Origin of the sequence: Gelidibacter maritimus, from assembly GCF_014062315.1 — a bacterium.
Taxonomy (GTDB): Bacteria; Bacteroidota; Bacteroidia; order Flavobacteriales; family Flavobacteriaceae; genus Gelidibacter; species Gelidibacter maritimus.
On sequence record NZ_JACGLT010000001.1, the window covers coordinates 288,358 to 519,043 of the forward strand.

Consider the following 230,686-nt stretch of genomic DNA (forward strand, 5'->3'; position numbering starts at 1 on the left):
TAGTCCTATGAAAACAATTAACAATCGTTTCATCCTTTTGGTGTTTTGATGGCATTGATAATAAAATGGGCAACTTCAACTTTTCGGCTTTCCACAAATGCCTTATAGGCTTTTTCGTCTTTTTTTGTAAGCGCTTTAACTAATGGTTTTCCCAGAAAAGGAAAGATGTTAAGGGCAAGGATATTCACGAATAATTGGTCGGCATCTATCGGTTTTAAAATGCCTTCCTTAATTTCAGAATCAACTTTTATCTTAAATTTTTCGAGATTTGGGAAGCCTGTATTGTCTTTAAGTTTTAGAATGAAATCTTCATTTCTGTTGAGCTCATTGATGATAAAATTTGGGAGATACGGATGTTTCATCATGAAAGATGTATAGTCACTTGTGAATTTTATGATTTTATCTTCAATGGAAGAATCATCGTTTAATATGGCATTCAGCTGTGGCGCTAAAAGCGAAAATGCATTTTTAAAAACAGCCTCAAAAAGCAATTGCTTACTTCGATAATAATAATGAAGCATCGCTTTATTAATGCCAGCTTTATCGGCTATCTCCTGCATTCGTGCGCCATCCATGCCTTTTGACTGAAAGACGTCTTTAGCAGCGTCCAATATTTGATGTTCTGTCGTTTCCTCTTTTTTCATTTTAACTAATGAGTTTAACCAAATGGTTGACAAAGCTACAAAAAATAATCAAATGATACATCATTCGATGATTTTTAACCTGCATTTTGTGAGTTTATGGGTTCAATTTCCTTTTTATCAGTTCAATTCCGAACACTCCAATGGCGCCACCAGCCATTGAAACCAACATATTTATTGTTAACAAGGCACGATTTGCATGGCCAGTAGCCATTATTGATATCGGATCAAAACCAAGACGCCCGAATACCTTGATAAAAAAAATACTCCCAAACACGCCTGCCATGGTATTACCAATAAATCCCAATGACTTTTTTTTATTAATTACAGCAAATACATGGGCAGCAATAATGCCCATAAAAATACTGATGAGTGCAATGAGTGTGTCTGTCATAACAAAGGATTACTTGGAAAGTTAATGGTCGCCATAGCCTACATCATCCATCTTTCCACGGAAAACACGATATTGAACAAACATATAGACCGCGACCAAAAGTGCTGCAATTACAAACCAATATACGCCAATAGCTAAACCATATTCGTGCGCTGCAACATTATATAAGGTTAAAGAAGGATTGACATCGTTTGTAGAAGGCAATACTTTAGGGAATATGGAGGCCACAGTAGAAGCTAATCCCCCGAGCAGAAACAGTGTTGAGAATAAAAACCCCAAACCGTCTTTTTTAAATGACCTTACTTTAAACAAACCAAAGAGTCCCGTAAACGCAATCAACGGAAAAATAATTAACCAAGGATGTTCCAAAAAGTTGCGAAATGGATTAGGATCAATGATATGCCATGTTGACAAGGATATGATCACCAATGCCAACAGCACAAAATTAAGATTGAAAATTACTTTTTTAAGTTTTGGGTTTAGGTCAGAGTTGGTCTTGAAAATAATCCAATTGGCGCCATGAATCGCCAAGGATATCACACCAACCAGGCCCAACATTAGAGTAAACCAATCGATAACCCCTAAATGTTCCGAATGCGGACTAAAACTTGAATTCCACAAAGGCAAAAAGAAAAAATGGGGTTCATGTGTGGAGACACCATCGGTAACCATGCCCAAATTCACACCTCTGACTATATTTCCCAAGGCGATGCCGAAGAATAGGGCCAACAACAAACTTGCAATCCCAAAAGCTTTATCCCAAATAACTTCCCACATTCTGTTTTTGATCTGACCACGAAGTTCAAGACCAATTGCCCTAAAAATAAGCAGCCATAAAATCATCATCAACGGCAGGTAAAACCCACTGAATGACGAGGCATACAAGGTTGGAAATGCAAAAAATAAAACGCCACCAACGGCTATTAGCCAGACCTCATTGGCATCCCAAAATGGGCCAATGGCGTTGGTGACCGCCTTTTTATCTTTTTCAGTTTTGGCAAAGAACAAATGAATGATTCCTGCACCAAAATCATAACCATCCAAAATAACATAGATGGTTAACATGGTCATTAGAATGATATACCAGTATAATTCCATAATTAGTTGTGTTTTGAAGTTTCTGGACCTTTGTGGATGATTTTCACGGCCAGCATGATAAACAATAGTCCTAATAATGCGTAAAGTCCAATAAAGCCGAGCAAGGTGAACAAGGTATTTCCTGATGAAACAGTCGGTGAAATCCCATCTGCAGTCCGCAAGAGATTATACACCAACCAAGGTTGCCTCCCCAATTCGGCAGTATACCATCCGGCGGTATTGGCTATATACGGAAAGGGCAGCATAAACATCAACGCCCAGAGTACCCATTTTGTAGTATATAGTTTTTTTCGATACAATTGGATGCTTGCAATAAGCATCAATCCGATAAAAATGGTGCCCAAGCCCACCATAATATGGTAGGAGTAATACAATCCAGGAATGTTTGTTGGATAGACACTTTCATCAAATTCATTAAGCCCTTTTATCTGTGCGTCCCATCTTTGGTAGGTCAAAAAGCTCAATACGTTGGGCACCGCAATTTTATTGTCGAGTTTTTTGTTTTCAACATCAGGTTGCCCGATTAAGATAATCTCAGCGCCACCATCTTCAGTTTCAAAAATACCTTCCATGGCAGCGAAGGTTACCGGTTGGTGCTTGGCCACATTTTTAGCTGCCCAATCCCCTGTTGGAAAAGCAATTAAAATACTGGAGATCAATCCAAAAATAACACCTGTTTTTACAAAAAGCTTCCCAAATTCGCTGTGCTTATTGTTTAATAAATAAAAGGCTCCAATAGAGGCCACCACAAATGAAGAGGTAATGACTGAGCCCATTTGATTATGTAAAAATGCAGGCATCAACCACGGATTAGAGAACAACGCTCCAAAATTGTTAAGCACAAATTTTCCATTTTCCAGAATTTCATAGCCAACCGGGTATTGCATCCATGAATGCGTGGCAATGATCAGATAGCCACTTGCCCAAGATCCTAAAAACACCAGAAAACCAGTTAAGAAATGCAGCTTCTGACCCATTAATTTTTCCCCAAACAGAAATAAGCCCAAAAACGACGATTCCAAGAAAAACGAAAACATGCCTTCCATAGCCAGGGTTTGGCCAATAATGCCTCCCGTAAGCTCGGAAAATTTAGCCCAGTTGGTGCCAAACTGAAATTCCATCGGAATTCCTGTAACGACACCCATTGCAAAATTTAGCGCAAAAATTTTCATCCAAAATTTGGCGGCATCATTATACTTGTCAATCTTGGTTCTTAAAAATCGCCATTTAAAATAAACGATCATTAAAGATAACCCCATGGTCAATTGTGGAAATAGGTAATGGAAAGTGATCGTGAAAGCAAACTGCATCCGATCATAAAAGAGCATGTCTTCCATATTATAAAAGCTTTTGAGCGATAAATTTATTATATAAATATATGAGAACCCTATTTCTAAATCTGTAACATAAGTAACAGAGCTCTATTTAATTTTTTGAAATCGTTATTTTACTTCTACTAAATTCCTTGAAATTCAGTTTTTTATCAAATTTTAGCAAGTAAGCCCAATAAAGGTAATATATAGATGCTGTTTCTTTATAATGTTTATTGTATAATTGTAATATATATGACTGTTTTAATTCTCAAATTAACATAGTTTAATTTTTTCTCTTATTCATTTACTATGGATGTCATTATCAATCAACTTATAGAAGAATTTCAGTTACCCTTGCACAATCCTGTGTTGATTTTTTCCTTGATTCTTTTTATTATCCTTCTGGCGCCCATTATATTGCACAGGATTCGAGTTCCGGGAATTATCGGGTTGATTGTTTCGGGAATCATCATCGGACCAGCAGGCTTGAATATTTTAGAGAAAAGTCTTTTCGTGGATGTTTTCTCTACCATCGGCCTTTTATATATTATGTTCATCGCGGGTTTGGAACTTGATTTAACCCAGTTTAGAGCGACCCGAAACAAGAGTGTACTGTTTGGTTTCTTAACGTTTACGATTCCGATTGCAATCGGGTTTCCCGTTTGTCATTATATTTTGGGATTTGATTTTAATGCCAGCCTACTGACATCCAGTATGTTTGCTACCCATACCTTGGTAACCTACCCAATAGTCAGCAAGCTTGGCGTATCAAAAAACGTTGCTGTGGCCATTACGGTTGGCGGAACAATACTAACAGATACAGCCGTTCTTATCATGTTGGCGGTTATATTAGGGTCTCATGATGGAGGACTCACTCAGGAATTTTGGGTTCGTTTGGGGATATCCTTGGTCTTGTTTTCAGCATTTATGTTTATGGTTATTCCAAGAATTGCAAAATGGTTCTTTAGGAAATTGGAGAGCGAGAAACATTCCCATTATATTTTTGTGCTTTCGGTAGTTTTCTTTTCTGCATTTTTAGCAGAGATCGCCGGTTTGGAATCCATAATTGGAGCGTTCGTTGCGGGATTGGCACTGAATAAGCTTATACCACACTCTTCTGCCTTGATGAATCGCATTGAATTTATAGGCAATTCTTTATTTATTCCCTTTTTTCTTATTAGTGTGGGCATGATCGTGGATATTAGTGTAATTATGAGTGGACCTATGGCATTAATTGTTGCGGGGACACTCACCATGGTGGCTCTTTTTGGGAAATGGGCAGCAGCTTTTTTAACCCAAGTAATTTTTAAATTTTCCAAAGGTCAGCGCAAGTTAATTTTTGGATTGAGTAGTGCCCATGCCGCAGCAACCTTAGCGGTGATTTTGGTTGGATATAAGGCAGGAATTTTGGATGACAATATTCTTAATGGTACGGTTATATTGATTCTTGTAACATGTATCATTGCATCCTTTGTTACAGAAAGTGCTGCAAAAATGATTGTTAGAGCTTCAGACGACGATGAAAATATGCAATTGACCAGCCCTTCTTTTCAAGAAACAATTTTAATACCGATTGCCAATTTGGTGAATATTGAAAAGGTTTTAGATTTCGCCGTATTGATTAAAGATAAAAAATCGAGTAATCCGCTATCTATACTAACTGTAGTCCCCAATACTGCTGAAGCAGAGAAAATCATTCATAAGGCCAAGGAAGGCTTGGAAAACTATTTAAAAGAAACCACGGCATCTGATACCAACGCTACTGTTATGGCCACAATTGACCATAATCCTGCAAGTGGAATATCACGTACAGCCAAGGAAATCATAGCCGATATTATTTTACTGGGGTGGCCTCAAAGAACCGGGTTTTTAGATAAATTGATAGGGGACAAGATGGAAAGTATTTTACAAAATACAGAAAAAACACTTTTTATCTGTGACTTTGAAACCTCCTTGGTAAGCCATAAACGGTTATTTGTCATTGTTCCACCAAACGCTGAATATGAAGAAGGTTTTGCACATTGGGTCAATAAAATAGCAAAATTGTCAGTGGAATTGTCCATTCCAATCCATTTGAATTGCAATGAGGCAACGCAACAATCCATATTGAAGTTTGCAAAAGACAATAAAGTAACGCTGTCAATGGAATATAAGCAGTTTAGAGATTGGGATGACTTTCTTATTGTATCAAGAGATATAGATGATACCGACCTGATCATTTTAGTATCTGCTCGGAAAGGCTATATATCTCATTTTGGACAATTGGATAGGATTCCATTAAAATTGGAGCGGCATTTTCCTGATTTGAGCAAAATGGTAATTTATCCACAATAATAACCCTTGTGGTGTGAAACTGTGTGAGCTAAACCTCATTTTAAATTAATGAAGCTCAATTGTAAAAGTTACGAAGCAATGCATTTAAATTAATACTTGAACCAATCCCGCAGCAAAGTGAGATCATCGGGTATTTTTCACGAATGGTTTTTAATGTCAGCAGCTTGCATGGTTTGAAAAATTTTTTCCTTATTTGTTACTCTTGGGCTTGTCCCAGTCGTGCCAGTCGGCCGGACCCTAAGGTTTTCCCGTATCTGAAGTTCCGTCTTGTTTTTTTAGAAATTGTCGAGCTCTTGATCTTTGCTCCAAGGTAATTTAATAAGACTTTAACAGGGCAAAGTAACAAAGGTTACATTGGTACCACAGTATTTCCCTTATGTTTGTCCTTATCTTGAAAACTAAATCTTACATAGCGTTAGTTCTGATAAGTATTTTTCTGGCAAAGTTTGCTGCGATAGATGCTAATGGATTGAATATTATATTCAGTAGAAGCAACACTACTTTTGTAAATCCATATTGTCAGAAAAACTCTAGCAGTGAGAAATCAGATGCTTCGGATAGCTTTTTGCAACAGGATCATTTTGAAACACAGGTCATTACTTTAAGTGGAAATTGTACTTCTCCATTTCAATTTGAGATATGCTCTTGGGAAGCGCACTTCTCCGATGACATCGTTGTGGTCAACCAACACTTTACTTCCAAATTACGCTATCGCTATTTAGATAGCATATCTCCGCCTCCTCGGATTGCCTAAATGCCTTTTTGCGAACATTTTAAGGTCGGTGTATTCATTGTGATCTATCCTTAATACAGGCTGATGCATCCTCTGTTACGCAATAGACCGTTCAAAAATCAAACCATTCTAATTCGCATTTCTTAATGTAGTTTATAATTCAAATTCAACATTTAGTAATCAAATAGATACAATCATAAAACAATTGAGAGTTTCAATAAAATTTAAGACAAATGAAAAATAATAAAACAGATAACAACAAAAAGAAAACATGGATACAGTACGGAGTTTTTGCTGTAATTGCCATTACACTTTACGCCACCGGATTGCATACTGAAGTGATTGGATTTGCACAACGCGGCATTCTAGCTACTGGATTGATGAATCCTAATGTAAAAGACATTACCCAAGTACGAGAAAATGAGAACGATATTGCGATTGCGTCAGAATTTGAAAAAGCAGATTTTAGTTTAAAATTGATGGATAGCGATGGTAATGTTACCTCCTTGGAAGCTTTGAAAGGTAAGGTTATTTTTATGAATTTCTGGGCCACTTGGTGTCCACCTTGTATTGCCGAAATGCCGAGCATTGATAAGTTGCACGAAGACCTGGGAGATGAAGTAGCCTTTGTCATGCTCTCCTTAGATCAGGATTTTGAACTTGCCAAAGCTTTCGATAAACGAAAAGGATATAACTTACCCATTTATGCTCCTGCAAGCAATTTACCTCCAATGTACCAGTCGTCAGCAATTCCTACCACCTATATTATTGATGCCAAAGGAAACTTGGTATTGACGCATAAGGGAATGGCGGATTATAATGATGAAGGATTTAAAAAGTTCCTTAGAAGTTTAAAATAATATGATTTTCACCACTTGGTATTAGTGCACGGACGTTTACCTCGGACAAAAAGATAATTTCTTACACATGGCTCATGGGCTATACCAAGAGAATCTTAATGTCCAAAATCGACAAAAATTGTAAATTTATGGTTGACGTTAGAAAGTATATTACACAATTTCTTACTGACAAAATATCTAAATATGAAACTGAATATATTATTTATAAACGATGTACACGGATATTTAGCACCGCACCCAGAATTGTTCTACAACGAAACGGGAGAGGTCGTAGAAACCGTTGGCGGATATGAGCGTATTGCTGGACTTGTGGAAGCTATAAGGAATGATAACCCGAATACACTGCTTTTTGATGGCGGTGATACATTACACGGCACTAAACCTCTGGTAGATTCGCAAGGAGAAGCGATTATCCCTATTTTAAATTCAATAAAACTCGATGCCTTGATAGGACATTGGGACTTTGGCTATGGTCCGGAACGACTACAAGAGATTAGTGAGCATTTAACGTTTCCAATATTAGGCTGTAATGTCTATAATGAAGATGGCTCAAGTTTTTTAAATCCCACTATGATGTACGAAAAAGGAGGTGTGAAAATAGGGGTTATCGGAATTTGTGCCATGATTGTTGACAAAGTTATGCCAGAAAAGATGGGTAAGGGATTGAAGTTTACTTCTGGAGTTGATGAGGTGCCACAACACATTAAGAGTCTGAAAGCTCAAGGAGCAGATGTGATAGTCTTGCTGTCACATAATGGATTTCCGCAAGATGTTGCACTTTTGGAGCAAGTAGAGGGTGTTGACATTTGTTTAAGCGCACATACCCACAATAGAATTTATAAACCTCTTATGATTAATGGGGCACGTATTGTACAATGTGGGTGCCACGGTTCATTTATGGGGAAATTCACCCTTGAGATAGAAAAAAATACTATTAAAAACTATGCCTACGAACTTATTAAAATTGACAGTTCATTACCTAAAAGTGAAAAGATAGACGTATTGGTTGAGAAGGTTCTAAAGCCGTATCAGAACATTGGAACTGTTGTTTTAGGACGTACTGATACTATATTACATCGCTACAATACCATTAATTCAACCATGGATAGTTTTTTGTTAAATGCTATAGCAAATGCCACAAAAACAGATATCGCATTTTCAAACGGGTGGCGTTATGGCGCTCCCATATTTGGAGACATTACCGAGAATGATCTTTATAATATAGCACCAATGAATCCTCCTGTTTCTACAGTAGAAATGACTGGTACTGAAATTAAAGAGATGCTGGAAGAAAATTTAGAACGCACTTTTTGTAAGGATCCATTTGGGCAAATGGGAGGTTATGTCAAGAGAGTTTTAGGATTGCAAATTAATATGCGCATAGAAAATCCAAACGGACATCGCATCCAGGAAATCTATTATGAAGGATCACATCTTAATCTTGAAGAGATATATAAAGTGAGTTTCGTAACCACTCAAGGTGTTGCCAAAAAATATGGTAAAAACCGAAAAGAGCATCATATGAAAGCAGTGGACGCTATGAAATCTTATTTAAAGAAAACCCCAATTTATACTCCAGAAAAAGTAGTGAGTTTTCGATTGGTTTAATGTTTCCTATATTTTCCATAATATTTTAATATGATACTTATGAATTCCTATTATGAGGCGCGTACTCATGGACTAAAATGAGTTATAGAACAAAATCAAAAAGTCACTTTAAGTAATCCTTCATGTTTTTTGGAAATTATCCAAGATGATATAGTAAAATTCACATAAAACGTCGTGTTATTCTCTTGTAATCTCTATATTCTGGAAATTTTTTTGCTAATAATTTTTCTTCATATATCGATTTAAAATAAAACAGGATCAATATAAAAAATGTAATCAAAATTTTATAAAATGACGATTGATAAAGGGCATAACCGAGTCCCGAAAAAATCAGAGCGGTATAAATAGGATGTCTTGATATACGATAAGCTCCTTTGGTGATCAAAGTGCCAGAAGTCACTGGAGATGGGAAAGGTGAAAGTTTAGTGTTCAACTGTAAAAGGGCTATGATTCCGAATGAAATGGAAAGTACCATTAAAACTAAACCCGAATAGCATAACCATTCGGGTAGTTGAATATTTAATAAACATAGAGGTAAAAAATAAGCTATAAAAAGCAATACATGTACTGTTACAAATAGATAATCTTTAAAAGGTACTCTTTTAATCACTATTTAAAATTCTTTTAAAAGGACGTTGAAAAGATAAGAGCTTCAGTGTTTTAAAAGCCACTAATGGGGATTAAAGATGCTTTTTAGCGAGATAAAAATCTACCTTTTCAACAGAATCGTCAGCCAATCTTGCGTTAAGCTCATCCAGTGTCTTTGGTGGACCAACGATAATTTTATCCCCTTTTTTCCAATCTAAAGGCATAGCAACCTTGTGTTCGTCTGAAATTTGGAGCGCCTCTAAAACACGTAAGATTTCATTCATGTTTCTACCGATGTTCAAAGGATAATACATGATTAATCGTATTTTCTTACTCGGATCTATAAAAAACACGGCACGCACTGCGGCAGTTTCACTCTCATTAGGTTGTAGCATCCCGTACAATTTTGCTACTTTCATATCAATATCGGCAATGATTGGAAAATCGAAATAAACACCAGTGTTTTCCCTTACATTTTGAACCCAACCCATATGAGAGTGGATACTATCAATACTTAAGCCTAACAACTCAGTGTTTAGTGCGTCAAATTCACTTTTACGAGAAGCAAATCCACTCAGCTCTGTGGTACATACTGGTGTAAAATCCGCTGGATGTGAGAACATCACCACCCATTTGTCTTTTGCAAACTCTGAAAATTTTATATTTCCTTTTGTGGTCACCGCTTCAAAATCTGGAGCGTCGTCACCAATTCGTGGCATTGAAGTGCCTTCTTGCAGTTCTAAATTTGTTTCCATAATTATGTTTTTACTATTTTTTTTGATTGTTTATAAAATTACGCATTAATTGCTCCTTTACCCAATTACACTGGCTACATAAGCTTTAATTGGCCAGGATTTAACATCTCTTGGTAAGGAAGTTATACTATAAAAAAGAAATTACTCTTTAACTTGTTCTACAACATTACCTGAACAGCAAGGCCATTCAGGTAAGTGTGTGTTGCACAAAATAGAAGTAAAAACTAATCCACTACAAATCGAGTATCATTATTTTGTGGCCAATTGAGGGTTTTTAATAGCCCCGAGGTTCGTGATTTTAGCATCAGTCTTTAAATTCTTCTATCGCATCGCTTAAATCATAAACTGTAACACCTTGCATTTCGTTCTCAAGGATACTACTTCCCGCTGCACTTCGATAGCCACCTGCACAATGCACAACTATAGGCTTATCGGTAGGGATCTTACTTGCGGTGTCGCGCAGGTCATAGAGTGGATGCTCAAGCGCTTTTTTGAAAAACTTACCGTCTTCTATCTCACTTTGATTCCTGATGTCCACAATAGTATAGTTGTCTGGATTCTTTTTAAAATCTGCCAAATCTAACGTCTTAGTTTTTACCAAATTTTCATCTGAAAGCGTAATGACCTTAATCACCTGCTTTTCGTAACCTATCTTGGCCAATCGGTTTAAAAGCTTGTCCTTGTTTTCTTTATTGTCGATGACCAAAGTAAATTTTTCTTTTGGTGCAACAATAGAGCCGATCCACGTTTCAAATTTTGCCGTATCAGAGTCCGCTTGAATGTTAATGCTTCCTTTTAAATGTCCTTTCTTAAATGAGGCTTCATCTCTCATGTCAATAATGAGACCCGTAGCCGTTGTGTTTTCTTCAAAAGGAATCTTATCTAGGGTTGGATCTAAATCATCCGCTCCAGCCTTATTGATGTCAACATTAAATCCAAAATAAGAAGGAATAAAAGGCTGACCGTCGAGTAAGGTATTCATGAATTGCTCTTTGGATTGGTCTTTAAAGGCCCAATTGCCCATACGTTCATCGCCCAAAGTACTACTGGCGGCTTCACTTAGGTTTTTTCCACAGAGTGAACCGGCACCATGAGCAGGATATACAACCGTGTCATCTGGTAAATCATTAAATTTAGTGGTCATGGTATCGAACATCATTTCCGCCAACTCTTCGCGTTTCGCGGTCATATTACCAACGCTTTCACGTAAATCCGGACGCCCAACATCTCCAATAAACAGAGTATCACCAGTAAACATTGCGGTTTTATCACCTTCTGTAGCAACTATCGTTATACTGTCTGGAGAGTGTCCCGGTGTATTGATGGCCTTCAGCGTAATCTTGCCCAAACTGATAGTATCGCCGTCATCAAAAGATTTGTGAGGATAGTCCGCACCTAATTTTTCGCTGTTGTAAATCGTGGCTCCAGTGTCTTTATGAATCTCAAGATGTGAGCTCACGAAGTCGGCATGTGGATGTGTTTGGATGATTGCTGAGATTTTGGCGTTATTGGTTTTTGCAAAATCATAATATTGCTGTGGATCACGTTCTGGATCAATAACCGCCATCTTGCCATCACTAATTATGGCGTAGGAATAGTGTGAAAGGGGTTTGTATTCAAATTGTTTGATATTCATATTGTTTAAATTTTATTGGATAAAGTTATTTATCTTATTTTTACTTTTTAATAATGGGATGTTTCAATTTTTTAAAACTGCAGAATTGAAAGTTCTGTATAGTTTCAAAGGGTGTGATATGATCGGTGGTGAGGCATTTTGTTTTTTCAAAGTGCGTTTCAAATACTTCTGCCAAACCGTTTTCATCATATTGGGAAATTTCCAAACCGCTACACTTGGTTGGGCCTTGTTTTGAAAAGGTACCTATGATTAATCTGTCGGCCACAAAATTGCTGGTGATGGTTGTGTACGTTTTAATATGTTCTTTTGACGTTAAAAAATGAAATGCCGCACGGTCGTGCCATAAGTCATAAATATCTGTAGGTTCAAACTTGGTAACATCACTAACAATCCACTGTACACTATCGGCTTTTTCTCCTAAGCGCTTTTTTGCTTTTTCAAGGGCTTTGGCAGAAATATCCAATACGGTAATATCTTGATACCCTTTTTCAATTAGAAAATCCACGAGTTTACTGTCGCCACCACCAATATCGATAATCTTAGCTGTTTTAGAAACCTCTGATTCCTCTATTAATTTCAAAGAAATTTCAGGTTTTTCTTGAGTCCAGCTGACTTCGTTTGGACTTTTGCTCTCATATACAGATTCCCAATGTGCTTTTGAGTCCATTTTTATATATTTATTATCGTCTTACCCATGTTATTAGCTTTAAATACCTTTATGGTTTAGCCTTAATATAGCTTATTTCTAATACTGCTAAAGATAACAATCTTGTAGCAGAATTACTGTAACCTAAGTTACAAAATGCAAGTAAATGGTGAGATTGGAGAATTTATGTTCAGAAATTTACAAACTTTAGAATGCTGGCGGAACACATGTTTTTTGGATATGAAAGATCAACCGGTTTCAGTTCCTTAATGGTTTCCGATTCATTTAGGTTAAAAATTCAAAATAACAATTTAAGTTGCTCTCTTGTTGGCGCAGGTAGGAGTGTGATTTTTTCTAAATTAGAAAGGTCTTCAGTAACCGATAGAGCACCAATATAGTCTGGATTTAATTGGAAGCTAAGAATAGTAATTACTTTATAATTGCTAAATAATGATGAGGGTAATGAATGGAGACCATCTAAAACATGAATTTTCGAAATATTATCGTCAATTCCTTTTCCAACCGCTTTTACCACGGCTTCCTTACGTGTCCAGAATTTATAAAAAGAAAGATGTTTGTCACTATGAACGGTGATGGTATTTATTTCTTTCTGATTGAAAACATGTTTTAAGATATCGTCATAATTAAAACCTCTATTAATAAATTCAATATCAATACCTATCTGGCTTTTTCCTATAGCAATAAGTGCATAAGCTTCTGCGTGGCTAACATTAAAAAAGACGGAGGGATGTGAAGGTAAATATGGCTTTTTGTTTATATCGACCTTGAGATTGATTTCGCCAATGTCTACCACAATATGTTTAGCTAAAAGAAATTTCAGAAGTGCTCTACAGATAACAAATCTATTTTTATCTTTTGTAAAATGATATCGATTGGCCCGATTACATTCGGAGTGAGACAAAAGACCCATTAAATCAGGAACTAAGTCTTGAAGTTTTGATAACTCAATCTTATAAAGTTTTATGCCATGATCCGCTTCCATAGTATGGTTGGAATCAGGAATAACGGATTCAATCGTTTTACAATTGATCGTGCTATACACTTTCTAAGGTTTTATTGTCCAGCACCTCTTGAAGTTTTTCTGCTAAAACTTTGACATGGGGTTCGTCAAACATATCCACATGGTTGCCCGGGACCATGTGTTTTCGAATACCTCTAAGACCCATTTTTTTCCATCCTAATAAATCATGGTCATGGACAAAATTAATTTCCTCCATGGCTCTAAATAAATCGATTACAAAATCTTGGGGAGTAATCGTATAGGCGTTAGTGGCTTTTTGGTGATTTTCTTCCATTTTGTAGGGCACGTTGAATTGCATTTCGTACTGTTTCTCCTTGCCATGTTTTAACCTTAAAAATAATCCAGAGATTTGGATTTTCAACAATTCTTTTCGTCGTATAAAATGTTTTTTGCTCGCAAACATATTAAAACTTAAGTACACAACTTTTCCCATTTGAAATAGGTTTGAGAGTAACTTTTTCTTAACAGGATTAGTATAATAGTAAGACGGGTAAACATAGGTGTCAAATTGTGCAACAATTGTAACTACCTTCCCTTGGGCTCTTAATTGTCTGGCCATTTCAAAGGCAACGATCCCACCGTAAGAGAATCCCCCTAAGGCATAAGGTCCGTTCGGATTTGATGCAAGAATTTCAGATATATAATCTGCTGCCATTTGATCGATTGAATCGTGTGGTTCATCTACACCACTTAATCCTCTGGATTGGAGACCGAAAACGGGTTGGTCTTTATCTAAATGATGAGCCAGGGCATTGAACATTAAAACATTATGGTTGGCGCCATGAACCACATATAAAGCTGGTTTTGTACCTTCTGGTTTAAGTGGAACCAAGGAGTCCCATACAATGAATTCACGATCCATGTATGCAGCCAATTCTTTGACCGTAGGATGTTTGAGTAATGCTACCAAGGGTAATCTATTTCCAGTTACTTTCTCTATTTTGGCCATTACTTGAACCCCAACAACAGAATGTCCCCCAAGTTCGAAAAAGTCACTGCGACTATCAATCTTGTCAATTTTGAGGCATTCCTCCCATATGGAAGTGATTATTTTTTCTGATTCGGTAACAGGTGCACTAAAACCTAACTGTTCATCTTTGGAGGGGAGGTTCTGCAACAATGCTTTTCGGTCGATTTTTCCACTAAGCGTTGTCGGGAAAGCTTTGACTAAAATAAATTGATTCGGAATCATGTGGGCAGGAAGTTGATCTTTTAAGACGTCTTTCCAAACCTTCACTTGATTTGTATTCAGTTTATCTAAATCTGAAGCTATGACATTTGCGATTAATTGATCCTCATTGAGCAAAACTACTGCCGACTGAATGTGGTCCAAGGCATCGAGCGCTTGTTCTATTTCTTCCAGTTCAATACGCTGACCTCTAATTTTAACCTGATGGTCTATGCGTCCCAAACAATGTACATCGCCTGAAGGAAGTAATCTGGCCAAATCGCCTGTGCGGTATAGGGTAGGGCCTAAATCAGTTTCGATAGGGTTTTTTATGAATTTTTCAGCAGTTAAATCGTCGCGCTTCCAATAGCCTTGAGCAACACCGTCACCGGCAATGCAAAGTTCCCCAATTTTATTAGGTGAAACCAATCGATTGTGCTCATCAACAACATAAAGTTGGGTATTGGCCATGGGATGGCCGATGGTAATGCTAGTGTCTTCCTTGGATATCTTCTTCATCGCAGACCAAATAGTGGTTTCGGTAGGTCCATACATATTCCAAAGCTCAGTCACTTGTTTCAGAATGCTTTTTGCTAAAACCAACGGCAGTGCCTCTCCTGTTGAGATGGCTCTAAGGGGTAAAGGTTCATCCCATCCTGAGTATAATAACATTTGCCAAGTGGCAGGAGTAGCCTGCATCATGGTAATTTTCTCCTTCTTCATCACATCGAGCAACAATCGGGTATCCTTGGATGTTTCCTCATTGGTGATGATCAATTTAGCACCAATTAAGAGCGGGGCAAACAGCTCTACCATGGCAATATCAAATGAGATTGTAGTGATTGAAATTAAGGTATCTGAAGCTTTAATCCCCGGTTTTTTCAAGACACTAAATAAAAGATTAACCAGGTTTTTATGGGTAATCGGTACGCCTTTGGGCTTTCCGGTAGAGCCTGACGTATAAAGGATATAAACAATATTTTCAACGTCTACCTTTTCTTTTAAAGGCGTTATAGGATATCTTGCTAAATTTGAAAATATATTTTCTAAGAGCAAGAGTTTTGTGTTAGAATCTAATGCAGAAGAAAATTCTTTTGTGGTTATCGTGAATTTAACTTCTGAATCCTGCAACATAAATGCCAAGCGTTTGTTTGGATAGCTAGGGTCTAGAGGAAGATATGCGGCACCACATTCCATAATGGCTATTAAAGTGACAATCAGCTCAATGGAACGCGGCAAAGAAACAGCAACGAAATCGCCGTTTTCAACTCCCTGTTCCTTCAAATAATGAGCCACTTGATGCACCTGGCGTTCCAATTCACCATAGGAAATTTCCGCATCGCCAAATTTTAGAGCTGTTCTTGAAGGATTGGCCTGAGCTTGTTTTAGAAGTAATTCGTGTAAAGGTTGTTTTGGATAAGAAGCAACGGTATTGTTCAATTCAGCATACTCTGAGGCATCTATTTTAATAATATCACCAATCTTAACATCAGGATTGGCTACGATGCTTTGAACAACTTTTTCAAAAGAAACCATCATCTCTTTTATAGATTCAGGCTTAAATATATTTGAATTATAGGACCACTCTAACACAAGAGCATCGGCAGAACCTGAAGCATTTAGGAAAATTTCAAAGGTTTCGTACGCTCTTGGATTACTTTTCAATTGATATTCCAAACCTTCAAATGACACGCCATCATCCAGACCCATATCGATATTGAATACCACTGGAACCAACGGAACTCTAGATGGGTCTCTTGCTATGGACAGCTTTTGAAGTAATTCTCCAAAACTAAATTTCTGATGTTCATAGGCGTCAAAAAGCTGAGGTTTACGTTGTTTGAGATAGTCCTTAAAAGAAAGGGTCGTATCAATTTTACTTCGTAATGGTAGTAAATTTACACAATGACCAACCATTTGAATTTTACCACTTGCTGCTTGATCGGCTGATGGGAGACCTAAAACAATGTCCTCTTGTCCGGTTTGTGTATAGAGAAAAATCTCGAAAGTGGATAGGAGGGTAGTCACTAAACTGGATCCAGATTTAAGCCCGGTTTTCTTCAGTGCATTTACCAATGCCATCGACATTGGTAAATCTAAACGCTCACTTTTGAATGTTCTGTACTGGGGCCGTGGAAAATCTGTAGGTAAAGTAAGTTGCGGTACTGTACCCTTGAATTTATCAAGCCAAAAATTCTCGTTTTTGGTATGCTGAGGACTTGCCAAATAAGCTTGCTGCTCATCCGCATAGGCGGAAAAACTTTCAGGTTTGGGTAGCGTGTTTGGCTTTTTGAGGACATTGGCAGAATAAAGACCTCCCAATTCTTGAAGCATAATCCCTATTGACCATCCGTCGCAAATAATATGATGTCCGGTGAGCACCAATTGGTGTTCCGTCTCAGATAACTTAAGAAGTCCAACTTTCAATAAAGGACCTTTTACCAAATCAAAGACATAATTAGCCATTGCTGATAAATAATCTTTTATGGCCTTGTTTTTTTCGGCATCATTAAATTGTGAAAAGTCTTGATTATCGATGGTGATGGCCAACTTCTTAAAGATGGTCATGAATCGGCCATCCGTACTGAACACAGCTCTCAATGCTTCATGGCGACCGACCAAGGTCTGCACTGCATCATTGAATGCTGATTTATCAAGATCGCCTTTTAAAATAAGGCTTACCGATTCATTATAGGCTCTGTTGGCATCATCATCTCCTAATTTACAAGCTATCCATATTTCCGCCTGCGGTTGGGTGGTGTAGATGACGCGCTCTATTTCGGGTCCTGCAAAAGGATTGAAATTAGGTTGGTTATCTATGATAATTGTAGACTCTTTCATCAGTTTTTAACTGTAAATAATTTGTAATTAAACAAGTGTTGAATCAATCCCCACTATATTTCTGTCATTCAGACTCTTATGGTTTGTAGCTTCTATAATTCAATTTTTTTATAGGCTCCTTCATTATTTTCATCATCAATATACCATGCTGGATTTCCCGATTCGTCCATACCTAATTTAGCGCCCGGTTGTGGAGGCTGGTTCAATTCTTTGGAGTTCTTTGTACTTGAGGTGGTTTTATCATTTGAATTGGATTGAAATACACCTGCTTTTTGAAGTTCATGGATACTTTCCTTGAACGCGTTTATGATATAAGTAACATCCTCTTCTGTGTAGGCTGTGGTCAAGAAACAAGGAAAACCATCCCAAACATGCACTCCTTTAAGTCGCATGAGTACAAAAACCAATTCGCCATAAGGCACCTCCTCTTTAAAGGACAATCTCCACAAGGACCTAAAGTGATTGATTTCAAGTGGTAACTCATGATTTTTAAAGAATGAATTCATTTCTGAGGCCAATCGGTCGGTCATTCTTGATAAATCATCCTGAAGCTTTGGCCCGTTTTCTTTTAAATGGATCAATGAGGCTTTTGCAGATGCTAATGCCAACGGATGGCGTACGAATGTCCCAGCGAAATAAGTGACGCCGACTTCTGGATAGGAATCATCTCCAAATTGCCAGTGCCCACCATCAAGCGCATCCATATATTTTTTGCTACCCGCTATAGCTCCAATAGATAGTCCTCCACCGATTACCTTTCCGTAAGTGGCGATGTCTGCTTTAATATCGTACATGCCTTGAATTCCTTGTGGATGCATGCGGAACCCCGTGATGACCTCGTCAAAAATAAAGGCGGTATTTGAAGCTTTTGTGATGTTTCGAACTTCTCGTAAGAATTCTACAGGTTGAAACTCTGGTCTTCTACTCTGAACAGGCTCCACAAGTACGGCGGCCAATTCGTGGGCTCTTTCTCGGATAATTTGTAGACTTTCTTCAGTACCATAATCCAAAATCAACATGTTTTGGACTGATTCTGGCATAATTCCTGGTGCAGCAGGAAAGGATTTCTTTATACGAGAACCTCTTACCAAAACCTCATCGGTTATGCCATGATAGGATTTTGAAAAAGCAACAATCAATGATTTGCCTGTTACTGTCCGTGCAATTCGCATGGCGCCCAATACTGCTTCTGAGCCCGTATTGCAAAGGGCTGATCGGTCGTGATGCGTTAATTCGCAAAGCAATTCGCAAACTTCACCAGCCAAAGGATGTTGTGGACCAACTTCATAACCAAGTTCAATTTGATTGTGCAATGCTTCTTTAATAAAATCAGGTTGATGACCAAATAAGCAGGAGCCGAAACCATTTAAGGCATCAATATATTCGTTGCCGTCAATATCCCAGAGTTTATTCCCCGAAGATTTTCCAACCACTATCGGGTAGACCAGCTCTTTGGTTAATGGTTTGAAACCAGAAACCACCCTTGGATCAGCCATATGCGATCGGTGTTTTTGAGCGTAGGCTTTGCTATTCGCGGTTTTGTTATTGTAATTTGTTGTCAAATTATTCAAGAAAGCTTTTTGGCTATCATTGACATCAGAGGCATTCTTTTCTATTTTAGGCGAAGCCCCAAATGGCTTTTGATGTTCTTTTTTTTCATCCTCAGATAACACTTCAGTGGGTGTACTTTTGGTTGTATTGGCTGGAACTGGGCCAGACATTCTGTCCGTCTGAACCATAGGCTTTTCTTGCTGCTGCGTTGGCGATGGTGGAGCATAAGTACCATTTCCTTGAAGTAATTCTATTTGCTTACCCAATAATTGCAATTGCTGTGCAATCAGATTTAAAGCTGGATTACCATTTGTGCTATTAGAATTACTATTAAAATTTTGAGTCTGCAAATGAGACTGTGCTTGCGAATGCGAATGAGGTGTGAAAGTAGATGGATTGTTATTAGTAAAATCGGCCACTGGGCTGATAATTGGTGTTGGTGCAAGTGTTTCTTTAGGAAGCACTTGGTCCAAATGCTCTGCTAATAAATTCGGAGTGCTCAATTCCTCATTTAATTCTCGAAAAGTAATTGGGGTATTAAAATCATTTCTAAACGTGATGGCCATTTGGGTTAAAACCAAAGAGTCAAGGCCAAGTTCAAGAAAGTTATGATCATGCTCGGACGCTTCCAGTTCTATTCCTGATGTGTCCATGATGATATCTGAAATTTTTTCCAGAATCTTAGTTTTTCTTTGTGGTTGTGCAACAGTATCCATATGGTATTGTGATTGTATAGATTGATTGTTATTTGTTTGTTCAGATTGGTAATTATTGGCTTCTGTGGTTGGCGCCTTCATGTTGGCGTTATGAGGTACCATTGGTGGATCTACCCAACATAATTTACGGTCGAAAACATATGCTGGTAAAGCGATTCTTTGACGGGATTGACCTTTATAAAAAGCTTGCCAATCGGGTTCAATGCCTTTTAGCCAAAGCTGACCTAATGCGGAAAGCAGGGTGTGATAGGAGTTTTGATCAGCGTTTGGTGCCACTAAGCTCGCGATTGAAGTAGCTGATTTGGCTTTCTTTTTTTGTTGTGATAAAGTAGCTAAAGCACGACCGGGCCCCACTTCCAAGAGCAGCAGATCGTCTAAGTCTAGGGCAGTATCCATTGCATCCGAAAAGCGAACCGTGGCACGTAAATGATCGGTCCAATATTTCGGATCTGTAGCTTCCGAATCGCTGAGCCATGTGCCAGTAACCGTAGATATAAGAGGAAGGCGTGGAATGTTCAAAGCCACCTTTCTAACTTCAGCTTCAAATGCTTCTAAGACAGGATCCATCATATTGGAATGAAATGCGTGACTCGTTAAAAGTAAACGATTGGGTATTTCCTTTGCCTCTAAAATTTTCGCAAACTCTGCAATTGGAGCATCTTCACCTGAAATCACGCATAATAGATCGGAATTGACCGCTGCAACAGATAGGGTCTTTGGAACCATTGGGGCTAAACTCTCGTATGGTGTCCTCACGGAAAGCATACTGCCTCCAGGAAGACTACTTACCAATCTTCCACGAACGGCAACTAATAATAATGCGTCCTTTAAGCTAAATATTCCAGCCAAGTGGGCGGCTACAAATTCGCCAATACTATGGCCGCATAGAAGGGTGGGTTTAATCCCCCAATTCATCCATAGTTGAGAAAGCGCATACTCTATAACAAATAATGCTGGTTGTGTATATTGGGTATCTTTTAACTGATCTTCAGCTTCAACAGAATCTTTCTCAGGATAAATAATATTACGAATATCATATTTAAATGCCTCCTGTAGAATTTTAGCACACGCATCTACGGCGTCACGGAATACAGATTCCTGCTCATAAAGTGCTTTCCCCATTTGTAAATATTGTGCCCCTTGGCCAGGAAAAAGAAATGCCAGATTTTGAGGAATGGATTTTAACTCAGATGTCTTTACCGTTGATCCATTTTCAGATATGAGCTGTTTCACGGCGTCTTCTGAATCTGTGGCTAAAATAAAGCGTCGTTTGTTAAAGGAATCTCTTGTAGCGCTCAGTGAATAGGCCACATCTGCCAATTTAATGTCATTTGAAGCGTTTATAAAATTACCAAGCGCCTCTTGATACCCATCAAGACTATTCTTGCTTTTTGCCGACCAAGTTAGAATCTGCAAGGGCTTGCTTTCACCTGAAGGTGTTTGTTTATTAACAAATTCTTCTACTACGACATGTACATTGGTGCCTCCAACCCCAAATGAACTAATTCCGGCCCGACGGATTCCTTCAGAATCCCAGTCGCTAAGCACGTTATTGACATAAAATGGACTGTTTGCAAAATCGATAGCTGGATTAGGACTTGTAAAACCTAATGATGGGGGAATTTGTTGGTGGTTCATTGCTAGAATAGTCTTTATGAATCCAGCTGCACCAGCCGCAGCCGTTAAATGCCCCATATTACTTTTTATTGAGCCAATGGCACAATAATTCTTATTTGGCTGTTCGCCAAAAGCATCATGTAGGCCTTCCATCTCAATTGGGTCACCAATAGGAGTGGCTGTACCATGCGTTTCAATATAACTAATATTGGATGGCGCTAAATTTGCATCCTGAAGCGCACGGTAGATAGCTTCTGATTGCCCTTCAACACTTGGAGCCGTAAAACTGCCTTTGCCACCACCATCGTTACTAATTCCGACCCCTTTTATAATGCCATAGATATGATCGCCATCCGCTTTTGCTGCTTCTAAACTTTTGAGGAGGACAACGCCACATCCATCACTAAATACAGTTCCTTTTCCATCTTTGTCAAATGATCGGCAATGGCCATCAGGACTTAACATAGAACCTTCTTGATAAAGATGACCACTACGTATTGGAACAGTCACGCTAGACCCACCGGCAATTGCTACATCACATTGTCCATTTCTAATAGCTTCAGTTGCCTGCGATATGGCAAGCAACGAAGTTGAACACGCAGAATGTACACTGACAGCAGGTCCCTTTAGATTTAAGTGATAAGCAGTTCTTGTGGCGATATAATCCTTTTCGTTGAGGGTACTCGCTTGGAAATCGCCTACCTGATTCAATAATTCTGGGTTGGGCAGAATGTTATTCTTATAATAGGTATTCATGCCAGTGCCTGCATACACGCCAACACTTCCATCGTAATGTTTGGGTAGGTGTCCCGATTGCTCGAGGACTTCCCAAGCCACTTCTAAAAATAGACGTTGTTGCGGATCCATGACCGAAGCAACCTTCGGATTTAATCCAAAAAATGCAGGATCAAATTCTGGAGCTGATGGGATAATGCCTCGCGCTCTGACGTATAAAGGATCATTCCGTAAATCTTCAGGAATAGCACGATCTAATTCTTCAGGAGAGAAAAATGAGATGGTCTCTTTTCCATTTTTAAGAACCTCCCACAATTCTTGGATGGAATTTGCTCCTGGAAATCTGCCGGCCATCCCAATAACAGCTACATCTTTTGATATTCCGTTTTTAGTATTGTTTTTATATGTTTTTTTTGTTTTCGTACTCTTATTAGGTTCTAAATAGGCTGAGATTTCAGCAATTCTTGGAAATTGGTAGAGTTTTGTTACAGGCAATTTATAGTCGTAATCATTTAATAAAACAGCTACTAGTTTCTGTGCCAAGAGGGATGTTCCGCCCAATTCAAAAAAGTTGTCATCAATACCTATTTCCGGAATGTGCAATAAATCAACCCATACCTTGGTCAAATTTTTCTGAATTTTAGTAGTTGCTGCTTTGTATGGAGGCGCGGAATTGGGTCTGCTATATTCTGGTGCGGGTAAGCTTCTTTTGTCAATCTTACCACTTGAAGTTTTTGGAAATTCTTCAACTAATATAAAATAAGACGGCATCATGTAGTCCGGTAATATTTCAGAAACTTTCTTACGGATGTCAACAATATCTAAGTTGTCATGATTAGATTGCATATAAGCAACTAATTGCGATTGACCGCCCAAGTGATTGGACGCAATGACAACCGTCTGGAGAATACCCGACAATGAGTTAATGGCCGATTCTATTTCTGCCAATTCAATTCTATGGCCACTAATTTTGACCTGATCATCTTTCCGTCCAAGGAACTCTATATTTCCGTCAGGTAGGTATTTAGCAATATCACCCGTCCGATATATCCGATCATACTTACCGTCAGGAGATTTCCAACCAACAAATTTTTCATCTGTTAATTCTTGTTTGTTCAAATAACCTTCCGCTAAACACTCGCCAGCAATGCACAACTCGCCAATGTTCCCATCCGATAAGACTTGTTGTTCTGAATCAAGGATATATAAACCGGTATTACTTATAGCCTTACCAATGGATGGCAGAGTTGGCCAATCGGCAGGATTTCCGTCTAATTTTAATTCTGAAACCACATGGCATTCTGTAGGTCCATATTGGTTGTAAAGTATACAGGTTTTTAATTTAGTAAATAAATTGATGACCTGAGGTGTGATTTTAAGTTGCTCCCCAGCCGTCATTATTTCTTTTAAAGAAGAAGGGTAGTGGTTGGTGCTCATGGCAGCTTCAGCTAAGGCTTGTAGTGCTACGAATGGCAGAAAAAGCCGGTTGACCTTCTGCTTATCTATATAATTTAAAAGCGCTACCATGTCGAGTCTTAGCATATCATTAATCAGAACTAAAGTGCCGCCGCTGCTCAATGTGGCCATGATTTCTTGAAAAGATACATCAAAGCTTAATGGTGCAAATTTCAAGGTACGATCACCATTTTTGCATATAGAATGTTTGTTTTGCCAATTAATAAGATTAATCATGGCATTTTCACCCATACAAACACCTTTTGGTTCACCGGTGGAGCCTGAAGTATAGAGAATATAGGTTATTCCTGTAGGTTTATTTTCTAATGGAGTTTTAGAACCAATAGCCTGATTGGAATCATTACTGATTATTGGCTTAAGCCCGAGAGCTGTGATATGGCTTGTATCTTGGTCAGTAGTAATACAATACGACAAGTTGGAATTGTTAATTATGGAGTCAAGCCTTTTTTTAGGATATCCAAAGTCGATTGGCAGATAGGCTTTACCAGCTTTAAGAATCGCCAGAACGGATATGACTTGATTTATACCACGTGTTGTCGGGACGCCAATAAAATTTTCATCTTTCGCATGCATTAAGATGGCGTCGTAAGCTTTAGATATTTCTGCTGCCGTTTCCCTATACGTCAGTTTATCGGTTTCTGTTAACAAACAAAGCTGATCAGGATATAATCTTGACGCCTTCTCAAATAATTGATAAACACTGCTGGTAGGATTATGCATTTTGTTTCGAATTTATTGATGAAGTATTGTTAGTTATTTCTTTGGCAATTTGATGATTCGTAGGCTTGTAGTGTGTGAGAGTTAGCGCAATTCTGCAATCTCTAAGGTAACCCTTGTGTTGAGATTTAATTATACTAAATTCTAAACGAGAACATGAATTAAATTTAATGATTATGCTAAACATAATTAAGAGAAATGGGATAAATTGTTTCTTTCATCGTTCAAAACCAAAAATGTGACAATTAATTATTTCGTTAGACAAAACATAGAACAATTTATCCTGTTCTAACTCTATCAATCCTGGTTAGACTTCAAGCTTCAGAGGTAGGGGTTTAAATATTTTAATCAAAGGATTGGGGATCTATCGGCTGCCGGGTTCTGCACGCGTCTCAATTATTGATGGTTTTTTGGGAAGATTGTATAATTTAAACTTTTTTATAGGATTCATGAAATACATAAAACCAAGCATCGTCAAGAAATAAATTATTGAAAAAGCGGTAAACGTAGGGATACCACCTGTACTGGGGGAGATGGACAAGGCGTTTAGTGTGATATTAAGAGCAAACTGCAATAATAATACGCAAATCCCACTTTTGGAATGGCCGTAAACAATGGTGCACATTCCTGCAATTCCTAACATAAAAATACCCAAAGACAATATTGGTATGCCTGGTAGGACACCTTCGCCATGAATGACGACTGGAATCCACCATAAAGTCCATACAAACCCAACAATTTGACTGGCATAAAACGGCTTGACTCTTTTTGATAATTCGCGAATACAATAACTGACCCAAACAACTTCACCAAGGAAGGCCCATACAAATAAAGCCACAATTCCGCGAAAAGTTAAAACTCCGAAATTTGTTTTTAAAAATAATGAGTAATCGCCTGTTGTGTATAATCCTTTAAGAAACAAGGTAATTCCACCTACAACAAATGCAAACATTAAGCTAAACAAATACCATTTAGGATGCACCTTCCAATTTAACATTGGTTTGAAGATATCCATAACACCCTGAATACCCCTGGTATATTGGACTAAAATAATTAAGAATAGTAAGAGGATGCAAAAACGTCCATTGGTATACACAAATCTTGGAAAAAGTCCTTGTACTCTAGCATAGACAAAAAGCGCACTAACTATTGGTCCAAGAGCTAAAAATACCCAAATCTCATTTCTTTTTATAAAATCGCCCATAGTTTTAAATAGTTTTTCTGTTTAACCTTTTCGGAATTGTGGCCACACACGCTTATCTCATTTTAAAATTAGTTCTTATGATTAATATTCATGAACTTTTAGCGCCAACGAAAGTTTGTTTGTCAGTAGCTTTAAACCATACTTTCTGTGAAAAATGCCATATATTAAAGCCGGCATTCTTAAAGAGATGAGGATAGTTATGCGAAAACGAAGGTTCGTGGCCGTAGAGTTCTGAATTCGGGTTTGTTTCAAAATTATGATCGGCACCGTTGGGTTCAATAGCAATAAACATGGTTGGTCCCAAATTGTATATGGTGTTAAGTAGTTCTTGTAACTGAGACTCTTTAAAATACTCCAAAACACCCCTGGATGTCACAAAAACGGTTTTATCATGGCCATTGGTTTGAATCCAATCAAACGCATCAGAAGCAATAAAATTGAGCCTTTTGTTATCTTTATATTTTTTATTATTTAATGCGATTTGGTCTTGGCAGAGATCGATACCGATAAAACGATTGATATTGGGAAACTCTGAACTTAAATAATTTAGAACATCGCCATTTCCAGTTCCAATCTCCACTATGGTGTCAAATTCCTCTGGATGATTTGATAATTCACTTTTTAGCAGTTCAAAAATAAATGTACAATGCGGCAGGAAATCTGTATTAAAAGTATCTTTTAATTCAGAAAATAAATCTGTGGCGGACTGATTTATCCAAAAATTACGATTTTGCTCAGCTATAACATCATAATCTTGAATTTTGTCAAGTTTTTGAATGAGCGCAGCACGCATTAACCTTTCTGAGATACTCAGGTTTTTTTTATTTCTGTGTACGAGCGCTATTCTATTTGCGGAAAGCTCCCGCGCCTTTTCAGGCCTAAAAAAAACGAGAGCATTACCTAATGTGCCTGAAACAATTTGATAGAGAACGAGCTTTAACTTTGTGCTCATAAGGCGCTATGTGCTAGTGTTTTGTGTTGTTTTTATGGTAGAGAAATAGAGTATAAAGATAAACTAATTGTTGAAAAAATTTATTTTTTTTATTTTTATATTTGAAAAAATAAAATTCAATACTTACGATTACGAAGGCTCTTAGGCTCTGAGAAAATTAATTTTTCTTTTGAACCCTGAAAAATAATTCCATTCCGGACCTTGATGGATGCGAATTATAAGCCGGTTCCATCAATTGGATTTCGAAATAAGGTTCGAAATACTCTAAATATTCTGTTTTATTACCACCAAAGGGTGGTTTATCAGTATTTAAAGGGACGTTAAAGAGCAGGCCTACAAGTCTTCCGGTGCTATACAGCAATTCAAAAGCTTTTTTAACATATGTCGGTCTTAGATGAGGATTTAGGGCGCAGAAAAAAGTTTGTTCAATTAGGATATCAAATGACATTTCTAAATCAAAAAAATTTTTGTGAATAAGATGTGAGGAAGGAAACGAGGATACCCGTTGCTTGATATTATTTAAGGCTGTTTTGGAGAGGTCCACGACATAAACGTTTTTGAATCCTTGATGGTGCAGATATTCGGCTTCATAGGAATTACCACCACCTGGAATCAAAATCTTCAAGTCTTTATTGGTCAACTGATCAAAATAATTCTTGAGGGGCGGTGAGATTTCTCCCAAATCCCAACCCATTTCTTTATTTTTATAACGCGTGTCCCAATAGTGTTCTGACAAATCCATTTAAATATTAATTTAAAACATTAAAACTGATCTTTAAATGTATGCTTTTTCAATCAATATTCTATTCATGCCCAGTGCTGTAATTAGCTATTTTTTAGTTTGTGGAAGATTACTTCATTATCGGTTGTCTTGCACCAAAGAATCTCATAGGAAATAAACTAAATAAAATTTTATTAGCGTAGTTTTTAGTTTTAGCTAATAGTTGTCTTAATATTGGTTAACTTTCAAAATAATTTTTTATGTCAAAACAGATCAACAAGGAAGAAGGTTTGAGTTATACGAGAAAGGTATGGATTGCAGGATTGATATTTGCATTGATTACGGTAATTCTTCTCATATTTGAAGCTACATTTAACATTGTGATGTTGGTGTTGGCCGGTGCATTAATTGCTTGCTATTTCCGCGGAATCAGCGCCTTTTTAAAACGTCGATACCATCTCAATGGAAAGCTTTCAATGGCGATTTCCGTATTTGGATCATTTTTAATTTTTGGCGGCATGATGTATCTGGTGGGTGCTACAATTTGGAGCCAAACCGTTTCTTTGAAAGAGTCCCTCCCGGAATTGACGGAAAGTCTTAAGAATTTTCTTGAAGAAAGTGACGTTGGTAAGGATGTATTGGCTTGGGCAAACGAAATCAAATCTTCAAAAGAGTTTTCCAATTTTATTTCGACATTTTTTCTAACCACCTTTGGCAGTATTGCCAATATTTATATCATTATTTTAACTGGAATATTTTTAACCATCGCCCCGCGCCTTTATGTCAATGGAATTACGGAACTTGTACCGCCTCCGCATCGCCAACGAGCTAAGGAAGTTTTAAATAATTTAGGAACAAGTCTTACCAAATGGCTTGCTGGAAAATTTATTGCCATGCTTGCCGTATTTATATTGACGGCTATTGGTTTATTGATATTTGATGTTAAGCATTGGTTGACTTTATCAATCCTTGCGGGGTTATTAAATTTCATCCCCAATTTTGGGCCTCTAATTTCAGCGATTCCAGCGTTGCTTGTTGGGCTTTCACAAGACCTTAATCTGGCGATCATTATTGGTGTTATGTATCTTGCCATTCAACTTTTTGAAAGCAGTTTTATTACTCCAAAGGCTCAATATCATTTAATTCGTATTCCTCCAGCACTCATCATACTGGCCCAAATTTTTGTTGGGGCTCTAACGGGACTCTTAGGGGTGATTTTTGCCACCCCATTAATGCTTATAATTATTATCCTGGTACAGGAACTTTATATAACCCCAATGAACAAGAAATATGAAGTTTCCAGAAACCAGAATTAAAATGTCGAACCAAAGCCCGTTTTAACGACTTAATTGCTCGTATTGATGATGTTTATAATCTCATCTCTTTGAAGGACCCCGGATTGTCTCCAAACTTGTTTCCCATTTTTAAATAGTATCATGGTTGGAACACCACGTACTTGATATTTAGCCGCCAATGGCTGATTTTTATCAACATCTATCTTTATAATGGAGACTCCATCGCCTAAACTATCCTTGACCTCTTTTAAAATTGGTGCCAACATTTTACATGGACCGCACCAATCTGCAAAGAAATCGACTAAAACAGGTTTGTCTTGGTTTATTATTTCTGAAAATTTGCTCATTATTTAAAAATTTTAATTATCAAAAGTGACTTTCCAAATGCCTCTTACCTCATTAAGATCATAGCCTAAGGCTTTATCTTCTGGATATAGCACGGTCAATTTTTTAAGTGTAGGAGATTCAATGTTTTTCGGTTTCCCGTGACATTGCATACACATAGGATTTGTTAGAATCGGGAAGTATATCTGTACACCGGCATCGGATGTTTTGACCATTGGCTCTGGAGCGTCCTGGCTTGCAATACTTTTCTTATAGGTTTCTATAACTTCCAATTCCTCAGTATTGGCTTGATTGTTCTGATTTCTTGGCTTATCAGAAACACGTTTCAATTGTACATTATGCACAACCGCCATACTATCTGTCAATGGATACGCCTTTTCATTACAAAATGACAAGGCTCCTATGGTGCCGTCCTTCTTGATGGCCTGCATAAGGTTTTTTCCTAAAACAGCTTGTGCGCTCAAAGCATACTGCACACCTCGTTCAGCATAGATCGTAGTGTCAATAATTTTTGACGATGCTGTTTTTTCTTGATGGGACTGATGGTCTACTTTTTCCTCTACTGAAATACTCTTGGTTTTTTTACCATCATTACAGCTGTAAAAAGATATGAATGCGATAATGGCGAAAGCTAAGTTTTTCATTCTTATATGTTTTGAAGTGAAACTCAATTTTTTATAATAGCGAAGCTATGAATTCAAAATTGTAGGTTAAACTAATTCAGTTTTTCAGTGGTATACTGAGATTAATAACTCATGGCTTTATGTCGAGACATCAAGAAATTGTTCTTTTTTCATACTTCGATCACTCTGCCTTGGGGGTAATTTAATTAGAAAGCTTACCGGTAGCGCAACTTACAAAGGATTTTGCCTTTGAGCTTAAAGAATTGCTGTCATCTACCGATGGATAGCCAAGCTGTTTTAATTTTTCTTTGACTTTGCCCGCGTCAGATTCATTCAAATAACTGAAAGATACCTTGCTTTCCTCTACATCTACTTGTAGATTACTAATATTTGGGATATTTGAAAGTTTGGTGGTAATCGTGTTGACACAACCGCCACATTTAAGATTTTGTACAACTATTGAAGTATTCATTTTTTTTGTTTTATTTACCCACTAACGGGTTTTGTTATTGATATAATTTGCCGAGGTCTTGCCTCGCTGTATTTGTATTTGCCTGACTTTCCATGGACAGAGGGCATTAAAAATTATAGATATTGCATAAAAAAACCAAACGGCGTTTAGCCTAAATATGTGGGTAAACCGTGTTTGATTTTGTGAAATTGTGCGTCATGGCTTCGTTCTTATTCAACTATAATAATAAGTAAATAAACTTTTACCCCGAAATTATTAATACCTCCTAGACTTCTACGTCCATGACGGCCAGACAAGATCCAGAGTCATTTATGGTGATCTTTTATAAGGTTGAAGGACATACGAATTCTGAAACCGCAATATCTGCTTCTTTTATTGATTTAAATCCACCGGCCACATCAATAAGGTTATGGATTCCCCTGCTTTTCAAAATCGAGGACGCGATCATGCTCCTGTAGCCACCTGCACAGTGCACGTAAAACGTTTGGTTACATTGAAATTCTGCCAAATAATCATTGAGATAATCTAAAGGAGTGTTATTTGCATCGACAACATGCTCTGATTGAAATTCACTTTCTTTTCTGACATCAAAAATCGGGACGTTATCTGTAGCAATAATTTCTTTGAAAGTTATAGCTTGAATTGAGGTCACGGTATCATATTCTAAAGCTTCTTCTTTCCAGGCTGTAAAACCACCTTTTAGATAGCCCAAGGTATTGTCAAAGCCCACACGTGATAATCGTGTCACGGTTTCTTCTTCTCTTCCTTGTGGTGTGACCAATAGAATTGGCTGTTTGACATCTGCAATCAAAGCTCCAACCCAAGGTGCAAAACCACCATCTAGCCCGATAAAAATTGATCTCGGAATATGTCCCTTTGCAAATTCTTCTTGACTTCTGACATCTAATATCACGGCCCCAGTTTCATTGGCAGCGGCTTCAAAAGCGTCGGCAGATAAGGCTTGGGTGCCTCTTTTTAATATGACGTCAATATCCTCATACCCTTCCTTATTCATCTTCACATTAAGTGGGAAATAGGATGGAGGAGGTAACAAACCATCGATAACTTCATCAATAAATTCATCTTTTGTCATATCGGCTCTCAATGCATAATTCATCTTTTTTTGGTTGCCCAAAGTGTCTACTGTTTCTTTCATCATGTTTTTACCACAGGCGGAACCTGCGCCATGTGCGGGATAGACGATCACATCATCGGCAAGGGGCATAATTTTGGTTCGTAGACTTTCAAATAGAAATCCAGCCAGATCCCGTTCTGTCAATACACCCATTTTTTGGGCTAAATCTGGACGACCAACATCGCCTAAGAATAAAGTGTCTCCACTAAAAATAGCGTGATCTTTGCCGTTTTCGTCTCTTAAAAGAAACGTTGTACTTTCCATAGTGTGTCCTGGCGTATGTAATGCAATAAGTGTAATATTTCCAATTTTAAATTCTTGACCGTCCTTGGCAATGATGGCCTCAAAGGAAGGATTGGCATTAGGTCCAAAAATAATTGTTGCGCCCGTTTCCTTTGCCAGTGTCATATGCCCACTAACAAAATCGGCGTGGAAATGGGTCTCAAAAATGTATTTGATTTTAGCATTATCTCTCGCTGCTCTATCAAGGTATGGTTTTACTTCTCTCAATGGATCTATGACAGCAACTTCGCCATTACTTTCAATATAATAGGCGCCCTGTGATAAACAACCCGTATAAATTTGCTCAATTTTCATCGTTTTAAATTTTGTTTTCCCGATACACTGCGAGAAAGTTTACTAATTATTTGTAAGTTTTTTTATGTGATTATGTCTTAAGGTGTCAGTTTTATTCAAAACTATCATCTTCTTTCAAATTATACAGTAACCTAGGTTACAAATTAATGTTTAACCATAAACTCCATATAGAAAATGAAGAATGCCATGGCGAATATGAAATAGCCAAAAGCTTTCTTTAGTTTTTTACCATCTATAAAATTACTTAAATAGCTACCAATAAATATGCCTACAAAAGACAAACCTGTAAATAGCGCTAAAAAGGCCCAATCTATGGTCATGGTCAAGGCGTCTCCTAAGAGGAAACCCAATAGCGATTTGAATGCAATAATCATCAGAGAAGTGCCAACGGCAACTTTCATTTCAACTTTTGCCAATATTACAAGTGCTGGAATAATTAAAAAACCACCACCAGCACCAATCAAACCTGTAATTCCACCAACCAATAGCCCTTCGAGTATAATTAAGGGATAGTTGTAATTGATTTTTTGGCCTTTATTTGAAACGGTCTTATTATTTTCCTTGAGCATGGAAAATGCTGCAGGAATCATCAATAAGGCGAAGAACCCAAACATGCCCATCCGTCTTGTAAATTCAAAATCGCCTATTGTAAATAACAGCTCAGGTAATGCAGGGACCACGAAATATCTTACTAAAGAGACCCCAATAATTGACGGAATTCCAAATACAATGGCGGTCCGCCAATCTACAAAACCTTTATAATGTTGTTTTAATCCGCCCACTAATGCGCTGGCGCCTACAATAAACAAAGAGTATGCTGTTGCGGCTTTTTCGTCAATTGAAAATAGATATGCTAATACAGGTACGGCTAAAATGGAGCCTCCGCCACCAATAATACCCAATGAAATGCCAATGCCCAAAGCACTTATATATCCAAAAACCTCAATTAATTCCATTCATTATAACTTATGTGACAAAAATACCCCGTTTTCATGGTAAATGCGGTAACATTGGTTACATAGTCAGAGATTAATTATTTTTAAATAGTTTCTACCAAGTTCTATCTTGCCAAGTTGTTCCATTTTCTTTAATAATCTTGAGATAACTACACGAGAGGTGTATAGGTCATAAGCAATTTCCTGATGGGTGCTATTGATAATATCAGTGTCATTGACCCTAACTTTTTCTATTAAATATTGCGTCAATCTTTCGTCCATCTGATAGAATGCAATACTGTCTAAGGTCATCAGCAATTCATTGATGCGATTATGGTAACTTTCAAAAACAAAATTTCGCCACGATTTATACTTCGCCGTCCATTCTTCCATTTTACCTACTGGGATCATGATCAATTTGGTGTCTATTTCTGCAATGGCCCTGATTTCACTTTGTTTTTGTCCCAAGCAACAGGTCATGGTCATAGAGCAAGTTTCGCCTTTCTCTAAATAATAAAGCAAAAGTTCGTCGCCTTCATTGTCTTCGCGTAATACCTTGATAACTCCAGAGATGAGCAATGGCATGGATCTTACATATTCACCAATTTCCATCATTTTAAAACCTTCAGGAATTTCTTTAAAAGTTCCTACCTGAACTATTTCACTGAGAAGGGCGTCTTCAAAAATGTGCCCGTAACTTTCTTTTAATTGGTTGATCATTATCTAATTGCATTTGCTGGTCTAAAATTGATATCTCAAAAACTATATGATTATTCGTTTATGTAAACCAAGTTTGATGACCCATTCTCGATCGTTAGGAATGGGTTTCTTTTCATATTTCTAAATTACCGGTTCAAGATAAGAAAGTAAGTGATTATGTTGGATAGAGATTCAAATTTTATTTCCAACTACGGGTTGTAGACCCCGAGGTTGTTGATTTGCTAGACGGGTTTTTATTGACCCATTTTGGGCATCAATAAAAAAACAAGAGGTAAGGGGTCAGAAAAATAAATCCATTTATCATGAATTTTTATTTAGCATTGATCTGTATGCAGGGAAAAACTCGGGGTCAATGGCGTCTTCCGTAACCGAATGTTGTAAGCGTTCTTTTAGCAGTGCATCATATACATGCTCATCAACGACATACTTCCAAACTTTAAAGTTTTTAAACTTCTTAGAAAAGTTCCTCTTGAATGCAAAAAGTGAATCTTTTTTACTGCCTCTGCCACCACCAAGATTTAAAAAGTTAAATCCGGCATTGGTTGATTTTATACGCATTTCATCAATTATGAGTTTAATACAGCTTGGATCATGATAATCTTCATTTAAAGCTGATAAATGATATTGAACAAACGGGCCTTTTTCTATGAATAAGACACCGCCATGAATGGTTTTTGAGTCATTATGAATATTCAATAATAATCTTGCGTTAAAATCATTACTCGCCATAAGTCGATGAAAATATTCGTCATTAAAGAAGTATTGGTCATCGGCGTTGACCCGATTCATTGTTCTTATATATAATTTTATAAAAGCATTCAAGTCACTTTTGAGCGTGCTTTCTATTACCGTGCAGGTTTTTCGAGAGGTATTTAGGTAGGTTTTGGTTCGCCTATTAAACTGTTTTCTCTGACTGGTTAAAGATTCCTTCAAATCTATATATACTACAGGACCTAATGTGGTAACAGAACCTAAACCATCAAGTAGTGATTCCTGATATTCCAAATACGGATGAAGTCTTGAAAAAACAGAAACGATTTTTAGATTTTTGAAAAATTCAGTAAGTTCTTTTTGAAAATGTTCTTTATTGAATTGGTCATCCAAGTGCACAGCTATAATTCCAGCATATCCATAAACTGACACAGCATCAAAATAATGGGTGTTTTCTATTGGTCTTAATAATAGAGGGAGTAGTAAGACGGTATTGCCAAAGTTATATTTAATAAGCATGGGCAATTCGTTATTTTTTTTAGAAATATGATGATAATCATAAGTAAAGTAAAAGTCCGATTCATCAACATTTGCTAGTTGCTGACTCCATTTTTCCTTCTCCTTTATAGCTTCAATCATGGATTTATTTTAATAACGAATTTAAAATGAGGGCTTTAGTGTGAAATGTTTTTTTTTCATTGATTATTAGAGAGTTGGTTTGGATTATATGGTGTCAAATGAATTCATATAAGACCTTTTGTGTCTACAGATGAAAAAATTAAACACATTCCTAATCCCATTAGTAACATGGGAAATTCATATTGGAAACAATCAATTTTAACATTTGAAACTTAATTCCAAAAATACATTTTTAACTTTAAAATTTCATAATTATCCGTTCAGTTGTTTATAAATCCGATGATTTTATTTTATAAGAATTATGCCTATTCTAATCTTTAGTTCGTGAACCAATGCGATTTTAAATTGAGCATTATAATTTATATTTCTGATATTTAGATATTATTAATTTAATTTGTGTACGAATTTTGTGATACCTGGATGTTCCCAGCATTCTAAAGAGTTATATCGTAAATTGACGACAAAAAATTTGTAAAGAACCTTTAATTACATTATAATGGGCGTCATTAATTTATTACAAAATTTTATGATGCTCCTAACGCTTCGTTTTTCCGAAACAAAAATAAACCACAACATTTACCATCTATTCTTATTCAGGCGTCTCATTTTCCGAAATAAATACCGCTGATTCATTTAATTAGTTTTAATGTTTTCAGAGATTCACTTAATTTTAGGTGTTTCAAATATTTGATTTCCAAAATTTCACTATTTAAACAAAATAGCCTAACTATTCATTTTATATAAATAACTTATTTTTATGTCGATTAAAGTTACCAGAAAAGAAAGTGCATCAAGATTTTTAGGTCTTGTTGTAAATAAAACTGTTTTTTTAAGCGCGATTGCGGTCATTATCTTTAGCGTAGCGTTTACCCTGATTTTTGAGGAAGAAGCTGAACATTATTTCGGAATCGCCCAAACGTTTGTGTCTGCCCATGGGGGCTGGATATACACTTTAGCGGTAAATTTATTTATCGTTTTTTGTTTGTATATGGCCTTTAGCAAGTTTGGAGCCATCCGAATTGGAGGTAAAAACTCAAAACCCGAATTTAGTCTGTGGGCGTGGTTTGCGATGCTCTTTAGTGCCGGAATTGGAAATGGGCTCGTGCTTTTTAGTATTGCCGACCCGGTCAGGGATTTTTTAAATCCACCAAGATTGGCAGGACAAGAGCCAGCACTCATTGCGCAAGAAGCCATTAACTTCTCATTTTTACATCACGGTATCCACGGTTGGGCAATTTACTCGGTTGTCGGGCTATCATTGGCGTATTTTACATTCAACAGAAAAATGCCATTGACTTTACGCTCTGCATTTTATCCATTATTGGGAAATAGAATCCACGGCTGGATGGGAGATGTGATAGATATAATGGCGGTTATCACAACCCTTTTTGGATTGGCTACCACCATTGGTTTCGGTGTTGGACAGATCAACTCTGGACTCACCCATGTATTTGGCGTTCCGAATGCGTTGTTCTATCAAGTTCTTATTATATTAGGTGTTACATTTGCCGCTACAATCTCCGCATTTAGTGGAGTAAATAGAGGCGTTCAAATGCTCAGTAAACTTAACGTTAGGGTGGCCTCAGCAATCTTTTTGATAGTTCTAATTATAGGACCTACCACGTTTATTTTTAAATCCTATATTCAAAATCTTGGTAGTTATTTAGTCCACTTTGTTGATATGGCCACATGGACGGAATCCTTACAAGGCACAGATTGGCAGAAAACACGAACCATTATGTATTGGGGATGGTGGATTTCCTGGTCGCCATTTGTTGGGACTTTTATTGCACGAATTTCAAGGGGACGCACCATCAAAGAGTTTATTCTTTGTGTCTTGATTTTACCGGCATTGGTAACGTTCTTATGGTTTAGTGCCTTTGGTGGTACGACCATGCGCGATATCCTTCTTGGAGATACCGCTATGATTGCTGCGGTTAATGATAATATCTCTACGGCACTTTATGTATTTTTGACAAATTCCCATTGGCAATGCTGCTAAAAGTGTTGGGGGTGATTTTAATTTGTAGTTTCATCATTACCTCGGCAGATTCAGGTGCTTTGGTTGTGGATAGTATTACTTCGGGTGGAAAATTAAAAACACCAAGGTACCAAAGAGTCATTTGGGCAGTAGCTACAGGATTGATTGCTGCAGTACTAATGTATGGCGGCGGATTGAATGCATTACAAACGGTAGTAACCATTTCCGGGCTGCCCTTTGCCATTCTGTTGGTGATGATGTGTTTTTCATTATTTAGAGGGGTTAGTGAAGATTATCAAAAGTCCGAGCGTAAAGAAAAACTACTGGAACGGGAATCTTATAGGAAAAATATACTTGATTTGGTAAACAAGGAGCGGGAAGAGAAAAACCTCAAGAAAATTGATGCAGAAGCCCAAGCTAAAAAGAAACCTAATATAACTGATATCTAAGTAACTTTGAGTTCTATTGAAAAGCGTTAACGAATTTTATAAATAAATCAAATGACAAAGAAAATAAAATTAGACAACAATTTAAAACTGATGGTAGCTTTAGACCTAACCGAAATGGACCCCATTTTATTAGGTTATGTTAGCTTTCTTTGTAAAGTGTGGAATATCGAACATTTGTATTTTACACATAACATCAAACAGTATAAATTATACGATCTGTACGATGAGTTCCTTGAAGAAGGGATTACGGTTGAAGATATTGTTGACCGTGGTTTGGAACGATCTATTCAAAAACACTATACCGCTTCTGTGCCGCATACCATTTTGATCACTTCCGATGATTATACCGAGAGCATCCTGACCCACCTCGCCAAAGATTATAAAATTGACATCATGGTCACGGGAAATAAAGATGAATTGCAAGGTACCGGTGCCTTGAGCCAGAAATTGGTACGAATGCTCGATGCGCATGTGCTGCTTGTGCCGGAAGAAGCTAAACATAGAATGGAAAATGTCTTGGTGCCAACAGATTTTGGTTCTGCTTCAGCCAAATGTTTTGAAGTTGGCAATAGCCTGGTCGAACGTTCTGGCGGAAATATAGAGGGATTACACGTATATAATATTCCTTCCTTTTTCTTTCCTTATATCAACACGGAAAAGGCCATCGATAAAACCAAACTGCACCTCAAGGAAAAAGTTAAACACTTCCGAAAGAAGTTCAAGCTTCGTGAAGATATTTCGTTCCGATATACGGATAGGGAAGGCCTTTCAGTAGTGGAAGCCATTGAAATTCATGCCGAAAAAGGCGATTTTGATATTGTTGTGGTCTCGGCAAGAGGTGGGAGTAATATCACATCCTTATTTGTGGGAAGTGTAACTAATGATTTATTGATTCGAAACCGAAACATGCCTCTGTTGGTAATACGCTAACTTAAAGTTTTAAAGATTTTATTATACTCACTGCCTCTCTGGATCGATCCTAGAGAGGCATTTTTAATTTTGTTTGATAACCAATACAAATATAAAATTGGAGTTTAAACATCTTTAAAGTCTCGTCTAATGAATCTTAGTTGAAAATGCTTATTTACTTACCATACATCCTTGAGGTCGTGCTAAATAAATGTTAAAAAGCAACCTGTATTTTAGCAGGTATCTCATTTAAAATAAATTTTATTCAAAATAGTGGGTAACAAATTTGTCGTATCGTGTATATCAACCTGAAAGCACAAATTAGTTGTGTGATTAGTATAATTTTTAATATAAACACGAATACAAATGAGAAATCTATTATTTATTTTAGTTTGCCTATTTTCTTTTCATATTTATGGACAAGAAAAAATGAACACGAAAAACCAAGGTTCAACAGAGACAGAGTCTAAAGATAAGTTGGCCCAAGAACCTACTAGAGATGTTGTTAGAGAAGAACGTTGTCCGGTAGAAGGCTATAATATAATCCTCTATAGTGATAAGCCTACTAGCACAGGTGTAAGTGCAAAGCGATATATTGACGTCGTTGGTGTTACAAAACAATTTTACGCAACAGCATCACAAATAGCAGCGCTTCCTAATTTTTCAGGCCTTCCCCAACCAAATGCCGATGCTGTGACCTATAATGGTGCCAATGGTTACTTGTCTGTGGAAAATGTAGGAACTATTGATCCACTGAAAAACTATTGTGATAGAAACGGATATCGACTTATTCCGGCAAATGGCACTATCTATAAAGTTTTCATGGGGAGTAATCATTCTGAGTGGACAGGATCGGTCACTATTACAAGTGGAAGCCACCTTGATAGTGCAGATATCTGGTTATTGGTTAAAACTTATAACGATTTGAGATTTTTTGTTGGAGCTGAAAGAGTTCCACAGAAATGTCTTAGTGGATGCTACAATAGCGGAAGCGGTGGTGGTGTTGGTCCAAACGAACCTGACGGAACGCCTACCAGTTGGGTAGATGCATCTGGAGCGGAACATGATTGGTTTGATGATGAAGATCAAGATGATGGTGTGGGTAATCCAAACGGAGGAATTGGCGAGACTGTATTTCATGAAAAAATTTCGTTAGTTACCGGAGGGGTTTATAATCCGATGGGAGATGATGTTGGGAGTGATACGTACGTTAATCAAATGTATGGTGCCCAATTAGGAGCTTATGTTCCAATAACCGCTAAGCATCCCATTTCTTACGGAATCTATGTGTCAGGTGATTATATGGCATCTAACAAGGCTGATTTCCGCCATCAAGCTAACGGCTATGAAGTTGCTGAAATGCCATCTGCCATTAGAGGCAATAATGAGCAATCTAAAAAACAATCCTTGTTAATGTTTGGAGTTGGGCCTCAGATTAACCTTGGTCTTGGAAAAAATGTAGCTGTAAGCGCCATTGTCCAAGGAGGGTTGGCATCATTCAAGCAAAGTGAATTTTCAATGGTTCAAGAATTTCAGGAAGGTGATGCTCGGATACCTGTAATGATTTTCAATCAAAATGAAACGAAAAGCACTAATTTTTTCTGGATTCCGAGATTGAGAGCCACTTATACCATAACTTCCAGAATAGGAATATGGGCAGAAGGAAATTATTTAATGGGCACGTTAAAAACCGAGCAAATGAGCCTCAATCCAGGAAAACCAAGAAACGACGATGGCACTTATACCTTTGGCCAAATCAACGGAGCTGATCAGGTTGAAACCATTAAAAAGAAGAATTTAAAAGGCCTTGGATTGGGTGTTGGGATAACATTTAGTCTTACAAAATAAGAGTCTGCAAATCACTATTGGTTTATTAAGAAGTCGTCTATAAAGTTATTTGTAGACGACTTTCTTAATTATATTGTAAATGGTCAATAACCTCGATAGGGTGACTTGATATTACCCAATACTGATGCAAATCATGTTTTTAAGAAAATATGTGTTATATATTTGACCTTCACCATCTTTAAATGTCAAAATCAAGTTCCTTTTTAAACCGTTCCAAAACGTTTTTCGCTGAAATAGGTGACATGACTTATTTTGCCGGTCGTTTTTTTAGGGAATTGTTCAGTAGACCTTTTGAGTTTAGAGAACTACTTAGACAATGCTATAATATGGGGAACCGGTCGTTGTTTTTGGTGATTGTCACAGGATTTATATTAGGTTTGGTCTTTACGCTGCAATCTCGACCTACGTTGACCCAGTTTGGTGCAGAATCTTGGATGCCTTCCATGATCAGCTTATCCATTGTGAGAGAGATTGGTCCGGTAATAATTGCATTGATCTGTGCTGGTAAGATCGGATCGGGCATAGGAGCAGAGATTGGTTCTATGCGCGTTACTGAACAAATTGATGCCATGGAGGTGTCAGGTACTAATCCGTTTAAATATTTGGTGGTGACCCGAATTCTTGCGGTCACGCTTATGTTGCCGTTATTGGTAATTTTGGGCGATGCAGTTGCCCTCGTGGGGTCTGCAATTATAGAAAATCTGAAAGGAGGCGTTTCTTATACGCTTTATTTTAATCAAGTTTTTGACGCTTTGAAGTTTAGTGACGTTTTTCCGGCAACGGTCAAAACCTTTTTCTTTGGATTTGCCATTGGTCTTGTAGGAACCTATAAAGGCTATAATTGCGCCAAAGGGACCGTTGGTGTGGGAGAGGCTTCAAATTCCGCAGTAGTATACACGTCCATGTTGCTTTTTATCATTGACTTCATCGCCGTTTTTGTAACTGATATATTTTATACGCTATAAATGAATTCCGAAAAACATAAAAAACCCGTTTTAGAACTGAAAGACATAAAAAAGAGTTTTGGAGATAACCACGTGCTCAAGGGATTCAGTCTGACACTACATGAAGGGGAAAACCTCGTCATCATGGGGAAATCGGGTTCTGGAAAATCGGTAATGGTCAAGTGTATTGTGGGATTGATCCAGCCCGATAGCGGCAGTATTAGAATCAAGGATCAGGATATCATCACAATGGGCCAAAAGGAATTGGATTTTTTACGCACCGAAATCGGCTATCTTTTCCAAGGAAGCGCCTTATACGATTCAATGACCGTCAGAGAGAATCTGGAGTTTCCATTGCGGCGTCATAAGGATAAGATCAAAAATTTTCAGGGGACTGAAGCGTCGGTTCATGAAGCGCTCAAAAGTGTTGGACTTTTGGACGCCATTGACAGGATGCCAGCAGAGTTATCGGGCGGTATGCAACGAAGGGTCGCCTTGGCGAGAGCATTGATTTTAAAACCAAAAATCATTATGTATGATGAACCCACTACAGGACTGGACCCAATTACGGCAAATGAAATCATTCAGCTCATGCGGAGCATTCAAAAGGAGTATAACACCTCGTCATTGATAATTACACACGACGTGGATTGCGCGCGCGTCATATCAAATCGGATGATCTTGCTGGTTGATGGTATCAATTATGCTGAGGGTACCTTTGAAGAACTTTCAAATTCGAAAGACCCACAGACCAGAGCATTTTTTAAAAATTAAGTTTTATGGCAAAATCAAATTCACAAAAAGTAAGAGTCGGAATCTTCGTGGTCGTAGGCACAATTATCCTCGTGGGTGCCCTATACTTTATAGGATCACGACAACATATCTTTACCAAGAACATCTATTTATACTCAGTCTTTGATAATGTAAATGGTCTTATATTAGGTAATAATGTGAGGTATTCGGGTATCAACGTCGGGACGGTGACCAAAATCGAAATGACGGAAGTCGGTAAAATTACTATTGAGATGACCGTGGAGGAAAAGGCGGCATACTTTATTAAAAAAGATGCAGTGGCATCCATCAGTTCAGATGGCTTGGTAGGAAGCATGGTTGTGAATATCAGTCCTGGAGATCAACAGCATGGAGCAAACGTAGTTACGGGGGATTATATCAAGGCGGCCAGTAAAGTCGGTATGGATGATATGCTGGTAACATTAAGTGCTACCAGTGAAAACCTTTCAAGAATTACGAATCAAATCTTATTGGGTGATGGTGCTTTGGGAGTGTTGATCAACGACACGATCATGGCACAGAATATACAACAAACACTTATAGAACTCCGAAAAACTTCCGAAGGCACTGGTTTGGCTATGGCAAAGATCAATCAGGTCATTTCCAAAATCAACTATGACGAAAGTGCTGCTGCCGTTATTTTGAGCGATACCGCTGCTGCCAATCAAATCAGAAAAGTGTTTGCCAATTTAGAAGCTTCTAGCGAGGATGTCAACACCATTACCAAAAATTTGGATACCTATATCCAAGATATAAAATCCGGGAAAGGGGCGCTAAACCATCTTACCCAAGATGAAACTTTTGTTCAGGAAATAGATTCTACGATGATCCAGATAAAAGAAGCATCGGAAAAATTAAATGAAAATATGGAGGCCTTGCAGCATAACTTCTTTTTCCGTGGTTATTTTAAGAAAAAAGCAAGGCAAGAACGGAAGGAAGCTAAGAGAAACGAGCAAAAGTAGGATTGAGGAAACTCTGTGTTACCGGCCTTAATAAACTACTGATTATTTATCAAGTTAAGACTTCAGTATACACCGCGTTAGTTGCGTTTTCAATTGTATATCAATACATCTAATAACAGAGTTAAAGGTGTTATTTTTTCTTTAAACGACTACGCAACATACACAAAACGCCAACTTCTTCTTTGGATAAATTTTCGGCTTTTTTGAGTAGTTTATTTATTTCCTTCTCAAAATACTTTAATGTGCGTCCTTCAGTGTAAACTTCAATAATTCTTGGATCTATGTAGGAGCTACGAGCAACTGATGGTGTGTTCCCCAAGCGCTCGGAGACACGGTTAACCGCCTCCTTAATGTTTTTATCCAACGATTTTTGATCTTCTTTATCCACCACACCCAGTTCATCCAAGGCAATGGCAGCAATCATAGTGCCTGCCCAAGTCCTAAAATCTTTTGCTGAGAAATCGTCACCCATCACTTCGTGGATATAGGAATTCAGATCATCACTTTTTACATCGATAATACGATTGTCTTCATCAAGATATTTAAAAACCTCATAGCCTCGCATATCATCAATCTCTTGAACTATTTTGGCCAGTTTTTTATCAATAATATGTTTTTCTTGCTCTTGGCCTGACTTCCCTTTATATTCAAATATTATTTCGTCTCCATTGATTGTTAAGTGCTTGTGTCGCAATGTGGTGAGTCCGTAGGTGTCATTTTCCTTAGAGTATGTATCACTTCCAGGTCTAAAAAATGCCGATTCCAATAATCTGAGCATCGTAGCCATCACTTTATCACGGTCTAACTTTCGTTTTCGTAAATGTTGACCTGTAACGCGTCGCATGTGTTCCAACTGATCCGCAAATTCAATAATCCGATCAAATTTTTTCGAGTTCTGTCTTTCAATATACTTCGGATGATAAATATATTGTTTTCGATCTTTATCATCCCGTCCTGTCACCAAAAGATCTGCTTTTTTATTTTCATCAATTTCTACATCAGTCCACGCTGGTGGAATAACGAGCGATTTTATCCAATTACGAATAGCTTCGTCTTTAATGGTTTTACCATTTTTATCCTGATAGGTAAAACCTTTGCCGCATTTCTTTCTGTAGTACATGGTCGGATATTTTTATAAAATTAAATCAAAAATGTAAATCTGATAATCTCAATACCGCTAATTCTTGACCATTATGCTAAAATTTCTGATGGTAATTAGAGCTGTGATCTAATGGGATGATATGTTATCGGGATGTTATCAAAAGAAAAGTTTATATTGAAATTTATTTCAGATTGACAGGATATTAGGTTTAACCATTTAACTTTGATATTCTAACCAATAAATTAAAAAATTCACCCAAAATGACAAAAAGAACAGCGTCCATAGTCCTTATGTTGGGACTTCTATTTTCTGTAAAAACACTCATGGCCCAACAAAATTCTATTGAAAAACCACCATTTTTGAAATATGAAAACAGCGCCTGGGTAGATTCCATAATGAAAAAGCTTTCTCCCGATGAGCGCATTGCTCAACTCATCATGGTGGCCGCCTATTCCAATCGGACCGAAGAGCATAAACAGGAAATTTTAAAGCTGATAAATGAACAGAAGATTGGCGGACTTATTTTCTTTCAGGGCGATCCGGAGTCTCAGGTCAAGCTCATGAATGATTATCAAGAAGCTTCCAAAGTTCCGTTATTGGGTGCCATTGATGCCGAATGGGGTTTGGGAATGCGATTGGATAACACAATAAATTATCCGTTTCAGATGGCTTTGGGTGCCATAGCGGACAATACGCTTTTATATGACATGGGCGTTGAGGTTGCACGGCAGATAAAACGCACCGGCCTGCATGTCAATTTTGCTCCTGTGGTGGATGTGAATAACAATCCAAATAATCCTGTCATCAATTTCCGATCTTTTGGTGAAGATAAGTTCAATGTGACTGATAAATCTGTGGCTTATATGAAAGGCATGCAGGATAATAATGTCATGACTACGGCCAAACATTTTCCAGGCCACGGCGATACGGATACCGACTCGCATTTTGACTTGCCTCAAATCAACCATTCCTTAGAGCGATTGGATACCCTTGAATTATTTCCATTTAGAAAATTAATTGATGCAGGGATTGGCGGTATAATGGTTGCACACTTGAATATTCCGGCACTCGATTCCACCGGCATTCCATCCACACTATCCAAACCTATTATTACCGATTTGCTAAAGAATAAGATGGGTTTTGAAGGTTTGATAGTGACTGATGCCATGAATATGAAAGCCATCACCAAAACCTATTCGCCAGGAATTGTGGATAAGGACGCTATATTAGCTGGAAATGATCTTTTGGAGTTTACCGAAAATGTACCAAGAGCCATTTCAGAAATTAAAAAAGCCATTCAACAAGGATTGATTAGCCAAGAAGAAATTGACCGTCGGGTCAGAAGGGTATTGGCCATAAAACAATGGGTGGGCCTGGATAATTATATACCAATGGCCACAGAACAAATTTTAACCGACCTAAATACGCCAGAAGCCAATCTGCTCAACCGAAAATTAGTTGCGGCATCTCTTACGGTGCTCAATAACAAAAATAATATGCTTCCTTTTCATGAATTGGATCGGGTGAAGTTTGCATCTATTTCCATTGGTTCTGACAATGAAACGCCTTTTCAGAAAAGTCTAAAACTATACACTAAGGTGAATGATTTTCAATTACCGTTAAAGGCCACCCAAGCACAAGTTTTAGAATTGAAGAAAAATCTCGAAGATTTTGATTATATCATTACTGGCATTCATGACACAAGCAGGTTTCCACGGAATCGTTTAGAACTGTCAACTTCGGTGGAAGAATTTGTCAATGAATTGTCCGAAAAGAAAAATACGGTTATCACTTTTTTTAAAAATCCTTATGTTCTAAATAAACTAGAACATATTGAAAAAGCTCCCGGGTTAATTGTCGCCTACCAAGATAGTAAAAACACACAAGAGCTTACAGCACAGCTTATTTTTGGTGGCATTGGCGCCAGCGGAAAATTACCTGTGAGCATTGGTGGAAAATTTCAAGCCGGTGATGGCTTACAAATTAAAGGTGGTCTACGCTTAAGTTACACGCTTCCCGAAGCCGCTGGCATGGACTCTAAAGTATTAGTTAATGGCATTGATTCTTTAATGCATCAGGCCATGCAAATGAAAGCCATTCCTGGCGGCCAGGTTTTGGTGGCTAAAGATCAGAAGGTGGTGTTTTATAAGGCTTACGGACTTCAAAGCTATAACGACACTATAAAAGTGAAAAAGGACGATTTGTACGATTTGGCGTCGGTAACCAAAATTTCCTCTGCCATGGCGGCCTTAATGAAATTATATGATGAAGGAAAGTTTGATTTGGACGGTACCTTAGCCGATTATCTGCCAAAATTCAAGAACAGTAATAAAGCAGACATTTCTTTTCGAGATATTTTAACCCATCAAGCGCGTTTCCGGGCATGGATTCCATTTTATAAAGAGATGTACAGAAAAAACGGTAGTTATAAATGGTGGACCGTGAAAAAAGATTCTTCTGCGCGATATCCAACAAAAATTTCGGATAATATGTTTCTGCATCGTAACTACTCAGATAAAATCGCTAAAAAAATAAGAAAGTCGCCTTTGTTGGAGAAGAAAGCTTATGTCTATTCCGACTTCTTTTTCATTTTAGCACCTCGCGTTGTAGAAAGTATGGTCGACCTGGATTTTGATACTTATTTGCAAAACAATTTTTATCAACCTTTGGGTGGGAATACAATTACTTACAAACCATTGAATAAGTTTCCATTAGAAGAAATTGTACCGACCGAAAATGATTATTATTTCCGTCATCTCCCAATCCATGGAACTGTTCATGACGAAACAGCAATCATGCTTGGCGGGGTTTCGGGCCACGCCGGATTATTTGCTAATGCCAATGATCTTGCCAAATTGATGCAGATGTATCTCAATATGGGAGAATATGGAGGTAAAAGATATATTGAAGAGGAAACTCTAAGAAATTTTTCGAAAACCCAATTTCCAGATTCAGACAATAAGCGTGCCTTAGGTTTTGATAAACGACGTCCTAATAAGAATAGCATTGTAAACAACACAGCGCCTGATGCTAGCGAGTTAAGCTTTGGTCACACCGGTTTTACCGGGACAATGGTTTGGATGGATCCAGAGGCCGATTTATTGTACATTTTCCTTTCCAATAGGGTGTCGCCCACCCGTGATAATCATCGTTTATACCAGCTAAACACCCGAACGCAGATCCAGCAGGTTCTTTATGATGCTATAAAAACAGCTTCGGAAAAATGATAGCGATAAGTTTCCGAAAACTTGGAATGGAAACGATCAAAAAGAATTTATTTGATATATTCTGCTTTGGAGAGAAAGAATGGAGTTGACTAATACCAATTTTATTCCCACTAGTGGGTTTTAATACCCAGAGGCCTGCCTCGGTCGAAAAAACAATTCCTTTTTCATACCTCCTGGTCCTATCCCGTGGTTTATGATTTTGTAATGTCGCACAGAAAGCTATGCTGCTTCTTTATTCCATGACACTGTGATTCATTTGCATGGCCTTAACTATGGAGGTTATGAACAAGTAAATAGAACAAACAATAATCAAGCTTGAATGCGTCAATACATTGTTAACTTGGTATTGAACCTTAGTTTAACAAAGCTTCTTTGACATCAAATGTTTTTCCTAAAACCACTTTGTATCCTTTAACAATCCAAGCGAGTTTTGGATGTTTTTGTTTTGCAGACAAATAAATTTCATCCATAAAAGTATTCCAATTAAATGAGTTGACATGATCAATAGCATAGGTGAGATTAAAGTTATGAATATAGGTTGTATGCCACCATCCAGAGGGTATAAAAAGAGTTTCTTTTGGTTTTAAAGTGGTTTTAAGAGGTTCAGCATTTTTAAATAATGGGAATTTATCATAATCAGGATCCATAATATTCACTGGGCTTTGGTTGCGGAGTATTTTATCTGGATAAAAGTAAGGGGTTTGGTCGGGTGAGTATAGGATAAAATCTTTCTCTCCAATTATTTGCGTCAATTGGGTATGTACCCCAAGATAATCGATATGTAAAGTGGGAAAGGAACAACCTTTTCCGCCAAAAAATAATTGTCGTTGATTCGTACGTTTTGCGAAAGTATTCAGTAACAAAGGACTAAATAACCTATTGGATTTGCCATAAACGATTAACGGAATCTCGTCTACGAATTCTGGGAAATCTTGATTGAGATCAAAGATATTTGGATAGGGCGCCTTATTTTCAGGTGTTGAGGCCATACATAAATCAATTATTTCTGATAAAGTATAGGTTTTACCGTCTATAGTTCTCTTTAAATGGCCATAATTGGCTTTAAAGAATTTTGGTGTAAATTTTTCTGAAGATGCCCAAGTTGCTTTGTCAGTTACCACTACTGGGACTGATTTTTTTACATATTTATTATAAAATTCTTTATCTGAAAGGCCACTGCATCTTTCTATTTTGGATACTTTCTTTTGAAACGCCATTTACCTTTGTTTTTTATGATACTGTCAAAATATTTAAACTTTTATTTAGGGCAACTCTTTTTATTCCTATGCTTAAAAAGCACATACACGAATAGAATGTAGCATTATTCAATGCTCAGTCTTAAAATTTTATAAAGATTAAAAATTGCTATTATAATTCCCTCGGCTCGCTTTATGGGGATGAAATCAGAACAGTGTACATTCTAACAGTAGAGTGATCATCAGTGTCCGAAATAGGAGAAACCTATATGTTTTAATATAGGGGTTCAAAAAATACATCATAAATATAATTAATAATTCTTAATTATTTTAGAAAATTATCAATAACTTTTATAGAATTATTAAGTTAACTATATGGTAATGAGTTTGTTCAGGATTTCATAAGTCTTAAAACCCAAGTAATTACAGGGTAAATTTGTGAATTCTAATAATAAGAGTATTTTACAGTCTCAATTCAAATTTCATCTCTTATGGAAAAATTTAAATCAATTTCCTTACCCGATATTACGGATGCCAAACTTTCTATGGCCTATCCTTCCAAAAAGAAAAACCTACCAAGCTCAGGAATTGTTTTAGCAGCTGATGTCGGTGGATCGAAAACGGATCTTGCACTTTTCAAAATTGAAAAAGGAAAATTGATTTCTATCAAAAAGCAACGCTATGCAACCAAGGATCATGCATCTTTTGTTGAGTCTATTTTAAAATTTCGAGGTGATGAAACCTTCATTATCGATTGCGCCTGTTTGGGTGTTGCTGGGGTAGTGGATGGCGACAAGGTGAGAGGTGTCAACTTTGCTTGGGAGATTGATGCAAAAAAATTAGAATCCGAATTGAATATTAAACGCATCATGCTCATAAACGATCTTCATGCCAATGCTTACGGACTTGCGGGACTTGAAGAAACTGATTTTGAAATTGTTACTGAAGGTAAGATAAACAAAGGCAATGCTTCAATTATCTCACCCGGCACAGGGCTTGGTGAAGCAGGAATGTATTGGGACGGTGTATATTACCATCCTTATGCCAGTGAAGGTGGGCATTGTAGTTTTAGTCCCAGAGATCTTGTTGATATCGAGCTGTGGAAGTTTTTAAATGCTAAATTTGGTCATGTCAGTTGGGAAAGGGTTGTTTCGGGACAAGGGATTTATAATATTTATCAATTTTTGAGAAAATATGAAGGTGAAAAGGAACCGGAATGGCTTACCAAACAATTTCTGGAAGGAGACCCCGCTGTGGTGATTTCTACTGCTGCTAAAGAAAAAAGCGACCCTATTTGCGTCAAAACACTGCAATTATTCATTAAATATCTTAGTATCGAATCGGCACAACTCGCTCTAAAGAACAAATCTACGGGTGGCATTTATATCGGTGGTGGAATCGTGCCTAAAATCCTCAGCCTTGTCGATAAAAAAGCGTTTTATAAAACGTTTATTGAGGTCGGTCGTATGGAGACTTTATTAAAAACCATTCCGGTAAAAATAGTGTTGAATGATAAAACACCATTGATGGGCGCTGCTTATTATGCGGCAATGGGGATTGAAAATTGAGATGTAAAATTAAGACCATAAGCGTCGCTTTTTTATTACTGTTTATCATGGCTTAATTATGATTGTCCTTTATGCGGAGTATTAATTCTGGACGTAAGTCCTGGAGTTATTTTAGTTTTTAAGTTCTTAATATTTTAGGTATAACTAGTAAAGAATACATATTAAAGTGAAAACATATAAATTAGCCATCATCGGCAGTGGATCATTAGGTAGCATTATAGGAAAGGTCGTTGCCAAGGATTTAAATAAGGACTTTGAAATTTTAGGTGTCCTTAGTGGCAACTTGGAAAATGCAATAAAATTATCCGATGAAATAGGTGGGAAGGCTTATAAAACCTTAGATGAAATAATTGAAGATCAACCAGATTATATCATTGAAGCTGCCTCTCCGGATGTATTCAAAGAAATTGGCGTTAAAATCTTAGCAAATGGCATAAATCTTATTCCGTTATCCGTGGGTGCTCTTGCTGACAAAGTGTTTTATAAACAGGTAGAAAGGACGGTTTTAGAAAATAAGAGTTGCGTGCATGTGCCATCAGGCGCAGTTGGTGGTTTTGATGTTTTAAGAGCAGCAATGGCCATGGACGATGCAGAAGTAAATATTACTACCGAAAAATCTCCAGAATCATTAAATGGCGCACCATTTTTGGAAGGTAGAATGCTTTCTGAAGAAAATATTGAAGATATTTTCAGTGGTTCTGCAATGAAAGCCATTGCGCATTTTCCTAAAAATGTAAATGTGGCGGTGGCCACTGCGTTGGCAACAACGGGAGTTGAAAACACCAAAGTTTCTATAAAAAGTATTCCTGGGTATAAAAGCAATAAGCATAAAATTAAACTGATGGGAGAGACCGTAAACATTCAAGTTATTATTGAGACAACTCCGTCTGAGGATAATCCAAAATCGAGCTCTTTGGCTGCCTATAGTGTGATTGCTTTGCTTAAAAACTTAGCAGCTCCTATTAAATTTTAATATCCCATATCGCCATAAAAACAGGGCTATTATAAAAAACAGCCCTGTAATTCAATAAATTTAGATGTAGCGTCAACAATCGGAAAATTTGATTCCTATAAATGACGATTTTCAGTACTAATACCTATACAAGGCATTTACCCTCGAGTTTGGATTAGGCATCTCATCCTTTTCCAACAAATAAACCTTACCACCTTTTAAGAAGGTTTTTATGGCTGCCATATTCATTAATGAAATGTTATTGTCTTTATCTTCACCTTCCGTAACCGATACAACATCATTTTCTTCTTTGTAGGTTCCAAAAATATCTTCTTTGTTTTCACAAAATAGCGCTTCAACTTGCCCATTAATGGCGGCTGGTAATATTTTTCCAATACCTATTGATGTGGTGCCCTTACCTTGTTCACTCAAGAACTTTTCAATATGATCCTTTCGTTCTTGGTCAAATACTGGAGCCATTCTTTCCCAAGCCATTTCATGGATATCAAAGATGTCTGAACTACTGAAATCGACAATTAGATTTTCTTCCATCAGATTTGTGTAGGTGTTAACCTCCTTATAGATATCAAAAAGTGGGCTTTGTGCTGCAACTAACAACGGCATGGTCTCTTCTCGGAAGATAGTCGCAAGACCATCATTAATGGCTCGAAAGTACTTTTTTATTTCATTCTTCCTTTGACCAGTTGCGGCTTCCTGACCGTGATACATCGGTTGTCCAGACCCTGTAGCTCCTGACCTAAATTGCAGGTTTTTTTCTTCGTAATCAAAACCTACACGGTCTTGTTTGGTTTCTGGTATCAGATCTTCAATCTCAATTTCAGTAAAACTGTGTCTTTCACATTCGTATAATTTAACATTATCCCGATCTAACGTTAGTAAATAAAAATTACCATCGCCTACAAACATGGGCATTAATGGTTTTAAATAGAATGTATTTGAGATATGGCTATATTCTTTAAAATGAACCGGCAGCGTATAATTTCTGAAAAATCCATCGGCCGAAAAAATTGCCAGACCATCAGATTGTTCGCGCCAGAATGAGCTATTATCAATCAGTTCTTGTATGGGTTGTGATAATTTATTGATCTCATCTGCATTTAGACCTTTTTTCGACAGCTTGTCCTTGGCCTCTTTTAGTTGGTTTTTTAAGAATAAGGTGTCTTCTTCCTGTAAGACTTTTTTACCTGCTCTATGAGTCGGTATAAAAATTGAAACACAATGATCTTGGTTGACATTGTGTAGTTCCTCTATTTCTTCTTTAGTTATTAACGGCATATTCTTTTGGTTTTAAAATTTAACAATTATCAGAAGCTGATCTACTTCTTATCATGTATTCTCTAAGATACCTTAAAAATGACCTACCTCAAATGATCTGGGTCAGTTTAATGATAATAACAACCAGCAATATTCTTTAAAAATTAATCATTCTGCTTCATTTATACAAATAATACCTGTTTAATTTTCAATAAGGTCTTAGGTTAAATTAGGGTTTATCTAGGGTGATCTTTCAAGCTTAAATTAAATAGAGATTCGTTAATTGGAAATTATAAACTACAGATGAAATGATACGGGAGAAAAAGATCCATTTTGAAAATGGAGTTGACCTGGATCATTTCAAACCTTAGTTATATCAGATATATTGGGAGAACGAAGTAGATATTAATATTACAATTAGCTAAATGAAGCATTGATCTATCAAAAGAATCAGTGCTGAAATTGAAGCTATAAAACGTAATTTTAAATAAAAATCAAAGTGGAAAAACCAGTTTTATATAATTCCAACAGGGAGTTTGAGCAGCAGCAATGGAAGGGTGAAATTGCGTATTGGAAAGAAGAGTTAGAAATGTTTACCATAAAATTGAGTGAGTTCATCACCCGTTGGGGAGAAAAAGAAATACTTGATCAAATTGACGATTATCGAAGACAATTTGTTTTTCATGGTGAGGTTATTGAAGATTTACTTGAAGATCTTGAACAGCAAGAAGTTTTTCTAATGGCTCAAAGTGATGCAGATATACTCAAAAATGAAACGGCATTAGTCAAAAACCATGTCAACTTAAGAAAGCGAATGGAAAACCAAAGAGAAATTTACGCCCAACTAAAAAAACAAGTGTTTAGGTTCTTAGAAGAGTATTTGTAGAATGCTTTAATATTCACAAAGTCTCCTAATATTTTATACAATCGTCAATTCGGTTATCGTATCAACATTAACTTGTGATTTAGTGGCAGTTTAAGTTTAGTAATTGAATTGGAATGTGATATGATAAAAATCATTTCTTTTAGATTTAAAGAAGCCTATCTTTACCTAATATCAGAAAATATAAACGTCTCTTTTATAACCGATTGTGAAGGTGATCAATAAAGGTGAAACCTTATTCCCAGCGGTCTAATAAATTAACTCTAATGCACAACGTTAGTACATCTCAAAGTAAAAATATTGGGCAAGTCATTGCCGTTCGCGGTAGCGTAGTGGATATAAAATTTGAGAAAAACCTGCCTTCCATTAATATGGTTGTAAAAACCGGAAAGGAATTGGAGATGATTCTTGAAGTGCACATGCAACTTGACAATCAACATATCCGATGCATTGCACTGACCCCTACCCAAGGCTTGGAAAGAGGCATGACAGCTATTTCCACCTATGCACCTTTGAAAGTACCTGTTGGCCCAGAAACATTGGGCCACATGTTTGATGTTTTTGGAAATACACTTGATCATTTCGATTTACCGCCTCATATGGAACGGCGCAGCATCCATAATCAACCGCCACCCTTGACAGAGCGTTCTACTACTTCGCAAGTTTTTGAAACGGGTATTAAGGCCATTGATGTTTTGTTACCCATGGAGCGTGGAGGAAAAGCAGGCTTATTTGGTGGTGCCGGTGTTGGAAAAACAGTACTATTGACTGAACTCATACACAATATGGTTAAAAACCATCAGGGCGTTAGTATGTTTTGCGGGATCGGTGAACGAAGCCGAGAAGGGCTTGAGCTGTATCAGGAGATGAAAGAGGCTGGCGTTTTAGAGGATATGATCATGATTTTCGGCCAAATGAACGAATTGCCAGGAGCCCGCTTTAGAGTGGGCCATGCGGCTTTGACCATGGCGGAATATTTTAGGGATGACCAACATAAAGATGTACTATTATTGATTGATAATGTATTCCGATTTATTCAAGCAGGGATGGAGGTGTCGGGATTATTAGGGCAAATGCCCAGCAGACTTGGTTATCAGCCTACTATGAGTACCGAACTTTCGCAGTTGGAAGAACGGATTGCAAATTCAAAAACTGGGGCTATTACGTCCATCCAGGCGGTCTATGTCCCCGCAGATGATTTGACAGATCCAGCAGCTGTGCATACATTTTCACATTTATCGGCAAACATAACCTTGTCCCGTAAAAGAGCGAGTGAGGGAATGTACCCCGCCATTGATTTATTGCAGTCAGGTTCTAAAATGGCAACACCTCATATCATTGGGGAACGGCATTATAACATAGCACAAAAAATAAGACAGACCTTGGCAGAGTATGAAGAGCTTAAAGATATTATAGCCATGTTGGGTTTGGAGCAACTTTCGTTAAACGATCAAAAAACGGTCAACCGTTCCCGTAGGCTTGAGCGTTTTCTGACACAACCATTTTTTACTACAGAACAATTCACCCAATACAAAGGGAAGAATGTGAGTTTGAAAGATGCCTTGGACGGTTGTGAAAGAATTCTGAATGACGAATTTAATGATTATCCTGAAAGTGATTTTTATATGATTGGGACTATCGATGAGGTAAAAAAGAAAACAGCAGTTAACGTATAGACCGATGAAAACGACTTTAATGCAACTTAAAATTTTACTTCCCTCTGGCGTTTTTGCTGATATAAAAAACGTGAGACGCATTGTGGTGGAAACAACGGATGGATCTTATGGTATTTTACCGCGCAGGCTGGACTGCACAGCGGCCTTGGTAACGGGGATTTTAGTGTATGAAATAGAAGGTGAAGATGAAAAGTATATTGCGGTAAATGACGGCATATTAATTAAAGCAGGATCGCAGGTGTCGATATCTGTGCGCCATGCCATTGGCAATGCGCCTTTAGGCAAATTAAGAGCTAGGGTTGAAAAAGAGATGATTGAATTGGATGAACTGGAAGTAAACGCTCGCAACGTGATGGCGAAGTTGGAAACTGGTTTTTTACGTAACTTCCAAAATTTGAGAAAATAATTGTGAAAGAAGAACAACCAAATAAAAACAGTTCTTTTGAGAAAGTGGTCGGCGACAAGGAAGAACGGAAATTGCAGGCGCAACGCGAAACAAAAAGCGTATGGTCCGGATTGGGTTTATTTGGAATGATCGGTTGGTCCATTGCAGTTCCTACGATAATGGGCGCCGCGCTGGGGATTTGGCTCGATAAAAACTTCAAGGAAGATTTCTCCTGGACCCTCAGCCTTTTGGTAGCAGGATTGATGTTAGGATGTTTGATTGCGTGGAATTGGATTCAAAAAGAAAACAGGCAAATTCATAAAAAAAACAAAGATGGAACTAAATGATATCTTAAACCTACTTCCTGCGGTCTTGGCAGGGATTTTATTGGGTGCAATATTTTTTGGAGGGCTTTGGCTCACCGTGAACAAAGGTTTGGGTTCAAAAAAGCCAACCCTGATATTTTTTGCTAGTTTGATACTAAGAATGGCCATTATCTTAGTTGGATTTTATTTTGTGGGAGGCGATAGTTGGCAGAAAATGTTGGCCTGTCTTGTTGGGTTTTTAATAGCGAGAATTGTGGTTACAAACGTCACGAAAAAAATTAAACAAACAGATCCGGTGTTCATAAAAAAAAGTAAACGATGAGAATTAGTCCTGATCAATTGGTGTTTTGGGAGTATGGATTTATTAGTTTAAACCTTACTATAGTTACCACCTGGGTATTGATGTTTCTGCTCGCGCTTGGTGCATGGCTGGTTACCCGAAATTTAAAATCAGAAATTAAAACCTCAAGATGGCAGAATGTCTTGGAGATGCTGGTTATTATGATCCGAGATCAAATAAAAGAAGTAGGACTGAAAAAACCTGATAAATACATTGGTTTTATCGGCACCTTGTTTCTTTTTATTGCTGTCTCCAATTTGTTGACCATCGTGCCTTGGTATGAGGCACCAACCGGTTCTCTCTCTACTACAGCAGCATTGGCAATTTCGGTTTTTATTGCGGTTCCCGTTTTTGGAATTGCCGACGGTGGACTCAAGGGATATCTACGGTCTTATTTACAACCAAATTTTATAATGCTTCCTTTTAATATTATAAGCGAGATTTCACGAACACTGGCACTGGCGGTCAGACTATTTGGAAACATCATGAGCGGCGGCTTGATTGCTACGGTTTTGATTTCTATAGTGCCGTTTTTCTTTCCGATGATCATGAGTGCATTAGGTTTGTTGACGGGAATGATACAGGCTTATATTTTTGCAATATTGGCAACAGTATATATAGCGGCAGCTACACAGGATGAAGAGGAGATAGAGGGTAGTGGATAGACGGTGGAATAACGGATAAGAAAATGGAGGCGAGTTTGACAGTTTTCGGTTATGAAATTGTCAATAAAAAGCCAACGTTACCTAAGCATTCCCAAACAACGGACAACGGACAACGGACAACGGAAAACGGAAAACAGACAACTGAAAAATTTAAAATATAATAACATGGATAACGTAACAATCATCGCAGTGGCATCAATAATCACCGCTGGAATTACAACAGGAATTGGCAGTATGATGCCTGCATTAGGAGAAGGAAGAGCAGTTTCAAAAGCATTGGAATCTATTGCGCAACAGCCCGATGCTGCACCAACAATTACCAGAACCTTATTTGTGGGTCTGGCAATGATTGAATCGACAGCTATTTATTGTTTTGTGCTTTCGATGATTCTCATTTTTGCAAATCCGTTTTGGAATCATTTTATAGCATAATTAGCTTATGGAAATCAACTGGTTTACAGTCATAGCGCAAATAGTCAATTTTCTAATCTTGGTTTGGCTGTTAAAACGGTTTTTATATAAGCCGGTATTAGAGGCTATTGATGCAAGAGAAAAGAAGATTGCCTTACAATTAAAGGAAGCCGCAACAAAAAAAGCAGAGGCCAAAAAAGATCAAGATCTGTTCCGTCAAAAGAATGAGTATTTTGATAAAGAACGTGTCGCAATAATGAATGCTGTGCACGAACAGGTTGATGCTGAAAAGCAACGTCTTTTCGAAGAAGTGAGACAGGAATCTACGGTACTGCGTTCTAAATTTGAGGAATCTTTAAAACAACAAGAACAGGATATAACCAATCGGTTCAAAATAAAAACTAAGGATGCCGTTTTTCAAATCGCAAAAAAAACGCTTTCAGATCTCGCGGATGTCAGTCTTGAGCAACAAGTGGTTACTGTATTTATTCACAAAATAAGGAATTTAGATGGGGCAGCTAAAACAAAATTTATTGAAGCACTCAAGAATAGCGATGGTCTCATTACTATTTCAAGTGTATTTGATCTAACGGATAATTCGAAACAGCAACTCGAAAAAGCGCTGGAAAAAATCACCGAAAAACAAAATGATTTTCAATACGAATTGGAACCGGAATTGGTGAGTGGCATTAAGATAGAGACGGCAACTTATCAATTATCATGGACAATTGATTCCTATCTCGAAGCCTTAAAAAAAGAAAGTATCATCACAAAGGACAAGGAAAATGCGATCAACTGATTTAGACCAAATATTAGAGGATACCTTTCTGGAGATAAGCGACAGTAAGCAAAATTATGATCCTGCAATTCAATTTAGTGAAAAGGGTATTGTAAAGAATGTTTCTGCAGGCATTGCTACTGTAACGGGATTGCCGGGAACAGGCTTTGAAGAATTATTGGAGTTTCCTAATAATTTATACGGCATGGCTTTTAATCTTGATGAAGATGAAATAGGCGTGGTGCTTTTGGGCAGGAACGATCAACTCCAAGCTGGTGATCCTGTTTTAAGAACCCATCGGGTTGCGGATGTGCCTGTGGGTGAGGATCTTATTGGGAGGGTTATTGATTCGCTCGGAAATCCGATGGACGATAAAGGACCCATTTCATCCCAATACCGATACCCAATTGAACGACCTGCACCGCCAATTATGAGTCGCGAGGCGGTAAATGAGCCTTTGCAAACCGGAATTAAGGTTATTGATGCCATCATTCCCATTGGGCGGGGCCAACGCGAATTGATCCTTGGCGATCGGCAAACAGGAAAAACCTCTATTGCCGTTGATACCATTCTCAACCAACACGATAAAAATGTACTGTGTGTGTACTGCGCCATCGGACAACGTACCGCAGCGGTGGCCACAGTAATTTCTGAACTGCAAGAGAAAGGCGCCATGGCGTATACCGTGGTTGTATTTTCGGAAGGCAACAGTTCACCTGGGCTTCAATATTTAACGCCCTATGCAGCCACAAGCATTGCTGAGTACTTTATGGAACAAGGGCGCGATGTTTTAATCGTTTATGACGATCTTACGAAGCATGCGCGGGCATACCGTGAACTTTCACTTTTATTGCGTCGACCGCCAGGAAGGGAAGCTTTTCCCGGCGATATCTTTTACATCCATTCCCGACTTCTGGAACGGTCAACCCATCTCAATGAAGCCAATGGTGGTGGTTCTTTAACGGCATTGCCCATTATTGAAACACAAGCGCAGGATATCTCGGCATATATCCCCACAAACATCATTTCAATTACCGATGGACAGATTTATTTATCGCCAAAATTATTCGAATTGGGTTTGCTTCCGGCCGTAGATATCGGAAAATCAGTGTCTCGGGTTGGCGGTAAGGCACAGTTAAGAGCCTATCGGAAAATTGCTGGGAATTTGAAACTTGCCTACGCCCAATCTGAGGAATTGGAAACCTTCTCACGTTTTGGAACCCGTTTGGATGCCGATACCCAAAAAATGATTGAGCGAGGAAAGCGAATTCGGATGATTTTTAAACAACCTGAAATGGAACCCGTTTCAGTGCCAGAGCAACTCTTGGTTTTGATGGCCCTTATTCATGGGGTTTTTGATGATGTTCCACTTGATAAAATTACAATGGCAGAAAATCTGATCAAAAGGAAATCGGCCCAACTACCTGATGAGGTATTGAGACGCATTTTTGCCTCAGAACCATTGGAGGAGGCAGAGGAAGCTGCTATCGTCGCACTGGCAAAGGATGCCATTGCAAGTATCCCTGAACGCGAGGCTCATGAGTGATACATTAATCAACTTACAAAGACGACAAAAAAGTGCGGGCGACATGGGATCGGTGGTTAGAACGATGAAAGCTATGGCCACTTCCAATATCACCCAATATGAAATGTCAGTAGACTCTTTACAGGCTTATTATCGCACCATATCCCTTGGAATCCACGCCTGTTTTAAAAAGGAAAGGATTTCGTTGATTGCGGATCATCACGACAATAAAAATGCCAAATCTGTGGCCATTATCTTTGGATCAGACCAGGGACTGGTTGGACGCTTCAACGATACCATAAGTTCCTATGCGCAAGATCTCATAAAAGAGCTTCCTGGACAAACGGAAGTCTGGGTCGTTGGCGAAAGAGTGTACGCCTTGCTTTTGGATGGAAAATTCTCCCCTACAAAACGTTTTGCGGTTCCAAATTCGGTCACCGCAATCACGCCTTTGGTCAACCAAATTTTAATTAAAAGTGAAGCCTATCGACAGAAAGATCAGTTTTACAGCTTTTATATTTTTCACAATACGCCAACGGAAGGCGCCAATTACCGACCAGAAAGTCAACAATTATTTCCGCCTGATAAAAAGTGGGAGGCGGAGATAGCCAATATGGAATGGCCATCGCAAAATGTACCGCAAGTAATTGGAGACATTGAAAACACCTTGCGTACGCTAATCAGAGAATACCTCTTTGTTTCGTTGTATAAAGCCAGTGCAGAATCTTTGGCCGCCGAGAACGCCAGTAGATTGGAGGCCATGGAACGTGCCGAAAAAAATATTGATGAGATGTTGGAAGATTTAAAACGCGGTTACAACCGTCTGAGACAAAGTACTATTGATGAAGAGCTTTTTGATGTTATTGCAGGGTTTGAGGCACTGAAGGAAAAGTGATCTGAGACCAGCTATTTTTGATTTTTGCTTAAACACTAACGATAACAAAAAATGCCGCCCATACGGGTCGGGCGGGTTGTTCATATTTTCCATCCGCCGCGACAGATACAAAATAATCGCAGCGTCATAAAACGAAAAGACAACCTCGTTTTCTGTATGATATCATAAAATTAAATTGGCATAAGCGGTAATTGGGTTAAAGATGAAATTTGCCATAATTTTTGGCGTTAAAACTCATTATAGGAATTTTTCCGTAGGATTTCATTTTTTTCAAGAGATTTCGGTAAAACAGATCCGCTGCTAGGCTTGTGTTTTCACGCTCAAGCATTCCAATGATGTCGGCATTGGTTTTTTTATAGTATGTTTTTAATTCATTGAAAATATCATCCGAATATAAAATCTCCAATGCTACATTGTCATATTTTACATGTTTATCAATTTTCTCTTTCCTTTCTGTTTGCTCTACGTCAAATACCGTTTTTTCCGAAGGACAAATATGCACAACTTTGATTTTCGCTTCAAGAGGCTTGGCAATTGTTGCCAATTTACAAAGGGCGTCAAGATCTTCTTGTTGAAAATCTGAAGCGTACACAATAGTTTTTATTGGAGTGTAAGTGCTGTCTTCTGGAATGGTCAATACAGGATAAGGTGCTTTTTCAACCAACCCTCTTGCCGTACTGCCCATAATCAAACGTCGTAATGTACTTGTACTATTCATTCCGGTGATAATCAATAGGGACTGAAGTTCCTCGGCCTTAGAAATAATACCATCAACCGCCGACTTATCCATAATGGCTTCAACCGATATGTTGTTCGTTTCTAAATTACCGCCGAGATGCTCCTTGCAAAAGGCCTCAAGTTTCTCATTGTGTTTCTCATATGTATCTTGTTCACGATTTGGGAACGGAATTCTGGCTCTGGTTTGCATAGCTGATGGACTTTCAAACACGTGAATCACCCATAATTTTGCGTTTAGGCCTACACTCATCTGATGGGCATATTTTAATGCAGCAATAGAGCTTTCTGAATAATCAGTGGCGTATAAAATAGACTTCATTTTACCTACAGTTTTAATTATAAGTCAAATTTATGAAATGAACCATCAAAATAAAATGACATAAATCATCTTGTTTAAATTAATGATACTGAGCCTTAAACGTTTCGGTAGCTTTTTATAATATGGAGACGACAGTAAAAATAAATTTCCTTTTGAACATTACAAGGTTTTTTGTGTCAATGAATCAGCTACACATCACCACAAACATCTGGCTCTTAATTTAATGTGTATATGCGGATTTTTAAAAAGTCTGGCGATGGATATAATGCATGTAGTTTTCTCTAAATTGAAAGTCTAAAGTTTTTCTATTGTCGTTTTTTACTAGTAAATTCCATGTTTCTTATCATTTATGATGGATGTAATAAGTGAAAAGTTAATAACCGAGTTAAAGTTAGGAATGCCGTAATATTTTCAAAATAAAATATTTACGAGGCGATTGGGCAATTTTCAATTTAGAAAATAGATGCTTGCCATAGAGTTTCAATCAATTCTCTACTTTATATGCGAAACGGTCTTGATGCTTTATCAAACAACAATGATGTCTAAATAAGAATACTATATACAACAGACTCTTGGTCTCAACATAAAAACAGATATATGATAGATAAAATAGGTGTTCTCGGATTAGGGAAGGTGGGTAGTCTTGTGGCTACTCTATTAAGTTCGAAATATGAAGTGGAAGGTATGGATCGGAATCAACCAGATGAAACATTTCCTTTTAAAATTGTAAAAGGCGATGTTTCCAAAGACGAAACGATTCGCGAGTTTCTTAAAAACAAACAAGCGGTAGTGTCTTGTCTGCCTTATTTTCTCAATATAGATATTGCCCGGACAGCTGCCGATATGGGTGTGCATTACTTTGATTTAACTGAGGATGTGCCCACCTTGAATGCCATTATAGAATTATCAAAAGAAAGTAAAGCTGTAATGGCACCACAATGTGGTTTGGCACCTGGATTTATCGGGATTTTGGGCGCCGGACTGTATTCTCAATTCTCTGAATTTCGGTCGGTTAAGTTGAGGGTTGGCGCATTGCCCCTGCATCCTATGGGACAATTGGGCTACAGTTTTACCTGGAGTGCTGAAGGAGTGATCAATGAATACCTTAATGACGCTGAAGTCATTCATAATAGTCAGCGTAAAATGGTGAGCTCCCTTGATGACGTGGAGTCAATCAATATTAACGGACGTCAGTACGAAGCTTTTTCTACTTCTGGCGGATTGGGAACCATGTGCGAAACCTTAGAGGGTACCGTGGATACGCTAAATTATAAAACCATGAGGTACCCAGGACATCGGGACGCCATGAAATTATTACTTTATGATCTGCAATTGAAAAACGATCGGAAACTGGCAAAAGATATTCTAAACAATGCCTTGCCTTTGGTTGATGAAGATATCGTCCTGGTTTATGCCGCCGTGGAGGGAAAGATAGATGGTGATTTGAGAAGAAAAGAATTCAGCGAGTCCTATCGTAAAATATCGCTGGATGGTAAAGATTGGCGCGCCATAAGTTGGACAACAGCTTGCAGCATCTCGGCGGTGGTGGATCTTGTTTCTGAAGGCAAATTAAAAAACAAAGGGTTTATAAAACAAGAAGAGATTCCATTAGAAATGTTTCTAAAATCACATTTCGGTGCCATGTATGAAACTTATAAAGACCCAAAATAATATAATATTTAAGCTCTAAACAGGCTTTTGATCATTAAAAAAAATATAACTGATGAAATTAATTTCATGGAATATTAATGGCATAAGAGCCATAACAAAAAAAGACTTCTTTGAGGATTTCTCAAAAATGGATCCAGATGTACTCTGTCTTCAAGAAACAAAGGCGCAAGATGGCGAAGTGGAAAAAGCTTTATTACAGTTGAGCACATACCACCAGTATTACAATTCTGCCGAGAGAAAGGGCTATTCGGGTGTTGCATTACTTTCAAAGAAAAAACCGCTGACCGTTACTTATGATATGGGCGTTGAAGCGCATGACCAAGAAGGAAGAATAATTTGTGCGGAGTTTGATGCCTTCTATTTGGTCAATGTCTACGTTCCGAATTCTGGCCAAGGATTGGTCAGGTTGGATTACAGGCAGCAATGGGATACCGATTTTCGGAATTATCTATCGAATTTGAAAGCTAGCAAACCTGTTATTCTTTGTGGCGATTTAAACGTAGCGCATCAGGCCATCGACCTCAAAAACGATAAAGCCAATTATAATAAATCCGCTGGATACACACAGGTTGAGATAGACGGAATGGATTTACTTCTTGATACTGGGTTTACCGATTCGTGGCGACATTTTCATCCGGATACCGAGGCGTATACGTATTGGAGTTACCGATTTAAAGCGCGTGAGCGTAATACAGGATGGCGACTTGATTATTTTCTGGTCAGTAATTCCTTAATGGACAAGGTAAAGAACGTCGAAATATTATCCGAATACCATGGTTCAGACCACTGCCCAATTCAGATTGAACTTGATGTTTAAATAGGATAATATATTAATTTCTGAAGAACATAATATTTGCATATTTCTGCAGCTATGTCCAGGAATGTATCTATTATCTTTTGAAAGTTCAGCCCCATATGATGCTATAATGGTCAAAGCATCAATTAGTTGGTCGGTTTATTGATTCTCGCACATATCGCCTAGAATATTTAATACATCTTATAACCGACTGATCTTGGTCATTGCAAAACTTGAAATAAATGGTTAAGTTAAAGTATCATTTAAATATACGAATCCTCTAAAAATCAAAAAAGATATGAAAGCAGTCATCACTACGGAGAAGATACCAGTAAAATTATGGTTGGAAGAAGAGCAGATAGAAGAAGGTGCCTTAGATCAGGCGCGCGACCTTGCCAATCTCCCTTTTGCTTATAGTCATATTGCCATTATGCCCGATACCCATTTAGGATACGGGATGCCTATTGGTGCTATTTTGGCCACCAAGGGAGCCGTGGTTCCAAATGCCGTTGGCGTAGATATTGGATGTGGAATGTGTTCTCTACGAACCAACCTGACCGACATAGAGAGCTCTGATTTAAAAGAAATCATGACCATTATAAGAAAGACCGTTCCCGTAGGCTTTAACCGCCATGAAGACCGTCAGGATGAATCTTGGATGCCCGAGAAAAAGGGCAATTTGCCTATTGTGGAGCAGGAATATAAAAATGCGCTTTATCAGATTGGTACCTTAGGTGGAGGCAACCATTTTATTGAAATACAAAAAGGGTCAGATGGTTATATTTGGATCATGATCCATTCGGGGTCTAGAAATATTGGTTTTACCGTGGCCAACCACTATAACACTATCGCTAAAGAGAAAAACGAAACCTCGAAGCATCAAGTTCCGAAAGACTTAGCGTCAATTCCTGAAGATTCTGAGTATTTTGACTTGTATTGGGATGAAATGAACTATTGTATTGACTTTGCCTTGGCCAATCGCAAATTGATGATGGAGCGGACAAAATTGGCGTTTAAGGAAATTATTCCAGAGGTGGAATTTTCACATTTCATCAATAAACCCCATAATTTCGCGGCTTTGGAGGAACATTTTGGAGAGGAGGTCATTGTGCATCGTAAAGGCGCCACCCGTGCCAGGAAAGACGAGTGGGGGATGATTCCTGGATCACAAGGGACGCATTCATTTCTCGTAAAGGGGAAGGGGAACGCAGAATCTTTTGAATCGTGCTCTCACGGTGCAGGACGCGTGATGAGTAGAGCAGCGGCCCGTAGAAACCTAGATTTAAAAGAAGAACGAAAATTTCTTACAGATCAAGGTATTTTACATGCCATCCGCCACAAAGGCGATTTGGACGAAGCGCCAAGTTCTTATAAAGACATTAATGAGGTCATGGCAAACCAAGAGGCTTTGGTGGACGTACAAATTAAATTGCAGCCATTGGCAGTCATTAAGGGGTAAAAAATATCGTTCAAGCTCCTAAACTTAATGCTGTCAATTGTTTTGAATAGTAGCAGGACGATGCAAAATCCGTAAAGTATATTAAAGTTGCAATGAGCTAAAATGATATATAAAAAGCCAAATTGAACGACCTTTCTTGTATGCTTAAGGCGACCTCTGAAACCAGTCAAAATGTAGCGTGCTGTTAATCATTTGATTAGAGGTTGGGCTCAGGTTATGAAGCTCTCTCGGAAAACATTTTCAACAACACGCTCATCCGAACATTACAATATGTTCTAAGGTTTTTTTGTCTTCTATAATTATTTCTCTCCTTACACCAAACCTTATCAGCCCTTCTTCACTAAATTGGGTGAGCATGCGTATTGCCGTTTCAGTTGCCGTGCCTATGAGACCTGCAAAATCTTCTCTTGCTATACTGATGCCCTCAACGTCATTATTGATTAAAATGCGTTGTTCATGAATGTCCAATAGTGCTTTTGCCGTACGCTGCCTAACTGTGGCATAGGCAACATTGACCATGAGCTCTTGAACATCAACCAGATTATTGGAAAGTAAACTCATGAATTTATTGGCTACAACAGTGTTTTCTTTTATGAGTGAGGTAAAGTCCAATTTCGGAATTTCAAAAAGTACGGCATCTTCAAGTACAGCAGCCGATTCAATATAGGTGCCATGGTCAGAGAGTAGCGATAATTGCCCAACAAAGTGACCCGGCCCACAGAGACCAGTCACAAACTCCTTCCCTTTTTCAGTGGTTTTAAAGGTCTTGACAACACCACTTTCTACGAAGTATAGTGTGTTTGCTGAATCACCTTCCATAAAAATCAAATCTTTATTAGTGTAGGTGATGGGTTTATAATCTTTAGATAAATGTTCTAAATCCAAATAAGTGGAAGCCGCTTCAATAAATTGGGAAACTCCAGCAATAGATCTTGAAAACTTTCTTTTTAGGAAATCGTGTCTTTTTAATCGGCTTTGAATGGCCTCCAATAATTCCTTTTCAGTAAAGGGTTTGGTCAAATAATCATCTGCCCCCAAATTCATACCTTTACGCATGTCAATTTTTTCAGTTTTGGCAGTCAAGAAAATAAATGGAATGCTGGAGGTCTGGGCATTTTTATTTAATTCTTCCAGTACGTCATAACCATCCAATTCCGGCATCATAATATCACATACAATCACATCTGGCATAAGTTGTTTTGCATGTTCAATACCCACTTTTCCGTTTTCGGCAGAGGCAACCTCATAGCCTTCGAGTTCTAAAATATCGGCGGTATTTTCCCGGACATCTTGATTGTCTTCTATAAGTAATATTTTTATCATTTTTTTATCTGTATTGGGAACACAACCGTAAAGGTGGTGCCTTTATTTAGTTCGCTTTTAAATGTTATGTGGCCACCCATTAGTTCTGTATAGTGTTTCGCAATATTTAATCCCAGGCCGGTACCTTCAATATTAACTGCATTTTTCGCCCTGAAAAAACGCCCAAATAAATATTTATGTTCGTTCTGCGGAATGCCGATGCCTTGATCGGAAATTGCTATCACAACAGTGTTGTTGTTATCTGATATTTTAAAATCGATGGTGGAAGCTTCAGGTGAATATTTTGACGCATTCGATAAGAGATTGTTAAGAATGTGATTTAATAGTTTCACATCAAGATTTACAAACAATTTGGCATTGACACTACCAATAGAAATGGTCTGGTTTTTTTTTAAATTGATATTGGTTTCTTGAACCATTTTTTTACAATAGGCAATTAAATCAAACCGTTTCATTATGGGCATAACTTTACCTTCATCCATTTTGCTCAAGGAGAGAAAATCGTTCAGGATTACCGTCAGATTGTTGACATTTCTTTCTATCCGAGCTAAATACTTTGCTCTTTTTTCGGCCATACCCTCTTCGTTTTGCTTTCCTATTAAAATAGCTGAAGTGAGAATAGCGCTCAATGGGGTTCTAAATTCGTGGGAGGCCAGCGACACAAAACGCGATTTCAGATCATTTAATTCCTGCTCTGATTTTAAGGCATTTTGAATGCTAAACTCAATTTCCTTTTGCTTGGAAATATCGTTGTAAACATGTAAAGCACTATTAATTCTATTGTTTTTATCAATTAAAGGTGCAGTGTTTACCGCAAAGTACCTGTCATTATAATTGACCTCAAACGTAAGGTGTTCTCCAGAAAGTGTTTTCTGAATACTTTCTTTGATGCGTTCTTTTCGTTGGTTGGAAAAAGCTGAAATATCATCAATGAACATGCCCTCTTGATAAAATTGCTTCAATCCTAATTGGTCTAAGGCGTCACCTTTAGCAAATAGGATTTCTGATTGGTCGTTCATAACGGCAACAAAACCATTCGGGAAATTTTCAGCTATTTTTGACGCTATATTTTTACTTTTAACAGCCTCATTCTCGGCCCGGTTGGTGATGCGAATTTGATCTTCAAGACTGACATTGGATTCTGATAACTTTTGCACGGTTTCCATGACTTCCTGAGTACGCTCTTGAACTTTTTGTTCCAGGTCTTTGGCGTATTTCTCAAGCTGAAGTCTGTTTTCTTCAATGGTATTAGTGTTCTTACGGCTTTCAATAGCAATACTTGCAAGATGGGTCATATCTAAAAGTATCTTTTTCTCTTCCTCTAATGGCGTTTTACTGCTGTTGTTATATATGGAAATCGTGCCTAATACTTCTTCGGTGGAGGAGAGTATAGGAAATGACCAACACGATTTTAATCCATTTTTAGACGCAATTTCTTTAAAACCCTCCCAAAGCGCATTGGTTTGGATATCCGAAACTATGGTTTCTTTTTTTGAAAATGCAGTGGTCCCACAAGAACAAGCATTTGGGCCAATTTTAAGGCCGTTAAGCGAAGCTGATAAAGCTTGTGGTAAATTAGGTGCAGCCAGTTCATATAGCGTTTCTGCCTCTGGCTCCAACAAAAAGATAGAAGCTATACTGTCTTTAAAATGGGTTTCAAGAACTTTAACAATTTCGTTGCCAATGGTTTTTATGGGGTTGTCCTGAACAATTAATTCCAATATTTTTCTGACCTTATCTTTAAGGTAAGCCTCATTTATTTTATTGGTGACGTCATTTTGTACGCTGATAAAGTGCGTGAGTTTGTTGTCGTCATTATGCACTGGAGTTATGGTAATGTCATTCCAAAACATGCTGCCATCCTTCCTATAATTGCGTATATGAGTCTTGCAGGCTTTCCCGTTGAAAATTGCATTTTCAATGCGTTCAATCTCTTTTATATCCCGAGCATCACTCCTTAAAAACAGAAGGTTATTTTCTAAAATGTCCTCACGAGAAAATCCCGTCATTTTCTCAAATGCCGTATTGCAATAAATAATGGGGTGGTGTGGTTGCTGCGCATCGGCAATCAGGATGCTATTTCCGGCAGAAGCCAGAGCATTATTTTGTATGGTCAGTAAGGCATCTTGATGTAGTTTTTCTGTGACGTCCCTAACAATGGTGAGAAGTCTGTCATTGCTCATGGGTACGACGCGGGCCTCAAAATGTTCAACCCCATTATCTTGAGTGCTGATTTCTGTAACCTGCATTTTCCCAGATGCGATGGCCTTTTTATGGGAAGATTTAATTTTTTGATACACATCTAAAGGCAGAACTTCTTTCATATTCAAACCGATAAAGTTTTCTGGCTGAATGGAAAGTTTTTCGGGACTGTTGGCATACCAATCAAGGTACACCCCCTGATGGTCTTGAATAAACATGACATCTGGATTGGCCTTCAATAAGGCCTTTGTTTTTGATTCGCTCCGGCGCAATTCCAGTTCAGTTTCTTTTTGCAAGGTGATATCGGTTATAATACCTTCCAATATGAAGCCCTTATTGTGATCGTCATAGATACCAGTGCCTTTTTCCCAAACATATTTTATGCGGCCATCTTTATGATGAATGCGATATTCTACACTATAGGACGTTTTCTGCTTTATAGCAGATTGAATGTCCTCCCAGACTGCATCACGTTCGGCTTCCAGAATGAGCTTTCCATAACTGACTTTATGATTTAAAAAATCGGCAATAGAATAGCCGGTAATTTCCAAACAACCTTCGCTGACATAATCCATTTCATAAGCTTTAGTGTTTATGCAGCGAAACACCATTCCTTTTAAATTATTTATTAAAGCATCGAATTTTCGGTTGCTTTCAATGAGCTCGGCATTCGTTCTTTTAATGATGTTCAGGTCGTTTTTTTCTTGTTCGGCAGCTTGAAAGAAAATAATAGTAAGGTTTTTGCCATCAATGTTTGTAGGCTTGAGGACTAAGTTTATGAGAAATTTACGACCATCTTTTTTGAGTCCAATAATACCGTTCTCTTCTTTGGTAGCTGAGTTTGGTTGTTCATTATCATTTTTATAGTGAAGATTCAGTTTCTTAGGAATTAGAATCTCAATATTTTTGTCATCCAATTCTCCAGAACGGAATCCAAAAAGTGTTTCGCCTGCAGGATTTGCGGTGACAATAGCGCCCAATTCAGTAACAGCCATAATTCCTTCAGCAGAAAATTCAAAAATATGCTGTAGCAGATCGTTGTTAAGGCCCTTGTTTTTCATTTATAAAAAATAGATAAGCATCATAATGAGTTTTATTCAGTACAATCGACATCAATAACTCCCACTATTTACATTTTTTATTTTAACCATATTGTTCAACACCCTTGTCGATTCATATAGTCAGTAAATATTTATTAATATATGGCTAAAGATAATTCGATTTTATATCTTTTAAGAGCTCATTTTGAAATATGAAGTTTCTTTTATTCTGCAAGTAATTAAAATTGGAGATTTTATGTTAATTTAAATTAGTGAAACTTAATTTTTAAAAGTCACAATATGTGTTACGATATAAAGACATCCGTTGCATCTCAACTTAAACGTGCCGAACGCAAAGGAGACAAAAATGCTATAGATGAAATAATGGAGCGGCTTGTTCCATTGACCGATTTACCGCTATATCATGCCATGGGTTTTGATCATCCAGACTTATTGATTTATACCAATCGTTCGCCTGAGTTCCCGGAAGTTGCTACTTGGGGTTTAATACCACACTGGGTACGTGATGAGGCACAAGTGAAAAAGATATGGAATTCTACTCTCAATGCTCGGGGCGAAACAATTTTTGAAAAGAACTCGTTTCGTACTGCCGCAAAACAATCACGATGCCTGATTTATGTTGATGGATTTTATGAACACCATCATTTTAATAAAAAGACCTATCCTTTTTTTATCCATCGGAAGGATAAAGAACCGATGATTCTTGCCGGACTATATAATGAATGGCATAATCCGGGTACAGGAGGTAAACTACTTAGCTTTTCCATTGTGACTACTACAGGTAATGCCATGATGGGGAAAATTCATAATAATCCTAAATTGGAGGGGCCTAGGATGCCAGTCATATTACCAGATGAATTGGCCGATAAATGGCTTGTTGATTATAACGACGCACTTGATCAGCAGTCAATTGAAGAATTGATAAAAGAGTACCCGGCTACTGAATTGACAGCCTTTACTGTTAATAAATTACGAGGTAAGCATAGTACGGGTAATACAGAGGAAGCATCACAACCTCACAATTATGCAGAATTACCAACACTCCAGCTTTAATGAACACGCTAACATGGTCATCACGGGTTCAAAAAAAGCAGATCTAAAATCAGATTGGGATGTGCTTTTTGGTGCGATTCAAGTGATCTACTCTAAAACTAACATCGACTTTAATTCTGTAGAAATCTTAATTGCGTTACAAATTTCTTGTATTGAACGCGCCTATTTCTATTTCAATGATTAAATTTTCGAGTTATAAAAAAATAGATTATGAGATCAGTTTGGAATGGCACCATAAGCTTTGGGCTTGTATCGATTCCCATTAAAATGTATACGGCATCAGAAGGTCGTACCTTAGATTTGGATATGTTGGATAAACACGATCATGCAAGAATCCGCTATAAACGGGTCAATGAGGATACGGGTGAAGAAGTGGAATGGAAAAACATTGTGAAAGGTTATAAGAAAGATGACGGTTATGTCATTCTTGAAAAGGAGGATTTTGAAAATGCAAATGTCAAGAAAAGTAAGACCATAGACATTGAAGAGTTTGTGGAGGAGTCTGAGGTGGCTGACATGTTGTTTAAAAGCCCTTATTACCTTGAACCACAAAAGGAAGGCGGAAAAGCTTATAATTTACTCCGTGATGCTTTGAAGAAAACGGGCAAGTTGGGGGTGGCCACTTTTGTGATGCGCCAAAAGGAAAATCTTTCGCTTATAGGCGTTTATAAAGATGTGATTGTGTTGCACGTTATTCGGTTTGCGGAGGAAATTCGTGATCCTAAGGAAGTCAAAATTCCAAAAACGAAAACCTCTGATAAAGAAATTAAAATGGCCGAAACCTTGATTGAAAATTATACAGAGAAATTTGATTTCACTAAGTATAAAGATGTCTATAACAAACAATTGCTTGACATTATCGAATCCAAGGCTTCGGGAAAAAAACTAAAGGTAGAAAAAACCAAGAGCGAGCCTACCGCTGCCAAGGATTTAATGGCAAAATTAAAGGCCAGTTTGGAAGCGCGCAAAAAGAAAGCCTCATAGCATGAGCCTCGAGGAATACAGAAAAAAACGTCATTTTAAAGATACTCCGGAACCTGAAGACATTATTGATAATGACAATAAGTTTCGCTTTGTCATTCAACGCCATCGTGCCAGTCATTTACATTATGATTTACGATTGGAAATGCAAGGTGTCCTAAAAAGTTGGGCGGTACCAAAGGGCCCTTCAATGAATCCAAAAGATAAACGATTAGCGGTGCATACCGAGGACCATCCTGTGGCTTACCTTACTTTTGAGGGCGTGATTCCCACAGGTAATTACGGTGCAGGAAAGATGAGCATTTGGGATGAGGGCCACTATGAAAATTTATATCCTGATAATGATGTCACTTCAGATTATGCTTCGGGAAAATTAAAAATTGTATTTCACGGCGATAAAATAAAAGGCATATTCACCCTGGTGCGTTCTACTTCAATGAATAAAAAAAATCAATGGTTATTTATTAAGCACGCCGATGAATTTGCCACGGATATGAATTATAATGCCGAAGATTTTAATTTGGAAGTTTCTGCGAACACCCATGAGCAAGACGCTCTAAATTTGAAATCTATGGTCAAACCCATGCTGGCCTCTCCAGGCACTAAGATTTTCAACGATAAAAACTGGATTTACGAGTTGAAATATGATGGATATCGTGTTTTGGCGAATATAAATTCTGGTCAGGTGGAACTGTATTCAAGAAATGGCATCTCTCTAAACGAAAAATTTAAGCTTATCCATGACGAACTTGGGGGTGTTGAACATACGGCTATTTTGGATGGTGAAGTGGTGCTCTTGGATGCTAAGGGATTACCACGATTCAATGCCTTACAAAATTATTCCGTCACATCTACCAAAGGTGTTTTGGTGTATTATGTTTTTGATCTGTTGCATCTCAATGGCCACGACACTATAGATCTCCCATTATTGGACAGAAAAGAATTATTGAAAACCTTAATTGAAGACTTTCAACACATCATGTATTGTGATCATGTGGACGCCATGGGCATCACCGTATTTGAACAAGCATTAGCCATGGGTATGGAAGGCGTTATAGCCAAAAAGGCCGATTCTACTTATGATCCCAATCTGCGATCGTCCAATTGGTTGAAATTTAAAAATATTGAAGATACGGAAGTCATCATTTGTGGATACACCTTGTCCAAGAACAAAGCTCGCAAATTCGCCTCCTTGATTTTAGGGATGGTAGAGGAAGAGAACCTGGTGTATGTGGGAACTTGTGGTTCGGGATTCACCGAAAAGCAAATGACTGAATTATACAATAAGTTTGAACTACTTAAAACCGATACGCCAATCTTTCAAATTGGTGAACATCTGAAAGGTCGAAAAGCTGTTTGGCTACGTCCAAAATTGGTATGTGAAGTGAAATTTTCAGAATGGACACCTAACAATATTATGCGCCATCCTGTCTTTTTACGTCTAAGGGAAGATAAATCGATCCCGTTTCACCAGACGGATGAGATTATTTCGGAACAACCTGTTAAGAAAATATCTTCTGATTCAGAGTTTACCTTAGAAGTAGATCAGATCAAGGTCCCAATTACCAATCCTGATAAGATGTATTGGCCGGAAGCAAAATTGACAAAATATGATCTTTTGGATTATTATATTAAGATGTCCGATTATATACTACCTTATTTAAAAGATCGACCTGAGAGCTTACATCGTCATCCTAATGGTATTCAGGGAGATTCGTTTTATCAGAAGGATCATGAAAATCTGCCCACTTGGATTGATACGGTTGCGATAGCTTCAAAATCTTCAGAAAAGGAGCTTAATTATCTCTTATGTCAAAATCAAGCAACCTTAATTTACATGAATAATCTGGGTTGTATAGAATTGCATCCTTGGCATTCAACCCTATATCAATTGGATCGTCCTGATTATGCCATTATTGATTTAGACCCTTCAACGGACAATACTTTTGAGCAGGTCATTGAGACTGCATTAGCAACAAAAGCGGTGTTGGATGATGCTAAAATTAAAGGGTTTTGCAAAACCTCAGGTGCCTCCGGAATACATATTTACATTCCTATGGGCGGAATGTACACGTATGAAGAAGCGAGGGATTTTACCAAATTGTTATGTGTTTATATACATGAGCAACTGCCAGAATTGACTACCATGGAACGGTCACTTAAAAAAAGAGGTCCAAAAATATATTTAGATTATCTACAAAATCGGAAAGGACAAACTATCGTGTCTGCTTACAGTGTTAGACCTGTAAAACAGGCTACGGTTTCCACGCCTTTGGACTGGTCAGAATTGAAACTGGGAGTAAAAGTTTCTGATTTTAATATCAACTCTGTGCCTGAGCGTGTGTCAAATCAAAAGGATTTGTTTAAAGGCATTTTAGGAAAGGGTATAAATATGGATGCCGTCATTGATCAATTAATGAAACTATAAAGCGGATGTAATATGGTTTGGGACATGGGTTATAATTATTAGCAAATGTGATAATAAATAATAAGGAAAATATGGAAATTTAAGGGTTAAAATCCTTTTACAACGGTTTTACAGCATTATTTATAGACGATACTAAAACTATACACATCATGGCCAAAAAAAAGAAAGCGTCTTCTACCTCCAAAAAGATAGAGGATTTAAAATCATTTGAAGTAGAAACCGAAGGAACCACCATGACCACAAACCAAGGTCTCAAGGTGAATGATACCAATAATTCCTTAAAATCAGGAGAGCGAGGATCAACCTTACTTGAAGATTTTTTATTAAGAGAAAAAATAACCCATTTTGATCATGAAAGAATTCCTGAAAGAATTGTGCATGCAAGAGGAAGTGGCGCACACGGATATTTTGAACTTTATGACAGCATCAAAGAATTTAGTAAGGCTGGGCTATTTACAGACACGTCCAGAAAAACACCGGTTTTCGCCCGATTTTCAACGGTGGCAGGCTCTAAGGGATCCACAGATTTGGCGCGAGATGTGCGTGGGTTTGCCGTAAAATTTTATACCGAAGAAGGAACGTGGGATTTAGTAGGAAACAATATGCCCATCTTTTTTATTCAGGATGCCATGAAATTTCCCGATTTAGTCCATGCGGTCAAGCCTGAACCCAATAATGAAATTCCCCAAGCTGCATCTGCCCATGATACCTTTTACGATTTTGTCTCCCATGCCACGGAAACCTTGCACAATCAAATTTGGGTCATGAGCGATCGGGCCATCCCGCGGAGTTTGAGGATGATGGAAGGGTTTGGGATCCATACTTACCGATTGATCAACGCTAAAGGAGAATCCCATTTTGTGAAATTCCATTGGAAACCAAAATTAGGTGTGCATTCGGTCACTTGGGATGAAGCCGTCAAAATAAGCGGTGCAGATTCAGATTTTCACCGTCGGGATTTATGGGATGCCATTGAAGCTGGTCAGTTCCCGGAGTGGGAATTTGGAATTCAGGTGGTTGCCGAAAAAGATGAACATAAATTTGATTTTGATCTTTTGGATCCCACCAAACTGATTCCGGAGGAAATGGTGCCGGTTAAGATTATCGGTAAAATGACGCTGAATAAAAATCCTGAAAACTTTTTTGCGGAAACGGAACAAGTAGCATTTTTGCCCGGCCATATTATTCCAGGAATTGACTTTACCAATGATCCTTTGTTGCAGGGACGCTTGTTTTCTTATAGAGATACCCAGCTCTCGAGATTGGGATCACCAAACTTTCATCAAATTCCTATCAATAGGCCAATTATGCCAACGCATAACAATCAGAGGGATGGACATATGCAAATGGATGTTCCCAAAGGGCAAACGGCCTATTTCCCGAATAGTCTAAGTGGTGGATGTCCTCATCTTTCAAAAATGTCAGAAGGTGCCTTCACTTCTTATGAGGAACGAATTGATGCACGAAAAATTAGAACGCGGAGTGAAAGTTTTTCAGATCATTTTTCTCAACCCGCATTGTTTTATAGAAGTCTTACAGATTGGGAACAACAGCATGTCACCGACGCTTATATTTTTGAATTGGGAAAATGTACGCAACAACATATTCAGGAACGCATGTTGTATATGATTGCTCAGATAGATAATGATCTTTCCAAAAAAGTAGCTAAAGGCTTAGGGCTTAAAGTGCCTAAATCTATTGATAAGCCAATTAATCAGGCCATAGGAGCTGATGCAGAAGTCTCGAAACATCAGCCGCCGAAAAAGAAAATTTATTTGGACGAATCTCCAGCCTTGAGTCAGGCAAAAACAAAATTTGATACCATTGCAACCCGTCAGGTGGCTGTATTAATTGCCGATGGGTTTTCAATGAAGGATTATAAAAAGATGACTGATACGCTGAAAAAAGAAGGGGCCATGATCAAAAATATAGCACCACACGGAGGTACGGTCAAGAGTGACGATGGCACAGTGCAAAAAGTCGATGCAGCTATCGCTACAACAGAAAGTGTGCTTTTTGATTCACTATATATTCCTGGAGGAAAGGAATCAGTGAAGGAATTACAAAAACATGCAAAATTCATAAAGTTTATCAATGAGGCTTTAAAACATTGTAAAGCTATTGCTGCAGATCATGACGGCGCGAAATTGTTAGATGAAACCTATGTCAAGGATTTTAAAGACGATGAGGCCATCTGTATTGATGCCAAACCTTCAGTATTTATTACTGCCATGGCACAACACAGAAATTGGAACCGAATGAAAAAAGCAGAGAAAATTCCTGTGTGATTAGTCAATGCTTATAGAAAACGTCACAACGTTTTAAGTGGATGTTGAACCAAACCTTGCGATAGAAACTCCCTGAGGTTTGGTTCTTTTTTTTCAGCATTTACGATTCTAAGATAACCCTGCAATAATATATACATAGGACCGCATATAAAGCTATAATGATTGGATGTTCTTACTTATGAGTTCACATTCTGGCGAATCGAATTAATGGGTTTATTGCATTCTCGTTAATTTTACAACGATACATTATAAGCCAGTTGGCAATAAACTAAACTCAGAAATTTATGTCGTTAATTACAATTATTTTAAACATTTTATTACCGCCTTTAGCCGTCTTTATGAAGCACGGAATTGGTTCAACATTTTTTATAAGCCTTATACTAACACTTATAGGTTGGCTTCCAGGAGTCATTCATGCTTTTATTGTAAATGGTGATTAAATTTCTCTTAAAATCCACATAAGATGCACAAGATTTTAACCATTTCCATTCTATCGAGTTCAGGTAACCCATTGGATGAAGCATTGGAAGCACTATTCAGTCTTAGTGAAAAATCTTTCTATCTCATACTGCTGTCCACGTTTTTAATTTACGTGGCAGTAATTATGCTCACCAGAGTTTTTGGGAAACGAAGTTTTTCCAAAATGTCTAGCTTCGATTTCGCAATGACCGTGGCGGTTGGCTCCATGATTGCTACCACGATTTTATCAGACAGTGTTAGTTTTTTGGAAGGTGCCGTAGGGCTTCTTTTTGTGTATATCTTTCAATTGACCGCAGCCTTTTTTCGCAGATACAAATGGTTTCGAAAAATTAGTGACAACCAGCCTACTTTAATTATGGATGGTGAAAACATATTGAGCGAAAACATGAAAAAGGTCAGGGTAACGGAAGGGGATCTTCGTTCGAAATTAAGAGAAGCTAATGTGGTAAAACTCTCAGAGGTAAAAGCCGTCATTTTTGAATCTACAGGCGATATGGTGGTCTTACATAAAAATAATGATGATGTTATTGACGAATGGTTGTTAAAGGACGTACAACGATAATTAAAACGATTATGGTGGAGACTGATTTAAATACAAAAACAAACATAGAATCTGAATATCGCAATTTCATCCTACGAGATAAGCATCCTTGTATTATGGCCAATGCCATGTTTAAACTGAACAATTACCATTTGAAAATCTTTGATGACATGACTTCTGACGCGGTTGTCCATCCGATTTTAAATGCTATCGAAACCTATTTGGAGCATTATGATTTTGAGTCCAATGATTTTGAATCCTTAATTCTCTGTTTCAAGGAGAATCATTTCAATTCAGAACTTGATTTCGAAAATGCGCTTTGGAATCTCTTGCAGAAATTGCATGACGCCGACGATTCCGAATGGGATTCTGAGGTAAGTAATGATGCGGAAGATCCGAACTTTAGTTTTAGCCTCAAGGGAAATGCATTTTATATTGTGGGCATGCATCCCAACAGTTCCAGGTTGGCCAGGCGTGCCCCATATTGCACAGTTGTACTGAATTTACATTGGCAATTTGAGCGACTACGTGAGATGGGTACCTATCAAACTATTAAAAAGAGAATTAGGCGTCGTGATAAAAAATTACAAGGTTCTATAAATCCAGTATTAAGAGATTTCGGAACCGATTCTGAGTCCAAACAATACAGTGGAAGAGCTGTAGAAAAACATTGGAAATGCCCTTTCCATGCTAAAACTGAACACTTATGAATGCTGTAAATATTATTCAGCCGCAATCTGGCGCTGCTTTCGAATTAAAAAAAGGAGACGTCCTTACCGTAATTGATCCAAAAGGACAGCAAGTTAGTGACATGGTAGTTTTTAATCGAGATGATACCAAGGAGAAGTTATCTGCTGGGAAAACTATGGATTTTGAGGAATCTATTCTTCTGACTAAAGGCAACTTTTTATGGAGTAACAGGTCGCGGAAAATGATGGAGATAATGGAAGATACAAATGGCCGGAACGATTTCCTTCTGGCGCCTTGTAGTCCAGAAACCTTTAAGATAATGTATAACAATCCAGACTATCATCCCAGTTGTTTGATAAATCTATATAGAAACCTTCAACCTTACCATATTGAAATTGATGATATTCCAACGGCGTTCAATGTATTTATGAATGTACAGTTTGATGCCAAGGGGAAATTAAAAGTATTGCCACCAACTTCGCAGGCAGGAGATTTGGTACGTTTTAAAGCGGAAATGGATCTTATAGTTGCCTTGACGGCATGTTCGGCAGAAGACAGCAATGGCGGTACCTTTAAACCAATACATTATACCATTACTCATAGAGATTGATGGATATAATGACAGCGATTAGGCTGAAGCCAATAAGAATATAAGCTTTTGTTTAGAACAAAGATTTCGTTTAATTAAGTCAACAACATTGCCATGCTCTTTATAACTTGATAATTGTTAAAATCATTATTATGAAGATAGACGATGACATTCCAGAGAAACGCGATGAATATGACGAAATTTTACGTTCACGACATGTTGATGAAACAAGTGTAGAAGCTATTTGGGAAAGGATTAAAGCTGATTATCATCTTAAGTATCCAAATTTGCATGAGCGCGACTTGAATTATTTGCCGGGAGAGTTTGATAAAATGACGTCACTGATTGCAAGCAAAACGCAGCGATGTCGCGCGGAAGTAAATAACGAGATTCGAAGTTGGGAAGAGTCAGAAACTGAAGAAGACGGTATAGTATAAAAGATTAAGAATAGATCTTAATTTTTGCCGATAAGTCATGATATCTTAAATATTAATGACCTCAATTTTGAATTTTTTTTAATTCACTAAGGATTATTGAAACAAACTTCTCTGTATGACCACAGCTATTAAAACATTTATATTATGACAGATGACAAAAAAGAATTTGATCCAGAAAAAGACAAAGAGATCAAGAAAGGGCCACTTAAGCCTGAGCATAAAAATCAATACGGGGGAAGCCCGAATGTTAAAGAACGCAATCTATCTGGCCGTGTAAAATCAGATAAGAATAAAGATGATAATTAGAATCTTGTTTCTTGATGAAATGTGGGATGTAGTCAATATCCTTGGCAATTAAGTCAAATGGAATTGTTACTTATACTTATCTTATTCTTATAAATTTTAAAATCATAAATCATGAGCGATAAAAAGAAAGAAGAAACAGATAGAAAAGAATCGAGTACAAAACATGCCAGAGGCAGCACAAAAGTACATAGCGAAAAAGATGATTCCACACAGGATGGATTTAAACCAAATGAACCTAAAAAATAGAAAATTATGAGCTTAGACAAAGACAATATTAAACACCATGGTTATACCGAAGATAGTAAACTGAATCCTTCAGATGATAGTCTTGAGGGTAGATGGAGTAATATTCAAGCGGATTATCGGAAAAAACATCCAAATATTACCGATGAGGATGTGGATTTCAAATCAGGAGAATTTGACCACATGATTGCGAGTATTGCCAGAAGAACCAATAGAAGTACTGAGGATATAAAAAATGATATCCGAAACTGGAATAAGTAATTCTGAAAAATCTATGAAAAAGAAATTGTATTAAATATTTCCCGATATTTAATTTAAAAAGTCTAAGCATTTAGTTGCTTAGACTTTTTTTTGAATGAGCATTAATTTGTAGTAGCTTAAATATATAGTTTTCTAAACCTCAAATCGTTTTCAGATGTCGCTTGGTCCATCAAATTTAGAAATCTACTTATTTAATCGCTTAGCTGATCTTTCATTTTTATCCTGAACTAATTTATAGATCAGATAACCAAACTGAATTCCGACGAGGACAATTTGTGCTTTCCTACTTCTGAATATGGTTGATGCTGCGCCTAATAATAATGTGGGTTTCATATGCTTTTTTTTTAAGTTTCATCTAATATAACAACTCAACGCGTATTAGATTGACCCAGAACCGTTAACTCTTAATCCATAAAAGCATTGAAAAAATGCTTATAAATTATAGCTGAAAATAAATAAGGATAAAAACCTTGAACGCATTTACGGTATTGCCGGCATTATAACTCCATAACAAGCCGAGTATTAATGGTTGAAGAACTTTAAATCAATGCTTTAGACATCAACAATAGCGTGGATTGACCGGGATAAAGAAATGCTTTTTTTCGAGAATCGATACGGTATCAACTATTAAATAAGTCAATGATAAATTTATCTCTTATTAGTCTTTATGGTCAGGTGGCAGCATAAAGTCATCTCTGACATTATCCTCAGGAATCAGATTCATAAAGTTATGGATGGAGTTGTCTGCATTGGCACCGTAACTTGCTAATAGTGTTCCTTTACTGCCGTCAGTTGTTTCAATAACGTATAATAAGGACATGTCTGATGGATTGGTCATACCCTCATAACGGTGCTCTTTTAAAATAGTAACATCCTGCGGATTGTATTTATTCTTCGATTTTATATTCTGCAATTGATCGTCAACAATTTGAAACTGATCAGTAAAACCAGCGGCTTCATAACGCCGAATATAGTCCAATTCGTTTTTGCTATTTTCTTTCATAACGGTATTAATGGTATTAGATTTTGATTTATATAGAATCTTAAAGATCCACTCTTAATGGCAAATAGACTATCACAAATGAATTAATCTTTAATCTAATTGATTAATCGTTCGCAATGGAAACGTCCAGGCCATTGTCTGTTTTTTAATTGTACAAAATAACCAACACTAAAATTAAGCATTATTTATCAGGATACTTTGGAGGTTTTGAAAAATTCAATCTGAGCGCTCGGATTACCGCTTGGATAGGGTTAATATTTTAATTTATAAGAATCATACCATTGTGTATTCCTTTCTAACTTTAGTAAATAGTTTATAATACTTATAATATGAGCACAGATAGAGATAAAGAAAAACAAAATCGGGATTTTGATGAAAAGCGACAAAATCAAGGTCAGAAGCATGTTCCGAAAGCGTCTGATCAGGACAAAAATCAAAAGATTTCAGGCAATCCAGAACGCCTTAAGGATAATGATCACCGTATGGACCAGCGTGCAAATGACGTTCAGGGTGAAGTTGATTATGGAGAAAATCGACATCAACCTAATGAGGAAGCAAACCGTGAGGTTGAGAATCGTTGGAAGGCTATAGAAAGTGATTATAGAAAACGCTATCCCAAAATCACCGATGAGGATGTCAACTATAAATCAGATGACTTTAATAGCATGACCAAACGTATTGCAAAACGTACCAACAGAACACCCGAGGAAGTCCATAAGGAGATTAGCAATTGGTAAAATAATACACCTGTTTTTTCTTAGGTTGATATTAGTCAACTAATATTAATTCCACATACATTGGAAAGTGGTCAGATCCTATTTTTGACAGACGTTCCAGTTTTTTCAAATTAAATTCGTCGGTGACCAGCACGTGATCAAGTGGCCACCTCATAAGAAAATTATTTGCATTAAAACTATTATAAAAACCTCTGCCGACCCTCAGGTCATATAAACTGTTTTTTGTCCCCGTCAAATCATCAACATACGACCACACCACGTCATTGAAATCACCTGCCACAAGAATTGGGTGTTCTCTGCCCTCAACTTTTTTTCCTAACTTTTTTAGAGCATTTTCTTGCTCACCAGCATTGTCAGGTAGTTCCTGAAAGTGTGTAGGAGGAACAGGATGAACGGCATGAAAGCTAAAGTTTTTGCCGTCTTCAAAAGTAATGATACTTTCAAAAGAGGGCACTTTCTCATTCGTTAAATAATTCACTTCTATTTTTTTTAACGCTAGCTTGCTATATAACACCATTCCATAGGTTTCTTCGTTAATGGCATGATGTGAAAAAGGATAATCATTTGTAAGTGTGTTAAGTTCATCATGCCACCATGAATCCACCTCCATTGCCAAAACCAGATCGGGCTTTTTTGATGCAATCAATTCAATGAGCTGCGGCGCTTTTCGATTGGACATTTTAACATTGGTCAATAAAAGACTGAATTGGTTGTCTCTGCCTTTCACATGTTTTGCTGTTGGTACTTCTACAGGTACAAGTGTGGTATAATTGATTAGAAAATAACTCTGAATAGCAATTCCTATTAACAATCCAGAAACTAATAGTTTCTTTAGCCATTTCCGTTTTCCTTCTGCAATTAGTAGTAATATGATGAGGATAATAGACAAGATAAATAATTGAATTCTTGGAAAATCAAGCATTTTTAAATATCGATTTTCCGTATTTCTGAAAATAGAAAGTATGGAGGCTAGAAACAGAATAACGGCAGACAGCTGAATAATTATGGTTAAGATTTTCTTTGTTTTTACCATTAGCTTTGTATCATACAATTAACGACAGCATCTTTATTGCAAAAAGTTTTTAATGCTGATCTTTTTCTGATCCTATTTCCCAGGCGTAGGGATGTAATTAGCTACTTTTAATTTACATTGCAGAAATTACAACTTATAGAAAGAACTTTTATCAATAATTTAAATTTTTATGGTTTATATATTTATTTTACTAGTGATTCTAATATTTGGGATTCATTTTTATCGAAAATCCAAACGGCAGAGGGTTCAGCCTTTTCCTGAGCATTGGCGCCCATTGTTAACAGAGAATGTCCTTTATTATAGAAAACTTCCTAAGGCTAAACAACTTGTTTTTGAACAAAGAATGATGCAGTTTTTGAGTGAGGTTTATATAGATAGCGTACAGATGGAGATAGTAGAATTGGACAAAATTTTAGTTGCTGCAAGTGCAGTAATTCCAGTTTTTGGCTTTAAAGAATGGCATTATACTAATTTAAGTGGGATTCTTTTATATCCAGATAATTTTAATGAGGATATGCAATTTGGTAGTAAAGATGCCGATCGTTATATCGGTGGGGTCGTCGGCAACGGACGTTTTGAAAAACAAATGATCCTATCCAAGAAAGCATTATATCACGGCTTTAAGAATTCGACCGATAAAGGCAATACTGCAATTCATGAATTTGTACATCTTATTGATAAGTTGGATGATAGGACAGATGGCGTGCCGGAACGCTTATTAGAGCATCAATATACGATACCATGGTTAAATTTAATCCATAAAGAAATGGAAGCCATAAACAATAATAAATCTGATATTAGAAAATATGGAGGCACAAATCAGGCAGAGTTTTTTGCAGTTGCTTCAGAATACTTTTTTGAGCGTCCAGATTTACTTAAAAGAAAGCATCCGGACCTTTATAAAATGTTGGTGAAATGTTTTAATCAACCACAAGGCGCTGCGAAAAACACATCGATAACTACATGAATTAATAATTGACCTCCTTATCTGAAACCTTCTACAAAACAATCAGAATAGTCAACCTTTTGATAGTGAATTTCGATTCTTCTCACCTGTGGTTTTTATTGCCTCGAGAGTTGCTCCAATCAGAAGCTAATTTCTATTCATACCTCGTAGGATTTCCGGCTCGTGCCAGTAGGACGTACTCAGCGACTTTGGATTTGATCTTGGCAGAACTATTAAAGATGGATGCTATAACAGGAATATGTCTTATTGTTGAATAACTTGTTAAACAGATCGCAAATTGCGAGTTTTGTAAATTGAAAAAAAATATAGAGCAGAGTTTTATGGAACATGAACACTTTATTTTCTGCCTGGAGGCCATTCCAGATGTTGATTCTGTCCATAATACCGAAGTGGTCAAAATCTTAGAGGAAATTGCGCTGCAACAAGGTATAGCAAGTATTTATAAGACCTGTGATACCATTGAAGGTTTGGAGGAAAGCTTAAACGCACTGCTATATGACGATCATCATTTCAAAGATTATGAGATTATATACCTCGTCGTGCCAGGAGAGGCTAACAATATCATGCTGAATAACTACTATTACAGTATAGAGGAAATTGCCGAAATTTTTGAAGGAAAAATGAAAGGTAAAGTGATCCATTTTTCAAATGACAAAGTTTTGGATTTATCAGAGGAGGAGTCGCAATACTTTCTCGATGTTACCGGTGCTCGCGCCATTTCGGGCTATGGCCGGGCGATAAGTGAAATTCCAAGTTATAGGACTTTAGATCGCGCCTATTTTAGTCTATATCAGGAAAATCATGACCTAAAAGAAGTGGTGGAAGAACTTTTCCAAAAATATTACGACCTCTGTCAATTTCTTGATTTCAGATTGTATTATTAATTGATGTCCTAATTTTGATGTCAAAATAGTCATCATTATCGACAGAACCTTTTGAGAAGTAAGCCATATTATAAACTCCGCTTATTAGGTTGCAATAGTCCTAAAGGTTAAATTAAGTCGCGGGGTTGATACTTTCTTGGTAGGAGGTAAGCGGTGCAGCCAATTGGCTTGCGTATGGCCTTTCATGACCAATAAGCTTCCGTTTTCCAACACCACGGATACTGTTTGTTTTGTGATTTTATGTTTGAATGCAAATTTTCGAGCTGCACCTAAACTTAACGACCCTATAGCGCCGTTCTTTTTTAAATCCTTTTCATCATCGCTATGCCAAGACATGCCTTCATCTCCAGTGTGGTACAAATTTAGCAGACATGAGTTAAAGGTTTCTCCGGATTGGTCTTCGATAATCTGTTTTAACTCTAAAAGTTCTTGGGTCCATGGTAAAGCCGACTTGGTGGTTTTTGAATAGGTGTATTGAAATGGGGCATCGCCATACCACGCTACCTTACGCTTGGTGACTATTAGTTTTCCGAAAATAATAGTCTGGTCGTGCTCCCATAAAATATTTTTCAATAATTGATCAAAATAATGACTCGCGTTCTTAGAGTCAAGGATACTTCCATAATAACGGACATCTCCATCAAATGGTAATATGTTTGATTCAGGTAGGTTGTTGAATAAATCCATGCTTACTTAGTCTTCATTTACAAACCTTGAGCTTCGTGATTGAGGTTCTGCGGCTTGTAGCGTGCGTTATTCATCAAATTTGATCGTTTTATATACCTGCTTTGGAATGAGATGAATTACAAATCTGTTAAAAAGCCAAACCGATGCCAACCCCAAAATTAAGTCCAAATCCAGTGATGTTTTCATCTTCTCTTTCAAAAGACTCATCCGTATCTCCAAATACAAAGCTTGGTCCGGCGTAGGGATTTATGGAAATGTTTTGCGCTACCAAGAACTGATACCCCAATAAGGCTCGGACATTGTACAGCTCTAAGTCTCTCTGTTTTATTTGCTCCGTATAGGATTCTTCATTATCGCTATTTCCATTGGGCTCAAGTTCAAGTGCTGATAAACGCTCTTTGTATTTCATGAATTGAATTCCTGGCCCAATATAAAAACCCTTTGGTGCCTTATGATTTCTCATATAATGTCTATAATCAATATTCACTGAAATGATTTCTTTTCTATGATGGGTATCTATTGGATTATTCAAGGGTTTGCCAAAAAAATCTAAGTACAGTTCTTGAAAATCGTTTAGATTGTAGTTGTTTGTTTTACCAATTCCGAAGCCAAGTTGTAGTGTTGACCGGTCATTAAGTACACGCTCATATTGCACATCGTAGATGTTGGAAATGAGCAATAGCGAATTTAGTTTTACAACATTTTTCTTAGTCTCTTGGGCGCTTTTTGTAATCGAGAACAGAATAGCTATGACAATAAAAACAAACTTTTTCATGGCTCAGATGGTGGTTAAGAATTTTTTAGATGTGGTTTTATGAATGTTCAATTGGTTATTTACTCTAAGATAATCAAAAATATTTTACTTTTTAAAATGATAATAGACATAGACGGGAAAAATCTTTCAATGTAAAAATTAGAGCTGATAGAACACATTGAAGAAGCGTCAAGATCATAAAATTTAGTCCTTATAAATTGACCATAACTTTTTTGTCGACACACAAGCTAATAGTATTGATCCAAAAATGATGAGCAATAAATAGCCATGTTCTTCACAAGGTTGAGGAGCCAATTTTTACATAAACCGATCCATAAAATCATTTTTAAAAGCTCTTCCTAATGGAACTTTTATATTGTTTTCAAGAACGATTTGATTTCCTGAAACTTTATTGATTTTAGTGGTATTAATGATGTAGGACTTATGAATTCGTTTAAATTTTTTCTGCGGCAGAACATCTTCCCAATATCGTAAGGATTCCGACGAAAGGTGTTTCTTATTCGCCAGGTGTATCTCGGTGTAATCAGAGTCGACCATTATAAAAACAATGTCATCTATATTTATCCTGATATATTCATAACCACTTTTAATATAGATTTCCTCTGTATGGTTTTTGGTTTCAGTTTCAACATCGTTGGCTTGTAAATTTGATACCGATGTGGCCTTTGGATCAGAAGACCTATTTAATTTTGAAATGGCTTGGATGAACCGTTGAAATGAGAAAGGTTTTAATAAATAATCAACCACATTCAATTCGTAACCTTCCAAGGCGTATTCTGAAAAAGCAGTCGTTAAAATGACTTGTGGCGGATTTGGAAGCGTTTTTAAGAAATCAATCCCAGATAATTTTGGCAAATGGATGTCCAAAAACATCACATCTATCTTTTCTGAATTCAAGACTTCCATGGCTTCCAATGCATCGGTATAAGTGCCTACTAAATTTAGTGTACCCATATCTTCAATGTATTTTTTTAAAATACGTTGCGCTGGCATTTGGTCTTCGATGATGATGCAGTTCATATGTTCTTAGTTTTACTTAAATCGATGGTCAAGTCAACATTATAAAGGTTGTTATTAGTGTCAATTTTTAGCGTATGACAATTTGGATATATCAATTCCAAACGTTTTCTGACATTTTCCAAGCCTATTCCATTATCCAGACTTTGGGTATTGCTCTGTTTCAAATACGAATTGTTACAGATAAAATGTAAAATTCCATTATCGGACACCTTAATGTCAATGACAATAGAAATATCTTTAGACTGACTTGAAACGCTATGTTTGAACGCATTTTCGATAAATACTGAAAGTATCAAGGGCGCTATTCTATAGTTGGATGGTATATTGCCAATTTCAAAAGTAACCTCACCACGTCCTTCCACCTGAAGTTTGCTCAATAAAATATAATTCTCAATATGTTCCATTTCCTTTTTAAGGGGGACAAATGGTGCTTGACATTCATACAGCATATAGCGTAAAACGGATGAAAGCTCTAATATTATTTCGGGAGTTTTAGGTGATTGTTCAACGGCATGGGCATACAGGTTGTTCATATTGTTAAACAGAAAATGAGGATTGATCTGCGATTTGAGAAATTGCAATTCGCTTTCCTTGACCGAATTCCTCAATTCAATGACCTCCTGTTGTTTTTTTAAGGCATCCCATGCAAATTTAAAGCCCACCAAAATGGTAATGGTTGGCATCGTACTTAATAAATTATAAAATACACCCAGGAATTTTCTTCCTCTCGTATCTGGATAAAAAATTTGTTCCAAAAATGCTTCTTCCACAAAAATCACCAAAGCAATAGTCACAAGCGTATATATGGCAAATTCCAAATACCTGTTACGATAAAGGAAGCGCGGTAACAAGGCATAATTGATAATAAGTGCAGCTATCGCATAGTTAAGGAAGAAATAAATTTGGTGGAATTCGACTCCTGGCAAGCGTCGGTCAAATCCAAAAAAAAGAAACACCAAAACATTGAGGATGATCTGAAAAACAAGCTCTTTTAAATTTATATGTGATGTAGACATTTTTAAAATTATTTCATAAAAGTAAGTAATTCATAAGATTAAAGCTTATTGAAACTCATCATCAACCCTCTGAATACTGCAAACGGCATTTTTATGCCTCTAAACGGAGATGTGCTTTTCACGGTAAAAGTTCTGTCGTTCGTATGAAAATATTTTTCTCCATACGATGCTATGGGTTTCTTTGTTCCATCAAATTAATTAAAACAATTGTAAACATCACTAATTAATACTCGCAAAAATGAAATCCTTAGAAAAACTCACTTTTAATGATTTAGGCCTCTTAGTTTTAAGAGTGTTCCTTGGATTGACCATGTTGTTTGCTCATGGCGTCGGAAAATGGGGACGGCTATTTGGTGGTGGTGAAATCCAGTTTAGAGATCCACTAGGCGTTGGAGATACCACCTCGTTAGCTTTGGCAGTTTTTGCTGAAGTTATCTGTAGCATATTATTGGCTCTCGGACTAATGACACGCTGGGCATTAATCCCACTTATCATAACCATGGTGGTGGCAACATTTATCGTTCATAGCGCAGACCCATTTGGGGTAATGGAGAAAGCAATGCTTTATGGGGTTGGTTATATTACAATATTCCTGACGGGTCCAGGTAAATACTCGGTTGATTATTACTTGAAAAATAAAAGAGCAGTAGTCAAGTCATAAAACGATCAGATAATAAAAACTAAATTTATGAAAAAGTATATCAGCATTCTTATTATATGTATGTCAATGGTCTCTTTTGGTCAAAATCCAAATGGCGATTCAAAAGAAGTCATGATTACCGGAAATATTATTGAGGCCTCCACAGGTGCGCCTTTAGAATATGCAACTGTAGCATTTACTGATATGCAAGGTAAGATTGTAACGGGTGGTATTACTGATTTGGAGGGCAAATACGCCATTAAAGTGCCTGCTGGAATGTATAAGGTTACTTTTGAATTCATCGGTTTTTCAACTAAATCTCTGGAGAATCAAAATTTGACCGAGGACACCACCTTACCTACTGTAAGTTTAGCTGAAGATTTAGAGAGTCTGGACGAAATTGTGATTCGTGCAGAAACCACAGAAGTTGTTGTAAGACTTGATAAAAAGATCTATAATATTGGTAAGGACCTTACCACTAGTGGCGCAAATGTTGGCGATGCACTCTCAAATGTCCCCTCGGTTACTGTTGATATTGACGGTTCAATTGCTTTGAGAGGAAATGAAAATGTACGAATATTGATTAACGGCAAGCCTTCAGCAATTGCAGGTTTTGGATCTACTGATGCCCTGCGTGCACTGCCGGCAGATGCTATTGACCGGGTAGAAGTCATCACTTCGCCTTCCGCGCGTTATGATGCCGAAGGTACTGCCGGGATTTTGAATATTATTTTAAGGAAGGAAAAAACCTTGGGCTTAAACGGATCTTTACAAACCAACGTGGGGGTGCCGGCAAGCAGTAGTCTTAATGGAAATATTAATTTACGGACCGACAAATTCAACATTTTTAATAATACCGGCTGGCGTTATCGAGAATCTCCCGGAAAAGCTTATTTTAGTAACCAATACCTGTCCAGTAACATCATAAATCCCCTGGTTATTGAAAATAGAGACATGGATCGTATTAACAGAAATTTCAATACCAATTTGGGAATTGAATACTTCATTTCTGATAAAACGAGTGTTACAGCATCAGCATTTTTCTCACATGGAAATGATGATGATGAAACAATTAATAAAACGGATGAATTTGACACCAATAATGATTTGGCCATAAGTAGAGATCGGATCGAATACGAATCGGAAACCGATACCAACTATCAATTGGCCTTAAATTACATTACCAAGTTCGACGATAACGGCCACGAATTAAAAGCCGATTTGCAATTTGAAAAAGAGAATGAAGAGGAAATCTCGTTGATTAACGAGAACAACACCTATCCAAATGAAGTGGTGCTGCCGTCCGAATTTATTACCACAGATGAAAATCAAAAGGAATATTTGGCTCAGATTGACTATGTACGTCCCATTGGCGAGAATGCACAATTTGAGGCAGGCTTTCGCGGTAATTTTACGGAGACTGTTACCGATTACGAGCTGACTGAGCAAATGACAGCTGGTGGTAGTTTTATTCGAAATGATAGTTTGTCCAATATGTTTACCTATAACGAAAATGTAAATGCCTTATACTCACAGTATGGTAATAAATATGGGAAATTTTCGGTATTGTTGGGTTTGCGTCTTGAACACACTCAATTAAAGGGCGAAGTAGATGCGGAGAATGTCGAAGCCAATGGCGATGATGCACTCAATATTAATTTCGATAAGTCGTACACTGGCTTATTTCCGACATTAAATCTGACCTATGAACTCAATGATCGTGAAAGTATTACTTTGGGCTATAACCGACGTATCAATAGGCCAAGAGGTCGTTGGATCAATCCGTTTCCATCCCGTTCAAGTGAAGCCAATATCTTCCAGGGCAATCCCAATTTAGACCCAGCTTTTGCCAGTGCTTTTGATCTCGGTTATCTTAAGCGTTGGAGTAAGCTCACCTTGACCTCTTCTATTTATTACCAACATGAAACCGATGCTTTTGAACGCATCCAGGAAGATACGGGTCAAGAAACTTCCAATGGTATCCCCATTATTAGAACACTTCCTATCAATTTAAGTACCAATGAACGTATTGGTTTTGAAGTTGGTATTTTATATAATCCGGCCAAATGGTTGCGTCTTAACGGAAGTTTTAACTTTTTCCAGTTCAATACAGATGGCGAATTTAACGGTATAGACTATGGTGCAAAAAATACCAGCTATTTTGCCAGGGGAAGTGCCAAGGTGAGCCTGCCATATAATATAGAATGGCAAACCAATGCTTTTTATAGAGGGCCTTCCAATAATTCGCAAACCGAGAATGATGGTATTTTATCCGTTGATCTGGCCTTGAGCAAGGATATCCTAAATGACAATGCCACTGTAGGATTTAATGTCAATGATTTGTTTAATTCGCGTAAACGATCCTCTCTTACCACTACGGATACCTTTATCAGCGAGAGTGAATACCAATGGCGCCAACGTTCGGTTAATCTATCTTTCACCTATCGCTTTAATCAGAAGAAAGAAAGAAGACCTCAAGAAAGTAGGGATGATGATGAAGGAGAGTTTTGAGACAATTGCTTTGCGCCCTTGCTCTCAGGAAGTTTAAGATCAGGTTTTAGGTAAAATGCTCGAACCGATTTTCAAGAGTTTCAAATTGAACATCATCTTATTATAGGAAACCAATTAAGGTGAGGATTGGTTTAATTGGAACATATTGGATTTGGAATTGAATAAATAAACAATTAATTTGTTGGTATTGATGCGTCTTACCGACCGATTTATTGTAATCAATCCAAATATTATGAAAAACAATTTCTCTGATTTAAAAGCCATCTATGTCAACTGTACATTAAAAAAATCACCTGTTCAAAGTCACACTCGCAATTTAATGGATGTTTCTATAAATATTATGGAATCTGAGGGGGTCGCAGTAGAAGTGATCCGATTGGTAGATTACGAGATTCCCGTGGGTGTCCAGCCCGATATGACCAAAGAAGGTGCATCTATAGATGAGTGGCCTGAACTCTATAAAAAAATAATTGAGGCCGATATCTTGGTCATTGGAACTCCCATCTGGTTAGGAGAACGTTCTTCTATTTCTACTAAACTTATAGAACGTCTCTACGCCATGAGTGGACATCAGAATGATAAGGGCCAATATGTTTATTATGGAAAAACCGGAGGCTGTATTATTACTGGGAATGAAGATGGTGTAAAACATTGCGCTATGGGCATTCTTTATGCGCTTCAACATTTGGGTTACAGCATTCCACCACAGGCAGATGCCGGTTGGATTGGTGAAATCGGTCCGGGTCCGAGTTTTGGAGATAAATCATGGGACGGCAAAAAAATAAATCCACCCACAGGTTACGATTCTTCTTTCACCAATAGAAATATTACTTTTATGACTTATAATTTACTTCATCTTGCCAAAATGTTAAAGGTGAATGGAGGTTACCCTTCTTACGGAAATTCCATAAAAGAATGGGATGACGGCAAACGATGGAATTTCGAAAATCCAGCATAGTTATCATTTTCTAATTACCGTGAATGCTCATTTATTTGAAAATAGAAAACGGTTATTTTCCGATCACTTTACATATTATGCAGCATTTACAGACGCTCCTTTGGCGAGGGTAGGGATGAGTACTTGTGATATACTTGGCGAAACAAAAATTGGACGTAAGTCTATTTTCAGAACTCCTTACCATTACTAATTAGCAACCCTAATTAAATACTGTGTTCATTCACGTCATGATAAGGCTCTTAATGTAAAATTGGACAATAAACCAGGGAAGCCACCGATAATTCAGAAATATCACGAATAGGATGATTGTTTTTATCTTGAAAGCGTATCTTCGCTTTGATTCCCACCCGTGGGTTTTAATAACCCGAGGCTTACCTCGATCGAAAAGACAGTTCCTTATTCATACCTCGTGAGTTTGCTCTGAGGATCTTGATTTAGAGCGATCTTTCGCAAGTGAAAAAATCATCTTATTTCAAATACCTTGCATATGCTTTTTACAAAATTAGGGATATTGCTTATTGGATTTGCGCAAGCAAGTCTATTGCCTTATGCCATTAGAAAGGCGCTAAAGCACGTGAAGTTGGATTTAGAAAAATATACCCTGAGTTTTTTAAGCAATAAAAGTCTTTACGGGCAAAAATTGGTCAAAGGCTATAAGTGGATGCTCCTTGCTACAGCACTTCTTACGTATGCTTACTTCTGGTTGTTAACTGAGTATTACGACCTTGGCCAACACGATAAACTTATGCGATATTTAGACATAGGTTTCGCATCGCTCGCACTTCTTGCTTTTGTGCCGCATAATCTAACGCCCTATAGCTTAAAAAATTTTGCACCATCGCTACAACGATTCCTGCATAACGTATTGGCAGTAGTCGTATTTCTTTCACTGCCGGCATTGATCATTACTTTTCAGGTCATCATTCTTCCCGAAATAAAATTTCTTGGTATTTCAGGACTGGCCATCATCGGAATAACCGTTCTCACTGTCATTCTTTCAATTTTAAAAAATGGGGTCAATGGAGCAACAGAATTGCTGTTTATTAATGGTATAGGCCTTTGGACTATTTTTGTTACTATTGTCACGTTTGTGAGTTGACCACTGACAAATGTGTTTGCGGTGCATGGAATGAGATTCGCAACACAGTCGTAATTTTATGAAAATAATTGTTGATCTAAGCCACCTGTGGTTAAAGGAGACAATCTGCTTAATCCACTAAAATCCCACAACTTTTTGGTTCGTTGCACCAATTAAAAAATTTACGATTCTAAACCTATGGTTTCCTTTTGCGGAGAATGAGAAATTAATACTATTGATCCCAATAGTCGTCGCACCATACAATAAAGCTCAAAACTGCTAAGACAATTTTTGGTGTTTTGTTTTTATCCACTTAAGAAAACGGTCTGTTTTCAAGGTTCGTAAAAAAATAAAAGGTCGCCTAAATGGTTTTTAGGCGACCTCTTCTTTACAAATATTTCTTCAGGCTTGCTCTGTTTGAGACACCTCTCAGACAAAAAGAATTATTGTAATAAACTTAAATCCGCAATGCCGGCAACCTCGGTAGAAAGCTCACCCAACCAGCCCATATTGGCCTGGATTCCAGTTTGGATCTTTATAAAATCAATCCCGCTTAAATGCACTGGATTTCCTTCTGTATCGATGGCATCTGCAATATTTATTTTATCTCCGCCTGGCGTATTGTCTGCATAGCCATAGTCGAACGGTGCACTGGTAATCATTGACGGATTGCTCATATCGATATGACTATCTGACAACAATGTTCCAGTAAGCGTATAAGAGTCTTCTGTAATCCATTCTGGATAATAAGCTTGTTTGTGAAATGCGTTTTTTAAGACAAAACCAGTATTTCCTTGATTGTCCTCCCAAGCCACATCGTCTTCTGCCGTTTCAGGTCTGAAATACGTCACCTTATAAGTTCTAAGAGTTCCTTCCTGAGCATGCGCACTTCCATTAATCTCGTACCACGTGTCGTCAGGCAATCCATTCCCGTTGTCGTCCTGCATCACATACACAACACCAGGCTCAGCAAAAGTTGGCATGGCATTTCCATAAATGATAAAATCATCTTCATCTTCACGATTAATAACGGTATGATCAAAAGCATAACTTACGGAACCTCCCCAAGCTCCCAGGGTTACTAACCCACGTTTCCCGATAAGTCCTTCTGCACTTTCTAAATTCCCAACACCCTTATTGATAAACTGACCTGGTGCTGGAAGATATTCCAAAAGTTCAGTTATATAGGCGTTACTCTCATCAGTTATAGGTCTTATTTTAGCCGCAACCTCAATAGTATAGTCATAATTAAAGGTCCCCGTTATATTTGAGGCTTCATAAGAAAGCGTATATGTTCCTGAATTTGTCGGTTCAAAAACATAGGTATCAACAGTGGCAACAATACTGTCACCTAAAGTCCAATGTTCAGTATATTCTGAATTGTTTAGATTGATGGCGGCAAATTTTAAAGTATCTCCAACCGTAATCTGAAATTCTCTTTCTACTTTGGACATAGAAATTTCCGGTGCTAAAACCTGTACATCATCGTCATTAGAACATGAGGTAAAAAGTAGAGCAAGGGCAAAAAAGGCAATAAGTAATTGTTTGTAATTGGTTGTCATTGTATTCATTATTTAAGGTTTAAATTATTCGTAATTAAAAGTGATATGCGCAGGAATATCTCCTGTTTGAACGGACCATTTGAGCGCTCCATCAGGTGTAAAACAATAGAGGTTTCCAGGGGTGACATAATCTTTGGCGTCGGTAATCAGTACCTCATCGGTTTCAGGATTGACCGCTATCCCATAGGGCATCTCAATCAGGTTCTTATCCTTTTCGGAAATATAGGTCTGGTCTAAAATCGTTTCTGTTTTAGTGTCCAACATGAGGTATGAAATCTCATAGTCGCCAGTGATAAAGCTGAACTCCGAATTGTACATATAGGCAATATCTTTGTGTATGGTCAAATTGCTGACGCCAATATCAAAACTCTTTTTAACCGTTTCTGTATGGGTATCAACCACAAACAATTTGGAAGGTATCTCGTAATAATCACCTCTTGAAGTCACGTATAAATCTCCTTCATCATCTATTTTAAGACGATGGAGGTTAATGCCCACTTCAATGCGATTGATCTCTGTAAAAGCGTTGACATCAATTACTGAAACGGTGGACTCGTATTCTGGCGGACTATAGCCTCCGGAATTGGCGACGTATATTTTGTCGTTGTAGGCCACCAGTTCTTCCGGTTGACGTCCAACCTCCACCCGACGTGTAATGTTCAAACTGGTGGTATCAATTTCAGCCACGATACCGTTGGGAGCGTTCGGATCGCCGATAGTTCCCAAGTAACTGCTCAAATACCCCTTTCCGTTATAAAATGTAAGATATCGGGGATTATCAATATCAATTTGCTTAATGCGTTTGCCCGAATTCACATCGAGCACTTCCACTTTATTGGAGCCATTCACCACGACATATAACTTTGAACCATAAATTCCTATAGCGTTACCAATATCTCCGAGCCCGCCAACAAGATCAGGATTGGCTTGACTGAATACAGTGCGTTTATAGTCGCCCGTTTCATAATCCATATAATCCAATGAGGCTTTATTCATTGACATATTGCCTTCATTTAAAAGATAGAAACCGGCTACGGAAGTTGGATTTTGACCTCCAGGGTTTTGAACATCATCATCTGGGATGGGATCATCGCTCTGGCAAGCGTATAATCCGAAGAAAATTAAAACTAATGCACTAATTTTTTTCATAGTTGTTTTTTTAAAATATTAGAATTGATAATTAAGATTTAGCCGGAAAGACCTTCCGGGCATTGGAAAATTTTTGATAACGGCATAATGTTGATCAAATAGGTTGTTGACTTCCAAGCCAAACTTTAATGGGTTTTCCCCAAAAAAGGGAAGTTCATAATTGACCGATATATCGTGGGTGTACCAAGGTTGTAGATAATTGGACGCGATGTTTGCTTTTTGGCTATAGCGTTCACCGGTATAGATGAAGCTGTAGTTGAGGGCGATATTTTTATAATCCATCATCAAAGTAGCACTACCACTATGCTTGGGCACATAGGGGATTTGTTGACCAAAACTGTTTCCGCCAGACGTCTTGTCCAAAGACTCTTGGAATGTATAGGTGAGGCGTGCACTGTAATTAAAATCAGCACTGATCTTCCCAGAAGTGGTCACGCTGGTTTCTATCCCCTTGGTTTCCACTTCGCCCAGATTATACATGGTCCATCTAAACAGATTGGTACCCGGAATGGCAACAATTTTATCCGTAATCCATATATTATAAATATCGCTGGTGACATTTAAAAGGGTAGAACCTAAGTCCTTTTGCCAAGAAAAGCCCAGGTTGATCTGTTCTGAATACTCTGGATCCAAAAAGGTATTACCAACAAAAGTGTAATACAGATCATTGAAAGTGGGCATCCTGAACATCTTTTTATAAAATCCACGAAGTCTAAAATCGGCCGATTTAAAAGGCTGTACATTAAAAAGAAGGCTTGGTGAAAATTCCTGAAGATCATCGGCAGCCTCATAGTACTTTACAGATTCATATACTCCGGTACTTAAAAAACTTGCTTGGATAGTGAGTCTCTTAAAATTAAAATCGGAGGCCAATACATTGAGTAGGGTGGTTCTTTTTGGATAGGCAAATCGATACATATTAGACTGCATGGTGTTGTGCTGAACGTCGGTGGCCAGACTCAATGTCCAATACGGCTTGACTTTGTAGGTGTTCACCAACGACAGGTAATACTCTTGCTGGTTGTAGGTGTTTTCCAGAAACCCGGTGGTCGTGACGATTTCGGGATCTAAATACCACGAATAATCGTCACCATATTTACCGCGGACTTTAATAGCATACGTTTCTCCAAATTGATGTTTATAATCGGCTTGTAGAAAGTTATTCCTATCCCACAAACGTTGCGGTCGTGCAAACCTATTGGCCACAATAGCCCCAGGCAGACCTCGTTCCGAATTGTAATGGTAATATTTTACGTTCCAAAGGTCTTTGTTTTTGTGATTGCCGTGCACCGAAGCTTCCACGCGATAGGATTTGATGTCTGCATTATTTCGCACCGCCGTGGTATCATAAATACCATTGGAGTATTGAAACTTATAGCGACCATGAGCGTTGACCAGCTCGGTACTGAGCCGGGCTGAAATAGCATCGTTGATTTTATAATTGAGATTCAGAGACGGATTAAAAAGTCCGAAGGACCCTGACCGCACGCCTACGGCTAATTGATAGGTTTCATCAGGTTTAAATTTTGGCGTTTTAGTTTGCAGATAAATGGTATTGGAAGACGCATAAGCTTTTGCCGATTGCTGCATCTCACTGCGCTGTCCTTGATACAGACTGACCTGCTGCATATTGTCGAGCGAGAACTTCCCGAGATCGACCTGTCCATTTTGTGCATTCCCGAGTTGAATCCCGTCAAAAAACACCCCCGTATGTTGCGATCCCATACTACGGACATTAACTGTTTTGATGCCGCCGATGCCGCCGTAATCTTTGAGTTGAATGCCGCTAAAATAGCGTAGTGCATCCGCGACACTTAAACTGTTCAGTTTTTTTAATTGTTCTCCAGAGAGGGATTGTACCGAGGCTGGCGAGGTGTGAGATTCGAATCGGTTTCTATCATGACGCAAGAAAATTTCTTGCAACGCTACCGGTGTCAGCGTATCCTGAGTTTGGGCCGAAAGTACGGTCGGACAAAGGAGTAGTCCAAAAATAAATATTATAATACGGTTTAAATAGGTCCTCATAATGACATTGCGCCAACGAGGACTAACAAGAAAGGTAAGCCGCTTTGAAAGAACCAAAGCGTCTATACAACCATTCCAAGCTTCAATCCCCGAAAGCCTTATAGAATTACATGAAATGGCAGGTATTCTGACTTGCTTTATCCACCCGGCCTTCCCATCTAAACAGACAGTGACCATAATTGGGTTTCATCAAAAAGCTTACAGCTGCGGGACAGTTCTGGAATTACACCAGATTCCCATTTAATGTCTGCCTAAGCAGACAACCGTTTCTTGAATATTTTTAATAATTGGCAAATATAGATATTCTTTTTGAGGAGGCAACATATATTCGCTGCTTGGATGATGCAGGGATTTTGGGAGACTAGGATATATTTTATTAGCTATGCAGTAGGGGGTATGTAGGGGTCTGAAGCTTTGTTTGCTTAAGGTGCTTGTTATCAGGTCTTCTCAGCAAAAAATTCTCTTTGTATGGAACTCGAAATTCAATTTAGGTGATGTTTTAGATGGCTATTTGGAGGGGATGGATATTAAGTTAGAATGGGAATTTTAGAAATATGGTAGTGCATTTTACTAATAAGGATAAACCCATGCAGTTTCAGATTTTATAGACAACCTGTGGGTTCTTAATCGTAGTTTTTCAAACTGTTTGAAAATACTTAAACTGTCGTTGCTAATAGTCAATATTAAATCTCATGTTTTAATGAGTCAATAAATGCATTAATAGCTGGATTTGAAGCACTATAACTCACAATTTTTACATCCAATGGGGTTTTTGAAAATTTGTCTATTGATTTTCTGATTGCATCAAAAATCCATTCATATCTATTGCCAAAAGCACCACCACCAATTAATGTAAGGAATACTTTATTATTTCCTGTCCTATTATAGTTTTTCAAAGCGATATGAAAAGTAGCTTCATAGGTCGCTTCCAAAATCATTTTAGCAAACTCAGACCACAATTCGATTTCAATCTCCGAATAGGAAACGGGTAGGGCAGAGCAATAAACTTGGGTTATAGGATTCTTATTTTTGTTTAAGGTAACTTCGGAATCCCATTGAACGCCTATTCTAAGTTTTCCTTTTAAAGATTCAAAATCATTTCCAGATTTAGATTTTATCTGTTGAGTAATGCTGGTGAGCCCTTTTCTAGTTGCAAGGGCATAACCATTTTTCATTTCCCAATGTTTATGTTTTTCATTTTCAAGTTCTATCCCGATATCATGTAAACAATCAATTTGTTTGGTTGATGTCTGTCCAATTTGTCCGTCAACGTTTACGAAATAATTCCGGAAAATTGTTCCTGCTCCACAAGCTATAGCACAAGCTGGACCCTGAGTACCGTCATATTCATAGATTCCAACACCTTCCTCGGGTGTGCTATCTGGGCTAACCATCTCTAAAAGGTTGAATTGTGATGCTACCTGAATAAGTGCATTTTTGTTCGATGCCTCCTGATGAATATTCTGAATGTTTCCTACTATTTCAGAAATCTTAATTTCAGAATTATATTTATTTATTAAATCTGATTCATTTCTCAATTCTTCTAATGATGGTGTTTCGAGCGAGCCAAATACAAATGCATGATTATTAACTTTTGAGATGAGTTGGTTGCCAACGATCTCAATGTTTTTTCTTACCTGTTCAGGATTACTTTCCTTAAAACCTACTAATTTTTCAAACCACATCATTTGCTGATTTTTTATTATTTTCCACGTTTTTAATAATTGTTTTTAAGATGAACAATTTTAAGCTTTTTTAAAAAAGAAAGCTATATTGCTATAAAAAAATAACAAGTTCGTATAGGTAGACTATTATTTTTTAAGCCAGCAATGGGTTTTATCGGCTTCTAACCAATCAGGCTCCCATAAACTTCCTAAATATGAGCTTGTTACTTTAAAGTCTTTACTATATTTACCATTGAAATCTAAACATTTTTTTAGTTCCTCACAATACCATTTTACACCCCTATAATTCATAAACCCATAACATACTAAATCATCGTCTTCTTTGAAAGTTCCGTTGGGAGAATTCTTTCGATCCCTCCACAATATTTTTCAGAAATGAACTTTTTTGGGAATAATGAAATTGTAAGATTTTGGTTCTATGCTCAATTTGTTTGGTGTTATTAATAAATATAGATTTTATAAGAGTGATAAATGTGGCTGTGTCGACTGCCAATTAATTCCTAAGCAATATCCTATTTATTATTATGGCATAGACTGCTCATTTTTGGAAAATTCTTCTGAAAAAGGATTATATTTCAAATTTCCTTCTAACCCTTTTTTTTCAACCGTATTAAGAGCTCATATTTTTTAATTCATTGTTTATTGTTTGAGCGGTAAATAAGTACAGTGCAATAAAATCTATAGCATTTTTTATTTGCTTATTTAAACCCATATCTAAACTCTCATGAGCTCCATTATGTCTTAATTGATCACTTAAAAATTTTAAACTATGTAAGATATAAGAGAAATTATTTTTCTGTTTATTAGTTCTGTTTTCTTGAAACTTGTATGTCCAGACCTCCTTAAAGTCTGTAAACGAATTAATGACGTCTACTTGTCCGCTAAACCTTTGATTCTCCAAGTCTGGGATAAAGCACTTTAAATAGGTTTCGTAGCCTAATATCAATTTATTCAAACAGGTTTCTCGATCATAATAATCGGTTTTTGTGTTAAGCAATTCAAAAAGTGACTGAAGTAGAGAATCACCCCAACGCGATGGCTTACCATTTACATCTAAAATAGCCTCATAAAAAAGATCGAAATTATTAGCTAACACTGCTTTATTCATCTTGTACTGTCTTACCTCGGAGAACAATTCTTTTATTACTTTCTCTTTTAACAGTTCTCTATCATAAGCTAGTCTAACAGGAAAAGCCATATTACCTAATAGTTCTGTAGCTTCTTCCTTAACTTCTATATGTAATTCCTGGGGTTTGGGAAGTAAAGAGCGATCAAGAGATATCCATTTTTGATTATCAATGTCTTCTTTAATGAAAATTTCCCTCTCATCAAATATTTTATATAAATAGGTTAATGAGGTGCGTTTGGGCAATAAATGCTTGGTCTCATCTTTTAAAGCGCTCAATTTAACCTTGTCATGACGCTTCAAGTAGTTAATAGCATGAGCTCTGATGTTTTTTCTGTATTCAGGCTCAACTTGCTTGCCCAGCCGATTTAAATCATGTTTTTCTAATTCTTCTGTATCTATGCTATAATAATCTTTTCCATTTATATTATTGTGTACTATAATTCCAGCATCAATAAATTTTTTCAGATAAGCATCAAATTTTTTAGTGGTGTTTATTGTTACCCCCGCATTGTTTAAAGAGGTCATTGTTTCAGATCGCAATGCTCTTTTTTCCTTTTTTTGGTCTCTATCGGATTCGATTATTTTAATCACAGTTTTAATGAAATCATTTCCAAAATATTGATTTTTTTTATTAACAACATTTATCTCTGGATATTGACCGAGGCAGTTTTCATGAATAAAAAGATTGTTATCGTCTATCGATTTTCTTGAACAATTTAGAATATAAGCTCTTATACTACTGTCTGGATAGCCAGCATAATGAGTTGTATTCAAATATGATTTTAGAGTTTCAAACTCTACTTTTCCTTTATACTTTTTAAAAATAGTGTCGTCTATAAAATCTTGTAATGTTTCTACATTTGTAATGCTATCTCCACTTATGGAAACCCAACGGCCAGATTTTCCTATAGGCCTGATTTTATCAGTTCGCCTAAACGTAAGTTGGGATATAGTAAGTTCCTTTAAACCAGCATCAGAAGCACGTTCATTATAGCTTTCTAAAATCGCTGTATTATGCATGGAACCGTCTTCTTCTATAAGAATACGTTCAACTTTGGCTGTTACGGACGATAAATACTCCCATTTAAATTGGTATAAATCAGTGTTGATATGGTCATCATCGTTATCAGAATCAATATCTCTAATCTCTAACTTAATATAGTCATCTAATAAGGCATCTAATATCTCTTTTTGTACCCCTTGAATTTTGATTTCTTTGTTCTGAGTAGTTTTTAGTGATGGTATTTCTTTAGTTAATTTTTTTATGAGATCTTTTTTCTTGTAATATTTGCCTTCTCTAAAAACTTTATCGAATAATGTAAGATGCGAGCGGTATAATAATATGTCCTTCTTTTTGCTTAAAACGTAGTAATTATCTTGTGCTTGTTCTGAAGTTACTTCAATAAGATCTAGGCTGAAAATTGATAATAATTTTCTTATTATATCAGGATTTGGAAATTCATTATCACTGAAATTTTCCAAAAAATTAGACCGATAAAGATGAGTGTCAAAGACATTTTTTAGGTTGTTTAAGAATTGTGAATTAACCTTCAAACCATAACCTTTTTGTTCTTTCAAAAATAAAGATCGTAAGTCTGGTTTAGTTTTGTGGTCAAATAAATTAGTTCTAATATTTTCTGCTGTTTTGCCATATTTTTCACCAATTGTCTTAAATGACGATTCTTCTTGGCCATCCAGTCCGAAATAATGTGCAATATATTCAGATAATGGTAAAAAGGAATTAAATTCAGTTTTATCAAAAAAATGATGTGGTAGGCCGGCTTTTATTCTTAAAACGGATACAATTTCTTTTAAGCTATCTATCAGATTTGTAGCTAAACAGTCTACCGGTTCAAATCCTAATCCAATTTCAATAGGAGCGCAAAGTACATATTTGTAATAATTTAAAAAGTACTCGGGGTCATTTTGAGTTTTTATTTTAAAGGCATTAATAGTATCTCTAATTTTCTTTTTCTCATCCTGATATTCGTGTTCCTTTAGTCGATAAATATCGAGTAACGAATAGTCTTTCTGAATGAGTACTTCAATTATAGACTTCTTCTTATCAAAAATAGCGCATAAATGTTTTTCACCTTGTATCTGGCTTAAGATGTCTTTTAGATCTGGATTCATATAATAGAAATTGTTTTGCTGAAACTTATGGTCAAAAGGTTAAAAAGGATTTAAATATAGGCAGATATATTTTAATAAAACTTTAGTAAATAAAATTATACAAAGACATGGGTTAATATTTAGATAGTTCTAAAAAACCGATGCGTTCTTAATTTTCCATATTTTTTATTTAAATGTGCTATGTATCTGCATTTTGTATTTTTTCATAAAAAAAACCTAGAATGTATAGAAAAGTTCCTATTTTTAGATTCCTAACTGTATTGAAGCTTTATTTTTAATTAACCAACCTCATGGCAACAAACAAACATGCCCAGATTCGCTTTACTATCTTAGACCGTTGTTTCAGTAATTTTAATCGATTGTATACTTATGATAACTTACTTGACGAAGTAAATAATTATTTATATGAATTGGGAACAGAGGGCATCCGTCTGCGTCAACTTCAGTATGACATCGAGCACATGAAATCGGATGCTGGATGGGCCATTGAATTGGATGACTCTTTAAGAAAGGGAAAGAAAAAGGCTTTTCGTTATCAAGACAAGAATTTCTCCATTGCTGACCATCCTTTAAATGTGGATGATCTGGAGCAGCTTGAGACCACTATCACCATTTTATCCCGATATAAGCATCGCGCTGAGTTTTCGTGGTTGGAAGAACTCATACCACGTATGAAGCAAGCATTCAATTTGGTGGCTGATGGCGATAACGGACTTATCGGCTATGAAGAAAATATCGATTTAAAAGGTCGTGAGCATTTAGGTACATTATTCAATTTGATTGTAAAACGCAAACAGATCAAATTAACCTATGAGCCTTATGGAAAACCGCCATTTGAGGAAGTAGTGCATCCGTATTATGTCAAACAATCCAATAATCGCTGGTTTTTATTTTGCTTTAATCCGAGATATCAAACCATTTCAAATTACGCCTTAGACCGGATGGTGTCTATTGAGGAGTTAGCAGAAAAATTTGAGCCCAGCACCATCAATTGGTTGGATTATTTTTACGACATCATCGGGGTTACAAAACCCGAAGACGCCCAAATAGAAAAAATCCATTTAAAATTTTCCGAACAGCGCCTTCATTATGTATTGACCAAACCTTTGCATGGATCGCAGAAATTAGACCGTACCGATCCCGATGGTCGAACGGTAACAATTGAAGTATTTCCTAACAAAGAGCTGTATCAGTTATTGCTGTCTTATGGTCCTGATGTTGAGGTGTTGGCGCCTGACGTAGTTAGAGAAGAAATCGCTTTAAGAATTAAAAATACGAATACTATTTATTAAAACGCAAGTGTATTGCATAGATGGGTTTCATCTTTGTATGGAATTTAAAAACAATATGCTATGAAATCACAAATTACATGTCCAAATTGCGAAACCCCTATTAATGTTAATGATGTTTTAAAGCATCAAATAGAAAACAGTATCCGGAAAGAATTTGCACTCAGAGAAGTTGAGGCCAAAAAAGTATTGGATAAAAAGGAGGAACTATTGGCTCAAGAGAAATCGGAATTTTTAAAAGAGAAGGAACAAGCTGCCGAAATTTTTCAAGCGCAATTGGATAATGAGCTTAAAACTATGCTTGCAGTAAAAGAAGAGGAGCTTAAAAAGATACTTCAATCTGAAAGAGATGAGCAACTACAGATTTTAAATAAGGAGTTGGATGAGAAGTCAGAAAAACTTAAGGAGTTTAATAAAAATATAGCTGAAATCGAACGTTTAAAGCGTGAAAAGAATGAAATGGCAGCTGAGATAGAAGCGAAGCAGGAGCAGGTCTATAATCAGAAGTTAATAGAAGAACGAGAGAAAATAAAAAAAATGGTTGATGACTCTAACGAATTAAAAATAAAGGAATTTGAGAAGAAGTTAGCCGACCAGAAGAAGCTCATGGAGGAAATGCAGCGAAAACATGAGCAAGGTTCTATGCAATTGCAAGGAGAAGTATTAGAGTTGGCAATTGAGGAATGGTTGGTAAATCAATTCCCATTAGATACCATTGATGAAATAAAGAAAGGTGTTAATGGTGCCGATTGTTTACAGATTGTGAATACTCGAGAGTTACAGAATTGTGGCTCCATTTATTACGAAACCAAGCGAACTAAAACATTTCATCCATCTTGGATTGAAAAGTTTAAGAATGATATCCGCGATAAGAATGCCAATATTGGTGTGTTGGTTACTGAAGTAATGCCAGCTGATATGAATCGCATGGGAATGCGTGATGGGATTTGGATATGTACCTATGAGGAGTTTAAAGGTTTGAGTGCTGTACTCCGCCAAGGAATTATTCAGTTGAGTACTGCTTTAATATCACAGGAAAATAAAGGGGATAAAATGGAAATGCTTTATGACTTTCTAACCAGCAATGAGTTTAAATTACAAATGGAAGGTATTGTTGAAGGTTTTTCGCAAATGCAAACTGATTTACAAAAGGAAAAAAATGCCATGAAGCGTATTTGGAAACAACGCGAAAAACAAATAGATAAAGTCATTTCAAACACGGTTCATATGTACGGCTCTATCCGTGGTATTGCGGGAAATGCAGTTCAACCTATCCTCGCATTGGAGTTGGATAGCGAAGTTTTAGAATTAAATAATAATATATTATAACCATATCTTATAATCTTGGTAAGATCAGATGAAATGAATTATGAAAATACCGTTTTCGAACTATATAAAAGCGCTAATTACGATATCATATATAACATAAGTTTAGAAAAAGAATAAGCATGCAGATGTATTGCGCAGATTGGTGTTTAATTTGCAACGTCATATTAAACTTTAGTTAATGGATAGTTTTGAGAATAAATTTTGGAATGTTTTAGACAGCATTCGAGGGTACAGAGATATAGGAGACCTTAAGGAGCTTTTTATTTCTTTAGTATTTTTAAAATTTGCCAACGATAGGTTTAATATTTCGTCATTCAGTCAAATTGAAGTACCTGATGCTGCGAAATGGAGCTTTTTACATACCAGTTTAAATAACGTCGATTTTAGAAACCTTTTATGGAAGGCATTCCATGATTTAGAAAAGCAAAACGAAAGATTGAGCAATTCGTTTACTGTTTTTTACTTTGAGCGTAAGTTCAATAAAAACCCCGACTCAGAATTAGTTATAAAATTGTTTAGAGCAGTATCTGATTTCAACATTACCAAAGATGAATTGAAATTCTCGGATGTTCTTGAAAATTTAGTTACTCATTTCGCTAGTTCGGTAGGGAGAGGAGTTGTCGATACTACTACACCTCAAACTATAACACAACTCCTGATTGAGTTGTTAAACCCTGAAGATGGATCTGTTTTAGATTCTACTTGCGGAACTGGTGGGTTTTTTCAAAATATCAATGAAAAATTCCCGAAGGGTAATTTTAATTTTTACGGTCAAGAGAATAATTCTTCAATCTTGGCAATTGCAAAATTGAGGTTTGCATTTAATGAGAATGATAATATTCAATTTGGTAAGCCTACCAGTACATTAACCGACGATCAGTTTCCTGATTTAAAAGTTGATTATGTTTTAATGCATCCACCTTTTCATCCAAGGGTGATGGATAATGATATTCCTCCGAATGATCCAAGATTTATATTTGGTTTACCTAAAAGAAATGCAAACTTGGTCTGGATTCAACATGCTATTTTCCATCTTAATAGTAAGGGGAAAGCAGCCTTATTGCTTAGTAATAATGTCTTGAGTGTAGACGGAGGAGAGGGCGAAATAAGGAGAAACATTATCGAAGCCGACATGGTGGAAGCAATAATAACATTGCCTTCGCAATTACTTATTAACACGGGTGCTTTTACAAATATTTGGGTGTTAAATAAGAATAAATCGAAAAAGGGAAAAGTGTTATTTATTGACGCCTCTTCTTTAGGACATATGACTAATAGGTTTCAACGTGCCTTAAGCAATGAAGATATTCTACAAATTACTTCTCATTTTACCGCTAACCAGCAACACAATTCAAATTATGTTGATAAGATAGGTTTTTCAAAATTAGTAAGTATTTCAGAAATTGCTGAAAATGACTTTCTGTTAAGCCCAGGACGATATTTGGATTACGAAGACTTATTGGAAGTAGACTTGAATAATACGTTAGCCTTAGGAGATGTTTTAAGCTATATAAGGCCTGCGAGGCTAACTCCAGATACTACTTATTTGAAATTAGGTATAAAAGATTTATCGTCAAGTCCGGATGTTTATTTACTAAATGCAGACAATTTATCCGTTTTGGAGAAAAATCTAAACTTTAATTCCTTAGATAATAATGTTCTTTTGGTATCGAGAGTTGGCAATAATCTAAAGCCAACGTTTCATGCATCAAGTAATAAAAAAATTGCTTACGTCAATATGTTTGCATTTAAGGTGGATCAAACGAAAGTAAGTATTGAATATTTAGTTGCAGAGCTTTATAAAGATTATATAAAATCTCAAATAGATAGTTTTAATATGGGTAGTGTTACGCCTATAATTAGGCGTGAAGATTTTTTAAGAGTAAAAATGATAATTCCCGCTTCGTTAGAGGAGCAAAACGAAATTGTAAGTAGAGAAAAAGCTTTAAGGTTTCAATCTTTAGCAAAGGATTTAGGTTTCGAGAGAGAAATCGCTAAACTAAAGGCTGCACAAACTAAAGATTTAGGCTCCAAAAGACATAATATCATGCAACATCTTAATAACGTGAAAGCATCGGCAGATGTGTTATCAAAAATGATGCAACTTAATAATGGAGTTTTAAGAGCCGATGAGATAATCGACCCGAGAAGAGGGATTACGGTGGAAAAACGTTTACTTCGCTTGCAAGAAAGTTTAGAGACGGTTATATATTATGTAGATAATATTACCGATGAAATGATATATGGAGTTGCCGAAATATTAAATCCTTTTAAACTTTTGAAAGGGTGCAAGGAGAGAGGGCTTCAGAGTGAGTGGTATTCGGTAGATTTAATTAATGAGAATCAGTCTTTTGAAGGTAATGAGCCGTTAATAAATATTTCTAAAAATGATTTTGAAGAAATATATAATAACATTTTAGAAAATGCCATTAAGCATGGATTTGCAGATAAAAGTAAGTCGTACATTTTTCGGGTTTCTGTAGCTTATATTGACGATTTCTTAGAAATTAATTTCGAGAATAATGGAAAGCCATTCCCTAAAGGGATAGTTGAAAGGTATAACGTAAAAGGAGAAAAAGCAGGAGCCACTGCTGGTACTGGCATCGGACTCTGGAAAGTTGCTGAAATAGCTAATCACTTTGATGCTAAGTTAGAAGTTTTTGATGAACCTACAAGTGATTTTCCTGTAGGTTTTAAATTTAAATTTACACTCCAAACACGATAAGAGATGAGAAAATACGAGGTTTTATGGATTGATGATGATGCTGAAAAACAAGATGCGTTTTTAGATTCAGCTTATTTAGAAGGTTTTAATATTACTTACTTTAAAACCTCTAAAAAAGGAATGGAGGAATTAACTTCTAAAATAGAACGGTATGATGCTGTTATTTTGGATGCTATGGTATTTAATGAGTCGGAAGATGAAAAAGCTGGATTAGCGGGTTTGCAAAATTCTATTAAAACAATTAACAATTTAGCACATTTTAAAAAAGTTCCGTATTTTATTTTCTCGGGTTATATAGATCAAGACGAACATTCTAGTGCGAGAGATATGTTGGCAGATGAAACTATTTTTATTAAAAGTAAAGATAACCACGCATTGTTTGCAGCGATTAAAAAAGCCGCCGATGCTCAAGAACTTACTCAGTTAAAACATAAATACCCTAATGTTTTTTCACTCTGTAAAGATAATTATCTTGGTAGCAAACAATTTGATAGGATCCTGCAGCTTGTAAAAGATGTTGAGAATCCAGACTATATATCTAACCAGCAAGATGCTTTGCCACCTATGCGTAAAATTTTGGAAGCTATATTTAGAAAATTGAATATTTTGGGATTAATCCCTGATGCAATTCAAAATGGTCAGGGAGCAATTAATGGTGCCAGTATTTTTTTAGCGGGCAACAATAAGCACTATCTTTACAGGCAAGCGTTAATAGACCCTGTAGTTGCAGAGTCTATCCGGCATTTAATTAGTTTAACGCAAGACGCATCACATAACGAAGGAAATAAATTAGGAACAGATACCTATTTAAGCAGTCGGACGAACAGCTTTTTATATCAATCATTATGCTATGCGTTGCTTGAAGTTTTAGATTATCTAAAACCATTTGTCGATGCTAATTCAGATAAAGTTGAAAACCAATCTAAATGGCAGTTAATTGAAGTTTCAAATATGGGTTCAGAACTTTGGATTAAAGGTAAGATTTCTAGAGTTGCTGATAACGGCTATGGAACTTTTCAACCAAATGAAGGAAGCTTTACGTTAACTATATTGCCAAATAAAATGGAGGAATATTCACTGACAGAAGACCAAAATATTGATGTTACAACAGAGCCTAGTCATTGTGGCACAAAAACATATATAAAAGAAATAAAATATTAGAATAGAAATTTATGATCACTGGAGAATTAAAACAGCAAGTTGACGCTATATGGCAAACCTTCTGGGAAGGGGGAGAGCCAAACACCATGACCATCGTTGAGCAACTCACGTACCTTATTTTTATCAAAGATTTAGATGAGACCGAAACGCGTAACGAACTTATGTTTAAACGTCTCAATAAGCCTTTCGAGCCTGTTTTTGATGAAAACCAGCAAGATTTTAGATGGAAAAATCTAAAGGAAATGGATGTGAGTCAACGATTTAATATTTTCGCAGATAATATCAATGGCATCTTTCCATTCATCAGAACGCTAGGGAAAGAAAAAAGCTTGTTTAGCACACACATGCGTGGTGCTAGCTTTAGCAATTATAAGGCATTGGTTTTAGATCAAGTTATTGAAAAGTTGGAGCGTATAGATATGTCTAACCAAGATGCGAAAGGTGATATCTATGAATATATGCTTTCCAAATTGGAGGGTGGCGGCACCTCTGGTCAGTTTAGAACGCCGCGCCATATCATTAAGATGATGGTAGAGCTGATGCAACCTACTCTAGAAGACACCATTTGCGACCCAGCTTTGGGAACAGCTGGTTTCTTAGTGGCAGCCAAAGAATATATAGATAAAAATCATGATGTAACCGAATTAGATAAATATCGAGATCACATTAACAAAACGATGTTTAATGGTACCGAGTTTTCTTCTACTATGTTGCGTATTGCATCTATGAACCTGTTTTTGCACGGGGTGGAAGAACCCAATGTGATAGATGTTGACGCCGTAAGTAAAGACAATGACGTGAGCGACGCATATACTTTAATTTTGGCCAACCCGCCGTTTAAGGGCACCATAGATAAAGAAAGTATAGCTCCCGGATTGCGTAATGTGACCGACACCACCAAAACCGAACTTCTCTTTTTAGCCTTGATGCTGCGCCAACTTAAAAAAGGAGGACGTGCCGCAGTGATTGTCCCCGACGGGGTGTTGTTTGGAAGTGGAAAAGCCTATAAAAGCATTCGGTCAGAAATTGTGGCTAACCATAAATTGGAAGCGGTGATTTCTTTGCCCAGTGGGATTTTTCAACCTTATTCTGGAGTAAGTACTGCCATTATTATATTCACTAAAACCGACAATGGCGGGACGGATAATGTGTGGTTTTACGACATGCAGGCTGATGGGAAAAGCTTAGACCAAAAGCGAAATCTATTAGTCGATGCCGATGTGTTTGAGGCCTTCTCTTTTGGCGATGGTACCGATGAACTTTCAGAAGCTTTGCAAAAAGAACTGCACGAAAAGTTTAATTTACCGGATGTGATCCAACGCTTTGCAACGTTAAAAAATAAGAATACGCCAGAAACCGACCGCAAACGTACCGAACAGTCTTTTTTGGTGCCGTTTCAGGAAATAAAGGATAATGATTGGGATTTATCTATTAACCGCTATAAAGAGATTATTTATGAGGAAGTGGAATACGATGCGCCTATGGAAATAATAGAAAGAATTAATCAATTGTCAAATGAGCGCATAGCTTTATTGGAAAAAATTAATCAATAGAATAATGAGTCAACTTATTCCGATAACTGAGATTTGCGATTTTCAAGGAGGTACGCAACCACCAAAAAACGAGTGGATAAAAGATCCCGAAGATGGATATGTAAGAATGCTTCAAATCAGGGATTTTACTCAGCCAGAAAAAAACAACGTTGAGTATGTTGTGCTTAAAAAGCATACTAAAACTTGTAAAAAAGAGGATATTTTAATTGGTAGATACGGTGCTTCTATTGGTAAAATTTGTACTGGATTAGAAGGTGCCTATAATGTTGCATTAATTAAAACCAAACCAGATCTAAAAAGAATAAATAGGCGATACTTATTTCATATTTTACAAAGTGTGTATTTTCAAAATTTTATTTTGTCTGTAGGTTCAAGGGCGGCGCAAGCTGGATTTAATAAAGAGGATTTGACAAAGTTCAAAATCCCCCTGCCACCCCTAAAAACCCAACAGCACATCGCTCAAATTTTAGACGATGCCGCCGCCTTACGCGATAAAACCAAACAACTCCTCACAGAATACGACTTGCTGGCACAGGCTATCTTTTTGGAGATGTTTGGGGATCCAGATTCATTTGAACATTTTACAATTGCAGAGGTAGCGGCAAAGGAAAGATATTCCTTATCTAGTGGGCCCTTTGGATCTAATTTGACGTCGAAACATTATACTGAAAAAGGTATTGTTATTTTGAGAGGTACAAATGTAACATCTGGAATTTTAGATCTTTCGAATGTTAAGTACGTGAGTGAGGAGAAAGCAGTTGAACTTAAACGGAGTGAAATAAAACCAGATGACGTAGTAATTGTAGCTGTTGGGTCATCGGGCAAAGCCTTGAAAATCCCTAGCACATTAAAACGTGCAATTATGTCTCAAAATTTTAATAAAATAACTCCTGATAGAAGTAAAGTTATACCATTGTATTTGGAGTTTTGTTTCAACAGTCAACTCGTTCAGAATCAGTTCAGAACTGAAATGACAGATACTGTTAGAACATTTCTCAGTCTAACAAAAATAAAGCAAGTAAAAATACCAATTCCACCCATCGAACTCCAAAACCAATTCGCAGAAAAAATAGCATTGATTGAACAACAAAAAGAATTAGCCAAGCAAGAGCTTAAAGAAAGCGAAGACTTGTTTAATGCGTTGTTGCAGAAGGCTTTTAAGGGGGAGTTATAGAAATCGATCCCGATAGTTATCGGGAGAAATTGAAATTGAAAATGATCTTGATAGTTATGGGGAGAAAATAAAAACAGTAGCTGTGCAACGAATACTTTGAATTGCCCAAAATACAGATACCATAGTATCTTTATAAATTATGACGGAAACAAGACTACAAGAATTAATAAATCAGGGAGAAGGGACGCAATTAGAGTTTAAAGAGGCGAGTATTGGACTTAATAGAGACGCTTTTGATTCTATTTGTGGGTTTTTAAACCGTAGTGGTGGGTATCTTGTTTTAGGTGTAAATGATAATAAAACGATTACTGGGGTACAGGAAAATCAAGTACAAAACATTTTAGATAATATTGTTACCAGCGCGAATAATCCAGAGCGTTTAAATCCGCCGTATTACCTATCGCCGGAAGTGGTAGAAATAAACGGCAAAAAGCTTATTGTAGTTTATGTGCCAGAAAGTTCACAGGTGCACGCCACACGCGGAAAGATATTTGATCGCAACCAAGATGGCGATTTTAATATTTCAAAAAACTCAGATTTGGTCGCTCAATTATATTTGTCTAAACAAAATAGCTATTCAGAAAATCAAGTATTTCCCTATGTTCAGATTTCAGATTTCAAACCAAGCCTTTTTGATAAAGTAAGAAATCTGGCCAGAAGCCAGCAACCTTCGCATCCATGGTTGGAAATGGATAATGAAGAATTGTTGCGTTCTGCAGGATTATTTAAGCGCGATATGAAAACAGGAAAGGAAGGTTTTACACTTGCAGCTGTCTTGCTTTTTGGTACAGATGTTTGCATACAGAACGTGTTGCCACACCATAAAACAGATGCTGTCCTGCGTGTTACAAACACAGACCGCTATGATGATAGAGACGATGTGCGTACCAATATAATTGAGAGTTATGAACGTTTAATGGCGTTCATTGCAAAACACTTACCTGAAAAGTTTACGATTATTAATGGGCAACGAGTTAATGTACGTGATCATCTTTTTAGAGAGATTATAGGTAATTTATTGGTTCATAGAGAATACACCAATCCCTTTCCTGCAAAGTTGATTATTGAAGAAAATCAAGTGCGAACCGAAAACTGGAATAAACCCCATGGTAGCGGGACGATAGACCCTGCTAATTTCTCGCCATTCCCTAAAAACCCTGTCATTGCGAAATTTTTTAAAGAAATAGGTTGGGTGGATGAGTTGGGTTCTGGTGTGCGTAATACCTACAGATTGCTTAAACTCTATACTCCAGGAGCGGAGCCTACCTTTACAGAAGGCGATGTGTTTAAAATTATAATTCCAATAGAAGAAACGAATGAAGGTGTAACTATAAAAGGTTCGGAAGAAACGTCGGTAGAAGCGTCGGTAGAAGCGTCGGTACAAACGTCGGGAAAAGAATTATTGAAGGGGGTTGTAAAAAGTTCAGATAAGATTATAAAATTAATGCTCTTTAATAAGTATATAACCATACCGGAGCTTGCTGAACTAGTAGAAATAACAGAACGCAGCGTGGAACGTAACATAGTAAAACTAAGAGAACAAGAAAAAATTGAACGCATAGGTTCAAAAAAAAGTGGATATTGGCAAGTAATTGATAGATAATAAATAATAACGTCGGTATTGTGTCGGTATTGTGTCGGTGTTGGGTTGGAGAATATTGATTGAAATTAAATTTTAATAGAATGAATTCAAATTTCCAGTTTCTTAAAAGTGAGTTTACCACGTTTTTTGATCGGGCGGTTAAAGCTGAACAAACGGCCATTACCGATCCGCGTACCTCATTGGTCTATAGTCGAATGGCGTTGGAGGAAGCCATTAATTGGATGTACGCCAACGATGCCGAATTGGAAATGCCTTATGACACGACTTTAAACAGTCTGATGGTGCAGATCCAGTTTAAGAAACAGTTTAATCATAAACTCTATAATGACCTTCACATCATTCGCAAAACAGGCAACTTTGCTACGCATAATAAACCGGTTAATGATGTGGACGCCCTCAATGTCATTGATGCCTTATTTTATTTTGCCAAATGGATTGGCAGATCTTATGCTCAAGACGGTTATCAAGATCCTGGTATATTTGACTTTGAACGTATTCCAAAAGAAGGTCCCAATGCGCTTTCCAAAAGACAAATTGGGCAACTACAATCACAACTTGATAAGGAACTCAATACCTATCAAGCCCAACTAAAAGCTAAAGAAGAGGAACGGCAACAACTTGCTGATGAAAATGAACTCTTCAAGAAGCGTATTGACGATCTCCAGGCCCAATTAGAAGCCAATAAATTAGAAGCCAATAAGGCAGATGAGGTTCAGCATCCACGTAACGAAGCAGAAACCCGAAAATATATCATAGACCTTGCTTTGCGTGAAGCAGGATGGGAGTTAAATGGTATTAACGATAAGGAATACAAGGTGCAGTACATGCCAAAATCGACCAACAAATCGGAGACGGGCTATGTGGATTATGTGCTTTGGGATGATGACGGCTTACCCTTGGCACTTGTAGAGGCCAAACGGACATTGGAAAGCGTGACCAAAGGCGAAAATCAAGCACAACTTTATGCAGACAGTTTAGAAAAAATGCATGGGCGTCGTCCTATTATGTACTACAGCAATGGGTATGAAATCTATTTATGGGATGATCAATTTTATAAGCAATCCCGCCCGGTTCACGGGTTTTATACCAAAGCCGAATTGCAGACCGCTATGTTCCGCCGTACCCATCGCAAAGACATTCGCCTGGCACCCATCGATACCGAAATAGCAGGACGAACCTATCAAATGCGTTCCATTAAAAGTATCGCCGAACATTTTGCCGGCACCGACAAAACCGATGGCAAATTGATCGGCACCAATAGGGGAGCGTTATTGGTACTCGCCACCGGAACGGGGAAAACCAGAGTATCCATTGCGTTTTCAAAGTTGATGTTGGAATGCAATTGGGCAAAACGGGTCTTGTTTTTGGCTGATAGAACCAGCCTTGTAGATCAAGCCAAACGTAATTTTGTAAAGTTTCTGCCTGAACATACCAGTGTCAATTTATTGGAGGATAAGGATAATCCGGATGCACGTTTTGCTTTTTCAACCTATCAAACTATGATGCGATTGATCGATGGGAGTCGTGACGAAGAAGCACGTTTTTATGGTGTTGGTCACTTCGATTTAATTATCATTGATGAGGCGCACCGTTCCATTTATAAAAAATACCAGGCCATATTTGAGTACTTTGATGCGTTGTTTTTAGGATTGACCGCAACACCTATTGAAAGAATTGATAGAAACACCTATCAAATGTTTGGATTGCCAGATCAATCTCCTACCGATGCTTACACCTTTGATGAAGCAGTGGCCAATAAGCATTTATCGCCTTACAGAACGATTACTTTGCCTACTCAATTTCTTACCCATGGTATCAAATACAGTGAGCTTTCGGAAGAGGAAAAGGAAGAGTTTGAAGAGGAAATCTTGGATGGTGAAGAAGCAACAGGTAATGAATGGATTTCTTCGTCCGAATTGAATACCTGGTTGTTTAATAAGCCTACCGCCATTGAGACCTTACGCTATGTTTTAGAACACGGCATTAAAAAACGAGGAGGTGACGAGCTGGGTAAAACCATCATTTTTGCTAAAAATCAAAAGCACGCCCAGTTTCTGAAGGATGTCTTTATGGAACTTGATAAAGAATTGTTTGGTAATGACTATGTCAAAGTGATCACTCATAATGAGCCCAAAGCTCAAGAATTTATCAATCGGTTTTGCGATGAGGAAAAGGATCGACTTCCACAAATTGCAATCTCAGTTGATATGATGGATACGGGTATTGATGCACCCAGTTGTGTGAATTTGGTGTTTTATAAACCTGTAAAATCTTATGCCAAGTTCTGGCAGATGATTGGTAGAGGCTCACGTTTACGTCCCGATCTATTTGGGGTAGGCGAGGATAAATCGCATTTCTTGATTTTCGATCTCTGTGGTAACTTTGAGTTTTTTGAAGAAAACCCTAAAGGTATTGATGGAAGCACCCAAAAGAGCTTAACTGAAATTTTATTCAGCCTGCGATTGCAATTGGCAGAATATCTGAAAAGCCCTCAATTTAAAGAGAATACAGATTTACAAGAGTTTAGAACAGAACTTTTGGATGGTCTGCATCACGAAATAGCATCCCTGGTCCTCGAAAGGTTTGATGTCAAAATGAAATTGGAAATCGTCCACGAATTTGGAAATGACAACCGCGAAATTTGGAACCATCTTTCTAAACGCGATATCAAGCGTATAGAAGATGAATTGGCACCTATGGTAAAGCCAAAACAGGGGGATAGCGATCTGGCAAGATACTATGACAAGTTAATATATACTTTGATCACTAAGCGTTTGGAAACCCCAAATAACGAAGAATATGTCAAGGGGTTTATCATTCCAATTTCCAAGGTGGCATCCACTTCCAAGAAGTTATTGAAGAAAACGACCATTCCTGCAGTGAAGGCTAAGGAGAACCTTATTAAAATGCCATTGGAAGAAGAGTTTTGGAAGGTGGATGGGATCGCACATTTGGAAAAGTTAAGAAAAGGTGTGCGCGAATTGGTAAAGTATATGGATCCAGTAGATCAGCGTTATGTTACGACGAATTTTGTCGATTCTATAATTGATGGTAAAGTTGTAACTGGGGGATATTCGGTCAATGAGCCTCCTGAAGAAGGATATCGAGTGTCGCCGTTCCAAAATAATGTGCATCGCTTAGAGAAATTAATACGGGAAAATGAAAATCATATTACAATCACGCGAATACATAAAGGTGAGCCAATTACTGAAGCTGAACTTAAAGCTTTAGAAAACATGTTGTTTGCAGGAGGTATTGATAGAGCTTCTCTTGAAAAAGAAATGGGTATGCAGTTCAGTCTTGTAAGTTTCATCATTTCTTTAATAGGATTAAGCTCTGAAAAAGTGGATGCTGCTTTTGCAAAGTTTATTAATGACTATCGACTGAATGCTGTTCAAATTAAGTTTTTAGATACTATTAAAGAATTTATAACTAAGGACGGAAATATAGAACCAAGTAAACTTTATGATCCATCATTCAGAAAGATCCATTCACTTGGAGTTGATGGTGTTTTTAATGAAGAGCAAACAGCTGCTATATTTCAAATCATCAACACTTTCAAAACAAGTCAGCAGGCTTAAAATATAATATTTGTCAATATGCAGATAGGCTGCATAAGTAGATCGTAATATTGTAGTTCACTTTTAAACTGCTAGACTATGACTGCCTTTCAAAAACACTGGAATTCTGAAATTGAAATTCTTCTAAAAGAATTGGGTACTCCAAAATCATTAGAAGATAATATTATTGATACCCTCAATCATTCCAGGCGCACAGGTATATTCCCCAATCAAATAATCAATGCTTTACGATTAGGGCAGTCTATTAAGGATGGCAACCAAAATATGGCATTTGTTGCATCTATGCAAAGTGGGAAATCAGGAACAATTTACTTTCTGTGTAATTATGTGTTGCCAGCTTTGGGTATTCTCTCAGAGTATGAATCTATCCTATTTGTGACCAGTATGCGTGATACGGATTTGTATGACCAAAACTGTCGAAATTTACAAGCAGAATTCTATGATTGTGTCTTAGGTGAAATGAGACCATCAAATATAAAGGTGATGAAGATGAGCGATTTTTTTAATCATCCAAATCCTCATAAAGTTGTCAATGAGTTTGATGTTCAGTTAATTGTTCGGGATGAAGATCAATTTGGTTGTGGTGAAGACTCTAGTTTTCAGGCTGCTTTTTTCAGTGAGTTGCGTCGTCGTATTCCAGATATTAAATTATTAGCCGTAAGTGCAACACCTTATGATATCTTAGATGCCCAGTTTTCTGGTGACGCTGATGTTGATGTGATTGTAGGGGTAAGACCTCCTGATTATTATGGTATTTCAGAAATGCTTGAGGATAATATTATTGAAGATTTGCCAGAAGCTTTTAAACCTTTGCAAGCCCAGGGTTCAGGAGAAGATATTGTGTATAATGTGCATCCAAAAGTGATTGAATATGCCAATCATTTGGTAAGCTTTGAAAATGGTTTGGGAATTATAAGAGAATCTAACACATTGAGAGCTTTAGAGTTGCGAAAGCAACTAAAATCTCAGTATAAAAGAACGTGTACTGTTATTGCAATTGGTTCAGATACTGCTTGCGATTTTAATATCAATGATGGGATTAAAGAAATTTCCAGTTTGGTCCTTAAAAGAGGACAGCGTGTTATTCTAATCGTAGTACAAGCGTTAACCGCAGGAAAAGATTTAGGAATGCTTAAAGAGAAAGTGCGTTTTGGTATTGAAACACGTGATAGCCAGCTTGCAAATGGCGCACAGGGCATTACAGGTCGTTTTTGTGGGTATCATAAAAACAGGGATTTCAAATTATTGGCAAGCGTCAATCTTTTATCCCATTATGCACAGTTTGAACAAGATTACGAGATTTTTTCAGATCGTGAATGGAGAAATGAATTGTATAATAATGACGTGAAGGGATTAAGTACCCATACACGTTTTGTGAATACACAACGACAAGGAGTTTTTACGCCTATTGTTGCTATTGAAACCATTGACTATTGCGATTTACTGTCGCAAGAAGCTCGTGATTTATTGGATTTTATTGATGATGACGGGTATCATAGATTATTGGGCTTTTTTGATACTACCTTTTATGATTCTCATACTAAAGGGACGCGCTTTGGACAAAAAGGAGTAACGGTACGTATAGCTTCAGGTTATAATTTATCAAGCAACAGAGTGTATAAAAACTGGAACTGCGGCCTAGAGAGTGATTTTGGGAGTGTTTTCTTTAAAAAGCAACAATATGAATTTGGATTATTGATTAGCAATTATCCGGTTGATGATGTAAGGAATACATTAGGATTCTGTGGCATTAAGATTTTGGTGTCTGGAGAGAGAGAGTTTCGAAATCAAGAAACGGATGTGTTGAACGGATCGATGTATTCACAAAGTAGCGAAACGGAATAATTGGAAAGGTATCTTTTTATAGCTTTTCTAAAATTATTGAATAATTATATAACAACTTTTTAAACCAGATACTATTATGACATCCATAGGTTTTAATCTCAATTTTCTTAATAATAAAGAACAGTTTATTCAAGCGGATCAAATTCCATATACCAAAGCTCTGGTTGGGCTTATGACGCTTACTAATATGCATCGCTTATTTGAAAAAAATGATATTCTCGAACTTATAAAACGAGCACATATACTGCTGCCACAGCAACGTATCATTGACCGTTTTTTCACTGATGACAGTTTGTTTTCATTTGAATACGAAAAACTGACCTATAAATTTTCCTTAAAAGATTTAAAGAGGTTTGTTGGAATTGAGGTGTTAGATGCTTCTGAGAATTATAGTTCTCTTGCTCAATGGGAATCTAAAATTAACAACTGTATAATGATATATGATTTGCAAACTACTATTGGAGTTCTTAAAGGTCTAAAATTATCAACGTTCGGATCTGCAATATCATCTGATGAAGAAAGCATTATAATCGACTTTGCTAAAAAATCCACTACTCATGCTATTGCGCCTACAGAAGAATATTTAGCTCAAGCTGAATTTTTAGGAAAAACGATATCAGATGAATTCTCCGAAAATCTGTTCAGTCGTATAAAATTAGAATTTCCAAATAAAATAGAAGCATTAGAGTTGCGTAAAATGCCTTTTACACAACCGGAATTTAGCTTTGATGCCTATCCTTTAAAAATACAAAAAACTTTGTGGCAACATTTTTGGCCAGAAATGGAACATTTTAATGACCCTGATGAAAGAGAGCATATTACTAAGTTAATTTATCTCGCTTGGTTATGGGCAAATGGTTTTGTTATGATTGATTTAGATGGATTTTATTTTGTTGATTCACGAGTGGAAGACTTCGAGGTGGAAGATTATGAATTAGAAGGTGGAGGCACAAATCTGCATGAAACTTATTATAACCATGGTCTGGATGAACTAGCTCCTATCCTTTATAACGAGGAAGTCGCTAAAAAGGCAATACGTCCATGGGAATCAATTGACGTTTTAAAAAGGACCATTTGAGTTAGGCGTCACCATATGGCGGACTCATATCTTAATTTTACGTCAGCATTAAGGAAAAAAATATACTATGGCAATACAGAAGCAGGAATTTGTATGGAGACCTAACGATAATAGTGGCTCCACTTTACTAAAGTATGAGTTAGAAGCGCAACATTGGACCAAAGCTTTTAAGTCAGCACAGCGTTCACAGGCACCTCTTAACTATGGTGAGGTCTTTACTACTATAGGGATTATAATTGGACTTGCTCTTACTTTGTTGACCATTGTAGTCCAACTTTTAATGATGTTCTTTAAATGGTTATTCAGTCAAGATAATAACACTGCTTGTAAAGTTGCAAAAAAATATAATGCTTCATCATCAATGATGTCTATCACTGAACGTAGTATAAGAGAGATTATAATGAGGCGTCCTTCTGTTTTTAAACCTAATCGACATAAATTATTCAAAAAAGCGGCTTTAATGGTCGTGGCAAAACAGAAAGTATCGATATCTGGAATGATGTACGAGCTGAAAATAGATTTTGACATAGCTAGTAGACTTATTGATGAACTATTTGAAGCCGGTATCATCTCAGGCATTGACAAAGAGAAACAAAGAAAAGTGTTTATAGATGATAAGATGTCTTTAGATCTTCTATATCATATGGAAAAACAATATTCAACGATTTAGTGGGAATGAAACATAATGAGAAAGATGCGCGCATTAAGTTGCGACTTTATGGCGAATCGTTTAAAATACATGGTCTCAGTCTGGATAAAACGGATATAAATGATATTATGAATGTAGCTAAAAGATTAAATGAGCCTATAGAAGAAGCATTGCTAAATGTTTCGTTTTTTAGATTTTTGAACAATAAAAACTACCAAGGACTAGAAGATATGATCGATCAGAGCTTTGGTGGTTTAATAAATAATCCAAAAAATAAAATTGAACTCTGGTGTGGACGAAAGTGTATTCAAAAATTAAACTTAAATAATCTGATTCATCCAAACACTTTATTCCCATTATTTAATACCTCTATTGGAAATTTTAACATTGAAATGGACAATAGAATCTATATAATAGAAAAGGAAGTAGGGCTGGTTGGTGAGTATGTTTTGGAATGCCGCTATTTTGATATTAATCTTTTAAAGTTTACTATTTGTGATATTCATTATGTGGGTAATCATTTGCAACTATTAGAATCCATTACATACAGTACAAATAGATTAAAACTTAAAAAGACGGATACCCTTGTAACCTATAGACATTGTATTAATAATCTCAACCCAAATTAAAAACATGAAAAAACTAAAAATCATTCTGATAGTACTGCTCATAAGCTCCATTAACGCAAGCTCACAAGGAATTTCTGAAGCATTGGATAAGGCTTTACCTCAAATGTTAAAGGGAGAATACCGAGGTACTTTTTTAAATGATTCCTTAGTGGCTACTTTTATACAAGAATATTTGTTGGAGGCTCAAAAGCGTAATTTGGAATTGAAGGAACATCTTGATGAAATCAATTGGATTTTAATAGAGCCGGAACAAAGGTCAGGAAAACCACGACTTCTGACAGGGATGAACCTAGGATGGGTGGATAGAGAGCATAAATTAATTTTATTGTCAGAGTCATGTTTGTTAGATAGGTATATCTTAAAATCAACCCTATACAGAGAATTAAGCCACTATTTGGGACTGTCTTATGATATAGAAGGTCTTGAGATTATGTCTTTAGTAAAACCCAAAGGCTATTCCTATGCATGGTTTGATGATTACGAAATGGAGCAAATTGTATATGATGATTTATTTGCCGAGTTGAAGAAAATGTTAAACTGATAAAAGGTTTCAATGTTTTAGGATTGGACCAATCCACTTGTTGATAATCACTTAACTAAAATTATTAAATGGAAATTCTTAAAAACTTTTTTAAGAGCTGTAAAATTACTGAAGATGGTGTCATTTTGGATGAAAATTCAATAAGCCGAATTCAAAAACATTATACTAATTTCTCAAAATTAAAACCTGCTAAGATAATACTTGATAAACCCTTCGGTGTATTTGCTTTTATCAATAACTATTTAGGAGTTTATAGAATAGTAACATTCCATTATGTCGATTTTAGATGGTATTCAGAATCTACAACTGCTAAAATAATGCATAAATCAAACATTGAAGAATGGCGGGATACAGGTGTTTCGAATAAATTTTCTGAAAACCCTTATAAAAATTCCGGTGATACTCTTGGTGTAATGTCTGGTGACTTTAGGCATTGCTTTGATGAAATTATTAAAGAACAACATAAGCGACAAATATTGTTTGAAGGCACTGTGGAAATTCTATTAAATGATCGTTTCAAACAGGTTTCGTATCAAAGTGGGATAGGACTTCAAGATTTGACGCTAATTGAAAAAATAACTAAAAATAATCCTCGTAGGATGGGCCTGCATTATATTTCTTAAATAGATGAATATGAATGTAAACTCACCTTTAGTTTTATTGACATTAAATAAAATTTTCATTAAATCAGATTACTAACTTTAAATTAATTAATTATGACAACTTACAAAGGAAAAATTCGAATCGAAGGTCTTGGAACTGCAGTTGATGTTTCAGCCACTGCCAGCAATGCATCTGCCGCAAAGAAAATCATTGAAAATCAGTATAAAGTAAAGCAATGGGTAAAGCAAATGAGTAGATATTAATTTCTAATTTAACATTTTATTATGTTTTCACCCAAAGTCGTAAAAATTATTTGATTTTAATTCCTATGTTTAAACTTTGATAAAAATGAAAAGACATAAAGCTTCATTAGAAGCTCTTTAACCAGTTTTAAAATGGAGCTTTTGCTTTTTAATAATAAGGGACGAGATAGATTTATTTTCTCAAACTTAAATCCTTATATATGAATTTAATATCTGATTTATAACATAGAAACAACTTAATACCCTACATGAGATTTATCAACGATTTGCATTTCCAGTTTTCGGAATTGGTGGCTGACGAAAACCTTAAACCCTATGCCTACCTGTTATCTAAGCGATTAAGCGAAGGTAATGTGTGCATTGATTTAGACATAGAAGATTTAGATGGTGAATATAAATCTTGGTCTGAGAAAATTAAAAAAATAATTCCTGCTTTTTCAGAAGTTAATATCTCGGAATCTACGAATATGCTATCCGTAGACCCAAAGGACAAAAAACCTTTTATAGTTTTCAATGATAAGTTCTATTCTTATCGTTATTTCAACTATGAAACGCGGATAATCAACAAAATCAAAGAGTTTATTGTTAATGAAAAGGACGAAATTTCTCAACGTCAGCATGAATTGAAAAAATATTCTGAAGAAATTTTAAAACTACAAGACATAAATTTAGATATAACAGATTGGCAGTTAACAGGCTGTTTAAATTCATATTTGAATAACTTCTCAATAATTACCGGAGGTCCAGGAACAGGTAAGACCACTACAATTGCCAAGTTATTGATGTTGTTTTATACTATAGATCCTTCTTTAAAAGTGGCCATTGCTGCTCCCACTGGGAAAGCGGCCATCAGAATGTTGGAGTCTCTTAAAAACAATCCATTAAGTGGGCAGGAACCTCTAAAGAGTAAGGTTGAGGAGTTAGAGGTAAGTACCATCCATCGTTTGTTAGGAGTTAGGAACAACTCGCACTATTTTAAAAAGAACGAAAATAACCCACTTGATTTCGATGTAGTCTTAGTGGACGAAGCTTCAATGATAGCCGTACCACTATTCGCGAAACTCTTAGATGCTATTGATTCCTTAAAGCGAGTGGTGTTATTAGGTGACAAAAATCAATTGGCATCTGTGGAAGCAGGAAGTGTTTTTGGGGATTTATGTAATGCGTCATTATTGAAAAATTCAGATTCCTTAAACGTATTTAACAGCGAGCGTATAAGCTTTATCAATTCTTTTCTAAATGTGAATAATCAAATCGTAGACAACGGTTATTCAGATGACAATCTTCTAAACAATCATATTACCGAATTAATTCTCAACCGGCGAACTGACGAAGGATCAAAAATTATTGAAGCCTTAAGTGTAGCTATTATTCAAGAAAAAGTAGAGGACGTTAAAGAGTTGCTAATTGGAACTTCCAATAGTTTAAAAGTGGATAATGATTATAACAAGGAGCTTTTTGAAAAATTTATTGCGGGGTATGAAGCCTACATTAAAGAACCTGATATTAAAAAAGCCATTGAAAAGTTAAATGACATTCGTGTTTTATGTGCGGTTCGGGAAGGAAAACATGGGATTTATGCAATAAATAAAAGGATTGAAATCTATTTACAACAAAAAAATCTATTGCGGATAAATGCCGAAAATTATGAATCGCGTCCCATTTTAGTAACTAAAAACAATAAGGAATTAAATTTATCTAATGGCGATGTTGGAATTGTAAGAAAAGGCTCTAAAGGAAATATGATGGCCTATTTTATTCATAAGACTGGTGAAATACTTGAAATACAACCAGAATTTATCGGGAGTTATGAAACTGTTTTTGCAATGACCATTCATAAAAGTCAAGGTTCTGAATTTAAGGACGTGCTGATTGTTTTGCCAGAAAACAAGGAAAATCGACTGCTCACCAAGGAGTTGCTTTATACAGCAATTACGAGAGCAAAGAAGCGAGTGACCATTCAAGGAACGGAGGAAATTATTGTGCAAACCGTACAAAACCGAGTACATAGAATTTCTGGAATTATTGATCGAATAAACAACTAACTATGAGCATTCAAGTTTACGCTTCAAGAAGTATAGAACCTTTAGCAAAACAATTATCTAAGGAAATAAAAGAGAAGAAGTCAATTTTATATTCCGATTTTATTGTTTCAGATAATAAGGTTACGACCGATTGGTTAAAGGTAGTAATTGCTGAAGAAAACGGAATTGCTGCTCATTTAACAACTTGTTCGGCAAAAGAGATTCTATCAATTATATATAGAATTATTGGTGGAAAAAATCTCGACATACCAGTTTTAAATAGCTTGCAGCAACAATGGATAATTAATGAACTACTAAATGATCCATCCTTTACAACAAAGTTTACCCAGGTTGCAGCATACTATCTAAATAAACCTTCGTATCAATTAGGCTTGTCAGATAAAGTAGCTGCTCTTTTTGATCAATACAGCTTGTACATTCCGGATAAGTTAAAAACCTGGAATGCCGATAATTTTAAAACTTCAAATCCAGATGAAAAATGGCAACAACATGTATGGTTGGCTTTTCAAAAGAAAATTAAAGATGAAGCCATTGACGATTATCAATTGCATCAATTTATTGAACAGGAATTGGATAATCCTGATAAAGCAGCCATTTTAAAAGAAAAACTACCGGTTATCTACCTTTTTAATATTGCTGGGTTTAATTCCAATTTATTGGAGCTATTTATTAAAATTGGAAATGTAATTGACGTAAAAATATTTTATGATTCCATTATTTCTGAAGTTAAATCGCCTTACACCAATGATTTGTTAGAGAATTTAAAAGGACCAGCGGTTTACATTTTAGAGACTTTCAAAAATAAAAATATCGAAATTCAATGGCTTGACAGAAAGGAACGAAAACCACATCTTACTTTACTTCAATCTTTACAAAATTCAATCCTTGAGGATAAAAAGCTGAACGAAAATAAAGTAGCTGATTTTTCTTTAATTATAAACTCATGCTACTCGCCTATTCGGGAGGTGGAGGTGCTCTATAATTATTTGGTGAAATCTGTGGACCTTTCAAAAAACTATATTGGCGCAAGAAATATTGTTGTGTATTGCTCCAACTTGGATAAGTATGCCCCGGCTATAAGTGCTGTTTTTGATAATACACCGTATCATTTTCCATATCATATTATTGGTGAGAAAGAACAGACCGTCGATTCTTCAATAGATGCTCTCGCTGCCATTTTACAAATTGATATACGATGGATGAAACCATCTTTGGTTATGCAGCTTTTAGAATATTCTTCCATTGTTCAAAAATATGAAATTGAAGACGTGGACTTATTACTACACTTGGTAAAGGAAACGAATATTCGAAATGGTTTTAATGGAGAACAGGAAAATGAAACCAATTTTATTTCATGGGAACATGGATTAAAACGACTGAATTATGGAATGTTAATTTCGGGTGATGAATGGTTTGATGATGGCGATGATGAATATCTGACCCTAGATAAAGTGGAAGGAAATAATGCCAATGATTTGGTGCGTTTTAATTATTTCATCCAGAATTTACATATATTCTTGTCTGAATTGGAAAATGAACGATGTCTTGAAGATTGGATTTCATTTATACAAGATGGCTGCGATTTGTTTTTTGATCGAGAGAACGATATTCAGTTGGAACTTCTTACTAAGGAATTAGCGGAAATTAATTCAATCGCTTCTTCAAATAACAAATTAGGTTTTGAAGTATTTTACGCAATATTAAAAAAGATTTTTAAAAATATAGATGCTTCAACCTTGATTGGAACCAACAAAGGCATTCGCTTTTGTTCCATTTCCAATTCAAACCCAATTCCAAATACGGTTGTGGCATTATTAGGATTGAATCTAACAGATTTCCCGAGACAGCTTCATCGGTTGAGTTATGATTTAATCAAATCGGATAAAGAGTCTATTTTGCAAGACATAAAAGAAAAAGATAAATCCTTTTTCTTAAAAGCTATCTTATCGGCTAAAAAACAACTTTATATCAGTTATATCGGCAGAAGTTCCAAGGATAATTCAGAGTTACCACCATCATCTTTGGTAGATGCTCTATTGGATTATTTGGATATAAAGGACTTCGTAACGGCCCATCCATTACATAATTTTAATTCCAAGTACTATAAAAATAATCCTGAATATTATTCCTATTTAGGAAAAAATCAGATTTCTGATTCTACGGAGAAGGTTTTTGATGAAAACAAAGAAGCTTTAGATGACAAAAGAAAAATCATCGAAATACCATTGCATGAGTTCATTAACTTTTTTAAGGATTCCTTCAAAAATTATTACAATAAACAATTAGGCATTTATTATAATGAGGGAGGTGAAATGCTGGAAGATTCAGAGTTATTTGAATTAGATACTTTACAAAAATGGAATTTAAAGAGGAGTATTGTTGATGGTTCAGAGCTCACGTCCGAAGATATTAAAGTTTTGAAAATACGTGGAAATCTTCCATTAGGAACATATGGTGAAATTTGTTTGGAAAATATACAAGATGAATTAAGAGAGCTGACAGATAAAATTGAAGAATTGACATTAGACCTTCTTCACGAACCAACAAAAATCAATTATGAACTCCAAGTATCCAATGTTTTATATAGAATAAGAGGGCAAATTGATTCAGTATTTATAAACGGGATTGAAAGCAAACACATTTTCACAAACGTAAGCAGTAGTCAGCAAAAATATCAGTTCGAAGCGTTTATCAATTTCCTGTTTCTAAGTGAAGAGAAGTCGGTAACATTGGAATTCTTATGCATTTATAATAAAATATTAAAACATACTCACATTACTTATTCAGATAATTTTATTGGGGTTTTGGATGAACTCATTAAAGTTTTTATTTCGTCTCAATCCAACTTAAATCCTTTTTATATCAATGAGAAAATAGCCGAAGAATTATTGAAAATTGAACATGATGATATTACTAAAGTAGCTATTGAGAATGCTCTTGAAAAAGATGGTTTTTTAAGTGATTATGTGAGTAAAGAAAGAGAGGTTGGTTATTTTGAGGATAGAAAAAATCAGATTCAATTCCTGAAAAACTATCACTTCTTAAATGAATTGATATTTAAAAATTTCAATCAATAATGGGAGTTATGGAGTTTAAAATATTTGATGTCAATAAAGTTTATTTAGAAGGAAGTAATTTGGTTGAAGCCAGCGCTGGGACTGGGAAGACCTATTCAATCGCCATTTTGACCTTACGTTTAATTTTGGAAAATAAAGTTCCAGTACGAGAGATTTTGATGGTTACGTTTACAAATGCTGCCGTTGCGGAATTAGAAATAAGAATACGACAATTTGTTCGAGCTGCTTATAAATACAGCTTAGGCTCTTCAGAAGAAAAAAACAAGGACGTTAAAGATTTGGTTGATAAAATTGGAAAACCTGAATCGCAAGTCTTATTAGCAGAAGCCGTTCGCCAATTAGATGAAACCAGTATTCTTACCATCCATAGTTTTTGTCAAAACACCTTAACTGAATTTGCTTTTGAAACTGGGCAAAGGTATGATATTAATCTGTTAACAGATCTATCTGAAGTTATTGGAGACGAAGTAAAAGCGTTTTGGAGGAAGGAAGTTACAAATATTGGTAAATCCGATTTAATTAAAGTTCTATATGACCTTGAAAAATTTAAAGTTTTCAAAACTTGGTATAAGTATTTAAGTATTGATGTGTTAAAGGGCGCCTTGAGAAATGAGCTAGACAATAAAAATCTTAAAATAAACTCAGGTGATTTCGATTTTGATAAAAGCATCGAGTTTCAGGAAAACGAGATTAACAACAAGATGTTAAATTATATAAGGCATAATCAAGGAAGCTTCATCCTAAAAATAAATTCTCATGAAGGAAGTCGCTACACAGATAATACACGATCAACATTTATCAGCCTTTTGAGTGACCCACAAAAGTTTTTAGAATTTATTCTTAAAACAACAAATAAGAATGCAGTAGCAATTTTTGAAACAGAAATAAAAATATTAAAAGAATTAAGAGAGAAGAAGAGATCTGTTAAAAAAATGTTTATTGAAAATCTTATCATAAAAGCCATAGCCTCTAAATCAACGGAAATAAAGCAAAGAATGGAATTAATGAGTCATGTTTCCTATGATGACTTAATTAAAAACCTCCATCAAGCTACTGTTATTAGGCAGAACGAAAATCTAAAGAGCATATTAAGAGAACGCTATAAAGCTGTGTTTGTAGATGAATTTCAGGATACAGATAAATATCAATACGAGATTTTTAATACGCTTTATAATAATGGCGAAAGTGTTCTATTCTATATCGGTGATCCCAAACAGTCAATTTACGGATGGCGAAAAGCAGATATCAATACGTATTTTCACGCGAGAAAGGAGGTGGATAACACGTACACAATGAATACCAACTTCAGGTCAACCCAATTACTTATTAATGGATTAAATGAGATTTTTAGTGAAAACTCTTATCAGAACAATGGAGAAGGAGTCGGTTTATTTCATAATGAAAAGGAAAGTCCAGAAGAGAAAAAAATCATTTACCACGAGGTGGATGCATCTTCTAATACAAAACAAAAGAATTGTTATCTAAATGAAACCATAGAAACTCCAGTTACTATATATGATGGCTACACAAATAAACCTAACATAGATTCTCATACTATTAATCTAATTCAAAACTTATTAGATAATGGGGTTTTAAGAGAAGAAAAGCAGATATCCGAAAAAATAAAACCTTCAGATATCGCCATTTTGGTTCGTACTGGTTTTGAAGGCAGAAGCTTAAAGGAACATTTGGACAAACTGGGCATTCCATCCGTGTTGATAGACGATAGTAAAATATTTACTGCGCCAGAAACAACAGCTATACTCTATTTGTTGCAGGCCATTCAGGAGCCTTCGTCTTCTGCGGTTAATAAAGCATTATTGTCAAAACTTACAGGTTATTCACGTACAGATATTGAAAAACTGAATATTAATTTTCATTTGGATAATTTCAAAAAATTATTGAGACTATTCAATTCTAAAGGAGTGTATGCCTGTTTACTCACTTTCTATGAAGATTATCACACCCGTAAAAACTTATTGGGAAGTTCAGAATCGATTGCCAAAAGTGGTTTGAAATCCTATTCGAATCTTCTTCAGTTGGCCGATGCTTTACAGCGCATTCAAAAACAGAGAGGCTACGAGTTAAATGGATTGATTTCATTTCTTAAAAAAGCAAATGAGGGCGAAGAAATTGAAGGCGATGAATATGAACAACGAATAGAGACTGATGAAGAGGCGATTCAAATATCTACTATTCATTCAAGTAAAGGTTTACAGTATAATATAGTCATAGCACCTTTTCTTGATTTGGAAGTAAAAACTAAAGGCGCATTTTCGAGTTTTAGAAGTGATGACGGCGAATACTATTTTGAACCAAATTATAATAATCCGGCCATAAATAACAGGAATTTTAAAATTCAAACCGAACAGGAAAACAGAAGACTGATTTATGTTGCGTTGACTCGTGCTAAATATCAGTTATATGTATTTACGCAACGCAACGGTTCTATGGGAGCAGTTCTGAATAACAAGTTGAATTCTAAATATCTTGTAGTAAAAAATTATGAACCTAAAGAGGTGACTTCGGTAATTTCAGATAATCTGGTAGACAATTTAAAATTTGCTGAACCAAAACAGTTTAATCTAAAAGATAAAAAATGGCTTAAAATGAGTTTTTCATTTTTAAGTCTGCCTCGTGCTCCTATACCAAAAACCTTTGAAACTGAAAATAAGGATTATGATTATTTTATATTCAAAGAATTGGAACGCGGCGCACATATAGGGAATTTATTACACACTATCTTTGAGTTTATAGATTTCACGAACCCTGAACAATGGCAGAAAACTATTGATATAAATTTGAAAAAATACATCCCGAGAAAACAGGAACTATATCAACCCAATATGAATAGTCTTTTAAATCACATATTAGGGGCGTCCATTCACATACCAGGGAATAAGGCTTTTAGATTAAATGAAATTCCAACCTCAAAAAGAATCAATGAACTTGAATTTGATATCAATATAAACAACATGAATTTGAGTAAGCTGTACGATTTGCAGACAGATTCTGTACGGTTTTCATTTAGAGATGTGGATTTAAATGGAATTCTAAACGGTTTGATCGACTTGTTTTTTGAACATGATAACAAATATTATATTCTCGATTGGAAATCAAATTATCTTGGCGATTCTTTAGATGATTACAGGCCAGAAAAGCTAAACGATGCCATGAATGAAAATAACTATCATTTGCAGTATTATATCTATACTATGGCGGCAAAGCGGTTTTTAGAAAGTAAATTAGATATGTTTGACTATGAAACCCAATTTGGAGGGGTTATCTACCTGTTTTTAAGAGGAATGCGAACGAAGGAGGATACAGGGATTTTCTCGACGAAGTTATCGTTGGAAACAGTGAGGAAAATGGAGGAGGTATTTTGTTTGGAGCCTGTTGAATAGGAGGAGGCAGCTGATCCAATTTAAATTTAATAATCATTCCTGATTTTTTTAAAAGAAATGAATTACAAATAAAAAAAAACATGCAAATAGTAGAAGTAAACTTAATAGATGGCTATCCATTCTATTGTCCTGTAACAGGCACCTTAATATTATCTGAAGATGAATTCACTGCCTCGCCAGCGATGGTATATTGTTATATCCAAAATGAATCTACTTTTGAATATACAAATGGGCAAGCACAGGAGGTTTTTAGTGATATTTCCAAAGGTGATTTCTATCTCAATTATGAAAAGTATAATAACAGACTTCATTCATTAACTAATGATGTAGGCACGGAAAACTGGGTTTGCTTCAGGCTGTGTAGTGGTCGTAACGGTAGTTTTGTTGTGGATCATTGTATCGATATGGGATTTCGCGAATCATTAAATAATGTTGGCATATAATATTTTAAACTATAACTAACTATGGAACACAAAGTTTACAAAAGAGAAGAAATAGCCTCAAATGAATATCGAGTTTTCGGCGGCGATGGGAAGGTTTTAAAAAACCATAAAAACAAACCATATCCTAATTTATCTGAGCGTGCGTCTCAGAATCTTATCGACGACTTAAATGCGGTGAATCTTAAAAATCGAGAACTTATTTTCCAGAATAATTCTGAAAAGGATGCTCTTGTAGAAATAGCAGCACATAACCGATCAAATAGGGAGTTAAATCAAAGTTTATGCTATTGTGTTATTTCAACCTTAATGGAATATCAAGAACATAATTCAACTATAGAACTGGAACTGGAATTATCTATTCAGTGGGATCGATTATTTCGACTAACTCCAGGACCGCCATACCTGCTAATAGAACTACGAAACACTGCTGAGGCACAAGAGTTTTTTGGTCAAGATTATGTAAATCTCCCATTGAATTACTGTCAATCAGTTGAGGAAATGGAGGAAAATAAAATTGAATTAGTTCCTGAAAATACAATAAAAATAGTTGCCGACCTAGTTCAGGAGATGTCGATGGCTGAGAAAGTGATGGTGGATATTCTTTATAATCTATTCCAATACTTTAGTATTACGATACCGATTTTATGGGTGGCTGGAAAAATAGACGACGAAGCTTTTATTGCTTCGTATTATGCGTTGCATATGAATGTTGATATCTATGAAATGGATCATATAGAATTTGAAAGGCCTAGTTTTGAAATGAACAGATTGTTATATCTAAATGCTTTAAAGAAATCATATCAGGATGAAGACCAATCTTTACCTTGTGCAAATTCCTAATACTTACCCAAACAATATGTCATTTAGCCCGGTTATTACTGAAATACTGGATATACTGATTCAAAAAGAAAGAAAAGTATCTGTGAATGCTTTTTAGCATGGGGTTCATCTATGCTGGACTGCTTAAAATTCCACAACTTTTTGTGTTGATCCCTTTTTGACTTGATCCCTTGATCCCAAACAACACCTAATTCGACACCCATAAAAAGAAAGCCCCGTAAACACTAATGTTTCGGGGCTTTTCAGCGGAGAAAGAGGGATTCGAACCCCCGGAGGTGTGACCCTCAACAGTTTTCAAGACTGCCGCATTCGACCGCTCTGCCATTTCTCCAGTGTCGATGCATCACCCTTCTTTAATTTAGCAAAAATGAATAAGCTAAAAATTTGAGTGGGCCTGCCCGCCGAAGGAGCGCCTTAGCGTTCCGTAGGCGGGTGCAAATATAGAACCCTTTTTTAATTCTTTCAAGTAAAATCACAACTTTTTAAAAAATAAAATCGGCCATTGAATTAATTTATGGAAATGGCTCAAGATTGACGTCCGCATCCCTTATTTTTGCAACTATCCGAAACCAATACTAATGAGCATTATAGAGAGTTTAAAATGGCGCTATGCCACTAAAAAATTTGATCCCAATAAGGTGCTGACCGAAGAAAAACTGCATACACTTAAACAAGCCTTTAATCTGACGGCGACATCGTTTGGGTTGCAGACCATTTCTTTGCTTATTGTTAAAGATGCAGATTTGAGAAGTCAGTTGTTGGAAGCGGCCTATAACCAACGTCAAATCGTGGATGCGTCTCATTTATTGGTGTTTTGTGTCAATAAGACCATCAAGGAGGATGATGTGGACGATCTGTTTGATAAGGTCAGCCAATTAAGAAAAACCCCAGAAACTATTCTTGAGCCTTATCGAAACAATCTGAAGTCCATTATGGAGAACATGAGCTTGGAAGAACAGCAGGAATGGTCCATCAGACAAGTTTATATAGCCATTGGCAACCTCATGACCGTCTGTGCCGTTGAGCGTATCGATTCCTGTCCTATGGAAGGTTTTGACCGTGCGCGCTTTGATGAGATTTTAAAACTTGACGAGAAACATCTCAAATCGACTTTGTTGTTGCCAGTAGGATATAGGGCAGAGGATGATATGTTTTCAAGCTTTAAGAAAGTAAGAAAAGAGTTAAAACATAGTATCATCGAAATGTAAATCCACCAAAGATGGTTTTGATCATGTTTTTATTCTGGAACTTTATTCCCATTTGTCGGATAATCTTCTCCCATTCCTGAGACATATCCTTTAAAAAACATATCATCAAAATCGCCGATAATATCAAACTCAGCACCCTGAACCATAAACCCAGCTGAAAGTTTACTATCCATGATCTGTACATCATAAAGATCAAATGCGCCCACGTCTGAATTGACACGCCCGGAATATGCCCCTTCAGTGTTTTTTGTAATCATCATCGTGGCTGATATATTGCCTTGTGGTGTATCTTCAATCAACAAACTCCAAGAACCAATATAAGGATCGACCTTTACCACACTTTTGCTAGAGCCACAATGGGTGATGAGTAAGGAGGAAAATAAAACGAATAATAGATACGATTTTTTCATGATAAGAATGGATTTTATAATTTATAGGATTACTGTCTGACTAAAAACTAAAAAAATAACTAACCGATTTCACACAAAGACTGCCACCACATTTTTAGAATGATCCCTTAATCTATAGAAACTGTGTCTATAGTGAATGCTTGGGCCATATTGATTAACCACTATCTTTTTGTCAATTAATTACAATTATCCCGAAAGCTTTCGGGATTATGCGCATCTTGATAGTCTCACGTCTATAAGCAACGGTCATGATTCATTATCGGACAACAATGCATATAAATATACAAAATCTCAATGTTTTCGATTCATTTTTAGCTATAAATTGAAACTATTAATTCAGAGCATTCACTTTTTGCTTGAACATATATATTGTAATTTTGAATTATAAATTTATAAACGAAGAGATAGTTATGCCAGGATTTGAATTATTTGGGAATGCGGAACGTAAGGAAGTCAATGATGTTTTGGAAAACGGAGTATTGATGCGCTACGGATTTGATGGGATGCGCAACGGACATTGGAAAGCTAAGGAATTGGAAACCGAATTGCAATCGGCTTTCAAGTCCAAACACGTGCAATTGGTATCCAGCGGGACCGCGGCAGTGTCAGTGGCATTGGCGGTAGCAGGAATTGGAGCGGGAGACGAGGTCATTATGCCATCGTTTACCTTCGTAGCCAGTTTTGAAGCCATTATGATGCTGGGAGCTATTCCTGTTTTGGTGGATATCGATGATACTTTGACTTTGGATCCGAAGGCTGTTGAAAAAGCAATTTCACCAAAAACAAAAGCCATAATGGTCGTGCACATGTGCGGCAGTATGGGCGATATGGAGGCCTTGCAAACTATTTGTGACGCTCATAATTTGGTTTTGATTGAAGATGCCTGTCAGGCCATTGGAGGTACCTATAAAGGAAAACCCTTGGGCAGTGTTGGTGACCTCGGCTGCTTTTCATTCGATTTTGTAAAAACCATTACTTGCGGCGAAGGTGGCGCAGTCATCACCGATAATGAGCAATACTATATGAATGCCGACCACTATTCGGATCATGGCCATGATCATATCGGAAATGACAGAGGCGCTGAAGACCATCCGTTTATGGGCTATAATTTTAGGATTTCAGAACTGCATGCGGCGGTTGGCCTGGCACAGGTGAGGCGCTTGCCGGATTTCCTGTCCATCCAACAAAAAAACTACACCATAATCAGAGAAGCACTTTCCGAAATCGCCGAAATCACTTTTAGGACGGTTCCTGAGGGCGGCGAAGAAAACTATGGCTTTTTGAACTTTTTTCTTCCCGATTTGGAAATTGCACGAAAAGCTTCCAAAAACTTGAAAGCCGCAGGTGTGGACGGTTGTTTCCATTATTATGACAACAATTGGCATTATATCAGAAAATGGGACCATTTAAAGAATTTAAAAACCTTATACCCAATTTCTGAAGAAGTGAAATCAGGTCTCAAATATCTTCAAACAAAAACCTTTGAGCAATCGGATCATTTTATAGGACGGAATATTTCATGTCTCATCAAACTTTCATGGACGGAAGAAGAGGTGAAATCGCGCGCAGAGGCCATGGTGAAAGCAGTCACTTCAGTTTTAAAGTCGTAATAGAAAAGCGTTCAAAACGTATTTATACGAATGCTAAAAAGATGCTGCTATAAGAATAGAATAGCTCTATACTTGAGTCCGATTCCTGGTTGATGACTATGACGTTAAATTTTATTCTATAGTACACCTTGAGTGCAGTGGAAGGATCATTCCATTATAGGCGATTACTAAGGTCTCGACTGCGCTCGTCCTGATATTTACCCAGCGTATAGCGCATCGACATCTAATATTTTATGGACATTTTTTGAGCTCAGACGGTCAGTAAATGAAAAAGGGTTGAGAGCGGTTGATTTCAATCCTTTTTAGAATGGTTTTTCATAAAAACATCCTCAAAATGTCAAAATACTTGATTTCTGTCTGAGATGTAGTTGGCAACATTCAGCATAGATATTATTTGGGCATGTCTTTAAAAAAATGTAAATTGGTAAGAATAAACGAGTTATTGAACTTCTGAGTTTATAAAGATTTTTGCGCGTTTATTTTATTCAATGCTGTCCCTCGTCTAGCAATGACTTAAAAAAGTTAAATTTATTCCGGTTTTACGAAGTTGTAATTTATATTATGAAAGTCGTAAAAAGGTTTCTACTTATATTTTGGTGTCGTAAAAAAGTGAATCAATTTTAAATGTTCATATGATATTATTGAGTTCACTATATAATTAGATGTTAAACCCTTATAAAACGATTATTATGAAACAACTTTTACTTTTCCCAACATTTATTTTATGCATTACAATGAGCTTTTCGGGATTTTCCCAATACAAGGTTGATGAACAACGGTATTACGAATGGGACGAAAGCAGTTCCGACTGGGAACATGAAATGACCAACAAATTTACTTATGATAATGAGGGCGATAAAGAGACCAACTCTCTGTTCTTGGAAATGCCTGGATCCATAAATCAAATTCAAGTGAATAAGCAATATAATGCCAACAATGATATAACACTTCAATTACTGCAGTTTTGGGATGTCTCAACAATGTCGTGGCAGAATACGTCCAGAACCGAATACGAGTATGATGGCGCTAACAAATTAGTTGCTGAAACAACCCAAATGTTTAATTCTGTAAATATGACTTTCGTTAATAATGGAAAGAAGATTTATACTTATTCTGGCGTAAACGTGGCTTCTGAAACCAGTCAGTTTTGGAATACTGCAACTAATACTTGGACCAACGGCTCTAGAGATTTATATGAGTATTCGGGTAATGATCAAACGCTACACACCGAACAGGAATGGAACATTGCAACCAGCCAATGGGTGAATGAGGAACAGACTGAAACTACCTATGAATCGGTAGGTAAACCTTCTCAAATTATCATTAAGGAATGGAATTCTGGTACGAGTACTTGGGATTTGGATGAAAGAGTCCGTTACACATACACGGGAGAATTAATGACTGAAGCTAATGGTGATGATTATGTTGGAGGAGCTTGGGTTCCGGATCACAGAACACAGGTAACCTACCAAAACGGATTGCCAACCGTTGCCTTATATCAAGAAATGAACCTCGGTGTTTGGGAAAATCAAGATAGAACCTTAAATACATTTGACGCCAATGGTAATGCCACGGTTTCCATTTACGAATTATGGGACACAGATACGATGGCTTGGCTTCCAGAAGGTAAAATTGAATCGGATTATTCCGCCACCAATCCATTTGTCCTAAGCTCAGAGTCTTTTGATATCGAAGACTTTAAGATCTACCCTAATCCTGCTTCTGAAGTCATCCATATATCATCTTTCCAACCCATTGAAAAAATGGAGCTCTATGATGTTTTAGGAAAAAAAGTAAGCGCTTCCGCAAACATTAAACAACTCAATGTTGATGGTATAAAAGCAGGCATGTATATGTTGAAAGTGTATGACAAAAACTCAAGCATCACAAAAAAAATTATGATTAAATAACCTAACTGCCTTTCTAAGATTAATTCAGCCGGAGTAGATACTCTGGCTGTTTTTATGAAATAAACAAGAGTTTTGGTAGCAGCTATGCTCTTTCCGTGAAAAACAATCCATTATGGTAGACCTAAGCGAAATAGAAGGGTGTACTTCATAAACGTGATTTCTGACCACTGTCAAGGCACTAAAAAGATTGCTTAAGTTGAGCCGACGGATATTAGATATAAAAAAGGATTCATAACCATTTTGGTTTTGAATCCTTTTTTATTTTTAATAGCTCACATGATCTACAATTTCCAGTCCATAGCCTATAATTCCAACGCGCTTGGTATGTTCGCTATTGGACATGAGCAATAATTTATGGATGTTTAGATCGTGAAGAATTTGAGCTCCAATTCCAAAATCTCTATTATCCATGACAATAGTTGGTGCCTTGATGACATCCGTATGATTTTGTTCTTCCTTTAAGGTTTTTAATCGGTTGAGCAGATCAGTAGATTGATGCTGCTGATTGATAAATAAAATGGCGCCTTTTCCATCCTCATTGATCAACTTGAACATGTCATCTAACTTCTTATCAGCGTTGTTGGTAAGCGTGCCCAAGATATCATTATTGACCAAGGTTGAGTTGACTCTGGTCAAAACAGGCTCGTCACTTTCCCATGCACCTTTGGTCAGGGCAATATGGACTTGATTATTGGTAGTTTGCTGATACGCTCTTAATCTGAATTTTCCAAACCGGGTAACAATCTCAAAATCCTCTTTCTTTTCAATTAAAGAGTCGTGCTGCATTCTATAGGCCACTAAATCTTCAATGGATACAATCTTGACGTCAAACTTTTCGGCAACTTTCATCAGTTCTGGCAATCGTGCCATAGTGCCATCATCATTCATGATTTCAACAATTACACCAGCTGGTTGTAATCCTGCCAAACGTGCAAAATCTATCGCCGCTTCGGTATGTCCGGTACGTCTTAGCACGCCACCTTGCTTGGCAACCAATGGAAAAATATGCCCCGGCCGTCCCAATTCAAAAGGTTTGGTATCCGGATTGATCAAAGCTTGAACTGTTTTAGCGCGGTCACTGGCAGAAATGCCTGTAGTCACACCATGGCCTCGCAAATCGACCGAAACTGTGAATGCAGTCTCCATCGGGTCTGTATTATTATGGACCATTGGGTTTAATTCCAATTCCTTACAGCGCTTTTCGGTCAATGGCGTACAAATCAATCCACGACCATGAGTAGCCATGAAATTGATCATTTCTGGAGTCACCATTTCTGCAGCAGCTACAAAATCGCCTTCATTTTCTCTATCGGCATCGTCAACTACAATAATGACTTTTCCACTCTTAATATCCTCAATGGCCTCTTCAATGGTATTTAACGTTATAGTTGGCATATAGGTGCTTGTTGTCATTTTTTAAAAAATTATATGCAAAGATATGGCTTATTTTACATTTAGGAGACAACTTTTGTCCAAGTCTTCCTTGATTTTGTTCTTCAGTAGAAAATGTGAAACGCCATAAAAAGGAAAAGCAAATAGCATCAATATTTTGTCCAACCCCTTGGTCTTAAATCCTATGTTTTTGTAGAAAACAGAAGCTTTAAACCAGGTTACGACATAATATAACAGGTAGATGATAAAAGAAATAATACTTAAATCTAAGGTTGCCGAAGCGAACTCAGGAAACTTGTTGTTTTTGAATACAAAGTGCAAAATGAGAAGAACCGCTCCGATGATATAGAAAATAAAAGCAAATTTGGAATAATCAACTGCGTTCTTAGCGTCTTCTTGCGAATTGATGTAGGTGTCACCTATAATCACGCCTTGGTGCTGTAGATCTTCAAGCGTCTGTCCACGCTTCAATAATTGATTCATAGCGAAAGGCTTGATGCTTTTATCAAAATTGAGATCGTCATGATTTTTGATAATGTTGATCAACTTTTCGTTATTATAATCATTTAAAAAACTATACTGAACAAGCTCACCATCAATCATGACCGAGTTTTTAGGACGTAGATTGAGGAATTTCTTGATGGGATTAAGATAACTGTCAAAATCGAACAGGCCTTTATCGTTGGTGGCACGTGTAGTCAAATAAATTCCCAATGGCAACATGATCAATGTAGAAAGCCAAGTGGCCAGGATAGGATTTAAGGTGCCATCTTCGGAACTGTTTTTTGCAAAAATCCCTATAAAATGATAGGTGAGGAACAAAAGAATAGCAACCACCAATGGCAAGCCAATGCCACCTTTTCTGATCAAGGCTCCTAATGGTGCTCCGACAAAAAAGAGAATAAAACACGCAATGCCCAAAACATATTTTTCATGGAGTGCAATAAGGTGTTTGTTTAGGTTTTTATCGGAAATTTCCATAAACTGTTCCTTGGTAGAGATGATTTGCGTGGTACTGCCTATGGTGTTCAATGCTAAATTTACAAGTTGTAACTTGCCTTTATTTTCAAAAAGATCAAGGACATTTCCCTTGTAGATACTGTCCGTTTCTGGTGAGATATTATTATTTAAGGAAATGATCGACGTTCTGCTATATAAGGTTTCTGCAAGGGCTTTGTATTCAATGGACTTGTTATTGTAGAGACTGTCAATAGTGTAGTTTAAATCGCCAACGTCAAGCATATTGTACCGGTTTGTATAGCTTTTCTCGCCCAGATCTACATCGTTTAAAGCTTCCAGATCGATATTCATGGTATAGGTATCGAAATAACTTTTGGCATGTGGTCTTTTCTGGATTTCCTTTGGATTTTTACTGTAGATTTCTTCGTAATAATTGCCATTAAACAAAATCAGTTGTAGAATATTTGAAGAGGTACTGCTTATAAGCTCTCCAGACTCGGCAATGATAACCAGGTGATTGCCCGGCCGATTGTTTTTGCGCTGGTGCATGATCACATTCTCGAGATATTGACCACGATCGCCTGTTTTTTTCTCTACCTTAATATTGAAATCGCCTATCTCATTAAACTGACCTTCGGCAATGGCCATTTGCGGTTTAAGTTTGGCAATATTTTTTCTCAGATTATAGGCATTGTATTCTGCCCATGGAATGACGTTGTTGGCGAAAAGAAATGTAGTAATAGAAAGGAATACAATAAAAATACTTAAGCCTCTCATGGCGCGTTGCAGTGAGATGCCTGTAGACTTCATAGCTGCAAACTCATAGTTTTCAGAAAAAGTCCCAAATACCATAATGGAGACCAAAAGAATGGTGAGTGGTAATATCAACGGAATCAGGGTAGGGGTAATATAAAGTAAGAATTTGCCAATCGTATCAATATCCAGATCCTTGCCCGCCAATTCGGAAATATATAACCAAACGGCCTGTAAAACAAAAATGAGCATGAGTATTACAAACACGCTCAAAAATGTTTTTAAGTAGGTCTTAAGTATGTACCTATCCAGTATTTTCATAAAATTGGCGCCTTATCTAATCCAGCTTATTGATGTAATAGCCTTTGTACTTATCGGCATCAAAAGTAAATAAGGTTTTTGAAATGGGCTCATTAGTTTTGAAACTATTTACAGTTAAGGTGGTTTGGGTGCCGTTTTTACCCACTTCTATCAGATTGTAAATATGCTTGGTCTGGGCATCAATACCCAATAAGACTTGCTTGATTTCAGAATTACTGTCCATAGGTGTCAGTTTTACATACTGAATCTTCCTGCCATTTACATTTTGGACAATGTCCATGGCGTAATTATAACCATCTTTATAAAACGATAACATTTTACTTGGTGTAATGGTGTTCTCGTCTTCAGTGTTGTTTTTGGAAATGGTCACCTCTTCATCTTCGGGACTAATGGTATAAAGTGTCTTACCGTCGTAAATACGGGTTACGCCAAGAATATTTAAAAGGTATTTTTCGCCTTCAATAATTACATCACCACGGGTTTCTTGGTTGATGTTCTCACTGGCGTTTCTCAAGACATATTTAAAATCAATGCTGATATTATTATATCCCTTTACTTTAGCATTTACCTCGTTCAACAAGGTCTTTGCTTTATCCGCATCTTGTGCATAAGATGAAAAGGATAGGAGGGCAATGGCTAATACAAATAATTTTTTCATTATTAAGTTTTTTGTTAATCCTGTTTATGGAGTTGCTGTTTTATCGGCTTCAAATTTAATTAAAACTATGTACTTTAGAACATCTCATCTTAGTTTCTGAAAAATGTATAACTCAAATTTGCCTCTTCAATATGGCACAATGGAAAACTTATCTTCAAGTTGTCCGTCACCACCTTACTTAGAAACACAAATTATGATATTTCATTGGCTAAAAGTTGATCTAACGCCACAAGATCTGGCACGAGTACCTGTCTTGCCTTACTACCTTCAAATTGGCCAACAATGCCAGCAGCTTCCAATTGATCAATCAATCTACCAGCTCTATTATAACCAAGCTTTAATTTACGTTGCAATAAGGAGGCTGACCCTTGTTGTGCGGTCACGATGACTTCAGCAGCTTCTCTAAACAATTTATCTCTGTCGGAGATATCTACATCAAGACTTGTGCCACTTTCCTCACCGGTATATTCAGGTAAAATATAGGCCTCCGGATAGGCTTTCTGTCCACCAACAAATTCTGTGATCACCTCAACTTCAGGCGTGTCCACAAAGGCACACTGAATTCTAGTCAATTCATTCCCTTGGGTATAGAGCATGTCTCCACGTCCAATTAATTGATCAGCGCCAGAACTGTCCAAAATAGTACGGGAGTCAATCTTGGAGGTCACCCTAAATGCAATTCTTGCCGGGAAATTGGCCTTAATGATACCCGTTATCACATTAACCGAAGGTCTTTGTGTGGCAATGATCAAGTGGATGCCGATAGCACGGGCCAATTGTGCCAAACGGGCAATCGGTGTTTCCACTTCCTTACCAGCGGTCATGATCAAATCTGCAAACTCATCTACCACCAAAACAATATATGGTAAAAACTGATGGCCTTCCTCTGGGTTTAATTTACGAGCCTTGAATTTATCGTTATATTCTTTAAGGTTACGACAAAGCGCATTTTTTAACATCTCATAGCGATTGTCCATTTCAATACACAGAGAGTTTAAAGTATTGATGACCTTGGTATTATCGGTGATGATTGCTTCTTCACTATCCGGTAGTTTAGCAAGATAGTGGCGCTCAATTTTATTGAATAAAGTCAGCTCTACCTTTTTTGGATCTACCAGAACAAACTTAACTTCTGCTGGATGCTTTTTATAGAGTAAAGACGTTAAGACCGCATTTAAACCAACAGATTTCCCCTGACCTGTTGCTCCCGCCATTAATAGATGGGGCATTTTGGCCAAATCAACAACAAAGGTTTCGTTACTGATGGTCTTGCCAAAAGCGATAGGCAATTCCATTTCTGATTTTTGGAATTTCTGGGATGCAATCACTGAGCGCATCGATACAATGGTGGAGTTCTTGTTGGGAACCTCAATACCTATGGTACCTTTTCCAGGGATAGGCGCAATAATACGAATGCCCAAAGCTGCCAAAGAGAGGGCTATATCATCTTCTAAGTTTTTGATTTTAGAAATACGAACACCAGCGTTAGGAACAATTTCATATAAAGTTACTGTCGGACCAATGGTAGCCTTAATATTGCTAATGCCAATATTGTAATTGTTTAAGGTCTCTACAATTCTGTTCTTATTTTCTTCAAGCTCATCTTGATCTATGGTGATGCCTTCAGAATCATATTTTTTTAATAGGTCCAATGGTGGGAATTGGTATTTGCTGAGCTCAAGGGTCGGATCAAATTGACCAAAATCAGCCACCAATTTATTGGAGATGTTATCGTTTTCAGAGACTTCCTCAACCACATGTTCAACTTCCATGGCAAGTTCTTCTTCCTCCTCAACTACTTCAGGGACTTCAATGTTAAGACTTGGACTTTTGACCGCTGGTTTGGTTTTGCTTTGCTTGTTGGGAGCATCCTCCTGTTTGGTGGGTTGCAAATCAAATGCAGCTTTGATCTCTTCCGCTTCAGCAGATAAGTCGTTATCCAAAGCAACATACGATTCTGAAGTTTTAGGATCAGCTTTAAAATCTTCTTTAATATTCTTTTTGGCCGATTTGAAAAAACTGACAATCGACGCGCCAGTGACCTTAAATCTGATGGCCGCATAAATAATGATTCCAAAAAAGAGTAGGAGGGCGGTGCCAATAATACCGATATAATCTTGAAAAAAAGAGTTCATTTCAAAACCTATCGTACCTCCGAGGGTATCATATTTATGGGCAAAAAATCCGAAGAAAACAGATAGCCAAATTGTTATAAGCGTTCCCCATATCCAATGGCTTCTTAGTTTCGCCTTATTGATGTCTAAAGTGACATAAATTCCAGAAAGGAATATTAATCCAGCTAAAATAAAGGAGGAAACACCAAAACCTTTCATAATAAAGAAGTCGCTGACCCAAGCACCAAGTTTATTGAGCCAGTTTTCAGCAACGACCTCTCGGGTGCCTATTTCAGTTAAGGTACTCTGATCTGCCTTTCCGGTAAAAAAGAAGGAAAGAAAAGCTATAAATAATAAAACACCAAGAATCATCAACAAGCTGCCAAAAATGAGTTTCTGTTGACTTGAAAGTTTGAGATTGGGTTTTTTTATTTTTTTTTTGGTACTGCTTTTAGCTTTGGTTTTCTTCTTCGCCATTGTTAACATCCCGCGACCACGGAAATCTGTTGATTTTTAATTGGATTACTAAAATACGATAGAATTATATGTTTTATTGCATATCTGCAATTAATCCTAAAAAATTGAAATTGCTCATTTAAAATCCGAATAAGCCTTACCCCGCCCTAAAAGGTGGCTTATTCTCAAATTAATTAATCATTTGAGATTTCTTGCTCCCTTTAGGGCGGCGCAAACAAAAAATCGGCATTATATTTTCAGTTTTTAATTCTTATGAACAAAAACGGATATGCAATTTTGTTTTTTATAGAGAAGCAAAAATACAAATTACTAACGTTAAACCTATCTGATTTAGTATTAAAAAAGCTTGGGATAATAAATGATTACAGCTACAATGACTGCTGAGATTGCTGCAATAAAAACGGCACCGGCAGCAACATCTTTAATGCGTCCAATATGCGGATGATGTTCAGGATGTATAAAGTCTGCAATGTGCTCAATAGACGTGTTCAGGCCTTCAATACTCATCACCAAACCAATCATGGCAACCTGAAACAACCATTCGGTAGCGGAGATTTCAAAATAAAATCCCGCAATGGTTACCAAAATAGCGATTGCAAATTGGATTTTGATACTGGCTTCCGTTTGAAGTAAAATCAATGCACCTTTGAATGCCCAACCTACACTTTTTAAGCGATTGACCAGGAACGAATCTTTTTTTTCATGCATAAAAACCTATGAAATCGATTTTAAGGCGGCTTCGTAATCTGGTTCGTCAGTAATTTCGGCAACTTGCTCAGTGTAGACGACTTCGGCCTTATCGTTTAGTACTACCACACATCTTGAATGCAAGCCTTCCAATGGTCCATCAACAAAGGTTAGGCCATAACTCTTACCAAAATTTCCATCTCTAAAATCAGATAAGCTTTCTACATTATCTAGGCCTTCTGCCGCACAGAAACGAGCAAAAGCAAAAGGTAAATCTTTAGAAATACAAAGAACTTTGGTATTGTCAAGTTGTGCAGCCTGTTCGTTAAAAGTTCTTACTGATTGTGCGCAGACACCGGTATCTACACTTGGAAAAATGTTTAATACAACATTATGACCCAAATAGTCATTAAGTGACTTTGAAGAGAGATCAGTTGCAATTAATCGAAAGTTTGGAGCGTCATCTCCTATTTTTGGAAGCGAACCAAATGTAGTCACTTGGTTGCCTTTAAATGTTACAGTTGCCATAATATTTGATGTTTATTGTGAATTGTTAAAATTAAGCATTATTTAGTGCTTTGTCTACTAATTAAAACATAATAATTTTTTTCGACCAGTTAAAAATACAACTGATCGGAGTTGCTCATTTTTACAGGGTATCTGAAAAATATCAATTTATAGTCCCTGTTATAAACTTGCGCAATGCTAATGAATTCTCACTGATGGGTTTTGATACCCCGAGAGGCTTTTTTCGATCAAAAAACTGATATCTTATATATACCAAACTTCGTGAGCTTGTCCACCTCTGCGTACGGGCTCTGAGTGACTTAATTTTCGGCAATCAGCGAGACACCCATTAATATAATAAAAAATACCGTGAACAACGATTAATTAAGATATGAAAGCGGCTTTTGTATGCTTTTAAATCTATCGCAGTTCAGCCCCAAGTTGTTTCTCAAAATTCAATTTCAACTTGTTCATGATCTTGTCAACCTGCTTATCTGTAAGTGTGCTGTGTTCATCTTGGAATTTAAAACTCACCGCATAACTCTTTTTTCCGTCGGGTAATTTGTCGCCCTGGTAGACATCAAACAAATCGACATCCTTGAGCAATCGTTTTTCTGTTTTATTGGCAATGCTGTCTATGGCTTCAAAAGTCACGTTCTCATCAATCAATAAGGCAAAATCGCGTCTGGTTGACGGATATTTAGGCAACTCCTTAAAATTAATACGATTGTTTTTGGCCAAATCAATAACCTGATCCCAATTAAAATCAGCAAACAGGACCTCTTGCGAAATATCAAAATGTTTCATGATTTTCTTATTGATCAAACCAAAATCCACTATATTTTTTTTGCCCATACGCAAACTGATTCCTTCACTGAAAATGTCATTATCAACAGGAGCAACAGTAAATCGATTCAAGCCCAATCGCTCCAAAATGGCAGTGATAATTCCTTTTAGATAAAAGAAGCTGCTCGGCTCTTGATGGCTGTTCCAGCGTTCAGCATCCTTGTTGCCCGTCACAAAAAGAGCTAAATGTTTATTTTCAATATGCTTGTCGCCATGACTATGGTAGGTTTTGCCAAATTCAAACAATTTTAAATCTGAACGTCTTCTGTTAAGGTTCCTATCTATAGCTTCAAGACCGGAAAACAGCATACTTTGACGCATCACACTTAAGTCATGACTCAAGGGGTTGAGCATAAATACATTGTGTTCTTCATTTAAATTGTCGCTTAGCTTGGCATATTCTGGAGTGGTCAAGGAGTTTGATAAAATCTCATAAAAACCTTGTGCCGCCAATTGGTTGCCCGTGACATTCTGTAGTTTAAAATCTTCAAAACGGGACGTTGGCGAAATGGAAGCATTTAGTTTTTCGGTGAAATTGATGTTGTTATAGCCATAGATTCGCAAGACTTCTTCAATAACATCGGCTTCACGGACCACATCGTTTCTATAGGCAGGTACCATTAAGCCCAACCCGGTTTCGGTAACATTATTTACCTTGATATCCAATGACATCAAGATGCTTTTAATAATATCTTTGGGAATTTCTTCACCAATTAGCTTTTCGGCATTGGCAAAACTGAAATGCACCGGAAAATCCTCAATTTTTTTAGGATAGAAGTCAACAAGGTTATTGGTAACATAGCCTCCCGCCACTTCCTGTATCAACAATGCGGCACGTTTTAAGGCGTATTCTGTAATATTGGGATCCACACCACGCTCAAAGCGGAAAGAAGCATCAGTATTCAATCCGTGTCTTTTGGCCGATTTCCGAACGCTTATGGGATTGAAATAAGCACTTTCTAAAAATATGCTCGTTGTATGTTCTGTTACTCCTGAATTTTCACCACCAAATACACCAGCAATACACATGGGTTTAACGGCATCACAAATCATGAGGTCCTCTTCGTGCAATTCGCGCTCAACACCATCTAAGGTTGTGAATTTCGTTCCCTTTGGCAATGTTTTTACAATGACTTTATTACCTTCAATTTTATGGGCATCAAAAGCATGTAACGGTTGACCAAGATCGTGCAAAACGTAATTGGTAATGTCAACAATATTGTTTTTTGGTACGATACCAATCGCTTTAAGCTTGTTTTGTAGCCAGACAGGCGAGGTGTCAACTTTTATATCTGAAATGGTAACCCCACAATAACGCGGGGATAGCTCTTTATTTATGACTTCAACGCCAATTTTTAAAGTGCCTTGGTCAACTCTAAAAGCACTAACCGATGGCGTGATCAATTCTACGTGCATATTTTTCTGCAAAAGACCAGCTTTTAGATCTCTTGCCGTCCCGAAGTGGCTCATGGCATCAGCTCTGTTTGGCGTGAGGCCAATTTCAAAAACATGATCATTTTCAACCTCATAAACATCAGCGAGTAAAGTGCCAACAGAAAGACTATCGTCTAACACCAAAATTCCTTCATGAGATGCGCCAAGTCCTAATTCGTCTTCGGCACAAATCATACCGTGGCTTTCTTCTCCTCTTATCTTTCCTTTTTTAATGGTCCAAGCTTCTCCTTCTGCAGTGTACAGCGTTGTACCTATAGTGGCAACAGGCACCTTCTGACCGGCAGCTACGTTGGGGGCCCCGCAGACAATTTGTAGCGGTGTTCCTGACCCAATATTTACCGTAGTTACTTTTAAACGGTCAGCATTGCTGTGTTGCACGCAGGTAAGCACTTCGCCAACTACAATGCCTTCCAAGCCACCTTTGATTGATTGGAATGGCTGAATGCCTTCAACTTCAAGGCCTAAGTCCGTAAGGAGCTCGCCCGTTTGCTCTGGAGTCCAATCAATGTTTACAAATTGCTTTAACCAATTATATGAAATTTTCATTTTTTAAATGTTATGCTATAGGTTGATGATTTTTGTGCAATATTTCGGTCTCTGAAAAATCTTCAACCAAACCACGATTGCCAATTATTTTAAATTCGGCGTAAAGATAATAATAGTATATAGTTATAGAAATGGTAAATAATTTTATTTTATTTGAATATTAATTTGAATATTAGCGTTATTTTGACCTTCAATTCAAAGTCCCAATACATTATGAGGTTTCTTATTCTAATTTTTTCTGTGATCACCTTATTTTCCTGTAATAAGGATTATACAAAAAAAATGAAGCGCGGACAGTGGCGGGGTGAGTTAATGGTGAATGGCCATAAGGATTTACCGTTTAATTTTGAAGTCACCGGAGATCATAGTTTAAAAATTCTCAACGGAGAAGAAGTTATCTTAGTGGATGAAATAAATTATAACAACGATTCTGTTTTTATTAAAATGCCCGTTTTTGAAGGGTATTTTGCATTAAAGCTTACTAAAGAAGGTTTGAAAGGAAGCTATATAAATGAGGATATGAAAATGAACCTGCCTTTTAAAGCCTTTTATAATTCTAAAGAGCGCTTTGAGATAGTGAAGGCACCAACAACAGACATTTCAGGAGATTGGGAAGTGGTTTTTAGTCCTAATTCCAATCAAGATTATGTTGCCAAAGGTATTTTTAAGCAGGATGGACAAAGAGTGACAGGCACTTTTAGAACTGAAATAGGCGATTACCGATATTTAGAAGGCGTTGTAAATGGAAATGAGTTAAAAATGTCTGCGTTTGATGGCTCCCACGCATTTTTATTCGTCGCTACCGTCACAGATAGTACACTCAACGGCACCTTTTATTCTGGAAATAGCTGGAGTGCAGCTTTTAATGGAATTCGGAATGAGAATTTTGAATTGCCAGATGCCGCAACACTCACCACCATGCGTGCTGATGCTGAAAATTTCAATTTTAGTTTTCCAGACGAAAAAGGTCAGACCGTGTCATTAACTGATGAGCGTTTTCAGAATAAAGTGGTTGTGGTGCAACTTATGGGAACTTGGTGCCCAAACTGTTTGGATGAGAGTGTGTTTTTCTCCGAATACGCCAAACTTAATTCTGACAAGGCAATTGAATTTGTAGCGCTTGCATTTGAAAATGCCAAGACTGATTCGTTGGCGTTTGAGAGTATAAGACGCTTAAAGGACAGATTGGGCATCGAATATCCTGTTCTGCTGGCCCAATATGGTTCGGCCGATAAGGTTGAGGCGCAAAAAAAGTTGCCAATGTTAGCTCAAGTGATTTCTTATCCTACCACTATTTTTATAGACAAGAAAGGGGAGGTTCGAAAAATCCACACCGGTTTTAATGGGCCAGCCACTGGAGAAAAGTATACAGCATTTAAAGCTGAATTTGAAATGTTTGTGAATGAACTTTTAGAGGAACCGGGTGTGGTGTCAGAAGTTGTTTCTGCAAACTGAAAGTAAAAGTTTTATTCGCCATTGATCTTGCCATCTTGTAAATCCAGCACATCTGCTGAACTATCAGTTTTGTATTTGTAGATATCGAAATGCTAAAATTGAAATATGTACTGTCAAGTGGATTTAATGAGGCATTTCAATAATTAATTGGAGCGGACATAGTCATATATCGTTTTTGATAGAATGGCCAATTGATCGGTTCCTTTGTCAAAATCTTTGAGGTTTTTGGAAAGCAAAACCAACACGTAAGCACGACCATCTGGTAAATAAACAATGCCTGCATCATGATGTACACCGGTTATAGAACCTGTTTTGTGTGCAACTTGAATTTCCTTTGGTAAATACTTCGGAATAACATCTTTATGTTGTTGATCTTTCAAAATAGCAATCATCGCATCGGAATCTTCCTGGGTTCCAGCGGAATTATCGGCAATAGCTTTCATGATTATCATTAAATCTCTGGCAGTTGTCGAATTGCTTAGGCCTAGATCATACGCTTTCTGATCTTCTACGCCTCTTAAAACCTCAATATTATGTGCGCCTAAATCCCTCATGGTTGCAGTTGTTTTCTTAGCATCGACCAATTCAATAAGAACGTTGGTTGCCAAATTGCTACTTATCGTAACCATACTGTGCATCAAATCACGGAGTGCCACTTGAGTTCCGATTTGACTATAGATGACATCGTCGCTATCATCATTTATATCCATGCTGTATAAGCTCCCGTCAACTATACTCTTGAATTCATTTTTCAGTAAAATTGAATCCTCCAAATTTAGTTTTCCTTCAGAGGCTTGCTTGAACAATTCAATCATCACTGGAACTTTCATAGTACTGGCCGCATGAAACTTTTCGTCGACATTTATAAATAGGCTGTCTTTTGGTTGGGATAAATTATAAAATGCAACAGCTACTGTGCCATCTATGGAATCAACCTGAGCTTGAACCGTTTTTTCTAAATTATCTTTTTTTGATTTTTTTTCTTGGCACGAGGTCGCGAAAAGTAGCAATAAGACGACTGCAAAAGTTAAATCTGTTTTCAGAGATGTCATAATTTTTAAATTATTTTAAAATTCACTATGGTTGACTGTGTTTAGGTATTAACGGATTTATAGCAATTTGTTTTCCATTAACCATTCGGTGATGTATTCTGTAAATCCGTCAACATTTCTTGGGGTATTGCAAAGAATAATAAATGTAATATTTTTTTCGGGGACCGTGACATAATTGCATAAAAAGCCACCTTGGCTTCCTGTATGGCCCACCGTCTTTAATCCGTCTGGTGTCTTGTCAATAAACCAAGACCAGCCTAAGAATGGGGGCGTGGTATCTTGCCAATTTGGCCAGGGCTTTATGGTTCTGGAGGCTTCTAAAATAGTGCCTGGGATAAATTTATGTGCCTGCAATGCCAGTTCGTATTTAGCCAATTCGTTTACTGAACTCCAAACGCCACCATTACCGGCGGCTGCAAAGGTGGGTTCCTCGCCATAGTCTTTTTCAAGCCATTTTCCGTTGCTGTTTAGGTAGCCATGAGCAACCCCGGATTCAGGGTGGGGTCCGTCCGTAATGGTGCTCGTGGTCATATTGGCGGGCTTAAAAATCTTCTCGGCAACAAAGGTCTGCCATTTCATTCCACTGACGTCTTCAATTATTAAAGCCAATGCATTATAGGCAGGATTTGAATATTCGTATTGTGTTCCAGGTTCAAAATTTAGATGTTCGGCCTGCGTTGTAGGATACCAGTTTTCAAGATCTTTAGCAGTGAGATAAAATATTGAATCTTTCTTGGTCTCCCTATTGTCTTTTAGGCCTGAGGTATGTGTAAGCAAATGTTTGATTTTCACTTTTTCTGCAATGGTGCTGTTTTTGAAGTCAGAAAAATATTTGGCCATATTATCTTCTATCGAAAGTTTGCCTTCAGCTTGTAGCATCAATATGGCATTGGATACAAATGTTTTTGAAATACTACCGACGTTAAACAACGTATTTTCATCTATTTTAGTGTTTAATTCGATATCGGCAAGCCCGTAGCCTTTACTAAAAATAATGCTGTCTCCCTTCATGATCAAAATGGCACCTCCGGGTTCGTTAGTAGGCATGTTGTTGGAAAAATAGGCGTCTAATTGACTGGTGTCCATGGGTTTTGATGGAAGTGGGGTTTCTTTGCCGTCCTTACAACTGAGCATTAAAACTGCCATGGTGATTGGTAACAAGATATTGAATTTCAGCATTTCATTTAGTTTGAATTAAATTCCCGTTTGAATAGTTAAGCAGGTACGAAATTTATCGCATTTTACTCAAATTTAGGAAAAATGTGACACGCACGTCTTGCTTTGGGGCGAAATACCACAAAATACTGATTACTAACGCTACTTTATTTAAGAGATGTAATTCCAAATATTTTTATATTTCGTCAACTGTCCGTAAGTGTACCGTAGTACTTTATGCTCGGGTAATGCTAATGAAGGATCAGCTTTTAAAATAACCTTGGCATAATGGCGAGCATGTTGCAAAATGTCCTTGTCTTTGATGACATCGGCAATTTTAAGGTTCAGAACGCCGCTTTGTTGGGTGCCCATCAAATCGCCAGGCCCTCGTAGTTTCAAATCTACTTCGGCTATTTCAAAACCGTCATTGGTGCTGACCATGGTTTGTAATCTGGTTTTGCTGTCTTCACTTAGTTTGTGACTGGTCATCAAAATGCAATAGCTTTGTTCAGCGCCCCGACCAACGCGCCCCCTCAATTGGTGTAATTGTGACAGTCCGAAGCGTTCAGCGCTCTCAATAATCATCACAGATGCATTGGGGACGTTAACCCCGACTTCAATTACTGTGGTGGCCACCATGATTTGCGTTTCACCTTTTACAAAGCGTTGCATTTCAAAATCCTTATCCGCCGGTTTCATTTTACCGTGGACAATTGAAATTTGATACTCTGGCATAGGAAATTCCCTGGTGATGCTTTCATAGCCGTCCATCAAATCTTTATAATCCATTTTCTCACTTTCCTGTATCAATGGATAGACAATATAGATTTGTCTCCCTTTGGCGATTTCATCACGGATGAATTTAAAGACTTTCAACCTGTTTTTATCATAACGATGTACCGTTTTGACGTTTTTTCTACCAGGTGGCAATTCGTCAATTACGGAGACATCCAAGTCGCCATAAACCGACATTGCCAAGGTTCTAGGAATAGGGGTTGCGGTCATGATTAAAATGTGTGGAGGCGACGTGTTTTTGTGCCACAATTTACTCCGTTGGGCAACTCCAAAACGGTGCTGTTCATCAATGACTGCCAAGCCTAAATTCTTGAATTTTACCTTATCTTCGAGAAGAGCATGCGTGCCAATTAAAATGTTTAAATCGCCATTTTCAAGCGCTTCATGGATTTTGTTTCTATCTGAAGTTTTAGTTGACCCAGTGAGCAGTTCTATACTGATATTAAGGCTTTTGCACAACTCCTTTAGTCCGTGGTAGTGTTGGACTGACAAAATAGCAGTCGGAGCCATTAAGCAGGCTTGGAAACCGTTGTCAAGTGCCATCAGCATTGACATTAGCGCAACAATGGTCTTCCCGGAACCTACATCGCCCTGCAATAAGCGATTCATTTGGGCATTGCTTCCTAAATCGGCCCGGATTTCTCTTAAAACCCTTTTTTGGGCATTGGTTAAATCGAAGGGTAAATGCTCTTGATAAAAGCTGTTGAAATACGCTCCGACATGTTCAAAATTATAGCCTTTTATTTTTGATTTATGGATCAGGTTTTTGATGATCAGTTGCAATTGAATGTAAAATAATTCTTCAAATTTAAGTCGGAATTGGGCCTGCGATAATAGCGTTTGATTTTCGGGAAAATGAATGTTGAAAAGTGCTTTGCTCTTCGATATTAATTTAAGGTCAGAAAGCAGGTTTGCGGAAAGTGTTTCTTCAAATCGACCCTTGGTTTCTAAGAACAATTGCTGCATTATTTTGTTTAAAACACGATTGGAGATGCCCTTATTTGCCAATTTTTCCGTGGAAGGATAAATGGGTTGCATGGCAGAACGGAGGTTTTTCTCATGCTCTTCTAGCAGTTCCATCTCAGGATGTGGCATATTAAAAACACCATTAAACCAATTGGTTTTACCGAAAATGACATATTTTTTCCCGTATTTAATGCTGTCCCTAATCCATTTATGGCCCCTAAACCAGACAAGTTCCATTATGCCAGTATCGTCCTTAAATATAGCCACCAGGCGCTTGCCACGTCCTGTACCAACGTCCTTTAAACTGGTAATTTCTCCTGTTATTTGAACATCAGCACCATGGCGCTGCAACTGATTGATTTTGTAGTATTGGGTTTTATCAATATAGCGATTGGGGAATAGATTGATCAGGTCTTGATAGGTGTGGATGCCAAGTTCACTACGAAGTAGGTCTGCGCGATTAGGGCCGACACCTTTAAGGTAGTCTATAGGTGTTTGAAGATTTATTTTCATGTTTATTTCATGAAGTGCAAAAGCTAATTATATGACTTCAAAAGTGTGGTTTAAGGTTCTTTAGGTCGCCTTTGTTCAATACTATGTGTAATGGCTATATCGCAAAGTTACATAAAGAAAAAGAAGTTTCACAAAGGGGTATTCGCATTGTGGCGTTATTGTTTTTATTTTCTTATTTTGGTCATTACTTAACTAAAGCCCGCCAATGAAGAGTTTCTTTTCGCTTTTATTTATTTTTCTTTTCGGAATTGTTTCCGCCCAGCAAATTGAAGATGTTGATTTTAAACGAATTAAAGCAACGTTGGATTTTGAGGAGGCCAATAGGGTTTCTGGCTTTGTGTCTGTTTATTTTGAAGCTTTAAGAGACGTTGACTCTGTGTTTCTCGACGCCCTGAATATGGAATTTAAACATTTCAAATTAACTGATCAGATTACGGATGAAGTTAAGTCTGCTGATTTTCGGGTAACTAAAGATAAACTTATAATTGCGAATAACTTTACTGAAAACACAGCGTATCTCCTACAATTCCGGTATTCGGCCGAGCCCAAAAAAGCATTGTACTTTATAGAGGATCAAATTTGGACCCAAGGCCAAGGAAAGTACACAAGCAGTTGGCTGCCGAGTATTGATGATACAAATGATAAGATTGAATTTGACCTGTCCGTATCTTACGAGAACGGTTATGAGGTGTTGGCCAATGGTGAGCTTGTTGCGAAAGAGACCGTAACGGAAAATAGCACCACTTGGCATTATGAAATGAGCAAGCCAATGAGTAGCTATCTTGTTGCACTCGCCATCGGCAAATACAATAAGAAAACTGAAACTTCAAAAAGTGGTGTGCCTTTGGAGCACTATTATTACCCCGAAGACTCTGCCAAAGTAGCGCCTACCTATAAGTATAGTAAGGAAATGTTCAATTTTTTGGAAGCGGAAATTGGAGTGCCATATCCATGGGGCGTCTATAGGCAAGTGCCCGTTAAGGATTTTTTGTATTCCGGGATGGAAAATACAAGTTTGACTATTTTTTCTGATGCTTTGGTGGTCGATAGTATCGGTTTCAATGACCGAAATTATGTCAATGTCAATGCCCATGAGCTGGCTCATCAATGGTTTGGTAATCTGGTGACTGCAACAAGTGGAGAACATCATTGGCTGCAAGAAGGGTTTGCGACCTATTATGCGCTTCTGGTGGAACGTGAAATGTTTGGAGATGACTATTACTACTGGCAATTGCATGAGTATGCGCAACAGCTTTTAAAGCAGGAACATGCAGGTGAAAGTACTGCTTTACTCAATCCTAAGTCCAGTAGTGTTACATTTTATCAAAAGGGTTGTTGGGCCTTGCATGTATTGCGCGAACAGGTTGGAGAGGAAGCGTTTTCATCTGCAGTAAAAAACTACTTATTAAAACACCAATACAAAAATGTTGAAACCTCTGATTTTATTGAGGAAGTGGAGACGACAAGCAATCAGGATCTGTCAGATTTTGTGAGAGTGTGGCTGGAGGAGAGCGTGTTACCTCAAGATGCAATGGTCCAAAGCTTGAAAAAATCAGAGTTCATGCGGGAGTATATGGACGTCAGCTGTGAAGCTTATCCTTCAAAATGTAGGGATTATTTGGTGTCTGATATTTCAGATCAAGCAAAAATAAAGATTCTTCTGCAGCCCAGCTACGAGGTAGATTTGGAGGATTTCAATAATGATCTTAAGGTACGTCAGGCTATCGCTCAAAAGCTAACTACAATTCCTGTGGAATTTAAAAAAGCGTATGAAACACTCCTTAACGATGCGTCATACGTGACTATTGAGAATGCCTTGTATAATTTATGGGTCAATTTCCCGACAGACCGTGCCAGGTATTTGCACCAAACCAAAGATATGTATGGATTTAACGATTATAATGTGAAATTGCTTTGGTTGGCCTTACATTTAAATACCATAGAATATCAACCGGATAAAAAACAGGAGGTTTTTGAAGAATTAAGGGGTTATACCAATCCGAAATATGGTTTTGATCTGCGGATGAATGCGTTTAATTACCTTAAACTGATCAATGGATTCGACAAAATATCCTTGACCAATTTAAACCAGGCAACCCTTCATCATAATTGGCGTTTTCAACAGTTTGCAAAACGGTTGTTAGTGGAACTTCAAGATATTGAGGCCTATAAGCAGGTTTTAGATGAAATTAAGAATAAAGAATAAACAAAAAGAATTGCAAACAGCAAATAACACATAGTTCTAGCTTAAAAATACGTCTGCCCGTCTGATTGTCCGAAACTTTTGTAGAGGCGGGTAGTCTTTGCGGAGGCGGGAAACAAGAAAACAAGAAACACCAATTACAAATGAGAGCATTAGTTATATCAGGAGGAGGAAGCAAAGGTGCATTTGCTGGTGGTGTGGCGCAATACCTTATTGAAAAAAAGAAACTGAATTACGACTTGTTCATTGGGACTTCCACGGGAAGCTTGTTGGTGTCTCACTTGGCATTAAAGAGGGTTGAGCAAATAAAGGACATCTATACCAATGTCACCCAGAAGGATATCTTTGATGTCTGTCCGTTTAATGTTAAAAGGCGAAATGGGATTGAAACCATTAGCATCAACCATTTTAATGTATTGCGTAATCTTTTAAGGGGGAGCAAAACTTTTGGCGAAAGCCATAATTTGAAAAAGCTCATTAAGTCGCATGTCACTGAAGCGGGTTTTAATGCCTTAAAAGCGTTGAAATCTGATGTGGTGGTCACGGTCTCCAATTTATCGCTGAATCAGGTGGAGTATAAATCTGTTAAGGATTTTGAATATGACGATTTTATTGATTGGGTCTGGATTTCGTGCAACTACACACCTTTCATGTCCTTGGCTAAAAAGGATGGTTGTGAATATGCTGATGGCGGTTTAGGTTCTATGGTACCGATTGAAGAGGCAATTAAACGTGGCGCAACCGTTGTGGATGCTGTGATTTTACAGACAGAAGTGACCCAGTATAACCGGATGCCTTCGTTAAATGCATTTTCCTTGCTGACCAATATGTTTTCATTTATGTTGGATCGAATTGAGTTTCAGAATATCCGAATTGGAAAATTTGTCGCCAATAACCAAGACGCCATAATTAATTTTTACTATACACCAACGGTTTTAACCACCAATTCATTGGTTTTTAACAAAGATAAGATGACCTCGTGGTGGCAGAGTGGATTTGATTTCGCAAATCACCAAAATCAAGAAACAAGTCCGGTAGAACCGGAGAAAAATGAATAGATGAAAAGAGCCTTAGTAATTTCAGGAGGAGGAAGTAAAGGTGCTTATGCTGGCGGCGTGGCACAATATTTAATGGAAGATCAAGGGCGTACGTATGACATGTTCTTGGGGACATCAACCGGGAGCTTGCTAATTCCGTATTTGGCCGTCAATGATTTAGGGAAGTTGCATGATATTTTTACTAATGTAAAGCAGAGTGACGTATTTAGCATCAGTCCGTTTGTGCAACATAAAAAGGATGGAAGGGAGTTTGTTTCCATAAATTACTTCAATTCCTTGATCCAGTTTGTGAAACGAAAACGAACTTTTGGCGAAAGTGGTGCTTTAAGGCGAAACATCAAACGAAATTTTACCCAACGTGAATTTGACAGTATTAGAAAATCAGGAATTGATGTTGTCGTTACCGTAGCAAATCTGACCAAAAGCACTGTGGAATATAAGTCTATCAACGATTTTAAATACGAAGAATTCTGCGATTGGATTTGGATTTCCTGTAATTATATTCCTTTTATGTCTTTGGCGGTAAAAAATGGCTATGAATACGCCGATGGCGGTTTGGGTTGCGTAGTTCCGATTAGGGAGGCTATTTTAAGAGGAGCTACCGAAATTGATGCCATCATCCTGGAGTCAGAAAATATGGAAGGCAATAAGGTTTTGGGGAAGAATCCCTTCTCATTGATGATTAATTTGTTTTCTTATTTGCTGGAGCAGGTTGAAAAGAGCGATGTAACCATTGGGCAATTGGCTGCCATCAATAAAAATGTTAAGCTCAATCTTTATTATACACCAACTAAATTAACAGAGAATTCGCTGATTTTCAGTAAAAAACTGATGACCAAATGGTGGGAGCAAGGTTATGACTATGCTAAACTTAAGAATGATTCGGTATTGTATGATGAAGCTAGTGAGTAGCGCTTACCACATGTCATTGACTTCTTTTTTAATGAAAGACAGTGCCGCATCACTCGGTGCTCGTTTCTCCATCATTTCGGTCAAAATAACTTCTCTTAGCTTATTGGCAGTGTCGGTTTTTTCGAGAAGACTGGCCTTTCTGATCAGTTGGATCGTGGCATTTTTTGCGGCGCAAATAATGTTCCAACAATCTTGACTAACGTAGATTTGCTGCGATAGATTATGTTCAAATTCCTGTTCAATATTTGCTACAAGTAGACTCTCATAAGCGTCTTTATCAGAGGATGTTGGCTGGACTCTAACTGTTAGTTTTGACGGCGTAATGCGCTCCAGGAATAAGACCATGCGCTCATAAGCTTGCAAGCGCAACGGCATGGACTTGACCTGTAAATCTTTTTGCAGCAAAAACCGCCTGCGGCCATCTTCGTTTTTAGTGTGTTCCCTAAAAAAATAATAGGCTATAACTCCAGTCACTATTGCTGGAATTGCATAAAATAAAGCGTCAATTAGTTTCAATCCTAAATCCATAATAGGTTGTTAAGTTTCATCAAACATAAGATGTTTTTATTTAAATTTCGCAAAGAAATTAAAAAAACAGAAAATTAAGGATCTTATATAAAACAACCTTAAAAAATTCTATTTTTAATAGCAGCAGTAGGATCCAAAGTCAATTGGATTTTAAATTAAAAAGTCGGTCGAGGCTCACGTTTAAAACAATTTCTCAGACTGATGTATAAAAAGTATATCTTTAAACTATGACAAAAACGGTAAGAATCATCCTAATCACATTGTCCACATTGTTAGTTCTCGCTATTGTGGGCTATTTTGTTGCCAATACCATTATCTCTTCAAAAGTTGAAAATTTCCTAAAGACAGAGCTTCCAGAAAATTTGAGTGTGGATTATAAATCGCTAATTGTCAGTATATGGCAAGGAAGTATCGTCTTGGTAGAGCCTAAAATTGTGAACAAGGGCAGTCATAGCTCAAAAACCATAATCGAAGTTGAACTCGATACGGTCATGGTTGACGGATTTGGAATATGGAACTACCTCGTCAATGATAAAATTAATGTTCAAGACGTCAAATTGAGGCGCCCTAAGCTTCTGTACAACCATAACAAGGCCATTCCCAAAAGTGAGTACAAGCAATCGTCTCAAAAGCAGTTACAGCAGGACGTGACCATAGAGCGATTTAATATTCAAAACGCAGAAATTAGCGTCAAGGATTTTGAAACCGACTCTCTCATGTTTCAAACTGAAAATCTGACGGCGAATGTTAGGGCAATTGAAATAGATAGCGCTACGGTTAAAAAACGTATGCCCTTTAAATATGAGGGCTATAACATCTCGATTGACAGTTTGTTCTATGCTATGGGGGAATATGAAAATCTGAAAATCGCAACGGTAAATATTACCCAAAACGAAGCTAATTTTATGGATTTGAAATTATATACCAAATATTCGAAAGAGGAATTTGACAGAATGATTTCAATTGAAAGAGACCATTTTGATGTATCTATTGCTAAATTAACGTTGCAGGATCAAGAATTCGGATACGATAAGGATTCTATATTTTATTTTAAAAGTCCCAAAACCATTTTTGAAACTCCAGAAATGTACATTTACAGAAACAAGCTTATAGCTGATGACTTAACTCGTAAAAACCTATACAGCAAGATGTTGAGGGAGATTAAGTTCGATTTAACTTTAAGTGAAGTGGCGCTCAATAATGCAACGATTGTGTATTCGGAAAAAGTGAATGCAGATATGGGTGCAGGTCAATTATCCTTTTCATCGATGTCGGCCGATATAAAAAATATCAGCAATACTTATGGAGAATCTGAAAAGACCACTTTGGATATTGATGCTGTTTTTATGGCACAGACGCCCTTAAAAGTCAATTGGGAATTTGATGTTAATGACGTTAACGACACTTTTATCTTTAAAGTTGATCTTGGTAAACTACCCGCCGCCGATTTGAATACGTTTTCAAAACCTAATTTAAAGGTGAATCTTGAAGGTGAATTGCTACAGACTTACGCTACAGTTTCCGGTGATGCCAACACCTCAAGAGTAGATATGAAAGTCAATTACGAAGATTTTAAAGTAGAAGTATTGGACGGGGAGGCGAAAAAGAAAAAAACGGTGCTATCGGCCATTGCAAATCTCTTCATCGCTAAAAGCAGTGATAAGGCTTCTGATGGTTTTAGAGAAGGCAATAAAGAAGGCATTGAGCGTAATTATACCAAATCAATCTTCAATTTCTTATGGATCAGTATCAAGTCAGGATTAACAAGTGTGCTGACGGGCGATGGGAAAAGCAAGGACTGACCTTAGGTTTGAGTGTTTTTGATTATGCGAATGAGGTAATAAGTACCAACACGTATTGTGGATTTAAGTATTAAGTATCAAGTATTAAGAGGATATAGTAATGGGGCAAATATTAAAATTTGCTAGTCGATATCCTTAAAAACAAGAAATAGACCTGCCCATCATTATTCCATTGCCAAATAATCATTCGCCAATTGCGTCATTGTTTTAACCCCCAATAACATGCCACTTTCATCGATGACAAAATCAGGAGTATGGTGCGGAAAAGCTGCCGTATTTCCCGGAGTCATACCGCCTAAGAAGAAATAGTGTCCAGGAATAATTTCCTGAAAATACGAAAAATCCTCACCTATGGTAGCGGCTTTCGTAAGAACAACGTTATCTGTACCAGCTACTTTCTGAAGTGTTGGTAACATGGCCACGGTTAAAGCGGGATCATTATAAGTAATGGCCGTTTGGTTCTCAAAAGAAATGGTGGCTTCACCGCCGTAGGCTTTCGCGATGGTTTCCGTCATTTCTGTCATGCGCTTAATAATCTTAGCCTTCATCTCTGGATCCAACGAACGCACGGTTCCTATAAGTTCAGCACTTTCGGGAATTATATTGAATCGGACGCCGCTGCTTATCTTTCCCACCGTAATTACTGCAGCCTCTTCGGTCAAGTCCAACTCTCTACTCACGATCGACTGTAATCCGTCGATTATTTTCGCAGAAATTAATATAGGGTCCACACCAAGCCAAGGTTGGGAGCCGTGGCTCTGTTTGCCTTTTATATTGATCACAAACCGTTCTACCGCCGCCATAATACCACCAGATTTGTATTTTATGGTGCCTACAGGCGTTGCAGAGTTAATGTGTAGTCCAAAAATCGCATCCACCTTAGGATTTTCCAAAACCCCTTCTTTAATCATCAATTTGGCACCGCCTTCTTCTCCTGGAGGTGGTCCTTCTTCAGCTGGTTGAAAAATGAATTTTACGCTACCGTTAATCTTGTCTCTATGTTTGGATAAGACTTCAGCAACACCCATGAGCATAGCAGTATGGGTGTCGTGTCCGCAAGCATGCATTACGCCCGTTTCTGAGCCCATAAATTCCGCTTTAACTGTCGATTTGAACGGCAAATCATTTCGTTCCGTTACAGGCAGGGCATCAATATCCGCTCTTAACGCTACAACTTTTCCTGGAGTGTTACCCTTTAACAGTCCAACCACGCCAGTTTTTGCGATTCCAGTTTGTACCTCAATACCCAGTGACTTCAGGTGCTGAGCAATCTTTTCGGAGGTTTTAAACTCCTGATTGCTCAGTTCTGGGTGTTCGTGAAAATGACGGCGCCATTCAATTACTTTCGATTCTACAGCTTTAAAATCGGATTCTAAAGCAGTTTGGGCGTTAAGCACGAGGCTTCCGAAGAAACAAAAAAGAAGGAGACAATAATTCATAGAATTGGATGTTTACTAGTCATTCTAAAGATATTCATTTTCTTTTAAAGTATTAAAGCAAACCTAATTGTTTATAATTATTGATAAAAACGTTCTCTAAAAACAGAAGCTTTGGTTAATTTCACGGATTAATAATTGAGAGAGATTTGGAAAAGTATTTAAGTCAGTTGAATGAAGCGCAGTTAGCACCAACACTGCAAAAAGACGGCCCTATGATTGTGATTGCAGGTGCTGGTTCTGGTAAAACTCGTGTGTTGACCTATAGGATTGCTTACCTAATGAGTTTAGGAGTAGATCCGTTTAACATTTTGTCTTTGACATTTACCAATAAAGCAGCACGAGAAATGAAAGGTAGGATTGCTGAGATTGTCGGTGCAAGTGAAGCTAAAAACCTCTGGATGGGTACGTTTCACTCGGTGTTTGCCAAAATCCTTCGTATTGAAGCTGATAAGTTGGGTTATCCAAACAATTTCACCATTTACGATGCTCAAGATTCTCAACGGTTGATTGGTTCCATTATCAAAGAAATGGGTCTGGATAAAGATATTTATAAAACCAAACAGATCAGTTCAAGGATTTCATCCTATAAGAATAGTTTGATCACCGTAAAAGCTTATTTTCAGAATCCAGAGTTGATTGAGGCAGACACCATGTCCAAACGACCAAGGTTGGGAGATATTTACAAAAACTACGTAGACCGTTGCTTTAAAGCGGGCGCCATGGATTTTGATGATTTGTTGTTGAAGACCAATGAATTACTAACGCGTTTTCCGGATGTCTTGGCCAAATATCAAAACCGATTCCGTTATATATTGGTTGATGAGTATCAGGATACAAACCACTCTCAGTATTTGATTGTTAGGGCGTTGTCAGACCGTTTCCAAAATATATGTGTAGTAGGAGACGATGCGCAAAGTATTTATGCGTTTAGAGGTGCTAATATTAATAACATCCTGAATTTTCAAAAGGATTATGATGATGTAAAAATGTTTCGTTTGGAACAAAATTACAGGTCCACCAAAAATATAGTCAATGCCGCCAATTCCATTATTGAAAAAAACCAGACCAAACTTGAAAAAGTGGTATGGACGGCTAATGATGAAGGCCCTAAAATAAAAGTCAACCGATTGATGACGGATGGTGATGAAGGCCGTTATGTGGCAAGCTCCATCTTTGAGAATAAAATGGAACATCAATTGATGAATAGTGATTTTGCTATTTTATACCGTACCAACGCCCAGTCTCGTGCCATGGAAGACGCTTTGAGAAAGCGCAGCATTCCATATCGAATTTATGGCGGCTTATCTTTCTATCAGCGTAAAGAAATTAAAGACGTTCTATCTTACTTGCGATTGATCATCAATCCAGCAGATGAAGAGGCGCTTAAACGTGTCATTAATTTTCCGAGCCGCGGCATAGGACAGACCACCATGGATCGGCTTGTGGTGGCTGCAAACGGCTATAACCGTTCCATTTTTGATGTTATGAAGCACATTGATAAAGTGGACATTAAAATTAATTCGGGCACTAAAAACAAGCTTCGGAATTTTGTCACTATGATTGAGAGTTTTCAGGTGATGAACCAAACTGCAAATGCCTTTGAGCTGGCGGAACATGTAACTAAAGTGACTGGTCTAATCAAGGAGTTTAGAGATGATGGCACACCTGAAGGTGTAGCTAAAATGGAAAATATTGAGGAGTTGCTTAATGGAATCAAGGATTTTGTGGAAGGTCAGGAAGAATTGGCCGATGCCACAGGCGCCTTGCCCGAATTTTTGGAAGATGTGGCCTTGGCTACAGACTTAGATGCCGATAAAGGTGATGCGGACCATGTGGCTTTAATGACTATTCACTTAGCTAAGGGTCTGGAATTTCCGTATGTGTATATTGTGGGCATGGAGGAAGATTTATTCCCAAGTGGGATGAGTATGAACACCCGTAGCGAGTTGGAGGAGGAGCGTCGCTTATTTTATGTAGCATTGACAAGAGCAGAAAAGCAGGCGTATTTAACCTATACGATGTCGCGCTACCGTTGGGGAAAATTGATTGATGCAGAACCAAGCCGATTTATAGAAGAAATTGACGAAAAGTATTTGGATGTCCTGACACCAGTGGATGACAAACGCTTCAATCCGATGTTGTCTGCGGATATTTTTGGCGATGTGGAACCCAATCAGATTCGCTTTAAAAAAGCTGCGAAACGCAAAGCTGAAAAGAAGCCGCCTAAATTTATTCCCCCAGCCAAATTAAAACCAATTGGTAAATCAACAGGAAGCCCTGATGTGAATTTGTTTGACGGCAAATTGACAGTAGGAAATATTGTAGAGCATATGCGTTTTGGCAAAGGTGAGGTTTTGAAGATTGAAGGTGTTGGCGCAGATACCAAAGCTGAAATCAACTTTGAGCATGGCGGTGTCAAAAAATTGTTATTGCGTTTTGCAAAATTGGATGTGCTTGGCTAGGTGTGCTTATAGATTTAGATTATAAATGTGTTTGCGTAAATCCTTTTAATTTAGTCCAAGTGTCCAAAAGTTCCACGCCCAACCATCCATGGCCTGTATTTTCGTAAAGTGAAAACTCATGTGTAACACCCAGCTGTTGCAATCGTGCGCTCATGGCTGTGCCTTGTGTTGTTGGAATTAGAGGGTCTTGTCCGCCATAAAATAAAATGGTTGGCGGTGCATTGGAAGTTACCCGGTGGTACGGACTTACTTCTTCCAGAAACTCAGTAGAAGCATCAACGCCATACAAGTCCATCAAAGCCCGAATGTTTGGGTCAGTACTGTTTAAATAGGCGGGATCCGTAAAGTTGGTAGGGCCAACAATGCTACAAACCATTTTTACATTCTCACCGGTGTCAAAAGCATAACTCCAAAGTAATGATAAATGTGCGCCTGCACTGACTCCAATAAAGCCATAATCATCGGAAATAACATAGTAGTCCTGGTTCTCTTTGAGATGATTTATTACTGAAGTGATGTCGTCAATCTGCATCGGATAAGGATTTCTGTTGCTGTTTGCCAGTCGGTAGTTGATGTTCACGATGGCCACATCAGATAAATCTTGACGGATGATATCCCTAAAACCATTCATATCTACCTTATCGCCTCCTGTCCATCCGCCGCCATGTACCAAGATGAGGACTTTTGTTGACGTATTTCTGTTTTTTGGGAGGTACAAATCGAACTTTTGATCAGCATCAGGTCCATAATTGATATTGAGTTCTTGATGATATGCTGTGGGATTTAAACCTTGAATAGGTGTATCGGTTCTTTCTTTACTGCAGGAAAATGATATAGAAGCAACGACTATAGTGAGTAAAAGAAGTTTTATAGCTTTCATAATGAAATTATTAATTACTTTGTAAACGAAATCTTAACACACATATTATGGCTGAATTTATAAGAATCTATGAAGAGAACCCAAATGCTAAGGAAATTAAGAAAGTTATTAAGGTCCTTAAAGATGGCGGGTTGATTATTTATCCTACCGATACGGTTTATGGATTGGGCTGCGATATCAACAATATCAAAGCGCTGGAACGGGTGGCGCAAATAAAGGGTGTTAAATTGGATAAAGCCAATTTTTCATTTATTTGTCATGATCTAAGTAATCTTAGTGATTATGTGAAACAGATTGATACCTCTACCTTTAAAATCCTAAAGCGGGCACTTCCCGGCCCATATACGTTTATTCTTCCAGGAGCGAAAACGCTTCCACATCCATTTAAAAAGAAGAAAACAGTCGGTATCAGGGTGCCAAATAATAATATCGCCTTAGAAATTGTAAGACAGTTAGGGCGACCAATAATATCGACATCCATTAGAGATGAGGATGAGATTATTGAATATACGACCGATCCAGAGTTGATTTTAGAGAAATGGGATAACCTGGTCGATTTGGTAATAGACGGCGGGTATGGTGATAACTTGGCCTCTACAATTGTTGATTTATCTGAAGATGAGCCTACGATAATAAGAGAAGGGAAGGGGAGTCTGGAGATATTTTAGAAGACCAGCATTCTCAATTATCATAAAAAGTCAACATTATCATAAAAAGTCAACGTTTTATTCAGGCCTGCAAACTGTCTCTGAGCGTAGGCGCTATGCTATTTGAACTCTAAGAATGCACGCGAATGACATTATTTATATAATTTTTTTGACACTTATTATTGTCATTTATGAATGGAGGCCGTAATTAACGGCTTCCATTTTTTTCCTTTAGAATATTGTCGATAGAATGTATTTCTTAAAACAGGTATAGCAAGTTCGTTTCTTTTAACTAAGGCATAGAGCAAATCTAAAAGAAGATTTATATGTAGGAATAAAAAAAGCCCAACTGTGAAGTTGAGCTTTTTAATATATTTAAATAATTGCTTAGTTCTTTTGGTCTTCAGCAATCATGTCTTTCATTTCGTTTTCAACCATTTCGTAGAATTGGTCAATCTTAGGAAGTACTAATATACGTGTACGTCTGTTAATTGATCTGTTTTCAGCAGTATCATTAGGTACCAATGGTACATATTCACTACGTCCTGAAGCAATCAGTTGTTTAGGGTTAACGCCTAACTCTTCCAATACTCTAACAATAGAAGTGGCACGTTTAACACTTAAATCCCAGTTGTCTAACAATACGCCTCCTCTGTTATAAGGTAGACTATCAGTATGTCCTTCAACCATACACTCAAAATCAGGTTTACCGTTAACTACAGTTGCTACTTTACTCAAGATGGTCTTAGCTCTTGAAGTCACATTATAACTACCGCTCTGGAATAATAACTTATCAGCAATAGAAATATAAACAACACCTTTCTCAACATTAATTTGAATGTCTGGATCATTAAGTCCAACATCTTTTTTCAAACTTGTAACAATAGCTAAAGTTACACTGTCTTTTTTAGTCAATGCATCCTGCAAACGCGTAATTTTAAGATCTTTTTCTTTTAGGCTCTCAAGAGATCTTTCAAGATTCTCAGCACCTTTTTGGGTAAGTGTGGTTAAATTGCCTTTGGTATCAATTAGGTCTTGGTTTGTTTTACGCATATCAGCCAATTGCTCCTGTAATCCTTCAACACGTGCCTGCGCAGTAGCTCTTTCAGAAATACAACTGTTTAGCTTTACTGTTGCGGTATTCAATAAATCTTGTGTTTCTTTATGTTTGGCTTCAAGGGCTGCATATTCTTTCTTTGATACACATGAACTTAAAACCAATAATGAAAACACACTTAATAACATGATTTTTTTCATAATGGTAGTGATTAAATAAGTTAGAAATTTAACAAGGCAAAATTATATAAAAAATGCTACTTAAGCGAAGAATTAACAACAATTTTAACACTTTAATTCTTACTTAAAATTTCTTCTGATTTTTGACAAAGTAATGCCACACAATTGACTTTACTTGATAATATTCCTTAGGAGCACTTGTCAAAATGCTTTCTTTCAATTCTTGTTTCAATACGCGACGTTTTTTAAGAAGTTTTGGAAGCGCAAAATAAAACCGACCATGCGCTTTTAAAATAGCGATAAGATGAGCGAATTTCAGTGAAAATAAAAATTTTAAACCCGCCAAGCCATCTAGAACAAGTCGCGTCAGAATTAATATTAAAATATTCTTTGGAGCATTTTTGGTGATGGTAAACAAGCTGTTTCTGAAATTGAGATATGTTTTTTTCGGATTTGCTGTGTTTAATGTTGCGCCACCAACGTGGAACACCGTTGATGCACTCGTGTATTTTGTGGTATAACCATGGTTGTGCGCACGCCAACACAAATCGATTTCTTCCATGTGCGCGAAGAACGTTTCATCAAAGCCATTTAGTTTATTGAAAACTGATTTTCTGATAAACAGGCAAGCGCCAGAGGCCCAAAAAATCGGAATGGTGTCATTGTATTGACCCAAGTCTTTTTCAATGGTATCAAAAATCCTCCCCCTGCAATAAGGGTAACCGTACTTGTCAATAAATCCTCCTGCCGCTCCCGCATATTCAAAAAAGACCTTGTTATTAAAATCCAGAATTTTTGGCTGTATGATTGCCGTTTCCGGCTCAGTATTGAATAGTGTTACAATAGGGAGTAACCAATCTTTAGTAACTTCAATATCGCTATTTAAAAGGCATAAGAGCTCTTCGTCAACATATTTTAAAGCATCATTGTAGCCTTTGGCATAGCCGCCATTCTCTTGATTTTGAATGATTTTTACCGATGGGTAATTCATTTTTAAAAAGCTGACAGAATCATCAGTCGATGCATTGTCAGCTACGTAAATGGCTGCAGTTTCAGAATACTTTAAGACTGAAGGAAGGAATTTTTCCAACAAAGCCCTGCCATTCCAATTTAAGATTACAACTGCTATTTCCTTTTTAGCCACAAATACTGGAATTATATATTTTTACTTACTATGTTTTACCTGCAAGGTTTCTTTCTAATCAAAATTCAATATTTGAAATTCAACCTTTTTGAGGCAAAGTTTCAAATAACTCTTGACTCAAAATCAATTATCAATCGCTGGAATCCATTTTCTTCAATCTCTATCAAATCACACTGAACCCCTTTCATACGCTGGAATATCCTTCAAAAAAACATAGGTTTCCTTTTTAAAATCCATCTGACAATAATAGTGTTGCATGCCATTGGTGACCATTAAAAAATTAGCTCTTAAGGCTAAATTATAACGAGCAATTTGATCAAAAGTACTTTGATCAATGGAAATTGTAGGTGCTTTGCATTCTACAATCAGATGCACCTCACCTGATGCATTGAAAACCACAATATCATAACGCTTTCTTAGATTGTTGATGGTCAATTCCTTCTCTACGTTAATTAAAGAATATGGGTATTTCTTTACAGTCATTAGATAATGCACACAGTGTTGTCGCACCCATTCCTCAGGTTGTAAAATCATAAACTTTTTACGAACCACGTCGAAAATAGATACTTTATTTTCGCTATTTTTGAATCGGAACGAAAACTTTGGAAAATTGAGTGGTTGCAAGACTTCTAATTTAGACATTGCCAAAGTTAATCTTCAATAACTAAATACCAAACTCCCCGAGCTAAAATCGGAATTTGGCGGATGAAAATTTCAAAAATTCATAACCTTTGGACGAAGTTAAACAGTTAGCTGCCGATATTAAAAGCAGAAAGTTGAAACCTATTTATTTTTTAATGGGTGAAGAACCTTATTATATAGATAAAATCTCAGATTTTATTGAAGCGAATGTACTTGCCGAAGAGGAGCGAGGTTTCAATCAGATGGTGCTTTATGGCCGTGATGTTTCTATTGATGATATTGTTGGCAACGCCAAGCGCTTTCCAATGATGGCGGAATATCAAGTGATTATTGTAAAAGAGGCCCAAGATTTATCTCGAACCATAGAAAAACTAGTTGATTACGCCAAGCAGCCACAGCAGTCCACTATTTTGGTGATGAACTATAAGTATAAAACCATTGATAAACGGAAGTCACTTTATAAAACCCTAAAGAAAATGGGGGTGGTTTATGAAAGTAAAAAACTATATGAAAATCAAGTGGCCGATTGGATCAGACGTGTGCTCGCCCCGAAAGACTATACCATTGCGCCCAAAGCGGCTCAGATGCTCGTGGAGTTTTTGGGAACTGATTTGAGTAAAATCAGTAATGAGTTGGATAAGCTCCAAATAGTTTTGCCAAAAGGCACACAAATATCACCAGAGCAAATTGAAGAAAATATAGGAATCAGCAAAGACTTTAACAACTTTGAGTTACGCAAGGCCATTGGAGAAGGAAATATTAAAAAGGCCCATCAAATTGTAAATTATTTTGCCGAAAACCCTAAGGACAATCCTATGGTTGTAACCGTGTCTTTGTTGTTTAATTTCTTTTCACAATTGTTGTATTTACACGGAATGAATGATAAGTCGCCCAGGAATGTCGCCACTGCCTTGCGTGTCAACCCTTATTTTGTGAATGAATACATCACTGCTGCAAGAAACTTTCCAATGCGGAAAGTAAGCAGTATCATTGCTGTTTTACGTGAATTTGACGTTAAAAGTAAAGGGGTAGGCGCTCATGCAGTCCCGCAAGGTGATTTGCTGAAAGAACTTCTAGTGCGGATTATGACTTAAGATAGAATTATGAGTTGTGAATATAATATAAGGATATAGAGATCAGTAAATAAATGCTCATTTTTTATAGAGTTCATAGTAGTGTAAAACAGACAATAGAATCTGTCAATTCAAGCGCAGTCGAGAACCTTTTGAGTGCAAATATTGTGCTTCGACTTACTGCGTAAGCTCACTTCTTTCAGAATTTATTTTTAAATGGTTAATGCTCAGACTGACATAGGCTATGAATGCTCACAGGAAGCATGTTATTAACCACTGACTTCTATGAAGATAATACAAAGTTGCACCAAACGGATATTAGATTTTTTTGACCAAACGCTCCGTATAAACCTGCCGGAACTATAGCTATAGAAAACAAGTAGTGTTCAGAATTAAGTCACCTTTCATGGCAAGATTATGCTTTGGAACTCAAGCTTATCGATTTTTTAAAGGGAATGAATTTAATTTTCCCTTCGCTGCCTTTCGGTCGGGCAGTCAATTGCCACCTAATACCACTTCCGTCTAAAAAGTCCCAATAAAACTTCAGGATCCACGGTAAATTTAATTCGTATGCGCTGACTATAATTGGGTTCATCTACTTCCCATCCCAAACTGGAATAGATCGGAAAATAAAGTTCAAAATAATCAGTGACCAAGTCCAATTTGATACCCGAATCATAAACGAATTTCGGCTTGACGGATTTGTTTTTGACCAAACCAACATCGCCATAAGCTTCAATAAATCGCCATATCGTGGTACTCATATTGGCGGTGGTCATCCATTGATTGGCAAAAGGAGTTTCTAATTTCGATTTAAAACCACCCTCTGCAATGATGATTTGTTGACTAAAAATACCTGATGCTTCCGAGCGTCCTAAATAATTGTAGTCAAACATATAGTCAGTAGGCCTATCTAACGCAAAACTGAAATAGTCTGAGTTAGCATCGGTTTTATTATATAAAAATGCCCCCGCAAAAAACCTAAAATTGAATTGCCTGTTGCGCTCTGTCAATTTTCGCCATTCGTAATTGACCGCAATTTTTCCGAATTTCTTGGCGATTTGGAAATCGTAGTAGAATCTGGAGAAATCAATCAGCGCGGTGTGGGCGTTCACATATCGGATATTAAACACACTGTAATCGGGATCTTTTACTTCTAAGAGTGGATTATTTTTGACGGTTCTGGAGATGTCCAAATATCTAAAATTTAGGTAACTGGATTTATTTGACCTAAAGTAGTTATCGTCTCTGAAATGAAATGAAACACTTGGACTGAGTTTGGTTACGAAAGCTTCCTTTGCAAAGGCCGAGTAGCTTGCACTCAGACCATAATTGATCCGGAATAAATTTCGATTTTCAATATGCTGCGTGTAAACACCTTGTGCGCCACCGGTAATGGTTTTCGAATTAAAGGCGTATTTGGGCGTAAATTGATAGCGGAAGTTTTTCATCAATAAGGTTTTGTTATACATCTTTGCGCCTAATGTAAAACCGTCATAAATATTATTGTACTCCACCAAAGGCATAAAAAACACTTGGTTGTAATTTGGGTCTTCAATATCTTTAAACAACCGGAACTGAAGTGGTTTATTGTTAAAAAACCACCCTTTCAACGATTTCCAATTGTCTCTTAAATTGTACTCCGGTATGATGTTGTCATAATTAAGCACCAACTTTGTAGCATCATTTCGAGGAATGGTCAAAGTTTTAGATCCATGGATATCTTCAATCCATGTTTTGGATAAAACAGAATCATTTTTTAAAGTGAACAACGAGACGGGCATATCATTATCGCGTTTATTCTTTATGGTAAAGGTCACCGAATCTTTGGTCTTTACAATATCCTTGATCCGAAAATCTATTTTCTTTCTGCTGTCGATATAGTCCGTGAAAAACCACGAGACATTTTTATCGGTATTCTTTTTTAACAAATTCTCAAAATCCGTACTTGTGGTCGATTTTAGACCGTAGGTGTCAAGATATTCATAGATTGTGTTTTCAACAATATCAGAATTCACAAAATCGTTTAAATACTTGAGTCCAATTCCTGCCTTATATTTACCAGCAATATTGGCATTGAATTTTAATAATTGATCTTTTGACAAAGTTAAGGGTTGATCCCGGTTGGAACGTGCCATTTGCATAAAGTACAAGTTGTACTGTTCATTAAAATCAACATCGGCGGCGTGGAATGACCTTAACCCCCAAATATTTGCCAAAGTCCCCAGAAGCTTAAGGTCAGGATAGTTTTCTTCAACATACTTCATCAAAAAATAAATCTGAATTGCATCTCTAAGCCAATAGTCTTCTCGCGGATTTAAAAGTAAGGTGTTATTAAGATAATTATTGAGTGTTGTTTTTAAAAGTTTCAGTTCATACTGCAGATTTCTTGGGAAAGGATTCAGAAACTTGGGCAATTGGTTTAATCCATATAGCGGATCTTTTCGGTATTCAATATCTGTGACTAACAGATAATCATGCGGATACTCTCCTAAGTTCTTAGTGATAAATTGAGTAATCCTATCGGTAATGAGGGCGCGATCCGTGGGCAAGATTCCTTCATTTTCCAAATTTGTTATGACCGTGAAGTTATCGGTCTGTACAAAGTTGAATTTTGGAAACCGATTGAGGTAAAGTTTACTGTCCACACGGTCTTTCCCGTAAAAGTAGAAGGTTTGTGTACTGTCTTGTTGGGAGAAGTCTTGAATGGCAAGTTCGGAATAAATGCCATAATTTTTAGGGAATTCTGCCTTCAAACTGATATCTGCTTTTGGCACGTACAGGTCGTCCAAATTTTTGTTGCTGTAATAATGCCATTCACCATCATAAACTGCAGGCGTAATGTACCAATATTTTAAATTGAGCTCGTTATCGGAGGTGGCGCCATAATCAGTAAACGTATCATCAGGAAACTGTAAATTATAAAACAGCTCAATGTGATAATAGTCGTTGGGTAATAAGGGTTTGGATAATTTCACTTCTATGACATCTGGATGCGGCTTCAACCTTGTGTATTGAAGTTCTTGTCCAGTGCTGTCTTTTATTGCAGTAAGATTTGTAAAGCCACGCATCTCATTTTTTGCAAAGTGAAACTTGGTGCTGTATTCTTCAGCAAACCTCTTTGCCAACGGCGTATGCTTGGTAGCGTAACTATTACTCCAATCATTAAGGTAAATGGTGGTCAAGGTATCTTCTGTGATGTTTTGGTAGCGAAGGGTTTGCGCTACTTTGGCGCTCTTTTTATGCATATTGAACTGGGCATCGATATTGATCTTATTTTGACCAAAAATCAATGCTGAATAAAACAACATAAAACTTAAAAGAAGATATCTTTTCAATGGGCTATGACAAGCTTTTATAGGTTAGAACTTTAATAATAAAATCATATTGTACGAGTTCTGTGCGAAAAATAATAAATTATTGACGAGATATATAACGAATTTTTGATGTTTGTGGTTTTAGAATAATAATAGGTTCGACTTTTTTTTTATCCTGACATACGTAATTTCAAAAAAAATCAATAGTGGGAATAACATACTTGTTACTCAATACATACGAAATATGCACTATTTATTATAGATTTCATAGAGTTTTATGACCATCCATATTTGCGATAAGATACGATGGGAGCTCTGCTTTTTAGAAATTCGGGCTCAGTTCAAATTCTTTATAGAAGTTGTCCAGTATTTCCAATACTTCATCTGGGGTATCAACCAAATGAATCAGGTCCATATCTTTGGCACTGATATTACTAAACGAGTCCAAAAGTGTGGTTCTTACCCAGTCTAAAAGACCTGACCAAAATTCAGTGCCCACTAGAATAATAGGAAATTCTTCAATCTTATTTGTTTGAATGAGGGTGATGGCTTCAAACAATTCGTCCAAAGTTCCAAATCCACCGGGCATCACTACAAAGCCTTGGGAGTATTTAACGAACATGACCTTTCTCACAAAGAAATAGTCAAAATCTAAGCTTTTATCAGCGTCAATATACGGATTATCATGCTGTTCAAAAGGCAGATCAATATTTAATCCAACCGAAGTGCCACCTGCAATGTGTGCCCCCTTATTTCCGGCTTCCATTATACCTGGACCCCCGCCAGTGATAACCCCATAACCATGCTCGACAATTTTTTTGGCAATTTCCTCTGCCAATTTATAATATTTATGATCTGGCTTGGTACGTGCCGAACCGAAAACGGAAACACAAGGTCCAATTTTGCTCAATTTTTCGTAGCCATTTACAAACTCGCCCATTATTTTAAAGATGGCCCATGAATCGTTTGTTTTTATCTCGTTCCAAGCTTTGCTATGTTTTTCTAATCTCATTATCTGTAGGTCTATTTTTATTGATTATTTGTATTTTTAGTCTCGGTTTTCAGTCTCAGTCTTCAGTTAGGGTTACATATTGCCAATTCCTATATTAGGGACATACACTCATGCCTCATGCCTAACATTATGCCAAAACACACAAATTTAATAGAAAAAACCTAATAAGTTCTATTCAATTGGTTTTAAAACCGTTTTGTTTTGACTTTTTAAATTACAAGTGATGACTTGGAGTTATAGAACGAAGTATTATAGATTAATCCGCATCACAGCCGTTCACACTATTTCAATTTAAAATGTGGAGGCCTGTCCGACCGGCACCGGCGGGCACGAGGTATGAAAAAGGAATTGGCTTTTTCGATGAGGGTAGGTCTAAAGATTTAAGCCCATCAGTGAGAATAAAAAAAGAGACAAATTATAAAATTTGCCTCTTCACAGGTTCATGTCGTGTTATACTATATCAATGCTATTTAAAGCGGCTTACGGCCAGAAATGATATTGTAAAGAATAGCAATGACAGCAATGACCAGTAAAATATGGATCAAACTATTAGTGGCTAATCCCTCTACAACACCCAAAAAGCCTAAAAGCCATACTACAATACAAATTACGGCTACAAGCCAAAGAATACCTCTCATAATTGTTTAGTTTTAAAGTTACATCACTAAGATAGTAAAGTTATAAGCTTGTTAATGTGCTGTTTTGCATAAATCTTTGACCATATTCATAGTGTTTTACTTGTAAACTCTAAAAAACTTCTTCTTTTTATTGGTTTTTGAGTTCTTCTTTAAGGAAGCGTGCAGTATAACTTTTCTTGTGTTTTGCAACTTCTTCTGGCGTACCTTCCACAATAATCTGTCCACCACCTTTACCGCCTTCATAACCAATATCAATAATATAGTCCACAATTTTAATCACATCCATATTGTGCTCGATAATTAAAATAGTATTGCCCTTGTTGACGAGTTCGTTTAGCACGTTCATCAATACCCGGATGTCTTCAAAGTGCAAACCGGTAGTGGGTTCATCCAGGATATAAAAGGTATTACCAGTATCGCGTTTGCTCAATTCAGTGGCCAATTTAATCCGTTGTGCCTCACCTCCAGACAGGGTGGTGCTTTGTTGGCCAAGTGTGATATAGCCCAAACCTACATCCTTTATAGTTTGCAGTTTTTTGTGGATTTTAGGAATATGCTCGAAAAAATCGACAGCTTCATTGATGGTCATATCCAGCACATCACTTATTGATTTTCCTTTATAACGGATTTCTAAGGTTTCTCGATTAAATCGTTTCCCCTGACAGGTTTCGCACTCGACATAAACATCTGGAAGAAAGTTCATTTCAATAACTCTTAAACCGGCGCCTTGACAAGTCTCACAGCGTCCGCCTTTGACATTAAAGCTAAAACGACCTGGTTTATAACCACGAATCATAGCCTCAGGAATTTTTGCAAACAAGCTCCGAACTTCGTCAAAAGTTTTAGTGTAAGTAGCAGGATTACTTCGTGGCGTTCGTCCGATGGGCGATTGGTTGATGTCAATGACTTTGTCAATATGTTCCAGGCCTTTGATGCTTTTGTAGGGCATTGGTTTTTTAACGCCGTTAAAATAATGGGCATTCAGAATCGGGTAGAGGGTCTCATTAATTAAAGTCGATTTACCACTACCAGAAACCCCGGTCACACCAAGCATCATTCCCAACGGAAGCTTTACGGAAACGTTTTTAAGATTATTTCCTGTACAGCCTTTCAACTCAAGAAATTTGCCGTTGCCATCCCGACGTTTTTTAGGAATCTCAATTTGTTTGGTACCATTGAGATAATCTGCAGTAAGCGTATTGTGCGTCTTTAATTCTTCTGGAGTACCCGTGCTAATAATTTCTCCACCATGCTTGCCTGCTCTCGGTCCGATATCAATGACATAATCCGCGCTTTCAATCATGTCTTTATCATGTTCTACTACAATCACAGAATTACCAATATCGCGAAGTGATAATAATGATTTAATCAGTTTTTCATTATCCCTTTGATGCAATCCAATACTTGGTTCATCCAAAATATAAAGAACACCTACCAATTGAGATCCAATTTGAGTTGCCAATCGGATCCGTTGTGCTTCACCTCCGGACAGGGATTTTGAGCTTCTGTTAAGCGATAGATAATCCAAACCTACATCTAACAAAAACTGTAATCGGGTTCTAATTTCTTTGATGATTTCTTCCGATATCAATAATTGCTTTTCAGAAATCTGAGACGACAAATCTGAAAACCATGCGGCTAAATCGACTATATCTTTATTTGCCAAATCTGCAATATTCAATCCGTTCACTTTAAAATAAAGCGATTCTTGTCGCAAGCGTGAGCCGTGACATTCATCACATTCCACCTTGTCCATATATTCTTTTGCCCAGCGTTTCAACGAGGTCGTCTCGGCTGCGGCAAATTGGTTTTCTATAAAATTGGCCACGCCTTCAAAATCAATCTTATAATCGCGGGTAACGCCTAGTGTTTTACTTTCTACAGAAAACTTTTCGCTTCCACCGTACAAGATCATTTGTTTTGCTTCTTCAGGAATGCCTTTGTAAGGATCGGTCAACTGAAAATTGAACCGTTGGGCAATGGTTTCAAATTGCTTGAAAATCCAACTATTTTTGTAGGGGCCATGTGGTGCCAGCGCGCCTGCCTTAATGGATAGGCTATCGTCGGGAATGATTTTTTTCTCATTGACCTGATAGAGTTTTCCAATCCCGTTACACTTTGGACATGCGCCTTTTGGCGAATTGAACGAAAAATTATTGGGTTCCGGATTAGGATAGGAGACTCCCGTAGTAGGACACATCAAACTTCTACTGAAGTATCGGGTTTCGCTAGTATCATGATCTAAAACCATTAAAATATCATCACCGTGATACATGGCAGTATTGATGGTCTCTGTAAGGCGTTTATCATTGTCATCCGAGTCGTCAATCTTGAGTCGGTCAATAACAATTTCGATATCGTGGTTTTTGTAACGGTCTAATTTCATCCCCTTGACAAGGTCTCTCACTTCACCATCTGCACGGACTTTTACAAAACCCTGTTTTGCGATTTGCTCAAACAATTCACGGTAATGTCCCTTTCTTGTACGGATGACAGGCGCTAAAATGTTGATGCGTTTGCCATTATAATTTTCCTTGATCAAATTCTTGATTTGCTCATCCGTATAACTCACCATTTTTTCGCCTGTGTTATAGCTATAGGCATCACTCGCCCGAGCGTAAAGCAGACGTAAAAAATCGTAAATCTCAGTAATGGTGCCCACAGTGGAGCGGGGCGATTTGCTGGTCGTTTTCTGTTCTATGGCAATGACTGGCGAAAGACCATCAATTTTATCAACATCAGGGCGTTCCAAACCACCCAAAAACTGACGTGCATAGGCTGAAAATGTTTCAATATACCGACGTTGGCCTTCGGCATAAATCGTATCAAATGCCAGGGACGATTTTCCACTTCCTGAAAGTCCGGTAATAACCACAAGTTTCTCTCGGGGAATGGAAACATCTATATTTTTTAGGTTGTGAACGCGTGCGCCCTGTACCTCAATTTTTTCTTCAAATTCACTCATATTCATAGCAATCTTGCCTGATTTACAGACAGGTTTGCAAAGGTACTGATTATGAAGTAAAAAATGAAGAAGTGCCTATTTAGAGTTTTGTTAAATAATGTTGGTAGACTATTGAAAAGTATAATGTCATTTAATCAAGAAGTCTAAAAGTTCAAGAATATGTAAGAATATTATGATGACGTTTGTTCCTTTTACCGATGGTGTTGATAAATAGATTACATTAACTTCAAAATCAATTTATTATGAATTTTAGAATTACTTTTTTCGTCATTATTTCAAGTCTATGCATATCGACCACTTCACTTTATTCGCAAAACCCAACTTTTGAATGGGTAAAGCAAATTGGTGGCAGTGGTGCTATAGTAGCATCTACAATTACCACCGATTTAAACGGACAACTTTACGTTGGAGGACATTTTTCGGGAACAGCCGATTTGGACCCAGGAGAATCCTCTGCCAATTTTACCTCCAATGGATATACAGATGCTTTTATTCAAAAATTGGATACCGATGGCAATTTGCTTTGGGTTAAAAAATTTGGTGGTGTTTCTGAAGAATATGCGCATTCAATCACTACTGACGCCTTGGGAAATGTTTATTTGACTGGAGTTTTTGCCTATACTGTAGACTTTAATCCGGATGGTGAACCTGCAGTATTTACCTCAAATGGTGATTATGACACTTATATAATTAAATATGATACCAACGGCAATTTTCAGTGGGTTAAGCAATTGGGAGGTGTCGAAAATGATTTTGGATATGCCATCCGTACCGACTTGAATGGTGGTGTTTATATTTGCGGGTTTTTTCGAGAAACCGTAGATTTTGATCCAGGAGAGGGTGTCTATAATATGACTTCAAACGGCGATTCAGAGGCGTACCTGTTAAAATTGAATACTGACGGTGAGTTTATCTGGGCGAAACAATATGGTGGTGTTTTGTCAGAATATCCACTGGCTATAGCTTTGGATGCAAACGGTGATGTTTACTTGACGGGCGACTTTAAAGGTACGGTAGATTTTAATCCTGGAATGGATGATTCTATTTTAACCTCTGCAGGTTATGAAGATATCTTTATTCTTAAAGTTGATGAAAACGGCGATTTTATTTGGGTAAAACAAATGGGAAGCGTGGGCGTTGATAAAGGTACCTCCATTTCAGTAGATGCTCAGGGCAATGTCTATACGACGGGTCATTTCGTTCAAACTGTAGATTTTGACCCTGGTGATGGTGTTTTTAATATGACAGCCACAGGTGGTTCTAATGTATTTGTTCAAAAATTGGACACCAACGGTAATTTTTTGTGGGCCAACTATATGGGCGGAAGAGGCAATGACGAAGGAGTGTCAATCACAAATGATGCTGATGGTAACGTTATCATAACTGGAAATTTCTTTAATCAAGCTGACTTTGATTCAGGTGTTGGAAATTTAAGTCTAACGTCTCAAGAAGGCTATGATATGTTTATCCAGAAATTTGATCCTGACGGCAAGCATATTTGGCTCAGACAGATGGGAGGACCAAGTATTGACAAGACAGCATCTACAGTTGTGGAGGCTTCTGGAAAAATTTATACGGTGGGATATTTTTATAATTCAGCCGACTTTAATATTGGTAAAAGTACCGGGAAACTCACGTCTTACGGACGAAATGATGGGTTTATTCAGAAACTTTCGATGGAAACCATGTCCGTTGAAGATTTTGCCCTCACCGATGGTTTGGTGCTGTATCCCAACCCTACAAAAGGTGACTTTTCGGTTACTTTTAAACATGAGCAGGCCAAGGTCTACTTAAGATTACTTTCCGTTACAGGACAGGTGCTAATGAATAAGCAGTATCAGCATACAAAGAAGATTGCTATTGAATTACATCAACCCAAAGGTATTTATTTTCTTGAAATTTCGGACCACCGATCAACAAAAACCGTGATGAAAATTATAAAAAATTAGAATTGTGTTTGCTATGGAAACGGTAATTGTTTTTAGATGACATACGCAACAGATGGCGTTAACTGCCGTTTTATAAAATCCCGAATGTTTTCGGGATTTTTTTAGTGATTTTCATTTGTTCAAAACTATATAAGAATGTGAGTGTCCAATGACGATCAGATTTATTATTATTGTAATTCAAAATAAAAAATCAGACCATGCAATTATTAGGAATCAGCTCCAGAATCAATCACCCGGAATTTGGCAAGGGTGTTGTCACAAATGTAACCTCAAAACATTACTGGGTGACATTTATTGAAGGTGGATTGGAAACGATAGACTTAGATAGCGACTTTGAAGTTATTGAAGCCGCCGAAGATGATGTGGATACCATCAGTTTTTACGAAGTGGAAAATACTTTGAAATCCATTCTGAAAAAATGGAGTGATGTGAGTGAAGTCGTCAATATTGGCGATAAATGGAAAGGAGGCAAACTCATCATGCAACCTGGCGACTCCAATTTAAAAGCAACAGAAGTCCCGATCGACACTTTTTTTCACAAAATCACCATGGTGCGCGACCGTTTACGTGTGATGGAACAAAAGATCAATAGTAGCAATCTTGAAGAGCAGGAGAAAATTGATTTGCAGCAGTATATCACCAGAAGTTACGGAAGCTTAACCACATTTAATGTGCTGTTTAAACTTAAAGACCATAATTTTGTGGGACAGCGGAAGTAGTTGGCAGTCTTCCCGCGTTCGCAATATGCTACGGACGGGCAAGCAGTTGGCGGTCTTTGGTTTTAGTCTATAGAAATAGGGTGAGAGGTGAGTTGTTGAGAGGTGAGAAGTAGCATCAGAGATTAGGTATTAGGTATTTGTTGGTTTGGTAAGAAGTAAAAAGTAGTGGACTGTTTTAATGGAATAAAGGATAGGGTTCTGAGGAAATCTTCGTGATCAGCGGGACATTTTCCTTCAGTCGTGAAGAAGAACATTAGTTCGTGCCTACCAAATCCGTAATCTCCAATCCAAAGACCATAAACTTATGAAACGTCGGTAATTTGGCACCACTTTCAGTAGTTGTCCAATCGCTCCATGTGGCTTCCAGTCCATCGATGGGGAGTATATCTACCCACATTTGGAAGCTTTTAGGTTTTCCTGAAGCATCCAAATGCCATAAATAAGAATCGCCAGGCGTCGTTCCACCTGAAGTGTAAGTGACCAAGAGTCCATCAGTTCCATTTTCAAGAGTTACCATACGGCGTTCTGTGCCAGGATCAAACACTTTGTAAGGTGCAACCAGCCAAAACGAATCGTTATTAAAATTAGAGACCGCTTTATCAATGAGTCTTTTAGAAGATTCCCCGTCAACTTTTTCCTCGTTTTCAAAGGCTTCACTTTTGGGCGGATCGTTCAAATCCAAATCCACGCGATAGGCTTTCCAATAGACCTGACAGGTGTTTTCTGCTTTATTCCATTTATAATGATGACGTTTATTGAAGGTCCATTCTATATAGTTTGTATTCTCATAGGCTTCATAATCTAAAGCATTGAGCATTTTAGTTGCCAATACTTCTGCAGGTTCACCTTTGGTTCCCGTTGGTAAATCCTCGTCGTATTTGAGATACAAAAAACCGAAGAAGAGCAGGGTAGGAAGCGTGAAGAACACGATTACTCCAGCAATAATTTTTAGAACTTTTTTTGGTTTGGCCAATGGTTGTGGGTTTTATTTGCGAAGATAGGTATTTCATTGGGTTGTGACACAGAGATTCGCAGGGTAGTTACGCAGAGTTTAGCAGACCTGCCTGCCGGCAAGGCATGGATTTCACAAAGCTACGCAGAGTTTTATCTTAGGGACTATCAATAATTTTTAAATCTTCGTGTCGCTCTGTGTTTCTCCGTGCATCTCTGTGATACAACTCCTAATTTTCGTTTTCATACCCCTCAGGTCGTTTCCATCTCACTGGAGCCGCTGGTTCTGGTTTCATTTCAAATTCTTGGGTTTCCAGAAGTTTTAGGGCTTCCTTAACGCCACGTTCCAATTGCGGATCGCCACCGTCTTGAGTGCCTTTTGGGGTTTGTATGACTTCTATGTCTGGCGCAACACCTTCGCCTTCAACGGCCCATTCGCCATTGACATCATAAAAACCGCCACGTGGTGCTACCATGCGCCCGCCGTCAATAAAAGGAGGTGTGTCCCAAGTACCCACTAATCCGCCCCATGTTCTGGTGCCAATCAGCGGTCCGATGTTTTTCGCTTTAAACATATAAGGCAGTAAATCGCCTCCAGAGCCTGCACGTTCATTGATCAGCATGACTTTTGGTCCCCAAATGCCTGCCATGGGTGTGGTCCAAGGTCGGTTATCGTTGGTTTTACTGTTGAAGTAACCAAACAGCTCACGAGACATGATATCGATCATATAATCTGCCGCTGATCCGCCACCATTGTTGCGCTCGTCAATAATCACACCTTTTTTATCCTGTTGCGCAAAATAATACCTGTTGAAGGACGCAAATCCAGGTTGGCTTGTATTTGGCACATATACATAGGCCAATTTACCATCGGAGAGTTCATCAACCTTTTTACGGTTGCCTTCTACCCAATCCATATACCGAAGCCCTCTTTCATTGGTTACTGGCTTTACCAAAAATGATTTAGCACCTGTTTTTGATGGTTTGCTGTTCACTTCAATTGTCGTTTCCCGATTTGCGGTTTGTTCCAAAAGGCTGTAAATATTTTCTTTTGGATTCACTGTTTTACCATTGATGGAAATGATATAATCGCCCTCGTTCACGTTTATGCCTGGTAAGCCTAAAGGTGCGTAGATATCTGGATTCCATGTTTCGCCCGTGTAAATTTTTCTGATCCGATAACCGTCAGTCGTCCATTCAAAGTCGCATCCCAACAAGCCCACTGGCACACGATCAATTTTCGGCATATCGCCACCAGATACGTAGGAGTGCCCAATGGACACCTCGCCACTCATAATATCTATGACATAATTTAAATCTGTTCTGTGCCGTACATGGTCAATCCACGGCGCATACCATTCATAAATGGTATCCCAAGGAGCCCCATGGACGTTATTTACATAAAGGAAATCACGCATATAGCGCCAGCCTTCCTTGAACATTTGATGGTATTCTTCTTTGGGATCTACTTTTATTTTAAGATCCATTTTGAGTTTTTCCTCATCTTTTGGAGGTTTTGATGTGTTGACAATGCTCCAGTTATTGTTTTGTCTGATCAAGGCATTTTCACGATCTGCAGAAACGACCATTTCGGAAATGTTTTTCGCATAATCCGTGGCTTTTCCATCTTCTAAGCTATAACTGTGTATTTTTTGTCCTGATTCATCTGGAATTGTCTCTGCAACAAAAACAACGTTCTTTGGACCTTTAATTAATCCAACATACTTAGCTTGTTTAAGCTGAAGTGGAACAGTGCGATTGAAAATATTGTCTTTATCAATGACAATTTTAGGGACTTCAGTTAGGTCGTCTTTGGAATCGCTTTTTTTCTTTTTGTCGTCTTTCTTGCCTTCTGATTTATCGTCCTGTTTTTTGGAATTTTCTTCATCCGTTTTTGGAAGGATTGGCGCATCATCTTTACTGTTCAAAACGATAGCATACAGCCCACGGGTCACATTCACATCATAAGAACTCATATCCAACCAACCTGAAGTGAGTCCGTAATTGGTACTTGCCAAGGTAAAAATATACTTTCCTGTAGCATCCCAAACTGGGGTTATGGCATCGGCCATCCCATCTGTAATTTGAATGTTCTCATTGGTGTCAACATTATAGACAAAAATAGCCTTGAAATGGCTTTCCAATTGTTTGGCATAGGCGATCCATTTACTGTCGGGAGACCAAACCGGATTCATGGAACGTTCAGGGTGGGCATACCGATCCGTATCTGCCTTAACGGCTTTTTTTGTGTCTAAATTCAGCACCCAGATATTGTAGTCAGTATCAGTATATGCAATGTGTTTTCCGTCATTGGACCACTCCGGTTTAAAGAAAAAGGTGGCATTGGGTAAGGTGATTTCCTCTTGATTGTTACCATCTTGATCGGCCACAACCATTTTATAATTACCGCTGGCATCAGAAAACCAGGCTATTTTATCACCTTTGGGAGACCAGATAGGACTGCGGTCGGCTACTCCTGATGTGTTGGTAAGATTCCGCCAAGTACCATGTTCTTTCGGAACTGTAAAAATATCCCCACGATGCTCAAAAACAGCACGCATGCCTTTTGGTGAAATTTGCGGATTGCTCAATCGGTTAGCGGAAACGTCTTCCCATCGTGGCCTCGCAAAATTCAAGTCGCCCGTTGCAGTAATATGCAGCGGTTTGGTATCTAAAGTTTCAACATTTAAAAGATGGAGATAACCACCCTGTTCATAAACAATTTGATCTTGATTGGCACTTAGACTTTTAACGTCAAATTTTTTGTGGAAGGTAATTTGTTTTTCGGTTTTGGTTTTCGGATCAAAGGACCAGATATTGCTGGTGTAATCACGTTCTGACAAATAATAAACCACGCCGTTTAACCATATCGGATCTAAATGACGTTCTTTATCCAACTGTGGTGTCGTAATTAAATCCTTTGTTTCCAAATCGACAATCCAGATAGGCATGGCCTGTCCGCCGCGATAGTTTCGCCATTCAGGATCCCAAGAAGTAATTGGTGTATAGGCAATATATTTTCCATCTGCAGAAATATCGCCGTAGGCTGCTCTTTGCAGGTCTAAAGCTTCTGGAAAACTGCCATCTGTTCCAACGGTATATAGTTTTGTAGTTGCCGTAGGTTTGCCTTCACGACCTGAACGGAAGAGAATCTTATTATCTGGTGTCCATCCTTCAACGTAGTCGCCATCCGGATGAAAGGTGATGCGTTTTGGCTCACCACCTTCTGAAGGCATGATGTACACATCGGTATTGCCATCATATTCTGCCGTAAAAGCTATGGTTTTGCCATCTTTTGAAAAATGAGGATTGGATTCGTAGCCCTCGCCACTGGTCAACCGAATTGCAGTACCACCATTTAGAGGTGCTTTCCACAAATCGTTGGCATAAATAAATACCACTTCGGTTTTTGAAATTGTGGGCTGTCTCAGCAGTTGGGTACCCTGAGAAAATATCGAAAGTGAAAAAAACGAGACGAAACAAATTAGGAAATTTTTCATATTGGCGTTGGTGTTAAAAATCATCTTTAAAGATACAAATTATATAAAATTTATTTGTATAACCTCTTTGGATCATAAAAGTTAAAAACTGAAGTACAATGCCGATTCTTTGTTTGACCCTCCTGATAATTATCGGGACTAAAGGGAGCAATAAAGCTCCAATGATTAATTAATTTGAGAATTAGCCTTCCCTTAGATGGGGCAATGCCTACTCGGATTTTAAATGAGCAATCTCTAGTATTAGATTAATTGCAGGTTTGCAATAAATTTTAGAACCGACAGACTATTCCAAAGCAAACTTCAGTTTCAGTTCTGCTAATTTTTCACCTGAAAACAACCGCAGTTCTTCAAAGAAACTGGTGAATTCCGCTTCAAACTCATGATAGAATTCCTTGAGTTCATTGGTGGCCTGATCCATTCCAGAGATATTGTTGGTTCGTCTGTTCATGCCATTTAAAACATTCTGAATGCCTTCAATTTTTGCATAATGAAACAGCCAATTCCCTGCAATCATATACGGCACCATTTTTTGAACGCGCAATGGTAAATATTCTGCGTGTGTTTTTAAGGTTTCGTAAAAGTCATCTACATATATATCCAATGGGATAGGCGAGTAGTGGCCCCAGTTTTTCGCTAAAAAATGATCGTATAAAATATCCACGATCACCCCGCTGTAATGGCTGTAGTTTTTGTGCAAGCGTTTGGTGCTTAATCGAACTGTAGGATGTGCATCAGTAAACGTATCAATTTCACGATGGAGGAGAATGCCAATTTGAATTTCAACGGGATACTTTTTATAGTTTTTCCCTTTGATACCATCTGCCATAAAGTTGCCAATGGTGATTAATTCATTGTTTCCTGATAGATAAATATGGGCTAAAAAATTCATTGGTCTAATTTACGGAATAGGATTTTAGTAATTCGACAAGCGCATCACAAATTTCGATAAGCACATCACAAAATTTCTGATTTTGTAATTGTATATTTGTTTTTCATTTTAAAATTAGAAAATATGACACTTATAAAATCAATTTCAGGCATACGAGGCACTATTGGAGGTAAGGTAGGCGATAATTTGACGCCTATTGATGCTGTTAAATTTGCATCTGCTTATGGAATCTGGTTAAAAGAACAACGAAATAAAGATAACTACCGCGTGGTGATTGGGCGAGATGCACGGATTTCTGGAGAAATGATCCAAAACTTGGTGATGAATACCTTGGTTGGCTTGGGCATCCATGTTATCGATCTCGGATTGTCAACCACGCCTACGGTTGAGGTTGCCGTGCCAATGGAACATGCCGATGGTGGTATTATATTGACCGCCAGCCATAATCCAAAACAATGGAATGCCCTTAAGTTGCTTAATGCCAAGGGTGAGTTTTTGAATGCTGCTGAAGGCGCACGTATTTTGGAGATAGCCGAAGCCGATCAAATGACTTTTGCAGAAGTGGATGATCTTGGTAAAATCGGAAAAAATGAGGCTTATATGGACATCCATATTGACGAAGTTCTAAAAATGTCATTGGTGAATAAAGAAGCCATTAAAGAGGCAAAGTTTAAAGTGGTTGTTGATGGTGTCAATTCCTCAGGCGGGATTATCATTCCGTTATTATTGGAGCGTTTGGGTGTGGAGGCCGTAAAGTTATATTGTGAACCTACCGGCCATTTTCCACATAATCCAGAACCTTTAAAGGAGCATCTAAAAGATTTATCTGCCATGGTAGTCAAAGAGCAAGCGCATTTCGGGATTGCAGTAGATCCTGATGTGGACCGTTTGGCGTTTGTGGATGAAAAAGGGGAAATGTTTGGAGAAGAATACACTTTAGTGGCCTGTGCAGATTATGTGCTGAGCAAAACCCCTGGCAATACAGTTAGCAATATGAGTTCCACAAGAGCTTTAAGGGATATTACTGAAAAGCATGGCGGGAGTTATGAAGCCAGTGCAGTAGGAGAGGTGAACGTGGTGGAATTGATGAAAAAGAACGATGCGGTGATCGGTGGCGAAGGTAATGGAGGCATTATTTATCCTGAATTGCATTATGGTCGTGACGCATTAGTTGGCGTGGCCTTATTTTTAAGTCTATTGGCAGAAAAAGGGATGACCACTAGTGCACTTCGAGCGACCTATCCAAACTATTTTATGGGTAAGAAAAAAATCGATTTAACGCCAGAAATAGATGTAGATGCGATTTTAAAAGCGATGGAAGAACGCTATAAAAATGAAAAACTAACAACTATTGACGGCGTCAAAATAGACTTTAGTGACAGTTGGGTTCATTTACGCAAGAGTAATACGGAGCCCATTATCAGAATCTATACCGAAGCACCTTCACAGGATGAAGCCGACGGTCTTGCGGATAAGATCATTTCCGAAATTAAGGCTGTCGCAAATATTTAGTACCTTTGATTTTTAAATTTAATGCCATGATAACCACCGAACTTTCCAATACAAAAACTACCGAACTGGAACGCTACTTTCAGCCGTTCCGTCAACATATCATTGGGATTGATCAAGAGTTTTTGACACCTTATGGGAAACAAAAAATCGTTTATACCGATTGGACCGCTTCGGGACGACTTTATAGACCTATTGAAGAGAAATTGATGAACGTTTTTGGTCCGTATGTAGCGAATACCCATACGGAAACTACAGTCTCTGGGACAGCAATGACCAAGGCGTATCATAAGGCCAAACATATTATTAAAGATCATGTCAACAGCAACGACGACGATGTCTTGATTTGCTGTGGCAGTGGCATGACGGAAGCTATTAATAAATTTCAGCGGATTTTGGGTTTGAAAGTACCTGAAAACATGAGAAAGCATACCGTAGTTCCCGATGCCATGAAACCAGTTGTCTTTATTACGCACATGGAACATCATTCCAATCAGACGTCTTGGTTGGAAACCATCGCTAAAGTCGAGGTCATTCCTCCAGGGGAAGATGGTTTGTTTTGCATGGACAATTTTAAAGTACTTCTTGAACAGTACAAGGATCGTCCTATTAAAATTGCCTCGGTTGTAGGCGGGTCAAATGTGACAGGAATCCAAACACCTTATCACGATATCGCTAAAGTAATGCATCAAAATGGCGGGGTCTGTTTTGTTGATTTTGCCTGCTCAGCTCCTTATGTGGATATTGATATGCATCCAGAAGATGAAGAACAGGCATTGGACGCCATCTTCTTTTCACCACACAAATTTATTGGAGGACCAGGAACTTCCGGTGTTTTGATTTTCAATAAAAAACTGTATAAAAACATGATTCCGGACAGCCCGGGAGGTGGTACCGTAAGTTGGACCAATCCGTGGGGCGAACACAAGTATATTGATAATATTGAAGATCGAGAGGACGGTGGAACTCCAGGGTTTCTACAAACCATTAAAACAGCCTTGGCCATTAAGCTCAAGGAGCAAATGGGTGTGGACAAAATTTTGGAGCGAGAGCATGAAATTGTTGAATATATTTTTGCCAAACTAAAACCTGTTGAGAACATCAATATTCTTGCTGGTCAGCATCAAGACCGATTGGGAGTGATTTCTTTCTATATTGATGATCTGCATTATAATCTGGGTGTCAAAATATTAAATGATCGCTTTGGGATCCAAACACGTGGTGGATGCAGTTGTGCAGGTACTTATGGCCACTTTTTATTGCACGTGGATCAGGAAACCTCCCGCGAACTCACCTCAGAGATTTCGCTGGGCGAACTGACCAGAAAGCCAGGTTGGATCCGTATGTCTATCCATCCGACAACAACTACAGAGGAAACAGTTTATGTGTGTGATAGTTTAAAAGAGCTTGCCAAACATCATCAAGAGTGGGCTAAGGAATATCAATATATTGCAGCAACCAATGAGTTTGTGCATCAATCGACTTTAGTGGAGGATAAATATGAGCTTCCGGTTGATGAATGGTTTGAGATGTAATTGATGGAACGCCGAGGACGCTGATTGGACGGATTTCCACTGATATTTATTATAGACACTTCCCGATAACTATCGGGATCACTAATTTTCACGGACCATTCTTTCGGAGTTTTTGGTAGACTGCAAGTAAAGTTGATTATGATTGCACGGATTTGATCGCGTTGGGATTTCACAAATTCTTCAATATTACTCTTGTGTCCCCTTTTTCAATCCACTCTTGTATTCCCGTTGCTCTGTGAGAAAAACAGCCGTGAAAGCTTATTGCATATCTTTTACTGAAACTCCGCAGGAACTTTGTCTCTATGTTTCCAACGTCGGTGTGTCCATAGATAATATTGTGGTGCTTCTCGGATTTGTTTTTCGACTTTTTGGGTAAACATATCCGATATTTCGTAGTTGGGATACTCGTTTGGATCGTGCGCCAACATTTCAAAAGTTGTCTCATAGTAACCACGTTTGAGGCGTTTCACTCTAAAGAATACTACTGACATATCCAATCGTTTCGCCAACATTTCAGCTCCGGTATGGATTGGGACCTTGATGCCCATAAATTCACTCCAGTGAAATGCCCTTTCTACCTGTGGGGATTGGTCCGAAGCAAACCCGTTGATGGTCAGCTCTCCTTCTAACTTTGATCTGGTCAAGGCAGGAACCGTTTCTTTAGTAGTAATTAATGTACTATCGTATTTGGCACGGATCCGTTTTACCAATCGGTCAAAATACTTATTGCTCAATCGGCTGTAAACCGCATATCCTTTATGCTCAAGGTATGTTTGTAAAATAAAGATCCATTCCCAACTACCATAATGTCCACACATCAAAACAATGCTTCGGTTTTGCTTTCCAAGATCGGTAAGAAGTTCTACGTTGGTAAAGGTCAAGCGCTTTTTCATGGATTCTTCAGAAATGGTCAAAGATTTAATCGCTTCCACCAACAAATCACAAAAATGATGATAAAACTTATCGGTAATGTCGTTGATTTCAGCCTCTGACTTTTCGGGAAAAACCAACCTTAAATTATCTTGTACCACTTTTTTTCTATAGCCCACAAGTTTATAAATGATTATGTACAGTCCATCAGAAAAGGCATAGAGCAATCGAAATGGGAGGATTGATATCAGCCAAATAAGAGGATAAACTAAAATGTAAACGAGAAATTGCATTTTTTAATATTAGATTTGCAGCTGCAAAGATATGCTTTAATATAAATAACACGTTTGGAGTTTATGGGTAATTTAGATTTGGTAACTATTGTAGTCATTGCGGCAAATGTAATTATATCATTTAAAGGGTTTAATGATCGTGGTTTTTTTGAACGCTACAAATTTAATGTTGGAGGAATTAGGCGAGGAGAAAAAATCAGGATTTTTAGTTCAGGTTTTTTGCATGTAGATACCATGCACCTTTTCTTCAATATGTTCACCCTGTATTTTTTTGCTCCGGTCGTGATTGCCTATTTAGGAACCGTACATTTTTTGATCATTTATATTGCCAGTTTAATTTTAGGAAATCTCCTGTCTCTCTATTTTCATAAAGATGAATATCACTACAGTGCGGTAGGTGCCAGTGGTGCAGTTACGGGTGTATTGTACTCGGCAATTTTGTTGGAGCCTTCCATGCAATTGGGTATTCTGTTTATTCCGTTGCCAATTCCGGCCTATGTTTTTGGAATCTTATATTTGCTGTATTCTATTTACGGTATGAAAAATCAATTGGGAAATATTGGTCATGATGCACATTTTGGTGGTGCCATTGGTGGATTTGTAGTGACCTTGATCCTTATGCCTTCACTTTTTCAAACCGATTTACTCATGGTTGGTCTACTGGCCATTCCAATTGTCATTCTATTTGTGATGCACAAAACTGGGAAAATTTAAGTATTGAGTGCCCATTAGTGACAGTAATGGTCTGGTCGTTTAATTCAAAAGTTCACCAATCTTAGCCTCCAAGGCAGCACCTCTTAAGTTTTTTGCCACAATCTTACCAGATTCATCTAAGATATAGGTAGCTGGAATGGAATTGATATTGTATAGTTTAGCGATAGGATCGTTAAAGTAGTTGAGGTTGGATACATGGTGCCAAGTCAATTTATCATCTTTGATCGCTTTTAACCATCGGTCTTTATGTCCAGGTCTGTCCAAAGCAACATTGATAATCTCCAAGCCCTTATCATGATATTTTTGAAAAACCTTGACCACATTCGGATTTTCCTTTCTGCAAGGCCCACACCATGATGCCCAAAAGTCTATAATGGTCACTTTTCCTCTGATATCGCTTAAGGCGAGCGTATTTCCGTCAGGATTAGGTGCTGAAAAATCGGGGGCAACCTTACCAATATCCAACGCACTAAATTTTGCCATCTGCAGTTTTTTATTTTCCAACTGAACAAATACCCGTTTACCATATTCTGAAGCTTTGAGATCAGAGTTCATGGCATTGAATTTTTGTTCAATAATTTCAAAATCGGTATTGGGAGTTGCAATCAGAGACTCCATCAAAACCAAGGAAAAATAATTATCGGGGTGTTCACTTATGAAATTCGTGGGATAGTCGGCCAATTCCTGATTGATATCTCTTATTGCAATGGCAAGTCGGGCGTTTTCAGATTTGTTTTCAGCAGTTGTGAGCGTCCTGTTTTCGGCAATTAAAGCATTGCGTTTGCTGGTCAATTCCTGTGCCTTTTGCATATAAGTGGTTAAGGCATCATTGGATTTTGACCCTGAGATCGTAGAACCTCCCAAGTTTTCCGGGTTTACGGAAATAGTAATTTCGCCGTTTTCAATGATGATCGGCAAACGGCCAGCCACACTATTAATGGTCATATACCAAAGTTGTGGCGCTCCAATATCACCTTTAAAAATAAAGGTTTCATTCATCACAATGGCGGTGTCTTTAATGACTTCGCGTTGTTGATTATCGACAGTTTTTAAATGCACCCGGACACCGTTAAAAACGCCAGGAGCCGTTCCGTTGATAACATAGCCATCTATTTCAACTTGAGGATCCGATTTGCACGAGGTCAATGCGATGCAGACGATTAAAAGACGAATCACTTTTTTCATGGGACTGATTTTTTATGGGTTTACAAATATAATAAGATATGAGAGATTAGAAAGTTTGTAAGGAGGTCTTGATTCCTTAAGAAATTTAACATTTACTCTTAAAGATGGCATTTTTACGATATTTTTGCAGGAAAATGATGCGTTATGATTGCTAATGATACTATTGTTGCCTTGGCCACTGCTTCTGGAAGTGGTGCCATTGCCGTAATCCGACTTTCGGGAAAGGACGCTATTTCAATTGGCTCACGGTTTTTTAAATCCGTTTCGGGGAAATCCCTTTCGGAACAGAAAACGCATACCGTACATTTAGGTCATATTGTTGATGGACCAAGAGTGATTGATGAAGTTTTAGTGACCATTTTCAAGAACCCGAATTCGTACACAGGTGAGGATGTTATTGAGATTTCCTGTCACGGAAGTTTATATATCCAGCAAGAAATCATCCAACTGTTTTTGAAGAATGGCTGCCGAATGGCAAATGCAGGAGAATATACCTTACGGGCATTTTTAAACGGAAAATTGGATCTGAGCCAGGCTGAAGCCGTGGCCGATTTGATAGCCAGTGATAATGAAGCCTCCCATAAAATTGCCATGCAACAAATGCGTGGTGGCTTTAGCAATGAGATCAAACATTTGCGTGACGAACTGCTGAATTTTGCCAGCTTGATTGAACTCGAGCTCGATTTTGCTGAAGAAGATGTCGAATTTGCCAATCGTGATGAGTTTTATGAATTGGTGAACCGGATCATCCATGTATTAAAAAGACTGATCGATTCTTTCTCGGTTGGGAACGTCATCAAACATGGCATCCCTGTAGCTATTGTCGGCGAACCGAATGTTGGGAAATCGACTTTACTCAACGCACTTTTAAACGAAGAACGTGCCATTGTTTCAGATATTGCTGGGACCACAAGAGATACCATTGAAGACGAAATGGTGATAGGAGGGATGAGTTTCCGATTTATTGATACAGCCGGAATACGCGAAACCGAAGATGTTGTTGAGAGTATTGGGATCAAGAAAACTTTTGAAAAGATTGAACAAGCACAGGTGGTGTTATTTTTAATTGGCAGTGGTCAGCTCGCTAAGGGTGATGAGGCGATTCAATCCTTCATTGTCGAAATTGAGAAAATAAAGAACCAATTTCCACAGAAGCAGTTATTGGTCGTCCTCAATAAAATCGACCAGATTACCGATAGCGAGCTTGCCAATATCACAACGCAGCTTTCACCTCACACGGCACACCTTATTCCTATTTCCGCAAAAACCGGATTTGGAGTGGAGCAGTTGACCGACACCTTATTGAATCTCATCAACACGGGTGCGCTCAGAAACAACGAAACCATCATCACCAACACCAGGCATTATGACGCTCTCTTAAAAGCCTTTGAAGAAATCCAAAAAGTCAAATACGGCTTGGATTCAGAACTTTCAGGCGATCTGTTGGCTATTGATATCCGTCAGGCCTTATATCACTTTGGAGAAATCACAGGTGAGATTACCAATGATGATCTGTTGGGGAATATTTTTGCGAATTTTTGTATCGGAAAATAAACGACGTTTCTGACTCTTAATCAATCCCTGTTTTGACTGATATAAAGCATGTTGTGGTGTTTATGTTTTTCTTCTATTTCTTTTATTAATGCTTTTTGTACCGCATATGTACTCCATTTTTAAATTATGTAGTACAAATGTACTTCATAATGAAAATTAAATTAAATGAACGGAATTACCATGTGGGAAAAGTAGCTTGCACATAAACTACTATATGAAATCAAAGATTTCTTCAGATGGTAAAATACATCACATTTGATTTGTTTATAATTTGTAGATTTATAGCAAATTGATTTTAATGGAAGAAAAGTTTGGAAAATGGGTCTCTGAAAAAGAGAACAAAGCTGTAGGAACAGTTTATAGTTACACCAATGCTTTAAAAAAGATATCAGAGCATTATTCGCAGTTTACAGGTAAGTCTACTTACATTTTTGACATTGACAATGTGACCGAGATATCTCAACTGATCGACTTGTATGATTTTAACGGAAAGTACAGTGATTATGGCAATATTGGAAACCGAACCTATATCAACGGACTTAAAACCTATAAACGTTTTCTACTAAACGAGCCAAAGATTAGAGGGGCTTCGGAACAAAAGACTTCTAAAAACACTTATCAAAGTAAAAAATCTTCACACTATTTACTTGATTATTTTGACTCCGAATTAAAAGAAGAAGCACATGACATGCGGCATTGTTATGAGTTGTTTTATTGTTTGGAACGCTCTATTAGAGATTTGGTGAAATCTGTGATGTCAGATGCCCACGGTCAGAACTGGTGGAAAAAAGTTGAGTATCGAGTGAGAGAAAATGTCAAAAACCATTTAGACTATGAATTGGACACTACTCATACTAAAAGATCAGATAATGAAATTGATTATACAACTTTTGGAGATTTGCGTAAAATCATAAATTCAAATTGGACAATTTTTGAATCTAAATTCCAACGCAACTTAAATTCGGTGAATGAAGTGATGATCGATCTGAACCGCATCAGAGTTTCTATAGCCCATTGTACGCCATTAGCTCAGAAAGAGGTCAATCGTTTGGAAATTCGGATAGATGATTGGTTTGGGTTATTGAAATAATGTATCAAAATCACTTTTGTACCAATTGCAGTGATAAATATTTTTAATGGTATTCTTATCAATGTCGAAATACAATGCGAAATGCGCTCCTGAAATATTGATTAAAACTTCAAGATGGGCTGATCGCAGCTGCAACCTGTGTGACGAACTAAAAACCAAAACCATATAAAAATCAATTAAACCGCGACTAGGCGGTTTTTTTTATTTTTTACCTAATGAGAGATATCTTTTATCAGTTTGGAATTGTAAAAGGTTTAGGATAAAAGCAGAAACGTCATTATTTAGCCTATTTCCAAAGACGAGTTGTATAAATCAGGGTATAACCTGATAAGACGTTAAGTATAATCAGGCTATTGCCTGACGAGATGTTTTTAGGGTCAGGTAAGAACCTTGCTTTCGTTACACACCAGTGAGGTTAAAACCTTACAATATGAACAGGAAAAGATTACAAATAGAACAATTAGACCGTAAATTAAAAGAATTTGAGGAAGCTGTACAAGTTACACAACCAGCAATTGGTTGGCTTAAGACAATTCGGGTTTCCTTAGAAATGTCGCTACAGCAAGTCGCTGATAAACTTTCCATTACAAAACAAAGTGTTCGGGAAATCGAAATACGGGAAAAGGAAGGTAGCATCACGCTTAACAGTCTAAAAGACACCGCGAATGCACTGGATATGCAACTCGTATATGGATTGGTACCCATAGATGGTACTATAGACGGTCTGATTGAACGCAAAGCAAAAGAACTGGCTATTCAGATTGTTTCAAGAACTTCCAATACAATGAAGCTGGAAGGTTAAGAGAACTCCAAGCAACGCCTTCAAAAAGCCATTCAGGAGCGTACTACCATCATTAAAAATGAAATGCCCAAATCATTATGCGATTAGACTTGACGTATATCGATGGGCAAACTCCTATTGACGAGGATGAAAAGGAGGGGCTATTAATTGAGACCATTAGTACCAAGGCTGACCTGGATGAGTTTGAGCAGCTCAATATATAGGAATCCTTACAATGGGTATTTGGTAAAAAATTCAAACCCAAACAGGTATTTACAGAAAAGTTTATATGCAATCTACACAAACGTATGTATGGCAATATATGGGCTTGGTCCGGAACCTTTAGAAAAACGGATAAAGATAATGGGATTGATAAACACCAAATTCCTATGGAGCTTAAAGTACTTTGTGATGATGCCTTATACCGGATAGAAAGCAAAATATATTCCCCAGAGGAAACAGCCATACGTTTTAAACACCGTATCGTGAGCATCCACTGTTTTTCTAGTGGGAATGGACGGAACAGCCGTTTAATGGCCGATATCATTATTGAAAAACTGTTCAACAAAGAACTCTTTACTTAATGCACAAACAATTTGTCTAAAGCCAACGAAACCAGAAAAGCATATTTGCAAGAAGTGAAACAGGCCGACCAAAATAATTATCAACCCCTACTGGAATTTGCGTCTTCTTAATTTTTCACTTCCTTAAACCCTGTATAAATATATAACGTAACTCAGTGTATTCTTAATTCTAATAGTTTATATTTATAACCTTAACAAAATTTAAGATGAACCGAATTAAGGAAGTTCTGAAGGAGAAAGGCGTCAAGCAAGTATGGCTTGCTCAGCAGTTGGGTAAAAGTTTTAATACCGTAAATGGTTATGTTCAGAATAGAGCACAACCTAGCTTGGAGGTTTTGTTTAAAATTGCGATTGTTTTAAATGTTGAGCCAAAGGATCTCTTACTAACTATTAAAGAAATTTAGAGTGTTTGGGAGTTACAAGGCTAACTTCATAATAAATAGAATTATTGGAATAGAAATGTTTCCAAAAGTTTTTAAGTTAAACCTGATTGCATGGGGAATATTTTATCTGAATCAGATACTAGGGCGAATTATATCGACCCTAAATTGGTTGATAGCAAGTGGGAACCAATTCATATTGTTAGAGAATACTATTTTACGGATGGTCGAAAATTACTTGGTAACAAGCGAGGCAAGAGGCTGTTCATAGATTATTTATTAAAATACAACAACGCCAACTTAGCCATTGTCGAAGCTAAGAAATTAGATGATCATCCTACTAAAGGACTTCAACAAGCATTGGAATATGCAGAGAAACTCGATATAAACTTTGTTTATGCAACTAATGGCGTACGAATTTATGAGTTTGATAGGCGTATAGGGAAGGGAGATTATATTGATGATTTTCCAACGCCAAAAGAAATGTACGACAGACTTTTTGGGAAGACCAATCAATTAAAAGAACAGTTACATAACATCCCTTTTTTACTCACAGGAAATTTTGGTCCTCGATATTATCAGGAAATTGCCGTCAATAAAACGATGGAAAGTATCGCTGATGGTCAGGATCGTATTCTTTTAACTTTAGCTACTGGTACTGGAAAAACTTTTATTGCTTTTCAAATAGTGCATAAACTATTGCAGGCCAAATGGAATTTAGATGGAAATGATAGACGTCCAAGGATTTTATTTTTAGCAGATAGAAACGTTTTGGCAGACCAAGCAATCAATACGTTTAATCCTTATGAGAATGATGTTATAAAGATCGATGGAGAAGAAGTGCGCAAACGCAACGGCGTTGTTCCTACCAATGCCTATATCTTTTTTGCCATATATCAAGCCATTGCCGATCGGGAGGATATTGGCGGTTATTATTCGAAATACCCAAGCGACTTTTTTGATTTGGTGATTATTGATGAGTGCCACCGTGGTAGTGCGAACGAAGAAGGGTCGTGGCGCGCCATATTGGATCATTTCAGTCCTGCCATTCATTTGGGAATGACAGCGACACCAAAACGAGATGATAATGTGGATACCTACCAGTATTTTGGGAAACCTATTTATGAATATTCTCTAAAAGAAGGGATTCAAGATGGATTTTTAACGCCATACAAAGTAAAACGAGTGACCACCAATATCGATGAGTACATTCATACCAACGACAATAGAATTATTCAGGGAGAAGTGACCAAAGATCGGTATGAGATCAAGGATTATAATAAAAGTATTACCATCAATCAGCGAACAGATCTTGAAGCAAGAACGATTTTAGAACACATTGGCAAGATGGATAAAACAATTGTGTTTTGTGCCAATCAAGATCATGCCCTGGATTTAAGAGATTATATTAATAAGCATAAAACCGTTTCGGATCCTAATTACTGTGTGCGTGTAACCAGTGATGAAGGAAAACACGGTAGAGAATTGCTGGAAATGTTTCAGGATAATGATAGAGACATTCCAGTGATTTTAACCTCTTCAAAAATGCTGACTACAGGAGTGGACGCTCGAAATGTGAGAAATATCGTGCTGACTGCTCCAATTGGCTCTATGGTAGAATTCAAACAAATTATTGGTCGTGGCACTCGTGTTTTTGATGGAAAAGACTTTTTTACGATTATAGATTTTGTAGGAGCCACCAATTTGTTTTACGACACCGCATGGGATGGCGAAGCAGAAGAAATAGAAGAAGGTGGAACAGGAGGAGAGCCAAAACCAAAAGAACCGAAAGAATCTAAAGTTGACGATCCTCGTGAGCCATACGAACGAAAAGAAAAATTGATTGTCGAGTTGTCCAACGGACGTAGATTGAAAGTCACAGACGTGGACACACGCTATATAGATGAAAACGGAAGACCTTTGACGGCACGTGAATTTTTAGAAAAACTGATTGGGGAATTGCCTGGCATTTATACAGATGTCGAACAATTACGTTCCATTTGGGCGAATCCAGATTCCCGATCCGATTTATTGATAAAATTGGCTGACTTAGGTTTTGATAGAGAGCAGCTCAACGATTTACGAAATATGATTGCCACGCCCGATTGTGATATTTTTGATGTGTTGGCACATATATCCTTTTCATCGGAATTGATGACACGAAAACAACGTGTGGAATTTGTAAAAGGAGATCCGCAGGTTTTTGAAGTCTATAAAAATCTTGAGGCCAAGGAGTTTTTAGAATTCATTCTGAAGCATTACGAGAAGTTTGGCATTGAAGAATTAAGACGTGATAAATTGGGCGATTTGGTAACACTGAAATTAGGCACACCAAAAGATGCAAAAAATGCTTTTGGTAATATGGATGTCCTATTGGGAGCTTATTATAAACTCCAGCAGCAAATATATCAAGTGTCCTAACACGATTAATCGCATATCGCGATATGCGATATATATCTGTGAATACTTATTTTATATTGAAAATATGATTAATATTGCATATCGGAATACGCAATATGATGAAAAATAATAACACATTAAAGCCTCAGGACATCTTGATCCTTTTAAAAATTTGTACGTTGGGAAAGCAAGATTGGTTTCAACATGACCTGTCTGAAGCCTTGGGTATCAGTCAATCTGAAATATCAGAATGTTTGTCACGCTCAAAATACTCTGGATTAATAGATGCCAACCGTAAAAAGGTGAACGTACTAAGTCTGTTGGAATTTATACAATACGGTATCAAATATGTTTTTCCACAGCAACCCGGTGCTATTGTAAGAGGTGTTGCAACTGCACATTCTGCGCCACCATTAGATCAGGAAATCATAAGCGAACAAAATTACGTATGGCCCTATGCAAGAGGTCATATGCGTGGTCAGGCGATACAGCCACTTTATAAAACAATTCCGAAAGCTGTTTTGAACGATAAAAAATTACATGAAGTATTAGCACTTGTTGACGCCATTAGAGTTGGTAAAGTACGTGAACAGCATTTAGCCATATCCCTATTAAAAGAACGCCTTCAATATGCGGAATAATACGTTTATCAATTTAAAAGTTGTTGCCAAAGTGGCGCATGCTTTGGGTGATCTTAACGCAGAAGTCGTGTATATTGGCGGTGCCATCATAAGTATTTATGCTACCGATGCAGCTGCAGAGCCACCGAGAGTAACCACGGATGTTGATGTATGTGTGCAAGTATCGAGTCTTGGACAAATGGAAGCATTAAGAGAGCGGCTACAGCAAAAAAGTATTTATCCAGATCCCGAAGGAACACATTTATACCGCTATACCTACCAGGGGATTCTTATTGATTTTATTCCGTTTGAAGCAACGCCACTCGGACCTACCAATCCTTGGTTGAAGTCTGGTTTTGCCAAAGCTTTCCAAACGCGTATTGATGATGTGGAAATTTCAGTACTTCCTGTATCACTGTTCCTTGCCACAAAATGGGAAGCATTTAAAAGCAGAGGTACTGATCCAAGATGGAGTCACGATTTTGAAGATATTATTTATGTATTAGACACAAATTTAGAACTGATAGACGAAGTCAGTGCCACGTCTTCCGAAGTGAAAAATGTATTAAAATTAATGAGCCTCTTTATTCTTGAGCATCCTAATAGCCAAGAAATAATAGAATGTCATATTAATCAAATGACAGCGCATGAACGCGCTGCAATTATAAAAGCAACCTTACAAAGCATTACGCAGTTATGAGCATACAAAACAACATTAATAGAATTACAGATATCCTCCGTCGTGATGACGGAATTTCGGGAGCGATGCACTATACAGAGCAGATTTCTTGGATTCTATTTCTTAAGTTTCTAAACGATTACGAAAACAATAAAGCAGACGAAGCCTATTTAGAAGGCAAAGACTATAACTACGTTTTAAAGGAAAATTTACGTTGGCCACATTGGGCGTGCCCTAAAGATGAAGAGGGAAAATTGGATGTCAAACAAGCGTTGACGGGTGATGATTTGATAGACTTTGTCAACGAGACCCTATTTCCATATTTAAAAGCATTTAAAACCACCACCAACGACCCCAAAACATTGACCTATAAAATAGGAGCGATTTTTGAATATTTGGACAACCGCATCGCCAGTGGTCATACCTTGCGTGAGGTTTTGGATATCATTGATGCCTTGGATTTCCAGAGTAGTGATGAGTTATTTGAATTGTCCAAAGTCTATGAAGACTTACTGAAAGGCATGGGAAGTGATGGTGGAAACTCGGGAGAATTTTATACGCCACGAGCCATTATCAAAGCCATGGTGGAAATCACCGACATCAAAGTGGGCGATACCATTTATGACGGTGCGGTTGGTTCGGGTGGATTCTTGGTGGAAGCCTTTGATTATTTAACGCAAGACGGAAAGAAGCAGAAACTATCCGCTTCCGATTGGGATACGATTCAGAACAAAACCTTTTTTGGACAAGAAAAAACATCTTTGGGTTATGTCATGGGGATGATGAATATGATACTGCATGGGATAGAAAGTCCAAACGTATTCAAAGGAAATACTTTGACCCAAAATATTCGTGATTTTCAAGAGAAAGACCGGCATAATGTGATCTTGGCAAATCCACCGTTTGGCGGCAAGGAAAAGAAGCAGATCCAACAGAACTTTCCGGTAGAAAGCAATGCTACCGAAATCTTGTTTTTACAGCATTTTATGAAAATGTTGAAGTTGGAAGGACGTGCTGCTATCATCGTTCCCGAAGGCGTTTTGTTCCAAACTAACAATGCGTTTACCAAAGTCAAACAGACCTTGTTGGAAAACTTTAATGTGCATACGATTGTGAGTTTGCCAGCTGGTGTTTTCTTGCCGTATAGTGGCGTGAAAACCAACATTCTATATTTTGATCGAAAAGGGGCAACCAATGATATTTGGTATTATGATGTCACGCCTCCCTACAAACTGACCAAAAACAAACCGATTCTTTATGAACATTTTGAAGAGTTTGTACATTTATTCCACCACCCGGAAGAACGCAATGCAACCAATGCTAAAATAGAAGCGTCATTGCGAGGAGGAACGACGAAGCAATCTGTCAAAACAGAGGACAAAATTTGCAACGATTGGACCGTAAACATAGCCGACATAAAAGACTACGACCTAAGCGCCAAAAACCCACACAAAGTTGTGGAAGTGGTTCACTTAAGCCCAAAAGAGTTGTTGACGGCGATTAAACAAAATGATGCAGAAATAGCGAATTTAATGAACCAAATTGAAAGCTTGATAGATGGGTAGTGAAAAAGCTCTTTGCTTAGATATAAGAACAAATTCGATTGGTTGGGTTTTGAAAGAATGGCATGAGGTTTTATCAATAATTAATGGTAAAAATCAAAAAGCTGTTGAAAATCCTGATGGAGAATATCCAATTTATGGAAGTGGTGGTATAATGAATTATGCTGACGAATATTTATGTCCTGAAAACTCAACGATTGTTGGAAGAAAAGGAACAATTAATAAACCGATATTAGTACGTGAAAAGTTTTGGAATGTTGACACAGCATTCGGTTTGGTGGCTGGTGAGGAATTAGATTCATTTTATCTAAATTATTTCTGTCAATCTTTTGACTTTAGTACTTTAAATAAGTCTACTACACTGCCAAGTTTAGCAAAAAGGGATTTGAACAAAATAAAAATCCCTCTCCCACCATTACCGGAGCAACAACGCATCGTCGCAAAATTAGATGGGTTGTTTGCTGATATAGACCAGGCTATTGGTTTGTTGGAAGAAAATATAGCGCATACTAAAGCTTTAATGGGGTCTGTGTTGGATGAGGAGTTTGGTAAGTTGGAAGCCAAAGGAATTAAATTAAAACCAATAAGTAAATTTGCTAAAACTAAAAGTGGTGGAACTCCAATACGTGGTGAAAGACAGTTTTGGAATGGAGAAATACCTTGGTTAAAATCAGGTGAATTAAATGATTCATTTAAGATTACAGAAAATACTGAGTTTATTACGGAATTAGGTTTACAAAAATCTTCAGCTTCTCTTTTTGAAAAAGGAACTTTGTTAATGGCTATGTATGGTGCAACAGCTGGGAAATTAGGAATTCTTGGAATGGATGCTTGTACAAATCAAGCTGTATGTTCCATTCAAAATGACAAAGGATTATTTGATGAGATTTATATTTATTTCTTTTTATTATCACAAAGAGATAGAATCATAAGAGAAAGTTCAGGTGGAGCACAACCCAATATCAGTAAAGGTTATATTGATAAATTAGAAATTCCCTTACCTGACATAGAAACTCAAAAAGCTCTTTCAAAAAAGTTTTTTGAATATCAAAAAGCTATTAATTCAATGGTAAAACTTGAAACTCAAAAAATGACTCATTTAAAAGCCTTAAAGAGCAGTTTGTTGGATCAGGCGTTTAAGGGGGAGTTGTAAAAAATGGAAGAACTTCGTCAAAAATTATCAACATTTTAACTATTATAACTTATAAGTTATATATATTTGTACCGTCAAACAATGAAATACTCTATCACACATGAAGCATCTTTCAAGTATCTTGAGGTTTATTCTCTTACACCAGTTGGTGAGTCTACGAGTTTATTTGTTGAATTTAGAGACCGATTAGAGCAAGAGCATCCAAAAAAATTAACTCATTTATTATCCTGTATAGAGCAGTTGGGCAAACGTGGTGCTCTAATGAATTTATTACGCAATGAACAGTCGGGATCTGAGCTATTGGCAATACCCAAGAAAAATTATACCACGGACCCTACATATCAAGAAGATGGGCAGCCTGTAAAAAACATGTTGCGTTTATACTGTCATAGACTTAATAATGATGTATTATTTGTCTTTAGTGGTGGACTTAAAACCACAAACGACCCTTTAGAATGCCCCAATGTAAGGCAACACTTTTTAAACGGACAAGAATTTTGTAATGCTATAGATAGCGCAATAAAAGAGAAAGAAATTTATTGGGTCGATGATTTTACTGACATCGATTGTTCAGATGATTTTATTATAGAAATATGAAAAAAAACAAAGGAAATAGTATAACAGACTGGTTAGACACGAAAGGTGATGCTCTAACACGACGTATGGTAGAAAATAACTTTTATTATATAGATCGCATCAATTATTATATGGAAGATCACGGAATATCATCTATTTCAGAGCTTGCCAGAATTTTAAATAAAAAGCAACCTCAAGTTTACAGATGGATGTCTGGAGAACAAAATATTACGAGTGAAACACTTGCTTATATTGAGTTAAAGTTAGATATAAGACTAGTTGATCAAGGAAAGGAGCAAAAATCAAACGCTCAACCTATTATTCTAAATTTTACTAGAAATAATACTTCTGAAAAATCAAATTCAGATTATCAAGAGAACAATACTATAAGTTATGCAGCAGGCACTTGCTAAAGCAAATGAAATTTATGTCAATGGAATTCACTATGATGAAGAATCTTTAAAGGCGTTTACACCTTCTAAAGAAAATCATCCTGGGATTGTTTTAGATTTTGCACACAATCTAGATGAAGAATTAATGCGTATAGATTTAGGAATGACTCTGGATGGAAATGTAATTTCAGAGGTGTTTTTCCATTATAAAATAGAAAAACTAGAACGCTTTTATGACATCGGCGAGGGAAATATGGTGAATTTTGATAATGCATTTATCAGTCAGTTATGTGGTATTTCCTATGCCACGTTAAGAGGTTTGGTCCTTGCATTAACTCGGAATGCATCAAATGTATTACTTCCTATTATTGATCCTAAATTGATAGTAGAAACTTTTCATAATAAAAAAGTTGATGAGTCTAAATGATGCAATTAAATTGCTTCTCATAATTATAAAGTGTCAAAAAACTTTTTGGATCAAGAAAGCCTAATGTATACCTTTTGAATTACATTATAATTATTTAAAAATGAAATCCTTTTACAGTATAATACGTGTTGTTAATAATCCTTTAAGTAAGGAGAACTTAGCTATTGGTATGTTTGTAATATCTGAGGGTAAGGTTTTTTTATAAATTCTCAAAAGACAAAATTAATCTTGTCAATAAAATCAATAGCTCTAGCTCAAGTTTACTTGAATATACTATTCATAAAGTTTCTAGTTTTATAGATATTCAATTAAAAGAAGAGGTTTCGCTGTTTTCGAGAGAGATTAGTGTAAACATAGAATACTTAAATAGACTTTCGATTTTCAATAATGGTTTCCTTCAATTTGATAAGCCCTCTGTGATTAATATGGCTTTTGATACCTCTAAATTTCATGACTTTTTTAGTAAATATATCGAGCTGAATCTTAGAGAACCAAAAAAGGCAATAATTGATAGAACTTTTAAAAGAACTATAGAGGACGTTTTTCACAAGCCATTACTTAACTTTATTGACATTAATTATAAAATGAAAAAGGAACAAATTCCAGGTTTGTTTTTTGATTATACTTTGGATGGGATAGGGGTTAATGGTAGTGTTTACACTGTAAAATCCATTGATTTAAATTCTGAAAAGCCTCTTGATAATTTTAGAAGAGATATCTCTGAATTAGAAAGTCTTAATTATCGGATAGATTTATTTAGCAAAGAGAATAATTTAGATAGTGATAAGAATAATCACTATTTAGTTATTGATCCTTATAATGGGTCTAAGTCATCATATCATCAGCTTTATAACATACTTATTGAGCAAAATGATGAAGATTATCCATACTCTGTCATTAATACAAACGTATTACCACACGTAACTAAGGAAATTATGGACTCTCAATCCATCATAAAGTTTTCTGAATATCTTGAAACTTTATAAAAGGAACGTCAAGAAAAACGTTTATGGAATGAGATTGCACTCAGAGAAGCTGTCGTTAATGCGTTTGTAAATAATGACTATACAAAAGAGTTGGCGCCTAAATTTGAGCTTTTTGATAATCGTTTAGAAATTACCTCCAATGGGGGTTTGCCAGATGGACTTTCTAAAGATGAGTTTTTTGAAGGTTTTTCTATTCCTCGAAACAAAGAGCTCATGCGCATTTTTAAGGACTTGGATTTGGTGGAGCAATTAGGGTCTGGGATTCCTAGAATTCTTCAGGTTTATAACAAGGATGTTTTTCAGTTTTCGGATAATTTTTTGAGAATAGTTTTACCTGCATCAGAATCATCTGCTTCACATGGTACCGAACAAGTTACCGAACAAGTTACCGAACAAGGCGCCGAACAAGTTACCGAACAAGTTTTAACTCTTATTAGGGTAATGGATAATGAAAAATACAGTCGCTTAGAATTAATGCAACTTGTAGGTATAAAACATAGACCTACTTTTCTTTATAATTATCTGCAACCATCAATTGAAGCTGGATTCGTTGCCTTGTCAATTCCTGATAAACCAACCAGTGGCAATCAGAAATATTATTTAACAGAAAAGGGGAAAGCATATAATCGACTATAACATATACCGTATTGATGTTGTGAAAGGAGGTGTATTCTATTCAAATTAAAGGCAACAATCTAGGTTAGTTCCTAATGTTCTTTTTTTTCTCGTATGCTTTATCAATATATTCTTTGCAGGCGTTTGAAGATGAACTGTTAACTTCGAAAATTGCATCATTATAAGAGTTTATTACGGTCGAAATAATAAATAATATGTCTTTCTTTACTGAAACATCGTTATAATAATCCACTATATTATAATGAACTTCAATATTTCTTTCGTCATAAGCAATCATAATGGGGAAGCCTACATTCCTTGTCGGATATATTTCCAAGCCATAGTGAATACAACCGTTCCGTAATTCCCTTTACCTTGTCTTAAATATTTTCCATCCCACGTATATAAAACATTATTATAATCGCCTTTACCTTCTCTTATATAGGATTGAGCATTTGTGACCAGAGTAAATAGAATAGCAGTAATTATAAAAGTTGTACGCATATTTACGTTATTCAGAATCCGCCTACCAAAAAAATCGATTGAGTTTTTGAGCTAACGTTCGTACCTTTAGGCTACGCTCCTTGTCAAGGTCGATTTTCTAAATGGTGCTCGATAAAAGCCCGATCAGAATCAAGATCCAAATGTAAAAAGCAATCAGAGAAATCTTTTGGCTTGGGTTTGAGTTTAATGGTGATGTCTTATAAGCAATCCCGATTGGAATAATTTCAAAATACGTAGTTACATTTCCTGGAGTTTTTTATTAATCTCTAAAATTGAATGTGATGGAAAAAAAGATGATTTCACTCGAAGTGGTCAATTCCAATGCCGCAGGAATCGACGTGGGAGGCAGAAGCCACTGGGCAGCCGTAGGCCAGAATGCACAGGATATACAGGAATTTGGCGTATACAGCGAGGACAACTTGATCCTATGCCATTGGCTGCATAGGCACAAGGTAGAGACAGTTGCCATGGAAAGCACCGGCACCTATTGGCAAAACCTGTTTTCCGCATTGACCGGTTTCGGTTTTGATGTTATTTTGGTCAATGGCAGACAGACAAGGAACATAAAAGGCAAAAAGACAGATATCAAGGACTGCCAATGGATACAGAAACTGCACACTTTGGGATTGTTGAGCAGCAGTTTTTTACCGGACAGTACCACGGATATCATAAGGACCTATTCCCGCCATAGACAAAACATATTAAAACAATCAGCAAGGACAGTGCTGAAAATGTCCAAATATCTACGATTGATGAACATGCGACTGGATGTAGTGGTGAGCGATATTGTGTGACTTACCGGGACCAAAATAATTTCGGCATTTATCAGCGGAGAAAAATCAGGTGAAAAATTGGCAGGGCACCGCCATTATAATTGCCGAAAATCGGAAAAGGAAATTGCCAAGGCACTCCAGTACAATGGCAGGGACGATTACTTTTTTGCCCTAAGACAGGAATGGGAAACCTATCTCCACCTTCAAAACCAAATTATCGAAATAGACAGACAAATAAAGGAAGACCTTGAAGAGATCATTGATAATGACGACAATAAAAAACAACATATTGCCGATAAAAAACCATACAAAAGAAAAAACAAAAACACAATCAGGGGTATAGATATGGCCAAGATATCCTATCAGTACTTTGAAGGTGTGGATCTAATGGCAATCGAGGGCATTAATGACGCTACCATAATGGTGATCATAAGCGAGATAGGATTGGAAGGAGTTAAAAAATTCGGGACCTCAAAACGATTCACCTCTTGGCTAAGACTGGCCCCGAACAACAAGATCAGTGGAGGAAAAGTACTTAGCCACCATCTTCCAAAAGGAAGCAATAGACTGAAAATTGCATTCAGGCTTGCCGCCAATGCAATCGGCAATTTAAAGGAAGGGCATCTGGCAGATTTTTTCAGAAGAATCAATTACAAGAAAGGAAGGGCAACGGCCATCAGTGCCACAGCAAGAAAACTGGCCGTAATTATCTGGAACATGCTCACTAAAGGAGTTCAATACAGTTCGCCAAAAGAATATCTGTTCCTCGACCAAAAAAGAAAGCTAAAACTGGTCAATAGAATCAAAAGAAATATTGCTAAATTTGAACTTAAACCCGAAGACGTCGGATTTGATAAGTCATTGATAATCAACACTTTAGTTTTGGCGTTAGTTGGAATATGTATAATTGATTGTAAACTTAAAAGTATTCAAAATTATTAAGCTTAAACCCTCCCTCAAATAATTTTATATTTCTTATTCGAACAATTAGTTATGGTGCAAAGAAATGATAGTAAATGGAATTAACATTTTTACTCTCCATCATCTTTGGTTATGAGTTTTTATTTCTTCGATGAGCAGTCCATTTTTAAATACATTTTTGATAAGTCTACAGGTCTATTTGAACCCAAATTCTACATATATCGGTAAGTGATCTGAAATTTCTCTAGCTCGTTCTAAGTTTTCACAGTTATTAATAAAGTCAATACTTCTTGCTTGAATCATTTCAATTCCGGAAGTGTAATACACATTGTCGATAGGATAACTAAGATAGTCACCATTCTTGCATTTTGTTCTTAAGGTTGTGCGTTGATTATGTAAGGCGCTTTTAAAACCTTTTCGGTAAAAGGGTTTCCAAACAGAATGCTTTTCATCGAGATTAAAATCACCTGCTATGAGAATTCGTGTAGAGCCCAGTCTTTCAGGGTAATCAATGAAATGTATAATCTCTTCCTCTGGTCTATCGGTATACTTACGGGAATGATAATTTACCACATAAAAAGGTTCAGGCTTTCCTTTGGCTTTAAAGGCGGCAACAAAAGGTTCGCGATAGCAAAGAGCTTCAAGCTCCTTATCAAGGTACGCTCTGTTGATTATACTGACTTTAGATGTTTTCCAAAGAAACGCATAGCGCTCACTGATATAAACTGAAGGACTTTTTGTAGGGTCGCTAATTTGATAGTCCCATTTGGAACCCATCCGATTTAGTTCGTCTGCAATTTTAGCTACGGCCTGAGCGCCCGCAGGATCTTTCGCTACGACTTCTTGGATAGCTACCATGTCAAAGTCACGCAAAATATTGGCTATTTCGAAAATATCTTCAGGTGTTTTTGTGCGCCCTAAATGGCGGATGTTCCAGGAGACGAGTTTTATTTTTATTGAGCTACCATATTTGGAGCTCTTATCATCTTGATAATGGAGGTTTTCGACAAAACCTTTACTACTGTTGAAATTGGATTGATCAACTAATTCAATGGAACGTTTGTCGGTTGAAGTAAAGGATAATAGCGAAGCAAGTAATAAGAAAAAAAGAAATTGCTTGGTTTGCATGTTGACTCATAGTTTGATAGGTCTGCGAATATAATAGAAGCAGTCCCAAAAACATAATTGAATATTATTCGAGTACTCTTATAGAATTTAAAATAGATTTCACTAATGCTGAAAGATGGAGTTGTTCCACATTAAATAACCCATGCCTAAACTTAACAATAGACACTAGCAATCATGGGAAAGGGCCTTATTCAGCTTGTAATACTGTAAGAAAAATTTATGAAGAAGAGTCTGTATTGATAACACTCAAATACATAGAAAAACTCTCTCTCTCATTCCTTGTGCGGAAAACCGCAAAGTAGGTATGAAAATAATTCTCATCTTTACTATTTAAAACAAGGTAAAGAGCAATGTTAGCAACTATAAGAGGTTTCATTGAAAAAAAAGATTGATTATTTCAAAATCATCGAAATTTGATGAAAGCACTTTACTATTTGCTAAAATTATGTTAATATTGCTAACCCCTCAAGAATTACAACTTAAAAACCTTAGTACCGCTTAATAATGAATAAGATACTGCTACTTATTTTAATAGTTCTAACATTTCAAATTTCTGGAAATAGTCAAGAAAAGGATCTTTCAAAATATGCTATTGGATTATCTGAATTAGTAACTTTTGCAGACAATCCTGGATTTAAAGATGAAGTGACTATTGATGAATCATCCAAATATATAGAATGGGCTAAGGGAAAAGACAATACTAAAACAACTAAATATTTCAATAACCAATCATGATGGAATCCGCATTTACAATTATCTCTGGGATTATTCTTCAGCCGCATTACTAAACCTAATAGTACTAATTTTTCACACAAAATCACCAAACTATTTTTTTAGTTGTACTATGAGTTTGAAATGATAATAAAGTTTAATAAATATGAATTTAATAGCCAACTCAGGCATTCAGTTATACACAATCCCTCTTGAAATCAACTTGAATGATAACTTCAAAATGTATTTCCATGAATGGTTTGATATCTCTGATTCTCAATTGAAAATGGAAATTGCTCATTATTTTTCTGAAGAAGAAATATGGGTAAAAAAGTACGACTTAACAGATCTTGGTTATGCTGTAGCGAAAGATGACTTTAAGGTATCGGAAAACTGGGAAACAATTAAAGAAGATTTTTTTGAATACAAAAAGTCAACTATTTCAATTGATACGGACAGCCCAGAAGATTCGGGATGTTTCTCGATGTCCATTAATCGCATTAAGTGGGAGAAGTTTGAAAACATTTGGTACCCAATGCCATTCTTTCTGCTTAAGAGCAATAAATCAGAATTTGGACCAACAAATTGGTGCCGTTTCAAGCTTATTCCTATTGAAGAAAATGGAAATATTAAAAAATATAATCTTCTTATAGCTTTTGACACGCGTACTGTATTTGAGAAAGAAACATTTGAAGATGAAGACTTAAATGAAACACCTGTTTTCACTAATAATTACGATAGATCAAAAGATTTTGCTCTATGTAACAATGAATATAATTTACTTGCTTTTTGCTCAAAAACTTCTAATTGTGATTGGGTAGATAAATATGTCCTTAACAAATTCCATAATCTGGATGATATAAATGATTATAGAGGGCAAAAACCTAAGTTAAATTATCTCGCGCAATACATTTATTTAATAAGATATATTCAACAAACGAATACTTTGCCGGCAGTTACACTTTACTCAAATAATAATGTAGCTTATGGCAACGTTGATTTAGTAGTCGATATAGGTAATTCCAGAACCTGTACTATGCTTTTTGACAACGGGGATTTTAATCAGGCCAGTCCATTGGAATTACAGGATTTCACTTCACCTATTTTAGATAACCAGCTTAACAAACAACGTGATCCTTTTGATATGCGTTTGGCTTTTAGAGAAGCTGATTTTGGAGGTAAGCTTGGCATCGAAAATAGTCGTCAATTTGTATATCCAAGTATGATTCGACTAGGAAAAGAGGCGAACCAATTAATCCATAAAGCCACTAATTTAAATACAGGGGCGGAAAAAACAAGCACATTTTCAAGTCCTAAACGTTTTTTATGGGATACCAAATCACAAAAACAAGAATGGGAGTTCATCCAACTTGAAGGCGAAACCACAAAACCGATTTACATAGAAGGTGTTTCCGAACAATTAAGTAATGATGGTTCATTAAATTTAGAAGGCAGTGGAGGCATCTTAATGAACTACTCTCGCAGAGCATTGATGACATTCGCTTTTCTCGAAATTTTGGCGCAGGCAAATATGCAAATCAACAGCTACGAACAGCGAAACCATTGGGGGAATGAATCAATGCCCCGAAAAATAGGGCGAATTATTGTAACCTGCCCCACAGCAATGTCTCGGGTTGAACAGATTGCATTGCGTAAATGTGCCGAAGATGCCGCTATTATACTCGATCGTTTCTTTCAAGACACATATCAGACAGAAATTGATGAAAAAGAAGTCCTTAGAAATGTACAAGTGATTCCTTCTGCTAAAAATCTTTCAAATAAAGAAGAACCTATAGAATGGATTTACGATGAGGCTACCTCTGCACAATTTGTATTTCTGTATGCAGAGCTAGGAGAAAGATACCAGAAAAATATAGAAAACTATTTTGATATCTATGGAAAGATAAGAAGTGATTTAGGCGATTATAGTAAAAAATCACTCACTATCGGCTCTGTTGATATTGGAGCAGGAACCACTGATGTAATGATTGCTGCATATAAATATGACGTAGCCGGTCAATGCTCTTTAACGCCTGTGTCTCTTTTTTGGGAAAGTTTTTATACCGCTGGCGATGATTTAATGAAAGAACTTATTCACCAAATAATTATTGAAGGAAAACACTCGCCTATAGAAAAAAAGCTAGTTTCATTAGGAAAAAATCCAGTGAGCTTTATGCAACCTTTCCTGGGGACAGATAATGGTGTATCATTTCGTAACCGACAATTAAGAAGCAGTTTTAACTTACAAGTCTCCGTGCCAATAATTTCTCATTTTTTAGAAATATTGAAAGAAGATAAAGTCGAAAGCCAAATTTTGTCCTTTGGGGACATTTTTGATGAAAACCCACCAACACAGATTGTCCTCAATCATTTTAATAGTCATTTTGGATTTGAATTTGAATCATTACAATGGCAGTACGAAAGGAAAGTTGTTTCAGCAATTATTGAAAAGACTTTTGATTCTCTAATTGGTAAAGTATCTTCCTTGCTATCATATTACGATTGTGATATAGTATTGCTTGCTGGTCGCCCAACTTCGCTTAGACCTTTGGCTGATATTTTTTTAAAGCATTATGCCATATCACCCAACCGTCTGAAAACAATGAACAATTATCGTATAGGTCGTTGGTATCCCGAAGACAAACGCTATCCGTTTGTGGACAGCAACGGGAAATTTATCAACCCAAAATCTATTATTACAACTGGTGCTATGATAGGTAATATTGCAGAAAATGGAGGTCTAAATGGTTTTTCATTAAATCTTAAAGACCTAAAGAAAAAGTTACTCCCAACTACTAATTATTTTGGAAGACTTAACGACAGGTTAAAATATATAGATACTATAATCTCACCTGATATTAATTCGGTCACCATAGATGTAGTTTCATTACCTCTCAAAATAGGAGTTCGTCAATTGGATATATCTTCCTATCCGTCACGACCATTTTATGTGCTTGATTTCAATGATGAAAGATTGGAAGACCGGATTCAGGGTCGTTTGGAGAATGAAAACGATGTAAATAGCCTAAAGATAGGAGTTGAGGAGGAAAAAAGAAAAATACGTTCCAAAATGCCTCTCAAGGTAACTATAGAACGAGACAAAAATGAAGATATGGAGCTACTTCGTATAGAAGAGATTGGGGATAATGAGGGGAATCCTTTGCCTAAAAACTTTTTTTCATTACAAATTCAAAGTATGAGTGAATTGGACAATTTCTGGCTTGATTCTGGTATTTTCTCTTTGAATATTAACAATTAAATAGAGCTTCATAATGGTAACAAATATACAAAAGCAACTCGAAATAATTGAAAATTCTAATAAATGGATTCGCACCTATTTAGACGGAGAAAAACAGAACACTGCCTACCGCACCATGGTTGATTTCCGAAGAAAACTGAAAAAGAAAAAATTTGCATTAGAAAATAATCCTGCTGCTGCCGTATATGGTGAGAGTCAGGTTGGTAAATCATACCTTATTAGTAGCTTGTTGTCGGAAGAAGGAAAGCCATTCAGTATTGCTGGTGAAAATGAAAATGTTCATAATTTTATCGAAGATATTAATCCTATTGGTGATGGAAGTGAATCTACGAGTTTGGTTTCGCGTTTTTCTGTGAATTACAAACCGATAAACAGAGAGTTTCCGATTAAAGCCACACTATTATCTCCTGCAGATATAGCTCTCGTGCTTTGTGACAGCTATTACAATGATTGTAAAGCAGATCATAGTTTGATTTTGAAGATGGAGACAATAAATTCAGAAATCGATTCATTGAAGGCTCGGCTTATAGACGTGCAAACTCAGCAAGGTGTTTTTGGAGAAGATGACGTGCTAGATATGCAGGATTATTTTAAAGAAAATTTCGCAACTAAGGCTAGTAACATACTTTTCTCTTATTTTTTCGAAGAAGTTTCATTATTCATTTCCAAATTGCGACCAAATGAATGGATAGATATAGTTTCTATTTTGTGGAATAAAAATGAAAAATTCAATTTCCTATTTTCATCTTTAATTTCTGAATACGAGAAACTAAACTTTACAAATACTATTTATTTGCCAATAGAATCAGTTTTACGCAAATATGGTACATTACTCGATGTCCAGCGTTTGAAAGAGATTTATGCATCACCGAGCAATATTGAAACGGAATACAAGGCAACAACAACGGCACTGATTATAGACAAAGGGCAAGAACGTCAGGTTTCATTTAAAAAATCATACCTGTGCGCTTTGACTGCCGAATTGGTATTTCAACAGGAAGAATCTTTACTCAAAAGCAAGCCGTTTTTGAAAGAAACTGACTTGCTAGATTTTCCGGGTGCAAGAGCTAGAATGACGTTAGCTGAAGAAATGCTTAGCGAAAAAAATATACCCGATTTACTCATAAGGGGTAAAGTAGCCTATTTGTTTAATAAATATTCTAACGCAGAAAAAATCAGCATATTTATGCTTTGTGCTAAGCACGAACAAGCTGCTCAGCGCTCGATGCCTGAAATGCTTAATAATTGGATCGAAAAGTTTATTGGTAATACAGAGGATAAAAGAGAGAAATTTATATCTACCTCAAAAATATCACCCTTATTCATTATAGGTACTTTCTTTAATGAAAACCTTAGATTTAATTCAAATCATGACAAAAAGGATGATCTGACTTCTCTAAAGAATCGTTGGCTTCAAAGGTTCGATAATACGTTGTCTATAGAGCTATTGAATACTAAAACCCATCGTTGGTTTAATAGTTGGACAAAATCTTCTCCAGATTTTCGAAATATTTTCTTGTTACGTGACTTTGTATATTCAGAATCGCATAGTCAGGTATTTAAAGGCTTTTCAGAGCATGGAAAAGAATTAGAAGAAATCAAACCGCCTAGCTATCCCGACTTTCGTCAGAAACTTCGCCAATCTTTTATCGATTATGATTTTGTTAAGCGTCACTTTGCCAATCCTGAAGAATCCTGGGACGAAGCAGCTAGTATTAATAAGGATGGGACACAGCTGATTATTGATAAGCTAACTATTGCTGCAGAAAATATAAACAATGCTCGTCTTGAAAAAATTATTGATGAACTCAACGAGATTTCGTTGGTCATTGTATCAGAATTGCTGAAATACTTTCACAGCAATGATAAAGACGAAGAATTACAGAAAGCAAAATCCATTGCAGGAGATATTCAATTCAAATTAGATACAGCTTTTAGGGCAGATGGTATTAAATTATACGGAAAATTGAAGAATGAATTGTTGCTTAATGAAGGTAAAGTACTCGAGCTATTTAGAAAAAAAATAAGTAGCATTGAGCATCGCGATGTGGTGAATATGAATATTTACAGTACCTACAAACAAAGAGTGCCTGTTATTGAAAATGATTCGCCGGATATGTATTTTGATCGTCTATGCACTCATTATGAGAAAACATCGGAAGAAGATATATTGAAATTCCGTTCCGAACTTGAAGAAAACAAAGTTAATTTGGAAGAGTTGATAACTGGCAATTCAGAACTTATTAAAAACAATGCCCAACAATTGGCTGACACCTTACTCGATTACTGGTTTGCATACATTAATCAAAATGACAAAAATATAGTCCAGCAGGTTTTGGCTCAAAATGGCTCTTCAGCCTTACAAGACATAACAGATATGTACCAAAAACTATTCAAGAAAGTAGATATCGCACAAAAAATTGCCGAAAAGATCAGAAAACATTTAGAGGGGCAAAACAAAAGCGATTTGCCTTATGATATGGTTGCGGATATGAGTACTGAGCTTTTAAACAAATGTATCCGAACTGTAGGTTTTGAATATTTTGATGATTCTGAAATCTATGATTTAAAACAGGCAAATGAAAAAAATAATTTAGGATTGATTTTAGATTATAATGAAAATCCGACTGAAAACTCAGTTGCTGAGTTGTTTGATAAAATCGAAAACTGGACGGATATTATTCAAAACAATCCAGAAGAAATGAAATCGTTGCCGAGTTACCGCAGTTACTTGTCTTGGTCAAACCATTTGAAAGCAGGTTTTATCTCTGTTTGTGATATCCCTACTTATGATGTACAAGCGAATGAAAATTTGGGGACAATTATTAAAGAGTCTGAAACCTTTAGATACTAATAGTTATGGCAACGGTAATTGGTAAAGAGCAATTGTGTAGCACTGATTTGAAATACTTCAAAGCGCTACAGGGTATTAAAGGAAAGACTTTGTTTGATCGATACCCTGCTATTGATACTATTGTGAAAAAAAATATTGACCTCAAGTATCAAGATTTTTTAGCACTACCAATAAAGGACCATGACATAATAACTTTCTACAGTAAATCTTATAAAGAAACTCCTCAACTTTTATCTGATTTACACGGTGCCGAGCAAGAAAAATATTCAGCCATAAAGGATGAAACTCTTGGTCACTATGAAAGTAGAATAGCTTCACTTAAAAATTGTGGTAAAACTGATGAAGCAGAATTTCTTAAAAATGCTTTAAAATATATTGACGACCGTTTTGTTTATTGCTATGAAGACATGGTTGTTTTGGGGGTTTGGGGAATGCAGCTACGTGAGAATGTAAGAGAGGATATTAGCGAAATCCGTAAAAATTTAATTATTAAAAAGAAAAATCCTGAACTAGAACCTGAACTCCAACCAACCGAACCTGAGCTACCAACACAATTTACTATAACCTACAATTCTGGAGAAAATGGAACATTAATTGGAAACTCATTTGTCTCCAAATTGCAAAATGAGTTTCTTGACAATGATGACATTCCAAAAGTAGAACCAAACGAGGGATACGAATTTGTTGGTTGGGACGAAAATCCACAGGGTTATGAAATTAGTGGAAATAAAGAGTTTTCAGCACAGTATCAATCAATAGAAGTTCCTCCAACAGTAATTTCTGACCCTCCTTGGTACACGAGATTTTGGAATTGGTTACGAGCATTATTTATCGAAAGAGGTTGTTTGAAATGGCTTCTTTGGATATTGTTGATTCTACTTTTAATATGGTTGTTTTTGTGGTTGTTCCGTGGCTGTAGTGACATTAATCACAATGTTATAGATAATGAAGGGGGAGCTCTAAACGACAATGATAATGCTTGGATCCGGGATGACCCGAATGTTGGGGATGACGGAGGAATTTACGACCCCCACAATCCTTATCAGCCAGTACCAACTCCTCCAGGACATGAAGATATTTTACCACCACAGCAAGGAGTCTTACCGCCAATAGGAGAGAATCCAGATGTTATTCCAGGAAATCCATCGATTATTAGTAATCGCCTGAATATTCTGATGGAAAATGAGGATAAATCTATCATGGAATTTGCTAAAGTTTTCAAGAAGAAATACCCAGATGAAAAATATAAAGTGGTGTATTATGATAATGTAGTAAAGCGGGCGCAAATTGAGATTCCGAAGGAAGAACGCGAACGCCTGAAAGAGGAAATTCCAGCGGCATTTGCTCCCGAATATGAGCTTTTTGTTTTTGATGAAGCGCTTTTTGAAGGCAGTTATACACCTAACGATCCGGCAATTTCCGAGGAGGAAAAATCTTGGTATCTGAAGGCTATAAATGCTCTGGAAGCATGGGAAATAACACAAGGTTCAGAAAAAGTTACAGTGGCTATTGTCGATAACGGATTTAACTTGAGACATCCTGAATTGGCAAGTAAGGTCGTAGCACCCTATAATGTTTGGAAGCACTCAAATGAGATTTTTCCACAGCAGATTGACCATGGCACACACGTAGCAGGAATAGCATTAGCAATTGCTGATAATGGAAAAGGGATTTCGGGGATTGCTCCTAATTGTAAGTTTATGCCGGTTCAGGTGGCCAATGAAAATAACTTGATGACTACAACTTCTGTGTTAGATGGTATTCTTTACTCCCTATATCAAGGTGCCGATGTGATTAATGTATCCTTGGGAGGTCAGTTTACTGGGCTTTCACAATTCCCTGAAAATAAACAAAAAGAGTTGATTCGGAATCACTTTAAAGAAGAAGAACGACTGTGGAGAAGGGTAATGCGAATTGCAGCTAATCATAATTCTACCCTTGTAATCGCAGCTGGCAACGATAATGTATTAGCGGGTATTGACGCACTGCAAAGACCTGAGTTATTTATCACTGTTTCGGCAACAGATAAAAGCAACAGAAACCTTAGCAAAGCTCAATTTAGTAACTATGGTTCATACGCAACTATATCAGCTCCCGGTGTGGGCATTTATAGTTCAGTGGGTAGTAATGACTATGCCATGATGGACGGTACTAGTATGGCTGCGCCCATAGTTTCTGGTGCGGTGGCTTTGATGAAAAGCATTAATAATAATATTACCACGAAGAAAATTATTTGCATTTTGCAAAGTACAGGTGTAGGAACTCAGGATAATATCGGCAAATTTATCCAGTTGGACAAAGCCTTGCAAATGGTAAAATCGAATGCGGAGGTAGATTGTACTCCTTCTCCTTCCTCAGGTGATGTTCAGATTAAGTTGAACTGGAATAACTACAATGATTTGGACTTGATCTGTACCGATCCATACGGAGAAATGATTTTCTATAAAAACCGGATGTCCTCAAGTGGCGGACAACTAGAAATTGATATGAATGTAGAATACCCAGATAGTAAAAATCCGATTGAAAATATTTTTTGGGAAACTGGTAGTGCGCCTCAAGGAACTTATAATATATATATCCAATATTATAAAAAGCAGGAGCCAAGCATAGATGAAACACCTTACAATATACAGGTACATTATGGCAAGGAAACGAAGGAATATAAAGGTGTAATAAAAAAAGAGGATAAAACCATTCAAATTGGCTCTTTCACCGTGCGAACAGCTGAAAACAGCCCTCAATCTCAGCCTTTAACTGACAAGCGATTGCAATTGGAGAAAGAACGCAATCAATTGCAACAAGAACTGAACAGAGTAAATAACGAATTGAAAAAATTATTAAATAATAGCTAACTATTCTATCCAAGAATTTAAATCTTTAGGTAGGATAACTATAAACATAAGCCGTATTATGAATAAATCAAAATTTTCTTTAGCCGATGTAATATCAGTTTTAACTGCTGTTGCTTTTGGTTTTGTATGCTTTCTTGGGTTTAATTTTTCTACATTAGGAGACACCAAAACGAGTGTGATTTTTGCTGTGATCATCACCTTGCTTTTGGCAGGCTTCGCCTATCTTGCTAAATGGCTTAAAGGTGTAGAAGGCAATTTTAATAATAGTCGAATAGCAGAAATTACAGTGATAGTTTTGTTTACTGGACTAACAGCATTTTTTACTTATTCCCCGTTTTCTCATTATTTTACGGTTACTGATAGGAAAGTACAAATCCAAAATCAACTTTCAGAAAATATCACACAAGCCCAAAATATGTTTAGTAAATATGAAAACTATGCTGATATAAGAATGAAGCTTTATCAACGAACATTGGAAAGCAATGTTAATTTAGGGACTGATTTAGAAAAGCTTGGAATTGAAAAAGAAGGAGTTTCTTTTGATACACAAATCAATAATAAGATGCAAACCATTCACTCTGATCTATTTCCTACTAATTATTCCAATACGATTAGCAGGAACGGAGTAAAAGAGGTTGCCAAAAATTGGCTTGCCGATGGAGAAGAAAAGGCTAAAGGTTGGAAACCAATAGGTATTGTAGAAGTGGTAAATGATATTGACGCAAAATCAACTGGTTGGCGCAATGGTTTGGTGAGTTTTTCCACAATACGAGAAAATGGTGAAGTAGCCGAAGATTTTAATTATGATTTATCTTTCCCAGATCTAAAAGCAAAATTTACTACACTTGGGAAACCCACTCCGCTTTCTATTGTTTTAGCAATATTGGCGTGGGCATTGATGCTATTATCTTGGTTTATCACTAAACGAAGTTCCAAAGTTTTTGGACGTTTGGCACCATATGAAGTAGAGCTATAAACTTATTAAATGATATATATGAACAGTGAAGATATCCTCAATAGAGTAGAAGATTTTACAGCAGAACAACTTTTTGAATTTATAAACCAGGAAATTGTATCTCTAGACGAATTGAGAACTACAGGAAATTTGGATGCTAGTAAACGCAAGGCAATAACGACCTTACAAAATGAATACAAACATGTAGATGATGGGGCGTGGAAGAATTATCGCCATACTGAAGAGGGTTGTAGAACTTATCTTACAGAATTCCCAACGGGTATTCATGCATCAGAAGCAAAACAAAAGTTAGAAAATTATGCAGAAGAGAGTCGTAAAAGAGAAACGGAAAAAATTGAAATTTTAGAAAAACTACGAACTAATAAAAACTCATTTTCAGCTGATGATATTCAGGGTTACCTTGGTAACGGAACATTGAGTCGTAATGATTTATTACATGTCGGCATACCTGAAGGTGTGATTGATCGTCTAAACAATATTGTTTTACCACAGTTGCGAATGGGTAAAACTCCTGATTCTATTCCAGATGGATATACGGAAGTTTATTTTTGGGGAATACCTGGATCTGGGAAGACTTGTGCATTGTCTGCTGTATTAAGCACTGCAAATACAAAGGGATATTTAGAATTTGCGCAGGGTCCAGGGTTTAAATATATGACGGGTTTAAAGAATATTTTTGCAAATTCTACTGCTATCTTGCCTCCTCCAAGTCCAGTTGATAGTACCCAATATTTACCATTTGTATTAAGAAAAGGCAATGAGGACCCTAGATCTGTTTCATTGATAGAGTTGAGTGGGGAGATATTTCAATGCTTTTTCCATAAGAATGCTGGCGATAATTTGCCAACACCTGAACACGAAGCAACACTGGATAGTTTGCTACGTTTCTTGGACGGAGATAACAGAAAAATTCACTTCTTTTTCGTCGATTATGAAAAGAAAAACAATTTAGATGTTGACGGTTATACCCAAGCTGATTACTTACAGGCTGCTGCAATCTATTTCAAGGATAATAATATTTTTAGTAAATCAACAGACGCAATTTATATTGTTGTTACTAAAAGTGATTTAATGCCATCTATAGATAAGAACAAGGTTAATGATATAAATGTTTACCTCCAAAATGCCAACTTTACTTCTTTTATAAACTCATTAAAAGTGCGTTGCAAGGAGAATAGTATAAATTCTGGTAAAATTCTTGGAACTCATTTCTCTTTAGGTGAAGTATATTTTGATCAAATCTGTTCTTTTGATAGTGAGACTTCTGAAAACATCATTGATATTTTAATTAGAAGAATAGCTCCCAATAAGAAAAGTATTTTAGATGTATTTAATAAGTAGCTTTTATGGAAATAGTTGTACACGGGACTAACGGTGGATTCCGCACGTTATATAATACGCAAAATGCACCGCGAATAGGCAATGAGATTAGGAATAATGTTGAGAGTAAAACTTCATTAGGTAAATCGGTATATGCTATTGATTTTGTTACAAATGGTTGTGTTTTTAGAAAATATAAGATTGTTAAGGATGCTTTGCGTAATAATGCAACTGGGTTTATTGCGTTTTCTGTCTTTTTGCCATCAGACGAGAGATTGTCCGGAGTAGATATTAAATCAATTCTTGACAAATTGCAAAGTCATTATGTTGATAATTATATCATAAACAACCAAATGAATCGGGGTGAAAGAACCCAAATTATTCAAGAGGATTGGACTTTCGTAGCTGACATATTAAGTAAATATAATACATTACAGGATCATTCCATTAATCAGCTTCAGCCAGGTACCAAAGAAGCTGCTTTCATTTATTACAAAAATGATGATGAATTGATAGAATATTTGGATAAACCTTTTCAGGAAGAATATTGCGAATATAAACAGGTGTTATTAATAGACAGTGAATTAAGATTGAATTGTGATGTTCTAGATATAATGAGAAATTCAGGGATTGATTTAAAAAATATTGATTTAAAAAATGAATATTACTATCTGAATAATTATAACCGCAGTAAAGGCTTAACTATCACAGCTAATGGTATGCAAAGATCAGATGGAAAAGGCAATAATCTTATCAGGGCAAAGGATAAGGTTGATATAAATTATAAAAAGGATGATCGATTTTATTTTCCAATAGAAGCAAATGGTACTATATCAAATCCCACTTCGGAAATTCATAAATATTTTGAGTTAAAGAGAAATGAAATCATTATCGATTATGCAGCCTTTAGCAATCCTGAACCTAAAATAAAAACTGTCATTCTAGAGATAAGAGATAGAAACGGAATTCCTATTAACGATGCTGAAATCAAATGTGACGACAATTACACTTTTAAAACCGTAGATAATAATAAATTCACTTTCAGTGGCGAAGATCTTGGGAAGAGTTGGACTGTTTCAGCAAAAAAAGGAGAAAATCTGTTTTCGGATAATCAACCAATAGATTTTAAAAGGGATTGTCCCGAAGATATTGGAATAGTTAAATTACAATTAAACGAGCATAAAAAAGTAAGATTTTCAGGAATATTGAATAATGTTTCTATTTCCGATATAAAAGTAACAATAGAAGAAAAAAGAAAATATGAAGTTTCTACAGAAGTTGAATTTATAAACGATGAAATTAATAAAAAATACCAGGTTTCTGCAACTTATCATAAGAATAACGAGAAGTTTTATGGGGAAATAACATTTTGTCCAAAAGATAGTGATACTATCCGTATAAATTTACAGTTAGTAAAAGTTGAGAAATACAGTATTGATATAGGAAAATACGGAAAGGAAAATCAAAGCCTTCCTGGTTATTCCAATTCTAAAGCAGGAAAAGATGTGGAATCCTATATTAGACCAAAACAAGGTTGGAAATTTATCGGTTTTGAATTACAGGAAATTTCAGAAAATAGTGGTTATGACGGGAAGCTAGTTGCGCAATACCAGAAGAACAATAAACCTATAATGGTTATGGCTTTAGTCCCTTTAGTATTATTGATAGTTTCATTTGGAGTATGGTGGCTCTGGCCAAAAGCGAGTATCGAGACTGATTTTCTTACTGAATCACAAATAGAAAATTACGTTTACGGAGCAGAACTTAATCTTGTCGTATTAGACAGTCTTAAAACACAATGGGATAAACAGAATATTGTAGATAAAAAAGAAGAAAATTCTATATGGTATAATCCCATAACGTGGTTAAAAAGTAATGAGCCAACTCTCGATTCAATTGAAGAGGGTCAATGGAAAAAAACGGCTGAATCGATTGATAGAGCTATTAAGAAAAGAAATTCGATTAATAATTTTGACTTTAGATTGTTAAAAGATAGTACTAAATATTCTTCCCAGCAATTAAAGTTAAAATATTCTATAAATGGGATAGATAGCACTCAATATGATACAATTCGAAAAAAATTCTATAATGTTAGAAATTGGAATTTAAATCAAATTGCTGATTCCATAAATGTTTTTCTAAAATCCAAAGTATCAGAGATAGAGGTGTTAAACGAAAATAATGATGTTGCGAAAATAAAAGCGAGTGGTAATCCGGAAGCTAAAGGAAGAGAAGCAAATATAAGTAAATCAACAAATAAGGACTTTGAATCAATCAATGAAAGCAAAATACAGCAAACTACAAACAAAGAAACTAAAAATCAAGGAGTCAATAATGACATTAAAAAACAATTGCAAAGTGGCACTATAACTAAGAAACAATTGGAAAAATACGAAAAGGAGAATCCTGTTGATTTTAAAAGTAGCATTGATATATATTTAAAGTTTTGGGCATTAGTAAAGGATAGTACTCAGAAAAATGATTTTGATAAGCTGCTGAAGGATACGAAAAGAGATGACACTTTGAAAAACAGTGAATTAAAAAAGTTTTTAGACTTTGTTTGCTCCGATTCGCAGGCTTTTCAGAAATACTTAGAACTTTCGGGTAAGGCTACGATGAAATCCATAAATGAATTAAAGAAAAAGGTACAATGAAAGCAATAAAAATTGGCTTGGCTGTAATCGTCATTGGGACAATAGCATTCTTCGTGATAAATTCGCTTATACCAACTCCGCCACCTCCTGAACCCCCAGCTTCTGAAAATTATCCTTCAGTGAAGCTTATCGATGATAAAATCGATTTGATAAAAACACTGCCTAATAATGAGTTCAATAAAGATATTTATGACGATATAAAATACCTTATAGATGATCATTACAAACCACACCCTCCACAACATGTTTATGGCCGTTTGGGAGGAACACAATTGGAAAATGATCAACAGAAAAAGATTTTATCTAAAAATCTTTATTCTGCTTATGTAAATAAATTTTTGGAACAGGCATTCTATGTTTTTAATAATAAATCATGGAGTCCTGCAGATTTAGCATTTATTCGTAGTGAATATCAATTATTACAGAAGTCGCCCTATCTTGAGAATGGGAGTCCAGTGGCTATCAGATTTTTACATATTAAATGGATCTTTGATGAATATGATGAAGTGAATCGTTTTATATCTTCTTGTATTAACTTTTCTTATTCGGATTCAGCACTTAGAGACGAATTTCCAATTGATGATATAAGAGGTAAACTCAACCAAGTTGAAAATTATCGAAAAAATGGATTAGGGAATGGATATTTAAACAATTGCACCCGCTTACATAGTGAGTTAAATGAAATACCCCATACCTTGTTTAATAAGCATAATAAGTATTTGGATACTAAAATCGATATGTGGTCAGGAATGTATGAGGATTTTAATTCACAAAAAACTTATACAGAAAACATATATAGTCCATTAAAGAATCAGATAGATTCATTTGGGAATGGATTGTATGATATTCCCGATTTACCCTCTGTCGCGTCTTACCGCTTAATGAGAAAATTAAATGATGATGCCGACAGAGCTTATATTAATATTGAAAAAAGAAAAAAATAAGTAAGATTTAGTAGAATAAGAATGAAAATAATAAGAGTTATAACATTCATTTGGTGCGGGTTTGGATCATCCTATGCTCAGCAGGATTTAATTAATACGTTACAAAAGCAGGCTATTACAAACGATAGTTTGATTAAAGTAATTAAAAATTATGAGCAATCAAATAATGAAAATCAAGTAACACTTCGACATTTATTGGATACAATAAATAATCTAAAGTCAGATTTGTCTAAATTGAAAAATTTAGAAACTGAAATGAACGAATTAGAAAAATTTATCAAACTAAAAACAGATTCAATATTTATACTTAAATCAAATATTACCGATAAGGACGTGCAATTGATAACTCAAGAACAAATTAATATACAGAAGATAAAAGACGTAAAGGAAAATAGTAAGAATGTAATGATAACAAGAGTAGTAGATAATTATAAAAATAGGAATTTTGAGGACTTAATAAAATCATCTACTCTACAATCCATACTAAATGATAAACAAATATTAGGACCTTCTAAAGATATAGAACCACTCTTATCTGACTTAGAGAAATACTTTAGTATAACCAAGTTGTTTCAAAGTACGTTTAACAACGCTAAGATTAAAGATGCTCAAAATCAATTTAATCAAATACAACTAGAATCATCATCAATCGACAAACTCAGAAATAAGGTTGAAAACTATCAAGCACTTAATGATGGACTAAAAGAAACTATTGAAAAAATTATGACTTTGGATGGACAAGAATCAGTAGCTAGTATGTCAAAAGAAACTCAAAATAAGAAGCTTAGTAAAATTCTGATAGAAATTTCTTATTACATATTTAATTACGACATCAACTTGTTAGATTATCCCTACCTGTCGGATGTAATGTTTGAAATTATCAAACGTAAGACTCCCAATCCAGATGCAGATATTTCAGATTTATTAAAAAAATTATAATAAAAAAATAGTATGAAAAAGATTATAGTATTAGTTATGATTTTTGCTACTGCAACCTCCGTCTTGGCTCAAACACCTTTAGTGGCAGGAGATAATTGTTTTGACAATGGTGATTATGTATGTGCTCAAAAGAAATACCAAGATGCGATGGACACAGCCTCTGGAAGAGACAAACAAATAGCTGAAATTAGATACTCACGAGCAAATTCATGTAATAACTGGCTTACTGTGGCTAATAGAGCTTTTAATAATAACAGTTATGAATCTGCAAAGGAGAATTACCAATGGGTTTTAAACGAAAATCCAAATGATAACTATGCCAAATCACAATTAGAAAAATGCATTAGTGCGCTTAAAGCAGTGATAAAATTAAGCGTATCTAAAGAAAGTTTAACCTTTTCACCTTTAGGTGGTATGGATCGCATTTTTGTTAATACTAATGCAACTTCTTATTCTGTGCGTAACATACCTTCTTGGTGTACAGTACAAAAATTCGACAGTTATTTTGATATTACTTATACACCCAATACTGGTATTAGTCCCCGAACAGGTTTGTATAAGATTACAGCGGGCGATAAAGAAGTAGAAATATACGCGTCTCAACCTGTTCCTCCAAAAAAGCAGGAAATAACCTTGAGTGTTTCAAAAGAAAATATACGTCTTAATGAGGTTGTAAAATCTATAATAATTGATGTGAATACAAACTCGAGCGATTACCAAATAACAAATTTGCCTTCATGGTGTAGGGTTAAGAGTAAATATCATAATTGGTTTTCTCTGGAATGTGAAGCAAATTATAACTCTTACTCACGCGAAGATTGGTTCTATGTTAACGCTGGAAATAAGAGTGTTAGAATAAATTTACATCAGTCGGGATCAACTAAAAAAAGTTCATTTCCAGTGAAAAAGAGAAAAGAAAAATCTATTAAACGCAGTTTAGGTTCATTTTCGAGTTTAGGAATTCAAAGTGGTGAAATTGCTTATTTAGGCTTGCTTTATGAATCTGGAGGTCGAAGAACTGTTGGGTTTCATATTTCGGCAAGGACAAGTTTAATAACGGAAAATAATATTTGGAATGGAGGAGAGCCAATAAACAAAACCGAAATTCAATTAGGACCAAACTTTAAAATTTCAAAAAGACTGTATTTAAACATAGGAGGCGGCTATGGGCACATTGGGGACGTTGATTCAATCACTAACTTTGATAACATGGAAGAATTAGGATATTATGTTGGAACGGCAGGGTTAATGATTCGTCTCAGTAGAGTTGTAAATATTAACGGAGGAGTATCATTTATGAATATTGATAAGGATTTTGATAATCCAGAAATAACTTTTGGTATTTCTTTTAATTTAAAAGGGAAAAATAGATATTAGTCAACTGGTCTGATAACTTAGGAAATGGGAAGTAATATTATTTAATTAATTAAGCAAAGATGTTTACCGTAATCAGTTTTATGTAGTTATTACAATAATCATAATCAATTAAAATCGTGAAAAATTTACTTCTCAATTCTTATTGTTCGTTTTTCTTATAAATACAGGACACTGTACCAAAAAGTGTGTAAGTAGAAAATTCTACTTGGGTTAGTCCAAGCAGAATTTTTTTACATTTAATATTTACACATTTATGGAAACCAAAGATTTAATCCCAGATGAGTTTTTCAAGAAGTTCAAGACCGGAGAAGAACTACATAATTTTTTAAAAGATCTACAGAAACGCGGGATCGAAAAGATGCTTGAAGGCGAGCTCGATGCCCATTTGGATTACGACAGGCACAATTTAAGAAAAAACGACAACTCGCGTAATGGCTACACTTCAAAGAAGATCAAAACCAGTTACGGTGAAGAAGACATTAAGGTCCCCAGGGATCGTGATGCCAGTTTCAACCCAATGATCATACCCAAGAGAAAAAGTATGGTAGAAGACATTGAAAACGTTGTTATTTCGTTATACGCCAAGGGGATGTCTGTGTCGGACATTGAAGAACAGATCAGAGAAGTCTATAATTTTGATGTCTCCTAGTCCACAATTTCCCGTATAACCAATGCTATCACTTCAGATATTGTGGCATGGCAAAATCGTCCCTTGGAACCTGTTTATCTGATTGTCTGGATGGATGGGATTGTTTTTAAAGTAAGAGAGGGATCCAAAGTGATCAATAAAACAATTTATATCGCAGTGGGCCTGAAACGCGATGGCCGCAAGGACGTCCTTGGTCTATGGCTTGGCAAAAATTAATCTTCTTCCTTTTGGATGAGTGTTCTCACCGACCTGAAAGCCTGTGGAACAGACGACATCTTAATCACAGGAACAGATAATCTAAATGGGTTTACAGATACGATCCGAACTGTTTTTCCCGAATCCAAAACGCAGATCTGTGTCGTACATCAAATCCGAAATACGTGTAAATATGTGGTATGGAAAGATAAAAAACAATTTACCACGGATATGAAAGAGATTTATAATGCTCCCACAAAACAGTCCGCACAGGCTGCTTTAAAAAATGACTTTGCAGCTAAATGGGAACATAAATATTCCTATGCTGTCCAGAGCTGGAGAAACAACTGGGAAGACCTCACTGTTTTCTTTGAGTTCCCTGTGGACATTAGGAAAATCATCTATACAACTAACCTGATCGAGAACCTGAACGGAAAAATCAGGAAGTACACCAAGACAAATTAACCTTCCCGACAGACGAGGCTGTGATGAAATCAGTATATTTGGCAGTAAGGGAAGCGACCAAAAAATGGTCTATGCCAGTCAGAAACTGGGGAGTGATTGTTGATCAGTTTTTGATACTTTACCAAGAAAGGGTTAGAATTTAATAAAAAAAACTAACCCGAGCTAATTTTTGAACTTACACACTTTAAGAGACAGTCCCCTAAAAAAGGTAAGTGCTCTCTCTCTCTCTCTCTCTCTCTCTCTTTCTCATAAATATTTAAGCTGTAATATGAAGTCGTCTAGAAATTAGAATCGGTTTTTATGACCATCTCAGCTATTACCGCTCCATGCTGCGAAAAGCTTCATTACGGGCAAAACGCTTTATTAAAAAAGCCTTGGTCCCAACTTCAAAGTCTCCGATTTCCATTCCACTTACCTACTCATTTCCGAAAAAAGTCGGGAAGCGGGCAAACTCCATTACAACCTTCAACTTTTGGTTACTTCAGTTCGATTTATGCCGGTGATGTCGGTTGCATAGTGCTAGGCATTTCGATTCAAACTATGACACTTTTGCCTGTGGGTTAAAAGCTTATAGCGGTTCGGTTTGTGCCACTTTGAAAGATCAAGTATTAATTACTTTATCACTTAAAAGAATGCGATATGGCCAACACACTTGATCTAATGGGCTTAAAATAATTCATTTCTTTACATATTAATGGATATAGCAATCAAAAAATAGGTGCTTGCCTAAGAATATTCTGCAACACCTTAATCAATTAATATTCGGCTGTTCCGAATTTGGTATTTAAGAAAACCATTTCAATTCATGATTACAATCCATAAAATGGATAGCTAAGACCAGCCTATAGTTAGCTATCAAATCAATTTGCAAAAACAATTTATAATTTTCTTCTACATCAGCTATTTCAGGAGTGGATAGTCGTTTGAATTCTTTTTCTTTGGCTCGATTTGAGAGTGTGCCTTTATTTTGTTCCAAGAATCTAACCAATAAAGCAACTATGTCATCTGGCATTTCGAATATATTGTCCAAATACGACTTGAAGTCTTCATATTGAGTATAATGAAAATTGTACGTTGTTCTTATAATTGCTAATTGAATGATGTTGTGAGTTATATACGAGACGTATCTAGTCAAATCATAATTTATTATCAGGGTGTAGCCAAATAATTTTTTTCGATAAGTCAGGCAATAGCCTGACAAGACACTTGATTATATCAGGTTAAAACCTTATTGATGAACAAGAAAAGATCGCAAATTGAACAATTTGCTCGCAAGCTTAAAGGATTTGGAGAAGAAGTCAAAGTCAAACAACCCGCTATTGGCTGGCTCAAAACGGTAAGAGTCTCCTTAGGAATGTCGCTACAGCCAGTCGCAGTTAAATTGGAGATTACAAAACAAGGTGTCCAAAAGCTTTCCTTTAATACCGCTCACTTATTGAACTTAAAATCTATCGTAATTATTTAATTACACAACGATGGTAATTTTCATACCTAAAATAAAAACAAGGGTAATTTTTAACCATTTTTACCCTTGTTAATAAAAAGAACGTCATCATTACTCGTGTTTAAAATGAAAAAATTCGATAAAACATACCTTATAATAATCTTCCTCTACTACTACCAAAAGACAATTTTTAATTGACGAAAAATTAGGTACACCAAAAACAGTTGGTAACTACCTAATGGCATTAGAAGAAGCAGGTTTTCTAATTTCTGAAAAAGTGGGTAAAGAAAAACTATATCTCAATCATCGGTTAATGGCTGCTTTAGAAGCGTCTTAGTCAAATCCATTATAAAAGCAATACAGCTATTCCCGATAAACCTACCAGTCATAAACAGAAGTTTTATTTAACAGAAGAGGGGAAAGCGTTTAATCGACTATGACATATACCGAATTTATGATATAG

Annotated in this window: 178 protein-coding genes, 1 tRNA gene, 5 pseudogenes and 1 riboswitch (1 of these 185 cut by a window edge); of the genes and pseudogenes, 114 read left to right on the plus strand and 70 right to left on the minus strand. The window is 36.9% G+C overall.

Annotated features, from left to right (window positions below):
- The 5 genes from H3Z82_RS01290 to H3Z82_RS01310 all read right to left on the minus strand — a co-directional run.
- Positions 1-33: the beginning of a TolC family protein gene (locus H3Z82_RS01290; protein WP_182202069.1), read on the minus strand. It extends 1,218 nt beyond the left edge of the window; only the first 33 of its 1,251 coding nucleotides appear in the window; the start codon lies at positions 31-33; the stop codon falls past the left edge of the window.
- The gene (locus tag H3Z82_RS01295; protein WP_182202070.1) at positions 30-644 is read right to left on the minus strand and encodes a TetR/AcrR family transcriptional regulator; all 615 of its coding nucleotides are present in this window, start codon (positions 642-644) and stop codon (positions 30-32) included. The genes H3Z82_RS01290 and H3Z82_RS01295 overlap by 4 nt, the downstream gene beginning before the upstream one ends.
- Before the next feature lie 94 nt (positions 645-738).
- Positions 739-1,035 (minus strand): hypothetical protein, encoded by a 297-nt coding sequence (locus tag H3Z82_RS01300; protein ID WP_182202071.1) that lies wholly within the window; start codon positions 1,033-1,035, stop codon positions 739-741.
- Positions 1,036-1,056: 21 nt separating this feature from the next.
- Complete coding sequence (cydB, locus tag H3Z82_RS01305) at positions 1,057-2,133, minus strand: cytochrome d ubiquinol oxidase subunit II (protein ID WP_182202072.1); 1,077 nt, start codon at positions 2,131-2,133, stop codon at positions 1,057-1,059.
- A gap of 2 nt (positions 2,134-2,135) precedes the next feature.
- A complete protein-coding gene (locus H3Z82_RS01310) occupies positions 2,136-3,470 on the minus strand; it encodes a cytochrome ubiquinol oxidase subunit I (RefSeq protein ID WP_182202073.1) in 1,335 nt (444 codons plus the stop codon).
- A 285-nt stretch (positions 3,471-3,755) separates the two neighbouring features.
- On the opposite strand from H3Z82_RS01310, the gene H3Z82_RS01315 reads away from it, so the two are divergent.
- The 4 genes from H3Z82_RS01315 to H3Z82_RS01330 all read left to right on the plus strand — a co-directional run bounded on the left by H3Z82_RS01315 (position 3,756) and on the right by H3Z82_RS01330 (position 8,981).
- Positions 3,756-5,780, plus strand: a complete 2,025-nt coding sequence (locus tag H3Z82_RS01315) for a cation:proton antiporter (RefSeq protein ID WP_182202074.1) — start codon at positions 3,756-3,758, stop codon at positions 5,778-5,780.
- Between the two features lie 391 nt (positions 5,781-6,171).
- Complete coding sequence (locus H3Z82_RS01320; protein ID WP_235982216.1) at positions 6,172-6,534, plus strand: hypothetical protein; 363 nt, start codon at positions 6,172-6,174, stop codon at positions 6,532-6,534.
- A gap of 212 nt (positions 6,535-6,746) precedes the next feature.
- Positions 6,747-7,373, plus strand: coding sequence for a TlpA family protein disulfide reductase (locus H3Z82_RS01325; protein ID WP_182202076.1), 627 nt, complete (start codon positions 6,747-6,749; stop codon positions 7,371-7,373).
- A gap of 183 nt (positions 7,374-7,556) precedes the next feature.
- Positions 7,557-8,981: a bifunctional metallophosphatase/5'-nucleotidase gene (locus H3Z82_RS01330; protein ID WP_182202077.1), complete on the plus strand. Its 1,425-nt coding sequence runs from the start codon at positions 7,557-7,559 to the stop codon at positions 8,979-8,981.
- Positions 8,982-9,141: 160 nt separating this feature from the next.
- On the opposite strand, the gene H3Z82_RS01335 is transcribed toward H3Z82_RS01330, so the two are convergent.
- The 10 genes from H3Z82_RS01335 to H3Z82_RS01380 all read right to left on the minus strand — a co-directional run bounded on the left by H3Z82_RS01335 (position 9,142) and on the right by H3Z82_RS01380 (position 27,367).
- A complete protein-coding gene (locus tag H3Z82_RS01335; protein WP_317172398.1) occupies positions 9,142-9,591 on the minus strand; it encodes a methyltransferase family protein in 450 nt (149 codons plus the stop codon).
- Positions 9,592-9,661: 70 nt separating this feature from the next.
- The gene (locus H3Z82_RS01340) at positions 9,662-10,324 is read right to left on the minus strand and encodes a peroxiredoxin (protein WP_182202078.1); all 663 of its coding nucleotides are present in this window, start codon (positions 10,322-10,324) and stop codon (positions 9,662-9,664) included.
- A gap of 304 nt (positions 10,325-10,628) precedes the next feature.
- The gene (locus tag H3Z82_RS01345; protein ID WP_182202079.1) at positions 10,629-11,960 is read right to left on the minus strand and encodes an MBL fold metallo-hydrolase; all 1,332 of its coding nucleotides are present in this window, start codon (positions 11,958-11,960) and stop codon (positions 10,629-10,631) included.
- A 40-nt stretch (positions 11,961-12,000) separates the two neighbouring features.
- On the minus strand, positions 12,001-12,627 hold the full coding sequence (locus tag H3Z82_RS01350; protein WP_182202080.1) for a class I SAM-dependent methyltransferase: 627 nt from the start codon (positions 12,625-12,627) through the stop codon (positions 12,001-12,003).
- A 277-nt stretch (positions 12,628-12,904) separates the two neighbouring features.
- Complete coding sequence (locus tag H3Z82_RS01355) at positions 12,905-13,669, minus strand: 4'-phosphopantetheinyl transferase family protein (protein ID WP_182202081.1); 765 nt, start codon at positions 13,667-13,669, stop codon at positions 12,905-12,907.
- Positions 13,662-17,657, minus strand: coding sequence for a non-ribosomal peptide synthetase (locus H3Z82_RS01360; protein ID WP_182202082.1), 3,996 nt, complete (start codon positions 17,655-17,657; stop codon positions 13,662-13,664). The genes H3Z82_RS01355 and H3Z82_RS01360 overlap by 8 nt, the downstream gene beginning before the upstream one ends.
- A 92-nt stretch (positions 17,658-17,749) precedes the next feature.
- Positions 17,750-24,472, minus strand: coding sequence for a polyketide synthase (locus H3Z82_RS01365; protein ID WP_182202083.1), 6,723 nt, complete (start codon positions 24,470-24,472; stop codon positions 17,750-17,752).
- Between the two features lie 361 nt (positions 24,473-24,833).
- Entirely contained in the window at positions 24,834-25,673 is an 840-nt protein-coding gene (locus H3Z82_RS01370; RefSeq protein ID WP_182202084.1) for a hypothetical protein, read from the minus strand.
- An 88-nt stretch (positions 25,674-25,761) separates the two neighbouring features.
- Positions 25,762-26,625: a class I SAM-dependent methyltransferase gene (locus H3Z82_RS01375; RefSeq protein ID WP_182202085.1), complete on the minus strand. Its 864-nt coding sequence runs from the start codon at positions 26,623-26,625 to the stop codon at positions 25,762-25,764.
- A 157-nt stretch (positions 26,626-26,782) separates the two neighbouring features.
- Complete coding sequence (locus H3Z82_RS01380; protein WP_182202086.1) at positions 26,783-27,367, minus strand: methyltransferase domain-containing protein; 585 nt, start codon at positions 27,365-27,367, stop codon at positions 26,783-26,785.
- 239 nt (positions 27,368-27,606) lie between these two features.
- Here H3Z82_RS01380 and H3Z82_RS01385 point away from each other — a divergent pair, with 239 nt between their 5' ends.
- Positions 27,607-28,662 carry an AI-2E family transporter gene (locus tag H3Z82_RS01385; RefSeq protein ID WP_182202087.1) on the plus strand — a complete coding sequence of 352 codons (1,056 nt, stop codon included), beginning with the start codon at positions 27,607-27,609 and terminating at the stop codon, positions 28,660-28,662.
- A 29-nt stretch (positions 28,663-28,691) separates the two neighbouring features.
- On the opposite strand, the gene trxA is transcribed toward H3Z82_RS01385, so the two are convergent.
- The 7 genes from trxA to H3Z82_RS01420 form a co-directional block, all read right to left on the minus strand.
- The gene (trxA, locus tag H3Z82_RS01390) at positions 28,692-28,988 is read right to left on the minus strand and encodes a thioredoxin (protein ID WP_182202088.1); all 297 of its coding nucleotides are present in this window, start codon (positions 28,986-28,988) and stop codon (positions 28,692-28,694) included.
- 12 nt (positions 28,989-29,000) lie between these two features.
- Positions 29,001-29,630, minus strand: coding sequence for a Tll0287-like domain-containing protein (locus H3Z82_RS01395; RefSeq protein ID WP_182202089.1), 630 nt, complete (start codon positions 29,628-29,630; stop codon positions 29,001-29,003).
- Between the two features lie 181 nt (positions 29,631-29,811).
- A complete protein-coding gene (locus H3Z82_RS01400; protein ID WP_182202090.1) occupies positions 29,812-30,081 on the minus strand; it encodes a heavy-metal-associated domain-containing protein in 270 nt (89 codons plus the stop codon).
- Between the two features lie 322 nt (positions 30,082-30,403).
- Positions 30,404-31,813 (minus strand): MBL fold metallo-hydrolase, encoded by a 1,410-nt coding sequence (locus H3Z82_RS01405; RefSeq protein ID WP_182202091.1) that lies wholly within the window; start codon positions 31,811-31,813, stop codon positions 30,404-30,406.
- A 143-nt stretch (positions 31,814-31,956) separates the two neighbouring features.
- On the minus strand, positions 31,957-32,769 hold the full coding sequence (locus tag H3Z82_RS01410) for a sulfite exporter TauE/SafE family protein (RefSeq protein ID WP_182202092.1): 813 nt from the start codon (positions 32,767-32,769) through the stop codon (positions 31,957-31,959).
- A 66-nt stretch (positions 32,770-32,835) separates the two neighbouring features.
- Positions 32,836-33,468 carry a Crp/Fnr family transcriptional regulator gene (locus H3Z82_RS01415; protein ID WP_182202093.1) on the minus strand — a complete coding sequence of 211 codons (633 nt, stop codon included), beginning with the start codon at positions 33,466-33,468 and terminating at the stop codon, positions 32,836-32,838.
- Between the two features lie 300 nt (positions 33,469-33,768).
- Positions 33,769-34,818, minus strand: a complete 1,050-nt coding sequence (locus H3Z82_RS01420) for a GNAT family N-acetyltransferase (RefSeq protein WP_182202094.1) — start codon at positions 34,816-34,818, stop codon at positions 33,769-33,771.
- A 757-nt stretch (positions 34,819-35,575) separates the two neighbouring features.
- Between H3Z82_RS01420 and H3Z82_RS01425 the strand changes: the two are divergent.
- From H3Z82_RS01425 to H3Z82_RS01450, 6 genes and pseudogenes are all read left to right on the plus strand, one after another.
- Positions 35,576-37,248 (plus strand): annotated as a pseudogene (locus H3Z82_RS01425) (BCCT family transporter).
- Between the two features lie 51 nt (positions 37,249-37,299).
- Positions 37,300-38,178: a universal stress protein gene (locus H3Z82_RS01430; RefSeq protein ID WP_182202095.1), complete on the plus strand. Its 879-nt coding sequence runs from the start codon at positions 37,300-37,302 to the stop codon at positions 38,176-38,178.
- Positions 38,179-38,586: 408 nt separating this feature from the next.
- On the plus strand, positions 38,587-40,005 hold the full coding sequence (locus tag H3Z82_RS01435; protein ID WP_182202096.1) for a hypothetical protein: 1,419 nt from the start codon (positions 38,587-38,589) through the stop codon (positions 40,003-40,005).
- 182 nt (positions 40,006-40,187) lie between these two features.
- A complete protein-coding gene (locus tag H3Z82_RS01440) occupies positions 40,188-40,970 on the plus strand; it encodes an MlaE family ABC transporter permease (protein ID WP_182202097.1) in 783 nt (260 codons plus the stop codon).
- Entirely contained in the window at positions 40,971-41,723 is a 753-nt protein-coding gene (locus H3Z82_RS01445; protein WP_182202098.1) for an ABC transporter ATP-binding protein, read from the plus strand. It abuts the gene before it with no gap.
- A gap of 5 nt (positions 41,724-41,728) precedes the next feature.
- A complete protein-coding gene (locus H3Z82_RS01450) occupies positions 41,729-42,703 on the plus strand; it encodes an MlaD family protein (RefSeq protein WP_182202099.1) in 975 nt (324 codons plus the stop codon).
- 130 nt (positions 42,704-42,833) lie between these two features.
- Here H3Z82_RS01450 and H3Z82_RS01455 read toward each other — a convergent pair whose 3' ends face one another.
- Positions 42,834-43,823: a DNA topoisomerase IB gene (locus tag H3Z82_RS01455; protein ID WP_182202100.1), complete on the minus strand. Its 990-nt coding sequence runs from the start codon at positions 43,821-43,823 to the stop codon at positions 42,834-42,836.
- A gap of 242 nt (positions 43,824-44,065) precedes the next feature.
- On the opposite strand from H3Z82_RS01455, the gene H3Z82_RS01460 reads away from it, so the two are divergent.
- Positions 44,066-47,032: a glycoside hydrolase family 3 N-terminal domain-containing protein gene (locus H3Z82_RS01460; RefSeq protein WP_235982218.1), complete on the plus strand. Its 2,967-nt coding sequence runs from the start codon at positions 44,066-44,068 to the stop codon at positions 47,030-47,032.
- 353 nt (positions 47,033-47,385) lie between these two features.
- Here the strand turns inward: H3Z82_RS01460 and H3Z82_RS01465 are convergent, their stop codons facing one another.
- The gene (locus tag H3Z82_RS01465; RefSeq protein WP_182202101.1) at positions 47,386-48,249 is read right to left on the minus strand and encodes a cupin-like domain-containing protein; all 864 of its coding nucleotides are present in this window, start codon (positions 48,247-48,249) and stop codon (positions 47,386-47,388) included.
- Between the two features lie 470 nt (positions 48,250-48,719).
- On the opposite strand from H3Z82_RS01465, the gene glk reads away from it, so the two are divergent.
- A complete protein-coding gene (gene glk, locus H3Z82_RS01470; protein WP_182202102.1) occupies positions 48,720-49,796 on the plus strand; it encodes a glucokinase in 1,077 nt (358 codons plus the stop codon).
- A gap of 166 nt (positions 49,797-49,962) precedes the next feature.
- Positions 49,963-50,769 (plus strand): aspartate dehydrogenase domain-containing protein, encoded by an 807-nt coding sequence (locus H3Z82_RS19755; protein WP_182202103.1) that lies wholly within the window; start codon positions 49,963-49,965, stop codon positions 50,767-50,769.
- A 117-nt stretch (positions 50,770-50,886) separates the two neighbouring features.
- On the opposite strand, the gene H3Z82_RS01480 is transcribed toward H3Z82_RS19755, so the two are convergent.
- The gene (locus H3Z82_RS01480; protein ID WP_182202104.1) at positions 50,887-52,044 is read right to left on the minus strand and encodes a baeRF7 domain-containing protein; all 1,158 of its coding nucleotides are present in this window, start codon (positions 52,042-52,044) and stop codon (positions 50,887-50,889) included.
- Positions 52,045-52,522: 478 nt separating this feature from the next.
- On the opposite strand from H3Z82_RS01480, the gene H3Z82_RS01485 reads away from it, so the two are divergent.
- From H3Z82_RS01485 to H3Z82_RS01530, 10 genes are all read left to right on the plus strand, one after another.
- Positions 52,523-52,909 (plus strand): hypothetical protein, encoded by a 387-nt coding sequence (locus tag H3Z82_RS01485; RefSeq protein WP_182202105.1) that lies wholly within the window; start codon positions 52,523-52,525, stop codon positions 52,907-52,909.
- Positions 52,910-53,172: 263 nt separating this feature from the next.
- Positions 53,173-54,582 carry a F0F1 ATP synthase subunit beta gene (atpD, locus tag H3Z82_RS01490; protein ID WP_182202106.1) on the plus strand — a complete coding sequence of 470 codons (1,410 nt, stop codon included), beginning with the start codon at positions 53,173-53,175 and terminating at the stop codon, positions 54,580-54,582.
- Between the two features lie 19 nt (positions 54,583-54,601).
- Positions 54,602-54,988 carry a F0F1 ATP synthase subunit epsilon gene (locus tag H3Z82_RS01495; protein WP_220459108.1) on the plus strand — a complete coding sequence of 129 codons (387 nt, stop codon included), beginning with the start codon at positions 54,602-54,604 and terminating at the stop codon, positions 54,986-54,988.
- Between the two features lie 2 nt (positions 54,989-54,990).
- Positions 54,991-55,314, plus strand: coding sequence for an AtpZ/AtpI family protein (locus H3Z82_RS01500; protein WP_317172402.1), 324 nt, complete (start codon positions 54,991-54,993; stop codon positions 55,312-55,314).
- A complete protein-coding gene (locus H3Z82_RS01505) occupies positions 55,301-55,615 on the plus strand; it encodes an ATP synthase subunit I (RefSeq protein ID WP_182202108.1) in 315 nt (104 codons plus the stop codon). Before H3Z82_RS01500 ends, H3Z82_RS01505 begins: the two co-directional genes overlap by 14 nt.
- Positions 55,612-56,298: a F0F1 ATP synthase subunit A gene (locus tag H3Z82_RS01510; RefSeq protein WP_182202109.1), complete on the plus strand. Its 687-nt coding sequence runs from the start codon at positions 55,612-55,614 to the stop codon at positions 56,296-56,298. The genes H3Z82_RS01505 and H3Z82_RS01510 overlap by 4 nt, the downstream gene beginning before the upstream one ends.
- 165 nt (positions 56,299-56,463) lie before the next feature.
- Positions 56,464-56,730 (plus strand): F0F1 ATP synthase subunit C, encoded by a 267-nt coding sequence (locus H3Z82_RS01515; protein WP_182202110.1) that lies wholly within the window; start codon positions 56,464-56,466, stop codon positions 56,728-56,730.
- Between the two features lie 7 nt (positions 56,731-56,737).
- A complete protein-coding gene (locus H3Z82_RS01520; protein WP_182202111.1) occupies positions 56,738-57,508 on the plus strand; it encodes a F0F1 ATP synthase subunit delta in 771 nt (256 codons plus the stop codon).
- On the plus strand, positions 57,495-59,033 hold the full coding sequence (locus H3Z82_RS01525) for an alternate F1F0 ATPase, F1 subunit alpha (protein ID WP_182202112.1): 1,539 nt from the start codon (positions 57,495-57,497) through the stop codon (positions 59,031-59,033). The genes H3Z82_RS01520 and H3Z82_RS01525 overlap by 14 nt, the downstream gene beginning before the upstream one ends.
- Complete coding sequence (locus H3Z82_RS01530) at positions 59,026-59,907, plus strand: F0F1 ATP synthase subunit gamma (RefSeq protein WP_182202113.1); 882 nt, start codon at positions 59,026-59,028, stop codon at positions 59,905-59,907. The genes H3Z82_RS01525 and H3Z82_RS01530 overlap by 8 nt, the downstream gene beginning before the upstream one ends.
- A 196-nt stretch (positions 59,908-60,103) precedes the next feature.
- Here H3Z82_RS01530 and H3Z82_RS01535 read toward each other — a convergent pair whose 3' ends face one another.
- Positions 60,104-60,964: a universal stress protein gene (locus H3Z82_RS01535; protein WP_182202114.1), complete on the minus strand. Its 861-nt coding sequence runs from the start codon at positions 60,962-60,964 to the stop codon at positions 60,104-60,106.
- 597 nt (positions 60,965-61,561) lie between these two features.
- Here H3Z82_RS01535 and H3Z82_RS01540 point away from each other — a divergent pair.
- From H3Z82_RS01540 to H3Z82_RS01550, 3 genes are all read left to right on the plus strand, one after another.
- The gene (locus H3Z82_RS01540) at positions 61,562-62,635 is read left to right on the plus strand and encodes a saccharopine dehydrogenase family protein (protein WP_220459109.1); all 1,074 of its coding nucleotides are present in this window, start codon (positions 61,562-61,564) and stop codon (positions 62,633-62,635) included.
- Positions 62,636-62,687: 52 nt separating this feature from the next.
- Positions 62,688-63,452, plus strand: a complete 765-nt coding sequence (locus H3Z82_RS01545; RefSeq protein WP_182202115.1) for an exodeoxyribonuclease III — start codon at positions 62,688-62,690, stop codon at positions 63,450-63,452.
- Between the two features lie 277 nt (positions 63,453-63,729).
- Complete coding sequence (locus H3Z82_RS01550; RefSeq protein ID WP_182202116.1) at positions 63,730-64,890, plus strand: RtcB family protein; 1,161 nt, start codon at positions 63,730-63,732, stop codon at positions 64,888-64,890.
- Positions 64,891-65,142: 252 nt separating this feature from the next.
- On the opposite strand, the gene H3Z82_RS01555 is transcribed toward H3Z82_RS01550, so the two are convergent.
- A complete protein-coding gene (locus H3Z82_RS01555) occupies positions 65,143-66,213 on the minus strand; it encodes a response regulator (protein WP_182202117.1) in 1,071 nt (356 codons plus the stop codon).
- Positions 66,210-69,476 carry a PAS domain S-box protein gene (locus H3Z82_RS01560; RefSeq protein ID WP_182202118.1) on the minus strand — a complete coding sequence of 1,089 codons (3,267 nt, stop codon included), beginning with the start codon at positions 69,474-69,476 and terminating at the stop codon, positions 66,210-66,212. Before H3Z82_RS01560 ends, H3Z82_RS01555 begins: the two co-directional genes overlap by 4 nt.
- A gap of 279 nt (positions 69,477-69,755) precedes the next feature.
- On the opposite strand from H3Z82_RS01560, the gene H3Z82_RS01565 reads away from it, so the two are divergent.
- The 13 genes from H3Z82_RS01565 to H3Z82_RS01620 all read left to right on the plus strand — a co-directional run bounded on the left by H3Z82_RS01565 (position 69,756) and on the right by H3Z82_RS01620 (position 79,773).
- A complete protein-coding gene (locus H3Z82_RS01565) occupies positions 69,756-70,529 on the plus strand; it encodes an SOS response-associated peptidase (protein WP_182202119.1) in 774 nt (257 codons plus the stop codon).
- Complete coding sequence (locus tag H3Z82_RS01570; protein WP_182202120.1) at positions 70,501-70,713, plus strand: hypothetical protein; 213 nt, start codon at positions 70,501-70,503, stop codon at positions 70,711-70,713. The genes H3Z82_RS01565 and H3Z82_RS01570 overlap by 29 nt, the downstream gene beginning before the upstream one ends.
- Positions 70,714-70,739: 26 nt before the next feature.
- Complete coding sequence (ku, locus tag H3Z82_RS01575; RefSeq protein ID WP_182202121.1) at positions 70,740-71,513, plus strand: non-homologous end joining protein Ku; 774 nt, start codon at positions 70,740-70,742, stop codon at positions 71,511-71,513.
- A 1-nt stretch (position 71,514) separates the two neighbouring features.
- A complete protein-coding gene (gene ligD, locus H3Z82_RS01580) occupies positions 71,515-73,938 on the plus strand; it encodes a DNA ligase D (RefSeq protein WP_182202122.1) in 2,424 nt (807 codons plus the stop codon).
- A gap of 149 nt (positions 73,939-74,087) precedes the next feature.
- Entirely contained in the window at positions 74,088-76,226 is a 2,139-nt protein-coding gene (locus H3Z82_RS01585) for a catalase (protein WP_182202123.1), read from the plus strand.
- A gap of 284 nt (positions 76,227-76,510) precedes the next feature.
- The gene (locus tag H3Z82_RS01590) at positions 76,511-76,666 is read left to right on the plus strand and encodes a YqaE/Pmp3 family membrane protein (RefSeq protein WP_182202124.1); all 156 of its coding nucleotides are present in this window, start codon (positions 76,511-76,513) and stop codon (positions 76,664-76,666) included.
- Positions 76,667-76,689: 23 nt separating this feature from the next.
- Positions 76,690-77,268, plus strand: a complete 579-nt coding sequence (locus H3Z82_RS01595) for a DUF421 domain-containing protein (protein ID WP_182202125.1) — start codon at positions 76,690-76,692, stop codon at positions 77,266-77,268.
- Positions 77,269-77,279: 11 nt separating this feature from the next.
- Positions 77,280-77,957 (plus strand): guanitoxin biosynthesis heme-dependent pre-guanitoxin N-hydroxylase GntA, encoded by a 678-nt coding sequence (gene gntA / locus H3Z82_RS01600; protein ID WP_235982224.1) that lies wholly within the window; start codon positions 77,280-77,282, stop codon positions 77,955-77,957.
- On the plus strand, positions 77,954-78,547 hold the full coding sequence (locus tag H3Z82_RS01605) for a DUF1989 domain-containing protein (protein ID WP_182202127.1): 594 nt from the start codon (positions 77,954-77,956) through the stop codon (positions 78,545-78,547). The genes gntA and H3Z82_RS01605 overlap by 4 nt, the downstream gene beginning before the upstream one ends.
- Before the next feature lie 131 nt (positions 78,548-78,678).
- The gene (locus H3Z82_RS01610) at positions 78,679-78,963 is read left to right on the plus strand and encodes a hypothetical protein (RefSeq protein ID WP_182202128.1); all 285 of its coding nucleotides are present in this window, start codon (positions 78,679-78,681) and stop codon (positions 78,961-78,963) included.
- A gap of 144 nt (positions 78,964-79,107) precedes the next feature.
- Entirely contained in the window at positions 79,108-79,269 is a 162-nt protein-coding gene (locus tag H3Z82_RS01615; protein ID WP_182202129.1) for a hypothetical protein, read from the plus strand.
- A gap of 111 nt (positions 79,270-79,380) precedes the next feature.
- A complete protein-coding gene (locus H3Z82_RS19705; protein ID WP_262890672.1) occupies positions 79,381-79,515 on the plus strand; it encodes a hypothetical protein in 135 nt (44 codons plus the stop codon).
- Positions 79,516-79,521: 6 nt separating this feature from the next.
- Positions 79,522-79,773 (plus strand): hypothetical protein, encoded by a 252-nt coding sequence (locus tag H3Z82_RS01620; RefSeq protein WP_182202130.1) that lies wholly within the window; start codon positions 79,522-79,524, stop codon positions 79,771-79,773.
- Positions 79,774-79,956: 183 nt separating this feature from the next.
- On the opposite strand, the gene H3Z82_RS01625 is transcribed toward H3Z82_RS01620, so the two are convergent.
- Positions 79,957-80,106, minus strand: a complete 150-nt coding sequence (locus H3Z82_RS01625) for a hypothetical protein (protein WP_182202131.1) — start codon at positions 80,104-80,106, stop codon at positions 79,957-79,959.
- Between the two features lie 325 nt (positions 80,107-80,431).
- Complete coding sequence (locus tag H3Z82_RS01630) at positions 80,432-80,776, minus strand: hypothetical protein (protein WP_182202132.1); 345 nt, start codon at positions 80,774-80,776, stop codon at positions 80,432-80,434.
- A 329-nt stretch (positions 80,777-81,105) separates the two neighbouring features.
- Here H3Z82_RS01630 and H3Z82_RS01635 point away from each other — a divergent pair, with 329 nt between their 5' ends.
- Positions 81,106-81,513 carry a hypothetical protein gene (locus H3Z82_RS01635; RefSeq protein WP_182202133.1) on the plus strand — a complete coding sequence of 136 codons (408 nt, stop codon included), beginning with the start codon at positions 81,106-81,108 and terminating at the stop codon, positions 81,511-81,513.
- Between the two features lie 31 nt (positions 81,514-81,544).
- On the opposite strand, the gene H3Z82_RS01640 is transcribed toward H3Z82_RS01635, so the two are convergent.
- On the minus strand, positions 81,545-82,435 hold the full coding sequence (locus H3Z82_RS01640) for an endonuclease/exonuclease/phosphatase family protein (protein WP_235982234.1): 891 nt from the start codon (positions 82,433-82,435) through the stop codon (positions 81,545-81,547).
- 280 nt (positions 82,436-82,715) lie between these two features.
- Here H3Z82_RS01640 and H3Z82_RS01645 point away from each other — a divergent pair, with 280 nt between their 5' ends.
- On the plus strand, positions 82,716-83,513 hold the full coding sequence (locus H3Z82_RS01645) for a M90 family metallopeptidase (protein WP_182202135.1): 798 nt from the start codon (positions 82,716-82,718) through the stop codon (positions 83,511-83,513).
- 320 nt (positions 83,514-83,833) lie between these two features.
- On the plus strand, positions 83,834-84,397 hold the full coding sequence (locus tag H3Z82_RS01650) for a DUF6642 family protein (protein ID WP_182202266.1): 564 nt from the start codon (positions 83,834-83,836) through the stop codon (positions 84,395-84,397).
- A gap of 84 nt (positions 84,398-84,481) precedes the next feature.
- On the opposite strand, the gene H3Z82_RS01655 is transcribed toward H3Z82_RS01650, so the two are convergent.
- The 4 genes from H3Z82_RS01655 to H3Z82_RS01670 all read right to left on the minus strand — a co-directional run bounded on the left by H3Z82_RS01655 (position 84,482) and on the right by H3Z82_RS01670 (position 87,895).
- Entirely contained in the window at positions 84,482-85,084 is a 603-nt protein-coding gene (locus H3Z82_RS01655) for an alpha-ketoglutarate-dependent dioxygenase AlkB family protein (RefSeq protein ID WP_182202136.1), read from the minus strand.
- 127 nt (positions 85,085-85,211) lie between these two features.
- The gene (locus H3Z82_RS01660) at positions 85,212-85,859 is read right to left on the minus strand and encodes an outer membrane beta-barrel protein (protein ID WP_182202137.1); all 648 of its coding nucleotides are present in this window, start codon (positions 85,857-85,859) and stop codon (positions 85,212-85,214) included.
- A gap of 297 nt (positions 85,860-86,156) precedes the next feature.
- Positions 86,157-86,879, minus strand: coding sequence for a LytR/AlgR family response regulator transcription factor (locus tag H3Z82_RS01665; protein WP_182202138.1), 723 nt, complete (start codon positions 86,877-86,879; stop codon positions 86,157-86,159).
- On the minus strand, positions 86,876-87,895 hold the full coding sequence (locus tag H3Z82_RS01670) for a sensor histidine kinase (RefSeq protein WP_182202139.1): 1,020 nt from the start codon (positions 87,893-87,895) through the stop codon (positions 86,876-86,878). Before H3Z82_RS01670 ends, H3Z82_RS01665 begins: the two co-directional genes overlap by 4 nt.
- 238 nt (positions 87,896-88,133) lie before the next feature.
- Here H3Z82_RS01670 and H3Z82_RS01675 point away from each other — a divergent pair, with 238 nt between their 5' ends.
- The 4 genes from H3Z82_RS01675 (at position 88,134) to H3Z82_RS01690 (ending at position 93,103) form a co-directional block, all read left to right on the plus strand.
- Complete coding sequence (locus tag H3Z82_RS01675) at positions 88,134-88,556, plus strand: DoxX family protein (protein ID WP_182202140.1); 423 nt, start codon at positions 88,134-88,136, stop codon at positions 88,554-88,556.
- A 27-nt stretch (positions 88,557-88,583) separates the two neighbouring features.
- On the plus strand, positions 88,584-91,046 hold the full coding sequence (locus H3Z82_RS01680) for an outer membrane beta-barrel family protein (RefSeq protein ID WP_182202141.1): 2,463 nt from the start codon (positions 88,584-88,586) through the stop codon (positions 91,044-91,046).
- 232 nt (positions 91,047-91,278) lie between these two features.
- Positions 91,279-92,004 (plus strand): flavodoxin family protein, encoded by a 726-nt coding sequence (locus H3Z82_RS01685; RefSeq protein WP_220459110.1) that lies wholly within the window; start codon positions 91,279-91,281, stop codon positions 92,002-92,004.
- Positions 92,005-92,491: 487 nt separating this feature from the next.
- Complete coding sequence (locus H3Z82_RS01690; protein ID WP_182202142.1) at positions 92,492-93,103, plus strand: hypothetical protein; 612 nt, start codon at positions 92,492-92,494, stop codon at positions 93,101-93,103.
- A 422-nt stretch (positions 93,104-93,525) separates the two neighbouring features.
- Here H3Z82_RS01690 and H3Z82_RS01695 read toward each other — a convergent pair whose 3' ends face one another.
- The 5 genes from H3Z82_RS01695 to H3Z82_RS01715 all read right to left on the minus strand — a co-directional run bounded on the left by H3Z82_RS01695 (position 93,526) and on the right by H3Z82_RS01715 (position 102,765).
- The gene (locus tag H3Z82_RS01695) at positions 93,526-94,653 is read right to left on the minus strand and encodes a cell surface protein (RefSeq protein WP_182202143.1); all 1,128 of its coding nucleotides are present in this window, start codon (positions 94,651-94,653) and stop codon (positions 93,526-93,528) included.
- A gap of 15 nt (positions 94,654-94,668) precedes the next feature.
- On the minus strand, positions 94,669-95,793 hold the full coding sequence (locus H3Z82_RS01700; RefSeq protein WP_182202144.1) for a YncE family protein: 1,125 nt from the start codon (positions 95,791-95,793) through the stop codon (positions 94,669-94,671).
- Positions 95,794-95,811: 18 nt separating this feature from the next.
- Positions 95,812-97,818, minus strand: a complete 2,007-nt coding sequence (locus H3Z82_RS01705) for a TonB-dependent receptor plug domain-containing protein (protein ID WP_182202145.1) — start codon at positions 97,816-97,818, stop codon at positions 95,812-95,814.
- Between the two features lie 100 nt (positions 97,819-97,918).
- Positions 97,919-98,101, minus strand: a riboswitch (cobalamin riboswitch).
- Positions 98,102-98,501: 400 nt separating this feature from the next.
- Positions 98,502-99,503 (minus strand): hypothetical protein, encoded by a 1,002-nt coding sequence (locus tag H3Z82_RS01710; RefSeq protein WP_220459111.1) that lies wholly within the window; start codon positions 99,501-99,503, stop codon positions 98,502-98,504.
- A 610-nt stretch (positions 99,504-100,113) separates the two neighbouring features.
- A complete protein-coding gene (locus H3Z82_RS01715; protein ID WP_182202147.1) occupies positions 100,114-102,765 on the minus strand; it encodes a hypothetical protein in 2,652 nt (883 codons plus the stop codon).
- A gap of 290 nt (positions 102,766-103,055) precedes the next feature.
- Here H3Z82_RS01715 and H3Z82_RS01720 point away from each other — a divergent pair, with 290 nt between their 5' ends.
- From H3Z82_RS01720 to H3Z82_RS01815, 20 genes are all read left to right on the plus strand, one after another.
- A complete protein-coding gene (locus tag H3Z82_RS01720) occupies positions 103,056-104,057 on the plus strand; it encodes a helix-turn-helix transcriptional regulator (protein WP_182202148.1) in 1,002 nt (333 codons plus the stop codon).
- Positions 104,058-104,117: 60 nt separating this feature from the next.
- Entirely contained in the window at positions 104,118-105,383 is a 1,266-nt protein-coding gene (locus H3Z82_RS01725) for a DUF2130 domain-containing protein (protein WP_182202149.1), read from the plus strand.
- Positions 105,384-105,561: 178 nt separating this feature from the next.
- Complete coding sequence (locus H3Z82_RS01730) at positions 105,562-108,108, plus strand: N-6 DNA methylase (protein WP_182202150.1); 2,547 nt, start codon at positions 105,562-105,564, stop codon at positions 108,106-108,108.
- A gap of 3 nt (positions 108,109-108,111) precedes the next feature.
- Positions 108,112-109,269: a response regulator gene (locus H3Z82_RS01735; protein ID WP_182202151.1), complete on the plus strand. Its 1,158-nt coding sequence runs from the start codon at positions 108,112-108,114 to the stop codon at positions 109,267-109,269.
- A gap of 11 nt (positions 109,270-109,280) precedes the next feature.
- Positions 109,281-110,822: a type I restriction-modification system subunit M gene (locus H3Z82_RS01740; RefSeq protein WP_182202152.1), complete on the plus strand. Its 1,542-nt coding sequence runs from the start codon at positions 109,281-109,283 to the stop codon at positions 110,820-110,822.
- Positions 110,823-110,826: 4 nt separating this feature from the next.
- Positions 110,827-111,996 (plus strand): restriction endonuclease subunit S, encoded by a 1,170-nt coding sequence (locus H3Z82_RS01745; protein WP_182202153.1) that lies wholly within the window; start codon positions 110,827-110,829, stop codon positions 111,994-111,996.
- A gap of 139 nt (positions 111,997-112,135) precedes the next feature.
- Positions 112,136-113,599 carry an RNA-binding domain-containing protein gene (locus H3Z82_RS01750; RefSeq protein ID WP_182202154.1) on the plus strand — a complete coding sequence of 488 codons (1,464 nt, stop codon included), beginning with the start codon at positions 112,136-112,138 and terminating at the stop codon, positions 113,597-113,599.
- An 80-nt stretch (positions 113,600-113,679) separates the two neighbouring features.
- Entirely contained in the window at positions 113,680-117,180 is a 3,501-nt protein-coding gene (locus H3Z82_RS01755; protein ID WP_182202155.1) for a DEAD/DEAH box helicase family protein, read from the plus strand.
- Positions 117,181-117,258: 78 nt separating this feature from the next.
- Positions 117,259-119,025: a DEAD/DEAH box helicase family protein gene (locus tag H3Z82_RS01760; protein WP_182202156.1), complete on the plus strand. Its 1,767-nt coding sequence runs from the start codon at positions 117,259-117,261 to the stop codon at positions 119,023-119,025.
- 76 nt (positions 119,026-119,101) lie between these two features.
- On the plus strand, positions 119,102-120,103 hold the full coding sequence (locus tag H3Z82_RS01765; RefSeq protein WP_182202157.1) for a hypothetical protein: 1,002 nt from the start codon (positions 119,102-119,104) through the stop codon (positions 120,101-120,103).
- Positions 120,104-120,170: 67 nt separating this feature from the next.
- Complete coding sequence (locus tag H3Z82_RS01770) at positions 120,171-120,773, plus strand: DNA translocase FtsK (RefSeq protein ID WP_182202158.1); 603 nt, start codon at positions 120,171-120,173, stop codon at positions 120,771-120,773.
- A gap of 5 nt (positions 120,774-120,778) precedes the next feature.
- Entirely contained in the window at positions 120,779-121,381 is a 603-nt protein-coding gene (locus H3Z82_RS01775) for a hypothetical protein (protein ID WP_182202159.1), read from the plus strand.
- Positions 121,382-121,385: 4 nt separating this feature from the next.
- Positions 121,386-121,922, plus strand: coding sequence for a hypothetical protein (locus H3Z82_RS01780; protein ID WP_182202160.1), 537 nt, complete (start codon positions 121,386-121,388; stop codon positions 121,920-121,922).
- A gap of 68 nt (positions 121,923-121,990) precedes the next feature.
- A complete protein-coding gene (locus tag H3Z82_RS01785) occupies positions 121,991-122,545 on the plus strand; it encodes a hypothetical protein (protein ID WP_182202161.1) in 555 nt (184 codons plus the stop codon).
- Between the two features lie 93 nt (positions 122,546-122,638).
- A complete protein-coding gene (locus H3Z82_RS01790) occupies positions 122,639-122,788 on the plus strand; it encodes a hypothetical protein (RefSeq protein WP_182202162.1) in 150 nt (49 codons plus the stop codon).
- A gap of 248 nt (positions 122,789-123,036) precedes the next feature.
- Positions 123,037-124,833 (plus strand): exodeoxyribonuclease V subunit alpha, encoded by a 1,797-nt coding sequence (gene recD, locus H3Z82_RS01795; protein WP_182202163.1) that lies wholly within the window; start codon positions 123,037-123,039, stop codon positions 124,831-124,833.
- Between the two features lie 2 nt (positions 124,834-124,835).
- Positions 124,836-127,910: an exodeoxyribonuclease V subunit gamma gene (locus H3Z82_RS01800; RefSeq protein ID WP_182202164.1), complete on the plus strand. Its 3,075-nt coding sequence runs from the start codon at positions 124,836-124,838 to the stop codon at positions 127,908-127,910.
- An 8-nt stretch (positions 127,911-127,918) separates the two neighbouring features.
- Positions 127,919-131,314 (plus strand): UvrD-helicase domain-containing protein, encoded by a 3,396-nt coding sequence (locus tag H3Z82_RS01805; RefSeq protein ID WP_182202165.1) that lies wholly within the window; start codon positions 127,919-127,921, stop codon positions 131,312-131,314.
- Positions 131,315-131,394: 80 nt separating this feature from the next.
- Positions 131,395-131,757: a hypothetical protein gene (locus tag H3Z82_RS01810; RefSeq protein ID WP_182202166.1), complete on the plus strand. Its 363-nt coding sequence runs from the start codon at positions 131,395-131,397 to the stop codon at positions 131,755-131,757.
- Between the two features lie 21 nt (positions 131,758-131,778).
- A complete protein-coding gene (locus H3Z82_RS01815; protein ID WP_182202167.1) occupies positions 131,779-132,597 on the plus strand; it encodes a hypothetical protein in 819 nt (272 codons plus the stop codon).
- 246 nt (positions 132,598-132,843) lie between these two features.
- Here the strand turns inward: H3Z82_RS01815 and H3Z82_RS01820 are convergent.
- A tRNA-Ser gene (locus tag H3Z82_RS01820) sits at positions 132,844-132,928 on the minus strand.
- A 247-nt stretch (positions 132,929-133,175) separates the two neighbouring features.
- On the opposite strand from H3Z82_RS01820, the gene H3Z82_RS01825 reads away from it, so the two are divergent.
- Positions 133,176-133,805, plus strand: a complete 630-nt coding sequence (locus tag H3Z82_RS01825) for an NAD(P)H-dependent oxidoreductase (RefSeq protein ID WP_182202168.1) — start codon at positions 133,176-133,178, stop codon at positions 133,803-133,805.
- 29 nt (positions 133,806-133,834) lie between these two features.
- Here the strand turns inward: H3Z82_RS01825 and H3Z82_RS01830 are convergent, their stop codons facing one another.
- Positions 133,835-134,215, minus strand: a complete 381-nt coding sequence (locus H3Z82_RS01830) for a hypothetical protein (protein ID WP_182202169.1) — start codon at positions 134,213-134,215, stop codon at positions 133,835-133,837.
- A 410-nt stretch (positions 134,216-134,625) separates the two neighbouring features.
- Here H3Z82_RS01830 and H3Z82_RS01835 point away from each other — a divergent pair, with 410 nt between their 5' ends.
- Both H3Z82_RS01835 and H3Z82_RS01840 read left to right on the plus strand, forming a co-directional pair.
- A complete protein-coding gene (locus tag H3Z82_RS01835) occupies positions 134,626-135,825 on the plus strand; it encodes a DegT/DnrJ/EryC1/StrS family aminotransferase (RefSeq protein WP_182202170.1) in 1,200 nt (399 codons plus the stop codon).
- 689 nt (positions 135,826-136,514) lie between these two features.
- Positions 136,515-137,735 (plus strand): T9SS type A sorting domain-containing protein, encoded by a 1,221-nt coding sequence (locus H3Z82_RS01840; protein WP_182202171.1) that lies wholly within the window; start codon positions 136,515-136,517, stop codon positions 137,733-137,735.
- Positions 137,736-137,999: 264 nt separating this feature from the next.
- On the opposite strand, the gene ribB is transcribed toward H3Z82_RS01840, so the two are convergent.
- The 7 genes from ribB to pheT form a co-directional block, all read right to left on the minus strand.
- Positions 138,000-139,148 (minus strand): 3,4-dihydroxy-2-butanone-4-phosphate synthase, encoded by a 1,149-nt coding sequence (gene ribB / locus H3Z82_RS01845; protein ID WP_182202172.1) that lies wholly within the window; start codon positions 139,146-139,148, stop codon positions 138,000-138,002.
- Between the two features lie 30 nt (positions 139,149-139,178).
- Positions 139,179-141,161: an LptF/LptG family permease gene (locus H3Z82_RS01850; RefSeq protein WP_182202173.1), complete on the minus strand. Its 1,983-nt coding sequence runs from the start codon at positions 141,159-141,161 to the stop codon at positions 139,179-139,181.
- Between the two features lie 16 nt (positions 141,162-141,177).
- Positions 141,178-141,819 (minus strand): LolA family protein, encoded by a 642-nt coding sequence (locus tag H3Z82_RS01855; RefSeq protein ID WP_182202174.1) that lies wholly within the window; start codon positions 141,817-141,819, stop codon positions 141,178-141,180.
- Positions 141,820-142,010: 191 nt separating this feature from the next.
- On the minus strand, positions 142,011-144,410 hold the full coding sequence (locus H3Z82_RS01860) for a DNA translocase FtsK (RefSeq protein WP_182202175.1): 2,400 nt from the start codon (positions 144,408-144,410) through the stop codon (positions 142,011-142,013).
- Between the two features lie 336 nt (positions 144,411-144,746).
- Complete coding sequence (locus H3Z82_RS01865; protein ID WP_182202176.1) at positions 144,747-145,118, minus strand: diacylglycerol kinase; 372 nt, start codon at positions 145,116-145,118, stop codon at positions 144,747-144,749.
- A 6-nt stretch (positions 145,119-145,124) separates the two neighbouring features.
- A complete protein-coding gene (gene tpx / locus H3Z82_RS01870) occupies positions 145,125-145,625 on the minus strand; it encodes a thiol peroxidase (protein WP_182202177.1) in 501 nt (166 codons plus the stop codon).
- Between the two features lie 399 nt (positions 145,626-146,024).
- The gene (gene pheT, locus H3Z82_RS01875; RefSeq protein ID WP_182202178.1) at positions 146,025-148,451 is read right to left on the minus strand and encodes a phenylalanine--tRNA ligase subunit beta; all 2,427 of its coding nucleotides are present in this window, start codon (positions 148,449-148,451) and stop codon (positions 146,025-146,027) included.
- A 282-nt stretch (positions 148,452-148,733) separates the two neighbouring features.
- On the opposite strand from pheT, the gene H3Z82_RS01880 reads away from it, so the two are divergent.
- Positions 148,734-149,906 carry a TlpA disulfide reductase family protein gene (locus H3Z82_RS01880; protein ID WP_235982236.1) on the plus strand — a complete coding sequence of 391 codons (1,173 nt, stop codon included), beginning with the start codon at positions 148,734-148,736 and terminating at the stop codon, positions 149,904-149,906.
- A 143-nt stretch (positions 149,907-150,049) separates the two neighbouring features.
- Here the strand turns inward: H3Z82_RS01880 and H3Z82_RS01885 are convergent, their stop codons facing one another.
- The 3 genes from H3Z82_RS01885 to recG all read right to left on the minus strand — a co-directional run bounded on the left by H3Z82_RS01885 (position 150,050) and on the right by recG (position 154,387).
- A complete protein-coding gene (locus H3Z82_RS01885) occupies positions 150,050-150,958 on the minus strand; it encodes a serine hydrolase (protein ID WP_182202180.1) in 909 nt (302 codons plus the stop codon).
- 57 nt (positions 150,959-151,015) lie between these two features.
- A complete protein-coding gene (locus H3Z82_RS01890) occupies positions 151,016-152,137 on the minus strand; it encodes a serine hydrolase domain-containing protein (protein WP_182202181.1) in 1,122 nt (373 codons plus the stop codon).
- A gap of 147 nt (positions 152,138-152,284) precedes the next feature.
- Positions 152,285-154,387, minus strand: coding sequence for an ATP-dependent DNA helicase RecG (gene recG / locus H3Z82_RS01895; protein ID WP_182202182.1), 2,103 nt, complete (start codon positions 154,385-154,387; stop codon positions 152,285-152,287).
- 205 nt (positions 154,388-154,592) lie between these two features.
- On the opposite strand from recG, the gene H3Z82_RS01900 reads away from it, so the two are divergent.
- The 3 genes from H3Z82_RS01900 to H3Z82_RS01910 all read left to right on the plus strand — a co-directional run bounded on the left by H3Z82_RS01900 (position 154,593) and on the right by H3Z82_RS01910 (position 158,560).
- Positions 154,593-156,593, plus strand: coding sequence for a M1 family metallopeptidase (locus tag H3Z82_RS01900; protein ID WP_182202183.1), 2,001 nt, complete (start codon positions 154,593-154,595; stop codon positions 156,591-156,593).
- A gap of 140 nt (positions 156,594-156,733) precedes the next feature.
- The gene (locus H3Z82_RS01905) at positions 156,734-157,648 is read left to right on the plus strand and encodes a patatin-like phospholipase family protein (RefSeq protein WP_182202184.1); all 915 of its coding nucleotides are present in this window, start codon (positions 156,734-156,736) and stop codon (positions 157,646-157,648) included.
- Positions 157,649-158,560, plus strand: a complete 912-nt coding sequence (locus tag H3Z82_RS01910; RefSeq protein WP_182202185.1) for a patatin-like phospholipase family protein — start codon at positions 157,649-157,651, stop codon at positions 158,558-158,560.
- 3 nt (positions 158,561-158,563) lie between these two features.
- Here H3Z82_RS01910 and H3Z82_RS01915 read toward each other — a convergent pair whose 3' ends face one another.
- Positions 158,564-159,088, minus strand: coding sequence for a DUF7935 family protein (locus H3Z82_RS01915; RefSeq protein ID WP_182202186.1), 525 nt, complete (start codon positions 159,086-159,088; stop codon positions 158,564-158,566).
- Positions 159,089-159,315: 227 nt separating this feature from the next.
- Here H3Z82_RS01915 and H3Z82_RS01920 point away from each other — a divergent pair, with 227 nt between their 5' ends.
- Positions 159,316-160,890 (plus strand): AsmA family protein, encoded by a 1,575-nt coding sequence (locus H3Z82_RS01920; protein WP_182202187.1) that lies wholly within the window; start codon positions 159,316-159,318, stop codon positions 160,888-160,890.
- Between the two features lie 164 nt (positions 160,891-161,054).
- Here H3Z82_RS01920 and H3Z82_RS01925 read toward each other — a convergent pair whose 3' ends face one another.
- A complete protein-coding gene (locus tag H3Z82_RS01925; RefSeq protein WP_182202188.1) occupies positions 161,055-162,329 on the minus strand; it encodes an amidohydrolase in 1,275 nt (424 codons plus the stop codon).
- Between the two features lie 146 nt (positions 162,330-162,475).
- On the opposite strand from H3Z82_RS01925, the gene H3Z82_RS01930 reads away from it, so the two are divergent.
- Complete coding sequence (locus H3Z82_RS01930; protein WP_182202189.1) at positions 162,476-164,791, plus strand: ATP-dependent helicase; 2,316 nt, start codon at positions 162,476-162,478, stop codon at positions 164,789-164,791.
- A 19-nt stretch (positions 164,792-164,810) separates the two neighbouring features.
- Here the strand turns inward: H3Z82_RS01930 and H3Z82_RS01935 are convergent, their stop codons facing one another.
- Positions 164,811-165,686: an alpha/beta hydrolase gene (locus tag H3Z82_RS01935; RefSeq protein ID WP_317172416.1), complete on the minus strand. Its 876-nt coding sequence runs from the start codon at positions 165,684-165,686 to the stop codon at positions 164,811-164,813.
- A gap of 32 nt (positions 165,687-165,718) precedes the next feature.
- On the opposite strand from H3Z82_RS01935, the gene H3Z82_RS01940 reads away from it, so the two are divergent.
- Entirely contained in the window at positions 165,719-166,339 is a 621-nt protein-coding gene (locus H3Z82_RS01940) for an L-threonylcarbamoyladenylate synthase (RefSeq protein ID WP_182202191.1), read from the plus strand.
- A 366-nt stretch (positions 166,340-166,705) separates the two neighbouring features.
- Here the strand turns inward: H3Z82_RS01940 and H3Z82_RS01945 are convergent, their stop codons facing one another.
- The 3 genes from H3Z82_RS01945 to H3Z82_RS01955 form a co-directional block, all read right to left on the minus strand.
- Complete coding sequence (locus tag H3Z82_RS01945; protein WP_182202192.1) at positions 166,706-167,575, minus strand: OmpA/MotB family protein; 870 nt, start codon at positions 167,573-167,575, stop codon at positions 166,706-166,708.
- Between the two features lie 103 nt (positions 167,576-167,678).
- Positions 167,679-168,698 carry a glycosyltransferase family 2 protein gene (locus H3Z82_RS01950; protein ID WP_182202193.1) on the minus strand — a complete coding sequence of 340 codons (1,020 nt, stop codon included), beginning with the start codon at positions 168,696-168,698 and terminating at the stop codon, positions 167,679-167,681.
- Between the two features lie 168 nt (positions 168,699-168,866).
- A complete protein-coding gene (locus tag H3Z82_RS01955; RefSeq protein ID WP_182202268.1) occupies positions 168,867-169,322 on the minus strand; it encodes a type I restriction enzyme HsdR N-terminal domain-containing protein in 456 nt (151 codons plus the stop codon).
- Between the two features lie 107 nt (positions 169,323-169,429).
- Between H3Z82_RS01955 and holA the strand changes: the two genes are divergently transcribed.
- A complete protein-coding gene (holA, locus tag H3Z82_RS01960; RefSeq protein ID WP_182202194.1) occupies positions 169,430-170,434 on the plus strand; it encodes a DNA polymerase III subunit delta in 1,005 nt (334 codons plus the stop codon).
- A 485-nt stretch (positions 170,435-170,919) separates the two neighbouring features.
- Here holA and H3Z82_RS01965 read toward each other — a convergent pair whose 3' ends face one another.
- The 4 genes from H3Z82_RS01965 to uvrA all read right to left on the minus strand — a co-directional run bounded on the left by H3Z82_RS01965 (position 170,920) and on the right by uvrA (position 178,345).
- The gene (locus H3Z82_RS01965) at positions 170,920-173,751 is read right to left on the minus strand and encodes a gluzincin family metallopeptidase (protein ID WP_235982238.1); all 2,832 of its coding nucleotides are present in this window, start codon (positions 173,749-173,751) and stop codon (positions 170,920-170,922) included.
- A gap of 301 nt (positions 173,752-174,052) precedes the next feature.
- Positions 174,053-174,742 carry an LOG family protein gene (locus tag H3Z82_RS01970; RefSeq protein WP_182202195.1) on the minus strand — a complete coding sequence of 230 codons (690 nt, stop codon included), beginning with the start codon at positions 174,740-174,742 and terminating at the stop codon, positions 174,053-174,055.
- 470 nt (positions 174,743-175,212) lie between these two features.
- Positions 175,213-175,380, minus strand: a complete 168-nt coding sequence (locus H3Z82_RS01975; protein ID WP_182202196.1) for a lmo0937 family membrane protein — start codon at positions 175,378-175,380, stop codon at positions 175,213-175,215.
- 127 nt (positions 175,381-175,507) lie between these two features.
- A complete protein-coding gene (gene uvrA, locus H3Z82_RS01980; RefSeq protein ID WP_182202197.1) occupies positions 175,508-178,345 on the minus strand; it encodes an excinuclease ABC subunit UvrA in 2,838 nt (945 codons plus the stop codon).
- Between the two features lie 242 nt (positions 178,346-178,587).
- On the opposite strand from uvrA, the gene H3Z82_RS01985 reads away from it, so the two are divergent.
- Both H3Z82_RS01985 and H3Z82_RS01990 read left to right on the plus strand, forming a co-directional pair.
- A complete protein-coding gene (locus tag H3Z82_RS01985) occupies positions 178,588-180,294 on the plus strand; it encodes an SBBP repeat-containing protein (RefSeq protein ID WP_182202198.1) in 1,707 nt (568 codons plus the stop codon).
- A 197-nt stretch (positions 180,295-180,491) separates the two neighbouring features.
- Positions 180,492-181,013 carry a hypothetical protein gene (locus tag H3Z82_RS01990; protein ID WP_182202199.1) on the plus strand — a complete coding sequence of 174 codons (522 nt, stop codon included), beginning with the start codon at positions 180,492-180,494 and terminating at the stop codon, positions 181,011-181,013.
- 253 nt (positions 181,014-181,266) lie between these two features.
- Here the strand turns inward: H3Z82_RS01990 and H3Z82_RS01995 are convergent, their stop codons facing one another.
- The 3 genes from H3Z82_RS01995 to H3Z82_RS02005 form a co-directional block, all read right to left on the minus strand.
- Positions 181,267-181,986 carry a hypothetical protein gene (locus H3Z82_RS01995; protein ID WP_182202200.1) on the minus strand — a complete coding sequence of 240 codons (720 nt, stop codon included), beginning with the start codon at positions 181,984-181,986 and terminating at the stop codon, positions 181,267-181,269.
- 208 nt (positions 181,987-182,194) lie between these two features.
- The gene (locus H3Z82_RS02000) at positions 182,195-185,464 is read right to left on the minus strand and encodes a S41 family peptidase (RefSeq protein ID WP_182202201.1); all 3,270 of its coding nucleotides are present in this window, start codon (positions 185,462-185,464) and stop codon (positions 182,195-182,197) included.
- Between the two features lie 283 nt (positions 185,465-185,747).
- A complete protein-coding gene (locus H3Z82_RS02005) occupies positions 185,748-186,353 on the minus strand; it encodes an acyl carrier protein phosphodiesterase (RefSeq protein ID WP_182202202.1) in 606 nt (201 codons plus the stop codon).
- Positions 186,354-186,476: 123 nt separating this feature from the next.
- Here H3Z82_RS02005 and glmM point away from each other — a divergent pair, with 123 nt between their 5' ends.
- Together glmM and H3Z82_RS02015 are read left to right on the plus strand one after the other, a co-directional pair.
- Complete coding sequence (gene glmM, locus H3Z82_RS02010) at positions 186,477-187,865, plus strand: phosphoglucosamine mutase (RefSeq protein ID WP_182202203.1); 1,389 nt, start codon at positions 186,477-186,479, stop codon at positions 187,863-187,865.
- 26 nt (positions 187,866-187,891) lie between these two features.
- On the plus strand, positions 187,892-189,397 hold the full coding sequence (locus tag H3Z82_RS02015) for an aminotransferase class V-fold PLP-dependent enzyme (protein WP_182202204.1): 1,506 nt from the start codon (positions 187,892-187,894) through the stop codon (positions 189,395-189,397).
- Positions 189,398-189,669: 272 nt separating this feature from the next.
- Here H3Z82_RS02015 and H3Z82_RS02020 read toward each other — a convergent pair whose 3' ends face one another.
- A complete protein-coding gene (locus H3Z82_RS02020; protein WP_182202205.1) occupies positions 189,670-190,560 on the minus strand; it encodes a lysophospholipid acyltransferase family protein in 891 nt (296 codons plus the stop codon).
- Positions 190,561-190,623: 63 nt separating this feature from the next.
- Here H3Z82_RS02020 and H3Z82_RS02025 point away from each other — a divergent pair, with 63 nt between their 5' ends.
- Positions 190,624-191,274, plus strand: coding sequence for a rhomboid family intramembrane serine protease (locus H3Z82_RS02025; RefSeq protein WP_182202206.1), 651 nt, complete (start codon positions 190,624-190,626; stop codon positions 191,272-191,274).
- A 39-nt stretch (positions 191,275-191,313) separates the two neighbouring features.
- On the opposite strand, the gene H3Z82_RS02030 is transcribed toward H3Z82_RS02025, so the two are convergent.
- Positions 191,314-192,459, minus strand: a complete 1,146-nt coding sequence (locus H3Z82_RS02030; protein WP_182202207.1) for a TlpA disulfide reductase family protein — start codon at positions 192,457-192,459, stop codon at positions 191,314-191,316.
- A gap of 144 nt (positions 192,460-192,603) precedes the next feature.
- Between H3Z82_RS02030 and mnmE the strand changes: the two genes are divergently transcribed.
- The 16 genes and pseudogenes from mnmE to H3Z82_RS02105 form a co-directional block, all read left to right on the plus strand.
- Positions 192,604-194,013, plus strand: coding sequence for a tRNA uridine-5-carboxymethylaminomethyl(34) synthesis GTPase MnmE (gene mnmE / locus H3Z82_RS02035; RefSeq protein ID WP_182202208.1), 1,410 nt, complete (start codon positions 192,604-192,606; stop codon positions 194,011-194,013).
- Between the two features lie 298 nt (positions 194,014-194,311).
- Positions 194,312-195,103: a Swt1 family HEPN domain-containing protein gene (locus tag H3Z82_RS02040; RefSeq protein WP_182202209.1), complete on the plus strand. Its 792-nt coding sequence runs from the start codon at positions 194,312-194,314 to the stop codon at positions 195,101-195,103.
- A gap of 430 nt (positions 195,104-195,533) precedes the next feature.
- Positions 195,534-195,905, plus strand: coding sequence for a helix-turn-helix domain-containing protein (locus H3Z82_RS02045; RefSeq protein ID WP_235982247.1), 372 nt, complete (start codon positions 195,534-195,536; stop codon positions 195,903-195,905).
- A gap of 77 nt (positions 195,906-195,982) precedes the next feature.
- Positions 195,983-196,108, plus strand: a complete 126-nt coding sequence (locus H3Z82_RS19710) for a hypothetical protein (protein ID WP_262890674.1) — start codon at positions 195,983-195,985, stop codon at positions 196,106-196,108.
- Positions 196,109-196,123: 15 nt separating this feature from the next.
- Positions 196,124-196,468 (plus strand): annotated as a pseudogene (locus H3Z82_RS19570) (mobile mystery protein B); the annotation flags it as partial.
- A 206-nt stretch (positions 196,469-196,674) separates the two neighbouring features.
- The gene (locus H3Z82_RS02055; RefSeq protein ID WP_182202210.1) at positions 196,675-196,872 is read left to right on the plus strand and encodes a helix-turn-helix domain-containing protein; all 198 of its coding nucleotides are present in this window, start codon (positions 196,675-196,677) and stop codon (positions 196,870-196,872) included.
- 90 nt (positions 196,873-196,962) lie between these two features.
- Positions 196,963-199,269, plus strand: a complete 2,307-nt coding sequence (gene hsdR / locus H3Z82_RS02060) for an EcoAI/FtnUII family type I restriction enzme subunit R (RefSeq protein ID WP_220459112.1) — start codon at positions 196,963-196,965, stop codon at positions 199,267-199,269.
- 95 nt (positions 199,270-199,364) lie between these two features.
- Positions 199,365-199,889 (plus strand): hypothetical protein, encoded by a 525-nt coding sequence (locus H3Z82_RS02065; RefSeq protein WP_235982249.1) that lies wholly within the window; start codon positions 199,365-199,367, stop codon positions 199,887-199,889.
- Positions 199,879-200,568 carry a hypothetical protein gene (locus H3Z82_RS02070; RefSeq protein ID WP_182202211.1) on the plus strand — a complete coding sequence of 230 codons (690 nt, stop codon included), beginning with the start codon at positions 199,879-199,881 and terminating at the stop codon, positions 200,566-200,568. Before H3Z82_RS02065 ends, H3Z82_RS02070 begins: the two co-directional genes overlap by 11 nt.
- Entirely contained in the window at positions 200,565-202,112 is a 1,548-nt protein-coding gene (locus tag H3Z82_RS02075) for a class I SAM-dependent DNA methyltransferase (protein WP_182202212.1), read from the plus strand. The genes H3Z82_RS02070 and H3Z82_RS02075 overlap by 4 nt, the downstream gene beginning before the upstream one ends.
- Entirely contained in the window at positions 202,105-203,262 is a 1,158-nt protein-coding gene (locus H3Z82_RS02080) for a restriction endonuclease subunit S (protein ID WP_182202213.1), read from the plus strand. Before H3Z82_RS02075 ends, H3Z82_RS02080 begins: the two co-directional genes overlap by 8 nt.
- 81 nt (positions 203,263-203,343) lie before the next feature.
- Positions 203,344-203,859 (plus strand): hypothetical protein, encoded by a 516-nt coding sequence (locus H3Z82_RS02085; RefSeq protein ID WP_182202214.1) that lies wholly within the window; start codon positions 203,344-203,346, stop codon positions 203,857-203,859.
- The gene (locus tag H3Z82_RS02090; protein ID WP_182202215.1) at positions 203,856-204,251 is read left to right on the plus strand and encodes a helix-turn-helix domain-containing protein; all 396 of its coding nucleotides are present in this window, start codon (positions 203,856-203,858) and stop codon (positions 204,249-204,251) included. Before H3Z82_RS02085 ends, H3Z82_RS02090 begins: the two co-directional genes overlap by 4 nt.
- Complete coding sequence (locus H3Z82_RS02095) at positions 204,232-204,657, plus strand: hypothetical protein (RefSeq protein WP_182202216.1); 426 nt, start codon at positions 204,232-204,234, stop codon at positions 204,655-204,657. The genes H3Z82_RS02090 and H3Z82_RS02095 overlap by 20 nt, the downstream gene beginning before the upstream one ends.
- 425 nt (positions 204,658-205,082) lie before the next feature.
- On the plus strand, positions 205,083-205,643 hold the full coding sequence (locus H3Z82_RS19500) for a hypothetical protein (RefSeq protein ID WP_220459113.1): 561 nt from the start codon (positions 205,083-205,085) through the stop codon (positions 205,641-205,643).
- Positions 205,644-206,279: pseudogene (locus H3Z82_RS02105) on the plus strand (Fic family protein); the annotation flags it as partial. It abuts the gene before it with no gap.
- Between the two features lie 288 nt (positions 206,280-206,567).
- On the opposite strand, the gene H3Z82_RS02110 reads toward H3Z82_RS02105, so the two are convergent.
- On the minus strand, positions 206,568-206,762 hold the full coding sequence (locus H3Z82_RS02110) for a hypothetical protein (protein WP_182202217.1): 195 nt from the start codon (positions 206,760-206,762) through the stop codon (positions 206,568-206,570).
- A gap of 281 nt (positions 206,763-207,043) precedes the next feature.
- Between H3Z82_RS02110 and H3Z82_RS19575 the strand changes: the two genes are divergently transcribed.
- Together H3Z82_RS19575 and H3Z82_RS19580 are read left to right on the plus strand one after the other, a co-directional pair.
- Positions 207,044-207,556, plus strand: coding sequence for an IS110 family transposase (locus tag H3Z82_RS19575; protein ID WP_235982265.1), 513 nt, complete (start codon positions 207,044-207,046; stop codon positions 207,554-207,556).
- Between the two features lie 57 nt (positions 207,557-207,613).
- Positions 207,614-208,477, plus strand: a complete 864-nt coding sequence (locus H3Z82_RS19580; protein WP_235982267.1) for a transposase — start codon at positions 207,614-207,616, stop codon at positions 208,475-208,477.
- Positions 208,478-208,651: 174 nt separating this feature from the next.
- On the opposite strand, the gene H3Z82_RS02120 is transcribed toward H3Z82_RS19580, so the two are convergent.
- Positions 208,652-209,584, minus strand: coding sequence for an endonuclease/exonuclease/phosphatase family protein (locus H3Z82_RS02120; protein WP_182202218.1), 933 nt, complete (start codon positions 209,582-209,584; stop codon positions 208,652-208,654).
- 504 nt (positions 209,585-210,088) lie between these two features.
- Here H3Z82_RS02120 and H3Z82_RS02125 point away from each other — a divergent pair.
- The 11 genes and pseudogenes from H3Z82_RS02125 (at position 210,089) to H3Z82_RS02175 (ending at position 228,922) form a co-directional block, all read left to right on the plus strand.
- Positions 210,089-210,319: a hypothetical protein gene (locus H3Z82_RS02125; protein ID WP_182202219.1), complete on the plus strand. Its 231-nt coding sequence runs from the start codon at positions 210,089-210,091 to the stop codon at positions 210,317-210,319.
- A gap of 142 nt (positions 210,320-210,461) precedes the next feature.
- Positions 210,462-213,554 (plus strand): virulence factor SrfB, encoded by a 3,093-nt coding sequence (locus tag H3Z82_RS02130; RefSeq protein ID WP_182202220.1) that lies wholly within the window; start codon positions 210,462-210,464, stop codon positions 213,552-213,554.
- 13 nt (positions 213,555-213,567) lie between these two features.
- Entirely contained in the window at positions 213,568-216,408 is a 2,841-nt protein-coding gene (locus H3Z82_RS02135) for a virulence factor SrfC family protein (RefSeq protein WP_182202221.1), read from the plus strand.
- A 47-nt stretch (positions 216,409-216,455) separates the two neighbouring features.
- Positions 216,456-219,260, plus strand: a complete 2,805-nt coding sequence (locus tag H3Z82_RS02140) for a S8 family peptidase (RefSeq protein WP_182202222.1) — start codon at positions 216,456-216,458, stop codon at positions 219,258-219,260.
- A gap of 58 nt (positions 219,261-219,318) precedes the next feature.
- Entirely contained in the window at positions 219,319-220,236 is a 918-nt protein-coding gene (locus H3Z82_RS02145; RefSeq protein WP_182202223.1) for a hypothetical protein, read from the plus strand.
- Positions 220,237-220,254: 18 nt separating this feature from the next.
- Positions 220,255-221,577 carry a hypothetical protein gene (locus H3Z82_RS02150; protein WP_182202224.1) on the plus strand — a complete coding sequence of 441 codons (1,323 nt, stop codon included), beginning with the start codon at positions 220,255-220,257 and terminating at the stop codon, positions 221,575-221,577.
- Positions 221,578-221,582: 5 nt separating this feature from the next.
- Positions 221,583-224,210, plus strand: a complete 2,628-nt coding sequence (locus H3Z82_RS02155) for a hypothetical protein (RefSeq protein ID WP_182202225.1) — start codon at positions 221,583-221,585, stop codon at positions 224,208-224,210.
- Positions 224,207-225,154 carry a hypothetical protein gene (locus H3Z82_RS02160; protein ID WP_182202226.1) on the plus strand — a complete coding sequence of 316 codons (948 nt, stop codon included), beginning with the start codon at positions 224,207-224,209 and terminating at the stop codon, positions 225,152-225,154. The genes H3Z82_RS02155 and H3Z82_RS02160 overlap by 4 nt, the downstream gene beginning before the upstream one ends.
- A gap of 21 nt (positions 225,155-225,175) precedes the next feature.
- Positions 225,176-226,093, plus strand: coding sequence for a hypothetical protein (locus tag H3Z82_RS02165; protein WP_182202227.1), 918 nt, complete (start codon positions 225,176-225,178; stop codon positions 226,091-226,093).
- Between the two features lie 12 nt (positions 226,094-226,105).
- Complete coding sequence (locus tag H3Z82_RS02170) at positions 226,106-227,470, plus strand: BACON domain-containing protein (protein ID WP_182202228.1); 1,365 nt, start codon at positions 226,106-226,108, stop codon at positions 227,468-227,470.
- Positions 227,471-227,723: 253 nt separating this feature from the next.
- Positions 227,724-228,922 (plus strand): annotated as a pseudogene (locus H3Z82_RS02175) (IS256 family transposase).
- A 641-nt stretch (positions 228,923-229,563) separates the two neighbouring features.
- Here the strand turns inward: H3Z82_RS02175 and H3Z82_RS02180 are convergent.
- On the minus strand, positions 229,564-229,791 hold the full coding sequence (locus H3Z82_RS02180) for a hypothetical protein (RefSeq protein WP_182202229.1): 228 nt from the start codon (positions 229,789-229,791) through the stop codon (positions 229,564-229,566).
- Positions 229,792-230,013: 222 nt separating this feature from the next.
- On the opposite strand from H3Z82_RS02180, the gene H3Z82_RS02185 reads away from it, so the two are divergent.
- Together H3Z82_RS02185 and H3Z82_RS19795 are read left to right on the plus strand one after the other, a co-directional pair.
- Positions 230,014-230,244: a helix-turn-helix domain-containing protein gene (locus H3Z82_RS02185; protein ID WP_182202230.1), complete on the plus strand. Its 231-nt coding sequence runs from the start codon at positions 230,014-230,016 to the stop codon at positions 230,242-230,244.
- A gap of 166 nt (positions 230,245-230,410) precedes the next feature.
- Positions 230,411-230,560 (plus strand): annotated as a pseudogene (locus H3Z82_RS19795) (Fic family protein); the annotation flags it as partial.
- Positions 230,561-230,686: the final 126 nt, after the last annotated feature.

Bases quoted from the DNA above. Each gene is read 5' to 3' on its own strand.
- H3Z82_RS01855 (WP_182202174.1), bottom strand. From the start codon at position 141,819: ATGAAAAAATTATTTGTATTAGCCATTGCCCTCCTATCCTTTTCATCT.
- H3Z82_RS01890 (WP_182202181.1), bottom strand. From the start codon at position 152,137: ATGCTGAAATTCAATATCTTGTTACCAATCACCATGGCAGTTTTAATG.
- H3Z82_RS02040 (WP_182202209.1), top strand. From the start codon at position 194,312: ATGGAAGAAAAGTTTGGAAAATGGGTCTCTGAAAAAGAGAACAAAGCT.
- H3Z82_RS01775 (WP_182202159.1), top strand. From the start codon at position 120,779: ATGAAACATAATGAGAAAGATGCGCGCATTAAGTTGCGACTTTATGGC.
- H3Z82_RS01375 (WP_182202085.1), bottom strand. From the start codon at position 26,625: ATGAGCACAAAGTTAAAGCTCGTTCTCTATCAAATTGTTTCAGGCACA.
- H3Z82_RS01520 (WP_182202111.1), top strand. From the start codon at position 56,738: ATGGAAATCAACTGGTTTACAGTCATAGCGCAAATAGTCAATTTTCTA.
- H3Z82_RS02155 (WP_182202225.1), top strand. From the start codon at position 221,583: ATGGAAATAGTTGTACACGGGACTAACGGTGGATTCCGCACGTTATAT.
- H3Z82_RS01570 (WP_182202120.1), top strand. From the start codon at position 70,501: ATGCAGAATTACCAACACTCCAGCTTTAATGAACACGCTAACATGGTC.
- H3Z82_RS01345 (WP_182202079.1), bottom strand. From the start codon at position 11,960: ATGAATATCAAACAATTTGAATACAAACCCCTTTCACACTATTCCTAC.
- H3Z82_RS01925 (WP_182202188.1), bottom strand. From the start codon at position 162,329: ATGAATTATTGTCTCCTTCTTTTTTGTTTCTTCGGAAGCCTCGTGCTT.
- H3Z82_RS01705 (WP_182202145.1), bottom strand. From the start codon at position 97,818: ATGAGGACCTATTTAAACCGTATTATAATATTTATTTTTGGACTACTC.
- H3Z82_RS01365 (WP_182202083.1), bottom strand. From the start codon at position 24,472: ATGCATAATCCTACCAGCAGTGTTTATCAATTATTTGAGAAGGCGTCA.
- H3Z82_RS01310 (WP_182202073.1), bottom strand. From the start codon at position 3,470: ATGGAAGACATGCTCTTTTATGATCGGATGCAGTTTGCTTTCACGATC.
- H3Z82_RS01300 (WP_182202071.1), bottom strand. From the start codon at position 1,035: ATGACAGACACACTCATTGCACTCATCAGTATTTTTATGGGCATTATT.
- H3Z82_RS01850 (WP_182202173.1), bottom strand. From the start codon at position 141,161: ATGAAAATACTGGATAGGTACATACTTAAGACCTACTTAAAAACATTT.
- H3Z82_RS01430 (WP_182202095.1), top strand. From the start codon at position 37,300: ATGACAAAGAAAATAAAATTAGACAACAATTTAAAACTGATGGTAGCT.
- H3Z82_RS02160 (WP_182202226.1), top strand. From the start codon at position 224,207: ATGAAAGCAATAAAAATTGGCTTGGCTGTAATCGTCATTGGGACAATA.
- H3Z82_RS01740 (WP_182202152.1), top strand. From the start codon at position 109,281: ATGATCACTGGAGAATTAAAACAGCAAGTTGACGCTATATGGCAAACC.
- H3Z82_RS02025 (WP_182202206.1), top strand. From the start codon at position 190,624: ATGGGTAATTTAGATTTGGTAACTATTGTAGTCATTGCGGCAAATGTA.
- H3Z82_RS01605 (WP_182202127.1), top strand. From the start codon at position 77,954: ATGAATGCTGTAAATATTATTCAGCCGCAATCTGGCGCTGCTTTCGAA.
- H3Z82_RS01985 (WP_182202198.1), top strand. From the start codon at position 178,588: ATGAATTTTAGAATTACTTTTTTCGTCATTATTTCAAGTCTATGCATA.
- H3Z82_RS02085 (WP_182202214.1), top strand. From the start codon at position 203,344: ATGAAATACTCTATCACACATGAAGCATCTTTCAAGTATCTTGAGGTT.
- H3Z82_RS01360 (WP_182202082.1), bottom strand. From the start codon at position 17,657: ATGAAAGAGTCTACAATTATCATAGATAACCAACCTAATTTCAATCCT.
- H3Z82_RS01680 (WP_182202141.1), top strand. From the start codon at position 88,584: ATGAAAAAGTATATCAGCATTCTTATTATATGTATGTCAATGGTCTCT.
- H3Z82_RS01690 (WP_182202142.1), top strand. From the start codon at position 92,492: ATGCTTTTTACAAAATTAGGGATATTGCTTATTGGATTTGCGCAAGCA.
- H3Z82_RS01410 (WP_182202092.1), bottom strand. From the start codon at position 32,769: ATGGAATTAATTGAGGTTTTTGGATATATAAGTGCTTTGGGCATTGGC.
- H3Z82_RS01630 (WP_182202132.1), bottom strand. From the start codon at position 80,776: ATGAAAGAAAATAGCAAAAACGAATTGGACTATATTCGGCGTTATGAA.
- H3Z82_RS01765 (WP_182202157.1), top strand. From the start codon at position 119,102: ATGACATCCATAGGTTTTAATCTCAATTTTCTTAATAATAAAGAACAG.
- H3Z82_RS01340 (WP_182202078.1), bottom strand. From the start codon at position 10,324: ATGGAAACAAATTTAGAACTGCAAGAAGGCACTTCAATGCCACGAATT.
- H3Z82_RS01825 (WP_182202168.1), top strand. From the start codon at position 133,176: ATGAGCATTATAGAGAGTTTAAAATGGCGCTATGCCACTAAAAAATTT.
- H3Z82_RS01585 (WP_182202123.1), top strand. From the start codon at position 74,088: ATGGCCAAAAAAAAGAAAGCGTCTTCTACCTCCAAAAAGATAGAGGAT.
- H3Z82_RS01435 (WP_182202096.1), top strand. From the start codon at position 38,587: ATGAACACGAAAAACCAAGGTTCAACAGAGACAGAGTCTAAAGATAAG.
- H3Z82_RS01380 (WP_182202086.1), bottom strand. From the start codon at position 27,367: ATGGATTTGTCAGAACACTATTGGGACACGCGTTATAAAAATAAAGAA.
- H3Z82_RS01440 (WP_182202097.1), top strand. From the start codon at position 40,188: ATGTCAAAATCAAGTTCCTTTTTAAACCGTTCCAAAACGTTTTTCGCT.
- H3Z82_RS01480 (WP_182202104.1), bottom strand. From the start codon at position 52,044: ATGCCGTTAATAACTAAAGAAGAAATAGAGGAACTACACAATGTCAAC.
- H3Z82_RS02055 (WP_182202210.1), top strand. From the start codon at position 196,675: ATGAACCGAATTAAGGAAGTTCTGAAGGAGAAAGGCGTCAAGCAAGTA.
- H3Z82_RS01920 (WP_182202187.1), top strand. From the start codon at position 159,316: ATGACAAAAACGGTAAGAATCATCCTAATCACATTGTCCACATTGTTA.
- H3Z82_RS01510 (WP_182202109.1), top strand. From the start codon at position 55,612: ATGAGAATTAGTCCTGATCAATTGGTGTTTTGGGAGTATGGATTTATT.
- H3Z82_RS02005 (WP_182202202.1), bottom strand. From the start codon at position 186,353: ATGAATTTTTTAGCCCATATTTATCTATCAGGAAACAATGAATTAATC.
- ribB (WP_182202172.1), bottom strand. From the start codon at position 139,148: ATGACAACAAGCACCTATATGCCAACTATAACGTTAAATACCATTGAA.
- H3Z82_RS01790 (WP_182202162.1), top strand. From the start codon at position 122,639: ATGACAACTTACAAAGGAAAAATTCGAATCGAAGGTCTTGGAACTGCA.
- H3Z82_RS02145 (WP_182202223.1), top strand. From the start codon at position 219,319: ATGAATAAATCAAAATTTTCTTTAGCCGATGTAATATCAGTTTTAACT.
- H3Z82_RS01970 (WP_182202195.1), bottom strand. From the start codon at position 174,742: ATGAGATTAGAAAAACATAGCAAAGCTTGGAACGAGATAAAAACAAAC.
- H3Z82_RS01725 (WP_182202149.1), top strand. From the start codon at position 104,118: ATGAAATCACAAATTACATGTCCAAATTGCGAAACCCCTATTAATGTT.
- H3Z82_RS01815 (WP_182202167.1), top strand. From the start codon at position 131,779: ATGGAACACAAAGTTTACAAAAGAGAAGAAATAGCCTCAAATGAATAT.
- H3Z82_RS01590 (WP_182202124.1), top strand. From the start codon at position 76,511: ATGTCGTTAATTACAATTATTTTAAACATTTTATTACCGCCTTTAGCC.
- H3Z82_RS01625 (WP_182202131.1), bottom strand. From the start codon at position 80,106: ATGAAACCCACATTATTATTAGGCGCAGCATCAACCATATTCAGAAGT.
- H3Z82_RS02095 (WP_182202216.1), top strand. From the start codon at position 204,232: ATGCAGCAGGCACTTGCTAAAGCAAATGAAATTTATGTCAATGGAATT.
- H3Z82_RS01535 (WP_182202114.1), bottom strand. From the start codon at position 60,964: ATGAAGTCTATTTTATACGCCACTGATTATTCAGAAAGCTCTATTGCT.
- H3Z82_RS01915 (WP_182202186.1), bottom strand. From the start codon at position 159,088: ATGGATTTAGGATTGAAACTAATTGACGCTTTATTTTATGCAATTCCA.
- H3Z82_RS02110 (WP_182202217.1), bottom strand. From the start codon at position 206,762: ATGCGTACAACTTTTATAATTACTGCTATTCTATTTACTCTGGTCACA.
- H3Z82_RS02090 (WP_182202215.1), top strand. From the start codon at position 203,856: ATGAAAAAAAACAAAGGAAATAGTATAACAGACTGGTTAGACACGAAA.
- H3Z82_RS01530 (WP_182202113.1), top strand. From the start codon at position 59,026: ATGAGTGATACATTAATCAACTTACAAAGACGACAAAAAAGTGCGGGC.
- H3Z82_RS01495 (WP_220459108.1), top strand. From the start codon at position 54,602: ATGCAACTTAAAATTTTACTTCCCTCTGGCGTTTTTGCTGATATAAAA.
- H3Z82_RS01700 (WP_182202144.1), bottom strand. From the start codon at position 95,793: ATGAAAAAAATTAGTGCATTAGTTTTAATTTTCTTCGGATTATACGCT.
- H3Z82_RS01945 (WP_182202192.1), bottom strand. From the start codon at position 167,575: ATGAAAAAAATCATGTTATTAAGTGTGTTTTCATTATTGGTTTTAAGT.
- H3Z82_RS01635 (WP_182202133.1), top strand. From the start codon at position 81,106: ATGAGCACAGATAGAGATAAAGAAAAACAAAATCGGGATTTTGATGAA.
- H3Z82_RS01730 (WP_182202150.1), top strand. From the start codon at position 105,562: ATGGATAGTTTTGAGAATAAATTTTGGAATGTTTTAGACAGCATTCGA.
- H3Z82_RS01450 (WP_182202099.1), top strand. From the start codon at position 41,729: ATGGCAAAATCAAATTCACAAAAAGTAAGAGTCGGAATCTTCGTGGTC.
- H3Z82_RS01685 (WP_220459110.1), top strand. From the start codon at position 91,279: ATGAAAAACAATTTCTCTGATTTAAAAGCCATCTATGTCAACTGTACA.
- H3Z82_RS01675 (WP_182202140.1), top strand. From the start codon at position 88,134: ATGAAATCCTTAGAAAAACTCACTTTTAATGATTTAGGCCTCTTAGTT.
- H3Z82_RS19575 (WP_235982265.1), top strand. From the start codon at position 207,044: ATGGAAAAAAAGATGATTTCACTCGAAGTGGTCAATTCCAATGCCGCA.
- H3Z82_RS02075 (WP_182202212.1), top strand. From the start codon at position 200,565: ATGAGCATACAAAACAACATTAATAGAATTACAGATATCCTCCGTCGT.
- H3Z82_RS02125 (WP_182202219.1), top strand. From the start codon at position 210,089: ATGAATAAGATACTGCTACTTATTTTAATAGTTCTAACATTTCAAATT.
- H3Z82_RS01540 (WP_220459109.1), top strand. From the start codon at position 61,562: ATGATAGATAAAATAGGTGTTCTCGGATTAGGGAAGGTGGGTAGTCTT.
- H3Z82_RS02015 (WP_182202204.1), top strand. From the start codon at position 187,892: ATGATAACCACCGAACTTTCCAATACAAAAACTACCGAACTGGAACGC.
- H3Z82_RS01670 (WP_182202139.1), bottom strand. From the start codon at position 87,895: ATGTCTACATCACATATAAATTTAAAAGAGCTTGTTTTTCAGATCATC.
- H3Z82_RS01395 (WP_182202089.1), bottom strand. From the start codon at position 29,630: ATGAAAAACTTAGCTTTCGCCATTATCGCATTCATATCTTTTTACAGC.
- mnmE (WP_182202208.1), top strand. From the start codon at position 192,604: ATGATTGCTAATGATACTATTGTTGCCTTGGCCACTGCTTCTGGAAGT.
- glk (WP_182202102.1), top strand. From the start codon at position 48,720: ATGGAAAAATTTAAATCAATTTCCTTACCCGATATTACGGATGCCAAA.
- H3Z82_RS01975 (WP_182202196.1), bottom strand. From the start codon at position 175,380: ATGAGAGGTATTCTTTGGCTTGTAGCCGTAATTTGTATTGTAGTATGG.
- H3Z82_RS02130 (WP_182202220.1), top strand. From the start codon at position 210,462: ATGAATTTAATAGCCAACTCAGGCATTCAGTTATACACAATCCCTCTT.
- uvrA (WP_182202197.1), bottom strand. From the start codon at position 178,345: ATGAGTGAATTTGAAGAAAAAATTGAGGTACAGGGCGCACGCGTTCAC.
- H3Z82_RS01615 (WP_182202129.1), top strand. From the start codon at position 79,108: ATGACAGATGACAAAAAAGAATTTGATCCAGAAAAAGACAAAGAGATC.
- H3Z82_RS01720 (WP_182202148.1), top strand. From the start codon at position 103,056: ATGGCAACAAACAAACATGCCCAGATTCGCTTTACTATCTTAGACCGT.
- H3Z82_RS01865 (WP_182202176.1), bottom strand. From the start codon at position 145,118: ATGCATGAAAAAAAAGATTCGTTCCTGGTCAATCGCTTAAAAAGTGTA.
- H3Z82_RS01525 (WP_182202112.1), top strand. From the start codon at position 57,495: ATGCGATCAACTGATTTAGACCAAATATTAGAGGATACCTTTCTGGAG.
- H3Z82_RS02185 (WP_182202230.1), top strand. From the start codon at position 230,014: ATGAACAAGAAAAGATCGCAAATTGAACAATTTGCTCGCAAGCTTAAA.
- tpx (WP_182202177.1), bottom strand. From the start codon at position 145,625: ATGGCAACTGTAACATTTAAAGGCAACCAAGTGACTACATTTGGTTCG.
- H3Z82_RS01405 (WP_182202091.1), bottom strand. From the start codon at position 31,813: ATGAAAATTGAGCAAATTTATACGGGTTGTTTATCACAGGGCGCCTAT.
- H3Z82_RS01315 (WP_182202074.1), top strand. From the start codon at position 3,756: ATGGATGTCATTATCAATCAACTTATAGAAGAATTTCAGTTACCCTTG.
- H3Z82_RS01645 (WP_182202135.1), top strand. From the start codon at position 82,716: ATGGTTTATATATTTATTTTACTAGTGATTCTAATATTTGGGATTCAT.
- H3Z82_RS01620 (WP_182202130.1), top strand. From the start codon at position 79,522: ATGAGCTTAGACAAAGACAATATTAAACACCATGGTTATACCGAAGAT.
- pheT (WP_182202178.1), bottom strand. From the start codon at position 148,451: ATGAAAATTTCATATAATTGGTTAAAGCAATTTGTAAACATTGATTGG.
- H3Z82_RS02180 (WP_182202229.1), bottom strand. From the start codon at position 229,791: ATGCCAGATGACATAGTTGCTTTATTGGTTAGATTCTTGGAACAAAAT.
- H3Z82_RS01905 (WP_182202184.1), top strand. From the start codon at position 156,734: ATGAGAGCATTAGTTATATCAGGAGGAGGAAGCAAAGGTGCATTTGCT.
- H3Z82_RS01755 (WP_182202155.1), top strand. From the start codon at position 113,680: ATGAATTCAAATTTCCAGTTTCTTAAAAGTGAGTTTACCACGTTTTTT.
- H3Z82_RS01595 (WP_182202125.1), top strand. From the start codon at position 76,690: ATGCACAAGATTTTAACCATTTCCATTCTATCGAGTTCAGGTAACCCA.
- H3Z82_RS01640 (WP_235982234.1), bottom strand. From the start codon at position 82,435: ATGCTTGATTTTCCAAGAATTCAATTATTTATCTTGTCTATTATCCTC.
- ligD (WP_182202122.1), top strand. From the start codon at position 71,515: ATGAGCCTCGAGGAATACAGAAAAAAACGTCATTTTAAAGATACTCCG.
- H3Z82_RS01550 (WP_182202116.1), top strand. From the start codon at position 63,730: ATGAAAGCAGTCATCACTACGGAGAAGATACCAGTAAAATTATGGTTG.
- H3Z82_RS01760 (WP_182202156.1), top strand. From the start codon at position 117,259: ATGACTGCCTTTCAAAAACACTGGAATTCTGAAATTGAAATTCTTCTA.
- H3Z82_RS01665 (WP_182202138.1), bottom strand. From the start codon at position 86,879: ATGAACTGCATCATCATCGAAGACCAAATGCCAGCGCAACGTATTTTA.
- hsdR (WP_220459112.1), top strand. From the start codon at position 196,963: ATGGGGAATATTTTATCTGAATCAGATACTAGGGCGAATTATATCGAC.
- H3Z82_RS01330 (WP_182202077.1), top strand. From the start codon at position 7,557: ATGAAACTGAATATATTATTTATAAACGATGTACACGGATATTTAGCA.
- atpD (WP_182202106.1), top strand. From the start codon at position 53,173: ATGCACAACGTTAGTACATCTCAAAGTAAAAATATTGGGCAAGTCATT.
- H3Z82_RS01460 (WP_235982218.1), top strand. From the start codon at position 44,066: ATGACAAAAAGAACAGCGTCCATAGTCCTTATGTTGGGACTTCTATTT.
- H3Z82_RS01545 (WP_182202115.1), top strand. From the start codon at position 62,688: ATGAAATTAATTTCATGGAATATTAATGGCATAAGAGCCATAACAAAA.
- H3Z82_RS01370 (WP_182202084.1), bottom strand. From the start codon at position 25,673: ATGGGCGATTTTATAAAAAGAAATGAGATTTGGGTATTTTTAGCTCTT.
- H3Z82_RS01650 (WP_182202266.1), top strand. From the start codon at position 83,834: ATGGAACATGAACACTTTATTTTCTGCCTGGAGGCCATTCCAGATGTT.
- H3Z82_RS01785 (WP_182202161.1), top strand. From the start codon at position 121,991: ATGGAAATTCTTAAAAACTTTTTTAAGAGCTGTAAAATTACTGAAGAT.
- H3Z82_RS02080 (WP_182202213.1), top strand. From the start codon at position 202,105: ATGGGTAGTGAAAAAGCTCTTTGCTTAGATATAAGAACAAATTCGATT.
- H3Z82_RS01565 (WP_182202119.1), top strand. From the start codon at position 69,756: ATGTGTTACGATATAAAGACATCCGTTGCATCTCAACTTAAACGTGCC.
- H3Z82_RS01780 (WP_182202160.1), top strand. From the start codon at position 121,386: ATGAAAAAACTAAAAATCATTCTGATAGTACTGCTCATAAGCTCCATT.
- H3Z82_RS01710 (WP_220459111.1), bottom strand. From the start codon at position 99,503: ATGTGGTTTGAAAAATTAGTAGGTTTTAAGGAAAGTAATCCTGAACAG.
- H3Z82_RS02020 (WP_182202205.1), bottom strand. From the start codon at position 190,560: ATGCAATTTCTCGTTTACATTTTAGTTTATCCTCTTATTTGGCTGATA.
- H3Z82_RS02135 (WP_182202221.1), top strand. From the start codon at position 213,568: ATGGTAACAAATATACAAAAGCAACTCGAAATAATTGAAAATTCTAAT.
- H3Z82_RS01610 (WP_182202128.1), top strand. From the start codon at position 78,679: ATGAAGATAGACGATGACATTCCAGAGAAACGCGATGAATATGACGAA.
- H3Z82_RS01910 (WP_182202185.1), top strand. From the start codon at position 157,649: ATGAAAAGAGCCTTAGTAATTTCAGGAGGAGGAAGTAAAGGTGCTTAT.
- H3Z82_RS01840 (WP_182202171.1), top strand. From the start codon at position 136,515: ATGAAACAACTTTTACTTTTCCCAACATTTATTTTATGCATTACAATG.
- H3Z82_RS02045 (WP_235982247.1), top strand. From the start codon at position 195,534: ATGAACAGGAAAAGATTACAAATAGAACAATTAGACCGTAAATTAAAA.
- H3Z82_RS02065 (WP_235982249.1), top strand. From the start codon at position 199,365: ATGATGAAAAATAATAACACATTAAAGCCTCAGGACATCTTGATCCTT.
- H3Z82_RS01735 (WP_182202151.1), top strand. From the start codon at position 108,112: ATGAGAAAATACGAGGTTTTATGGATTGATGATGATGCTGAAAAACAA.
- cydB (WP_182202072.1), bottom strand. From the start codon at position 2,133: ATGGAATTATACTGGTATATCATTCTAATGACCATGTTAACCATCTAT.
- H3Z82_RS02070 (WP_182202211.1), top strand. From the start codon at position 199,879: ATGCGGAATAATACGTTTATCAATTTAAAAGTTGTTGCCAAAGTGGCG.
- H3Z82_RS01750 (WP_182202154.1), top strand. From the start codon at position 112,136: ATGACGGAAACAAGACTACAAGAATTAATAAATCAGGGAGAAGGGACG.
- gntA (WP_235982224.1), top strand. From the start codon at position 77,280: ATGGTGGAGACTGATTTAAATACAAAAACAAACATAGAATCTGAATAT.
- H3Z82_RS01805 (WP_182202165.1), top strand. From the start codon at position 127,919: ATGGAGTTTAAAATATTTGATGTCAATAAAGTTTATTTAGAAGGAAGT.
- H3Z82_RS01990 (WP_182202199.1), top strand. From the start codon at position 180,492: ATGCAATTATTAGGAATCAGCTCCAGAATCAATCACCCGGAATTTGGC.
- H3Z82_RS01900 (WP_182202183.1), top strand. From the start codon at position 154,593: ATGAAGAGTTTCTTTTCGCTTTTATTTATTTTTCTTTTCGGAATTGTT.
- H3Z82_RS01420 (WP_182202094.1), bottom strand. From the start codon at position 34,818: ATGATTGAAGCTATAAAGGAGAAGGAAAAATGGAGTCAGCAACTAGCA.
- H3Z82_RS01295 (WP_182202070.1), bottom strand. From the start codon at position 644: ATGAAAAAAGAGGAAACGACAGAACATCAAATATTGGACGCTGCTAAA.
- H3Z82_RS01835 (WP_182202170.1), top strand. From the start codon at position 134,626: ATGCCAGGATTTGAATTATTTGGGAATGCGGAACGTAAGGAAGTCAAT.
- H3Z82_RS01770 (WP_182202158.1), top strand. From the start codon at position 120,171: ATGGCAATACAGAAGCAGGAATTTGTATGGAGACCTAACGATAATAGT.
- H3Z82_RS01455 (WP_182202100.1), bottom strand. From the start codon at position 43,823: ATGTACTACAGAAAGAAATGCGGCAAAGGTTTTACCTATCAGGATAAA.
- H3Z82_RS01400 (WP_182202090.1), bottom strand. From the start codon at position 30,081: ATGAATACTTCAATAGTTGTACAAAATCTTAAATGTGGCGGTTGTGTC.
- H3Z82_RS01555 (WP_182202117.1), bottom strand. From the start codon at position 66,213: ATGATAAAAATATTACTTATAGAAGACAATCAAGATGTCCGGGAAAAT.
- H3Z82_RS01880 (WP_235982236.1), top strand. From the start codon at position 148,734: ATGAAGCGCGGACAGTGGCGGGGTGAGTTAATGGTGAATGGCCATAAG.
- H3Z82_RS01445 (WP_182202098.1), top strand. From the start codon at position 40,971: ATGAATTCCGAAAAACATAAAAAACCCGTTTTAGAACTGAAAGACATA.
- H3Z82_RS19500 (WP_220459113.1), top strand. From the start codon at position 205,083: ATGGCTTTTGATACCTCTAAATTTCATGACTTTTTTAGTAAATATATC.
- H3Z82_RS01885 (WP_182202180.1), bottom strand. From the start codon at position 150,958: ATGACATCTCTGAAAACAGATTTAACTTTTGCAGTCGTCTTATTGCTA.
- H3Z82_RS02000 (WP_182202201.1), bottom strand. From the start codon at position 185,464: ATGAAAAATTTCCTAATTTGTTTCGTCTCGTTTTTTTCACTTTCGATA.
- H3Z82_RS01350 (WP_182202080.1), bottom strand. From the start codon at position 12,627: ATGGACTCAAAAGCACATTGGGAATCTGTATATGAGAGCAAAAGTCCA.
- recD (WP_182202163.1), top strand. From the start codon at position 123,037: ATGAGATTTATCAACGATTTGCATTTCCAGTTTTCGGAATTGGTGGCT.
- H3Z82_RS19710 (WP_262890674.1), top strand. From the start codon at position 195,983: ATGCGATTAGACTTGACGTATATCGATGGGCAAACTCCTATTGACGAG.
- H3Z82_RS01810 (WP_182202166.1), top strand. From the start codon at position 131,395: ATGCAAATAGTAGAAGTAAACTTAATAGATGGCTATCCATTCTATTGT.
- H3Z82_RS01830 (WP_182202169.1), bottom strand. From the start codon at position 134,215: ATGAAAAAATCGTATCTATTATTCGTTTTATTTTCCTCCTTACTCATC.
- H3Z82_RS01655 (WP_182202136.1), bottom strand. From the start codon at position 85,084: ATGGATTTATTCAACAACCTACCTGAATCAAACATATTACCATTTGAT.
- H3Z82_RS01860 (WP_182202175.1), bottom strand. From the start codon at position 144,410: ATGGCGAAGAAGAAAACCAAAGCTAAAAGCAGTACCAAAAAAAAAATA.
- H3Z82_RS02170 (WP_182202228.1), top strand. From the start codon at position 226,106: ATGAAAAAGATTATAGTATTAGTTATGATTTTTGCTACTGCAACCTCC.
- trxA (WP_182202088.1), bottom strand. From the start codon at position 28,988: ATGAGCAAATTTTCAGAAATAATAAACCAAGACAAACCTGTTTTAGTC.
- H3Z82_RS01560 (WP_182202118.1), bottom strand. From the start codon at position 69,476: ATGAAAAACAAGGGCCTTAACAACGATCTGCTACAGCATATTTTTGAA.
- H3Z82_RS19705 (WP_262890672.1), top strand. From the start codon at position 79,381: ATGAGCGATAAAAAGAAAGAAGAAACAGATAGAAAAGAATCGAGTACA.
- H3Z82_RS01800 (WP_182202164.1), top strand. From the start codon at position 124,836: ATGAGCATTCAAGTTTACGCTTCAAGAAGTATAGAACCTTTAGCAAAA.
- H3Z82_RS01940 (WP_182202191.1), top strand. From the start codon at position 165,719: ATGGCTGAATTTATAAGAATCTATGAAGAGAACCCAAATGCTAAGGAA.
- H3Z82_RS02030 (WP_182202207.1), bottom strand. From the start codon at position 192,459: ATGAAAAAAGTGATTCGTCTTTTAATCGTCTGCATCGCATTGACCTCG.
- H3Z82_RS01415 (WP_182202093.1), bottom strand. From the start codon at position 33,468: ATGATCAACCAATTAAAAGAAAGTTACGGGCACATTTTTGAAGACGCC.
- H3Z82_RS01695 (WP_182202143.1), bottom strand. From the start codon at position 94,653: ATGAATACAATGACAACCAATTACAAACAATTACTTATTGCCTTTTTT.
- H3Z82_RS01715 (WP_182202147.1), bottom strand. From the start codon at position 102,765: ATGAATCCAGATCTAAAAGACATCTTAAGCCAGATACAAGGTGAAAAA.
- H3Z82_RS01505 (WP_182202108.1), top strand. From the start codon at position 55,301: ATGGAACTAAATGATATCTTAAACCTACTTCCTGCGGTCTTGGCAGGG.
- H3Z82_RS01325 (WP_182202076.1), top strand. From the start codon at position 6,747: ATGAAAAATAATAAAACAGATAACAACAAAAAGAAAACATGGATACAG.
- H3Z82_RS01660 (WP_182202137.1), bottom strand. From the start codon at position 85,859: ATGAAAAAGTTTGTTTTTATTGTCATAGCTATTCTGTTCTCGATTACA.
- ku (WP_182202121.1), top strand. From the start codon at position 70,740: ATGAGATCAGTTTGGAATGGCACCATAAGCTTTGGGCTTGTATCGATT.
- H3Z82_RS01465 (WP_182202101.1), bottom strand. From the start codon at position 48,249: ATGGCGTTTCAAAAGAAAGTATCCAAAATAGAAAGATGCAGTGGCCTT.
- H3Z82_RS01745 (WP_182202153.1), top strand. From the start codon at position 110,827: ATGAGTCAACTTATTCCGATAACTGAGATTTGCGATTTTCAAGGAGGT.
- H3Z82_RS01515 (WP_182202110.1), top strand. From the start codon at position 56,464: ATGGATAACGTAACAATCATCGCAGTGGCATCAATAATCACCGCTGGA.
- H3Z82_RS02150 (WP_182202224.1), top strand. From the start codon at position 220,255: ATGAACAGTGAAGATATCCTCAATAGAGTAGAAGATTTTACAGCAGAA.
- recG (WP_182202182.1), bottom strand. From the start codon at position 154,387: ATGAAAATAAATCTTCAAACACCTATAGACTACCTTAAAGGTGTCGGC.
- H3Z82_RS02165 (WP_182202227.1), top strand. From the start codon at position 225,176: ATGAAAATAATAAGAGTTATAACATTCATTTGGTGCGGGTTTGGATCA.
- H3Z82_RS02120 (WP_182202218.1), bottom strand. From the start codon at position 209,584: ATGCAAACCAAGCAATTTCTTTTTTTCTTATTACTTGCTTCGCTATTA.
- glmM (WP_182202203.1), top strand. From the start codon at position 186,477: ATGACACTTATAAAATCAATTTCAGGCATACGAGGCACTATTGGAGGT.
- H3Z82_RS01385 (WP_182202087.1), top strand. From the start codon at position 27,607: ATGTCAAAACAGATCAACAAGGAAGAAGGTTTGAGTTATACGAGAAAG.